Annotated in this window: 215 protein-coding genes, 4 tRNA genes and 6 pseudogenes (1 of these 225 running past the window's edge); 159 read left to right on the forward strand and 66 right to left on the reverse strand. The window is 70.6% G+C overall.

The window, feature by feature from the left end; all coding sequences use genetic code 11:
- Positions 1–1,916 (reverse strand): serine/threonine-protein kinase (locus N5I75_RS19215; protein WP_476679111.1); only part of this gene is annotated, 1,916 nt, incomplete at its 3' end.
- Positions 1,917–2,008: 92 nt separating this feature from the next.
- Positions 2,009–3,178 (reverse strand): thiolase C-terminal domain-containing protein, encoded by a 1,170-nt coding sequence (locus tag N5I75_RS19220; protein ID WP_476679113.1) that lies wholly within the window; start codon positions 3,176–3,178, stop codon positions 2,009–2,011.
- Positions 3,179–3,295: 117 nt separating this feature from the next.
- On the opposite strand from N5I75_RS19220, the gene N5I75_RS19225 reads away from it, so the two are divergent.
- Positions 3,296–4,498, forward strand: a complete 1,203-nt coding sequence (locus N5I75_RS19225) for an acyl-CoA dehydrogenase family protein (RefSeq protein ID WP_476679115.1) — start codon at positions 3,296–3,298, stop codon at positions 4,496–4,498.
- The gene (locus N5I75_RS19230; protein ID WP_476679117.1) at positions 4,498–4,986 is read left to right on the forward strand and encodes a nitroreductase family deazaflavin-dependent oxidoreductase; all 489 of its coding nucleotides are present in this window, start codon (positions 4,498–4,500) and stop codon (positions 4,984–4,986) included. The genes N5I75_RS19225 and N5I75_RS19230 overlap by 1 nt, the downstream gene beginning before the upstream one ends.
- Before the next feature lie 89 nt (positions 4,987–5,075).
- On the opposite strand, the gene N5I75_RS19235 is transcribed toward N5I75_RS19230, so the two are convergent.
- Positions 5,076–5,723: a TetR family transcriptional regulator gene (locus tag N5I75_RS19235; protein ID WP_476679118.1), complete on the reverse strand. Its 648-nt coding sequence runs from the start codon at positions 5,721–5,723 to the stop codon at positions 5,076–5,078.
- Positions 5,724–5,873: 150 nt separating this feature from the next.
- Here N5I75_RS19235 and N5I75_RS19240 point away from each other — a divergent pair, with 150 nt between their 5' ends.
- Positions 5,874–6,620: a VOC family protein gene (locus N5I75_RS19240; RefSeq protein WP_476679120.1), complete on the forward strand. Its 747-nt coding sequence runs from the start codon at positions 5,874–5,876 to the stop codon at positions 6,618–6,620.
- Positions 6,621–6,802: 182 nt separating this feature from the next.
- Positions 6,803–9,163: a protein serine/threonine kinase AfsK gene (gene afsK / locus N5I75_RS19245; protein ID WP_476679122.1), complete on the forward strand. Its 2,361-nt coding sequence runs from the start codon at positions 6,803–6,805 to the stop codon at positions 9,161–9,163.
- A gap of 9 nt (positions 9,164–9,172) precedes the next feature.
- On the opposite strand, the gene N5I75_RS19250 is transcribed toward afsK, so the two are convergent.
- The gene (locus N5I75_RS19250; RefSeq protein WP_476679124.1) at positions 9,173–9,964 is read right to left on the reverse strand and encodes a hypothetical protein; all 792 of its coding nucleotides are present in this window, start codon (positions 9,962–9,964) and stop codon (positions 9,173–9,175) included.
- Positions 9,965–10,052: 88 nt separating this feature from the next.
- Between N5I75_RS19250 and N5I75_RS19255 the strand changes: the two genes are divergently transcribed.
- Positions 10,053–10,676, forward strand: a complete 624-nt coding sequence (locus N5I75_RS19255; protein ID WP_476679549.1) for a hypothetical protein — start codon at positions 10,053–10,055, stop codon at positions 10,674–10,676.
- A gap of 7 nt (positions 10,677–10,683) precedes the next feature.
- Here N5I75_RS19255 and N5I75_RS19260 read toward each other — a convergent pair whose 3' ends face one another.
- The 3 genes from N5I75_RS19260 to N5I75_RS19270 are packed head-to-tail and all read right to left on the reverse strand — an operon-like array spanning position 10,684 to position 13,156.
- Entirely contained in the window at positions 10,684–11,457 is a 774-nt protein-coding gene (locus tag N5I75_RS19260) for an enoyl-CoA hydratase/isomerase family protein (protein ID WP_476679126.1), read from the reverse strand.
- The gene (locus N5I75_RS19265; RefSeq protein ID WP_476679128.1) at positions 11,454–11,909 is read right to left on the reverse strand and encodes a Zn-ribbon domain-containing OB-fold protein; all 456 of its coding nucleotides are present in this window, start codon (positions 11,907–11,909) and stop codon (positions 11,454–11,456) included. The genes N5I75_RS19260 and N5I75_RS19265 overlap by 4 nt, the downstream gene beginning before the upstream one ends.
- A 59-nt stretch (positions 11,910–11,968) precedes the next feature.
- The gene (locus tag N5I75_RS19270; protein WP_476679130.1) at positions 11,969–13,156 is read right to left on the reverse strand and encodes a lipid-transfer protein; all 1,188 of its coding nucleotides are present in this window, start codon (positions 13,154–13,156) and stop codon (positions 11,969–11,971) included.
- A gap of 115 nt (positions 13,157–13,271) precedes the next feature.
- Here N5I75_RS19270 and N5I75_RS19275 point away from each other — a divergent pair, with 115 nt between their 5' ends.
- Positions 13,272–14,843: a FadD3 family acyl-CoA ligase gene (locus N5I75_RS19275; protein WP_476679132.1), complete on the forward strand. Its 1,572-nt coding sequence runs from the start codon at positions 13,272–13,274 to the stop codon at positions 14,841–14,843.
- Positions 14,844–14,996: 153 nt separating this feature from the next.
- Here N5I75_RS19275 and N5I75_RS19280 read toward each other — a convergent pair.
- Both N5I75_RS19280 and N5I75_RS19285 read right to left on the reverse strand, forming a co-directional pair.
- A pseudogene (locus N5I75_RS19280) lies at positions 14,997–15,643 on the reverse strand (nucleoside/nucleotide kinase family protein).
- Positions 15,644–15,678: 35 nt separating this feature from the next.
- On the reverse strand, positions 15,679–16,458 hold the full coding sequence (locus tag N5I75_RS19285) for a DUF4232 domain-containing protein (protein ID WP_476679134.1): 780 nt from the start codon (positions 16,456–16,458) through the stop codon (positions 15,679–15,681).
- A gap of 187 nt (positions 16,459–16,645) precedes the next feature.
- Here N5I75_RS19285 and N5I75_RS19290 point away from each other — a divergent pair, with 187 nt between their 5' ends.
- Entirely contained in the window at positions 16,646–18,160 is a 1,515-nt protein-coding gene (locus N5I75_RS19290) for a helix-turn-helix domain-containing protein (protein WP_476679136.1), read from the forward strand.
- 119 nt (positions 18,161–18,279) lie between these two features.
- On the forward strand, positions 18,280–19,482 hold the full coding sequence (locus N5I75_RS19295) for an aminotransferase-like domain-containing protein (protein WP_476679138.1): 1,203 nt from the start codon (positions 18,280–18,282) through the stop codon (positions 19,480–19,482).
- 4 nt (positions 19,483–19,486) lie between these two features.
- Here N5I75_RS19295 and argS read toward each other — a convergent pair whose 3' ends face one another.
- A complete protein-coding gene (gene argS / locus N5I75_RS19300) occupies positions 19,487–21,256 on the reverse strand; it encodes an arginine--tRNA ligase (protein WP_476679140.1) in 1,770 nt (589 codons plus the stop codon).
- 141 nt (positions 21,257–21,397) lie between these two features.
- A complete protein-coding gene (locus N5I75_RS19305) occupies positions 21,398–23,707 on the reverse strand; it encodes a PA14 domain-containing protein (RefSeq protein ID WP_476679142.1) in 2,310 nt (769 codons plus the stop codon).
- 121 nt (positions 23,708–23,828) lie between these two features.
- Between N5I75_RS19305 and lysS the strand changes: the two genes are divergently transcribed.
- Entirely contained in the window at positions 23,829–25,577 is a 1,749-nt protein-coding gene (gene lysS / locus N5I75_RS19310) for a lysine--tRNA ligase (protein WP_476679144.1), read from the forward strand.
- A 69-nt stretch (positions 25,578–25,646) separates the two neighbouring features.
- Here the strand turns inward: lysS and N5I75_RS19315 are convergent, their stop codons facing one another.
- The 3 genes from N5I75_RS19315 to N5I75_RS19325 all read right to left on the reverse strand — a co-directional run bounded on the left by N5I75_RS19315 (position 25,647) and on the right by N5I75_RS19325 (position 28,956).
- Positions 25,647–26,939: a DUF2637 domain-containing protein gene (locus N5I75_RS19315; RefSeq protein WP_476679146.1), complete on the reverse strand. Its 1,293-nt coding sequence runs from the start codon at positions 26,937–26,939 to the stop codon at positions 25,647–25,649.
- A gap of 131 nt (positions 26,940–27,070) precedes the next feature.
- Complete coding sequence (locus N5I75_RS19320) at positions 27,071–27,955, reverse strand: DUF3558 domain-containing protein (RefSeq protein ID WP_476679148.1); 885 nt, start codon at positions 27,953–27,955, stop codon at positions 27,071–27,073.
- Positions 27,956–28,113: 158 nt separating this feature from the next.
- Entirely contained in the window at positions 28,114–28,956 is an 843-nt protein-coding gene (locus tag N5I75_RS19325; protein WP_476679150.1) for a DUF3558 domain-containing protein, read from the reverse strand.
- 213 nt (positions 28,957–29,169) lie between these two features.
- Between N5I75_RS19325 and N5I75_RS19330 the strand changes: the two genes are divergently transcribed.
- Positions 29,170–30,363 carry an RtcB family protein gene (locus tag N5I75_RS19330; RefSeq protein ID WP_476679152.1) on the forward strand — a complete coding sequence of 398 codons (1,194 nt, stop codon included), beginning with the start codon at positions 29,170–29,172 and terminating at the stop codon, positions 30,361–30,363.
- A 43-nt stretch (positions 30,364–30,406) separates the two neighbouring features.
- Here N5I75_RS19330 and N5I75_RS19335 read toward each other — a convergent pair whose 3' ends face one another.
- Positions 30,407–31,288 (reverse strand): hypothetical protein, encoded by an 882-nt coding sequence (locus N5I75_RS19335; protein WP_476679154.1) that lies wholly within the window; start codon positions 31,286–31,288, stop codon positions 30,407–30,409.
- A 212-nt stretch (positions 31,289–31,500) separates the two neighbouring features.
- Here N5I75_RS19335 and N5I75_RS19340 point away from each other — a divergent pair, with 212 nt between their 5' ends.
- Complete coding sequence (locus N5I75_RS19340) at positions 31,501–31,836, forward strand: YnfA family protein (protein WP_476679156.1); 336 nt, start codon at positions 31,501–31,503, stop codon at positions 31,834–31,836.
- Between the two features lie 73 nt (positions 31,837–31,909).
- Positions 31,910–32,677, forward strand: coding sequence for an SDR family NAD(P)-dependent oxidoreductase (locus N5I75_RS19345; RefSeq protein ID WP_476679158.1), 768 nt, complete (start codon positions 31,910–31,912; stop codon positions 32,675–32,677).
- A gap of 14 nt (positions 32,678–32,691) precedes the next feature.
- Here the strand turns inward: N5I75_RS19345 and N5I75_RS19350 are convergent, their stop codons facing one another.
- Positions 32,692–33,537, reverse strand: coding sequence for a DUF6597 domain-containing transcriptional factor (locus tag N5I75_RS19350; protein WP_476679160.1), 846 nt, complete (start codon positions 33,535–33,537; stop codon positions 32,692–32,694).
- A gap of 85 nt (positions 33,538–33,622) precedes the next feature.
- On the opposite strand from N5I75_RS19350, the gene N5I75_RS19355 reads away from it, so the two are divergent.
- From N5I75_RS19355 to N5I75_RS19365, 3 genes are all read left to right on the forward strand, one after another.
- Positions 33,623–34,222 carry a TIGR03086 family metal-binding protein gene (locus tag N5I75_RS19355; protein ID WP_476679162.1) on the forward strand — a complete coding sequence of 200 codons (600 nt, stop codon included), beginning with the start codon at positions 33,623–33,625 and terminating at the stop codon, positions 34,220–34,222.
- 93 nt (positions 34,223–34,315) lie between these two features.
- A complete protein-coding gene (locus N5I75_RS19360) occupies positions 34,316–35,398 on the forward strand; it encodes an LLM class flavin-dependent oxidoreductase (RefSeq protein ID WP_476679163.1) in 1,083 nt (360 codons plus the stop codon).
- A 13-nt stretch (positions 35,399–35,411) separates the two neighbouring features.
- Entirely contained in the window at positions 35,412–36,068 is a 657-nt protein-coding gene (locus tag N5I75_RS19365; RefSeq protein WP_476679165.1) for a CE1759 family FMN reductase, read from the forward strand.
- Positions 36,069–36,101: 33 nt separating this feature from the next.
- Here N5I75_RS19365 and N5I75_RS19370 read toward each other — a convergent pair whose 3' ends face one another.
- The 3 genes from N5I75_RS19370 to N5I75_RS19380 all read right to left on the reverse strand — a co-directional run bounded on the left by N5I75_RS19370 (position 36,102) and on the right by N5I75_RS19380 (position 39,871).
- Positions 36,102–37,661 carry a hypothetical protein gene (locus N5I75_RS19370; protein ID WP_476679167.1) on the reverse strand — a complete coding sequence of 520 codons (1,560 nt, stop codon included), beginning with the start codon at positions 37,659–37,661 and terminating at the stop codon, positions 36,102–36,104.
- Positions 37,609–38,916 carry a glycosyltransferase family 4 protein gene (locus N5I75_RS19375; protein ID WP_476679169.1) on the reverse strand — a complete coding sequence of 436 codons (1,308 nt, stop codon included), beginning with the start codon at positions 38,914–38,916 and terminating at the stop codon, positions 37,609–37,611. The genes N5I75_RS19370 and N5I75_RS19375 overlap by 53 nt, the downstream gene beginning before the upstream one ends.
- A gap of 364 nt (positions 38,917–39,280) precedes the next feature.
- Complete coding sequence (locus N5I75_RS19380; protein ID WP_394433200.1) at positions 39,281–39,871, reverse strand: hypothetical protein; 591 nt, start codon at positions 39,869–39,871, stop codon at positions 39,281–39,283.
- 249 nt (positions 39,872–40,120) lie between these two features.
- On the opposite strand from N5I75_RS19380, the gene hemL reads away from it, so the two are divergent.
- The 8 genes from hemL to N5I75_RS19420 all read left to right on the forward strand — a co-directional run bounded on the left by hemL (position 40,121) and on the right by N5I75_RS19420 (position 48,486).
- Positions 40,121–41,446: a glutamate-1-semialdehyde 2,1-aminomutase gene (gene hemL / locus N5I75_RS19385; RefSeq protein WP_476679171.1), complete on the forward strand. Its 1,326-nt coding sequence runs from the start codon at positions 40,121–40,123 to the stop codon at positions 41,444–41,446.
- Entirely contained in the window at positions 41,443–42,162 is a 720-nt protein-coding gene (locus N5I75_RS19390) for a histidine phosphatase family protein (protein ID WP_476679173.1), read from the forward strand. Before hemL ends, N5I75_RS19390 begins: the two co-directional genes overlap by 4 nt.
- A gap of 165 nt (positions 42,163–42,327) precedes the next feature.
- Complete coding sequence (locus N5I75_RS19395) at positions 42,328–43,614, forward strand: polysaccharide deacetylase family protein (protein ID WP_476679175.1); 1,287 nt, start codon at positions 42,328–42,330, stop codon at positions 43,612–43,614.
- Between the two features lie 78 nt (positions 43,615–43,692).
- Positions 43,693–44,313 carry a TlpA family protein disulfide reductase gene (locus tag N5I75_RS19400; protein ID WP_476679177.1) on the forward strand — a complete coding sequence of 207 codons (621 nt, stop codon included), beginning with the start codon at positions 43,693–43,695 and terminating at the stop codon, positions 44,311–44,313.
- Positions 44,314–44,319: 6 nt separating this feature from the next.
- Positions 44,320–45,084 (forward strand): cytochrome c biogenesis CcdA family protein, encoded by a 765-nt coding sequence (locus tag N5I75_RS19405; RefSeq protein WP_476679179.1) that lies wholly within the window; start codon positions 44,320–44,322, stop codon positions 45,082–45,084.
- A gap of 3 nt (positions 45,085–45,087) precedes the next feature.
- The gene (gene resB / locus N5I75_RS19410) at positions 45,088–46,836 is read left to right on the forward strand and encodes a cytochrome c biogenesis protein ResB (protein ID WP_476679181.1); all 1,749 of its coding nucleotides are present in this window, start codon (positions 45,088–45,090) and stop codon (positions 46,834–46,836) included.
- Entirely contained in the window at positions 46,833–47,924 is a 1,092-nt protein-coding gene (gene ccsB / locus N5I75_RS19415) for a c-type cytochrome biogenesis protein CcsB (RefSeq protein WP_476679183.1), read from the forward strand. Before resB ends, ccsB begins: the two co-directional genes overlap by 4 nt.
- 25 nt (positions 47,925–47,949) lie before the next feature.
- Positions 47,950–48,486 (forward strand): SRPBCC domain-containing protein, encoded by a 537-nt coding sequence (locus N5I75_RS19420; protein ID WP_476679184.1) that lies wholly within the window; start codon positions 47,950–47,952, stop codon positions 48,484–48,486.
- A 72-nt stretch (positions 48,487–48,558) separates the two neighbouring features.
- Here N5I75_RS19420 and N5I75_RS19425 read toward each other — a convergent pair whose 3' ends face one another.
- A complete protein-coding gene (locus N5I75_RS19425) occupies positions 48,559–48,948 on the reverse strand; it encodes a PLD nuclease N-terminal domain-containing protein (RefSeq protein WP_476679185.1) in 390 nt (129 codons plus the stop codon).
- A 126-nt stretch (positions 48,949–49,074) separates the two neighbouring features.
- Here N5I75_RS19425 and N5I75_RS19430 point away from each other — a divergent pair, with 126 nt between their 5' ends.
- The 3 genes from N5I75_RS19430 (at position 49,075) to mqnP (ending at position 51,967) form a co-directional block, all read left to right on the forward strand.
- On the forward strand, positions 49,075–49,476 hold the full coding sequence (locus tag N5I75_RS19430; RefSeq protein WP_476679186.1) for a hypothetical protein: 402 nt from the start codon (positions 49,075–49,077) through the stop codon (positions 49,474–49,476).
- Positions 49,477–49,610: 134 nt separating this feature from the next.
- On the forward strand, positions 49,611–51,062 hold the full coding sequence (locus N5I75_RS19435; RefSeq protein WP_476679187.1) for a menaquinone biosynthesis decarboxylase: 1,452 nt from the start codon (positions 49,611–49,613) through the stop codon (positions 51,060–51,062).
- A complete protein-coding gene (mqnP, locus tag N5I75_RS19440; protein WP_476679188.1) occupies positions 51,062–51,967 on the forward strand; it encodes a menaquinone biosynthesis prenyltransferase MqnP in 906 nt (301 codons plus the stop codon). Before N5I75_RS19435 ends, mqnP begins: the two co-directional genes overlap by 1 nt.
- A 9-nt stretch (positions 51,968–51,976) precedes the next feature.
- On the opposite strand, the gene N5I75_RS19445 is transcribed toward mqnP, so the two are convergent.
- Together N5I75_RS19445 and N5I75_RS19450 are read right to left on the reverse strand one after the other, a co-directional pair.
- Positions 51,977–52,726, reverse strand: a complete 750-nt coding sequence (locus N5I75_RS19445) for a hypothetical protein (protein WP_476679189.1) — start codon at positions 52,724–52,726, stop codon at positions 51,977–51,979.
- Between the two features lie 59 nt (positions 52,727–52,785).
- On the reverse strand, positions 52,786–53,412 hold the full coding sequence (locus tag N5I75_RS19450) for a rhomboid family intramembrane serine protease (RefSeq protein WP_476679190.1): 627 nt from the start codon (positions 53,410–53,412) through the stop codon (positions 52,786–52,788).
- Between the two features lie 80 nt (positions 53,413–53,492).
- Between N5I75_RS19450 and N5I75_RS19455 the strand changes: the two genes are divergently transcribed.
- From N5I75_RS19455 to mqnE, 3 genes are all read left to right on the forward strand, one after another.
- Positions 53,493–54,173: a UbiX family flavin prenyltransferase gene (locus tag N5I75_RS19455; protein ID WP_476679191.1), complete on the forward strand. Its 681-nt coding sequence runs from the start codon at positions 53,493–53,495 to the stop codon at positions 54,171–54,173.
- A 119-nt stretch (positions 54,174–54,292) separates the two neighbouring features.
- Positions 54,293–54,748 carry an Lrp/AsnC family transcriptional regulator gene (locus tag N5I75_RS19460; protein WP_361073621.1) on the forward strand — a complete coding sequence of 152 codons (456 nt, stop codon included), beginning with the start codon at positions 54,293–54,295 and terminating at the stop codon, positions 54,746–54,748.
- Positions 54,749–54,855: 107 nt separating this feature from the next.
- Positions 54,856–56,019, forward strand: a complete 1,164-nt coding sequence (mqnE, locus tag N5I75_RS19465; protein ID WP_476679192.1) for an aminofutalosine synthase MqnE — start codon at positions 54,856–54,858, stop codon at positions 56,017–56,019.
- A gap of 16 nt (positions 56,020–56,035) precedes the next feature.
- Here the strand turns inward: mqnE and N5I75_RS19470 are convergent, their stop codons facing one another.
- Positions 56,036–56,560: an N-acetyltransferase family protein gene (locus tag N5I75_RS19470; RefSeq protein WP_476679193.1), complete on the reverse strand. Its 525-nt coding sequence runs from the start codon at positions 56,558–56,560 to the stop codon at positions 56,036–56,038.
- Positions 56,561–56,657: 97 nt separating this feature from the next.
- Between N5I75_RS19470 and N5I75_RS19475 the strand changes: the two genes are divergently transcribed.
- From N5I75_RS19475 to N5I75_RS19485, 3 genes are all read left to right on the forward strand, one after another.
- Positions 56,658–56,951 carry a DUF4229 domain-containing protein gene (locus N5I75_RS19475; RefSeq protein ID WP_476679194.1) on the forward strand — a complete coding sequence of 98 codons (294 nt, stop codon included), beginning with the start codon at positions 56,658–56,660 and terminating at the stop codon, positions 56,949–56,951.
- A gap of 367 nt (positions 56,952–57,318) precedes the next feature.
- Positions 57,319–58,638: a dicarboxylate/amino acid:cation symporter gene (locus N5I75_RS19480; protein WP_476679195.1), complete on the forward strand. Its 1,320-nt coding sequence runs from the start codon at positions 57,319–57,321 to the stop codon at positions 58,636–58,638.
- A 157-nt stretch (positions 58,639–58,795) separates the two neighbouring features.
- Positions 58,796–59,413 carry a TetR/AcrR family transcriptional regulator gene (locus N5I75_RS19485; protein WP_476679550.1) on the forward strand — a complete coding sequence of 206 codons (618 nt, stop codon included), beginning with the start codon at positions 58,796–58,798 and terminating at the stop codon, positions 59,411–59,413.
- Here the strand turns inward: N5I75_RS19485 and N5I75_RS19490 are convergent.
- On the reverse strand, positions 59,399–60,259 hold the full coding sequence (locus tag N5I75_RS19490; protein ID WP_476679196.1) for a MaoC family dehydratase: 861 nt from the start codon (positions 60,257–60,259) through the stop codon (positions 59,399–59,401). The two genes, N5I75_RS19485 and N5I75_RS19490, sit on opposite strands and share 15 nt — an antisense overlap.
- Before the next feature lie 227 nt (positions 60,260–60,486).
- Between N5I75_RS19490 and N5I75_RS19495 the strand changes: the two are divergent.
- Positions 60,487–60,624: pseudogene (locus N5I75_RS19495) on the forward strand (CoA transferase); the annotation flags it as partial.
- Positions 60,625–60,727: 103 nt separating this feature from the next.
- On the opposite strand, the gene N5I75_RS19500 reads toward N5I75_RS19495, so the two are convergent.
- Positions 60,728–62,074: a 3-oxoacyl-ACP reductase gene (locus tag N5I75_RS19500; RefSeq protein ID WP_476679197.1), complete on the reverse strand. Its 1,347-nt coding sequence runs from the start codon at positions 62,072–62,074 to the stop codon at positions 60,728–60,730.
- A gap of 69 nt (positions 62,075–62,143) precedes the next feature.
- Here N5I75_RS19500 and N5I75_RS19505 point away from each other — a divergent pair, with 69 nt between their 5' ends.
- Positions 62,144–63,439: an acetyl-CoA C-acetyltransferase gene (locus N5I75_RS19505; RefSeq protein WP_476679198.1), complete on the forward strand. Its 1,296-nt coding sequence runs from the start codon at positions 62,144–62,146 to the stop codon at positions 63,437–63,439.
- A gap of 7 nt (positions 63,440–63,446) precedes the next feature.
- On the opposite strand, the gene N5I75_RS19510 is transcribed toward N5I75_RS19505, so the two are convergent.
- On the reverse strand, positions 63,447–64,289 hold the full coding sequence (locus N5I75_RS19510; RefSeq protein ID WP_476679199.1) for a helix-turn-helix domain-containing protein: 843 nt from the start codon (positions 64,287–64,289) through the stop codon (positions 63,447–63,449).
- 222 nt (positions 64,290–64,511) lie between these two features.
- Between N5I75_RS19510 and N5I75_RS19515 the strand changes: the two are divergent.
- Positions 64,512–65,921, forward strand: a pseudogene (locus N5I75_RS19515) (MFS transporter).
- Positions 65,922–66,415: 494 nt separating this feature from the next.
- Here the strand turns inward: N5I75_RS19515 and N5I75_RS19520 are convergent.
- The gene (locus N5I75_RS19520; protein WP_476679200.1) at positions 66,416–67,246 is read right to left on the reverse strand and encodes a helix-turn-helix domain-containing protein; all 831 of its coding nucleotides are present in this window, start codon (positions 67,244–67,246) and stop codon (positions 66,416–66,418) included.
- Between the two features lie 49 nt (positions 67,247–67,295).
- On the opposite strand from N5I75_RS19520, the gene N5I75_RS19525 reads away from it, so the two are divergent.
- Complete coding sequence (locus N5I75_RS19525) at positions 67,296–67,745, forward strand: DUF2000 family protein (RefSeq protein ID WP_476679201.1); 450 nt, start codon at positions 67,296–67,298, stop codon at positions 67,743–67,745.
- A gap of 176 nt (positions 67,746–67,921) precedes the next feature.
- On the opposite strand, the gene N5I75_RS19530 is transcribed toward N5I75_RS19525, so the two are convergent.
- Positions 67,922–68,125, reverse strand: a complete 204-nt coding sequence (locus tag N5I75_RS19530) for a cold-shock protein (RefSeq protein ID WP_003948780.1) — start codon at positions 68,123–68,125, stop codon at positions 67,922–67,924.
- A gap of 328 nt (positions 68,126–68,453) precedes the next feature.
- Here N5I75_RS19530 and N5I75_RS19535 point away from each other — a divergent pair, with 328 nt between their 5' ends.
- From N5I75_RS19535 to N5I75_RS19555, 5 genes are all read left to right on the forward strand, one after another.
- Positions 68,454–69,326 (forward strand): menaquinone biosynthetic enzyme MqnA/MqnD family protein, encoded by an 873-nt coding sequence (locus N5I75_RS19535; protein ID WP_476679202.1) that lies wholly within the window; start codon positions 68,454–68,456, stop codon positions 69,324–69,326.
- 236 nt (positions 69,327–69,562) lie between these two features.
- Positions 69,563–71,356, forward strand: a complete 1,794-nt coding sequence (locus N5I75_RS19540; RefSeq protein ID WP_476679203.1) for a serine/threonine-protein kinase — start codon at positions 69,563–69,565, stop codon at positions 71,354–71,356.
- A 4-nt stretch (positions 71,357–71,360) separates the two neighbouring features.
- Positions 71,361–72,077, forward strand: a complete 717-nt coding sequence (locus N5I75_RS19545) for a prepilin peptidase (protein WP_476679204.1) — start codon at positions 71,361–71,363, stop codon at positions 72,075–72,077.
- 79 nt (positions 72,078–72,156) lie between these two features.
- Positions 72,157–73,356: a cyclic dehypoxanthinyl futalosine synthase gene (mqnC, locus tag N5I75_RS19550; protein ID WP_476679205.1), complete on the forward strand. Its 1,200-nt coding sequence runs from the start codon at positions 72,157–72,159 to the stop codon at positions 73,354–73,356.
- 14 nt (positions 73,357–73,370) lie between these two features.
- The gene (locus N5I75_RS19555; protein WP_476679206.1) at positions 73,371–73,961 is read left to right on the forward strand and encodes an imidazolonepropionase-like domain-containing protein; all 591 of its coding nucleotides are present in this window, start codon (positions 73,371–73,373) and stop codon (positions 73,959–73,961) included.
- Between the two features lie 284 nt (positions 73,962–74,245).
- On the opposite strand, the gene N5I75_RS19560 is transcribed toward N5I75_RS19555, so the two are convergent.
- On the reverse strand, positions 74,246–74,485 hold the full coding sequence (locus tag N5I75_RS19560; RefSeq protein WP_476679207.1) for a hypothetical protein: 240 nt from the start codon (positions 74,483–74,485) through the stop codon (positions 74,246–74,248).
- Positions 74,486–74,636: 151 nt separating this feature from the next.
- On the opposite strand from N5I75_RS19560, the gene N5I75_RS19565 reads away from it, so the two are divergent.
- On the forward strand, positions 74,637–75,326 hold the full coding sequence (locus N5I75_RS19565; protein ID WP_476679208.1) for a demethylmenaquinone methyltransferase: 690 nt from the start codon (positions 74,637–74,639) through the stop codon (positions 75,324–75,326).
- A 187-nt stretch (positions 75,327–75,513) separates the two neighbouring features.
- Positions 75,514–77,988: a zinc ribbon domain-containing protein gene (locus N5I75_RS19570; protein ID WP_476679209.1), complete on the forward strand. Its 2,475-nt coding sequence runs from the start codon at positions 75,514–75,516 to the stop codon at positions 77,986–77,988.
- Here the strand turns inward: N5I75_RS19570 and N5I75_RS19575 are convergent.
- Positions 77,972–78,283 carry a PASTA domain-containing protein gene (locus N5I75_RS19575; protein ID WP_476679551.1) on the reverse strand — a complete coding sequence of 104 codons (312 nt, stop codon included), beginning with the start codon at positions 78,281–78,283 and terminating at the stop codon, positions 77,972–77,974. The two genes, N5I75_RS19570 and N5I75_RS19575, sit on opposite strands and share 17 nt — an antisense overlap.
- A gap of 195 nt (positions 78,284–78,478) precedes the next feature.
- Complete coding sequence (locus tag N5I75_RS19580) at positions 78,479–78,982, reverse strand: GNAT family N-acetyltransferase (protein WP_476679210.1); 504 nt, start codon at positions 78,980–78,982, stop codon at positions 78,479–78,481.
- A 95-nt stretch (positions 78,983–79,077) separates the two neighbouring features.
- On the opposite strand from N5I75_RS19580, the gene N5I75_RS19585 reads away from it, so the two are divergent.
- A complete protein-coding gene (locus tag N5I75_RS19585; protein WP_476679211.1) occupies positions 79,078–80,382 on the forward strand; it encodes a geranylgeranyl reductase family protein in 1,305 nt (434 codons plus the stop codon).
- Between the two features lie 43 nt (positions 80,383–80,425).
- Positions 80,426–80,752 (forward strand): putative quinol monooxygenase, encoded by a 327-nt coding sequence (locus N5I75_RS19590; protein WP_476679212.1) that lies wholly within the window; start codon positions 80,426–80,428, stop codon positions 80,750–80,752.
- Between the two features lie 77 nt (positions 80,753–80,829).
- Here N5I75_RS19590 and N5I75_RS19595 read toward each other — a convergent pair whose 3' ends face one another.
- Positions 80,830–81,675 carry a C40 family peptidase gene (locus tag N5I75_RS19595; RefSeq protein ID WP_476679213.1) on the reverse strand — a complete coding sequence of 282 codons (846 nt, stop codon included), beginning with the start codon at positions 81,673–81,675 and terminating at the stop codon, positions 80,830–80,832.
- 694 nt (positions 81,676–82,369) lie between these two features.
- On the opposite strand from N5I75_RS19595, the gene N5I75_RS19600 reads away from it, so the two are divergent.
- From N5I75_RS19600 to recQ, 15 genes are all read left to right on the forward strand, one after another.
- Positions 82,370–82,729: an NADH-quinone oxidoreductase subunit A gene (locus N5I75_RS19600; RefSeq protein WP_007383963.1), complete on the forward strand. Its 360-nt coding sequence runs from the start codon at positions 82,370–82,372 to the stop codon at positions 82,727–82,729.
- 34 nt (positions 82,730–82,763) lie between these two features.
- Entirely contained in the window at positions 82,764–83,318 is a 555-nt protein-coding gene (locus N5I75_RS19605) for a NuoB/complex I 20 kDa subunit family protein (protein WP_006133126.1), read from the forward strand.
- Complete coding sequence (locus N5I75_RS19610) at positions 83,315–84,055, forward strand: NADH-quinone oxidoreductase subunit C (RefSeq protein WP_476679214.1); 741 nt, start codon at positions 83,315–83,317, stop codon at positions 84,053–84,055. The genes N5I75_RS19605 and N5I75_RS19610 overlap by 4 nt, the downstream gene beginning before the upstream one ends.
- Positions 84,052–85,374 (forward strand): NADH-quinone oxidoreductase subunit D, encoded by a 1,323-nt coding sequence (locus tag N5I75_RS19615; protein WP_476679215.1) that lies wholly within the window; start codon positions 84,052–84,054, stop codon positions 85,372–85,374. The genes N5I75_RS19610 and N5I75_RS19615 overlap by 4 nt, the downstream gene beginning before the upstream one ends.
- A 38-nt stretch (positions 85,375–85,412) precedes the next feature.
- Complete coding sequence (gene nuoE, locus N5I75_RS19620; protein WP_476679552.1) at positions 85,413–86,234, forward strand: NADH-quinone oxidoreductase subunit NuoE; 822 nt, start codon at positions 85,413–85,415, stop codon at positions 86,232–86,234.
- The gene (gene nuoF / locus N5I75_RS19625) at positions 86,234–87,601 is read left to right on the forward strand and encodes an NADH-quinone oxidoreductase subunit NuoF (RefSeq protein WP_476679216.1); all 1,368 of its coding nucleotides are present in this window, start codon (positions 86,234–86,236) and stop codon (positions 87,599–87,601) included. The genes nuoE and nuoF overlap by 1 nt, the downstream gene beginning before the upstream one ends.
- The gene (locus N5I75_RS19630) at positions 87,598–90,099 is read left to right on the forward strand and encodes an NADH-quinone oxidoreductase subunit G (protein ID WP_476679217.1); all 2,502 of its coding nucleotides are present in this window, start codon (positions 87,598–87,600) and stop codon (positions 90,097–90,099) included. Before nuoF ends, N5I75_RS19630 begins: the two co-directional genes overlap by 4 nt.
- Positions 90,100–90,104: 5 nt before the next feature.
- Positions 90,105–91,514 (forward strand): NADH-quinone oxidoreductase subunit NuoH, encoded by a 1,410-nt coding sequence (gene nuoH, locus N5I75_RS19635; RefSeq protein WP_476679553.1) that lies wholly within the window; start codon positions 90,105–90,107, stop codon positions 91,512–91,514.
- A complete protein-coding gene (nuoI, locus tag N5I75_RS19640; RefSeq protein ID WP_476679218.1) occupies positions 91,507–92,166 on the forward strand; it encodes an NADH-quinone oxidoreductase subunit NuoI in 660 nt (219 codons plus the stop codon). Before nuoH ends, nuoI begins: the two co-directional genes overlap by 8 nt.
- On the forward strand, positions 92,166–92,975 hold the full coding sequence (locus tag N5I75_RS19645; RefSeq protein ID WP_476679219.1) for an NADH-quinone oxidoreductase subunit J: 810 nt from the start codon (positions 92,166–92,168) through the stop codon (positions 92,973–92,975). The genes nuoI and N5I75_RS19645 overlap by 1 nt, the downstream gene beginning before the upstream one ends.
- The gene (gene nuoK, locus N5I75_RS19650; protein WP_003974374.1) at positions 92,972–93,271 is read left to right on the forward strand and encodes an NADH-quinone oxidoreductase subunit NuoK; all 300 of its coding nucleotides are present in this window, start codon (positions 92,972–92,974) and stop codon (positions 93,269–93,271) included. The genes N5I75_RS19645 and nuoK (N5I75_RS19650) overlap by 4 nt, the downstream gene beginning before the upstream one ends.
- Positions 93,272–93,286: 15 nt before the next feature.
- Positions 93,287–95,239 carry an NADH-quinone oxidoreductase subunit L gene (gene nuoL / locus N5I75_RS19655; protein ID WP_476679220.1) on the forward strand — a complete coding sequence of 651 codons (1,953 nt, stop codon included), beginning with the start codon at positions 93,287–93,289 and terminating at the stop codon, positions 95,237–95,239.
- 5 nt (positions 95,240–95,244) lie between these two features.
- Positions 95,245–96,819 carry an NADH-quinone oxidoreductase subunit M gene (locus N5I75_RS19660; RefSeq protein WP_476679221.1) on the forward strand — a complete coding sequence of 525 codons (1,575 nt, stop codon included), beginning with the start codon at positions 95,245–95,247 and terminating at the stop codon, positions 96,817–96,819.
- Entirely contained in the window at positions 96,816–98,465 is a 1,650-nt protein-coding gene (gene nuoN, locus N5I75_RS19665; protein ID WP_476679222.1) for an NADH-quinone oxidoreductase subunit NuoN, read from the forward strand. Before N5I75_RS19660 ends, nuoN begins: the two co-directional genes overlap by 4 nt.
- Before the next feature lie 139 nt (positions 98,466–98,604).
- Positions 98,605–100,542, forward strand: coding sequence for a DNA helicase RecQ (gene recQ / locus N5I75_RS19670; protein WP_476679223.1), 1,938 nt, complete (start codon positions 98,605–98,607; stop codon positions 100,540–100,542).
- A 100-nt stretch (positions 100,543–100,642) separates the two neighbouring features.
- On the opposite strand, the gene fahA is transcribed toward recQ, so the two are convergent.
- A complete protein-coding gene (fahA, locus tag N5I75_RS19675) occupies positions 100,643–101,905 on the reverse strand; it encodes a fumarylacetoacetase (RefSeq protein ID WP_476679224.1) in 1,263 nt (420 codons plus the stop codon).
- A 140-nt stretch (positions 101,906–102,045) separates the two neighbouring features.
- On the opposite strand from fahA, the gene N5I75_RS19680 reads away from it, so the two are divergent.
- The 6 genes from N5I75_RS19680 (at position 102,046) to N5I75_RS19705 (ending at position 111,405) form a co-directional block, all read left to right on the forward strand.
- Complete coding sequence (locus N5I75_RS19680; protein WP_476679225.1) at positions 102,046–103,329, forward strand: carboxylate--amine ligase; 1,284 nt, start codon at positions 102,046–102,048, stop codon at positions 103,327–103,329.
- Positions 103,326–104,528, forward strand: coding sequence for an FAD-dependent oxidoreductase (locus N5I75_RS19685; protein WP_476679226.1), 1,203 nt, complete (start codon positions 103,326–103,328; stop codon positions 104,526–104,528). The genes N5I75_RS19680 and N5I75_RS19685 overlap by 4 nt, the downstream gene beginning before the upstream one ends.
- A 140-nt stretch (positions 104,529–104,668) precedes the next feature.
- Positions 104,669–109,345 carry a DUF6531 domain-containing protein gene (locus N5I75_RS19690; RefSeq protein ID WP_476679227.1) on the forward strand — a complete coding sequence of 1,559 codons (4,677 nt, stop codon included), beginning with the start codon at positions 104,669–104,671 and terminating at the stop codon, positions 109,343–109,345.
- Positions 109,335–109,778, forward strand: coding sequence for a hypothetical protein (locus tag N5I75_RS19695; protein ID WP_476679228.1), 444 nt, complete (start codon positions 109,335–109,337; stop codon positions 109,776–109,778). The genes N5I75_RS19690 and N5I75_RS19695 overlap by 11 nt, the downstream gene beginning before the upstream one ends.
- Before the next feature lie 39 nt (positions 109,779–109,817).
- The gene (locus tag N5I75_RS19700) at positions 109,818–110,636 is read left to right on the forward strand and encodes a hypothetical protein (RefSeq protein WP_476679229.1); all 819 of its coding nucleotides are present in this window, start codon (positions 109,818–109,820) and stop codon (positions 110,634–110,636) included.
- Positions 110,602–111,405 (forward strand): HAD family hydrolase, encoded by an 804-nt coding sequence (locus N5I75_RS19705; RefSeq protein ID WP_476679230.1) that lies wholly within the window; start codon positions 110,602–110,604, stop codon positions 111,403–111,405. The genes N5I75_RS19700 and N5I75_RS19705 overlap by 35 nt, the downstream gene beginning before the upstream one ends.
- Positions 111,406–111,423: 18 nt before the next feature.
- Here N5I75_RS19705 and N5I75_RS19710 read toward each other — a convergent pair whose 3' ends face one another.
- Positions 111,424–113,430: a CocE/NonD family hydrolase gene (locus tag N5I75_RS19710; protein WP_476679231.1), complete on the reverse strand. Its 2,007-nt coding sequence runs from the start codon at positions 113,428–113,430 to the stop codon at positions 111,424–111,426.
- 27 nt (positions 113,431–113,457) lie between these two features.
- On the reverse strand, positions 113,458–114,972 hold the full coding sequence (locus tag N5I75_RS19715; protein WP_476679232.1) for a peptide MFS transporter: 1,515 nt from the start codon (positions 114,970–114,972) through the stop codon (positions 113,458–113,460).
- Positions 114,973–115,219: 247 nt separating this feature from the next.
- On the opposite strand from N5I75_RS19715, the gene N5I75_RS19720 reads away from it, so the two are divergent.
- The 4 genes from N5I75_RS19720 to N5I75_RS19735 all read left to right on the forward strand — a co-directional run bounded on the left by N5I75_RS19720 (position 115,220) and on the right by N5I75_RS19735 (position 119,507).
- Positions 115,220–116,230 (forward strand): polyprenyl synthetase family protein, encoded by a 1,011-nt coding sequence (locus N5I75_RS19720; RefSeq protein ID WP_476679233.1) that lies wholly within the window; start codon positions 115,220–115,222, stop codon positions 116,228–116,230.
- A gap of 188 nt (positions 116,231–116,418) precedes the next feature.
- Complete coding sequence (locus N5I75_RS19725; RefSeq protein ID WP_476679234.1) at positions 116,419–117,621, forward strand: LolA family protein; 1,203 nt, start codon at positions 116,419–116,421, stop codon at positions 117,619–117,621.
- Positions 117,622–117,691: 70 nt separating this feature from the next.
- A complete protein-coding gene (locus N5I75_RS19730; protein WP_476679235.1) occupies positions 117,692–118,630 on the forward strand; it encodes an ABC transporter ATP-binding protein in 939 nt (312 codons plus the stop codon).
- The gene (locus N5I75_RS19735) at positions 118,617–119,507 is read left to right on the forward strand and encodes an ABC transporter permease (protein ID WP_476679236.1); all 891 of its coding nucleotides are present in this window, start codon (positions 118,617–118,619) and stop codon (positions 119,505–119,507) included. The genes N5I75_RS19730 and N5I75_RS19735 overlap by 14 nt, the downstream gene beginning before the upstream one ends.
- Here the strand turns inward: N5I75_RS19735 and N5I75_RS19740 are convergent.
- From N5I75_RS19740 to N5I75_RS19760, 5 genes are all read right to left on the reverse strand, one after another.
- Complete coding sequence (locus N5I75_RS19740; RefSeq protein ID WP_476679237.1) at positions 119,497–120,096, reverse strand: flavodoxin family protein; 600 nt, start codon at positions 120,094–120,096, stop codon at positions 119,497–119,499. The genes N5I75_RS19735 and N5I75_RS19740 overlap by 11 nt on opposite strands.
- Before the next feature lie 103 nt (positions 120,097–120,199).
- Complete coding sequence (locus tag N5I75_RS19745) at positions 120,200–121,162, reverse strand: M28 family metallopeptidase (protein WP_476679238.1); 963 nt, start codon at positions 121,160–121,162, stop codon at positions 120,200–120,202.
- Positions 121,163–121,876: 714 nt separating this feature from the next.
- Positions 121,877–122,329, reverse strand: coding sequence for a VOC family protein (locus N5I75_RS19750; RefSeq protein WP_476679239.1), 453 nt, complete (start codon positions 122,327–122,329; stop codon positions 121,877–121,879).
- A 37-nt stretch (positions 122,330–122,366) separates the two neighbouring features.
- Positions 122,367–123,275 (reverse strand): EamA family transporter RarD, encoded by a 909-nt coding sequence (gene rarD, locus N5I75_RS19755; protein ID WP_476679554.1) that lies wholly within the window; start codon positions 123,273–123,275, stop codon positions 122,367–122,369.
- A 195-nt stretch (positions 123,276–123,470) separates the two neighbouring features.
- Positions 123,471–124,340 (reverse strand): SDR family oxidoreductase, encoded by an 870-nt coding sequence (locus N5I75_RS19760; RefSeq protein WP_476679240.1) that lies wholly within the window; start codon positions 124,338–124,340, stop codon positions 123,471–123,473.
- Positions 124,341–124,442: 102 nt separating this feature from the next.
- Between N5I75_RS19760 and N5I75_RS19765 the strand changes: the two genes are divergently transcribed.
- Complete coding sequence (locus tag N5I75_RS19765; RefSeq protein WP_476679241.1) at positions 124,443–124,817, forward strand: winged helix-turn-helix transcriptional regulator; 375 nt, start codon at positions 124,443–124,445, stop codon at positions 124,815–124,817.
- Between the two features lie 78 nt (positions 124,818–124,895).
- On the opposite strand, the gene N5I75_RS19770 is transcribed toward N5I75_RS19765, so the two are convergent.
- The 5 genes from N5I75_RS19770 to N5I75_RS19790 all read right to left on the reverse strand — a co-directional run bounded on the left by N5I75_RS19770 (position 124,896) and on the right by N5I75_RS19790 (position 131,721).
- A complete protein-coding gene (locus N5I75_RS19770; RefSeq protein WP_476679242.1) occupies positions 124,896–125,990 on the reverse strand; it encodes a 2-oxoacid:ferredoxin oxidoreductase subunit beta in 1,095 nt (364 codons plus the stop codon).
- Complete coding sequence (locus N5I75_RS19775; RefSeq protein ID WP_476679243.1) at positions 125,983–127,935, reverse strand: 2-oxoacid:acceptor oxidoreductase subunit alpha; 1,953 nt, start codon at positions 127,933–127,935, stop codon at positions 125,983–125,985. The genes N5I75_RS19770 and N5I75_RS19775 overlap by 8 nt, the downstream gene beginning before the upstream one ends.
- 309 nt (positions 127,936–128,244) lie before the next feature.
- Positions 128,245–128,904, reverse strand: coding sequence for a LuxR C-terminal-related transcriptional regulator (locus N5I75_RS19780; RefSeq protein WP_476679555.1), 660 nt, complete (start codon positions 128,902–128,904; stop codon positions 128,245–128,247).
- Positions 128,905–129,040: 136 nt separating this feature from the next.
- Positions 129,041–130,402, reverse strand: coding sequence for a sensor histidine kinase (locus N5I75_RS19785; RefSeq protein ID WP_476679244.1), 1,362 nt, complete (start codon positions 130,400–130,402; stop codon positions 129,041–129,043).
- A 149-nt stretch (positions 130,403–130,551) separates the two neighbouring features.
- Complete coding sequence (locus tag N5I75_RS19790) at positions 130,552–131,721, reverse strand: sensor histidine kinase (protein WP_476679245.1); 1,170 nt, start codon at positions 131,719–131,721, stop codon at positions 130,552–130,554.
- Between the two features lie 209 nt (positions 131,722–131,930).
- On the opposite strand from N5I75_RS19790, the gene N5I75_RS19795 reads away from it, so the two are divergent.
- From N5I75_RS19795 to N5I75_RS19860, 14 genes are all read left to right on the forward strand, one after another.
- Entirely contained in the window at positions 131,931–132,365 is a 435-nt protein-coding gene (locus N5I75_RS19795) for an NADH-quinone oxidoreductase subunit A (RefSeq protein ID WP_476679246.1), read from the forward strand.
- Complete coding sequence (locus tag N5I75_RS19800) at positions 132,356–133,066, forward strand: NADH-quinone oxidoreductase subunit B (RefSeq protein ID WP_476679247.1); 711 nt, start codon at positions 132,356–132,358, stop codon at positions 133,064–133,066. Before N5I75_RS19795 ends, N5I75_RS19800 begins: the two co-directional genes overlap by 10 nt.
- The gene (locus N5I75_RS19805) at positions 133,063–134,604 is read left to right on the forward strand and encodes an NADH-quinone oxidoreductase subunit C (RefSeq protein ID WP_476679248.1); all 1,542 of its coding nucleotides are present in this window, start codon (positions 133,063–133,065) and stop codon (positions 134,602–134,604) included. Before N5I75_RS19800 ends, N5I75_RS19805 begins: the two co-directional genes overlap by 4 nt.
- Positions 134,601–135,569, forward strand: a complete 969-nt coding sequence (locus tag N5I75_RS19810; RefSeq protein ID WP_476679249.1) for a complex I subunit 1/NuoH family protein — start codon at positions 134,601–134,603, stop codon at positions 135,567–135,569. The genes N5I75_RS19805 and N5I75_RS19810 overlap by 4 nt, the downstream gene beginning before the upstream one ends.
- Positions 135,569–136,192 (forward strand): NuoI/complex I 23 kDa subunit family protein, encoded by a 624-nt coding sequence (locus N5I75_RS19815; RefSeq protein ID WP_476679250.1) that lies wholly within the window; start codon positions 135,569–135,571, stop codon positions 136,190–136,192. The genes N5I75_RS19810 and N5I75_RS19815 overlap by 1 nt, the downstream gene beginning before the upstream one ends.
- Positions 136,189–136,827, forward strand: a complete 639-nt coding sequence (locus N5I75_RS19820; protein WP_476679251.1) for an NADH-quinone oxidoreductase subunit J family protein — start codon at positions 136,189–136,191, stop codon at positions 136,825–136,827. Before N5I75_RS19815 ends, N5I75_RS19820 begins: the two co-directional genes overlap by 4 nt.
- Positions 136,827–137,270 carry an NADH-quinone oxidoreductase subunit NuoK gene (nuoK, locus tag N5I75_RS19825; RefSeq protein ID WP_476679252.1) on the forward strand — a complete coding sequence of 148 codons (444 nt, stop codon included), beginning with the start codon at positions 136,827–136,829 and terminating at the stop codon, positions 137,268–137,270. The genes N5I75_RS19820 and nuoK (N5I75_RS19825) overlap by 1 nt, the downstream gene beginning before the upstream one ends.
- A complete protein-coding gene (locus N5I75_RS19830; protein ID WP_476679253.1) occupies positions 137,267–139,285 on the forward strand; it encodes an NADH-quinone oxidoreductase subunit 5 family protein in 2,019 nt (672 codons plus the stop codon). The genes nuoK (N5I75_RS19825) and N5I75_RS19830 overlap by 4 nt, the downstream gene beginning before the upstream one ends.
- A gap of 6 nt (positions 139,286–139,291) precedes the next feature.
- The gene (locus tag N5I75_RS19835; RefSeq protein WP_476679254.1) at positions 139,292–140,971 is read left to right on the forward strand and encodes a complex I subunit 4 family protein; all 1,680 of its coding nucleotides are present in this window, start codon (positions 139,292–139,294) and stop codon (positions 140,969–140,971) included.
- The gene (locus N5I75_RS19840; RefSeq protein WP_476679255.1) at positions 140,968–142,503 is read left to right on the forward strand and encodes an NADH-quinone oxidoreductase subunit N; all 1,536 of its coding nucleotides are present in this window, start codon (positions 140,968–140,970) and stop codon (positions 142,501–142,503) included. Before N5I75_RS19835 ends, N5I75_RS19840 begins: the two co-directional genes overlap by 4 nt.
- A gap of 156 nt (positions 142,504–142,659) precedes the next feature.
- A complete protein-coding gene (locus N5I75_RS19845; RefSeq protein ID WP_476679256.1) occupies positions 142,660–143,118 on the forward strand; it encodes an MscL family protein in 459 nt (152 codons plus the stop codon).
- Between the two features lie 223 nt (positions 143,119–143,341).
- Positions 143,342–144,205 carry a zinc metalloprotease HtpX gene (gene htpX / locus N5I75_RS19850; RefSeq protein ID WP_476679257.1) on the forward strand — a complete coding sequence of 288 codons (864 nt, stop codon included), beginning with the start codon at positions 143,342–143,344 and terminating at the stop codon, positions 144,203–144,205.
- Complete coding sequence (locus N5I75_RS19855) at positions 144,202–144,594, forward strand: YccF domain-containing protein (protein WP_476679258.1); 393 nt, start codon at positions 144,202–144,204, stop codon at positions 144,592–144,594. The genes htpX and N5I75_RS19855 overlap by 4 nt, the downstream gene beginning before the upstream one ends.
- Before the next feature lie 115 nt (positions 144,595–144,709).
- Positions 144,710–144,982, forward strand: coding sequence for a GlsB/YeaQ/YmgE family stress response membrane protein (locus tag N5I75_RS19860; RefSeq protein WP_476679259.1), 273 nt, complete (start codon positions 144,710–144,712; stop codon positions 144,980–144,982).
- 103 nt (positions 144,983–145,085) lie between these two features.
- On the opposite strand, the gene N5I75_RS19865 is transcribed toward N5I75_RS19860, so the two are convergent.
- Positions 145,086–145,574, reverse strand: coding sequence for a YajQ family cyclic di-GMP-binding protein (locus N5I75_RS19865; RefSeq protein WP_190231134.1), 489 nt, complete (start codon positions 145,572–145,574; stop codon positions 145,086–145,088).
- A gap of 235 nt (positions 145,575–145,809) precedes the next feature.
- Between N5I75_RS19865 and N5I75_RS19870 the strand changes: the two genes are divergently transcribed.
- Positions 145,810–145,891, forward strand: a tRNA-Tyr gene (locus N5I75_RS19870).
- Positions 145,892–145,955: 64 nt separating this feature from the next.
- Here the strand turns inward: N5I75_RS19870 and N5I75_RS19875 are convergent.
- On the reverse strand, positions 145,956–146,720 hold the full coding sequence (locus N5I75_RS19875) for a nucleotidyltransferase domain-containing protein (protein WP_476679260.1): 765 nt from the start codon (positions 146,718–146,720) through the stop codon (positions 145,956–145,958).
- 272 nt (positions 146,721–146,992) lie between these two features.
- Between N5I75_RS19875 and N5I75_RS19880 the strand changes: the two genes are divergently transcribed.
- The gene (locus tag N5I75_RS19880) at positions 146,993–147,211 is read left to right on the forward strand and encodes a hypothetical protein (protein WP_476679556.1); all 219 of its coding nucleotides are present in this window, start codon (positions 146,993–146,995) and stop codon (positions 147,209–147,211) included.
- 28 nt (positions 147,212–147,239) lie between these two features.
- Here the strand turns inward: N5I75_RS19880 and N5I75_RS19885 are convergent.
- Together N5I75_RS19885 and N5I75_RS19890 are read right to left on the reverse strand one after the other, a co-directional pair.
- Positions 147,240–147,895 (reverse strand): annotated as a pseudogene (locus N5I75_RS19885) (SDR family oxidoreductase).
- 396 nt (positions 147,896–148,291) lie between these two features.
- Positions 148,292–149,550: pseudogene (locus tag N5I75_RS19890) on the reverse strand (amidohydrolase family protein).
- Positions 149,551–149,742: 192 nt separating this feature from the next.
- On the opposite strand from N5I75_RS19890, the gene N5I75_RS19895 reads away from it, so the two are divergent.
- From N5I75_RS19895 to N5I75_RS19940, 10 genes are all read left to right on the forward strand, one after another.
- Positions 149,743–149,815: transfer RNA gene (locus tag N5I75_RS19895), tRNA-Thr, on the forward strand.
- Between the two features lie 46 nt (positions 149,816–149,861).
- Positions 149,862–149,934: transfer RNA gene (locus N5I75_RS19900), tRNA-Met, on the forward strand.
- Positions 149,935–150,024: 90 nt separating this feature from the next.
- Positions 150,025–150,189: a 50S ribosomal protein L33 gene (gene rpmG, locus N5I75_RS19905; RefSeq protein ID WP_003948671.1), complete on the forward strand. Its 165-nt coding sequence runs from the start codon at positions 150,025–150,027 to the stop codon at positions 150,187–150,189.
- Between the two features lie 76 nt (positions 150,190–150,265).
- Positions 150,266–150,718 (forward strand): FAS1-like dehydratase domain-containing protein, encoded by a 453-nt coding sequence (locus N5I75_RS19910; protein ID WP_476679261.1) that lies wholly within the window; start codon positions 150,266–150,268, stop codon positions 150,716–150,718.
- A 2-nt stretch (positions 150,719–150,720) separates the two neighbouring features.
- A complete protein-coding gene (locus tag N5I75_RS19915) occupies positions 150,721–151,149 on the forward strand; it encodes a MaoC family dehydratase (RefSeq protein WP_476679262.1) in 429 nt (142 codons plus the stop codon).
- A 141-nt stretch (positions 151,150–151,290) separates the two neighbouring features.
- Positions 151,291–151,848: a TetR/AcrR family transcriptional regulator gene (locus N5I75_RS19920; protein WP_476679263.1), complete on the forward strand. Its 558-nt coding sequence runs from the start codon at positions 151,291–151,293 to the stop codon at positions 151,846–151,848.
- Between the two features lie 113 nt (positions 151,849–151,961).
- On the forward strand, positions 151,962–153,407 hold the full coding sequence (locus N5I75_RS19925) for an MFS transporter (RefSeq protein ID WP_476679264.1): 1,446 nt from the start codon (positions 151,962–151,964) through the stop codon (positions 153,405–153,407).
- Between the two features lie 27 nt (positions 153,408–153,434).
- Positions 153,435–153,815, forward strand: coding sequence for a DUF3291 domain-containing protein (locus N5I75_RS19930; protein WP_476679265.1), 381 nt, complete (start codon positions 153,435–153,437; stop codon positions 153,813–153,815).
- A gap of 60 nt (positions 153,816–153,875) precedes the next feature.
- Positions 153,876–154,940: a UDP-N-acetylmuramate dehydrogenase gene (locus tag N5I75_RS19935; RefSeq protein ID WP_476679557.1), complete on the forward strand. Its 1,065-nt coding sequence runs from the start codon at positions 153,876–153,878 to the stop codon at positions 154,938–154,940.
- 91 nt (positions 154,941–155,031) lie between these two features.
- A complete protein-coding gene (locus N5I75_RS19940) occupies positions 155,032–156,450 on the forward strand; it encodes a hypothetical protein (protein ID WP_476679266.1) in 1,419 nt (472 codons plus the stop codon).
- Here N5I75_RS19940 and N5I75_RS19945 read toward each other — a convergent pair.
- Positions 156,447–157,085, reverse strand: a complete 639-nt coding sequence (locus N5I75_RS19945; RefSeq protein WP_476679267.1) for an NAD(P)-dependent oxidoreductase — start codon at positions 157,083–157,085, stop codon at positions 156,447–156,449. The two genes, N5I75_RS19940 and N5I75_RS19945, sit on opposite strands and share 4 nt — an antisense overlap.
- Positions 157,086–157,225: 140 nt before the next feature.
- On the opposite strand from N5I75_RS19945, the gene N5I75_RS19950 reads away from it, so the two are divergent.
- Positions 157,226–157,831 (forward strand): TetR/AcrR family transcriptional regulator, encoded by a 606-nt coding sequence (locus N5I75_RS19950; RefSeq protein WP_476679268.1) that lies wholly within the window; start codon positions 157,226–157,228, stop codon positions 157,829–157,831.
- A gap of 86 nt (positions 157,832–157,917) precedes the next feature.
- Here N5I75_RS19950 and N5I75_RS19955 read toward each other — a convergent pair whose 3' ends face one another.
- The gene (locus N5I75_RS19955; protein ID WP_476679269.1) at positions 157,918–158,961 is read right to left on the reverse strand and encodes an adenosine deaminase; all 1,044 of its coding nucleotides are present in this window, start codon (positions 158,959–158,961) and stop codon (positions 157,918–157,920) included.
- 146 nt (positions 158,962–159,107) lie between these two features.
- The gene (locus tag N5I75_RS19960) at positions 159,108–160,355 is read right to left on the reverse strand and encodes a pyridoxal phosphate-dependent aminotransferase (RefSeq protein ID WP_476679270.1); all 1,248 of its coding nucleotides are present in this window, start codon (positions 160,353–160,355) and stop codon (positions 159,108–159,110) included.
- 213 nt (positions 160,356–160,568) lie between these two features.
- Between N5I75_RS19960 and N5I75_RS19965 the strand changes: the two genes are divergently transcribed.
- The 16 genes and pseudogenes from N5I75_RS19965 (at position 160,569) to tuf (ending at position 179,987) form a co-directional block, all read left to right on the forward strand.
- A tRNA-Trp gene (locus N5I75_RS19965) sits at positions 160,569–160,641 on the forward strand.
- 106 nt (positions 160,642–160,747) lie between these two features.
- On the forward strand, positions 160,748–161,035 hold the full coding sequence (secE, locus tag N5I75_RS19970) for a preprotein translocase subunit SecE (protein ID WP_394433386.1): 288 nt from the start codon (positions 160,748–160,750) through the stop codon (positions 161,033–161,035).
- A 77-nt stretch (positions 161,036–161,112) separates the two neighbouring features.
- Positions 161,113–162,009, forward strand: coding sequence for a transcription termination/antitermination protein NusG (gene nusG, locus N5I75_RS19975; protein WP_476679271.1), 897 nt, complete (start codon positions 161,113–161,115; stop codon positions 162,007–162,009).
- Between the two features lie 198 nt (positions 162,010–162,207).
- On the forward strand, positions 162,208–162,642 hold the full coding sequence (rplK, locus tag N5I75_RS19980; protein WP_398206645.1) for a 50S ribosomal protein L11: 435 nt from the start codon (positions 162,208–162,210) through the stop codon (positions 162,640–162,642).
- A gap of 77 nt (positions 162,643–162,719) precedes the next feature.
- The gene (gene rplA / locus N5I75_RS19985; protein WP_476679272.1) at positions 162,720–163,451 is read left to right on the forward strand and encodes a 50S ribosomal protein L1; all 732 of its coding nucleotides are present in this window, start codon (positions 162,720–162,722) and stop codon (positions 163,449–163,451) included.
- Positions 163,452–163,592: 141 nt separating this feature from the next.
- Positions 163,593–164,285: an SCO4651 family lipoprotein gene (locus N5I75_RS19990; protein WP_476679273.1), complete on the forward strand. Its 693-nt coding sequence runs from the start codon at positions 163,593–163,595 to the stop codon at positions 164,283–164,285.
- An 87-nt stretch (positions 164,286–164,372) separates the two neighbouring features.
- The gene (locus N5I75_RS19995; RefSeq protein WP_476679558.1) at positions 164,373–165,314 is read left to right on the forward strand and encodes an SCO4651 family lipoprotein; all 942 of its coding nucleotides are present in this window, start codon (positions 164,373–164,375) and stop codon (positions 165,312–165,314) included.
- Between the two features lie 272 nt (positions 165,315–165,586).
- A complete protein-coding gene (rplJ, locus tag N5I75_RS20000) occupies positions 165,587–166,117 on the forward strand; it encodes a 50S ribosomal protein L10 (RefSeq protein ID WP_398206652.1) in 531 nt (176 codons plus the stop codon).
- Between the two features lie 114 nt (positions 166,118–166,231).
- Positions 166,232–166,618, forward strand: a complete 387-nt coding sequence (rplL, locus tag N5I75_RS20005; protein ID WP_476679274.1) for a 50S ribosomal protein L7/L12 — start codon at positions 166,232–166,234, stop codon at positions 166,616–166,618.
- Between the two features lie 582 nt (positions 166,619–167,200).
- Positions 167,201–170,683 (forward strand): annotated as a pseudogene (gene rpoB, locus N5I75_RS20010) (DNA-directed RNA polymerase subunit beta).
- A gap of 97 nt (positions 170,684–170,780) precedes the next feature.
- Positions 170,781–174,680 carry a DNA-directed RNA polymerase subunit beta' gene (locus N5I75_RS20015; protein ID WP_476679275.1) on the forward strand — a complete coding sequence of 1,300 codons (3,900 nt, stop codon included), beginning with the start codon at positions 170,781–170,783 and terminating at the stop codon, positions 174,678–174,680.
- Positions 174,681–174,858: 178 nt separating this feature from the next.
- Positions 174,859–175,341, forward strand: a complete 483-nt coding sequence (locus tag N5I75_RS20020; RefSeq protein WP_476679559.1) for a DUF1707 and DUF4190 domain-containing protein — start codon at positions 174,859–174,861, stop codon at positions 175,339–175,341.
- A 297-nt stretch (positions 175,342–175,638) separates the two neighbouring features.
- Complete coding sequence (gene rpsL, locus N5I75_RS20025) at positions 175,639–176,010, forward strand: 30S ribosomal protein S12 (protein ID WP_003948652.1); 372 nt, start codon at positions 175,639–175,641, stop codon at positions 176,008–176,010.
- 2 nt (positions 176,011–176,012) lie between these two features.
- A complete protein-coding gene (gene rpsG / locus N5I75_RS20030) occupies positions 176,013–176,483 on the forward strand; it encodes a 30S ribosomal protein S7 (RefSeq protein WP_119286186.1) in 471 nt (156 codons plus the stop codon).
- Between the two features lie 39 nt (positions 176,484–176,522).
- On the forward strand, positions 176,523–178,649 hold the full coding sequence (gene fusA, locus N5I75_RS20035) for an elongation factor G (protein ID WP_476679276.1): 2,127 nt from the start codon (positions 176,523–176,525) through the stop codon (positions 178,647–178,649).
- 144 nt (positions 178,650–178,793) lie between these two features.
- Entirely contained in the window at positions 178,794–179,987 is a 1,194-nt protein-coding gene (gene tuf / locus N5I75_RS20040) for an elongation factor Tu (RefSeq protein ID WP_361080989.1), read from the forward strand.
- Positions 179,988–180,497: 510 nt separating this feature from the next.
- Here tuf and N5I75_RS20045 read toward each other — a convergent pair.
- From N5I75_RS20045 to N5I75_RS20075, 7 genes are all read right to left on the reverse strand, one after another.
- On the reverse strand, positions 180,498–182,318 hold the full coding sequence (locus tag N5I75_RS20045) for a PIG-L family deacetylase (RefSeq protein WP_476679277.1): 1,821 nt from the start codon (positions 182,316–182,318) through the stop codon (positions 180,498–180,500).
- A 409-nt stretch (positions 182,319–182,727) separates the two neighbouring features.
- The gene (locus N5I75_RS20050) at positions 182,728–183,201 is read right to left on the reverse strand and encodes a hypothetical protein (protein ID WP_476679278.1); all 474 of its coding nucleotides are present in this window, start codon (positions 183,199–183,201) and stop codon (positions 182,728–182,730) included.
- 35 nt (positions 183,202–183,236) lie between these two features.
- Positions 183,237–183,938, reverse strand: coding sequence for a hypothetical protein (locus tag N5I75_RS20055; RefSeq protein ID WP_476679279.1), 702 nt, complete (start codon positions 183,936–183,938; stop codon positions 183,237–183,239).
- A 70-nt stretch (positions 183,939–184,008) separates the two neighbouring features.
- Entirely contained in the window at positions 184,009–184,524 is a 516-nt protein-coding gene (locus tag N5I75_RS20060) for a hypothetical protein (RefSeq protein ID WP_476679280.1), read from the reverse strand.
- Positions 184,521–185,954 carry a hypothetical protein gene (locus tag N5I75_RS20065; RefSeq protein WP_476679281.1) on the reverse strand — a complete coding sequence of 478 codons (1,434 nt, stop codon included), beginning with the start codon at positions 185,952–185,954 and terminating at the stop codon, positions 184,521–184,523. Before N5I75_RS20065 ends, N5I75_RS20060 begins: the two co-directional genes overlap by 4 nt.
- Positions 185,955–185,981: 27 nt before the next feature.
- Positions 185,982–186,800: a hypothetical protein gene (locus N5I75_RS20070; RefSeq protein WP_476679282.1), complete on the reverse strand. Its 819-nt coding sequence runs from the start codon at positions 186,798–186,800 to the stop codon at positions 185,982–185,984.
- A complete protein-coding gene (locus N5I75_RS20075; protein WP_476679283.1) occupies positions 186,797–187,123 on the reverse strand; it encodes a hypothetical protein in 327 nt (108 codons plus the stop codon). Before N5I75_RS20075 ends, N5I75_RS20070 begins: the two co-directional genes overlap by 4 nt.
- Positions 187,124–187,684: 561 nt before the next feature.
- On the opposite strand from N5I75_RS20075, the gene rpsJ reads away from it, so the two are divergent.
- The 31 genes from rpsJ to truA all read left to right on the forward strand — a co-directional run bounded on the left by rpsJ (position 187,685) and on the right by truA (position 205,015).
- On the forward strand, positions 187,685–187,993 hold the full coding sequence (gene rpsJ, locus N5I75_RS20080) for a 30S ribosomal protein S10 (protein WP_003948644.1): 309 nt from the start codon (positions 187,685–187,687) through the stop codon (positions 187,991–187,993).
- Between the two features lie 17 nt (positions 187,994–188,010).
- A complete protein-coding gene (gene rplC, locus N5I75_RS20085) occupies positions 188,011–188,655 on the forward strand; it encodes a 50S ribosomal protein L3 (RefSeq protein WP_394433423.1) in 645 nt (214 codons plus the stop codon).
- Positions 188,656–188,660: 5 nt separating this feature from the next.
- On the forward strand, positions 188,661–189,314 hold the full coding sequence (gene rplD / locus N5I75_RS20090; RefSeq protein WP_338697305.1) for a 50S ribosomal protein L4: 654 nt from the start codon (positions 188,661–188,663) through the stop codon (positions 189,312–189,314).
- The gene (gene rplW / locus N5I75_RS20095; protein ID WP_164304029.1) at positions 189,314–189,730 is read left to right on the forward strand and encodes a 50S ribosomal protein L23; all 417 of its coding nucleotides are present in this window, start codon (positions 189,314–189,316) and stop codon (positions 189,728–189,730) included. The genes rplD and rplW overlap by 1 nt, the downstream gene beginning before the upstream one ends.
- Positions 189,731–189,769: 39 nt before the next feature.
- Entirely contained in the window at positions 189,770–190,606 is an 837-nt protein-coding gene (rplB, locus tag N5I75_RS20100; protein WP_361080969.1) for a 50S ribosomal protein L2, read from the forward strand.
- Positions 190,607–190,618: 12 nt separating this feature from the next.
- Positions 190,619–190,900, forward strand: a complete 282-nt coding sequence (rpsS, locus tag N5I75_RS20105; RefSeq protein WP_018528354.1) for a 30S ribosomal protein S19 — start codon at positions 190,619–190,621, stop codon at positions 190,898–190,900.
- Between the two features lie 42 nt (positions 190,901–190,942).
- Positions 190,943–191,290: a 50S ribosomal protein L22 gene (gene rplV, locus N5I75_RS20110; protein WP_004571827.1), complete on the forward strand. Its 348-nt coding sequence runs from the start codon at positions 190,943–190,945 to the stop codon at positions 191,288–191,290.
- Complete coding sequence (rpsC, locus tag N5I75_RS20115) at positions 191,290–192,126, forward strand: 30S ribosomal protein S3 (RefSeq protein ID WP_394433427.1); 837 nt, start codon at positions 191,290–191,292, stop codon at positions 192,124–192,126. The genes rplV and rpsC overlap by 1 nt, the downstream gene beginning before the upstream one ends.
- Before the next feature lie 5 nt (positions 192,127–192,131).
- Positions 192,132–192,551, forward strand: a complete 420-nt coding sequence (rplP, locus tag N5I75_RS20120) for a 50S ribosomal protein L16 (RefSeq protein ID WP_059424836.1) — start codon at positions 192,132–192,134, stop codon at positions 192,549–192,551.
- Positions 192,551–192,775: a 50S ribosomal protein L29 gene (gene rpmC / locus N5I75_RS20125; RefSeq protein ID WP_052580777.1), complete on the forward strand. Its 225-nt coding sequence runs from the start codon at positions 192,551–192,553 to the stop codon at positions 192,773–192,775. The genes rplP and rpmC overlap by 1 nt, the downstream gene beginning before the upstream one ends.
- A complete protein-coding gene (rpsQ, locus tag N5I75_RS20130) occupies positions 192,775–193,059 on the forward strand; it encodes a 30S ribosomal protein S17 (protein ID WP_156722919.1) in 285 nt (94 codons plus the stop codon). Before rpmC ends, rpsQ begins: the two co-directional genes overlap by 1 nt.
- A gap of 97 nt (positions 193,060–193,156) precedes the next feature.
- Complete coding sequence (rplN, locus tag N5I75_RS20135; RefSeq protein WP_003974257.1) at positions 193,157–193,525, forward strand: 50S ribosomal protein L14; 369 nt, start codon at positions 193,157–193,159, stop codon at positions 193,523–193,525.
- A gap of 2 nt (positions 193,526–193,527) precedes the next feature.
- On the forward strand, positions 193,528–193,851 hold the full coding sequence (gene rplX / locus N5I75_RS20140; RefSeq protein ID WP_356374883.1) for a 50S ribosomal protein L24: 324 nt from the start codon (positions 193,528–193,530) through the stop codon (positions 193,849–193,851).
- The gene (gene rplE / locus N5I75_RS20145) at positions 193,851–194,408 is read left to right on the forward strand and encodes a 50S ribosomal protein L5 (RefSeq protein ID WP_361080959.1); all 558 of its coding nucleotides are present in this window, start codon (positions 193,851–193,853) and stop codon (positions 194,406–194,408) included. Before rplX ends, rplE begins: the two co-directional genes overlap by 1 nt.
- 5 nt (positions 194,409–194,413) lie before the next feature.
- The gene (locus N5I75_RS20150) at positions 194,414–194,599 is read left to right on the forward strand and encodes a type Z 30S ribosomal protein S14 (protein WP_004571834.1); all 186 of its coding nucleotides are present in this window, start codon (positions 194,414–194,416) and stop codon (positions 194,597–194,599) included.
- 240 nt (positions 194,600–194,839) lie between these two features.
- Positions 194,840–195,238, forward strand: coding sequence for a 30S ribosomal protein S8 (gene rpsH / locus N5I75_RS20155; protein ID WP_028812365.1), 399 nt, complete (start codon positions 194,840–194,842; stop codon positions 195,236–195,238).
- Positions 195,239–195,262: 24 nt separating this feature from the next.
- Entirely contained in the window at positions 195,263–195,802 is a 540-nt protein-coding gene (gene rplF / locus N5I75_RS20160) for a 50S ribosomal protein L6 (RefSeq protein WP_476679284.1), read from the forward strand.
- Positions 195,803–195,805: 3 nt separating this feature from the next.
- A complete protein-coding gene (rplR, locus tag N5I75_RS20165) occupies positions 195,806–196,189 on the forward strand; it encodes a 50S ribosomal protein L18 (protein ID WP_394433434.1) in 384 nt (127 codons plus the stop codon).
- A 70-nt stretch (positions 196,190–196,259) separates the two neighbouring features.
- On the forward strand, positions 196,260–196,865 hold the full coding sequence (rpsE, locus tag N5I75_RS20170; RefSeq protein ID WP_207824967.1) for a 30S ribosomal protein S5: 606 nt from the start codon (positions 196,260–196,262) through the stop codon (positions 196,863–196,865).
- Positions 196,865–197,044: a 50S ribosomal protein L30 gene (rpmD, locus tag N5I75_RS20175; RefSeq protein WP_052580766.1), complete on the forward strand. Its 180-nt coding sequence runs from the start codon at positions 196,865–196,867 to the stop codon at positions 197,042–197,044. The genes rpsE and rpmD overlap by 1 nt, the downstream gene beginning before the upstream one ends.
- 2 nt (positions 197,045–197,046) lie before the next feature.
- Positions 197,047–197,502, forward strand: coding sequence for a 50S ribosomal protein L15 (gene rplO, locus N5I75_RS20180; protein ID WP_476679285.1), 456 nt, complete (start codon positions 197,047–197,049; stop codon positions 197,500–197,502).
- A 236-nt stretch (positions 197,503–197,738) separates the two neighbouring features.
- Complete coding sequence (gene secY, locus N5I75_RS20185; protein WP_476679286.1) at positions 197,739–199,052, forward strand: preprotein translocase subunit SecY; 1,314 nt, start codon at positions 197,739–197,741, stop codon at positions 199,050–199,052.
- The gene (locus N5I75_RS20190) at positions 199,052–199,699 is read left to right on the forward strand and encodes an adenylate kinase (RefSeq protein WP_476679287.1); all 648 of its coding nucleotides are present in this window, start codon (positions 199,052–199,054) and stop codon (positions 199,697–199,699) included. The genes secY and N5I75_RS20190 overlap by 1 nt, the downstream gene beginning before the upstream one ends.
- 118 nt (positions 199,700–199,817) lie before the next feature.
- Positions 199,818–200,654: a type I methionyl aminopeptidase gene (gene map, locus N5I75_RS20195; protein ID WP_476679288.1), complete on the forward strand. Its 837-nt coding sequence runs from the start codon at positions 199,818–199,820 to the stop codon at positions 200,652–200,654.
- Positions 200,655–200,813: 159 nt separating this feature from the next.
- Positions 200,814–201,035: a translation initiation factor IF-1 gene (infA, locus tag N5I75_RS20200; protein ID WP_003948620.1), complete on the forward strand. Its 222-nt coding sequence runs from the start codon at positions 200,814–200,816 to the stop codon at positions 201,033–201,035.
- A 59-nt stretch (positions 201,036–201,094) separates the two neighbouring features.
- Positions 201,095–201,208 carry a 50S ribosomal protein L36 gene (gene rpmJ, locus N5I75_RS20205; RefSeq protein WP_003974245.1) on the forward strand — a complete coding sequence of 38 codons (114 nt, stop codon included), beginning with the start codon at positions 201,095–201,097 and terminating at the stop codon, positions 201,206–201,208.
- 220 nt (positions 201,209–201,428) lie between these two features.
- On the forward strand, positions 201,429–201,809 hold the full coding sequence (gene rpsM, locus N5I75_RS20210; protein WP_476679289.1) for a 30S ribosomal protein S13: 381 nt from the start codon (positions 201,429–201,431) through the stop codon (positions 201,807–201,809).
- 64 nt (positions 201,810–201,873) lie between these two features.
- Positions 201,874–202,278: a 30S ribosomal protein S11 gene (gene rpsK / locus N5I75_RS20215; RefSeq protein WP_003948617.1), complete on the forward strand. Its 405-nt coding sequence runs from the start codon at positions 201,874–201,876 to the stop codon at positions 202,276–202,278.
- A 116-nt stretch (positions 202,279–202,394) separates the two neighbouring features.
- Positions 202,395–203,417 (forward strand): DNA-directed RNA polymerase subunit alpha, encoded by a 1,023-nt coding sequence (locus N5I75_RS20220; protein ID WP_399056908.1) that lies wholly within the window; start codon positions 202,395–202,397, stop codon positions 203,415–203,417.
- 118 nt (positions 203,418–203,535) lie between these two features.
- Positions 203,536–204,030 carry a 50S ribosomal protein L17 gene (gene rplQ, locus N5I75_RS20225; protein ID WP_476679290.1) on the forward strand — a complete coding sequence of 165 codons (495 nt, stop codon included), beginning with the start codon at positions 203,536–203,538 and terminating at the stop codon, positions 204,028–204,030.
- A 142-nt stretch (positions 204,031–204,172) separates the two neighbouring features.
- Positions 204,173–205,015 carry a tRNA pseudouridine(38-40) synthase TruA gene (gene truA / locus N5I75_RS20230; protein ID WP_476679291.1) on the forward strand — a complete coding sequence of 281 codons (843 nt, stop codon included), beginning with the start codon at positions 204,173–204,175 and terminating at the stop codon, positions 205,013–205,015.
- 74 nt (positions 205,016–205,089) lie between these two features.
- Here truA and N5I75_RS20235 read toward each other — a convergent pair whose 3' ends face one another.
- Entirely contained in the window at positions 205,090–205,941 is an 852-nt protein-coding gene (locus N5I75_RS20235) for a hypothetical protein (protein ID WP_476679292.1), read from the reverse strand.
- A gap of 270 nt (positions 205,942–206,211) precedes the next feature.
- Between N5I75_RS20235 and rplM the strand changes: the two genes are divergently transcribed.
- The 3 genes from rplM (at position 206,212) to glmM (ending at position 208,677) form a co-directional block, all read left to right on the forward strand.
- A complete protein-coding gene (gene rplM, locus N5I75_RS20240) occupies positions 206,212–206,655 on the forward strand; it encodes a 50S ribosomal protein L13 (RefSeq protein ID WP_324767608.1) in 444 nt (147 codons plus the stop codon).
- A gap of 42 nt (positions 206,656–206,697) precedes the next feature.
- Positions 206,698–207,219 (forward strand): 30S ribosomal protein S9, encoded by a 522-nt coding sequence (gene rpsI / locus N5I75_RS20245; RefSeq protein ID WP_399056889.1) that lies wholly within the window; start codon positions 206,698–206,700, stop codon positions 207,217–207,219.
- A 99-nt stretch (positions 207,220–207,318) separates the two neighbouring features.
- Positions 207,319–208,677 (forward strand): phosphoglucosamine mutase, encoded by a 1,359-nt coding sequence (gene glmM, locus N5I75_RS20250; RefSeq protein ID WP_476679293.1) that lies wholly within the window; start codon positions 207,319–207,321, stop codon positions 208,675–208,677.
- 72 nt (positions 208,678–208,749) lie between these two features.
- On the opposite strand, the gene coaA is transcribed toward glmM, so the two are convergent.
- Positions 208,750–209,760 carry a type I pantothenate kinase gene (gene coaA, locus N5I75_RS20255; protein WP_476679294.1) on the reverse strand — a complete coding sequence of 337 codons (1,011 nt, stop codon included), beginning with the start codon at positions 209,758–209,760 and terminating at the stop codon, positions 208,750–208,752.
- Between the two features lie 231 nt (positions 209,761–209,991).
- On the opposite strand from coaA, the gene N5I75_RS20260 reads away from it, so the two are divergent.
- From N5I75_RS20260 to N5I75_RS20270, 3 genes are read left to right on the forward strand one after another with little or no spacing between them, the layout of a single operon-like run.
- Positions 209,992–210,249 carry a hypothetical protein gene (locus tag N5I75_RS20260; protein WP_476679295.1) on the forward strand — a complete coding sequence of 86 codons (258 nt, stop codon included), beginning with the start codon at positions 209,992–209,994 and terminating at the stop codon, positions 210,247–210,249.
- Between the two features lie 16 nt (positions 210,250–210,265).
- Positions 210,266–212,119, forward strand: a complete 1,854-nt coding sequence (gene glmS, locus N5I75_RS20265) for a glutamine--fructose-6-phosphate transaminase (isomerizing) (RefSeq protein ID WP_476679296.1) — start codon at positions 210,266–210,268, stop codon at positions 212,117–212,119.
- A gap of 18 nt (positions 212,120–212,137) precedes the next feature.
- Positions 212,138–212,515, forward strand: coding sequence for a holo-ACP synthase (locus N5I75_RS20270; RefSeq protein ID WP_476679297.1), 378 nt, complete (start codon positions 212,138–212,140; stop codon positions 212,513–212,515).
- 213 nt (positions 212,516–212,728) lie between these two features.
- Here N5I75_RS20270 and N5I75_RS20275 read toward each other — a convergent pair whose 3' ends face one another.
- From N5I75_RS20275 to N5I75_RS20285, 3 genes are read right to left on the reverse strand one after another with little or no spacing between them, the layout of a single operon-like run.
- Complete coding sequence (locus tag N5I75_RS20275; protein ID WP_476679298.1) at positions 212,729–214,213, reverse strand: NAD(P)H-hydrate dehydratase; 1,485 nt, start codon at positions 214,211–214,213, stop codon at positions 212,729–212,731.
- 1 nt (position 214,214) lies between these two features.
- Positions 214,215–215,084, reverse strand: a complete 870-nt coding sequence (locus N5I75_RS20280; RefSeq protein WP_476679299.1) for an alpha/beta fold hydrolase — start codon at positions 215,082–215,084, stop codon at positions 214,215–214,217.
- Complete coding sequence (locus N5I75_RS20285; RefSeq protein ID WP_476679300.1) at positions 215,081–215,665, reverse strand: TetR/AcrR family transcriptional regulator; 585 nt, start codon at positions 215,663–215,665, stop codon at positions 215,081–215,083. The genes N5I75_RS20280 and N5I75_RS20285 overlap by 4 nt, the downstream gene beginning before the upstream one ends.
- A gap of 148 nt (positions 215,666–215,813) precedes the next feature.
- On the opposite strand from N5I75_RS20285, the gene alr reads away from it, so the two are divergent.
- From alr to tsaE, 3 genes are read left to right on the forward strand one after another with little or no spacing between them, the layout of a single operon-like run.
- Complete coding sequence (gene alr, locus N5I75_RS20290; protein ID WP_476679301.1) at positions 215,814–217,061, forward strand: alanine racemase; 1,248 nt, start codon at positions 215,814–215,816, stop codon at positions 217,059–217,061.
- A 34-nt stretch (positions 217,062–217,095) separates the two neighbouring features.
- The gene (locus N5I75_RS20295) at positions 217,096–218,340 is read left to right on the forward strand and encodes an alpha/beta fold hydrolase (RefSeq protein WP_476679302.1); all 1,245 of its coding nucleotides are present in this window, start codon (positions 217,096–217,098) and stop codon (positions 218,338–218,340) included.
- Positions 218,303–218,839, forward strand: coding sequence for a tRNA (adenosine(37)-N6)-threonylcarbamoyltransferase complex ATPase subunit type 1 TsaE (tsaE, locus tag N5I75_RS20300; protein WP_476679303.1), 537 nt, complete (start codon positions 218,303–218,305; stop codon positions 218,837–218,839). The genes N5I75_RS20295 and tsaE overlap by 38 nt, the downstream gene beginning before the upstream one ends.
- 857 nt (positions 218,840–219,696) lie before the next feature.
- Here tsaE and N5I75_RS20305 read toward each other — a convergent pair.
- Positions 219,697–220,230, reverse strand: a complete 534-nt coding sequence (locus N5I75_RS20305; RefSeq protein ID WP_476679304.1) for a hypothetical protein — start codon at positions 220,228–220,230, stop codon at positions 219,697–219,699.
- Positions 220,231–220,387: 157 nt separating this feature from the next.
- Between N5I75_RS20305 and tsaB the strand changes: the two genes are divergently transcribed.
- The 5 genes from tsaB (at position 220,388) to N5I75_RS20330 (ending at position 224,113) form a co-directional block, all read left to right on the forward strand.
- Positions 220,388–221,053 carry a tRNA (adenosine(37)-N6)-threonylcarbamoyltransferase complex dimerization subunit type 1 TsaB gene (gene tsaB / locus N5I75_RS20310; protein WP_476679305.1) on the forward strand — a complete coding sequence of 222 codons (666 nt, stop codon included), beginning with the start codon at positions 220,388–220,390 and terminating at the stop codon, positions 221,051–221,053.
- The gene (rimI, locus tag N5I75_RS20315) at positions 221,050–221,613 is read left to right on the forward strand and encodes a ribosomal protein S18-alanine N-acetyltransferase (protein ID WP_476679306.1); all 564 of its coding nucleotides are present in this window, start codon (positions 221,050–221,052) and stop codon (positions 221,611–221,613) included. Before tsaB ends, rimI begins: the two co-directional genes overlap by 4 nt.
- The gene (gene tsaD / locus N5I75_RS20320; RefSeq protein WP_476679307.1) at positions 221,606–222,733 is read left to right on the forward strand and encodes a tRNA (adenosine(37)-N6)-threonylcarbamoyltransferase complex transferase subunit TsaD; all 1,128 of its coding nucleotides are present in this window, start codon (positions 221,606–221,608) and stop codon (positions 222,731–222,733) included. The genes rimI and tsaD overlap by 8 nt, the downstream gene beginning before the upstream one ends.
- On the forward strand, positions 222,730–222,978 hold the full coding sequence (locus N5I75_RS20325) for a hypothetical protein (protein ID WP_476679308.1): 249 nt from the start codon (positions 222,730–222,732) through the stop codon (positions 222,976–222,978). Before tsaD ends, N5I75_RS20325 begins: the two co-directional genes overlap by 4 nt.
- Before the next feature lie 85 nt (positions 222,979–223,063).
- Entirely contained in the window at positions 223,064–224,113 is a 1,050-nt protein-coding gene (locus N5I75_RS20330; protein ID WP_476679309.1) for an LCP family protein, read from the forward strand.
- A 7-nt stretch (positions 224,114–224,120) separates the two neighbouring features.
- Here the strand turns inward: N5I75_RS20330 and N5I75_RS20335 are convergent, their stop codons facing one another.
- Positions 224,121–224,696: the 3' portion of a class I SAM-dependent methyltransferase gene (locus N5I75_RS20335; protein WP_476679310.1), read on the reverse strand. Its footprint extends 9 nt past the window's final position; 576 of the gene's 585 nt are visible here — the last part of the coding sequence; its start codon lies beyond the right edge, outside the window; it ends in the stop codon at positions 224,121–224,123.

The raw sequence follows: 224,696 nt of genomic DNA on the forward strand, positions 1-224,696 counted from the left end.
TGCAGGCACTCGCCCTTGCGGAAGGGGGCGTTCGAGGTGGTGCGGAAGCGGTAGACGCGGTTGTCGTCGGGCGGGTGGGTGGCGCGCGGGCTCCGGCAGTCGTGCCCGGGGTCCGGGGCCAGGACGATGCGGCCCTGGTAGCCGGATGCGCGCAGGGCGGTGATGTCCGCCTGCTGGTCCGGGCCGTCGGCCAGGTAGACGGTGTCGGGGGCGGCGCGGTCGAGGAGGGCGCGGAGGTCGGTCTTGGACTGGGCGTGGAGCGGGGTCCTGTACGGCGTGTGGGCGTGGCCGAAACGGGTCGCCAGCGGCGCGAGGCTCTTGGTGTCGGGGGCCAGCAGTCTGTGCGTGCGCAGGCCGCGTTCCAGGTAGGAGGCGAACTGGTCGACCAGGGCGGTCGGCCGTTCCGCCGGAGTTGGGCAGGTGGGCAGGGTCGGGGTGCCGGGTGGGAGGGTGGGCGCGGGCGCACTGGTCCCGATGAGCGCGATGACGTCGGCGTACTTGTGCGCGGTCTCCGCCGGGGACTGGTGGCCGTCCCCCGCCGGCACGGCCACCGCCTCCAGGGGGAGGGGCCCGGCGTAGTCGTCGAGGGCCTGTTGCACGGCGCGGGTGTCGGGGTGGTCGGCTGTGCCGGTGACTACGGCGATGCGGAACGTCGTGCCCGCTGCGGCGGCTGGGGGCATCGCCTCCAGGTGCCTCGGAGGCGGGCCCTGCCCCTCGCCCCGCATGGCTACGGGGACCGCTGTCCCGGCGCCGACACAGATCAGCGAGATGGCGCCGAGCAGCAGACGGCGAGGACGCGTCCGGCGCCGGGGGGAGTGCCCTGGTGCCGGGTTCGGCGGGGCCGGGGTCGGTGGCGTCGGGGGTGCTTCCGGTGCGGGACTCGGCACCGCCGGGGTTGATTGCCGTGCCGGGTTCGGGGTGGCCTGGGGTGACTTCCGTGCCGGGTTCGGCGGGGCCGGGGTCGGTTGTCGTGCCGACGGTACCCCCGGGGACGCTTCCGGTGTGGGGCTCGGCACCGCCGGAATTGATCCCCGTGCCGTGTTCAGTGCCGTCCGCGCCGGGTTCAGGGCCCGTGCCTCCGCCAGCCGCGCCCCCACCTCCGCCGCGTCCCCCGGGCGGTCGTCCGGGCTCTTCGACAGCAGGTCGGCGAGCAAGTCCGCGACCGCGGCGGGGACTTCGGGGCGTATGCGGCTCACCCGCATCGGGGTGTCGTGCAGGTGGTTGTACATGACCCCGGCCGCCGGGCCCAGGAACGGGGGGCGGCCCACCAGGCACTCGTGCAGGACGCAGCCGAGTGCGTAGAGGTCGGTGCGGGCGTCGGGCGGGGCCTGGTGGAAGCGTTCCGGGGCCATGTAGGGCACGCTCCCGAGCGGCAGCGACCCCGTGCGGGTGAGGCGGGTCGCCGCCTCCGCGCCCTCCAGGAACGCGGCGATCCCGAAGTCGAGGATCTTGAGGGTGCCGGCCGGTGTGACCATGAGGTTCGCGGGCTTGATGTCCCGGTGGACGATGCCCGCCCCGTGCGCGGCGGCGAGACCGAGCGCGGCCTGGTGGCTCAGGGCCAGGGCCCGGTCGACCGGGAGGCGGACCTCGCGGCGCAGGATCACCTGCAGCGACTTCCCGGCGATCAGCTCCATCACCAGGTAGGGGACGGGCGCGCCGGTCGCGCTGTCCGTGCCGTGGTCGTGGACCGTCACCACGTGTGCGCTGGACAGGGCCGCCACCGCCCGCGCCTCCCGGCGGAAGCGGCGCACCAGTTCCCGGCGCTCGCCCGCCTCGATGTCGTCCGGCGGCGCGAACAGCTTCACGGCGACCTCGCGGCCCAGGTCCTCGTCGCGGGCGCGCCACACCTCGCCCATGCCGCCGGAGCCGATGGTCTCCAGGAGCCGGTAGCGGCCGTTGATCGCTCGTCCCCCCACAGCAACCGAAGGTAAGGGCGGAAGCGGAGAGTCGGCATATCGGGCAGGGGGCCCAATCCGTAACGGTTGTGCCTCGGGCCCGGCGCCCGCCGTCAGTCCCGGCCCAGGACCACCGTGCCCGCCGAGCAGAACCAGCCGCCCGTGCCGGAGGCCACCGCGAGCGCGGGCGCGCTGCCGTCCGCCCGCAGCACCTGATGGCCGCCCGCCTCCCCGCGCAACTGGCGTACCGCCTCCACCAGGAGGAACAGGCCGCGCATACCGGGGTGCTGGGCGGAGAGGCCGCCGCCGTCCGTGTTCGTCGGCAGCTCACCGTCGTACCGCAGGCGGCCCTTCTCCACGAAGGCGCCGCCCTCGCCCTTGGCGCAGAAGCCGAGGTCTTCGAGGGTCACCAGCGTCATGTACGTGAACGCGTCGTAGAGCTCCGCCACGTCGATCTCGGACGGGGCGACCCCGGCCCGTTCGAAGGCCAGACGGCCGCTGACGGCCGCCGGGGAGACCGTGAAGTCCTCCCACTGCGACATCGTGGTGTGCGAGACGTACTCGCCCGTGCCCAGGATCCAGGCCGGTGGCTTCGCGCAGTCCGGTACGAGGTCCTCCGCCACCATCAGCACCGCCGCGCCGCCGTCGGAGCGCAGGCAGCAGTGCAGCTTGGTGAACGGGTCCGCGATCATCGGGCCCGACAGGACGTCCTCGACGGTGATGGGGGCGCGGAACATCGCGTCGGGGTTCCGGGCCGCGTTCTGCCGCGCCTGGACCGCCACTTGGGCCAGCTGGTCCAGCGTCGTGCCGTACGCGTGCATGTGGCGCCGGGCCGCCATCGCGTACTTGGCGACGAGCGTGTGGCCGTAGGGGACCTCGAACTGGAGCGGGCCGCGCGCCCCGAACGACAGGTTCGCCGTGCGCCGCCCAGCCTTGACGTCGGCGCGGGCCGTCGAACCGTAGACGAGCAGCACGGCGCGGGCGTGCCCGGCGGCGATCGCGTCCGCCGCGTGCGCCGCCATGACCTCCCAGGTGGCGCCGCCCACCGACGTCGAGTCGACCCAGCGGGGGCGCAGACCCAGGTACTCGGCCACCTCCACCGGGGCGAGCGTGCCGAGGCCCGCGCTCGCGAAGCCGTCGACGGCGTCCGGGGTGAGACCCGCGTCGGCCAGCGCGCGGCGCGCGGCCTGGGCATGCAGGGTGTACGGGGTGGCTTCGTCCACTCGGCCGCAGTCGGAGAGGGCGATGCCCGTGATGGCGGCCTTGCGATGGGCACCAGTCATGCGAGCTGACGGTACATCAGATTCCGTGGTTTCGGGTGCCCCTCGGAGCGTGGTGTCCGGCTCTGGGAATCCTGCTTCGTCCCGCTTAATATGACGGGCCGTCAGGAAGGGGCCCGCATGGACGCCAGATTCACCGACGAGCAGCAGGAGATCCGCCGCACCCTGCGCGAACTCACCACCAAACGCTGCACCCCGGACGACGTCAAAGCCGCTGTCCGCACCCCCGGCGGGCACGACCTCGCCCTGTGGAACACCCTCGGGGGCGAACTCGGGCTGCCCGGAATCGCGCTGCCGGAGCGGCGGGGCGGGGCCGGGGCCTCGATCACCGAGCTGGCGCTGGCCGAGGAGGAGCTGGGGCGGGCCCTCGCACCGACCCCGCTGCTCGCCACCAGCGGGCTCGTCGCCCCGCTGATCACCGCCCTCGGCACCGAGGAGCAGCGGGCCGCGCTGCTCCCGCGCATCGCCGACGGCGGCCTGACCGCCGCGCTCGCCGTGCCCGGCACCGGGCTCGCCACCGCCCTCGGGCTCGTCGCCGACAACGCGGGCGACTGGGCCGGCGGCGGACGCGCGGGCGGCATCCAGGCCACCCGGCACGGCACCGGCTGGCGGCTGTACGGGCAGGCCGAGCAGGTGCTCGACGGGCACAGCGCCGGGCTGCTCCTCGTCGCCGCGCACACCGGCGGCTTCGCCCGGTCCCGGACGCTGCTGTTCCTCGTACCGGGCGACGCGTCCGGTGTCGTACGCACGCGGCAGACCTCCCTCGACGAGACCCGGCCGCGGGCGAGAATCGAACTGCGCGATGTCGACGCCGCGTTGTGCGGCCAGGAGGAGGGGGAGGCGGGCGAGGTCGTCGAGGCGCTCGCCGCTGTCGGGGACGGGGTCGCCACCCTGCTCGCCGCCGAGGCCGTCGGCGCCGCCGACCGGGCCCTTGAGCGGACCGTCGAGTACGTCAAGGAGCGCGAGCAGTTCGGGCGGCCCATCGGGTCGTTCCAGGCGGTCAAGCACCGGCTCGCCGACGTGTACGTCCAGGTGCAGGCGGCGCGGTCGGCCGCGTACTACGCCGCCTGGGCCGCGGGCGTCGAGGGCGGTGAGCGGGTCGGCGGGCTCGCGCTCGCGCAGGGTCTCGAAGCGCTGCGCACCGCCGCCGCCGAGGCCGTACAACTGCACGGCGGCATCGGGTTCACCTGGGAGCACGACGCGCATCTCTACCTCAAGCGGGCCGCCGGGGACGAGCTGCTCTTCGGGCCCGTGCATCTGCTGCGGGCGCGGGCCGCGCACGCGGCCGAGCTGTTCGTGGGCGCCGCGGGGGTGAGCGTCTGATGGCCGCCGCACCGGCCGGCGTCCGGTTCGTCCAGAAGGTGTCCTCGACCCGTGCCTTCGGCCGCGTCGCCCCGCACGTCGTCCCCGCGCTCGATCGCGCCGTGCACCGCCTCACCCGGGGGAAGGTGCTGCTCAGCGCGCAGATGCTGCCGGGCGTCGTGCTCAGCGTCCGCGGCGCGAGGAGCGGGATCGTACGGCGTACCCCGCTCGCCTGCATGCCCGAGGACGGCGGGACCTGGCTGCTGATCGGGTCGAACTTCGGGCGGCCCGGGCATCCGGCCTGGACCGCGAACCTGCTGGCGCATCCCGACGCCGAGATCAGCCTGCGGGGCGAGGACATCGCCGTGACGGCCCGGCTGCTCGACTCCCGGGAGCGGGAGGAGGCGTGGGCCGCCGCGCTGGAGTTCTGGCCGCCGTACGCGGCCTACCAGGCGCGGGTGGAACGGGAGATCCGGCTGTTCCGGCTGGTGAGGAGGGTCGGCCCCTAACGGCAACGGCGGCGGTTCACGCGTCACACGCGAACCGCCGCCGTACGACAGGACCGGAAAAAGGGAAAGTAAAAGGGGCTGGTGCGGTGCTATCTCGTCGGCTTCTTGCCCGTCACACCCAGGTACACCAACAGCGCGAGGTTCGGCCGGAGTTCGGTCTGCTTCACGCCCCAGGACTGGAAGCCCTTCTGGTGCGAGGCGACCGCCGCGAGCATCGCGACCAGCGAACCGGCCACCGCCGCCGGGCTCACGTCCTTGTCGACCTTGCCCTTGCCCTGCAGCTCCTTCACCGCGTCCGCAAGGGAGTTGTTGACCGAGTTGAGGATCTTCATACGGAGCTTGTAGAAGCGCTTGTCGCCCTCGGCCGCGCCGAGGTCGACGACGCGCAGGATCGCGTCGTTGCGGCGCCAGAACTCCAGGAAGCCGTCGACCAGCTCCTGGGCCGTCGCCCAGCCCGCCTTGCCGACCCACGAGCGGTCGGCGACCAGGTCGGTCAACCCGGCGCCCTCGGCCGCCATTTGCTCGGCGATCTCCAGGACGGCGCCCTCGACGTCCGGGAAGTACTGGTAGAACGTCGCCGGGGACGTGCCTGCCTTCCGGGCCACATCGATGACTTTGACGTCCCGGTAGGGCGAGGAGCTGAGCATCTCGCCGAGGCAGTCGAGCAGCTTCTGACGTGTTGCCTGACCACGCCGTCCGGCCACACGGCCGTCGACGGTACGTACTTGTCCTGTCATGCCGTCAGCTTACCGAGGGGTGATCGGAGCGCGATCTGGCCGACTGCAAATGGGGTTGGGACCCCCGAGGGGGCGCCCGCGGGGGCGGGAAATGGCCAGAGGTTCGGAACTCAAGTACAGCCCCCCGGCCCCCCTCGCTAGCGTGCTGCCATGCTGCCGGACCACCCCGAGGGCGCCCCGTGCTGGGCCGACGCCCGGCTGCCCGACGTCGAGGCGGGGAAGCGGTTCTACGGGGACCTCTTCGGGTGGACCTTCGACGAGGGCGCGGGCGCCGAGCGCGGCTACTACACCGCCGCCTACAGCCATGACCTGGCCGTCGCCGCCCTCGCCCCGGGCGGGCGCGGCTGGACCGTGCACTTCGCGGTGCGGGACGCCTACGCCGCCGCCGAGCGGACCGTCGCGGCCGGCGGCTACCTCCTGTCGGGCCCGCTGTCGGCCGGCACCGTCGCCACCGTCGCCCTCGCCGGGGGCCCCGACGGCGCGGTCTTCGGTCTGTGGCAGGCGGGCAGCCACCAGGGCTTCGAGCGGGCCGGGGCGCCGGGCGCCGTCTGCCGGGCCGAACTGTGGACCCCCGAGGCGGCCCTCAGCGACGCCTTCTACGCGGCGGTCCTCGGCTATCCGGCCGAGCCGCTCGGCGGCGCCGACCTGCGCTTATGGCGGGCCGCGACCCCGGCGGAGAGCGGACGCGCCGCCCCCGGGGCGGGGCGGCGCCGGGTCCCTGAGTGGCCCGCGCGGTTCCTGGTGTACTTCGGCTCCGCCGACCTCGCGGGGAGCTGCGCCGAGGCGGTCCGGCTCGGCGGGCACGTCCGGGTGGCGCCGCATCCGACCCCGTACGGGCACGTCGCCGTCCTCGCCGACGACCAGGGGACGGACTTCGTGCTGCTCGGGCCCGTCTGAGGCGCTTCCGCACGGCCGGGACACCCCGATTTGCCCCCAGGTTCGCCACCGGGGCTCCGGACAGGAAGAATCAGGGTGCGCGCCGCCGTAGGGCTGCGGTGGTGAGACGCTGACGGGGGCCGTATGTGCGATGTACCTGGAAACCCGGGGGTTCCGGCATCGCTCGGGGAGGTGGCAGGCAAGTGATGGATCAGCTGACGCAGCACGATCCGAGAAGGATCGGTCCGTTCGAGGTGCTCGGACGGCTCGGCGCGGGCGGCATGGGTCTGGTCTATCTGGCACGCTCGGCGTCCGGCCGGCGCGTGGCCATCAAGACGGTGCGCACGGAACTGGCCGAGGACCAGCTGTTCCGGGTGCGCTTCACCCGCGAGGTCGAGGCGGCCCGCGCGGTGTCCGGTTTCTACACGGCCGCCGTCGTCGACGCCGACCCGCGCGCGGCCGTGCCGTGGCTCGCCACCGCCTATGTGCCCGCGCCCTCGCTCGAGGAGATAGTGAATGAGTGCGGGCCGCTGCCCGCGCAGGCCGTGCGCTGGCTGGCGGCGGGCGTCGCCGAGGCGCTCCAGTCCATCCACGGCGCGGGCCTGGTCCACCGCGACCTCAAGCCGTCCAACGTCCTCGTCGTCGAGGACGGGCCGCGCGTCATCGACTTCGGTATCGCCTCCGGCGTCTCCAACACCCGCCTGACCATGACGAACGTGGCCGTGGGCACGCCCGCGTACATGTCGCCCGAGCAGGCGAAGGACTCCCGCAGCGTCACCGGCGCCAGCGACGTCTTCTCGCTGGGCTCGACGCTCGTCTTCGCCGCCACCGGGCACGCGCCCTTCCACGGCGCGAACCCCGTCGAGACGGTCTTCATGCTCCTGCGCGAGGGCCCCGACCTGGAGGGGCTGCCCGCCGAGCTGCGGCCGCTCATCGAGTCGTGCATGCAGATGGACCCCACGCTGCGGCCCTCGCCGGCCGACCTCCAGGCCCAGCTCGCCCCGCACCTCTTCGGGCCCGGCAGCGACGACAGCGGCACGGCGTCCGCCTGGCTGCCCGAGCGGTCCGTCGCCCTGATCGAGGCGCGGCGCGGCGTCCGCACCATCGCCAAGCCGCAGCCCGGCCGCACCCCGGGCCACGGCGCCCGGGTCCCCGCCATGCCCGCGCAGCCGCCGGGCCCCGTGTCGAGCGACGGGCTCGCGCAGCCCGCGCCGGTCCTCGCGGGCACGGGCGTCGCCGACGGCCCGGTCCGCCTCGCCGGGGCCCAGGTGCCGATCGGGCCCGGACCCCGCGTCGCCGACGCCCGCGCCGCCGCCGTCAAGGCGCCCCCGGCCGAGTCCGGACTCGTCGCGTCCTGGACCCGCGCCAAACCCGCCGCGCCCGCCGTCAACGGGACGCAGGACCCGGTCGTCCCGCCGCCCGCCCAGGCGGAGGGCTCGGCCTGGCGCCCCTGGCGTTTCCGCATGTCGAACGATGTGTGGGGCACCCCGAAGGTCGCCGGTGACCTCGTCTACGTCACCTCCTTCGAGGTCCACGCGCTCGACGTCGCCACCGGCCGCCGCCGCTTCAAGACCCGCGACGTCGCCTGGTCCATGGCCGTCGCCGACGGCCGCATCCACGCCTCCGACGGCCCCACCCTGTGGGCGCTCGACGCCCGCGAGGGCGGCGACCTGTGGCGCCTGCAGACCGACGCCTGGGTCTACGCGCTCCAGGCCGACCGCGGCACCGTCGTCACCGGCACCCGCGGCGGCGGCGTCCAGGCCCGCGAAGCCGTCACCGGCGACAAACTGTGGGAGATCACCGGCTGCCAGACCGACTTCGAGACCCCGGAGGCCGGGCCCGTCGTCCACGACGGCACCGTCTACGTGTGGCAGAACGCCCGGCTGCGCGCCCTCGAAGCGCGTACGGGCGAGGAGCGCTGGTCCTACCCGGTCGGCGACGCGGCCTCCTGCGGCGGCGTCCCCCTCCGGCTCACCCCCGCGCCCGACGGCTACGTCTACGTCTCCGCCGGCACCCGCGTCCTCGCCATCGAGGCCGGCTCCGGGCACGTCCGCTGGCACTTCGAGGCGCCCGCGGTGTTCCTGTCGCCGCCCGCCTTCGCCCCCGGCCCGGCCGTGACCGGCGGCGGCATCTACCTCGCCGACCACCTCGGCACCGTCTACGCCCTGGACGCCACCGACGGCCGCGACCGCTGGCGCATCGCGACGGAGTCGCGGCCCGCCGCCGTCGACCCCGTGCTCGTCGCCCACGGCCACGTCCACGTCGGCAGCGGGCAGGGCCTCTACACCCTCGACGCCGTCGCCGGGACGCCGAAGTGGCGGTTCCAGGCGGGCGGCGAGATCGTCGGCTCCCCGGTCGTCGCCGACGGCCGCGTCCACTTCGGCTCCACGGACCACCTGCTGTACACGCTGAAGGCCGACGACGGGCGGCTGCGGTGGAAGCTGGCCACCGGTGGCGAGATCACCGGGACGCCGGTCGTGCGGGACGGCGTCGTGTACGCGTGCAGCAAGGACCGGTGCGTGTACGCGCTGGACGCGGAGAAGGGCACCGGCACGAGTCGCTAGGCGCCGGCCTCAGCCGTTTCGTGTGGGTGTGCTGCCGCCCTGGGGTGGCTGGACGCGGGGCTGGGGCCGGGTCGTGGTGAGGTCCTCGTCGATGGCGGCCGGGCCGGGGTCCACCGGCGGCAGGTTCTGCGTCCGGTCGAGGTCCGGGTCGGGGGCCTGGCCCCGTGTACGGGGCTGGTCGTACCCGGCGGTGCCCCAGGTGACGGGGGGCTGGGCGGTGGTCGGCGGGTTCTGCCAGGTGGACGGCTGGTCGTAGCCGTCCCCGGGCTCGTACCCGCCGTGCTCCCCGTACCCCCTTTGCTCCCCGTACCCCCTTTGCTCCCCGTGCTCCCCGTGCTCCCCGTGCTCCCCGGCCGGAGCATGGCTGTGGCGGCCCTGATGGGGATGGCGGCCGCTCATCACCAGCGCGCCGAGCAGCAGGAGCACGCCACCGCCGAGCGAGGCGGCGACCCCGTCCCCGAGCCCGTTGCCGTTGGCGGTGAGGACGAGCTGGTCCTCCGCCTGGGCCACCCGGACCATCCACAGCACCGTGCAGCCGATCACGACGACGCCCGCGAAGGCGACCAGGAGCCGCGAGCGCACCACCAGACCGACCAGCGCGAGCAGCGCCAGGATCACGAACGGCAGGAAGAGGGAGCCGAACAGTTCGGCGCGGGCGCTCGTGACGCCGCCGCCCGAGAACAGCTCCTGGAGCCGGTAGCCGCGCCCCTGCCTGCCGTTGTTCCAGACGCGGAAGGGGCTCCACACGGCCGCCGCCGCTCCGGCGAGGGCGAGGACCGATCCGACGACGTTGCGCAGCATCAGCAGCCTCCTCGGTCTCGTTACGACGCTACGCCCGGTCCGTGCGGGGTGCCATGCGGCAGTCCTGTGACGGTAGGGTCCCCGCGTGATGAAACGGGGAATGAAGCTGACGGCTGTCGCGACGCTGGTGGTACTGGCCCTGACGGGGTTCTCCACCGGCCGGGGGCACGGAGGTTCGCACCACGGGGGGAGTGGCGGGGGCGGCGGGTGCAGCAGCTCGTCGCAGGACCATGACAGCTCGTCGAGTTCGTCGGGCTCGTCGGGCTCGTCCGGTTCCGGGGGTTCTTCCGGCTACGACGACGATGACGACGACTATCCGTACGGGGACGACTCCTCGTACGGGGACGGCTCCTCGGCGTCGACGTCGTCCTCGGGCGGCAGCGGGTACACGCGGCGGCCCGGGTACCGGTCGACGCCGTCGTCGTCCAGCGGGCACGGGTCCCGGCAGAACGCCGAGGCACGGCTCGTCCGCTGCGCGAGCGTGCAGCAGCCGTACGCCACGGTCGAGGTCACCAACCCGAACAGCCGCACCGACACGTTCACGGTGACCGTGACCTTCCGCGACGTGAAGGGCATCGCGTTGGACGCGAGTTCGGCGGACGTCAAGGTCGGCGGCAACGACAAGGCGACGGTGAAGGTGCCGGTCGATTCCGGTGTGGTGCGGGTCAGCGAGGTGGACCGCTGCACGGTCGACCCCGAGGCGCGGCCGTAGAGCCGGCTCACCGGAGCCGGAACTCCCGGGCCGACCGCCCGCGGAACAGTTCCTCCTGTTCCGCGGTCGGCAGGTTGCCGAGCGCGATCAGGTGCGGGGCCTGGGCGAAGGCGTGGGCGCGGGCGGTCTCCGTGGCCGCCCACACCGCCCGCACCGTCCCCTGCACCGCCGCCGTCGGACACCCGGCGATCGTCTCCGCGCACCGCAGCGCCGCCTCCAGGGCGGCGCCCGGCGCGGTGACCTCCGAGACCAGGCCCGTCTCGTAGGCCCGCCGCGCCGACATCCGTTCCGCCGCGCCCATCAGGGCCAGACGGGCCACCTCGCCGGGCGGCATCCGCTGGGCCAGGTGCATCGACTCGTACGCGCTGACCATGCCGTACGTGGTGTGCGGGTCGAAGAAGGTGGCCGTCTCGTCGGCGATGACGAACTCCGCCTCGCCGAGCAGGTAGAACGCCCCGCCGCACGCCATCCCCGCCACCGCCGCGATCACCGGTTTCCACAGGTCGTTCGCCTTCGGGCCGATGGAGAGCAGCGGGTCGTCCGTGGAGTAGGGGGAGCGGGGCTGCGGTACGGCGGTGTCGCGGTCGATGCCCGTGCAGAACGCGCGGCCCCCGGCGCCGGTCAGGACGACGGCCCGTACGTCGTCGTCGAAGCGGAAACCCTGCCAGGTGGTGCGCAGTGCGGAGGCCAGGACTGTGTCGATCGCGTTCAGGCGGTCCGGTCTGTCCAGGGTGACCACTGCTACGCCGGTCGCCGCGTTCTTCTCCGTGCGCAGGGTCATGGGCGTTCCAGGACCCAGCGGGGGAGCGTGATGCCGTCGGTCTCCGTGAAGACCACCTGGACGCGGGCGCCGATCCGGATGCGGTCCGGGTCCACCGAGTCGAGGCGGGCGTCGGGGGCGGCGACCAGGTTGCCGACCAGTCGTATGCGGGGGGCTTCCGCCAGTTCTACGAGGATGGTGTTGTACGGGGCTTGGGCCGCGTAGGCCGGGAGCAGTGGGGGGTGCGGGATGACGTAGGACCAGATTCTTCCCCGGCCGGTCATGCGGCGCCATGCGGTGTCGAAGCTGTGGCAGGTGGGGCAGCAGGGGCGTGGTGGAAAGCGGAGTTCTTGGCAGGCGGGGTTGGCGCAGGCCTGGACTCTCAGTTCGCCCTGCCTTGCGTAGGCCCAGAAGGGGGCGCCGTCGTCGTCGACGGTGGGGGTCAGCAGGGGTGGTCGCGTCGCGTCTGCCATGTGCCGTCCTTGGTCGGGTGCCGGTCTCGTTGTGGCTGGTCGCGCAGTTCCCCGCGCCCCTAGGCGCTTCTCAGGAGCACCGCCGATGTGGGGACTCCCTCGCCCGCTGTCACCAGGCATGTGCGTGCGTTCGGGATCTGGGACGTGCTGGTGCCGCGTAGTTGCTTCACGCCCTCGGTGATCAGGTTGAAGCCGTGGACGTAGGCCTCCGAGAGGCCGCCGCCGGCCGTGTTGATGGGGAGGCGGCCGCCTGTCTCCAGGGCGCCGCCCTCCGTGAACGCGCCGCCCTCGCCGCGTGCGCAGAAGCCGTAGCCCTCAAGGGAGAGCGGGATGAGCGGAGTGAACGCGTCGTAGATCTGGGCGACGTCGACGTCCTCGGGGGTGAGGTCGGAGTGCTTCCAGAGGTGGCGGGCGGCGGTCCAGGCGGGGCCGGTCAGCGGGTCGTCGTTCCAGTAATTGACCATGCCGTGGTGCTGGGCGGGCAGCCCCTGCGCGGCGGAGTGGATGTAGACGGGCTTCCGGCGGCAGTCGCGGGCCCGTTCGGCGGAGACCACGACGCAGGCCAGCGCCCCGTCCGTCTCCAGGCAGTTGTCGTAGAGACAGAGCGGCTCGCTGATCCAGCGGGCGTTCATGTACATGTCGCGGGTGAGGGGGCGCTCGTACATCATCGCGGCCGGGTTCTGGTTGGCGCGGTTGCGGCAGGCGAGGGCGACGTTGAAGAGGTGGTCGCGGGTGGCGCCGTACTCGTGCATGTAGCGGCGGGCCAGCATGGCTATCTCGTCGGCGGGGCGGAGCAGGCCGAAGGGGCGGGTCCACTGGGCGGGCGTGGGGAGTTGGACCGCCGTGTTCCTCCAGGGGCGGGGGCCGCTGCCGCGCTTGCGGGAGCGCCACGCGACGCCGACGCCCGCCTGGCCCGTGACGATCGCGGCGGCGAGATGGGCGAGGGTCGCGCAGGAACCGCCGCCGCCGTAGCCGACCTTGCTGAAGTGGGTGACGTCGCCCGCGCCGATCGCCTTCGCGATCTCGACCTCGTCCGTCTCCTCCATCGTGTACGAGGCGAAGCCGTCGACCTCGGACGGCTCGATGCCCGCGTCGTCGAGAGCGGCGAGGATCGCGCGGCACGCCAGCGTCTTCTCCGACTCGGGAAGGCTCTTGGCGAAGCCGGTCTGCCCGATGCCGACGACGGCCGTCGCGTCCTTGAGCCCGGACGCGAGAGTGCTCGGAGCGCCGGATGTCGTGTGCGCCATGGGTACCCGCCCCTGCCTGTACCAAGACCCGGTCTGCTGACAGCGCGTCAGGCTACAGCTAATCTGACGGGTAGTCAGCTACGGCGTGCGTGGGCGGTGCGGAAGGCGGCGGGCGATGGAGACCGGTGGCGGACGGCGGACGATCCCGCAGCTCGTACGGGACGCGGCGGCGCGGTACGGCGGGCGCGAGGCGGTCGTCGACGGGCGCGCCCGGATCACGTACGCGGAGCTCGGTCAGCGCGTCGAGCGGTCCGCCGCCGCCTGTCTCGCCGCCGGGATCGAGCCCGGCGACCGCGTCGCGATCTGGGCGCCGAACACCCTCGACTGGATCGTCTCCGCACTCGGCGCGGTCACCTCCGGCGCCGTCCTCGTGCCCCTCAACACCCGGTTCAAGGGCGCCGAGGCCGCCGACATCCTCGCCAGGTCGCAGGCCAGAATCCTCTTCGTCACCGGTACGTTCCTCGGCACGTCGTACGTGGCCTCGCTGCGCCGCGCCCACCAGGCGGGCGCCGAACTCCCGGCCCTGGAACAGGTGGTGGTGCTCGGCGACACCGCTCCCGACGTGCCCGGGTACCGGAGCTGGAAGGAGTTCCTCGCGGCCGGGGACAAGGTGACGGGCGCGGAGGTGCGCCGGCGGGCCGACGCCGTCGCCCCGTCCGCCGCGTCCGACATCGTCTTCACCTCGGGCACCACCGGGCGGCCCAAGGGCGCGGTCATCACGCACGCGCAGACCCTGCGCGGCTACGAGATCTGGGCCGACCTCGCGGGCCTGCGCGCGGGCGACCGCTATCTGATCGTGAACCCCTTCTTCCACACCTTCGGCTACAAGGCCGGGATCATCGCCTGCCTGATACGCGGCGCGACGATGATCCCGCAGCCCGTCTTCGACGTGGACACGGTCCTCGCCAACATCGCCGCCGAACGCGTCTCCGTCCTGCCCGGACCGCCCACCCTCCACCAGTCCCTGCTCGACCACCCGGGCCGCGACGCCCACGACCTGTCGGCGCTGCGGCTCGTCGTGACCGGGGCGGCGGTCGTGCCGTTGCGCCTGGTCGAGCGGTTGCGCGGCGAGCTGCACATCGACACCGTGCTCACCGCGTACGGGCTCTCCGAGGCCGGCGGCATCGTCACCATGTGCCGCCGCGGCGACCCCGCGGAGCGGATCGCGGCGACCTCGGGGCGGGCCATCCCCGGCACCGAGGTCCGGGTCGCGTCGGCCGGGCCCGGGGAGCCGGGGGAGGTACTGGTCCGGGGCTTCAACGTCATGCGCGAGTACTACGAGGACCCGGCGGCGACGGCCGAGGCGATCACGGCGGACGGGTGGCTGCGCACGGGCGATGTCGGCGTCCTCGACGCCGACGGCTACCTCCGGATCACCGACCGCATCAAGGACATGTTCATCGTCGGCGGCTTCAACGCCTACCCCGCCGAGATAGAGCAGCTCCTCGGACTGCACCCCGGCGTCGCCGACGTGGCCGTCGTCGGCGTTCCGGACGGCCGTCTCGGCGAGGTCGGCAAGGCGTACGTCGTCCGCCGCCCCGACGCCGTCCTCACCGGCGACGACCTGATCGCCTGGGCCCGGCGCGAGATGGCCAACTTCAAGGTGCCGAGGGAGATCGCCTTCGTGAACGAACTGCCGCGCAACGCGAGCGGGAAGGTGGTGAAGGGGCGGTTGCGGAGGGACTGATCGCGGGGCGCCGGCCGTGCTGGTCGCGGGGGACTGATCGCGGGGTGCTGACCGTGCCGGTCGCGGGAGGGCTCGTCACCGGGCGTTCAGCGTGCTGGTCGCGGGAGGGCTCGTCACGGGGTGCCGACCGTGCCGGTCGCGCGGAAGGGCTCGTCACCGGGGGTCCACCGCTCCCCGGTCGACGTCCACGACCACGTCCGCCCGCGCCCGGCCGGAGGCCACGCGGTGGGCGTTCGCCTCGTCCGAGCGGAGGACCCAGTCGCGGGCCGCCCGCGGGGACTTGCCGAAGGTGATGTGGCGGGCGATCAGGCGGTCGACCCGTACGGTCTCGTCCACCGCCACCCACCACACCTCGTCCAGCGCCGGACGCACCGCCGTGGACCAGGGGGCCTCCTCCAGGAGGAGGTAGTTGCCCTCCGTCACGATCAGCGGGGTCTCCGGAGCCACCGGGAGCGCGCCCGCCAGGGGTTGTTCCAGGGTGCGTTCGAAGGACGGGGCGTAGACCGTCTCCCCGGGGCGCGGTGCGCGCAGCCGGGCGAGGAGCGCCGCGTAGCCGTACGCGTCGAACGTGTCCGGGGCACCCTTGCGGTCGGCGCGGCCGAGCCGGTCCAGCTCCGCGTCGGCGAGGTGGAAGCCGTCCATGGGACGAGCGCGGCCAGCCCGTCCAGGGCGTCCACGACCGCCGCCGCCAGCGTCGACTTGCCCGCGCCGGGCGGGCCCGCGATGCCGAGGACACGGCGGGGGCCCGCCGCCCGCGCCAGGGCGCGTGCGCGGGCCGCCAGTTCGTCTACGTAGTCCATGAGGAGCAGTTTTCCAGCCCTGCGGAGGCGAGGCGTCACCACATCAGCGCGGCGTCCATCTCCGTCTGCCAGTACGTGACCTTCAGGGTGTCGTCGACCCAGACGCCCTTCGCGGGCAGCGCGGGCCGCGCGGCCTCGCCGTCGTGGTCGGACGCGCCCTTGGGGCCCGCGAAGTAGACGGAGAGGGACTTCGCCCAGTAGCCGTGCGCGCCGCTGTCGTCGGTCGCGGAGAGGGTGACGCCCGCGTAGCCGGACCGGCCCGGCTCCAGGGAGACGACGGCCTGCGGCTGCGAGTCCTCGATGACCGGCGGCACCGACTGCGCCTCGCCGAACCGGACCGCCGGGTAGTAGTAGAGGTCGCAGGCGGTGGAGCCGGTGTTGGTGACCGTGAGGAGCATGTGGTTCACGGGGCGGTTGACCGGCGCGGCGGTGGTGCGGGTGTTGGAGCCGTCGCAGACCGCCCGCTCGGTGGAGGCCTGCTCGGACGCGGCCGGCTTCGGCGCGTCGGCGGTGGTGTCGGCGGTGGGCTTCGCGACCGGCTGCTTCGTGGCCGGCCGCTTCGTGGCGGCCGAAGTGTCCGGCGTGGAAGCGGTGGGCTTCGAACCGGCCGGGGCCGGCTTCGCGTCCGTGGTGGGGGAGGCGGCGCGGGTCGGCGTCGAGGACGTGCTCGAACCGGCCGGCGCGCCCTCGTCCTCGACGCCCGCACCGTCGTTGCAGGCGGTCAGTGCGAACGCCGCGAGTGCGACGGTCGCGGCGGCGGTGGCGAGACGGGCACGGCGGACACGGCGGGTACGGGAGGTACGGATGCTGGACATTCTGGTGGTCCCCTTCGGTGCTGCGGTGGCTGTGGTGCTTGGATGACCAGAGCTTGTGCGGTGATCCGTCCCAGCCGCCACGATCCGCGGGCAGTACGGGACACTGGAACGCTGGAACAGGCTCTGACCTGGGGAAATGCGCACTGCCTGGAACGCCCGGGCGGGACGCGGGGGAACGGAGGAACGGGTGTCAGGGGATCTGCCGGGGGACAGCGCGGAGGCGTTCGCGACGCTGCTGCGGGGGCTGAAGGACCGTTCGGGGCTCAGCTACGGGACGCTGGCCAAGCGCCTGCACATGAGCACGTCGACGCTGCACCGCTACTGCAACGGCACGGCGGTACCGACGGACTACGCCCCGGTGGAGCGCCTCGCCCGCCTCTGCAAGGCGACCCCGCAGGAACTGGTCGAACTCCACCGGGCGTGGATCCTGGCGGACGCGGGCCGGGGGCGGAAGACGACGCCGAGCCCGGCCCCGGAGGCGACGCCAAGCCCGGCCCCGGAGGCGACGGCGAGCCCGGCCCCGGGGGTGACGCCGAGCATGGCTCCGGAGGCGACGGCGAGCGCGGCTCCGGAGAGGACGCCGGGCACGGCCCAGCAGGCGACGGCGAGCGCGGCACCGGAGAGGACGCCGGGCACGGCCCAGGAGGCGACGCCGGGCGCGGCTCCGGAGGCGGCCAGTACCGCTGTTGACCCGGAGCCGCCCGCCGCGTCCCCGGAGGCGCCCGCCTCCGTCGACCTCCCCGGCGCCGCCCAGGCCCGCCCCCACCCCCGGCCCCGCCGCAAGCGCACCGTGCTCATCGCCGGGATCGCCGTCGCCGCCGTGCTCGGGGCCGTCGCGCTGACGGTGAATCTGAAGGCGGGGGACGACGGGAGCGGCGCCGCGCCGCAGGCGGCCGGGGCCACGGCCTCCGGGGAACGGGGGGCCGCCGACCGAGCCCCGTCCACGTCGCCCTCCGCGTCCTCGTCCCCCTCCACGTCGGCGTCCGGGTCCGCCGATCCCTCGGCATCCGCCTCCGCCCGCACGGGCACCTCGCCCGCCGCCCCCTCCCGCACCACCGGCGGGGCCAAGGGCGGAGCCGATGGCCGGGCCACGGGCGCGCCGCTCACCGTCGCCACCCGCCCCTACGTCTACGAGAGCCCGTGCAGCCAGCACTTCCTCGTCGACAGCGAACCCGCGCAGGTCGGCCCGCCCGCCACCGAGCCGGAGGCCACCCGCTGGGCGGCGGCGTACGGCGCGGTCGCGTCCGGGGAGCAGCGCGTGGCGCTGACCGTGCAGGGCACCGGGCACGACACCGTCGTCCTGGAGGCGCTGCACGTCCGCGTCGTCAGCAGCAACGCCCCGCTCGCCTGGAACGACTACTCGATGGGCGTCGGCTGCGGCGGCGGCGTCGGGACCAAGTCGTTCGACGTGAACCTGGACGCGGGCAGCCCGACCGCCGACGGCAGGAACGGGCAGCGGGACTTCCCCTACAAGGTCAGCGAGTCCGACCCCGAGGTCTTCTACGTCACGGCGCACACCACGACCCGCGACGTCCGCTGGGACCTCAGCCTGGAGTGGTCCAGCGGCGACCGCCGAGGCACCGTCCACATCGACAACGCGGGCACCCCGTTCCGCACCAGCGCCGACGCCGGCCGCGCCGGCTACGACTACCCGCTCGGCACCAACGAGTGGATCAAGAGGGAGGAGCAGAGCGCCGGTTGAGGGCGGGCACCCGTGGCGGGCGAACGGCTCACGTCCGTATCCCGAAACGGCAGGTGCACAGGACACCTACTTCTTTAGGGTTCCGGACAACCGCCGCCCGCCCGGAAGGACTCGTGCCCATGACCGCCACCACGTCCGTGGACCCCGCCCCGCTCGCCGCCCGCGTCGCCACCGTCGGCGGCTCCCCGATCCGGGACATCCTCGCGGTCACCGCCCGGCCCGAAGTCATCAACTTCGCGGGCGGCCTCCCGGCCCCCGAACTCTTCGACACCGACGGCATCGCGGCCGCGTTCGCCCACGTCCTCCAAGCCGATCCGCGGCGCGCGCTCCAGTACTCCACCACCGAGGGCGAACCCGCCCTGCGCGAGGCGCTCGCCGCCCGCACCACCGCCCGCGCGCTGCCCACCACCGCCGACGACCTGCTGATCACCACCGGCTCCCAGCAGGCGCTGTCCCTCCTCACGACCGCGCTGATCGAACCCGGCGACACCGTCCTCGTCGAGAACCCCTGTTACCTGGCCGCCCTGCAGGCCTTCGGCCTCGCGGGCGCCCGCATCGTCCCCGTCCCCTGCGACACCGACGGCATCGACCCCGACGCCCTCGACGCGCTCGCCGCCGAGCACTCGCCCAAGCTCCTCTACACGGTGCCCACGTTCCAGAACCCGACCGGCCGCACCCTGCCCGCAGGACGCCGCGCCGCCGTCGCCCGGATCGCCGCGCGGCGCGGACTGTGGATCATCGAGGACGACCCGTACGGCGAACTCCGCTTCGAGGGCGAGCGCGTGCCCTGGATCGCCAGTCACGAGGACGCCCGCGACCGCACCGTGCTGCTCGGCTCGTTCTCCAAGGTCATGGCGCCGGGCCTGCGCCTCGGCTGGCTGCGCGCGCCCGCCGCGCTGCGCCGCGCCTGCGCCGTCGCCAAACAGGCCGCCGACCTGCACACCCCGACCGTCACCCAGCTCGCCGCCGCCCGCTACCTCGCAGACTCCGACCTCGACGCGCATGTCGCCAAGGTCGCCGCCGCGTACGGCAGCCGCCGCGACGCGATGCTCGCGGGGATCGCCGACGCGCTTCCGGAGGGGTCGACGTGGACCCGGCCCGAGGGCGGCATGTTCCTGTGGGCCCGGCTGCCCGGCACCGGCGGACACGACACGACCGCCCTGCTCGGCAAGGCGGTCGCGTACGAGGTGGCGTACGTCCCGGGCGATCCGTTCCACATCGCCGACGCCGACTCCACGACCCTCCGGCTCTGCTTCGTGACGCAGGAACCGGAGGAGATCGCGGAAGGGCTGCGGCGGCTCGGCCGCGCCCTCAAGGGCTGAGCGCTCAGAGGCGCTCGGGGGTCCGGATGCCGAGCAGGGCCATGCCCTGGTGGAGCGTCCGGGCCGTCAGGTCGCACAGGAACAGCCGGTTCTCCACGACCTCCTGCTCCGGACGCGGCTTGATCACCGGGCACTGGTCGTAGAACGTCGTGAACAGCGACGCCAGCTGGTACAGGTACGCGGCCAGCTTGTGCGGCGCGTACTCCGCCGACGCCTCGAAGACGAGGTCGCCGAACGCGTCCAGGTGCAGGCCGAGGGCGCGCTCGGCCGGGGCGAGCGCCAGCTCCGGGTGGGCGGCCGGGGTGTCGCCCTCGGACTTGCGCAGGATCGACTTGATCCGGGCGTACGCGTACTGCAGGTACACGCTCGTGTCGCCGTTCAGCGACACCATCTGGTCCAGGTCGAACTTGTAGTCCCGGTTCGCCGACGTCGACAGGTCCGCGTACTTCACGGCGCCGATCCCGACGTACCGCCCGTTCTCGACGATCTCCTCCTCGGAGAGGCCGATCTTCTCCGCCTTCTCCCGCACCACGGCCGTCGCCCGCTCGGCCGCCTCGTCGAGGAGGTCCTCCAGGCGCACGGTCTCGCCCGCGCGGGTCTTGAACGGCTTGCCGTCGGCGCCGAGCACCGTGCCGTAGCCCATGTTGTGCGCGGTGACGTCGTCGCTCAGCCAGCCCATCCGGCGGGCCGCCTCGAAGACCATCTTGAAGTGCAGCGACTGGCGGACGTCCACGACGTACAGCAGCGTCGTCGCGTTCAGGTCCTGGACGCGGTTGCGGATCGCGGAAAGGTCGGAGGCCGCGTAGCCGAAGCCGCCGTCCGCCTTCTGCACGATCAGCGGCACCGGCTCGCCGTCCTTGCCGCGGATCTCGTCGAAGAACACGACGAGCGCGCCCTCGGAGCGCACCGCGACACCCGACTCCTCCAGGAGCCGCGCCGTCTCCGGCATCAGGTCGTTGTACGCCGACTCGCCGACGATCTCGTCGTCCCGGATCTCCATGTCGAGCTTCTCGAAGACCGAGTAGAAGTAGACCTTCGACTCGTCCACGAACCGCTGCCACAGGTCGAGCGTCTCCTTGTCGCCGGACTGCAGCGCCACGACCCGCTTGCGGGCCCGCTCCTTGAACTGCTCGTCCGAGTCGAAGACGGCGCGCGACGCCTTGTAGATCCGGTTCAGGTTCGACATGGCCTGCTCGCCGTCGACCTCGTCGGCCGGGGCCAGCTCGCCCGGGTGCTCGGTCAGGTACTGGATGAGCATGCCGAACTGGGTGCCCCAGTCGCCGATGTGGTGGCGGCCGACCGTCTTCTCACCGGTGAAGTCGAGCATGGCGCGCAGCGCGTCACCGATGACCGCCGAGCGCAGGTGGCCGACGTGCATCTCCTTCGCCACGTTCGGCTGCGCGTAGTCGATGACCGTCGTGCCCGGGTGCTCCTTCAGGGGCACGCCGAGCCGGTCGCCGTCGGCGGCGCGGGCGGCGAGGGTCTCGGTGATCGCACGGTCGGTGACCGTCACGTTCAGGAAGCCGGGGCCCGAGACCTCGACATCGGCGAGGAGATCACCATTGACGATCTTCTCCACGACCTGCGTGGCCAGCTCCCGCGGGTTCGCCTTCGCCTTCTTGGCGAGCGCCAGGATCCCGTTGGCCTGGTAGTCGGCCCGGTCGCTACGTCGCAGCAGCGGGTCCGCGCCCGCACCGGCCTCGGGGAGGGCGGCGCTGAGGGCGTCGGCGAGACGCTGGTGGACGGAGGACGTGAGGGACGTGACCGAGGCCATGGAGTAGATGCCGTTCCGCTCGTAGGTGTCAGGAGACAGGGTCCAGGGGCCAGGTGTACTGAGTTCTGAACCGGGTCCAGTCTCCCACGGGGGCGGACGGGCGGTCGCATGGATTCCCGCCCGCCCCCGCTCTCCACCACGTCAGGACACGGGCGCCAGCGCCACCGCCGCGAGGGCCGGGGCCGACTCGGTGCCGTCCGCGAACACCGCGCTCACGCGGTAGTAGGCGGCGGTGCCGGACGGGGCGTCCTCGTCACGGAAGAGCCGGAACTCCTCCGCGTACGGGTTCGGCATCGGGCCCTCGGCGATCCGCTCGTAGACGCCCGCCGCCCGGTCCCAGCGATAGACCCGGTAACTGGTGGCGCCGTCGAGCGTGTCCCAGTTCAGGACCGTGTCACCGGCGTTCTCCGCGGCGTCCAGGCCGGTCACCGGGGAGCCCGGCGCGGTCGCCTCGGCGGGGCGGGTGTCCTGCTCGGCCGCGTAGACGGTGACCGACTCGCTGTAGTTGTTCGAGCCGTCCACGGCGTACAGCTCCCAGCAGCGCTCCTCGCCGTCCGGCAGCCCCTTGGTGTCCTGGTAGGACGTGACGATGCGCGGGAGGGGCTGCCAGTTCCCGTCCCCGCAGGTGCGCACGCCGTCGACCGTCACCGGGCGGCCGGCACGCAGCCGGTAGGAGCCCAGGTCGGCGACGGCGACCGGGTCCCAGCGCAGGGTCGCGCCCCACGGCTCGGGCGTCGCGGTGAACCCGGCGGGGACCGGCGGCGCGGCCGTGTCCTCGTACCGCACCGCCTTGGCGTAGCTGGACATCACGCCGTTCCCGGCGACGGCGACAACCGTGACATAGCTGTCCGACGAACCGCCGAAATCGGTGAGCGCGCAGGTGTACTCGACGTACAGGGAGGTCCGGAACACCTCCTGCGGGGCACAGGCGCGCGCATGGGTGCGCACCGTGGACGCGCTGGAGCCCGACCAGACCTTGAAGCCGCCGCTGTGGTCGTTGTCCGCCGCGACTCTGATGGTCAGCACGGGGCGGCCCTGCGCGTCCGGCCGCAGGCCCACGGGCATCGCGGGCGCCACCTGGCGGGCCGCCGTGACGGTCGCCGGCTTCGACTTGTTCCCCGCCGCGTCGAACGCGTACACCGTGTACGTGCGCCGCACGCCCGGCTTCGCCGTGGTGTCCCGGTACTCGGCGGCCGAGGCGGTGCCCAGCAGGGTCGGAGCCGCGCTGCCGTCCGCGCCGTACACCTCCCAGCGCACCGCGCCGTCGGACGACGGGCCCCACGTCAGCACGTTCTTGTCGGTGTCCGGCGTGGCCGTGAGGCCCGCCACGGCCCCCGGCGCCGTCACGTCCGGCGTGCTCACCTTGACGGCCTTGGTGCGCGCCGAGGTGTTGCCCGCGGCGTCGCTCGCCGACGCCGCGTAGTAGTACGTCTTCCCCTCGCCGGGCTCCTCGTCGTACAGGTACTGCTCACCCGGCGTCCTGCGCAGGTCCATCGTCGCGACCTTGGTGAACGGGCCCGCCGCGGCCGTGGCCCGCCACAGCGTGAAGACGGGGCCCTCGGCAGGCTGCACCTGACCCAGCCACACGTTGACGCGCGGCCCGTAGAGGCCCTTCGAGACCGTGACGTCGGAGGCGGGCACGTAGGGGACGGGCGGGGCCGTCTTGTCCGACGGCGTGACGTACGGGCCGCAGGCGGCCTTGCCGTAGTTCGTCCACTTGTCGACGGCCTGGACGCAGAACCGGTACTTCAGGCCGTCCTTCGGCAGCGTGTACGTGGCGCTGGTGCCGGTGGTCCTCCACCTCGACACACCCGACCCGGGAGTCTCCACCAAGACCTCGTAGCGGGCGATGTCCAGCTCGCGGTTCTTCGTCCAGCGGGCGGACGCCTTGCCGGTCGACGTGGAGTACGACGTCGTGATGCCGGTCGGGGCCAGCGGCGCCTTGCTGTCGGACGAGGCGGGCCACGTGAACTTCACCCGGGAGAGCCCGGTCCAGTTCGTGTGGTCGACACGGACCGTGTGCTTGCCCGAGCCGATGCAGAACGTGCCCGGGACGCTGTTGCCACTGTCACCCGTGTTCGTCCACTTGTTCACCTTGCGGACGTTGTCCACGTACAGGCGCAGACCGTCCGTACCGGAGAGCCGGTAGGTGAAGCAGCCGCCCGAACCGAAGTCACGGGTGAGCGAGTAGCGCACCGAGAAGTTGTTCGTGGCCATCCCGGAGAGCGGCGCGCCGGTCCACTTCTGGTCGATGGTGGTGTCGCAGTCCGTCTTCTTCGGCGTCCCGGAGAAGGTGGTGTTGCTGTAGAACGTCCTCTTGAACGTGGTGTCGCCGCAGGTGACGGCGGCTTCGGCGGAAGGCGCCGCGAGGACGAGGCAAGCCGACGGCAGGGCTATCGAGAGCCCGGCGGCCCCCAGACGCAGCCCCGCGCGGAATCTGTCTGTGATCACGAAGTGAGGACACCCGAGGGGACCCCGGGGTTGTACGGCTGCGCTATCCGTTTTCCGGGACGAACCACGGCGGGTGACAATGGGCGGGTACTCCGTACGAGACGAACGAGGAGAGAAGGACGTGCCGACCGTGGCTGACAGCAGCGCTCCCGGCGCCCAGCAGGACTGGGTGTCGCGCTACGCGGACGAAGTGATCGCCGAGTCCGAGCGTCGTGCCCCGGGCAAACCGGTCGTCGTCGCCTCCGGCCTCTCCCCGTCCGGCCCGATCCACCTGGGCAACCTGCGCGAGGTCATGACCCCGCACCTGGTCGCCGACGAGATCCGCCGCCGCGGCCACGAGGTCCGCCACCTGATCTCCTGGGACGACTACGACCGCTACCGCAAGGTCCCGAACGGCGTGCCCGGCACCGACGCGTCCTGGGCCGAGCACATCGGCAAGCCCCTGACCTCGGTCCCGGCACCCGCCGGATCCGCGTACCCGAACTGGGCCGAGCACTTCAAGGCCGCCATGGTCGAGGCGCTCGGCGCCCTCGGCGTGGAGTTCGACGGGATCAGCCAGACCGCGCAGTACACGTCCGGCGTCTACCGCGAGCAGATCCTGCACGCCATGAAGCACCGCGGCGACATCGACGCGATCCTCGCCCAGTACCGCACCAAGAAGGCCCCGGCCAAGCAACAGCAGAAGCCCAAGGACGAGGCCGAGGTCGAGGCCGCCGAGGGCTCCGGCGCCGCGTCCGAGGACGACGGCAGCGGCGGCGCGGGCGGCTACTACCCGTACAAGCCGTTCTGCGGCCAGTGCGGCAAGGACCTCACCACGGTCACCTCGTACGACGACGAGAGCACCGAACTGGCCTACACCTGCACCCTCGACGGCTACACCGAGATCGTCCGCCTCAGCGAGTTCAACCGCGGCAAGCTCGTGTGGAAGGTCGACTGGCCGATGCGCTGGGCGTACGAGGGCGTGATCTTCGAGCCGTCCGGCGTCGACCACTCGTCCCCGGGCTCCTCGTTCCAGGTCGGCGGCCAGATCGTGTCGATCTTCGGCGGCGAGCAGCCCATCGGCCCGATGTACGCGTTCGTCGGCATCAGCGGCATGGCCAAGATGTCGTCCAGCAAGGGCGGCGTCCCGACCCCCGGCGACGCGCTGGAGATCATGGAGCCGCAGATCCTGCGCTGGCTCTACGCCCGCCGCCGCCCCAACCAGTCCTTCAAGATCGCCTTCGACCAGGAGATCCAGCGCCTCTACGACGAGTGGGACAAGCTCGCCGGAAAGGTCGCCGACGGCTCCGTGCTCCCCGCCGACGCCGCCGCCTACAGCCGCGCCGTCGGCACCGCCGCCGGAGAACTGCCGCGCACCGAGCGCCCGCTGCCCTACCGCACACTGGCCTCCGTCGCCGACGTCACCGCCGGCGACGAGCGGCAGACACTGCGCATCCTCGCCGAACTCGACCCGGAGAACCCGGTCACGGACCTCGCCACGGTCCGCCCCCGGCTCGACAAGGCCGAGACCTGGATCTCCAAGTACGTGCCCGCCGAGTCCCGCACCATCGTCCGCTCCGAGCCCGACACCGAGGCGCTCGCCGCGCTCGACGAGGAGAGCCGCAAGTCCCTCGCCCTCCTCCTGGACGGCCTGGACTCCCACTGGTCCCTCGACGGCCTCACCCACCTCGTCTACGGCGTCCCCAAGGTGCAGGCAGGCTTCCCCGCCGACGCCACCGCCAAGGAACTCCCGGCCGAGATCAAGGTCGCCCAGCGCACCTTCTTCGCCCTGCTCTACCACCTGCTCGTGGGCCGCGACACCGGCCCGCGCCTGCCCACGCTGCTGCTCGCGGTCGGCGCGGACCGGGTGCGGACGCTCCTCGGGGCGTAACCCGGCGAACGAAAAGGGGCGGCACCGGATCCCTCCGGTGCCGCCCCTTCCCGTTCCTGACCGCCGCGCTCAGGCGATGTGGTCCTCCATGAGCTCGGCGCTGTAACGGGCCTCGAACTGCTCCGCGTACCGGTTCACGTCACGCGGCGAAAGCCGGATGCCGAACGAGTCCTCGACGTCCGCGGCGAACGTCCCCGGCGACGGAACCCCCTCACCCTGTATGCCCTGCCGGTAGACCCGGTACAGGTCCTCCTCGGTGGGCGCGGCGGCCGCGGCGTCCTGCGCGCCGTCACCGAGCGGACGCGTTCCCCCGGCACCGTTCGGCACGGGGAACTGCTGCTCGGGTGCGGGTACGGGAGCGGATGCGGGCGCGGGTACGGATGCGGGCTCAGGCGCGGGCTCGGCCGCGCGGGGCCTCGGCACCGGGATCTGCTGGGGCTGCTCCTCGTACCAGTCCTGATGCTCCTGCTCCGGGACGAACGTGGGCGGCTCGAAGTTCGGGTCGTAATCCCCCTGGTACGCCACCTCGCGCGGCGTGGCGAACCACTGGCTCGGCGCGTCGGCTGCGGCCACCTCGTCGACCACCGCCGCACCCGCCGACGGCTCCAGCTCCGGCACGGACTCCCGGCCGCCCTGCGCCGCGACCGGCGGCGCGGGCGGCAGAAGCTGCGGCTCGATCCCGGCGGCGGCCAGCCCGGCCGGGGCGGTCTCGGCGAGCGGCACCCCGTAGCGGGCGAGGCGCAACGGCATCAACGACTCCACCGGGGCCTTGCGGCGCCAGGCCCGGCCGAAACGGGAACGCAGGCGGGCCTGGTAGACGAGACGCTCCTGCTCCAGCTTGATCGTCGCGTCGTAGGAGCGCAGCTCCCACAGCTTCATCCGGCGCCACAGCAGGAACGTGGGGAGCGGGGAGAGCAGCCAGCGCGTGATGCGCACGCCCTCCATGTGCTTGTCGGCGGTGATGTCCGCGATCCGCCCGATCGCGTGCCGGGCCGCCTCGACCGCGACGACGAACAGGATCGGGATCACGGCGTGCATGCCGGTGCCGAGCGGGTCCGGCCAGGCGGCGGCGCCGTTGAACGCGATGGTCGCGGCGGTCAGCAGCCAGGCCGTCTGCCGCAGGAGCGGGAACGGGATCCGGATCCAGGTCAGCAGCAGATCGAGCGCGAGCAGCACACAGATACCCGCGTCGATACCGATCGGGAAGACGTAGGAGAAGTTCCCGAACCCCTTCTCCAGGGCCAGTTCGCGGACGGCCGCGTAGGAACCGGCGAAACCGATCCCCGCGATGACGACCGCACCGGCCACCACCAGACCGATGAGTATCCGGTGCGTCCGTGTCAGCTTCAGTGGCGCGGCCACTCCAGTTCCCCTCCCAGTTCGGCATGTTGCGCCCAACAGACTGGCACACGTGTGCGGACGGCCGTGGGCCGGTACGCCCGGAGCCCGGCGCCCAAAAGGGGCCGGGCTCCGCAAACCGCTTGTTGCGCAGGCTAGTTGTCCTTCTTGTCGCCCGCCTTGTCGTCGGCCTCGCCGCCGGCCTTCTTCGAAGCGGAGGCCGAGGCGGACGCCTTCGGCTTCGCCGACGAGGAGGCAGACGAGGACGACGAGGACGACGCCGACGCGGAAGGCGACTCCTTCGAGTCCACCACCGACGCCACGACCTCCTTGGCCGCCTTCTCCGCGTCCTTCACCAGACCGTCCGCGGCCGGCGTCTTCTCACCCGCGAGACCCGAACCGTTGTAGTGCACGGTGACGACCACGTTGTCCACACGCGAGACGACCGTCTGCTGCCGGGACGTGACGCTCTTCTTCTTCTTTTCCTCGTACGTGCTGTCGAAGCGCACCAGCGTCGCCTCGTCACCCGTGCCCGCGACCGGCTCGGTCTTCACGTTCTTCGCGCCCTCGGTCGCCTGCGCGTCCTTGACCTGCTTCGCGTAGTACTCCGTCGCCAGCTTGTCGCCGCTGCCCCGGTTCAGATCCGACTCGAAACGGACCATCGAGACATTCAGCCAGCGGAACTGGGAGCCCTTGACGCCGTTGTTGTCCAGGCTCGACCAGGAGCAGTTGTCCCGCGTCGACTCGTCGTCCGACGCGCCCGCCTTGCTGTCACCCTTCGGGACCAGCTCGCCGAGCGTCTTCTTCGACAGCGACGAGCACGCCTTCGGCAGCGCCTTGTACGTCGCCGGAGCCACCTTCTTCGCCGCGTCCGCGGCCGTCGAGGCGGAGGACCTGGCCGAGGACGCCTCGGACGCCTTGCCCGCCTTGTCACCGGAGCCGGAACCGGAGTCGGAGGAGCAGCCTGCCGCGAGGAGAACCACCGGCACGGCGGCTGCGCAGGTGAGTATGCGGGTGAGTCGCTTGGTCGGACGGTGCATGGTTCCTCTACATAGGACGCTGGCTGGAGCACGGTCCCGGAAAAGCGGCGGCTTCCTTCACAGAGCCACCACGAACCCGGGTCCGATGGGCCACCGTACGCCGTGGCCACCCCGCACGCCTCGACTTCACCAGAGCCGCGACGGCCACCCGGACCGCCCTACTCGTCGAACTTCCCGACCAGCTTCTGCGCCAGTTCCTGCGCTCTGTCCTGCGATTCCTTGCTGTCCGGGGCCTCTCCGGAGGTCGCCGACTGGGCCATGTACTGGACGGTCACCAAGGCGTTCGACGTGCGGAACACCACAGTCACCGTCCGGCTCCGGGACGCCAGCGGGCCCGACAGCTCGTCGTCGATGAAGGCTTCGTCGCCGAGCCCCTCCAGCATCCGCGGCTGCAGTTCGGCGGCGGACACGGAGGACGAGGGGGAGGCGGTGCCGGCGCCGGTGTCCCCGCCGGTGTCCGCGCCGGGGGAGGACTTCCCGTCGCCGTCAGCGTCATCGCTTGCCGTGCCGCTCGACGGCGTGACGGAACCGGTCGGCGCCGTCGTCGGCACGCCCGCCTTCGCCACCTTCGCCGCGAACACGTCCTGCGCGCGCGTGTCGTCGCTGACCGCCGCGTCGTAGGAGACGACCCGCTCGAAGTCGAGCGTGAGCCGGTGTGTGCCGCCCGTCGCCGACTGGTCCTTCCAGCCGCACCCGGCCCGGCGGGCCGTGTCGTACGTGGCCGTCGCCGTCCCCTCGTACGCCTTCTCCCGCGTCCGCTCGTCCGTCAGCTCCTTGATGCCGGGGAGCATCGCGTCGAGCATCCCCTGGTCGGGCTGGGCGCACGGCTCGGGCAGCGTGCGGTACTTGCCGGGCTTGGCCGACGACGCGGTGGCGCTCAGGCCGCCCGGCTTGGAGTCGCCCGCGCTGTCGTCGGAGCCGGAGCCTCCGGAGCACCCGGCGAGCAGTGCCGTCAGGAGTACGGCGACGCCCGGCACGTACGCGTACGACTTCCGCTGCACCGTAAGGGCTCCTCTCGGCGGGTTGCGCCTGGTTAATCGGTTGCCGCGGTGAGGCGGCCGATGATGACAATGTCTATCGCACGCACTGCCGTGGACGCCGGTCCGGCGACCGTTTCGTCGACCTTGGCTCCGGTATCTGCGTTTCCGAACTTCAAAGAACTTCAGCCGCTTTCGGTGGAGTTCAGCAGGCTTCATCACCTTTCGGGGGATTTCATGTCGTACGTAGAGGTACCGGGTGCGAAGGTCCCCATCCGGATGTGGGCGGACCCGGCGTCCGTCGAGGACGCGGCGATGCAGCAGCTCCGCAATGTCGCGACCCTGCCCTGGATCAAGGGCCTGGCCGTCATGCCCGACGTCCACTACGGCAAGGGCGCCACGGTCGGCTCGGTGATCGCGATGCAGGGGGCCGTGTGCCCGGCGGCGGTCGGGGTCGACATCGGCTGCGGCATGAGCGCGGTGAAGACCTCCCTCACCGCCAACGACCTCCCCGGCGACCTCTCCCGCCTCCGCTCCAAGATCGAGCAGGCGATCCCGGTAGGCCGAGGCATGCACGACGACCCGGTCGACCCGACCCGCCTGCACGGCTTCGGTACGGCGGGGTGGGACGACTTCTGGGGGCGGTTCGGGGGTGTTGCGGAGGCGGTGAAGTTCCGGGAGGGGCGGGCGCGCAAGCAGATAGGAACACTTGGCCGAGGAAACCATTTTGCTGAGCTTTGTGTTGATATGTCCGATTCGGTTTGGCTCATGCTGCACTCCGGTTCCCGCAACATCGGCAAGGAGCTGGCCGACCATCACATCGGCGTCGCGCAGAAGCTGCCGCACAACCAGAACCTCGTCGACCGCGACCTGGCCGTCTTCATCTCGGAGACCCCGCAGATGGCGGCGTACCGCAACGACCTGTTCTGGGCGCAGGAGTACGCGAAGTACAACCGGTCGATCATGATGGCGCTCTTCAAGGACGTGGTCCGGCGGGAGTTCAAGAAGGCGAAGGTGACCTTCGAGCCGGAGATCAGCGCGCACCACAACTACGTGAGCGAGGAGCGCTACGACGGGATGGACCTGCTGGTCACCCGTAAGGGAGCGATCCGCGCGGGCTCGGGCGAGTACGGGATCATCCCCGGCTCCATGGGCACGGGTTCGTACATCGTGAAGGGCCTCGGCAACGCGGCGTCCTTCAACTCCGCCTCGCACGGCGCGGGCCGCAAGATGAGCCGGAACGCGGCGAAGCGGCGCTTCTCGACGCGGGACCTGGAGGAGCAGACGCGGGGCGTGGAGTGCCGCAAGGACTCCGGCGTCGTGGACGAGATCCCGGGCGCGTACAAGCCGATCGAGCAGGTCATCGACCAGCAGCGGGACCTGGTGGAGGTCGTGGCGAAGCTGAAGCAGGTCGTCTGCGTGAAGGGCTGAGTCCGTGAGAGGCCCGAGTCGTCGCCGACTCGGGCCCCGAGCGTCACTCCGGCATCGGGATCTTGCCGCTGCGCAGACGCCACAGGCGTAGATGGCAGCTCTTCTCCGTACGGCCCAGCTCCTCGGCGGCGGAGGCCGCGTTGTTGTGCCGGAGGAGTACCCGGTCCTCCCATTCCTTCCAGCGACGTGCCGTGTGTGCGGCCCGCATGTCAGCAGGGCGGGTCCAGGTGGCCAGAGAGTCGGCGGCCGTTTGTTTGCGATCCAGAGCCAGGCAGCCGGGGTAGTAGAGGTGGGCGCCGAGCTTCTGGCCCGCCTCCATCGCGAACAGGATGTTGTAGATGCCGTCGCGGGTGTTGCGCTTCGGAATGCGCTGAACCTCGGTGATCTTCTTCGCGTAGAAGCAGAGGTAGGCCGCGATGGCGGTGCTCTGCGTGGTGAGCGAGACGAAAGGGAAGCCGCGACTCGTGTAGCCGACGGAGCCGTCCGCGTCGATGACCCCTCGCAGGTAGTCGCGTCGTGAGAACGGGACGCGCGGGGGCGTGATCTGCTTCGACTTGCGGCCGTAGGGCAGCCCCAGTCCGTTGAGCGTCGTGCGTGCCTCCAGGGCGCAAAGCGTCCAGGTCGCCGAGTGGTGCGAAGCGGCGAAGTTGGTCGCGCGAACTCGCTCCGTGATGCTGGTGGGGTAGGGCGTCAACTGCTGGAAGCGACGCAGGATTTCGATGTCCCTGATGTTGATTTCGGCGGTGATTCGGCCCTTCTGCCCGGCTCCCGCCGCCATGTGTCCGTCCATCTGCAAGAACCCGAACATGTACGCGTACTCGGGCACCTCCAGGTCCATGAACCCCGGCGCCGACGCGCCGGATGGTTCAAGGTCGAGCGCCTCGTCGAATGTGAACTGGTGAGCGCTAGGCTCGCGTGCAGCCATGGGGAAGCTCTTCTCTTCCTCGGTGGTCAGGCCCCCGGCCGGGACGGCTATCCCGTGCCGGGGGTCGCACTGTGTGCGGTCCTGTTGGCGTGAACGTAGCCAGCCCGTTCCCCTGCCGCGCACGCAATCGATCGGCGTCACCCGTTCGAGGGGGAGCGCCGAAGCGCGGTGCGCGCCCCCGGGCCGCTGCGGCGCATGACACCCTGGCCCTCATGATCGTCGCCCGTTCCGTCGTCCTGTTCGTGCTTGCCGCGCTCTTCGAGATCGGGGGTGCGTGGCTGGTGTGGCAGGGGGTGCGGGAGCAGCGGGGGTGGGTGTGGGTCGGGGGTGGGGTGATCGCGCTCGGGGTGTACGGGTTCGTGGCGACGTTGCAGCCGGACGCCGAGTTCGGGCGGATCCTGGCCGCGTACGGCGGGGTTTTCGTGGCGGGCTCGATCGCGTGGGGCATGGTCGCGGACGGGTACCGGCCGACCCGCTGGGACGTGGTCGGCGCGCTGATCTGCCTGGCCGGCATGGCGGTGATCATGTACGCGCCGAGGAACGACTGACCCGGCGATCTTCGCGACGTACGCTGGGCGGAAGTCCCGATATCCCGCAGTCCCGCCGTCCGAGGAGTAGCTCATGGCCCCCGCCGCGTCTTCCCGTATCGCCGTCGTCACCGGCGCGAGCAGCGGTATCGGCGCCGCCACCGCGCGGCAGCTGGCCGCCGCCGGGTACCGGGTGGTGCTGACGGCCCGCCGCAAGGACCGGATCGAGGCGCTGGCCGAGGAGATCAACGGCGCCGGGCACCAGGCCACCGCGTATGCCCTGGACATCACCGACCGGGCGGCGGTCGACGAGTTCGCCACGGCGTTCAAGACGGTCGGCGTCCTGGTGAACAACGCGGGTGGTGCGCTCGGCGCGGACCCGGTGGCCACCGGTGACCCGGAGCAGTGGCGGCAGATGTACGAGACGAACGTCATCGGCACCCTGAACATCACGCAGGCGCTCCTCCCGGCGCTCACCGACTCCGGTGACGGCACGGTCGTCGTCCTCTCCTCGACCGCCGGGTTCAGCACGTACGAGGGTGGCGCGGGTTATGTGGCGGCCAAGCACGCCGAGCATGTCCTCGCGGAGACGCTGCGCCTGGAGATCGTCGGCACGCCGGTCCGGGTGATCGAGGTGGCGCCCGGCATGGTGAAGACGGAGGAGTTCGCGCTGACCCGGTTCGGCGGCGACCAGGAGAAGGCGGCGAAGGTGTACGCGGGTGTCGCCGAGCCGCTCACCGCGGACGACGTCGCGGACACGATCACTTGGGCGGTGACCCGGCCGAGCCACGTCAACATCGACCTGCTCGTGGTCCGGCCGCGCGCCCAGGCGTCGAACTCGAAGGTCCACCGCGAGCAGTAGGACGGCCCCAGCGGCTACGAGGTCGGGTACGCCGTCGGTGGGACGCCGACCGTCGCCGTGAAGTCGCGGACCAGGTGTGCCTGGTCCGCGTAGCCGAGGTCGGCGGCGAGTGCGGCCCAGTCGACTCCGCGGGCCCCGCCGGTCCCGTCGGGGTCCGCGTGTGCGGCGGCCGTCTCCAGCGCCTCGTGGATGCGGTAGCGCAGGATGCACCACTTGGGGCTGACGCCGACGTGGCCGGAGAACAGCCGTTGCAGCGATCGCACCGACATCCCTTCCTCCCGTGCGAGATCCGCGACGCGGCGCACTCCGCGCCCGGCCCTGATCCGTGCGACGAGCCCGCGCGCCAGTTCGGCCGCCGGGTCGGGCTCGGCGGGGAGCAGGGGGAGGAGGTAGTGGTCGAGGGCGGCGACGCGGGCCCGGTCGTCCTCCGGGTCGGGGTCGGGCGCGACGACCGCCGCCGCGTCCGTCGCCGGGAACACCTCCTCGTACGGCAGCACTCGGCCGGTCCACTCGGCGACCGGTACCTCGGGGACGAACGGCCGGAACGCCCCCGGCCAGAACTTCGCCCCGCACACCCGCCCCCGCCCGCCGATCTTGCGGGTGTAGAGGCCGGGCGCGGAGACGCCGGTCAGCTCTCCGTAGGGCGGTCCGTCCTCCTCGTCCCACTGGAACGTCAGGTTCACGGAGGGGTGCGGCACGATGTGCGAGGCGTAGGGCGCGGGCAGGTCCCAGTCGATGAGCCAGTAGTTCTCGACGTACGGGCGCAGGGGTTCGGCGGGTTCGTGCCGCCGGAAGCGGACGCGCGTGAGCAGCGCGGCCGGATCGACGATCCCTCGGGTGTCCCGGGTGTCCCGCTCCATGTCCGGATCGTACGGCGGGGCACTGACAGCGGCCCGTCGCGTTTGTTCAAGAGGCGTGGGGCGGTGCGCTCGTAGCGTCGGACGTATGGACACACACGAGCAGCAGATGCAGACGGCCCGGCCGGTCGGGGATCTCCTCCGCCTCGCCGCCGACCGCGCGGCCCCGGTCGTCGCCGGTATCCCCGACTCCGCGCTCGCCGCCCCCACGCCCTGTGCGGACTACGACGTGAAAGCCCTGGTCAACCACCTTTTCCAGGTGGTCGTCGAGTTCCGGAAGCTTGCGGCGAAGCAGGACTCCGACTTCGCGGCGACGCCGGACCGGGTGGGGGAGGGCGGCGACTGGCGGGAGCGGTTCGCGGGCGCGGCGGAGGAGTTGGTCGGCGCGTGGTCGGTGCCCGGTGCCGAGGACGGGACGAGCGGTGCGATGGACATGCCCGCGCGTCTCGTCGGTGCGATGGCGCTGCTGGATCTCACCGTGCACGGGTGGGATCTGGCGCGGGCCACGGGGCAGTCCTACGAGGCTCCGCCGGTGGTGGTCGGCGTGCTGGCGGACGCGGTGGCGGAGCTGGCGCCGACGGCCAGGGCGATGGGTGTCTTCGGGGAGCCCGTACCGGCCGGGACGGACGCGTCCGTGTTCGACCGGCTCCTGGCGGCGACGGGTCGCCATCCGCTCCAGCGGCGCTGACCGGACCGTATGGCGGTCGGGAATAGGTGCGGCGGCACATCCGTTCCGGGGTATAGTTGAACAGTCAACAAAAACCCGGGAAGGGTGAGCATCATGCAGTTCGGAATCTTCACCGTCGGCGACGTCACGGTCGACCCGACCACCGGACGCGCGCCGAGCGAGCACGAGCGCATCAAGGCGATGCTCGCCATCGCGCAGAAGGCCGAGGAGGTCGGCCTGGACGTCTTCGCGACCGGGGAGCACCACAACCCGCCGTTCGTGCCGTCGTCCCCGACGACGATGCTCGGCTACATCGCCGCGCGCACCGAGAACCTGATCCTCTCCACCTCCACCACGCTGATCACCACGAACGACCCGGTGAAGATCGCCGAGGACTTCGCGATGCTCCAGCACGTCGCGGAGGGCCGCGTCGACGTGATGATGGGCCGTGGCAACACCGGCCCGGTCTACCCCTGGTTCGGCAAGGACATCCGGGACGGCATCGACCTCGCCGTCGAGAACTACGCGCTCCTGCGCCGCCTCTGGGACGAGGACGTCGTGACGTGGAAGGGCAAGTTCCGTACGCCGCTGCAGTCCTTCACCTCGACCCCGCGCCCGCTGGACGGCGTCGCGCCGTTCGTCTGGCACGGTTCGATCCGCTCGCCCGAGATCGCCGAGCAGGCCGCCTACTACGGTGACGGCTTCTTCCACAACAACATCTTCTGGCCCGCCAGCCACACCAAGCAGATGGTGAACCTGTACCGCACGCGCTACGCCCACTACGGGCACGGCACCCCGGAGCAGGCCATCGTCGGCCTCGGCGGCCAGGTGTTCATGCGGAAGAACTCGCAGGACGCGGTGCGCGAGTTCCGCCCCTACTTCGACAACGCGCCGGTCTACGGCCACGGCCCGTCCCTTGAGGAGTTCACCTCGCAGACGCCACTGACCGTCGGCTCGCCGCAGGAGGTCATCGAGCGGACCCTGTCCTTCCGGGACGTCGTCGGCGACTACCAGCGCCAGCTGTTCCTGATGGACCACGCGGGCCTGCCGCTGAAGACCGTCCTCGAACAGCTCGACCTGCTCGGTGAGGAGGTCGTGCCGGTGCTGCGCAAGGAGTTCGCCAACCTGCGCCCGGCGAACGTCCCGGACGCGCCGACCCACGCGGCCCGCGTCGCCGCCCAGGCCGAAAGCAAGTAGGGAGTCCACGGCCATGAAGCTCGTAGTCGTCTCGGCGGGGCTCAGCTCCCCCTCCTCCACCCGGCTGCTCGCCGACCGGCTCGCGGTCGCGACCGTGCGGCAGGCCGGCACCGTCGAGGTCGAGGTCATCGAGTTGCGGGACCTCGCGACGGAGATCGCTCAGCACTTCGTCACCGGCTTCCCGCCCGCCCGCCTGGCCGCCGCGCTCGACGCGGTGGCCGCGGCGGACGGCCTGATCGCGGTGACCCCGGTGTTCGCGGCGTCGTACAGCGGTCTGTTCAAGTCGTTCTTCGACGTGATCGACAAGGACGCGCTGACCGGCAAGCCGGTCCTCGTCGGTGCGACGGGCGGCACGGCCCGGCACTCGCTCGTCACCGAGCACGCGCTGCGGCCGCTCTTCACCTACCTGCGCGCCCTCACCCTGCCGACCGCCGTGTTCGCGGCGTCGGAGGACTGGGGCGAGGAGGGCCTGGAGCGGCGCATCGCCCGCGCGGGCGCCGAACTGGCCCGCTTCATGGGCCCGTCCGCCGCCGACGCGGCGCCGGACGTCGACACGGCCGCCGCGATCGCGCCCCGCTCGCTGACGGGGGCGATCACGTCGGTGGACCCGGCGGACGGGTTCGAGGTGACCCCGTTCGCGGAGCGCCTCGCGGCCCTGCGGGCCGAGTGAGAGGCGCTGTTCAGGGCCGGTCCGGCGCATGGTTCAGGGCCGGTCCGGCGTGGGCGCCTTCCACGCCGTCCAGCCCCGGGTGTGCGGAAGCTCGTACGGGGTCCAGTCCCTGGCGTACTTCGGGGGCCGGTGGCCGCGCTCGGTGAGGACGGCCGTCGGCACCTCGGCGGCGCGGCGCAGCAGTTCAGCGCGGGTCGTCGACTTGTTGTTGCCGCGCGTCTGCGCCGACGCGCATCCGGCCGCGTAGCCGACGGGCAGCGCGCGCGGGCCCGTCACCAGGCACGGCGGTGTCAGGCCGAGGGCGCGCAGGCCGTCGGCGGCGGCGATGTAGCGGGCGTCCGTGCGGGCCGTCGAGGCGACCTCGCGGTGCAGCACGGCGAGTTGGCTGCCCAGCTGGAGCACGACCAGGGCGACGGCCACGACCGCGAGCGCCCGATGACGCCGCATCCGGCGCAGCAGTACCGCCACCGGCAGCGAGAGCAGCGCGTACGTGGGCAGCAGGAAGCGCGGCGCCGAGTAGCCGATGAGCAGGAGGTACGGGACCGAGAGCGCGGCGGCGCAGGCGACCGGGACCAGGGTCGGCGCGGGGCGGCGTCCGCGCAGCGCGACGGTCACGGCCGCCGCCGTGAGCAGGGGCAGGGCGAGCCACCACAGGGCGAGTTCGGGGTGGGCGGGGCTGCCCGTGGCGCAGGGGCGGCAGAGCAGCGGGCCGTTGACCGCGCGCCAGGCGGTGCCGAAGTTGGGGTGCAGGCCCATGTCGCCCTCGGTGGCGCTGGACACGCGCAGCCGCTCGGCGACGCCGCCCCAGCGCATGTACGCCTCGACGACCCATTGCGCGAGACCGGCGACGAGGCCCGCCGCGAGGTAGGGCAGGGTGCGCCGGCGTTCGCGCGTCAGCAGCGCCACGACGCCGAGCGGCAGCACGAGCCAGGCCGCGTCCGGTGCCCGGAACAGTGCGACGGCGGCGACGCATCCCGCGAGCCACCATCCCGCGCTCCTGCCCGGGTCCCCGCCGCCGTACCGCAGGAACCAGCCGACGGCGCCGACCGAGCCGAACGCCACCCACAGGTTGGGCATGGCCATCGCGCCGGAGAGGACGGCGATCCACAGCCCGGCGAAGAGCAGCGCCGCGAACGCCGTCGTGCGCGCCCCGACCAGCGGCCGCCACACGCGGAACGCGGCGTACAGCGCGGCCGACGAGAGGACCGCGAGGGCGGTGCGGAGGGCGACGGTGGAGTCGGTCACCGCGATCAGCGGCGCGGTCAGCAAGCTGGTGCCGCGTGAGCGCGGGGCGCTGAAGAAGACGGTCGGGTTGCGGGGGTCGTGCTGGGACACGTACACCGACTCGTCCCAGCCGAGCCCGTGCCCGAGCCGGGTCACGACGAGCGCGAGCTGTGCCAGGAGGTACAGGACGGCGACGACCGCCAGCCAGTCGCCGTCCCGCAGGGACCGGAGCGCGGAACCGAACCGGCCGCCCGGTGCGGAGGCGGGCGTTCCCGGTGGCGCGGACGGGGCGTTCAGGGTGCTCTGCGTGTGCACCTCAGGAACGTCCGGGCTGCGCGGTGCCATGGGCGCGGCTGCGTCGGCCGTCATGCGAAGTCCCCCCTCGGCCGCCCGGCCGCGCTGCACGCAGCGAGCGGACCTTCCTGCGCGCCCAGTTGGTGGCCCGGGCACGGAACCGTCGCCCTGCTCGACGGAATCGGGAGGCCCTGAGTTCCGCGAAAAGGGTGTGATATCGCGCCACAATGGGCTCAGGGTCGAACCGGTGTGCGGAGGCGAGCGCCGCCGCGCCCATCCTTTCCCTGGTCGCCGCGTCCTCGATCAGCTCGGTCATCGCCTCGGCGAGCGCGTGCACGCTGCCGACCGGGACGAGCCGTCCGTCGACGCCGTCGGTGATGATCTCGGCGGGGCCGAGCGGCGCGTCGGTGCTGATGACGGGGACCGCGCAGCGCATCGCCTCGACGAGGGTCATGCCGAACGACTCGGCGTCGGAGGCGCTCACCACGAGCGCCGCGCGGGCGAACTCCGGTTCGATCGGCGAGACGGTGCCCATGAGCCGGGCCCGCCCCGTCAGGCCGAACCGGTCGATGAGCGCCCGCAGATGCGGTTCCTGCGCGCCGCCGCCGTAGATCCGCAGCTCCCACCCCGGGGCGTGCGGGGCGACCTCGGCGAACGCCTCCAGGAGCAGGTCGTAGCGCTTGCCGGGGGCGAGCCGGCCCGCCGCTGCGATGATCCGCGAGGAGCCGTCGGAGGGCGGGGCCGACGTGGGCGGCACGATGTTCGGCACGGAGAGCACCCGCACCCCCGGCAGCGGCACCCGCGCCCGGTAGACCGCCGCGTCCGCCTCGGTCATCGTCACGAGCGCGTCGAGCCGCCGGTAGTGCCGGGCGAGTTCGGTGCGCAGCTTCTTGGAGTGCGCGTCGTGGCGCAGGTGCTCCTGCCCGATCCGCAGGGCCCGCCGAGGGCCCCACTTGGCGAGGTAGACGTTGATGCCGGGCCGGGTGCCGATGACGACGTCCGCGTCGCACCGCTCCTCCAGGTACGCGCGGACCCGCTGGTCGTGCAGGAGCGAGTACTGCTTGTACCGCTTCTCGGCGGCCGGGAAGTCCCGCGACGGCTCCGCGTATGCGGCCTGCCGGGTGTCCGCGCCGTCGGCCCGCGTGTCCACCAGCGGTACGAGGGTGATCCGCGGGTCGACGGTGAACCTCGGGCTCTCCCGGTGCCGCGACATCGAGACGATCTCCACCTCGTGGCCGCCGTGCTCGGCGAGCGCGGCGGCGAGGTTGAGCGTGGTGCGCACGGTGCCGCCGACCGCGTAGGCGTTGTGCAGCAGGAACACGATCTTCATAGGTAGTGCCTTCCCCGGCGGGCGCCCGGTACGGACCCGCACAACCCTTGATGTACCGGCCCAGTCTGCTCGCGCCGGGTAAGCCGCCCGTCTGGACCGGGGCAGGCCCGGGTAAAAAGCCCATTGGCGGTCGCCCGATCAGGGGACGGGGTGTGGGCGGGGCGGGTTCACGGGCGGGTGTACGGGGGTTCCGGGCGCGGGGTTCCGGGCGCGGTCCCGCCGGATCGGGGCAGGACCGCCGCAACTGTGGACCCTCAGGTCCCCGCTGGGACGGTCGTGGCCCGGCCGGTCAGGACCGGGGTTGTCAGGACCGGGGTTGTCAGGATCGGGGTTGTCAGGACCGGGGTTGTCAGGACCGGGGTTGTCAGGGCCAGACCAGGCAGTAGGCCTGGTGCCCGGCGTCGTGCAGCCGGTGGCTGAAGTCCTGCCACTCGTGGAGCAACTGGTACACGTTGAACGCGTCCCGGGGGCCGCCGCGGTCCGGGACCGTCGACCAGATGAACGCCGCCGCGCCGACGGCCTCCTCGCCCACCCCGCGCAGGGGGTCGACGACCGTCATCGGCAGCTTCACCACCGCGTAGTCCGGGTGCAGGACGACGAGTTCGAGCGGCGGCACCTTGTGCAGGGGTATGCCCTCGATACCGGTGAGGACCATCGCGGCCATCGTCTCCGGCTTGATCTTCGTGAACATGCCGCCCATGCCCAGCTCGTCACCGCCGAGCTCCTCGGGGCGCATGGAGATCGGAACGCGGGCCGCCGTCGCGCCGTCCGGCGCGCCGAAGTACTTGTACGTCACCCCCACCCGGCCACCATTCCCGCTGTCCCCGCCGCCTGTCGCTCTCTGGACCCGTGCCACCGTCTCGTCGTGGCCCTCGCGCCGGTGCCTCCCCCGCCGGGCACGCCGGGGGCCCAGGTCGTCGGTCCCCTCGCCCAGTCCGCCGCCACCGCGATGCATATCTCCACCCGACTGCTGTTCTCAGGGCGCTGGCCCTTTTCTAGGCCGCGCGACCGCCGACGCGCAACCCGATCATCGTGTCAGTGACCTCCCCCACGGTCACCCGCCGAAACGTCCGAGTGGGACAACTGCGCGAGTGGCCGGCCCCGGACGCCGTACAGAAGCGGTACAGCGCCCTGACAGCCCGAGTCTAGGGCGCCCGGGAGCCGCGCGCGGGGGGCCGGGGAAGCGGGCCGTACGCTGAGAGGCATGGCAGAGGCGAACAACACCCCCTATCCCTATGAGGCACCCGTTTCGCAGGGGCTCTTCGACCGTGCGGCCGTGGTCACGCCCGGTGGCGTGAACTCGCCCGTGCGCGCGTTCCGAGCCGTGGGCGGTACGCCCCGTTTCATGGTGTCCGGTACCGGTCCGTATCTGACGGACGCCGACGGCCGCGAGTACGTCGACCTCGTGTGCTCGTGGGGGCCGATGATCCTCGGCCACTCCCACCCCGAGGTCATCGCGGCCGTGCAGAAGGCCGTCGCCCGGGGCACCTCCTTCGGGACGCCGGGTGAGGGCGAGGTCGAGCTCGCCGAGGCGATCGTCGAGCGGATCGCGCCGGTCGAGCAGGTACGGCTCGTCTCCTCGGGCACCGAGGCGACCATGTCCGCCATCCGCCTCGCCCGCGGCTTCACCGGCCGCGCGAAGGTGATCAAGTTCGCCGGGTGCTACCACGGGCACGTGGACGCGCTGCTCGCCGCCGCCGGGTCCGGCGTCGCCACCTTCGCCCTGCCGGACACGCCCGGGGTCACGGGCGCCCAGGCCGTCGACACGATCGTGCTGCCGTACAACGACCTCGAGGCCGTCCGCGAGGCGTTCGCCGCGCACCCCGGCGAGATCGCCTGCGTGATCACCGAGGCCTCGCCGGGCAACATGGGCGTCGTCCCGCCGCTCGACGGCTTCAACGCCGGGCTGAAGGCGGTCTGCCAGGAGAACGGCGCGCTCTACATCTCCGACGAGGTCATGACCGGCTTCCGTACGTCGAAGGCCGGCTGGTTCGGCGTCGACGGCGTCGTGCCGGACCTGATGACCTTCGGCAAGGTCATGGGCGGCGGTTTCCCCGCCGCCGCGTTCGGCGGGCGCGCCGACGTGATGGCCCACCTCGCCCCGGCCGGCCCTGTCTACCAGGCGGGCACGCTCTCCGGTAACCCGGTCGCCACCGCCGCGGGCGTCGCCCAGCTGCGCCTCCTCGACGACGCCGCGTACGCCAAGGTCGACGCGGTCAGTGAGCAGCTGCGAGCCCTCGTCACCGAGGCGTTCACCAAGGAGGGCGTCGCGCACCGCGTGCAGAACGCCTCCAACATGTTCTCGGTCTTCTTCACGGAGAACGAAGTGCGGGACTACGAGGGCGCCAAGGCCCAGGAGTCCTTCCGCTTCACCGCCTTCTTCCACTCGATGCTGGAGCAAGGCGTCTACCTCCCGCCCTCGGCGTTCGAGTCCTGGTTCGTCTCGACCGCCCACGACGAGCGGGCGGTCGAGCGGATCGCCGCCGCGCTCCCTGCCGCCGCCCGCGCGGCCGCGGAGGCCACGGCATGAGCGAGAACACCGAGAAGAAGACGACCAAGAGCGACGACGACATCACTGTCGTCCACCTCATGCGCCACGGCGAGGTGGAGAACCCCGAGGGGATCCTCTACGGGCGGCTGCCCGACTACCACCTCTCCGAGCTGGGCCGGCAGATGGCCGACCGGGTCGCCGAGCACCTGTCCTCCCGTGACATCACGCATGTGGTCGCCTCCCCGCTGGAGCGGGCGCAGGAGACGGCGACGCCGATCGCCAAGGTGCACGGCCTGGACCTGGGCAGCGACGAGCGTCTCATCGAGGCGGGCAACGTCTTCCAGGGCAAGACCTTCGGCGTCGGCGACGGCGCCCTGCGCAACCCGGACAACTGGAAGCACCTCGTCAACCCCTTCAAGCCGTCGTGGGGCGAGCCCTATGTCGAGCAGGTCGTGCGGATGATGGGAGCGCTCGACGCCGCCAAGGACGCGGCCCGCGGCCACGAGGCGGTCTGCGTCAGCCACCAGCTGCCGATCTGGACGGTGCGCAGCTTCGTCGAGAAGCGGCGCCTGTGGCACGACCCGCGCAAGCGGCAGTGCACGCTGGCCTCGCTGACCACGTTCACGTACCAGGGTGACAAGATCGTCTCGGTTGGTTACACCGAGCCCGCGCGCGATCTCGTCCCCGCCCATCTGCTGGCGGGCGGCAAGAAGGGCGCCAGGCAGCCCCAGGGCGGCAAGGCGTTCGGCGCCTAGGGCCTGACCTGCGGGGCACGGGCCGCCGTTGATCGACGGCGGCCTTTGCCATTCCCGCACAAAACCCCGCAAATACCTACGACTTGTCGGAACCCGCGTCTTCGTCGAGCCCTCTAACTGTGTGCCCGCCATGAATGGGTGCACAGTGCGACGAATGAGGACGTTATGCGCGATGTCAGCCGTAGGGGACTTCTCGGTCTGGGGGCCGGGGCAGCGACCGCGGTGGCGCTCGCCGGGTGCGGATCCGGCGGCTCGGGCGGAGCCCCGACCGTCTCGCCCGGCGGCCACTCCGGGACCACCCAGGGGCCGAAGCGCCCGGCCGCGAAGCCGATCGGGGACGGCTCGACCGCGTACACCGGGAAGCAGCCGCACCAGCCCGCCGCGCCCGCGCGGCTCGAACCGGGACAGAAGCCGCCGCAGTTCGTGGTCTTCTCCTGGGACGGCGCGGGCGAGGTCGGCAACGGCCTCTTCCCGCGCTTCCTCAAGCTCGCCAAGGACCACGGCGCGCACATGACCTTCTTCCTCTCGGGCCTGTACCTGCTGCCCGAGTCGAAGAAGCGGCTCTACCACGGGCCGAACAACCCGGTCGGCGCCTCCGACATCGGCTACCTCACCGACGAGCACATCAAGGCGACGCTCACCCACGTCCGCCAGGCCTGGCTCGACGGGCACGAGATAGGCACCCACTTCAACGGCCACTTCTGCGGCGGCTCCGGCACCGTGGCCAACTGGACACCGCAGCAGTGGCGCGACGAGATCGACCAGGCCACGTCCTTCGTCAAGCAGTGGCGGACCAACACGGGCTGGCACGACGAGCCCCCGCTCCCTTTCGACTACGACAAGGAGCTGGTCGGCGGGCGCACCCCCTGCCTGCTCGGCCAGGACAACCTGCTGCCCACCGCCCGCGAGCTCGGCTGGCGCTACGACGCCTCCTCGCCCGGCGGCCGCCAGCGCTGGCCCGACAAGAAGAACGGCGTCTGGGACCTGCCGCTGCAGGCCGTCCCGTTCCCCGGGCACAGCTTCGAGGTCCTGTCGATGGACTACAACATGCTGGCCAACCAGTCCCTCAACTCCACCAAGGCGCCCGCACACAACTACCCGGGCTGGCGCAAGCAGGCCACCGACGCCTACATATCCGGCTTCAAGCGGGCCTACGAGACGAACCGCGCGCCGTTCTTCATAGGCAACCACTTCGAGGAGTGGAACGGCGGCATCTACATGGACGCCGTCGAGGAAGCGCTCAAGCACATCGCCGCGACTGCCGACAAGCACAGCGACGTACGGCTCGTCTCCTTCCGGCAGTATGTCGACTGGATGGACGCGCAGGACCCCGAGGTGCTCGCGAAGCTCCGCACGCTCGACGTCGGGCAGCAGCCCGCCGAAGGCTGGCGGACGTTCCTCACGGAGCCGGCCGGGAAGCAGTCCGCGGGCTCGCCTGCGAATCCGTCCTGAAACACCGCCTGAAATGGGGTTTTCCGTCCATGAGGGGGGTGCGGAAGATCCCCTAAACAGACATGCGAAACTTTTCACATGAGTGCCGCCCGCCGCACCCCGCGCACCCCCGCGACCTCGCGCCGCGCCGCCAAGCTGACCGTAGCCGCCGCCGTCGCGGCCCTCGCGCTGACCGCGTGCGGCTCCGGCGGCACCTACGGTGGCGGCGACAACACCAACTTCGTGACCAGCTCCGGCGGCATCGCCACCGTCAAGAAGGGGGAGCGGCACGACGCCCCCAACCTGACCGGCGAGGACCTGGAGGGCAAGGCCCTCAAGCTCTCCGACTACAAGGGCAAGGTCGTCGTCCTCAACGTGTGGGGCTCCTGGTGCCCGCCCTGCCGCGCCGAAGCACCCAACTTCGTGAAGGTCGCCAAGGCCAGCGAGAAGCAGGGCGTCCAGTTCCTCGGCATCAACACGCGGGACACCAGCACCAGCCCGGCCAAGGAGTTCGAGAAGAGCTTCGACGTCACGTACCCGAGCTACTACGACCCGACGGGCAAGCTGCTCCTCAGCTTCGAGAAGGGCACGCTCAACCCGCAGGCCATCCCGTCCACGATCATCGTCGACAAGGACGGCAAGATCGCCGCGCGCTCGCTGAAGCCGCTCAGCGAGGAGAACCTGCGCAAGATGCTCGACCCGGTCGTCGCGGAGAAGTGAGCGACGGTGTCCCCCACGCTCTCCACCCTCGCCGCCGGTGACACGGTCACGGACGGTGCGCTCCTCCTCGCCATCCCGATCGCCCTCATCGGCGGGCTCGTCTCCTTCTTCTCGCCCTGCGTCCTGCCGCTCGTCCCCGGTTACCTCTCCTACGTGACCGGTATCACCGGCACCGACCTCATGGAGCAGCGGCGGGGGCGGATGGCGGCCGGCGCCGGACTCTTCGTGCTCGGCTTCACCGCCGTGTTCGTCTCGGGCGGGGCGCTGTTCGGCTACTTCGGCTCCACGCTCCTGGACTACCAGTCCGCGCTGACCAAGGTCCTCGGCGTCCTCATGATCCTCATGGGTGTCTTCTTCCTCGGCCTCATGCCGTGGATGACGCAGCGCGAGTTCCGCTTCCACAAGCGGCCCGTGACCGGGCTCGCCGGGGCGCCGCTGCTCGGCGCCCTGTTCGGCATCGGCTGGACCCCCTGCATCGGCCCGACGCTCGCCTCGGTCAACACCCTCGCCATCAACGAGGGAAGCGCGGGGCGCGGCGCCATACTGATGGTCGCGTACTGCCTCGGACTCGGTCTGCCGTTCGTCCTCGCCGCGATCGCCTTCCGCAAGGCCCTCGGCGCCTTCGGCTGGGTCAAGAAGCACTACACATGGGTGATGCGCATCGGCGGCATCATGATGATCCTGACCGGAATCCTCCTGCTCACAGGGGCTTGGGACAGCCTCGTCGGGCAGATGCGGACCTGGTCCACCGGCTTCCAGGTGGGAATCTGACTTATGAGCAAGACGCGTACCCCTGAGAGCACGCAGAGCCCGGACGGCCCCGGTACGGAGAGCACGGCGAGCACGGAGAGCACGGAGAGCACCGAGCAGGAGGCCGGCTCCCAGCTGTCCACGGCGCCGCTCGAGGACCGGGCGCCGAACCTCCCGAAGCTCGGCGTCGTCGGCTGGGTCCGCTGGTTCTGGCGGCAGCTCACCTCGATGCGGGTCGCGCTGATCCTGCTGTTCCTGCTCTCGCTCGGCGCCATCCCCGGCTCGCTGATCCCGCAGTCCGGCACCGACCCGCTCAAGGTCAGCGACTTCCAGAAGGCCCACACCACGCTCGGGCCGCTCTACGAGAAGCTCGGCCTCTTCCACGTCTACAGCTCGGTGTGGTTCTCCGCGATCTACATCCTGCTGTTCATCTCGCTCATCGGCTGCATCGTGCCCCGCACCTGGCAGTTCGTCGGGCAGCTGCGCGGCCGCCCGCCGGGCGCCCCGAAGCGCCTGGACCGGCTGCCCGCCTATGCGACCTGGCGCACCGAGAGCGACCCCGAGCAGGTGCGTACCGCCGCGCTCGCGATGATGAAGAAGAGCCGCTACCGCTCGCACCTCGCCGGGAACGCCGTCGCCGCCGAGAAGGGCTACCTGCGCGAGGTCGGCAACCTGGCCTTCCACATGGCGCTGATCGTCATGCTGGTCGCCTTCGCCTGGGGCCAGCTCTTCAAGTTCGAGGGCGGCAAGCTCGTCGTCGAGGGCGACGGCTTCTCCAACGTGCTGCCGCAATACGACGACTTCAAGTCCGGCAACCTCTTCGACAGCGACCGCGACCTCTCGCCGTTCAACTTCACCCTCGACAAGTTCACCGCGACCTACGCGCGCACCGGCCCCGAGAAGGGCACCCCGCGCACCTTCCGGGCGAACGTCAGCTACAGCCAGGGTGCCGACGGCACGGTGAAGAAGACCGCCATCCAGTCCAACCACCCGCTGGACATCGACGGCACCAAGATCTTCCTCAACGGCCACGGCTACGCCGTGAACGTCACCGTCCGCGACGGCAAGGGCAAGGTCGTCTCCCAGCAGGCCGTGCCGATGCTGCCGATCGACTCCAACATCTCCTCGCAGGGCGCGATCAAGGTGATGGACGGCTACCGCAATGCCAAGGGCGAGAAGGAGCAGCTCGGCTTCAGCGCCTGGTTCGTGCCGACCTTCGCGGGCGCGGGCAAGGGCACGATGTTCTCCCAGTTCCCCGCCCTGGACTTCCCCGTGCTGGCGCTCAACGCGCTCCACGGTGACCTCGGGGTGGATGCGGGACTGCCGCAGAACGTGTACCAACTCGACACCTCTCACATGAAGGAGTTCAAGGACTCCAAGGGCAAGGCCCTGAAGACCCGTCTGCTGCCGGGGGAGACGATGAAGCTGCCGAACGGGGCGGGCTCCATCACCTTCGACAAGGACATCAAGGAGTGGGTCACCTTCCAGATCTCGCACCAGCCCGCGCAGGGCTGGGCGCTCGGCGGCGCCATCGTCGCCATCTTCGGTCTGGCCGGTTCCCTGTTCATCCAGCGCCGCCGGGTCTGGGTGCGCGCCGTCGAGGGCCCCGACGGGGTCACCGTCGTCGAGATGGCCGGCCTCGGCCGCAGCGAGTCCGCGAAGCTCCCCGAGGAGCTGGGCGACCTGGTCGGCCGGCTGCACACCCAGGCGCCGAGCGCCCCCGAGACCCCCGCATCATCCACTGCTGTTTCCGCCGAAGGGGCTGAGAAGTGACTCTCGCCGCCGCAACCAACGAATCACTGGCGCACACGAGTAACGTCCTCATCTACTCGTCCATGGCCGTGTATCTGCTGGCGTTCTTCGCCAACATGGCCGAGTGGATCTTCGGCAGCCGCAGCAAGGTCGGCCGTACCGCCGCCGCCCTGACCGGCAAGGCGCAGGCCGCCGAGACCGCCGCCGCGGTGCAGGTCCAGGTCAAGCAGAAGAACGGCGCCACCGCGGTCCTGGAGCGGCCCAAGGTCGTGACCCGGGCCGCCGCGGGCTCGCGCGACGTGCCCGACGGGCCCGGTGCCTCCGGCGGTGATGAGCAGGGCGACCTCTACGGGCGTATCGCCATCTCGCTCACCGCGCTCGCGTTCCTCATCGAGTTCGCCGGGGTTCTCACCCGCGCCCTGTCGGTGCAGCGCGCGCCGTGGGGCAACATGTACGAGTTCAACATCACCTTCTCCACCGTCGCCGTCGGGGTGTACCTGGCGCTGCTCGCGCTGAAGAAGAACGTCCGCTGGCTGGGCCTTCCGCTGGTCACCACGGTCCTCCTCGACCTCGGTCTCGCTGTCACCGTCTTGTACACCGCCAGCGACCAGTTGGTTCCCGCCCTGCACTCGTACTGGCTGTACATCCACGTCTCCACGGCGATCTTCTGCGGCGCGGTGTTCTACGTGGGCGCGGTCGGCACGATCCTGTACCTGTTCAAGGACTCCTACGAGAACAAGCTGGCGGGCGGCGGTCAGCCGGGCAGGTTCGCGACCTCGGTGATGGAACGGCTGCCCGCCTCGCAGTCGCTGGACAAGTTCTCCTACCGGGTCAACGCGGCGGTCTTCCCGCTGTGGACGTTCACGATCATCGCGGGCGCGATCTGGGCCGGTGACGCGTGGGGCCGGTACTGGGGCTGGGACCCCAAGGAGACCTGGTCCTTCATCACGTGGGTGGCGTACGCCGCCTACCTGCACGCCCGCGCGACCGCCGGGTGGAAGGGCCGCAAGGCCGCCTACCTGGCGCTGGTCGCGTTCGGCTGCTGGCTGTTCAACTACTACGGCGTGAACATCTTCGTCACCGGCAAGCACTCGTACGCGGGCGTCTGAGGCGTCGCCCCGGCAAGCTGGACCCATGACCGAGCCGCGCGAGAACGCCGAGCACGCCGAGCACGCCGAGGATTCCGTACCTGCCGGTGTCAGCCGCACCGAGGGCACCGCCCACACCCTGTTCTTCACCCTGCGCCTGCCGCACCCGGTCGAACAGGTGTGGCGGGCGGTCGCCACCCCGGAAGGCCTCGAAGGGTGGCTGGCGGCGGCCGACGTCCTCGAGCCCCGGCTCGGCGGCGCCGTCACGCTTCGCTGGCTCAACGGGGGCGGCGCGCATCCGGGCCGGATCACCGCCTGGGACGTCGAGCGCGTCGCCGAGTACACCCTCGGTGGCGTGCACGGCCGCATCCGCGGCCACCTGGAACCGGCCACGACCCTGCGCTTCACCAACGAGTTCGAGGGTGACGACGCCCTGCGCCTGGACTGCCTGGCCGGCTGGCACGACCACTTCCTGCACCTGCTCGACGCGCTCGACGGCCGTCCCATGACGCACGACGCCTGGCAGGCATGGACCCCGGAGCGCTGGCGGAGGCTGCGCGAGCGGTACGCGGCGGCCCGCTAGAAGCCGTCTCCCAGCCACCGGCCGCTCACCGCCCGATGGCCTCGTTCCGCCACCGGGCTCGGCCGGGGCGCCTCAGCTCTCGCCCTGCTCCTTCTCGCGCCGCTTCAGCTCCTCCTCGCGGCGGCGCAGGTCCGCCTCCCAGTCCTTCAGGAGCGCCTCGTCCTTCTTGTTCTCCTCCTTGAGGGAGTCCAGGAAGTCGGGGTTGTCGTCGGGCGCGACGAACCGGGTGCGGTGGTTGCGGTGCCACTCCGAGGGGGTCGAGCCACCGGCCGGGGCGTGGCGCCGCTTACCGGCGGCGAGCCAGGCGATCGGCCCGACGAGGACCTCGCCGAAGAGCAGGATGATGATCACCCACACCACCTTCGGCAGCCCGCGCACCTCCTCCTCGGGGGTGTTCAGGCAGTCGATGAACGCGTAGATCCACAGTGCCAGGACCAATAGGAACGGCAGATACCTGAGCATGAGACGCGGTCCCCCCGGGAGATGTGGCGCAGGTGCTGGGTGCGCGAGAGCGGGGCCAGGGTAGCGTCTGGCCGACGTCGCACGAGAACTGCCTGCGGGGAACCGCGCGGCGGGACAGGGGGAGCCATGACGGGGGCACAGCATCCGGCGGTGGTCGAGGACCGCTTCCGCATCCGCGCCGAGCGGCAGCGGGCGTGGGGCGTGGGCCTGCTCGTCGCGGCCGGGGTCTGCTGGGGATACGCCGCCTTCCAGATGTTCGTGCCGTACGAGACCAAGGTCTGGAGCGTCGACTGCTCCGGGCCCGCCGTCGCCGACCGGGCCGGCGTGTACGACGCGGGCGGCACCCGCGACGAGATCGTCCGGCGCAAGGTCACCCTGTGCGCGGAGGAGCGGGACTGGCCCGCCCCGCTGACCGCGCTGCTGGTCAGCGCCCCGCTCGCGGCCGTCGGCGCCTGCCTGTGCACCGCCGGTTCCGTCGCCCTCTCCCTGCGGGCCCACGCCGCCGAGCTGGCCCGCGCGGAGCGCTGAGCCGCTCAGGACCAGCCGGAGCCCGGCCGGAGCCCGGCCGGAGCCCGGCAGAAGAACGGCAAAGGACCGGCAGAGGACCGGCGGGAGCCCGGCCCCCGGCAAGATCCGCCACCAGGGATGACAAACTGGATGGCATGGCTTATGACGATCTTCGCTCCCTGCTCCGGGCGCTGGAGCGCGAGGGTGACCTCAAGCGCATCAAGGCTGAGGTCGATCCGCACCTGGAGGTCGGTGAGATCGTCGACCGCGTGCAGAAGTCCGGCGGCCCCGCCCTGCTGTTCGAGAACGTGAAGGGCTCGGCGATGCCCCTCGCGATGAACGTGTACGGCACCGACCGGCGGCTGTTGAAGGCGCTCGGCCTGAAGTCGTACAGCGAGATCAGCGACAAGATCGGCGGCCTGCTCAAGCCCGAGCTGCCGCACGGGTTCGTCGGCGTCCGGGAGGCGTTCGGCAAGCTCGGCGCGATGACCCACGTACCGCCGCGCAAGGTCAAGGACGCGCCCGTGCAGGAGGTCGTCCTGCACGGCGACCACGTCGACCTGGAGAAGCTGCCCGCGCTGTTCACCTGGCCCGAGGACGGCGGCTCCTTCTTCAACCTGGGCCTGACCCACACCAAGGACCCCGAGTCCGGCGTGCGCAACCTGGGCCTGTACCGCCTCCAGCGCCACGACAAGCGCACCATCGGCATGCACTGGCAGATCCACAAGGACAGCCGGAACCACTACCAGATGGCCGCCCGCAAGGGCGAGAAGCTGCCCGTCGCCATCGCCTTCGGCTGCCCGCCCGCCGTCACGTACGCGTCGACGGCGCCGCTGCCTGGCGACATGGACGAGTACATGCTGGCCGGGTTCCTGCAGGGCAAGCGCGTGGAGATGGTGGACTGCAAGACGGTCCCGCTCCAGGTCCCGGCCAACGCCGAGGTCGTCCTCGAAGGCTGGCTGGAGCCGGGCGAGATGCTGCCCGAGGGGCCGTTCGGCGACCACACGGGGTTCTACACCCCGCAGGAACCGTTCCCCGCACTGACGATCGACTGCGTCACGATGCGCAGGCGCCCGCTGCTCCAGTCCATCGTCGTCGGCCGCCCGCCGACCGAGGACGGGCCGCTCGGCCGCGCCACGGAGCGGTTCTTCCTCCCGCTCCTCAAGGTGATCGTCCCGGACATCGTCGACTACCACCTGCCGGAGTCGGGCGGCTTCCACAACTGCGCGATCGTCTCGATCGACAAGAAATACCCCAAGCACGCCCAGAAGGTCATGCACGCCATCTGGGGCGCGCACATGATGTCGCTGACCAAGCTGATCATCGTCGTCGACTCCGATTGCGACGTCCACGATCTTCATGAAGTCTCGTGGCGCGCGCTCGGCAACACCGACTACGCGCGCGACCTGACCGTCGTCGAAGGCCCGGTCGACCACCTCGACCACGCCTCCTACCAGCAGTTCTGGGGCGGCAAGGCAGGCATCGACGCCACGCGGAAGCTGCCCGAGGAGGGGTACACGCGGGACGGGGGCTGGCCCGAGATGGTCGTCTCGGACCCCCGAACGGCGGCCCTCGTGGACCGCCGCTGGAAGGAGTACGGACTCTAGTGAGCGCCGCTGAAGGAATCCTGCCGCAGCAGCCGGGGCGCACCAAGGCATTCCTGCGCCTGGTGATGATCGAGCACTCGGTCTTCGCGCTGCCCTTCGCCTACATCGCGGCGCTGACCGCGATGTTCGAGTGGGACAAGAACATCCACTGGGGCCGGCTGATCCTGGTCACCATCTGCATGGTGGGCCTGCGGACGTTCGCGATGGCGGCGAACCGGATCATCGACCGGGAGATCGACGCCCGCAACCCGCGCACCAAGCACCGCGAGCTGGTCACGGGCGCGGTGTCGGTGAAGTCGGCGTGGACCGGCGCCCTGATCGCGCTGGTGATCTTCCTTGCCTCGGCCGCGCTCCTGAACCCGCTCTGCCTGGCGCTCGCGCCGCTCGCCGTGATCCCGATGGTGGTCTATCCGTACGGCAAGCGGTTCACGAACTTCCCGCAGGCCATCCTCGGTCTCGCGCAGGCGATCGGGCCGATCGGGGCGTGGCTGGCGATCACCGGTTCGTGGTCGTGGGACGCGGTGATCCTCGGTCTCGCGGTCGGCATCTGGATCGGCGGCTTCGACCTGATCTACGCGTGCCAGGACGTGGAGACCGACCGTGAGGTCGGCGTCATGTCGGTCCCGGCCCGCTTCGGCATCCCGGCGGCGATCTGGGGCGCCCGCGTCTGCCACATCGTCGTCACGGCCCTGTTCGTCTGGTACGCGCTCGCCACCGGCGCCGGGGTCTTCTTCTGGGTCGGCCTCGTGATCGTCGCGGGCGCGTTCCTGTACGAGCACACGATCGTGAAGCCGCACGACCTGTCCCGTCTGAACCGGGCGTTCTTCCAGGTCAACGGCTTCATCGGCATCGCCCTCTTCGTGTGCGCGCTCCTCGATTTGCTGGTGCGCGGCCTCACGGTGTGAGGCCTCCTCTCATGCGGTGGGGCCGAGGTCGGCGCGGACCAGGCGGAGGAACGCCTTGAGCCCGCCGATGATCTCCTGGTTGTCGGTGAGGCGGTTCACGACCGCCTCGAACTCGCGGCCGAGCGCGTCGATGCGCTGATCCGTGCGGTCGGCGCGCTCGTGGGCGGAGTAACCGACGGCGTCCACGGAGGCGCGCAGTTCGCCGAGGGCCCGGTACGTTTCCTCGGCCTTCTCCTCCAGGACGGTGACGCCCGTCTGCAGCCCGGACACGGCGGCGCGCACCGTGGCCACGTCGTCGCGCGGGAAGCGCACCTCGCCGTGGAGTGTGGTGAGCCGGCGCCGCAGTGCGGAGAACCAGGCGCCGGCCGGCCGGAACAGGGTGCTGGCCAGGTAGCCGCCCGCGAGCCAGTAGCCGGCCTCGCGCCCGGTGGCCCAGGCGGCGCACACCGTGGCGGCGCCGGTGACGACATGCGCGCCGACGGCCAGGCGCAGCATCACCTTGGCGATCCGCCCGGCCTCCGCGTCCCGGTCGGCCGGAACGGCGAGCCCCTTCTCCCGGCTGACGCCCGCCTCGTGCACGACGGAACGGGCGCGGAAGTACAGGTTCCAGGGCACGGTGAGCAGCAGCACGAGCCACATCAGGGAGACTGCGCCGCCGAGGACGAGCAGCAGGGTCTCGGCGGGGATGCTGAGGACGTGGACCAGGACGAGGGCGACGACGGCGGCCGCCCCGCTGAGCACGATGTAGAGGGCCTTCATGGCCCAACTGTCCGGCGCCCGGGCGGCCGGCGCATGGGCCCGCGTACTCAGCCGGATACTCAGCCGGGCAACGCCGTGCGCTTCGGCTCGGGGCGCCGCCGGACCACGAACGCCGCCGCCACCCCCGCCATCAGCCCGATCAGATGCCCCTGCCAGCTCACGCCCTCGTTCGCCGGGGAGAGGCCCGCCAGGATCGTCGTGCCCCAGTACGCGGCTATGAGGACGCCGACGACGATGCCGAGGGGTCTGCGCTCGACGAAGCCGCTGAGGACGACGAAGCCGAACAGGCCGAAGATGAGCCCGGAGGCGCCCGCCGTGTTCGAGTGGGCGGGGGCGACCAGCCACACCCCGAGCCCGTCCGCGACGACGATCAGGGCGCAGGCGATCAGGAAGCGGCGCAGTCCGGAGAGCGCGGCGACGAAGCCCAGGACGAGCAGCGGTATCGAGTTCGCCGCGACGTGGTCGAAGCCGAAGTGGATGAAGGACGCCGGGACGACGTCGGCCAGTTCGGCGGGGTCGCGTGGCTGGATGCCGAAGCGGTCGAGGCTGTGCCCCGACGCCGTGTCGACGATCTCGAGCAGCCACAGCAGGGCGACCCACCCGACCATGAGCTTGCCCGCGGCCAGCGCACGGCCCGTGCCCGTGCCGCGTACACCGCCGCCCGTACGGCTCGTGCTGTCCGTCATCTCGGCCCCACCCCCCGGGGAATGAACGACCACGGCCCCTGCTCAAGTTCCCCTGTGGGGGCGCCGGATAGGCTCGTGGTGTGGAGCACGTTAACGCACCGAGCCGCAGGCCCTGGGTGGTCGGGGTGTCCGGCGCATCCGGGACCCCGTACGCCGCCGCCGTGCTGCGTGCGCTCATTGCCGCGGGCGAGGCCGTGGACCTGGTCGTCTCGCGCGCGTCGCGGCTCACCCTGCTCGACGAGACAGGCATCGCGTTCCGCGACGCGCACTGGCGCGAGGACCTCGCGCAGTGGCTGGCGCGGGGCGCGGACGGCAAGCCGGACACGTTCGGGGACCTCGACACCGGCGCCGTGGAGTACTGGCCGGCCGGTGATCTGGCGGCGGGCCCGTCCTCAGGCTCGTACCAGGTCAAGGGCATGATCATTGTTCCGGCGTCGACGGCGTGCGTGGCCGGGGTGGCGCTCGGTCTGTCGAAGGACCTGTTGCAGCGCGCGGCGAGCGTGACGCTCAAGGAGCGGCGCAGGCTGGTCGTCGCGGTCCGGGAGACGCCGCTGAACGGGCAGACTCTCAAGCACCTCGTGACGCTCGACGAGGCGGGCGCGATCGTGCTGCCCGCGTCCCCGGCGTTCTACGCGGGCGCGACGCACATCCAGGATCTGGTGGACTTCGTCGCGGGCCGGGCGCTCGACGCGGCAGGGGTGCCGCACACGCTGTACCGCCGCTGGGAGGGTGAGCTGGGGGGAGGCTCGCGTCAGCCGTAGCGTCGCGCGCCCCCACCTCTCGGACCTCCGGCTTCAGTTGTTCCAGGCGTTATCCCTGTACGCCTTGGTTTCCGTACGTAAGCTCGCGTCAACGCTGAACAATGAAAGGCTTTGGACCTATGGACGCCGTGGACAGGCAGCTCATCCAGGCCCTGCGCGAGAACGGCCGCGCCTCGTATGCGGAGTTGGGCCGACTCGTCGGCCTGTCCGGGCCGAGCGTCACGGACCGCATCAACCGCCTGGAGGCGGCCGGCGTCATCACCGGCTACCGGGCCACCGTCGACTCCGCCTCGCTGGGCCTCGGCGTGACCGCGCTCATCGGCATCTCGCTCTCCGACGCCGCCGACCACGAGGACGTGGCGCACCGTCTGAAGGACCTGCACGAGATCGAGGACTGCTGGTTCATCGCGGGCGACGACTCGTACATGCTCAAGGTGCGCGTCGGCGACGTGGACGGTCTGGAGAAGACGATCCGCCGCCTCAGCGGCACCAAGGGCGTCTCCCGCACCCGCACCACCATCGTGCTCTCCACGAAGTGGGAGAACCGGGTGGGGGAGCTGCCCGAAGAGGTCTGAGAGGTGTGGGCGCGGCGCTGTCGGAGGCTGGGCGTACGGTGGAGCGGACTCGCGGGCCAAAGGCGGTCACAAGGGTCGAAGGGTCGCTGGTGAGGAGAGGTACGGGCATGGACGCAGGGCTCAAGCGCGAGCTGGAGCAGAAGGTCAGGGACGGTGAGCGGCTGTCCCGCGAGGACGGCATCGCGCTGTACGGGTCGGACGACCTGGCCTGGCTCGGCGGTCTCGCCCACGAGGTGCGCACGCGCAAGAACGGCGACGTGGTGCACTTCAACGTCAACCGGCACCTCAACATGACCAATGTGTGCACCGCCTCGTGCGCCTACTGCTCGTTCCAGCGCAAGCCGGGCGAGAAGGACGCGTACACGATGCGCATCGAGGAGGCGGTGAAGCTCGCCAAGGCGATGGAGTCGGAGAACCTCACCGAGCTGCACATCGTCAACGGCCTGCACCCCAACCTGCCGTGGCGCTACTACCCGCGCTCGCTGAAGGCGCTCAAGGAGGCGCTGCCGAACGTCGGCCTGAAGGCGTTCACAGCCACCGAGATCCACCACTTCGAGAAGATCTCGGGCCTCACCGCGTCCGAGATCCTCGACGAGCTGATCGAGGCGGGCCTGGAGTCGCTGACCGGCGGCGGCGCGGAGATCTTCGACTGGGAGATCCGGCAGCACATCGTCGACCACGACACCCACTGGGAGGACTGGTCGCGCATCCACCGCCTGGCGCACGAGAAGGGCCTCAAGACGCCCTCGACGATGCTCTACGGGCACATCGAGGAGCCGCGCCACCGCGTCGACCACGTGCTTCGCCTGCGGGAACTGCAGGACGAGACCGGCGGCTTCCAGGTCTTCATCCCGCTGCGCTACCAGCACGACTTCGTCGACATGAAGGACGGCAAGGTCAGGAACCGCCTCCAGGCGCGCACCACGATGGCGACGGGCGCGGAGGCGCTGAAGACGTTCGCCGTCTCCCGCCTCCTTTTCGACAATGTGCCGCACGTGAAGTGCTTCTGGGTCATGCACGGCCTGCACACCACGCAGCTCGCGCTCCAGCACGGCGCGGACGACATGGACGGCTCGGTCGTCGAGTACAAGATCACGCACGACGCGGACAACTACGGCACGCCGTCCAAGCTGACCCGCGAGGACCTCCTCGACCTGATCCGCGACGCCGGGTTCAAGCCGGTCGAGCGCAACACGCGCTACGAGATCATCCGTGAGTACGAGGGCCCGGACCCGGCCCGCCGCGACGAGCCGCAGCCGATGCGGGTCTGAGGACGCCGTCGGGGGCTCAGTTCAGCGGCAGCATCATGTGGACGTCGTCCCGGTCGTCCCCCGGGGCGACCCGGATGGCGCCCGGGATCCGGCCGACCTCCTTGTAGCCGCACCCCGCGTAGAAGCGGTCCGCGCCCGTGCCGCCCCGGCAGGTCAGGCGCAGCGCCTCGACCCCGTCGAAGGCGCGGGCCGCCTCCTCCGCCGCCGCCATGAGGGCGCGGCCCTGCCCCTGGCCCTGCAGTCGCGGGTGGACCATCACCACGTAGAGCCACAGGTGGTGCTTCATCAGGCGGTGCGGGTTGTACGCGAGGAACGCCGTGGCCACCACGGTGCCGTGCTCGTCGCGGCCGACGAGGAGCCGGGTGCGGCCCTCCGCGATCTCGGTCAGGCGCCTGTCCAGCTCGGGCCGGACGTCGTCGGGCGTGACGGGCGGGACGAAGCCGACGGCTCCGCCGGCGTTCGACACGTCGGTCCACAGGGCGAGGACCTGCTCGCACAGAGCGCGGTCCACGACGGGGTCCAGCGTGAAGGTAAGTGTCATGGGCGGACAGTACCTATTACAAGCGGGCCGCTCAACAAGAGACCGCGGGCGCGTGCTTCACTGGAGGGACCATTTCGCAACGGAAGAGTGGATTGAGATGCTCCGCTACACGCTGATGCGCCTCGGGATCTTCGCGGGCTGCTTCCTCGTCGTCTGGGGTCTCGTCGCCACCGGCATCGTTCCGCGCGGCCTGGGCGGCTCCAACTACCTGTGGGTCGCGCTGCTCGCCCTGGTCGTCTCCGCGCCCCTCAGCTTCGTGCTGCTGCGCGGCGAGCGCGACCGGGCCTCCGAGAAGATCGTCGCCCGCGTCGACCGCGCGAAGGCGAACATGGAGGCCAACCGCTCCATGGAGGACGAGGCGGACGACGCCGCCCGCGCCCACGGCGCGTAAGGTACCTCACAGCTTCACCGCCCCCGTCACCGAGCAGGTGGCGGGGGCTCCTGCGTTTTCAAGGCATATGCGGCCTATGGCGCCACGACCTCTGCTTATTCCCCAAAGTATCCCTTTGATGTTCTCAAAGCACTGGTGTTAACGTGCTTGTCATGAAGACAGCAGCCGCGCACCGCACAGACCCGAGCGTTCCGCTCGTGGCGCGCCTGCATGTCGATCTCTGCCGCTGCGTGTCCGCGGCGTGTCGCGCCTGACGCGACCCCTCCCGCAGCGGCGCCGCTGACCTGAACCTCCCTTTCACGGTCGCCGCTCCCGGACGCATGTACGTCCCTGCCATGTCCCCGCGCGTCATCACTGGAGTGCTTCCGTGTCCGCAGACACCACCGCCGAGCCGAAGTCCGGCTTCCGCATACCGAAGATCCCGTTCTGGGCGCAGATCCTGGGCGGTCTCGTCCTCGGTGTGCTGCTCGGCTGGCTCGCCCGCAGCCAGGACATCGCCTGGCTGGTCACGACCCTCGACAAGGTCGGCCACATCTTCGTCCAGCTCCTGAAGCTGGCGGTCGCCCCGCTCGTCTTCTTCGCGATCCTGGTGTCGATCACCAACCTCCGCAAGGTCAACAACGCGGCGCGGCTCGCGACGCGCACCCTGCTCTGGTTCATGATCACGTCGCTGATCGCGGTCGCCATCGGCCTCGTCATCGGCCTGGTCACCAACCCGGGCGCGGGCACAGGACTCACCCCGAAGGACGGCGCCAAGCCGGACCACGCGGGCTCCTGGCTCGACTTCCTGACCGGCATCATCCCGACCGACGTCATCACGCCGTTCACTGAGCTGAACGTCCTGCAGATCGTCTTCATGGCCGTCGTCGCCGGTATCGCGATCCTGCAGATCGGCGAGAAGGCCAAGCCGATCCTCACCCTCTCCGAGTCGGTCCTCGAGCTGCTCCAGAAGGCCCTGTGGTGGGTCATCAAGCTGGCGCCGATCGGCACCATCGGTCTCATCGGCTACGCGATCGCCACCTACGGCTGGGACCTGATCAGCAAGTACGCGACGTTCACCGCCGACATCTACGTCGGCTGCGCCCTGGTCCTCTTCGGCGTCTACCCGCTGCTGCTCGCGACCGTCGCCAAGCTGAACCCCCTCCAGTTCTTCAAGGGCGCCTGGCCCGCCATTCAGCTGGCCTTCGTCTCCCGCTCCTCGGTCGGCACCATGCCGCTGACCCAGAAGGTCACCGAGCGCCTCGGCGTCCCGAAGGAGTACGCCTCCTTCTCCGTGCCGTTCGGCGCCACGACCAAGATGGACGGCTGCGCCGCGATCTACCCGGCGATCGCCGCGATCTTCGTCGCGCAGATCTTCGACATCGACCTCTCCGTCGGTGACTACCTGCTCATCGCCTTCGTCTCGGTGATCGGCTCCGCCGCCACGGCCGGCCTGACCGGCGCCACGGTCATGCTGACCCTGACGCTGTCCACGCTCGGCCTGCCGATGGAGGGCGTCGGCCTGCTCCTCGCGATCGACCCGATCCTGGACATGATGCGCACGGCCACGAACGTCGCCGGACAGGCGCTCGTCCCGGTCATCGTCTCGGCCCGCGAGAAGATCCTCGACCACGACGCCTACGACAACGCCTCCTCCTCCCCGGTGGACGAGCCGCAGCAGACGGCGCCGGTCTCGGTCGCCGCCTGACCGTCCCCCCGGTTCACACACCGGCCCGTGCCCCGCTCCCGGACTCCGGGGGCGGGGCACGGTCGTAGGCTGACCTGTGGAGAAGCAGGATCGGCAGGTGCGGTGGAAGGCGGCAGGGGTGGGCGGGGACGTGCGGGCCGGGGCGGGGCAGAAGCGGATGCCGCGGGCCGAGCGGGAGCGGCAGATGCTCGACGCGGCGGTACGGGTGTTCGGGCAGCGGGGCTACCGGGCGGCGTCGATGGACGACATCGCCGAGCTCGCCGGGGTCTCCAAACCGCTGGTGTACCTGTACCTGAACTCGAAGGAAGACCTGTTCACCGCCTGCATCCGGCGCGAGGCGGCGGCGCTGGTCGCGGCCGTGCGAGCGGGGGTCCGCACGGACGTCCCCGCCGACCAGCAGCTCTGGGACGGCCTCACCGCGTTCTTCGCGCACACCGCCGAGCGGCCCGACGGCTGGGCCGTGCTGCACAGCCAGGCGCGCTCGGGCGGTGACCCGTTCGTCGCGGAGGTCGGGGCGATGCGCGAGGAGATCGTCGCGTTCGTGACGTCCCTGATCGCGCGGGCGGCGCGCGAGGCGCACCAGGCCCCGGGCCCGGCCGAGCGCGAGGTCACCGGGCTCGCGCTCGCCCTGGTCGGCGCGGCGGAGGCGCTCGCGGGCTGGGCCGACACCGACCCGTCCGTCTCGGCCAAGGAGGCCGCCACGACGATGATGAACTTCGCGTGGTCGGGCCTCGGCAACCTCATGGACGGCCGCCGCTGGTCAGCCCAGCGCTGACACCTCCCCGGCCACGTGCACCCGGCCGCCCTTCGCCGCCCGCAGCTCGAAGGCGGTCTCCTTGGCGGCGTACGTCACCGTGCCCGGCAGCAGCACGGGCGCCTTGAACCGCGCCTGTACGTGGACGGGCCCGGCCGCGCCGAACTCCGCGAGGCACCGGGCGACGGTCCACATGCCGTGGGCGATGGCACGCGGGAAGCCGAAGAGGCGGGCGGTCAGCGGGTGCAGGTGGATGGGGTTGCGGTCCCCGGACGCGGCCCCGTACCGCCGCCCGAGATCACCGGAGAGCGCCCACTCGTGGAGCGCGGGCAGCGGCTCGTACAGGTCGGGCTGCTCCGGCGCCCGGTCCCCACCGGTCCGGTGCCGCGCCAGATACGTACTCGTGGACCCCCAGACGAGATCCCCGCCCGAGCGGAACTCGGTCCGCACGACGGCCTCGGTGCCGCGCCGGTGCCCCCGCAGCCCTTCCACGTACACGGTGAGCCCGTACGTCTCCTCGGCGGACAGGCTCCGCCACTGCGTGATGTCGATCGACGTGTGGACGAGCCCGAGCAGCGGCAGCGGGAACGCCCGCTCCGACATCAGCCGCATCGCCGCCGGGAACGCGAGGACGTGCGGATACGTGACCGGCAGCTCGGCCCGCCCGGTCGGAAAGGCGCAGACCCGCTCGTACGCGGCGAGATGCGCCTGCGACACCCGGAGCCCGGGAAGAACGAGCCGCGTACCGGGCACCTCGGCGTCCGCCCGGGGCCGCTTCAGGGGTGACAGGAGCGCGCCGCGGGCCATGAGGGGGAGTAGGGACGGGAGGGAGGTGAGGGTGAGGGTGGCGGTACGAGGAGCGGTCATGGCGGGTCCTCCGGAAGGGGGCAGGGCCAGGGCAGATCGCGAGGCCGACGGGGCTGCCGCGACACGCGCTGGGCGGCGGCGAATGGCGCCGATCGCTGTGCGCCGAGCGCTGATCGCCGAGCGCCGAGCGGGGACGGCGGCCGGCCGTGACGGACGGCCGGCGGTGGCGGGCGGTTGGCCAGGGCGGCGGTTGGGCGTGACGGACGGTCGGCGGCGGGCGGTTGGCCATGGCGGCGGCTGGGCGTGACGGACGGCTGGCGGCTACGGGCGGGTTCGCCGCGGCGCTGCTGCGGCGCGAGCGAACGGGCCGGGGCGCGGTCGTGGACGTCTCCCTGCTCGGCAGCGGCATGTGGGCCATAGGGGCCATGGCGGCGGCCGGCCGTGACGGGCGGTCGGCGGCAGCGGGCGGTTGGCCATGGCGGCGGCTGGGTGTGACGGGCGGCCGGCGGCAGCGGGCTCTCCGCGGGCTCACGCGCCCAGCAGGCTCTGCCCGCACACCCGGACCACCTGCCCGTTCACCGCGCCGGAGGCCGGGGAGGCGAACCAGGCGGTCGTCTCCGCGACGTCGACCGGGAGCCCGCCCTGGCCGAGGGAGTTCATGCGGCGTCCGGCCTCGCGGATGAAGAGAGGGACGGCCGCGGTCATCTTCGTCTCGATGAACCCGGGGGCCACCGCGTTCACGGTGACGCCGTGCTCGGCGAGGGCGCGGGGCGCGAGGGAGCGGACGAGGCCGATGACGCCGGCCTTGCTGGCCGCGTAATTGGTCTGGCCGGTGTTGCCCGCGATGCCCGCGATGGAGGCCGTGGCGACGACGGAGCCACCGCGCCGCAATGCGCCCGCTTTCAACAGGGAATCCGTGGTCCGCAGCACGCTGGCGAGGTTCACGTCGAGCACCGAACTCCACCGCTCGGCGGGCATGTTGGCGAGGCGCCGGTCGCGCGTGATGCCCGCGTTGTGCACGAGGACGTCGAGCCCGCCCTCACGGGTGAACTCGGCGATGCGCTCACCGGCGTCCTCGGCCGTGATGTCCAGCGGAAGGGCCCGCCCGGCAAGCCGCTCCGCGACCTTCGCGAGGTCGGCCTCGGCGGACGGCACATCGAGCAGGACGACGTGGGCCCCGTCCCGTACGAGGGTCTCGGCGACGGCCTCGCCGATGCCGCGCGCGGCGCCGGTGACGAGCGCGGTGCGCCCGGCGAGGGGATCGGCCCAGTCCTCGGGAAGGACCGGCTCCGCATCCGGCGCGCCGACCTCGATCACCTGCCCGCTCACGTACGCGGACCGCGGCGAGAGCAGGAACCGCAGCGTGGACTCGGCCGCGCCGACAGGGCCGGCGACCCGCACCAGGTTCACCGTGCGGCCGCGCCCGATCTCCTTGCCGAGGGAGCGGACGAACCCTTCGAGCCCCTGCTGCACGGCCGCCTGATGGTGATCGTCGGGGGAGGGCGGCGCCCCCAGCACGACCACGCGCCCGCTCGTGGCGAGGGAGCGGACGACGGGATGGAGCGCGGCGTGCACCTCGGCGAGCCCGTCCAGGTCCGCGACGGCGGTGGCGTCGACGACGACGCCGACGGGACGCACCGCCGCCAGGTCCCGCCCGGAGAGGGACCCGCGCACGTCGAGCCCGGTTCGCCCGAGCAGCTCCGAAAGCGCACCGCGATGCGCGGAGGACCCGGCGGTGAAGTGCAGCAACTGACCGCTGAACGTCGGCTGTTGTGCGGACCAGCGGCGCAGGGGTACGGGCTGCGGCAGACCTGTACGCCGGGTCAGGAAGCGGCCGGGGGCCGTGCCGGTGAAGTTCAGATAGCGATCGGCCATTGTCCAACTCCCTGCGCGGTCGTAAATTTACTTCGGAGTAAGGTTACTCAGTAGTCAGGAGTTGTCGAGATGGTACGCCCCGCCAAAACCCCGGCACTGCCCCGCCGAGTCGCCGTCATCGGCGGCAGCCGCATTCCGTTCGCGCGCTCCGACGGCCCGTACGCGACCGCCTCCAACCAGGAGATGCTGACCGTGGCCCTGGACGGTCTCGTGGGCCGCTACGACCTCCAGGAGCCGGGCGCCATAGGCGAGTTCGTGGCCGGGGCCGTGCTCAAGCACAGCCGTGACTTCAACCTCGCGCGCGAGACCGTGCTCGGCTCGATGCTGGACCCGCGCACCCCCGCCTACGACATCCAGCAGGCGTGCGGCACGGGCCTCCAGGCGGTGATCGCCGCCGCCAACAAGATCGCCCTCGGCCAGACGGAGAGCGCGGTCGCGGGCGGCTCGGACACGGCGAGCGACGCCCCGCTCGGCGTCAACGACAACCTGCGCAAGATCCTGCTCGAGGCCCGCCGCGCCACGTCGGCGGGCGCCCGCCTCAAGGCGCTGTCCCGGATCCGCCCCGGCCACCTCGTACCGGACATCCCGCGCAACGCGGAGCCCCGTACCGGCCTGTCGATGGGAGAGCACGCGGCGGTCACGGCCCGCGAGTGGGGCATCGCCCGCGAGGACCAGGACGCGCTCGCCGCCGCCAGCCACCAGCGCCTGGCGGCGGCGTACGACCGCGGCTTCCTCGACGACCTGGTGGTCGCCTACCGCGGCCTGGAACGCGACCAGAACCTGCGCCCGGGCTCAACGGTCGAGAAGCTGGCAACACTCAAGCCCGTCTTCGGCGTGAAGGACCCGAACCCCACCATGACGGCGGGCAATTCGACACCGCTGACGGACGGCGCGGCGGTGGTGCTCCTGGCCGGCGAGGAGTGGGCGAAGGCGCGCGGCCTGGAACCGCTCGCGTATCTGACGGCGTACGAGACGGCGGCGGTCGACTTCGTCGGCGGCGACGTCACCGGGGGAGGCGGCGACGGACTGCTCATGGCGCCCGCGTACGCGGTGCCGCGGATGCTGGAACGGGCCGGGCTCGGCATCGAGGACTTCGACCTGATCGAGGTGCACGAGGCGTTCGCGTCCCAGGTCCTGGCGACGCTGGCCGCCTGGGAGAAGCAGGGCCTGGCGCCGGTCGACCGGGAGCGCCTGAACGTGGCCGGCTCGTCCCTGGCGACCGGCCACCCCTTCGCGGCGACGGGAGCGAGGATCGTGGCGACGCTCGCCAAACTGCTGTCCGAGCGCGGCGGCCCGGCCCGCGGCCTGATCTCCATCTGCGCGGCGGGCGGCCAGGGCGTGACGGCGATCCTGGAACGCGCGTAGTCGTCTCTCAGGCGCGCGCGGCGGGATCGAGCCCGAGCAGCGCCTCCTCGTCCGGGGACCCGGCCGGTGCCTGGTAGACGACCAGGCGCTGGCCGCCCGTCCGGGCAAGCTGCATGACCTCGTACGTAAGGGTCATCCCGCCGACCTTCGGATGATCGAAGGTCTTGGTACCGCCACTGCGCTCGCACACGTCGTACCGATCCCACATCCGCGCGAAGTCCGGGGACTTCAGAAGCAGCTCCCCCACGAGGCGGGCCATCCTCGGATCGTCGGGATCGGTCCCGCCCACAGCCCGCAGGTGGGCGACCGACTTGGCGACGGTCTCCTCCCACGGCACGTACAGGGACCGCCCGGCCGGGTGCAGGAAGAGGTAGCGGGTCACATTGCGCTCCTCGGGCGGCAGATCCCACATACCGGGCAGCAGGCGGCGCCCCGCCGGATTGGCGGCCAGCATGTAGCTGTGCCGGCTGACCACGTACGCGGGCATGGGCCGCAGCGCCTCCAGCATCTGCAGCACGGACTCGCGCACCGTGTCGTCGCTCGTCGGATGCGGAACGGTGAGCCGCCCCGACGCCAACTCGGCCAGCTCGTGCAGGCGTTCGTGCGCGTCGCCCCGCAGGCGCAGGGCGCGGCTGAGGGCGTCGATCACGGCGGTGGACGGGTTGGTCTCGCGCCCCCGCTCCAGCCGGGTGTAGTAGTCGACGCTCACCCCGGCGAGAGTCGCCAGCTCCTCGCGGCGCAGGCCCGGGGTGCGGCGCAGCCCCGTCCCGGCGGGCAGCCCCGCGTCGGCCGGGGTGACCTGCGCCCTGCGGGCCCGCAGGTATCTGCCCAATTCCGTGGTGTCAGCCATACGTTCATTGTCCACAGGGCGCCAGGGGCCCGGGGGGCCGTGTCAGGGCCAGGAACGCGGCGCCCCGGCGGGGAGCGGCCTGCCACTTCGCGCGGGGCGCCACGAGAGTGGAGGGCGTTGCGGGTGGCGGGGCCACCGGGCCCAGGGAGTGCACGTCACAGGTCCGCGGCCGGACGACCCCGCCCACCCGCACACCACCCCTACCCCACTCCGGAGGTTGACGTGACGCTCACCTACTCAGGCACCCGTGCCGCAGCGGTCCCCACGCGCAAGGCGACACCAGGCGGCGGAACGGCACTCGTGGCGGCGCTGCTCGGCTTCACGATCATCACCGTCGACGTGTCGGCTGTGAACATCGCGCTGCCCGGCATCCGGGCGTCGCTGCACGGCGGCATCACCGGACTGCAATGGGTGGTGGACGCGTACACGCTGATGTTCGCGGGCCTGATGCTGTCCGCCGGGGCCCTCTCCGACCGGGCCGGGGCGCGCCGCGCCTACGCCTGGGGCACGGCCCTCTTCACCCTCGCCTCCCTGGCCTGCGCACTGGCCCCGTCCATCGGGGCGCTCGTGACGGCCCGGGTCGTACAGGGCGGAGCCGCGGCGATCCTCATGCCGGCGTCCCTGGCGCTGATCAGACAGGCGTACGAGGACGCGCGGCGCAGGGCGCGGGCGATCGCGCTGTGGACGGTGGGCGGTTCGGTGGCGATGGCGGCGGGCCCGGTGCTCGGCGGTGCGCTGACGGAGACGATGAGCTGGCGAGCGGTGTTCGTCCTGAACCTTCCGGTCGGCGCGCTGATCATCGGTCTGCTCACCAAGGTGGCGCCGTCACCGCGCAGGCCGGCACCGCTGGACGTGCCGGGCCAGCTGACGGCGGTGCTGGCCCTCGCCGGACTGACCTTCGCGGTGATCGAGGGCGGGCACGCGGGCTGGACGTCGACGCCGGCCCTGCTCTCGGCCGGGGTGGCCGTCCTCTCGGCCGTCGCGTTCTACGTGACCGAGAAGCGGCACCGGGCGCCCATGGTGCCGCTGCCCATGCTCCGCTCGCGCACCGTCTCCGTCGCCCTCGCGGTCGGGTTCGCGATCAACGTGGCGTTCTACGGGCTCGTCTTCATGCTCGGGCTCTAACTTCAGCAGGCGCGAGGCATGTCGGCGCTGACGGCGGGGCTGGTGTTCGTGCCACTGGCGGTGATCATCACGGGGACGAACCTGATATCGCCGCGCATGGCGGAACGCTTCGGCCGGAGGCCGGTCATCGTGACGGGTCAACTAATCCTGGCGGCAGCCATGTTCGTACTCCTCCCCTTGTCGGCGCACACGCCGATGTGGGTGCTGCTGCTGATGCTCGTCCCTACGGGGTTGGGCGGGGCGTTCGCCATTCCGGCGGTGACGGCGATGCTGATGGACTCCGTCCCTGGGGCGCGGGTCGGGACGGCGTCCGGGCTCTTGAACGCGTTTCGGCAGACGGGCGGGGCGCTGGCCGTGGCCTTGTTCGGAACGCTCGTCGTGACGAGTGACGGGGCGGCGGCCCCCTTCTCCCTACCAGGCATGCAAGCAAGCCTCCTCACAGCAGGCACCCTCCTCTCGGCAACAGCAGCACTGGCCGCATGGCACCTGCCCCGCCGCGCCTCATGACCGGACGGGGGCGTACGCCCGGCGAAGCGAAGCCCTGATACGGGCCTGCCTCCTACGCTGCCCCGAGACGCCGAACCCTGCCGAGGGCCTGTTTGGGCGGTGCCCCGGCGCTGGGGTGCCGCCTTGCCCACCCTGCCGCCCCAGGCGGCAGATTGCCCAAGGCGGGGCGGGGTGGGGAGGTGCGGGGAGCGGCAGGTTGCCCGAGGCGGGGTGCATGGCACTCGGGGTGGCAGGTTGCCCTAGGCGGGGTGCATGGCACTCGGGGTGGCAGGTTGTCCGAGGCGGGGTGCATGGCGCCCGGGGTGCCGCCTCAGGACGGGGCACCGGTCCGCACTCGCGATTCGGCCGGAGGGGACGCGTCGGGGTGCCCCCGCAGGACTCCGCTGGAATGGAGTGCAGGACGACTCGCCTATGGCGGACCGTGGGGGATGAGGCCTATCCGGCCGAGGAGGCGCCCCGGCGCGGCCCCGCCCCACCGCTCGACGGAACGCGCACTACAGCGCCCTCGGACCGCGGGCGTAACGGCCCGGTGGCGTGCCCACCACTCGTTTGAAGTGGCGGGACAAGTGCGACTGGTCGTAGAAGCCGCATTGCGCCGCCACCTCAGCCGCCGAAACACCGTCCAGCAGCAGCCGCCGCGCCCGATCCACCCGCCGCGCCATCAAGTACTGGTGCGGAGCAATCCCATACGCCGCCCCGAACGACCGAACCAAATGCGCCGGATGCGCATGCACGAGCGCAGCCGCCTCCCCCAGCTCAACCCCCTCCACCACCCGCGCATCAAGCAACTCCCGCAACGCCCCGGCCACCCGCCGATCCACCCCGCGCCGACGCCCCTCCGAACGCAGCAGCGGCCGCAACCGCTCCCGCAACCGCTCCCCGACAAACTCCAGCCGAGACGCCGCCTCCAGCTCATCCCCCCGCCGCGCCAGCGACGCATGCAGCTGACTGATCCGGTGCCGCAACAGCGGATCCGCCAGATCCGGCGTATCGACCGCGAGCCCGATGAACGACGAGTCGAGCGGCCCGCACCCCGCGTCGAGGTAGAGCACCCGCTTCCGGAAGCCGAGCGGAGTCGCCGCGGACCCGTTGTGGGGCACCTGCGGGGGCAGCAGGGACACGGTCCCGAGCGGCGTACCGTGCTGGTGCCGCTCCAGGTCGTAGCGGACAGCACCCTCGTCGACGATGAGGAGCGTCCACGTGTCGTGGACGTGCATCGGATAGGCGTGCCGGGTGAAGTGGGCGTGGAAGACCTCGGTGACGCCCGCGACCTCGGGACGCCAAGCGGTGATCTCCTCAGAACGGGACCCGGAAGCGGCGGCCATGCAAAAAACGTACAAGACGGAACCCGACGCCGACCGACAGTCTCAAAGCATGAGCACACAGACCGCATCCGAGACCCAGACCGACACCATCCGCTTCGACACGAAGATCGCCGTCCTCCTCCGCGACGACCTGGAGACCTGGCAGCGGCTCAACGTGACGGCGTTCCTGGTGAGCGGCCTCGGCACGCAGCTCCCGGAGGTGATCGGGGAACCGTACGCGGACGCGGACGACACGGCGTACCTGCCGATGTTCCGGCAGCCGGTACTGGTCTTCGAGGCCGGCAAGGAGGTCCTGAAGGCGGCGCACGAGCGGGCGCTGCGGCGCGCGCTGCCGCGCTCGGTGTTCACGTCGGACCTGTTCGCGACGGGCAACGACAGGGACAACAGGGCGGCGGTCCGGGCGGTGACGGCGGCGGACCTGGACCTGGTGGGCATCGCCGTGTACGGCCCGCGCAACGCGGTGGACAAGACGCTGAAGGGCGCACGCATGCACAGCTGAACGAACGAACAGACCAACGGACGAACGGACGAACGGACGGACGAACGAGGAAGAGAAAAGGCAGGAGCCCCGTCTCACCCCACCGGCAAGCCGGGACGGGGAAGCGGGGCTCCTTGGGTACTGCGCTAGGTTCCGGATCGGGTCACGGCGCCTGCCGTGCGGCGATCACGAAGGAATTAGGCGGGGGTGACGTTCTCCGCCTGCGGGCCCTTCGGACCCTGCGTGACGTCAAAGGTCACGGCCTGGTTCTCCTCGAGGGAGCGGAAGCCGTTCGCGTTGATCGCCGAGTAGTGGACGAAGACGTCCGGGCCGCCGCCTTCCTGGGCGATGAAGCCGAAGCCCTTTTCAGCGTTGAACCACTTCACGGTTCCGGTAGCCATAAGCCCTCCTATGGGCCAAAGGGTCGCCCTGCTCCAGAACCTGCAAATGCGCTTGCGAACAACTGCAAAAGTCTGAATACGACGAGAGCCTGCGGTTACATGCTCCGCAGGCTCTGTACTGCAAGGGAAACCAAACTGCAACTTGCGGCGAGCCTAGCACGTAGGCAGCCGAAAGCAATAGAGGGCAAGATCACTTCACCCGGAGGTTTGACAGCGTCGGTGAGGCTGCTTGACGGCGGCGCGGATCGCCGCTTCGCGTCCGGCCGGGGACCGGCGTCCCGTACGGCCCGGAGCCTGCACCGTACCCCATGGGGCTAGCCTCGCCGATGTGGACAATTCTCCCGAGACTCCTCAGGCCGCGCGGCGCACCCGTCCCCGCGTGGGCCACATCCAGTTCCTGAACTGCATGCCCCTCTACTGGGGCCTCGCGCGGACGGGATCGCTCCTCGACTTCGAGCTGACGAAGGACACCCCGGAGAAGCTCAGCGAGCGCCTGGTCCAGGGCGACCTGGACATCGGCCCGATCACCCTCGTCGAGTTCCTGAAGGCGGCGGACCAGCTGGTCGCCTTCCCCGATCTGGCGGTGGGCTGCGACGGCCCGGTGATGTCCTGCGTGATCGTGTCGCAGGTGCCGCTGGAACAGCTCGACGGGCGGCGTGTGGCGCTGGGTTCGACGTCCCGTACGTCCGTCCGGCTGGCGCAGTTGCTGCTCGCGGAGCGGGTCGGCGTGGAGCCGGAGTACTACACGTGCCCGCCGGACCTGGGCCTGATGATGCAGGACGCGGAGGCGGCGGTACTGATCGGGGACGCGGCGCTGCGCGCGAACCTGCACGACGCGCCACGCCTCGGGCTCCAGGTGCACGACCTGGGCGCGATGTGGAAGGAGTGGACGGGACTGCCGTTCGTGTTCGCGGTGTGGGCGGCGCGCAAGGAGTACGCGGCGCGGGAGCCGGTGATCACGCACCAGGTGCACGAGGCGTTCCTGCGGTCGCGGGACGTGTCGCTCGAGGAGGTCACGAAGGTCGCGGAGCAGGCGGCGCGCTGGGAGGTGTTCGACGAGCAGGTCCTGGAGGAGTACTTCACGACGCTCGACTTCCGCTTCGGCCCCGCACAACTGGAAGGGGTCACGGAGTTCGCGCGCAGGGTCGGCCCGTCGACCGGATTCGCTTCCGACGTGAAGGTGGACTTGCTCTCACGCTGAAGCGCACGGAATTCCGCCAGGCCCGGGCCTGGCGGAATTCCGTGAACGCCGAACCAGAATTCCCCGGCACCGGTATGCCACCGGGACGGCACCGCTATGGCGTCAGTATGAAATCAACGTGAACACACGACATTCACGCGACGCGGCTACGCTGCTGCACCAGAAGCGCCGCAAGAGCACGGAACGGGCACGGAACGGGCACGAGGCGGCATGAGGCGGCACGGGGGAGGTACCGGATGCATCCGCTGGCGGCCGACGATCCGACGACGGTCGGTCCGTACCGGCTCCTCGGCAGGCTGGGCCACGGCGGAATGGGCCGCGTGTACCTGGGCCGCAGCACCGGCGGCCGGACCGTCGCGGTGAAGGTGGTGCACCCGCACTTCGCGCTGGACGAGGAGTTCCGGGCGCGGTTCCGGCGCGAGGTGGACGCGGCGCGCCGGGTCGGCGGCGCGTGGACCGCCCCGGTCCTGGACGCGGACCCGGACGCGCAGGTGCCGTGGGTGGCGACGGGGTACGTCGCGGGGCCCTCGCTCACGCAGGCGGTCGCCGACGGCAGGCCGCTGCCCGAGCACTCCGTACGGGTCCTGGGCGCGGGCCTCGCCGAGGCGCTGACGGCGGTGCACGGCCTGGGCCTCGTACACCGGGACGTGAAGCCGTCGAACGTGCTGCTGACGGTGGACGGGCCGCGGCTGATCGACTTCGGCATCGCGCGGGCCGTCGGGGGCACCTCGCGGACGGGGCTCGGGGGCGGCGCGACGTCGCTGACCGGCACCGGCGTCTCCATCGGCTCGCCCGGCTACATGGCGCCCGAGCAGATCCTCGGCGAGGGCGTGACCGGCGCGGCGGACGTGTTCTCGCTCGGCGCGGTCCTGGTGTACGCGGCGCAGGGCGAGCCCCCGTTCCCCGGTGACTCGTCGGCGGCGTTGCTCTACAAGGTCGTCCACGAGGAACCAGAACTGGGCGCACTGACGGGTGAGGCGCGGGACGTGGCGGCGGCGTGCCTGGCGAAGAACCCGGCGGAGCGGCCCGCGCCGGAGGAGATCGCGCGGCGCCTCGCGCCCGAGGGGGCGGCGCGGCTCGTCGCGGCGGGCTGGCTGCCCGGGGCCCTGGTCGAGCAGGTGTCGCGCAGCGCGGTGCAGCTCCTGGACCTGGAGGGGGCGCCGGCGCCGGTGCCGCAGTCGGGCCCGGTCGGCTTCAGCAGCCCGTCGGTGACCGGGGGCCCGGCCCCCGCCCCGGCGGGGGTCTTCGGTCCGCCGGACCCGGGGTACGCGTCGGTGCCACCGCCGCGCCCGCAGTCACCGCCACAGACCCCAGGGCCATCGACACAGACGCAGGACGCCACGCCGGGCCGCTTCTCCGTCTCCGTGTCGGCGACGTCCTCGCCCACGTCGGCCGACGGTAGGGGCCGCAGGGTGAGCTGCTCGGTGGCGCTCGCGGTGGCCGGGGCGCTCGCGGCGGTCACGGTCGGCGGGATCCTCGTGGTGAACATGCTGCCGGACGAGGGGAACAAGGAGGCCGGCTCGGCCCCTTCGACAGCCACATCGGCCCCGCCGATGGACTCGGCCCCGCCCACAGGAACGCGACCGCCCACGGGATCGACGCGAACGCCCTCGGGATCGGCGCAGCCGTCCACATCCGGACCCGTACCGGAGTTCTACCTGGGCGCGTGGAACGGCCCGGCGGTGCAGGCGGGCATGCCCTTCGGCACGTTCCGGGTCGATCTGGAACAGGCCGCGGTCGGCAAGGAGGTCGGCAAGGTGACCTCGACCGATCCGCTGGGCATCCAGTGCGTCGACGTACTGACGCTGAAGTCGGTCGACGGCAAGGAGCTGGTCGCGGCAGGCGAGGCCGCACCGGACAACCCGGGGACGTGCGCGCAGGGCACCCACACCGTGCACCTGACACGCGACGGCGGCGGCGACGGCGACGGCGACGCACTGAACGACACACTGAAGTACACGTCGCAGTACCCCCAGGCGGGCAACCCGACGGCGGACCTCCAGCGCGTCCAGCGCGTCCCGAAAGGCTGACGAGATGGCTGACGGGGTGGAGGAAACCGCGCTGATCACGCTCGCCGCCCTCTGGGGCGCCGCCGCGGGGACGCTGCTGCCGCGCCCCGCCTACCGCCTCTCCGTGGAGCCGGACGAGCCCTGGAGGTCCGAGGACCCGTCCGGCCGGCCGATCCGGGGCTGGATCGGGACGGCGCGGTACGGCCCCGGCACCGTGGCTCTCGCCGTCTGCACGGCGCTGGTCTGCGCCCTGCTCGCCGCCGCCACCGGCACCCGCCCCGAACTGGCCGCCTGGCTGCTGCTCGCGCCGCTCTGCGTGCTGCTCGCCACGGTCGACTTCGCGGTGCACCGGCTGCCGGACGTCCTGACGCTGCCGCTCGCCGCGCTCGCCCTGGCCGCGCTCGGCGCCGCCGCCTTGCTGCCCGAACCCGGCGGCTCCTGGCGCGGCGCGCTGTTCGGCGCCGTGGGGATGGGCGGCGGCTACCTGATCCTGCACCTCCTCTACCCGCCCGGCCTGGGGTTCGGGGACGTGAAGCTGGCGGTCGGGCTCGGGGCGGCGCTCGGCTGGTACGGGTGGGGCGTGCTGTTCATCGGCGTGTTCGTGGGCGTGTGCCTCAACGGCCTGTTCGCGGGCGCGCTCGTCGTCTTCCGGGGCGCGGGCCGCAAGACGCTGCTGCCGCTGGGCCCGTTCATGATCGCGGGGGCCTGCGCGGGGGTTCTGCTGGGCGCTCTGGCGGCCTGACGTACGCTGAGACGGTCCGCCCTGATTCAGTTAATACCTGTGCAAACCGTGTTCAGACCCTCCGAAAGGGGCACGTCCGGTGACCGAGAAGGCCGCTCTTCAGTCCGTCCTCGACCGTGCCGCCGCCGGTGGGCGGATCACCCCCGAAGAGGCCGTCGACCTCTACCGCGACGCGCCGCTGCACGCGCTCGGCGCCGCCGCCGACGCGATCCGGCGCCGCAAGTACGCGGGCATCGAGCACATCGCCACGTACATCATCGAGCGGAACATCAACTACACGAACGTCTGCGTGACGGCGTGCAAGTTCTGTGCCTTCTACGCGGCCCCGAAGGACACCAAGAAGGGCTGGACCCGGGAGCTCGACGACATCCTGCGCCGCTGCGCGGAGACCGTCGAACTCGGCGGCACCCAGATCATGTTCCAGGGCGGCCACCACCCGGACTACGGCGTCGAGTACTACGAGAAGCACTTCTCCGCGATCAAGAAGGACTTCCCGCAGCTCGTCATCCACAGCCTGGGCGCGTCCGAGGTCGAGCACATGGCGCGGATCTCCAAGGTGTCGGTGGAGGAGGCGATCCAGCGCATCCACGCCGCGGGGCTCGACTCGTTCGCGGGCGCCGGCGCCGAGCTGCTCCCCGAGCGCCCGCGCAAGGCCATCGCGCCGCTGAAGGAGTCCGGCGAGCGCTGGCTGGAGATCATGGAGACCGCCCACAACCTGGGCGTCGAATCCACCTCCACGATGCTGATGGGCACCGGCGAGACGAACGCCGAGCGCATCGAGCACCTCCGCATGATCCGCGACGTGCAGGACCGGACGGGCGGCTTCCGCGCGTTCATCCCGTACACGTACCAGCCCGAGAACAACCACCTCAAGGGCCGTACGCAGGCCACGCTCTTCGAGTACCTGCGCATGATCGCGATCGCCCGGATCTTCCTCGACAACGTCCAGCACATCCAGGGTTCCTGGCTGACGACCGGCAAGGAGGTCGGGCAGCTCTCCCTGCACTACGGCGCCGACGACCTCGGGTCGATCATGCTGGAGGAGAACGTCGTCTCCTCGGCCGGTGCCAAGCACCGTTCCAACCGCATGGAGATCATCGAGCTGATCCGCAAGGCGGGCCGCGTCCCCGCGCAGCGGGCCACCACGTACGAGCACCTCGTCGTGCACGACGACCCGGCGAACGACCCCGTCGACGAGCGCGTCATGTCGCACATCTCCTCCACGGCGATCGACGGCGGCACGGCGCACCCCGAGCTGAAGCTCGTAGCGACCAACTAGGCCCGGTCTCTTCTGTGCTGACTCTGCACGTCACCGCCGACGCCGCCGTCCTCGTCGACGGTGAGCACATCAAGGCGCTCGGACCGTATGAGGAGCTGGCCGCCGCCCACCCGGACGTACGGGTGCGGCGCTGGCCCGGCATCCTCACGCCCGGACTCCTCAATCCGTACGGTCCCGAGATCCTGGAGCACACCTACCACCCCGATCCGCGTGAGGCCGACACGTACGGGACGGTGCCGATCGGCGGGGAGCGGGCGCGGGAGATATTCCGGGCGGATCCCTCGCGGGTCGGGGCGAGTGCGCGGCGGGGGGTTCAGCGGTTGTTCGCGCACGGGACGGTTGCCCTGGCCGGGGCGTTGCGGGTGGCGCCCGTGCTGGAGGTCGTCCAGCGCTCGGGGCTCGTCTTCGGGGCGCGGCCGGAGGGGCTGCCCGGGCCTGTGTCGCTCTCGCCTCGGCCGATGGTTCTGCTGCCAGGGCTTGAGGTGGGCGGGGCGGCGCGGTTCGCGGTGTTCGATGTCGCGGATCGGGCGGAGCTTGTGCGGCGGGGGGCGTCCACGTGTGTGGCGACGGTGATCGGTGGGCGGCTGGTGTACCGGGGGCGGTGAGCCGCCGTGGGAGTGCGTGTGCGCTGCCGTCTGCGGGTCTCGTCGTGGCTGGTCGCGCAGTTCCCCGCGCCCCTGGAATGCGCACTGCGTGCGGCATCCCGCCGTTCGTTTCCGGGTGCGGCTGTCGTCATGGCTGGTCGCGCAGTTCCCCGCGCCCCCGGAATGTGCACTGCATGCGGCATTCCTCCCGCATTTCGTCTGCGGGTCTCGCCGTGGTCGCTCGCGCCGTTCCCCGCGCCCCTGGAGCGTGCGGCTTCGCCGCTGCTCCTTGAGCGCCTCCTCCTTCAGCGGGTGGTGACGGTCACGCAGTTCGCGGAGCCTTCGACGGTCGCTGTGTCGCGGACCTCGACGGTGTAGGACTGCACGGACGAGATCGTCGGCTCGTTCGTGAGGGCCGGCGGAGCCGGGGTGCGGGGTGGGCAGGCGTCCGGGAGGGTGATCGGGGTGACCGTCGGCGGGGGGCTGTCCGCCGGGCGGGGGCGGTTCGTCGGTTCGATGCCGGGCTCCAGGGCCTGTGTCGCCACCCAGCCTCCCGCGACCAGGGCCACCCACGCCCCGGCCGCCCACCGTCGTGCCGCCCCCAACTCGCCCACCCCTCCGCCTGGTCAAGTGCCCCCGCATCCTAGACAGGTCCCGGTCACCCGGCGACGGGACGGACCCTGCCACAATGGGGCCGTGACCCGTGCATCCCTGGACAAGCAGCCCCACGAAGTCGCCTCCATGTTCGATGACGTGGCGGAGAACTACGACCTCACCAACGACGTGCTGTCCCTGGGGCAGGACCGGGTGTGGCGCAAGGCGGTCGCCAAGGCGGTCGACGCGCGTCCGGCGCAGAAGATCCTCGACCTGGCGGCAGGGACGGCGACGTCCTCGCAGCCGTTCGTGAAGGCGGGCGCGTACGTCGTGCCCTGCGACTTCTCCCTCGGGATGCTGCGCGTCGGCAAGAAGCGCCACCCCTGGATGCCGTTCACGGCGGGCGACGGCACGAAGCTGCCGTTCAAGGACGACACGTTCGACGCGGTGACGATCTCCTTCGGGCTGCGCAACATCCAGGACACCGACCAGGCGCTGCGCGAGCTGTACCGGGTCACGAAGCCGGGCGGCCGCGTCGTCATCTGCGAGTTCAGCCACCCGACGTGGGCCCCGTTCCGCACGGTCTACACCGAGTACCTGATGCGGGCGCTGCCGCCGGTCGCGCGCGCCGTCTCCTCGAACCCGGACGCGTACGTCTACCTCGCCGAGTCGATCCGCGCCTGGCCCACCCAGCCGGAGCTGGCCGCCCGCCTCCAGGGCGCGGGGTGGAAGAAGGTCGCCTGGCGGGACCTGACCGGCGGCATCGTCGCCCTGCACCGCGGCACCAAGTGAGCCGCAGTAAGTGGCGCAGTAAGCGGCGCAGCAAGTGATGCAGCACGTGACGCAGTAAGTACTGCGCCGCTTAATGCAGTTGACGGGAACCGGACGGCCGGAAAGATGTGTCCGTTGAGTACGTGGTGACCGCCGGGTGACGGTGTGTCACTCGCGCCGTCCCCGGATCATCGTCACGGAGCGCCCGATGCCGTCGTTCTGCCCGCACTGTGGAGCCGAGGCTCCCGAAGAGGCCCGTTTCTGCATGAGATGCGGGCGGGAGCGGACCGCCGCCGCACCTCCGCCCCCGCCGCCGCCGCCGCAGGCCCCACCCGCCGCTCAGGGCGCACCGCCCCCGCCCGCCCACGCCCCGGGCCCCGCTCAGCCCTCGGCCGTCGGGCAGTTCTTCGGGCGCGCCCTGCGCGGTGACTGGGCCGGGGCCGCGCAGGCCGCGCTGTGGCCGGTCGGGCTCCTTGTCGTCGCCGCGTTCGCGCTGGCCGTCCCCTCGTACGGGCAGGACTCCGACGAGGTCGTGATCGGGTTCGCGGACCGGATGCGCGTCGCCCTGGCCGTGCTGCTCCAGGGGCTCGGCGGCAGTCTGGAGGTCTCCGGCGGCGGCTCCGGCGGCTCGGTCTACGGCAGCGGCTACGACTCCGGCTCCTCCGGCAACGCCTCGCTCTCCGTCATCCCGCTCCTGGTGACCGTGGTGTGGATCGCGGCCCTCGTCATCGGCGTACGGATGCTGCGGACGCGCCTGTACGCGCGGACCGTGCCGGGCGCACCGGGCGGCGCGAGCGCGGGACTGGAGGCGGCCGTGCGGGTCGCGCTGCTCGTGACCGGGGCGACGCTCGTCCTGGCGCTCGTCGGGCAGCCGGACATCGAGGAAGTGTCGCTGCACACGGGGCCGTTCCTGACCACGCTGTGGACGCTGCTGCTCTCGCTCGCGGTCGCCGGGGGAGTGCTGCACGGCGACGACCTGACGTACCGGATCGCCGCCGCGCGGCCGGGCGTGCGCATGTCGGTCCGGGCGTTCGGGACGGCCGTCCGCGCCATGGGGTGGGTGCTGCTGATCGCGGCGGTGCTCGGCTGGGCCGGACTCGCGATCTTCGGTGACGACGGCGCGTCGAGCCCGTCCGGCCTCGCCGAGTCCTCCGATTTCGACGGCTCCGACGCGGCGGCGCTCGGCGTGTTCCTGATGCTCCTGCCCAACCTCGCGCTCGCCGTGCTCGGCCTGTGCTTCGGCGCTCCGCTGGAGTTCGAGGCCCGGGGGTCGTCGTCGCTGGGTGGCGGCGGCTACGAGAAGGAGTCGTTCGGGCTGTCCCGGCTCGGCGACGAACTCGGCTCCGGGGCCGTGGCCTACGCCCTCGCCATCGCGCTGATCTGCGCCCTGGTGGTCGGCGTTCTGACCGCCCGGCGCTCCCTCGACCGCCGCGAGCAGTTCCTCTCGGCGGGCTTCTTCTTCGGCCTGTTCCTGCTCCTCGCCGGGGTCGGCGGCATCGGGGCGGAGTTCGCGGGCGACCTCGACTTCTTCGGCAGCGGCTCGGGCCGCATTGACGTGGGCGTGAGCGTCGCGGACGCACTGCTGTTCGGCCTGCTGTGGATCGGCGCGGCCACCTTCCTGGCTCCGTACCTGATGCAGATGGCAGGCGTCGCGACCGGCATCGTCCCGGCACCGCTCCCGGCCATGCCGGGCCAGGCCCCGCTGCCCGCGATGCCGGGGGAGGCCCCGCTCCCCACCATGCCGGGCGAGGCCCCGCTCCCCGCGAGGCCGGAGGAGGCACCGACCGCCGACGCCCTGCCCCAGCCCCCGTCGCTCGACAAGCCGGCCCCCGCCCCGGCCGAACCCCCGGCCCTGTACACGCCGACCGTCGTCCCGCTGAGCCACACCCCGGGCCCGTACCAACTCGCCCCGCACACCGCCCCGGCCCCCGGCGGAGAGCCCGCCTCGCGGCGGGTCGGCGTCTGGGTCGGGACCCTCGTCGGTGCCCTCGTCATCGGGGGCGGGGCCGCGGCCGGTGTGCTGCTGCTCATGGACGGCGGCGGGGACGACAAGCAGGACGGCAAGGGCGGCGAGCCGGTCGCGTCCCAGAGTCGGAGCCGGACGCAGCCCGAGCCCGCCTCACCGACACCGACGCCGACCCCGACGCCGACCGGGACGGAGGCCGGCCCGGACCCGACCCCGTCCGTGCTCGCCTCGGACGCCGCCCCCACCGGCATGCCCGAGGTCCCGGCCGGTTACCACCAGGTCTTCGACGAGAAGGGCTTCTCCTTCGTCGTCCCGGACGCCTGGGACCGCGTGGGCGTGCAGAACGGCAGCCAGGTCACGTACGCGGGCAGCACCGGCATGGAGAAGTACGTCGTCGGCGTCATCCCGTTCGCGGACTACACCTCGCACGAGAACCTCCTCGCGATGGAGAAGCACCTCAAGGAGGACAAGAAGAAGACCAACTACCGGCGCATCCTCCTGGACACGAACACCTTCCAGGGCGAGGCGGGAGCCATCTGGGAGTACACGTACGAGAACGAGGCCGGGCAGACGATCCACGGCATCGACCAGTCGTACATCGCCCCGGACGGCACCGAATACACGATCTTCCTGACCGGCAAGGAGGACCTCTGGACCGACCTCGCCGGCACCTATCAGGTCGGCCTCGACTCCTGGCGGCTCACGGACATCGACTGAACGGCCCGGCGCACTCCACCGGTTCGGCCGGTTCGGCCGGTTCGTCGAGGGCACGACGCATCCCACCGCCCCGCGGGCCCGGCTCGCGGGGCACGCGCACGCCCGCGCCACCGTCCGCCTCGCCCTCACCCAGGTCGAACCAGACGGTGACGGCCGCGTCGCGCGGGACCTCGACGCCGGGCAGCGGGTACTGGCGTACGACGTAGTCGACGGTGGTGGCCGCGAGGGCGGGGCGGTCGGGGGACGTGAGCCGGACGCCGTGCGCCGCGGCCAGGCCGCGCGCGTCGACCGCCATCAGGCCGACGAACTTCGGGACCCGGACTTCCGGCGGGTACTCCGGGTTCTCCGGAAACTCGGGGAGGCCGGGGTTCTCGGGTGGTATGTGCACGAGCGTCACCCCCAGGAGGTACCGGAAGGGTAGCCCCGCGGGGCGCCGCGCGATACGCCCCGGCGCCTCCGCACGTGCCCCGCGACGTGCTCCACACGTGCCTCACAACTCCAGGCGGAAGCAGTGCCCCTGGCGTCCGGACGGCGTCACGAACGTCTCCGTGCGCTCCATGCCGAGCCGCCGGGTCACCGCGATCGACCGTTCGTTCAGCGCGTCGACCATCGCGACGACGCTGGTGACACCCGACGCCCGTACGCGGTCCAGGGTCGCGCGCGCGGCGGCGGTCGCGTAGCCCTGGCCCCAGTAGGCGCGGCCGAGCCGCCAGCCGATCTCGATCTCGCCGGTCGGGCCCCACGGGCGGTCCCAGGGCTGGGCGCCGGTGAAGCCGATGACCTCGCGGGAGCCGTCCGTCATCGTCCACAGGCAGTAGCCGCGCTCGGCGTCGTGGCGGCGCTGGCGGGCGGTCAGCTCCTCGTACACGGACAGCTCGGCCGTCCGGCCGCCGTGGAACTCCATGACGTCGGGGTGGTCGAACACCCGGTGCCAGGCGAAGGCGTCCTCGTGGGTGGGGACGCGCAGATCCACGGCGGGCAGGACTCGACTCATGGGCTGACCCTTCGCTGGGTGATCGATGCCGCTGAATAGACTGCCCATGTCCGTGCCGGACGGCACACTGTTTTCGAGCCTGGGGAGAACCCGCCGTGACCGAGCAGCCCGAGCGACTCGTCGACAACGCCGAGCACAGCGCAGATGTGATCGTCGTCGGGGCCGGTCCCGCCGGTTCGACGACCGCCTACTACCTCGCCAAGGCCGGCCTGGACGTCCTGCTCCTGGAGAAGACCGCGTTCCCGCGCGAGAAGGTGTGCGGCGACGGTCTGACGCCCCGCGCCACCAAGCAGCTCGTCTCCATGGGCATCGACATCTCCGAGGAAGCCGGGTGGCTGCGCAACAAGGGCCTGCGCATCATCGGCGGCGGCGTCCGCCTCCAGCTCGACTGGCCGGAGCTCGCCAGCTACCCGGACTACGGACTCGTCCGCAAGCGCGACGACTTCGACGAGCAGCTCGCCCGTCAGGCGCAGAAGGCGGGCGCACGGCTCTACGAGCGCTGCAACGTCGGGGCGCCGATCATCGACGACCGCACAGGGCGTATCACGGGCGTGCACGCCAAGCTCGGCGAGGAGAAGACCGAGACCACCTTCCACGCCCCGCTCGTCGTCGCCGCCGACGGCAACTCCACGCGCCTCTCCCTCGCCATGGGCCTGCACCGGCGCGAGGACCGCCCGATGGGCGTCGCGGTGCGCACGTACTTCACGTCGCCCCGCCACGACGACGACTACCTGGAGTCCTGGCTGGAGCTGTGGGACCGGCGCGGCCCGGGCGAGGACCGGCTCCTGCCTGGCTACGGCTGGGTCTTCGGCATGGGCGACGGCACGTCGAACGTGGGGCTCGGCATCCTCAACTCCTCCAAGGCGTTCAAGGAGCTGGACTGGCGCGAGGTCCTCAAGGCGTGGTGCGCCTCGATGCCGGAGGACTGGGGCTTCACCCCGGACAACATGACGACGACGATCCGCGGCGCCGCCCTGCCGATGGCCTTCAACCGCCAGCCGCACTACACCAAGGGCCTGCTCCTGGTCGGTGACGCGGGCGGCCTGGTCAACCCGTTCAACGGCGAGGGCATCGCGTACGCCATGGAGTCGGGGCAGATCGCCGCCGACGTCATCGTGCAGGCCCACGCGCGCGCGACCCCTTCCCAGCGTGAACTGGCGCTGCAGAGCTACCCGCGCATCCTCAAGGAGACCTACGGTGGTTACTACACGCTGGGCCGCGCCTTCGTGAAGGTCATCGGCAACCCGAAGATCATGAAGATCGCGACGCAGCGCGGGCTCTCCCACCCGATCCTGATGAAGTTCACGCTGAAGATGCTCGCGAACCTCACCGACCCGACCGGCGGCGACGCCATGGACCGCATCATCAACGGCCTGAGCAAGGTCGCGCCGAAGGCGTGAGCCCTACGGCGCAGGGCGCGGGGCGGGGTCATACGGTGGAGCCATGATTTTCATCGCCGTGAAGTTCACCGCCCGCCCCGAGCACGCCGACTCCTGGCTGGAGAAGACCGCCGCGTTCACCGAGGCGACCCGCGCCGAGGAGGGCAATCTCTTCTTCGACTGGTCGCGCAGTGTGGACGACCCGAACCAGTTCGTCCTCCTGGAGGGCTTCCGGGACGGTGACGCGGGCGCCGTGCACGTCGCCTCCGACCACTTCAAGGCCGGGCTCGCCGCCATGGCCCCGCTCATCGCCGCCACCCCCGAGATCATCAACGCCGACATCCCGAACGAGGGCTGGGGCGCGATGGGGGAGCTGTCCCCGCAGGGCTGAGCCCGGCAGGCACCGCGTACACACGAAGGCCGCCGCACCCCGAACCGGGTGCGGCGGCCTTCGTACGTGCGGGTGGATCAGAGCGCGCGGACCGCGCCGCTCGCCGGGTAGCCGGACAGGTCCTGGATCACGACGCCCTTGGAGGGGTTCGCGGCGTCCAGGTACTGGCCGTTGCCGATGTAGACGCCGACGTGGTACGCCGAGCCCGCGCCGCCCCAGTAGAGGATGTCGCCGACCGCGAGGTTGGAGAGCGAGACGGGGGTGCCGAAGGTCGACTGCTCCTGCGAGGTGCGCGGGAGGTCGACGCCGGCCTGCTTGAACGCGGCCTGCACGAGACCCGAGCAGTCCCACGAGTTGGGGCCCGTGCCGCCCATCACGTACGCGTCGCCGACCTGCGCCTGGAGGAAGCTGATGACGGCGCCGACGGAGCCGCTGGCCGGGGCGGCCGCGGTCGTCGAGGTCGTGGAGGCGCTGGAGGAACCGGAGCCGGTGGAGGCGAGCGTGGTGCGCTCGGCGGACCGGGAGGCGGCCTGCTCGGCGGCCTCGCGCTCGGCCTTCTCCTTGGCGGCGGCCTCGGCCTCGGCCTTCTTCTTGGCCTCCGCCTTCTTCTCGGCGGCGGCCTGGTCCTTCTTGGCCTGCTTCGCGGCGTTCGCGAAGGCCTCGTCGCGCTCGGCCTGGAGCTGGTAGTTGGCCGCGGCCTGCTGGGTGGCGTCCGCGGACTGGGCGACCTGGGAGGACAGGTCGGTGGTGAGCGTGGGCAGCTCGAGGGTCTGCGTGACCGGCTCGGCAGCGTTCGCCGCACCGGACGCACCAGCCACGGCGAGGGTGCTGAGCACGCCACCGGTGACTCCGGCGCGCAGGGCCATCTTCGAGGCGCTGCGACGGGGCTTCCGGTGGCTGGGTATGTGAGCGGTGTGGGACATGAGTACAACCGCTATCAGGGCTTCACGGTTCCCTTCAAGAAACGTGTGGTGCGCCACAGTTGTGAAGCTGCGGCGTGAAACCGGCCCGCTGCGGGCCTTATTGACGCCGTAACGGGCAATACGGACAGCCTTGATCGAGGCTGTGATCACGGTCTTTCCGCAATTCGTCCGAATTGCCCGACGCCTACCACCTGTTGACACCGTTGGCCAAGCCCGGTTTTCGGCGCCGACCGCGTCGCGTGACACAGGTCACAAAGGACCCCTAGGGGTCGGCCTCGCGTCCGCTTCCGTCTACTTCCGTCCACACCTTCCACCCTGATGTGTGAACGGCGTCCACTATCAGCCACCCGTGTCCAGCGCCAATTTGCGCGCCCGGTTCGCTTCTTGATAGTGCAACACCTCTCTCACCAGCCATGACGAGCCAAGATGTCACCACTGGTGATCACTCAGGCGCTTCGAGTGTGAAGATCACCGCTCATCCGACTTCATGATCGTTCGTCAGGTGGTGGAGATCACAAAGTAGTTGGCGTACCCCGTGTCGCAGATCACAGAGTGGCAGGCATAGGATGCGGGGCAAGTTGGGCTTGTGACCTGCTTCACATGTAAGCGATCTTCAACCGCTTACGTGGTGGGGCGGTGCCGCGAGCTCGTGCAACCGCCAGCAGTCAGTGCCGACTGAGAGGAGCGAGGAGCGGTGAACGCGTATGCGCCCATCCTCGTACTGGGAGCCCTCGGGGCAGGCTTTGCGATCTTCTCCGTGGTCATGGCCACGCTTATCGGTCCAAAGCGGTACAACCGGGCCAAGCTTGAAGCCTATGAGTGCGGGATCGAGCCGACCCCGACGCCGGCCGGTGGCGGGCGCTTCCCCATCAAGTACTACCTGACGGCGATGCTCTTCATCGTCTTCGACATCGAGATCGTCTTCCTCTACCCCTGGGCCGTCACCTTCGACGCCCTGGGGGTTTTCGGGCTCGTGGAGATGCTGCTCTTCGTGCTCACCGTCTTCGTCGCGTACGCGTACGTGTGGCGGCGCGGCGGCCTGGAATGGGACTGAGCCCCGCACAGGGGAGACCGGGAGCCACAGACCAATGGGACTCGAAGAAAAGCTGCCGAGCGGATTCCTGCTGACCACCGTCGAGCAGGCCGCGGGCTGGGTGCGCAAGTCGTCCGTCTTTCCCGCCACGTTCGGCCTCGCGTGCTGCGCCATCGAGATGATGACGACCGGCGCGGGCCGCTACGACCTGGCGCGGTTCGGCATGGAGGTCTTCCGCGGCTCGCCGCGCCAGGCGGACCTGATGATCGTCGCGGGCCGGGTGAGCCAGAAGATGGCGCCCGTCCTGCGCCAGGTCTACGACCAGATGCCCAACCCCAAGTGGGTCATCTCCATGGGCGTCTGCGCCTCGTCCGGCGGCATGTTCAACAACTACGCGATCGTGCAGGGCGTCGACCACGTCGTGCCGGTCGACATCTATCTGCCCGGCTGCCCGCCCCGGCCCGAGATGCTGATGGACGCGATCCTCAAGCTCCATCAGAAGATCCAGTCCTCCAAGCTCGGCGTGAACGCCGAGGAGGCGGCCCGCGAGGCGGAGGAAGCGGCGCTCAAGGCGCTCCCGACGATCGAGATGAAGGGGCTGCTGCGGTGAGTGACGCGCAGAACGACGGGGCCAACCCCGAGAAGGACCTCAGCGCCGCGAACCTCCCGGGGCAGCGCGGCGACCAGGGCGAGGAGATCCGCGTCCAGCGCGGCATGTTCGGCGCCAACAACGGCGGCGACACCTCCGGTTATGGGGGACTTGTCCGCTCTGTCCGGCTCCCCGGTGAGTCCGCCCGGCCGTACGGCGGCTGGTTCGACGAGGTGGCGGACGAGCTGGAGGGCGCCCTGGAGGAGCAGGGCCTCGTCCCCGAGAACGCCATCGACAAGACCGTCGTCGACCGCGGCGAACTCACCTTCCACATCGAGCGCGAGCACCTGCTGCGCGTCGCCCAGACCCTGCGCGACGACCCGGCGCTCCGCTTCGAGCTGTGCACGGGCGTCAGCGGCGTCCACTACACCGGCGACAAGGGCCGCGAGCTGCACGCCGTCTACCACCTGCGCTCGCTCACCCACGGCCGGCTGATCCGCCTCGAAGTCTCCATGCCGGACACCGACCCGCACGTCCCGTCCCTGGTCAGCGTGTACCCGACCAACGACTGGCACGAGCGCGAGACGTACGACTTCTTCGGCATCGTCTTCGACGGCCACCCCGCGCTGACCCGGATCATGATGCCGGACGACTGGCAGGGCTTCCCGCAGCGCAAGGACTATCCCCTCGGCGGCATCCCCGTCGAGTACAAGGGCGCCCAGATCCCGGCTCCGGACCAGCGGAGGTCGTACTCGTGACCACTCCCCAGGCAACTCCTCGCGCGACAACCGAAGGCACCGTCTACACGGTCACCGGCGGCGACTGGGACGAGGTCGTCGAGTCCGCGGTCAAGTCCGACGACGAGCGCATCATCGTCAACATGGGCCCCCAGCACCCGTCCACGCACGGCGTGCTGCGGCTCATCCTGGAGATCGACGGTGAGACGGTGACCGAGGCCCGCTGCGGCATCGGCTACCTGCACACGGGCATCGAGAAGAACCTCGAGTACCGCACGTGGACGCAGGGCACCACGTTCGTGACCCGCATGGACTACCTGACGCCGTTCTTCAACGAGACGGCGTACTGCCTCGGCGTCGAGAAGCTCCTCGGCATCGAGGACGAGATCCCCGACCGGGCCAGCATCATCCGCGTCCTGCTCATGGAGCTGAACCGGATGTCGTCCCACCTGGTCTGCATCGCCACGGGCGGCATGGAGCTCGGCGCCACCACGATCATGATCTACGGCTTTCGTGATCGTGAACTCATTCTCGACCTCTACGAGCTGATCACCGGCCTGCGCATGAACCACGCGTACGTCCGGCCCGGCGGACTCGCCCAGGACCTGCCGCCCGGCGCGGTCGACCAGCTCCGCGAGTTCGTGAAGACGATGAAGAAGAACCTCCCGGAGTACGACAAGCTCGCCACCGGGAACCCCATCTTCAAGGCCCGTATGCAGGACGTCGGCCACCTCGACCTCGCGGGCTGCATGGCGCTCGGCGCCACAGGACCGATCCTGCGCTCCGCGGGCCTCCCGCACGACCTGCGCAAGACGGACCCGTACTGCGGCTACGAGACCTACGACTTCGACATCCCGACCGCCGACACCTGCGACTCCTACGGGCGCTTCCTGATCCGCCTGGAGGAGATGCGCCAGTCACTGCGCATCGTCGAGCAGTGCCTCGACCGGCTCGCCCCGGGCCCGGTCATGGTCGGCGACAAGAAGATCGCCTGGCCCGCCCAGCTGGCCCTCGGCCCGGACGGGCTCGGCAACTCGCTCGACCACATCAAGAACATCATGGGCACCTCCATGGAGGCCCTCATCCACCACTTCAAGCTGGTGACCGAGGGGTTCCGGGTCCCGCCGGGACAGGCGTACACCGCCGTGGAGTCGCCCAAGGGCGAGCTGGGCGTGCACGTCGTCTCCGATGGCGGCACCCGCCCCTACCGGGTCCACTTCCGCGACCCGTCCTTCACCAACCTTCAGGCGATGGCCGCGATGTGCGAGGGCGGCCAGGTCGCCGACGTCATCGTCGCCGTCGCCTCCATCGACCCCGTGATGGGAGGCGTCGACCGGTGACCACCACCAACCCCTCGGAGCAGGGCGTGAGCCTGGGCATGCCACAGCTGCCCGCGCCCGGCTACCCGGACGACGTCCGAGCCCGCCTTGAGGCGGACGCGAAGGAGATCGTCTCCCGCTACCCCGGCTCCCGCTCGGCGCTGCTCCCGCTGCTGCACCTCGTCCAGTCGGAGGAGGGCCATGTCACGCGCACGGGCATGCAGTTCTGCGCCGACGTCCTCGGCCTGACCACCGCCGAGGTCACGGCCGTCGCCACCTTCTACACGATGTACCGGCGCGCCCCCGGCGGCGACTACCAGGTCGGCGTCTGCACCAACACCCTGTGCGCGGTCATGGGCGGCGACGCGATCTTCGAGTCGCTCCAGGAGCACCTGTCCGTCGGCAACGGCGGCACCACGGACGACGGCAAGATCACCCTTGAGCACATCGAGTGCAACGCGGCCTGCGACTTCGCGCCCGTGGTGATGGTGAACTGGGAGTTCTTCGACAACCAGACGCCGGACTCCGCCAAGCGGCTCGTCGACGACCTGCGCGCGGGAGCGCCGGTCTCACCGACGCGCGGCGCCCCGCTGTGCACCTTCAAGGAGACGGCGCGCATCCTGGCCGGCTTCCCCGACCAGCGCGAGGGCGCCGTCGAGGCGAGCGGCAGCGCGGGCCCCGCGTCCCTGGTCGGACTGCGCCTCGCCAAGGGCGAGACGGAGCCCGCGCGCGTGGTCCACCCGCGCGCCGAACACACCGAGGGCGACACGCCCCACGACCCGTCGCCCTCCGAGCACCTCAGCTCGCACGACGCGCCGCAGGACACATCGGCCTCCGACCCGGCCCACCCGGCGGGCCCCGCCGCCGAGGAGGGGGAGTGATGACCTTGGCGACCGAAGTCGAGAACAACGACACCAGCCCGGAGAAGGTGCTCGCACCGGTCCTCTCCGCGTTCTGGGACGAGGACAAGTCCTGGTCCCTGGACGTCTACCGACGCCACGACGGCTACGAGGGACTGCGCAAGGCCCTCGCGATGGAGCCGGACGACCTCATCGCCTACGTGAAGGACGCGGGCCTGCGCGGCCGAGGCGGCGCGGGCTTCCCGACGGGCATGAAGTGGCAGTTCATCCCGCAAGGCGATGGCAAGCCGCACTATCTAGTTGTCAACGCCGACGAATCGGAGCCCGGGACCTGCAAGGACATCCCGCTCCTCTTCGCGAACCCGCACAGCCTCATCGAGGGCATCGTGATCGCCTGTTACGCGATCCGTTCCGAGCACGCGTTCATCTACCTGCGCGGCGAGGTCGTCCCCGTACTGCGGCGGCTGCACGAGGCGGTCCGCGAGGCGTACGACGCCGGGTACCTCGGGCAGAACATCCTCGGGTCCGGCCTCAACCTGGAACTCACCGTGCACGCGGGCGCGGGCGCGTACATCTGCGGTGAGGAGACCGCACTCCTGGACTCGCTCGAGGGCCGCCGCGGCCAGCCGCGACTGCGTCCCCCCTTCCCGGCCGTCGCGGGCCTGTACGCGTGCCCCACTGTCGTGAACAACGTCGAGTCCATCGCGTCGGTTCCCGCGATCCTCCATCGCGGCAAGGACTGGTTCCGTTCGATGGGCAGCGAGAAGTCCCCGGGCTTCACGCTCTACTCGCTCAGCGGCCACGTCGCCTCGCCCGGCCAGTACGAGGCCCCGCTCGGCATCACGCTGCGCCAGCTCCTCGACATGAGCGGCGGCATCCGTCCGGGCCACCGTCTGAAGTTCTGGACGCCGGGCGGCAGTTCCACCCCGATGTTCACCGACGAGCACCTCGACGTGCCCCTCGACTACGAGGGCGTCGGCGCCGCCGGATCGATGCTCGGCACCAAGGCGCTCCAGTGCTTCGACGAGACCACGTGTGTGGTGCGCGCGGTCACGAGGTGGACGGAGTTCTACGCCCACGAGTCCTGCGGCAAGTGCACGCCCTGCCGCGAAGGCACCTACTGGCTCGTGCAGTTGCTCCGCGACATCGAGGCCGGCAAGGGCTCGCTGAGCGACCTCGACAAGCTCAACGACATCGCCGACAACATCAACGGCAAGTCGTTCTGCGCCCTCGGCGACGGCGCCGCCTCGCCGATCTTCTCGTCGCTCAAGTACTTCCGCGACGAGTACGAGCAGCACATCACGGGCAAGGGCTGCCCCTTCGACCCGGCCCGCTCGACCCTTTGGGCGGATGGGACCGACAAGCACCGCACGGAGGTGAACGCGTGACTGTCACGACCAGCGCTCCCTCCGGGGGCGGCGAGGCGGCCGTTCCGCCGGAGGACCTCGTCTCGCTGACGATCGACGGCATCGAGATCAGCGTGCCCAAGGGCACCCTGGTGATCCGCGCCGCCGAACTCCTCGGCATCGAGATCCCCAGATTCTGCGACCATCCGCTCCTCGACCCGGCCGGCGCCTGCCGCCAGTGCATCGTGGAGGTGGAGGGCCAGCGCAAGCCGATGGCGTCCTGCACCATCACCTGCACCGACGGCATGGTGGTCAAGAGCCAGCTCTCCTCGCCCGTCGCCGAGAAGGCGCAGGTCGGCGTGATGGAGCTGCTGCTCATCAACCACCCGCTCGACTGCCCGGTCTGCGACAAGGGCGGCGAGTGCCCCCTGCAGAACCAGGCGATGTCGCACGGCCAGTCGGAGTCCCGCTTCGAGGGCAGGAAGCGGACCTACGAGAAGCCGGTGCCGATCTCCACGCAGGTGCTGCTCGACCGTGAGCGGTGCGTGCTGTGCGCGCGCTGCACCCGGTTCTCGAACCAGATCGCGGGCGACCCGATGATCGAGCTGATCGAGCGCGGCGCGCTCCAGCAGGTCGGCACGGGCGAGGGCGACCCGTTCGAGTCGTACTTCTCCGGGAACACCATCCAGATCTGCCCGGTGGGCGCGCTGACCTCGGCGGCGTACCGATTCCGCTCCCGGCCCTTCGACCTCGTGTCGTCCCCGTCTGTGTGCGAGCACTGCTCCAGTGGCTGTGCGACCCGCACCGACCACCGGCGCGGCAAGGTCATGCGCCGCCTTGCGGCCAACGACCCCGAGGTCAATGAGGAGTGGATCTGCGACAAGGGCCGGTTCGGCTTCCGGTACGCGCAGCGTCCCGACCGGCTGACGACGCCTCTGGTGCGGGACGCGGAGACGGGTGAGCTGCGGGCGGCGTCGTGGCCGGAGGCCCTTGAGGTCGCCGCGCGCGGGCTCGGTGAGGCACATGGCCGCACCGGTGTCCTGACCGGCGGCCGTCTCACGGTCGAGGACTCCTACGCGTACAGCAAGTTCACCCGCGTCGCCCTCGGCACGAACGACATCGACTTCCGCGCGCGCGTGCACAGCAGCGAGGAAGCGGACTTCCTCGCGGCGCGCGTCGCGGGTCGCGGTCGTGACCTGGACGGCAGCGGCGTCACGTACGCGAAGCTGGAGGCGGCGCCCGCGGTGCTGCTCGTCGGCTTCGAGTCGGAGGAGGAGGCGCCCGGCGTCTTCCTCAAGCTCCGCAAGGCGTGGCGCAAGCACGGGCAGAAGGTGTTCTCCCTCGCCACGCACGTGACGCGGGGCCTGGAGAAGGCGGGCGGCACGCTGCTGCCCGCCGCGCCCGGCACCGAGACCGACTGGCTGGACGCGCTCGCCTCCGGCGTCGGTCTGGAGGGCGCGGCCGGTGCCGCCGCCTCCGAGGCCCTGCGCGCCGAGGGCGCCGTGGTCGTCGTCGGCGAGCGGCTCGCGGCCGTCCCCGGTGGTCTGACCGCCGCCGTACGGGCCGCCTCGGCGACCGGCGCCGAGCTGGTGTGGATCCCGCGCCGGGCCGGTGAGCGCGGCGCCGTCGAGGCGGGCGCGCTGCCGTCGCTCCTCCCGGGCGGCCGTCCGGCGACCGACCCGCGCGCGCGGGACGAGGTCGCCGGGGTGTGGGGTGTGGCCGCGCTGCCGCACCGCTTCGGCCGGGACACCGGCCAGATCGTCGAGGCCGCCGCCACCGGGGAGCTACGGGCCCTGGTCGTCGCCGGGGTCGAGATCGCCGACCTGCCGAACCCGGCACGCGCGCGTGAAGCCCTTCACGAGGTCGGGTTCCTGGTCTCTCTGGAGCAGCGGCCGAGCGAGGTCACCGAGCACGCGGACGTCGTCCTGCCGGTGGCCGCGGTCGCCGAGAAGGCGGGCACCTTCCTCAACTGGGAGGGCCGGGCGCGGATGTTCGAGGCCGCGCTCAAGCCCGACCAGATGACGCGCCGCGTCGCCCCCACGGACGGGCGCGTCCTGCAGATGCTGGCCGATGCCATGGACGTCCACCTCGGGCTGCCCGACCTGCGGGCCGCGCGCCGTGAGCTGGACCGGCTCGGCAACTGGGACGGGCCGCACGCGGGCGAGCCCCTGGAGACCGGCGCCCCGGTGCCGCGCCCGGCGGCCGGTGAGGCGGTCCTCGCCGGGCACCGGCTCCTGCTCGACCAGGGGCGCCTCCAGGACGGCGACGAGGCGCTCGCCGGGACCCGGCACGCCGCCCACGCGCGCGTGTCCGCCGCCACCGCCGCCGAACTGGGCGTCAAGGACGGCGACGCGCTCACCGTCACCGGGCCCGCGGGCGCGGTCGCGCTGCCGCTCCAGGTCACGCTCATGCCGGACCGCGTGGTGTGGCTGCCGCTCAACTCCGCGGGCGGCGGCGTCGCTTCGGACACCGGTGCCGTCCCCGGCGACCTGGTGAAGATCGGCCCGGCGCTCGCCGCGGCCCCGGAGGTGCAGTCATGAGCGTCATGGCCCTGAGCCCCATGGCACTGAGTCCCACGGCGTCGAGCCCGCTGGCCGCCGAGGACCTGTCCATGTTCGGCACCGACCCGTGGTGGCTGGTCGTCGTCAAGGCGGTGTTCTGCTTCGCCTTCCTGATGGTGACCGTGCTGTTCTCCATCGTGTGGGAGCGCAAGGTCGTCGCCTGGATGCAGCTGCGCATCGGCCCGAACCGGCACGGCCCCTGGGGCATGCTCCAGTCGCTCGCCGACGGCATCAAGCTGATGCTCAAGGAAGACGTCATCGTCAAGCGCGCGGACAAGGTGGTCTACGTCCTCGCGCCGGTCGTCGCCGCGATCCCCGCGTTCATGGCGATCGCCGTGATCCCGTTCGGCCCGTCGGGCAACGAGGTCTCGATCTTCGGCCACCGTACGGCGATGCAGCTCACCGACCTGCCGATCGCGATGCTCTACATCCTCGCCGTCGCCTCCGTCGGCATCTACGGCATCGTCCTCGCCGGCTGGTCCTCCGGATCGACGTACCCGCTCCTCGGCGGCCTGCGCTCCTGCGCGCAGATGATCTCCTACGAGATCGCGATGGGCGCCGCGTTCGCCTCGGTGTTCCTGTACTCGGGATCGATGTCGACCTCGGAGATCGTCGCCCAGCAGCACGACCGCTGGTACATCGTGCTGCTCCCGGTCTCGTTCCTGATCTACATCGTGACGATGGTCGGCGAGACCAACCGCGCCCCGTTCGACATGCCGGAGTCCGAGGGCGACCTCGTCGGCGGCTTCAACACCGAGTACTCGTCGATCAAGTTCGCGATGTTCATGCTCGCCGAGTACGTGAACATGGTGACGGTCTCCGCGGTGTCCGTGACGCTCTTCCTGGGCGGCTGGCGCGCACCGTGGCCTGTCTCCACGTTCTGGGAGGGCGCGAACCACGGCTGGTGGCCGCTCCTCTGGTTCGTCGTCAAGGTGCAGCTCCTGCTGTTCTTCTTCATCTGGCTGCGCGGCACGCTGCCCCGCGTCCGCTACGACCAGCTGATGAAGCTCGGCTGGAAGGTCCTCATCCCGGTCTCGGTGGTGTGGCTGATGCTCGTCGCCACGGTGCGGACGCTGCACAACGAGAACTACGACTTCGCCGACATCGCCCTCTACATCGGCGGCGCCATCCTCGTGATCCTGCTGCTCTCGTTCGCCGTGGACATCTTCCGCGACCGGGGCGAGAAGCAGCGCGCCGAGGCCGAGGAGCCCGCCGCGTTCGACCCGATGGCGGGCGGGTTCCCGGTGCCGCCGCTGCCCGGACAGACCCTGCCACCCGTGCCGCGACGGCGCCCGCGCCGGGAGCGCGAGCTGATTGTCAGTGGCGGGCCCGATACTGCGAGTGACGAATCACTCGGCGGATCTCGTGACGGAAAGGAGGCGTCCGATGGCTGACGAGAACCAGAACGAGAACGCGAACGAGAAGGACACCACGCCCGGGTTCATGAACCCGGTGGCCGGCTTCGGCGTGACCTTCAAGGCCATGTTCAAGAAGCGGCTGACCGAGCAGTACCCGGAGCAGAAGAAGACCACCGCTCCCCGCTTCCACGGCAGGCACCAGCTCAACCGCCATCCGGACGGCCTGGAGAAGTGCGTCGGCTGCGAGCTGTGCGCCTGGGCCTGCCCGGCGGACGCCATCTACGTGGAGGGCGCGGACAACACCGAGGAGGAGCGCTACTCCCCGGGCGAGCGGTACGGCCGCGTCTACCAGATCAACTACGCCCGCTGCATCCTGTGCGGCCTGTGCATCGAGGCGTGCCCCACGCGCGCGCTGACGATGACGAACGAGTTCGAGCTGGCCGACAGCAGCCGCGCCAACCTCATCTACACCAAGGAGCAGCTGCTCGCCGGTCTGGAGGAGGGCATGGTCGACTCGCCCCACTCGATCTTCCCCGGCACGGACGAGCAGGACTACTACCGGGGCCTGGTCACCGAGGCCGCGCCCGGCACCGAGCGCCAGGTCGCCGTCAGCAAGGGCGAGACGCCCCAGGAGGCGGCCAGTACGTTCGGTGAGGGCGAGCCCGCGTCGGAGCAGGTGATCCGGTGATGACGCAGCTCGCCGCTTATTCGACCTCCACCGGCGAGGCCTTCCAGTTCTGGGTCCTCGGCACGGTCGCCGTCATCGGCGCCCTGTGCACGATCCTGATGAAGAAGGCCGTGCACAGCGCCCTGTGCCTCGCCGGGACCATGATCATCCTCGCGGTCTTCTATCTGGCCAACGGGGCGTACTTCCTGGGCATCGTGCAGATCGTCGTCTACACCGGCGCGATCATGATGCTGTTCCTCTTCGTCGTCATGCTCGTCGGCGTCACCGCGGCCGACTCCCTCACGGAGACCATCAAGGGGCAGCGCTGGCTGGCCGCCCTGTGCGGGCTCGGCTTCGGCGTCCTGCTGATCGCGGGTATCGCCAACGCGTCGCTGTCGCACTTCAACGGCGTCGGCAAGGCGAACGCGGGCGGCAATGTGGAGGGCCTCGCCATGGTCATCTTCACCAAGTACGTCTTCGCCTTCGAGATCACCGGCGCCCTGCTGATCACCGCCACGGTCGGCGCGATGGTGCTCACGCACCGCGAGCGCACCGAGCGGGCCAAGACCCAGCGCGAGCTGGCCGAGCAGCGGATCCGCGGGGGCAAGCACCTGCCCCCGCTGCCCGCCCCCGGCGTCTACGCCCGGCACAACGCGGTGGACATCGCTGGGCTCCTGCCCGACGGCACCCCGTCCGAGCTGACCGTCATGGGGACGCTGCGCGACCGCGGCCAGATCCGCGACGTCTCGGGCGAGGCGCTCAGCGATCTCAAGGCCCTGGAGCAGCGCTCGGCCGACCGCCTCGAGCGTTCAGAGGAGGCGTCGAAGTGAACCCCGTCAACTACCTGTACCTCGCCGCCCTGTTGTTCACGATCGGCGCCACCGGCGTGCTCATCAGGCGGAACGCGATCGTCGTGTTCATGTGCATCGAGCTGATGCTGAACGCGTGCAACCTCGCGTTCGTCGCGTTCTCCCGGATGCACGGCAATCTCGACGGCCAGATCATCGCGTTCTTCACGATGGTCGTCGCCGCCGCGGAGGTCGTGGTCGGCCTCGCGATCATCGTGTCGCTGTTCCGTTCCCGCCACTCGGCCTCGGTCGACGACGCCAGCCTGATGAAGCTGTAAGGGGCCGCGAACCACATGAACGCAGAGAACCTGATCGCGCTGCTCGTCGCGGCGCCCCTGCTCGGAGCGGCCGTCCTGCTGTGCGGCGGCCGGGCCCTGGACCGGGTGGGCCACCTGCTCGGCACGGTGCTCGCGGCCGTCTCCTTCGTGATCGCCGCCATCCTCTTCACCGACATGCTCGGCAAGGGCGCGGAGGAACGCACCTTCCACCAGCACCTGTTCAGCTGGATCCCCGTCGAGGGGTTCCAGGCGGACGTCGCCTTCCAGCTCGACCAGCTGTCCATGACGTTCGTCCTGCTGATCTCCGGCGTCGGCACGCTGATCCACCTGTACTCGATCGGCTACATGGAGCACGACGAGCGGCGCCGCCGCTTCTTCGGCTACCTGAACCTGTTCGTCGCGGCGATGCTGCTTCTCGTCATCGCCGACAACTACCTGCTCCTGTACGTCGGCTGGGAGGGCGTGGGCCTCGCCTCGTACCTCCTGATCGGCTTCTGGCAGCACAAGCCGAGCGCGGCCACCGCCGCGAAGAAGGCGTTCCTGGTCAACCGCGTCGGCGACATGGGTCTGTCGATCGCGATCATGCTGATGTTCACGACGTTCGGGACGTTCGCCTTCGGCCCTGTGCTCGACAGCGTCGGTGACACCTCCGAGGGCAAGCTGACCGCGATCGGCCTGATGCTGCTGCTCGCCGCGTGCGGCAAGTCGGCGCAGGTCCCGCTCCAGTCCTGGCTCGGGGACGCGATGGAGGGCCCGACCCCGGTCTCGGCCCTCATCCACGCCGCGACCATGGTCACCGCGGGCGTCTACCTGATCGTCCGCTCCGGGGCGCTGTTCAACGCCGCGCCGGACGCGCAACTGGTCGTCACCATCGTCGGCGCGGTCACGCTCCTGTTCGGTGCGATCGTCGGTTGCGCGAAGGACGACATCAAGAAGGCCCTCGCTGGCTCGACGATGTCGCAGATCGGCTACATGATCCTCGCCGCGGGCCTCGGCCCGATCGGCTACGTCTTCGCGATCATGCACCTGGTGACGCACGGCTTCTTCAAGGCCGGGCTCTTCCTCGGCGCCGGTTCGGTCATGCACGGCATGAACGACGAGGTCGACATGCGGAAGTACGGCGGCCTCAGGAAGTACATGCCGGTCACCTTCGTGACGTTCGGCCTCGGCTACCTCGCCATCATCGGCTTCCCGGGCCTGTCCGGCTTCTTCTCCAAGGACAAGATCATCGAGGCGGCCTTCGCCAAGGGCGGGACCGAGGGCTGGATCCTCGGCTCCGTCGCCCTGCTGGGCGCCGCCATCACCGCGTTCTACATGACCCGCGTGATGATCATGACGTTCTTCGGTGAGGAGCGCTGGAAGAACCGGGCCACCGCCTCGCCGGAGCAGCCCAGCGCGGAGCCCGCCGCCGAGACGCGCGGCGCCCACGACGAGCCGCATCCGCACGAGTCGCCGTCGTCCATGACGATCCCGATGATCCTGCTGGCCGTCGGTTCGGTCTTCGCGGGCGGCTTCTTCTCCATCGGCGACCGCTTCCTGCACTGGCTGGAGCCGGTCACCGGGCACTCCCACGGGCACGCGCCGATCAGCGCGGGCGTCGTCACGGGCGCCACCATGGTGTGCCTCGTCATCGGCGTCGGCGTCGCCTGGCTCCAGTACGGGCGCCGGGAGGTTCCGGCGGTCGCCCCGCGCGGCTCGCTGCTCACCCGGGCGGCCCGCCGCGACCTGCTCCAGGACGACTTCAACCACGTCGTCCTCGTCCGCGGCGGCGAGCACCTCACGCGCTCGCTCGTCTACGTCGACCACACCCTGGTCGACGGGGTGGTCAACGGGACGGCGGCGTCGGTGGGCGGCCTCTCAGGACGGCTGCGCAAGCTCCAGAACGGCTACGTGCGCTCGTACGCCGTCTCGATGTTCGGCGGTGCGGCGGTCATCACCGCCGTGACCCTGCTGATGAGAGCGGTCTGATACCGATGTCCTTTCCTCTGCTGACAGCGACGGCGGTGCTCCCGGCCGTGGGCGCGATCGCCACGGCCGCCGTGCCGGCGAAACAGCGCACCGCGGCCAAGTGGCTCGCCCTGCTCGTCTCGGTTGGGACGCTCGTCCTCGCGGCGATCGTCGCGGTCCGGTTCGACCCGGACGGCGGCCGCTACCAACTCACCGAATCGCACGCGTGGATCGCCGACTTCGGCGTCCGCTACGAAGTGGGCGTGGACGGCATCGGGGTGGCGCTCATCGCGCTGACCGCGCTGCTCATGCCGTTCATCATCCTCGCCGGGTGGCACGACGCGGACCCGCAGGAAACGGGAAACAGCCGGTGGCGGCCGACGCAGGGCTTCTTCGCCCTGATCCTCCTGGTCGAGGCGATGGTGATCATCTCCTTCGCGGCCACGGACGTCTTCGTCTTCTACATCTTCTTCGAAGCCATGCTCATCCCGATGTACTTCCTCATCGGCGGCTTCGGGGACCGGGCCCACGCGGGCACGGACGAGAACGCGGCGGCGCAGCGCTCCTATGCGGCCGTCAAGTTCCTCCTCTACAACCTCGTCGGCGGCCTCATCATGCTGGCGGCCGTCATCGGCCTCTACGTGGTCGCGGGGAACTTCTCGCTCCAGGAGATCGCCGAGGCGCGGGCCAACGGTTCGCTCTCCATGGCGACCAGCACCGAACGCTGGCTGTTCCTCGGCTTCTTCTTCGCCTTCGCGGTGAAGGCCCCGCTGTGGCCGCTGCACACCTGGCTGCCGAACGCGATGGGCGAGGCCACGGCGCCGGTCGCGGTGCTGATCACGGCGGTGGTCGACAAGGTCGGCACGTTCGCGATGCTCCGCTTCTGCCTCCAGCTCTTCCCGGAAGCGAGCAAGTGGGCGACGCCGGTGATCCTGGTGCTCGCCCTGATCAGCATCGTCTACGGAGCGCTGCTCGCGGTGGGCCAGCGGGACATCAAGCGCCTGGTGGCGTACGCGTCGATCTCGCACTTCGGCTTCATCATCATGGGCATCTTCGCGATGACCAGCCAGGGCCAGTCCGGCGCGACGCTCTACATGGTCAACCATGGCATCTCGACCGCGGCGCTGATGCTGGTCGCCGGGTTCCTGATCTCGCGGCGCGGCTCGCGGCTCATCGCGGACTACGGCGGCGTGCAGAAGGTCGCCCCGGTCCTCGCCGGCACGTTCCTGATCGGCGGCCTGGCGACGCTGTCGCTGCCGGGGCTCGCCCCGTTCGTCAGCGAATTCCTCGTCCTGGTCGGCACGTTCGCGCGCTACCCGGTCATCGGCATCATCGCCACCATCGGCATCGTCCTGGCCGCGCTCTACACGCTGGTGCTCTACCAGCGCACCATGACGGGCCCGGTGAAGCCGTCGACCGAGGGCATCGCGGACCTGCGCGTGCGTGAGCTGGCGGTGGTGGTCCCGCTGATCGCCGTACTGATCTTCCTCGGTGTGTATCCGAAGCCGCTCACCGAGCTGGTGAACCCGGCGGTCAAGCACACCATGTCCGACGTCCAGAAGAAGGACCCGAAGCCGGAAGTGGAGGCGGCCCACAAGTGAGCGCATCTGCCGTCCACAGCCTGTGGACAACTGCCGCCGACCCGATCTCCAAGATCGACGCACCGAAGATCGAGTACGGGCAATTGTCCCCGACCCTGATCGTCATCGGTGCCGCCGTCCTGGGGGTCCTGGTCGAGGCGTTCGTGCCCCGCAAGTCCCGTTACTACGTGCAGGTGTTCCTGTCGGTCGTCGCGCTCGCCGCCGCCTTCGCGGCCGTCGTGGCGCTCGCGGCCGGCGGGTACGGCACGACGAAGGCGCACATCGCGGCCATGGGCGCGATCGCCGTCGACGGCCCGGCCCTCTTCCTCCAGGGCACGATCCTGCTCGCGGGGATCGTCGCGGTCTTCACCTTCGCCGAGCGGCGGCTCGACCCGGAGGCGCACGGCAACCGCGTCGACTCCTTCGCCGCGCAGGCCGCCTCCGTACCGGGCAGCGACAGCGAGAAGGCCGCGGTCAAGGCGGGCTTCACGACCACCGAGGTCTTCCCGCTCGTGCTCTTCGCGATCGGCGGCATGCTCGTCTTCCCGGCGGCCAACGACCTCCTGACGCTCTTCATCGCCCTGGAGGTCTTCTCCCTCCCGCTGTACCTGCTGTGCGCCGTGGCCCGCCGCAAGCGGCTCATGTCGCAGGAGGCCGCCGTCAAGTACTTCCTGCTCGGCGCCTTCGCCTCGGCCTTCACCCTGTTCGGCATCGCGCTCCTGTACGGCTACGCGGGCTCCGTCTCGTACGCCACCATCGCGAGCGTCGCCGACGGCTCGGTGACCGACATCGACCCGGCGCTCGCCGACACCATGGGCAACGACGCGCTGCTGCTCATCGGCATGGCGCTCGTCGTGATGGGCCTGCTCTTCAAGGTCGGCGCCGTGCCCTTCCACATGTGGACGCCGGACGTCTACCAGGGCGCGCCGACCCCGGTCACCGGCTTCATGGCGGCGGCCACGAAGGTCGCCGCGTTCGGCGCGCTGCTCCGCCTGCTCTACGTGGTCCTGCCCGGCCTGCGCTGGGACTGGCGGCCGGTCATGTGGGCGATCGCCATCGTCACGATGCTGGCCGGCGCGATCGTCGCGATCACGCAGACCGACATCAAGCGGCTCCTGGCGTACTCGTCGATCGCGCACGCCGGGTTCATCCTCGCGGGTGTCATCGCGACCACCCCGGACGGCGTCTCGTCGGTCCTCTTCTACCTGGGCGCGTACTCCTTCGTCACGATCGGCGCCTTCGCCGTGGTGACGCTCGTGCGCGACGCGGGCGGCGAGGCGACGCACCTGTCGAAGTGGGCGGGGCTCGGCCGCCGCTCCCCGCTGGTCGCGGCCGTCTTCGCGGTCTTCCTGCTCGCCTTCGCCGGTATCCCGCTGACCTCCGGGTTCGCGGGCAAGTTCGCCGTGTTCAAGGCGGCGGCGGAGGGCGGTGCGGGCGCGCTCGTCGTGGTCGGTGTGGTGTCCTCCGCGATCGCCGCGTTCTTCTACATCCGGGTGATCGTCCTCATGTTCTTCAGCGAGCCGAAGGCGGACGGCCCGACCGTGGCCGTGCCGTCGCCGCTGACCATGACGACGATCGCGGTGGGGGTGGCCGTCACGGTGGTGCTGGGCCTCGCGCCGCAGTACTTCCTCGACCTGGCCGGTCAGGCGGGGGTCTTCGTCAGGTAGCCGTTTCCGAGGCGCCCGGCACCCTTCACGAGGGGCGCCGGGCGCTTCGCTGTCCCGAGCCTGTGGATAACTTCGTGGGCTGTCGGTGCGGACCCCTATGGTTGCTGAGGTGGTCGAGACGATGGACGGGACTGAGGGTATGAGCGAGATGACCGACAGTGAGGCGCTTGCCACGCTGCACCGCGTCTTCGGGTACGACGCGTTCCGCGGCGAGCAGGAAGCGGTCATCGAGCACGTGGTCAGCGGCGGGGACGCTGTCGTCCTCATGCCGACCGGCGGCGGCAAGTCGCTCTGCTACCAGATCCCGGCCCTGGTCAGAGCGGGGACAGGCGTCGTCGTCTCACCACTGATCGCGCTGATGCAGGACCAGGTGGACGCGCTGCGGGCGCTCGGCGTGCGCGCCGGGTTCATGAACTCGACGCAGGACTTCGACGAGCGGCGCACGGTCGAGGCCGAGTTCCTCGCAGGCGAGCTGGACCTGCTCTACCTGGCGCCCGAGCGGCTGCGGCTCGACGCCACGCTCAACCTCCTCTCCCGCGGCAAGATCTCCGTCTTCGCGATCGACGAGGCGCACTGCGTCGCCCAGTGGGGCCACGACTTCCGGCCGGACTACCTGGCCCTGGAGGTGCTCGGCCAGCGCTGGCCCGACGTGCCGCGCATCGCGCTCACCGCCACGGCCACGCACGCCACGCACCAGGAGATCACCCAGCGCCTGGGCATGCCCGACGCCAAGCACTTCGTCGCCAGCTTCGACCGGCCCAACATCCAGTACCGGATCGTCGGCAAGGCCGACCCGAAGAAGCAACTCCTGACTTTCCTCAAGCAGGAGCACGAGGGCGACGCGGGCATCGTGTACTGCCTGTCGCGCAAGTCCGTCGAGGCGACGGCCGAGTTCCTCAGCAGGAACGGGATCGAGGCCGTGCCGTACCACGCGGGTCTCGACGCGGGCACGCGCCAGGCGCACCAGTCCCGGTTCCTGCGCGAGGAGGGCCTGGTCGTCTGCGCGACCATCGCGTTCGGCATGGGCATCGACAAGCCGGACGTCCGGTTCGTCGCCCACCTGGACCTGCCGAAGTCCGTCGAGGGCTACTACCAGGAGACGGGCCGCGCCGGGCGCGACGGGCTGCCGTCGACGGCGTGGATGGCGTACGGGCTCCAGGACGTCGTCCAGCAGCGCAAGCTGATCAACATGGGGGAGGGCGGCGAGGCGTTCCGGCGCCGCGCCTCCGCCCACCTCGACTCGATGCTGGCGCTCTGCGAGACGGCCCAGTGCCGCAGGTCCCAGCTGCTCCAGTACTTCGGCCAGGACCCGGAGTCCGGCGCCTGCGGCAACTGCGACACGTGTCTGACCCCGCCCGAGACCTGGGACGGCACGGTCGCCGCGCAGAAGATCCTCTCCACGGTGGTGCGGCTCGACCGGGAGCGGAGGCAGAAGTTCGGCGCGGGCCAGATCATCGACATCCTGCTCGGCAAGCGCACCGCCAAGGTCATCCAGTTCGACCACGACCAGCTCTCCGTCTTCGGTATCGGTGAGGAGCTGACCGAGGTCGAATGGCGGGGCGTGGTGCGGCAGTTGCTGGCGCAGGGGCTCATCGCGGTCGAGGGCGAGTACGGGACGCTGGTGCTCACCGAGGAGAGCGCGACCGTGCTCGGCGGGCAGCGCGAGGTACGCCTCCGCAAGGAACCGAAGAAGGCGGCGGCACCGCGCGCCACGGCCCGCGAGCGCAAGGCCAAAACGCCCGCCGCCGACCTGCCCGAGGAGCTGCTGCCGGTCTTCGAGGCGCTGCGGTCCTGGCGCGGGGCGCAGGCGAAGGAGAACGGCGTCCCGGCGTACGTCATCTTCCACGACGCGACGCTCAAGGAGATCGCGCAGCAACGCCCGACGTCCATCGCCCAGTTGGGCACGATCGGCGGGGTCGGCGAGAAGAAGCTGGCGACGTGGGGGGCGGGCGTGCTGGAGGTTCTGGCCGGCCTTGACGGTGGTGCGCGGGGCGCGGCCGGTCCGGAGCCGGAGGACGACTTCGGGCCCGAGCCCGACTTCGGACCCGAGCCCGAGCCCGAGGACATCGACTGGTGAGCCGGGGGCGGGGTGGCCGTCAGTGCCTCAGATCGCCGACGGTGGCGCGGGTCCCGCGGGTGCGCCGCCGTCGTGGTTGCCCGCGCAGTTCCCCGCGCCCCTAGGAGGTCACGATCCTGCCGGAGACGTCGCCCAGCCCGACCCTCGTGCCGCCTGGGCCCGGGGCCCAGGCCGACAAGGTCACCTCGTCGCCGTCCTCCAGGAAGCCCCGTTTGCCGTCGGGGAGTTCAAGAGGCTGCTGGCCGTTCCAGGTCATCTCGATGAGGGAGCCGCGTTCCTGTTCGCCGGGGCCGCTGATCGTGCCGGAGCCGTAGAGGTCGCCGGTGCGCAAGGAGGCGCCGTTGACCGTCATGTGGGCCAGCATCTGGGCGCCCGTCCAGTACATGGTCGAGAACGGGGGCTGCGAGATGGTGTGGCCGTTCAGGGAGACCGTGATGCGCAGGTCGTAGCCCGCGGGTTCCAGCGAGGGGGACGCGGTGTCGTCGAGGTAGGGGAGGAGCGGGACCGTGCGCGGCGGCGCGGGCACGCGTGCCTCGTCCAGGGCGTCGAGCGGCGTGATCCACGCGGAGATCGACGTCGCGAAGGACTTGCCGAGGTGCGGGCCGAGCGGCACGGTCTCCCAGGACTGGATGTCACGCGCCGACCAGTCGTTGAGCAGGCAGATCCCGAAGACGTGGTCGCGGTAGGCGGACAGCGGCACGGCGGTGCCCTGCGCGGACGGCACCCCGACCACGTAGCCGACCTCCGTCTCGATGTCGAGGCGGACCGAGGGGCCGAAGACGGGCGCCGGGTCGGACGGGCCCTTGCGCTGGCCGGACGGGCGTACGACGTCCGTCCCCGAGACGACGACCGTGCCCGCCCGGCCGTGATAGCCCACCGGCAGGTGCTTCCAGTTGGGCTTCAGGGGCTCCTCGTCCGGGCGGAAGAGGCGGCCGAGGTTCGAGGCGTGATGCTCGGAGGCGTAGAAGTCGACGTAGTCCGCGACCTCGAAGGGGAGGTGCAGCGTGACCGCGGAGAGCGGGCGCAGGAAGGGCAGGACGGTGGCGCGGTGCGCGGGCTCCGTCACCCAGGAGGTCAGCTCCCGGCGCACGTCGGACCAGACCGTACGGCCCGCCGCGAGGAGCGGGTTGAGGGTCGGGTGGGACAGGAGCGGGGCGTGCGGGGAGCCGAGCGCTTCGGCCGCCGCGCCCGCGTCGAGGACGTGATCGCCGATGCGGACGCCGACCCGGCGTTCGCCGGTGGGTCCGTCGGCGCGGTCGGTGCTCTCGGAGAAGACTCCGTAGGGAAGGTTGTGCGGGCCGAAGGGGTCGCCCTCGGGGAGGTCGAGCGGGGTGTGCTCGGACGTGCCAGCCGTGCCGGTCATGCCTGTTGGCCTCACTTTCCATCGCGTGCCGTGCGGGTCACGTTACGTGGGGGACGCGCGTTCGGGCAGTGCCTGGACGGGTGCGTAATGTCCGGATGAACCGTTGTTGGAGGGGTCGGTTCCGGCTTAGCGTCACCGGCATGACGGCAGAGTCCGGCGGGCGGGCGCGGGGCGGTCCCGCGATCGTGCCGCCCGCTCTCGACCGCGACGTGCCGGGTCTGATCGTCAAGTTCGGCGCCTACCCGCTGCACCACGGAGGCGTGGGCGCCCTTCGCAGCCTGGGGCGGCTCGGTGTGCCCATGTACGCGATCACCGAGGACCGGTGCACGCCCGCGGTCGCCTCCCGCTATCTGCGCGGCGCCTTCCCGTGGCGGACGACCGGGACGGAGGACCCGTACCGTCTCGTCGACGGGCTGCTGCGCATCGCGCGCCGCATCGGGCGGCCGACCGTGCTGATCCCGACGGACGAGGAGGCGGCCGTCCTCATCGCCGAGCACCAGGACCCGCTCGCCGCGGCAGGGTTCCTCTTTCCGCGCGTGGACCGGGGATTGCCGCGCCGTCTGGCCAGCAAGCAAGGGCTGCACGAGCTGTGCGCGGAGCACGGGGTGCCGTCGCCCACGACCGTGTCCCCGCGCAGCCGGGCGGAGATCGAGGAGTTCGCCGCGCGGCCGGCGAACTTCCCGGTCGTCGCGAAGAACCGCGAGGCCTTCACGCGCCGCGGCAACCCGGCCGTGCACGGGACGACGGTGATCCACACCGCGTCCCACCTGCGCGCACTCGCCCGCGCCTGGGGTGAGCGGCCCGCCGTGATCCTCCAGGAGTATCTGCCGCGCGAGGACGCCGAGGACTGGATCGTGCACGCGTACGTCGGCGAGGACGGCACCGCCCGCGCCCTCTTCACCGGCGTCAAGCTCCGTTCGTGGCCGCCGCACGCGGGCATGACGGCGCACGCCTGCGTCGTCGACAATCCGGAGCTCGCGGACGTCGTCACGCGCTTCGTCGAAGAGCTCGGCTTCACCGGGATCATCGACCTCGACCTGCGCCTCGACCGGCGCGACGGGCGGTACCGGCTGCTCGACTTCAACCCGCGGGCCGGCGCCCAGTTCCGCCTGTTCGAGAACGACGCCGGCATCGATGTCGTCCGCGCCCTGCACCTCTCGCTCACCGGACGTGCCGTCCCGGCGGGGCGACAGCGGGCGGGCCGGCGCTACATGGTGGAGAACATCGACCTGCCGGCCCGGCTCGCCTACCGGTGCGGCGGCGCGGCGGCCCCGCGCGTCCCGGTCCCCGCGCGCGGTACGGAGCTCGCCTGGTGGGCGGCGGACGATCCGCGCCCGTTCCTCACGATGCTCGCCCGCTCCGTGGGCCCCGGGGCGGCCCAGCTGCGCCGGCTGTGGCGGGCCTCCCGGGGAGGGGCGCCGTGAGCCGTCCGGTCGCCGTCATCGGAGCGGGGCCCTACGGCCTGTCCACCGCCGCCCACCTCTGCGCACGCGGCATCCCCGTCCGCGTCTTCGGCGACCCCATGGCGAGCTGGCGTGCGCACATGCCCGCGGGCATGGTCCTCAAGTCCGTCCCGGCCGCCTCGACGATCGACGCACCGCGGCGCGGCCACACCCTCGGTGACTTCTGTGCAGCGACCGGTATCGAGCCCCTGGTCAGGGACGTGGACCTGATCCCCGCCGAGGTGTTCGTCGCGTACGGGGACTGGTTCCGGCGCACGTTGGTGCCCGGTCTGGAGCGCGTCCGTGTCGTCTCCGTGGACCGGCGCGGCGACGCGGATCTCGCGGTGCGGCTCGACTCGGGCGAGCGGTTCACGGCGCGCGCGGTGGTCGTCGCCACCGGCCTGTCCCATCTCGCGCACCTGCCGCCGGAGCTGGCCGCGGCCGTCCCCGGCGGACCCGCCCCCGACGGGCCGCTCTCGCACAGCGCCCAGCACCACGACCTGTCCCGGTTCGCGGGCAAGGAGCTGCTCGTGATCGGAGCGGGCCAGTCCGCCCTAGAGACGGCGGCGCTCGCGGTCGAGGCCGGGGCGGACGTAGAGGTGGTGGCGCGCGGCCGGGGCCGGGTGCGGTTCGGCGCGCCGCCGTGGGAGCAGCCGAGGCTGCGCCCGGCGACACCGTTCGGGCGGGCCTGGTCGCTGTACGCGCTCACGTACTACCCGCACCAGTACCGGCGCCTGCCGCCGCTCGTACGGCACTTCCTGACCCGCCGCGTACTGGGCCCCCTCGGCGCCTGGTGGCTGCGCGAGCGGTTCGAGGGGAAGGTGGCGGTGCGGGAGGTCGCCGCCGTGGAGGCGGCGCACGTGTCGGGCGGCGCCCCCGTCCTCACCGTCCGCACCCACGACGGCCACCGCCGGCACCTCTGCGCGGATCATGTGATCGCGGCGACGGGCTACCGCGTGGACCTGGCGGCCCTGCCGTTCCTCAGTGACGGGCTGCGTGCCCGGATCGCCGTCAGCAGGGGGACACCGCGCCTCGGCGCCGGGTACGTCTCGTCCGTCCCGGGGCTGTACTTCACGGGCATGCTGAGCGGTTCCTCGTACGGGCCGCTGATGCGGTTCGTGTGCGGCACGGCGTTCGCGTCCCCGCGGCTGGCACGGCATCTGGCCGCCGCACACGGGTGAGGGACTCCCGGCGCTCTGCCCCCACGCCTCGATCTCTGCAACTATCGTCCGGCGGGACGCGTCCTCACCCTTGTCACGCGGTGGCAACAGCGGACGCGCCGCGCGGTGAACCATGGTTGTGGTAACGGGGGTTACAGCGTATGGGCTACACGATTCCAGGCTGGCTGGACGACGTTCTGGACTTCATCGGGATCAACTTCCCGAACGTCGACGAGGACGACTACCGCGAGATGGCCACGGCCATGCGGGAGTTCGCGGAGCAGTTCGAGGGACACGGCGGCGACGCGCACAAGGCGGTCACCCGCATCCTGTCCTCCTCCGAGGGCTGGGCCGTCGACTCGTTCGAGAAGCACTGGAACCAGGTGAAGACCTCCCACCTGGAGAAACTCCCCGAGCTGGCGCGCCTGTTCGCGGACGCGTGCGACGTGCTCGCCGACATCATCTTCGGAATGAAGACGAAGGCCGAGATCGAACTGGGCGTCATGGCCGCCTCGGTGGGCATCTCGGCGGGTCTGGCTGTCGTCACCGGCGGTCTGTCGGCGCTGATCGGCGCCGCCGAGGTCACCGCGATGCGGCAGGTCGTCAAGCGGATCATCGACGAGGCCGTGGACCGGATCGTCGACGAGGTCCTCGCCAAGATCACCGAGCCGGTCAACGCCAAGCTGGAGGCGATGGTCGAGGACATGGTGCTCGACCTCGCGGAGGGCGCCTTCCACATGCCGCCCGCCGACGGCAGCGGTGGCGGTGGCGGCGGGCACGACGGCAAGGGCGGGATGCACCTCGCCTCGGCCGGGAGCGCCACCGGCGGCATGCAGCTCGCCTCGGCGGACGGCGGCGGTGGCGGTGGCGGCAAGCGTACGAAGATCGACCACATCGAGTTCGAGGACGGCGCGGGCAAGGTCGCCAAGCACGGCAGCGAGTTGCGTCTGGCATCGTCCACGTCGCTGGGCAAGGCCCGCAGCGCGTTCGGCCGCAGCAAGGGCCGCGACCCGTTCACGCAGGCCTTCGACAGCGTGCTGCACGGCGCGCTCAAGGGCTCCGAGAAGGCGCTCGGCAAGGTCGCCAAGCACATCACGGAGACCGTGCCGGACCGGGCGAAGGCGACCTCGCGGCTGCACAAGGGCACCGATCACGACGTCCGGGACAAGGTCAACGCGATCACCGGGGGCAAGAAGGACGGGGACGGCAAGGGGGGTGGCGGGCAGCCCGGTTCAGGCTCCCCGCTCAGGATCGACGCGGACCGCAAGAGCGACCCCGACCTCGTCGACCGCGCCAAGGACGCCCGTGCCCTGAACGCGAAGGAGACATGCGGCGACCCCATCGACATGGCCAGCGGCCAGATGGTCATGGACCAGACCGACGTCGAACTGCCGGGCGCGCTGCCGCTCGTGCTGCGCCGCACCCATCTGAGCGGTTACGCCCACGGCCGGTGCTTCGGCCCCGCCTGGGCCTCCACGCTGGACGAGCGCCTGGAGCGGGACGCCGGGGCGGACGGTGTGTGGTGGCGCCGCGAGGACGGCTCCAGCCTCTACTACCCGCGCACCCCGGACATCGTCGGTGACCGTGTCGACCCCGTGGCCGGGGATCCGCTGCCGCTGACCTATCTCTCCCAGGGCACGTCGTACGTTCTGGTGGTGCAGGACCCGTACACCGGCCTGACCCGGTACTTCGAACCCTCGGAGAGCGGCGAGGGCCTGTGGTGGCTGGTGCGGACCGAGGACCGCAACCATCACCAGATCACGATCGAACGAGCCGAGGACGACACCCTCGTCGAGGTCGCCCACTCCGGCGGCTACCGGATCGGGATCACGACCGCCGAGGGCGGCCCGCGCGTCACCGGCCTGCACCTGATCACCGAGGACGGACCGGTCCGGCTGCGCGGCTACCTCTACGACGAGGCGGGCGAGCTGGCCGAGGTCCGCAACGCCGTCGACGCGCCGACGCGCTTCAGCTACGACGGCGCCCACCGTGTCACCGGGTGGCGGGACGGGCACGCCACGGCGTTCCACTACGTCTACGACGGGTCGGGCCGGGTCGTTCAGACCCAGGGCAGCGACGGAATCCTGAACTCCCGGATCACGTACGCCGGTCCGCACGGGGACGGCACCACGACCGCCACGTACACCGACTCCCTCGGTCACTCCACCACCTACCGGGCCAACGCGCACGGGCAGATCGTCGCGATCACCGACCCGCTCGGCCACACCACCACCCAGACCTGGGACGCCCGCGACCGTCTCCTCAGCCGCACCGACCCGCTCGGGCACACCCGCCGCCACACCTACGACTCCACGGGCAACCTCGTGGAGACCACGTACGAGGACGGCACCCGGACCACCGTCGTCCACAACGAGCTGCGCCTGCCCACCGAGATCCGGCTGGCCGACGGCACGACCCTGCACCACACCTACGACGCCCGCGGCAACCTCGTCCGGACGACCGACGCGGACGGCGGCGTCACCCACTACGGCCGTGACGACTCGGGCTGCGTCACCTCCGTCACCGACGCCCTCGGGCACACCAGCACGGTGCTCAACAACGCGGCGGGGCTGCCGGTCGCCGTGACCGACCCGCTGGGGGCGGTCACCGAGTACCGCAGGGACGCCTTCGGCCGGGTCCACGAACTGACCGACCCGCTCGGCGCCACGGCGACCCTCGTCTGGTCCGCCGAGGGCAAGCCGCTCCGCTTCACCGCCGCCGACGGCTCCACGGAGAGCTGGGAGTGGGACGGCGAGGGCAACTGCACCCGGCACACGGACGCCGTCGGCGGGCGGACCTCCTTCGAGTTCGGCCCCTTCGACCTGGTGACGGCCCGCACCGGACCGGACGGCGCCCGCTACGAGTTCGCGCACGACACCGAACGCCGCCTGACCAAGGTCACCGCGCCGACCGGACTCACCTGGACGTACGCCTACGACGCGGCGGGGCGCACCGTCACCGAGACGGACTTCGACGGCCGCCGCACGGACTTCGGCCACGACGCCGCGGGCCGCCTGACCACACGCACCGGAGCCACGGGCGAGCTGATCCGCTTCGAACGGGACAGCCGGGGCCGCACCGTCCGCAAGGAGTCCGGCGACGCGGTCACGACGTTCGCCTACGGCCCGTGCGGCGAACTGGTCCGGGCGACCGGCCCCGACGCGGACTGCACCTTCGCATGGGACACGGCCGGACGGCTGACCGCGGAGACCGTCAACGGGCGGACCGTCCGCCACACCTACGACGCGCTCGGCCGCCGCCTCACCCGCACCACCCCGGCCGGCACCACCTCGACACGCACCTACGACGCCGCGGGCCGTGTCACCGAACTCACCACGGCGGGCCGCACCCTGGCCTTCGCGCACGACCCGGCGGGACGGGAACTCACCCGCACGCTCGGCTCCGCGCTGCGCCTGCACGGCTCCTACGACGTGCTCGGCCGGCTCACCCGGCAGGAGCTGACCGGGCGGGCGGGCCGCACCCTGCTGCGCCGCGACATCGACTACCGGGCCGACGGGCTGCCGACCGGCATCGACGACCACGGCTCCGGCGCGCGCCGCTTCGACCTCGACCCGGCCGGCCGCGTCACCGCCGTCCACGCCGCGCACTGGCCGGAGCGGTACGCCTACGACGCGGCGGGCAACCAGACCCGGGCCGACTGGTCCGCGCGCCTGCCCGGCCACGACGCCGCGGGCGAGCGGACGTACACCGGCACCCTGATCCGTACCGCGGGCTCCGTGCACTACGAGTACGACGCCCAGGGCCGCACCGTCGTGCGCCGCAGGACCCGGGACTCGCGCAAGGCCGACGTGTGGCGCTACACCTGGGACGCGGACAGCCGCCTCACCCGTGCGGTCACCCCGGACGGCACCGCGTGGCGCTATCTGCACGACCCGTTCGGCCGCCGTATCGCCAAGCAGCGGCTGGCCGGGGACGGCGTCAGCGTCCTGGAACAGACCGACTTCGTGTGGGACGGCAGCACCCTCGTCGAACAGACCACCCGCACCTTCGGCACGGGCGACCCCGGCGCGCTGACCCTGACCTGGGAGCACGACGGACTGCGGCCGGTCAGCCAGACCGAGCGCAAGCACAGCGGCGACGCCGAGACCGACTCCCGCTTCTTCGCGATCGTGACCGACCTGGTGGGCGCCCCCACGGAACTCGTCGACGAGCAGGGCGAGATCGCCTGGCGCACCCGTGCCACGGTGTGGGGCGCGACCGTGTGGAACCGCGACGCCCGCGCCCACACGCCGCTGCGCTTCCCCGGCCAGTACGCGGACCCCGAGACCGGCCTGCACTACAACTACCACCGGCACTACGACCCCGAGACCGCCCGCTACGTCAGCCCCGACCCGCTGGGCCTGGGCCCCGCCCCTAACCCGGTGACATACGTCCACAACCCGCACCTGTGGGCCGACCCGCTGGGCCTCGCCTCGCAGTACAACCCGGTCTTCCCCACCCGGGCGGAGGCGTTCAACCACGCCAGGGACATGGCGGGCGTGCCGAACTCGGCGCAGCCGGTCCGCCAGTGGGAGATCGGCGGCGACCCGCTCCAGCAGCACCGGGGCAACTACGAGTACCGCCCCTACGATCCGAACGCGGACCCCGACCGGGATCCGCGCGCCGGCTGGGGCCGCTACTACCAGTACGACACCCCGGACGGCTCGCGGGTCATCGCCGAGCACACCTCCGACCCCAGGGCGCCCCACCCGCACTTCCACGCGGGAAAGCCCCCGGAGGGTTCGCCCAGGGACATCAACATGCAGGGCAGGACGTACAAACAGATCATGCCGAAGCACCACATCTACTACGCACGGGAGCGATGCAGTGGAAAGTAGGCTGCAACAAAAGCTCCGCGAACGCCGCGAGCAGGCGGCCCTGGAAGCCGTCGAGGCGGGCCTCGGTGACCTGCGGACCGGGGAGGCGCTGCCGCCCGGCGACGAGCCGGAGTGGGTGCGCGCGGCGATCGACCGGTCGCGGTCGATCCACACGGAGCCGGACGAACTCCTGCCGGAGGACGCCGCGCCGCGGGAACTCGACGCCTGGATCGAACGTCTCCTCGCGGCCCATGGCGTGGCGGGGAAGCTCTACGTGGCCACCCATGTGGGGGCGCGGCCCTGGCTGGAGTGCGAGGTCCCGGCGACGGGCTGGACGGCGCGTCTGCGCGGCGCGGTCGAGGAGCCCTGGATGTTCCTGTCGAAGCCGCTCGACCGGCTCGTGATCGTCTCCGAGGCCGAGTACTTCTACGAGGCGTACACCGCCGCGCGGTGATCGCCGCCGAACTCCTCGCGGAGGAAGAGGTTCGATGCCGTGTCGCCGCTCAGGGGCGGCGGCCTCGCGGTGGCGGGCGCGGACACGGTCGTGGTGTACGACGGGGACGCGCGCGTGCGCTGGGAGTACGGGTTCGGGGCGTGGGCCGGCCGCGGCAACGCGTCCGCGTCCTGCGTGGACGACGCCACGGGCCGCCTCCTGCTGGTCACTGTCCCCGGCCCCGGCACGGGCGACGGCGCCTGCGCCGGTGACCTGTGTGTCGCCCTGGACCTCACCGACGGCCGCCGCGTCGCGGAGGCGGTGCTCCCTTCGGCGACAGCGGCGTACACGTTCCAGCAGTCTTTCACCGACCCCGCGCAGATCCTGCTGAGCGCGCTCCAGGGCGACACCTTCTACGGTCTTCAGGTCACGACCGGTGGCGGGGACGGTCTGGCGGTGGCGGAGATCGGCCTGGAGAACGATCCGGTCGCCGGTCTGTGCCGGGACGGCGCGGTGCTCAAGGCGGACGTGGGTGGCGGCTGGCTCAGCCGCTGGCAGGAGGGCCATAAGGACGTGATCGCCGAGGCGGAGGACGTCCTGCCCGAGGGGCACCTCTTCGTCCCCCCCCGTGCGGCGGAGCAGGATGGGACCCTACGCGGGCACGTCCTGCTCCGATCCCCTGGCGCTGGGCGACGGGACGTGGCTCACGGCGGAGGGGGACGTGGTGCGGCGCTGGAGGCCGTCGGGGAGGCCTGTCTGAGCGTCCGGGGCCCCATACCACAACCGCCCCACACGGCCGGTACTCGACGGCCCGCACGGTCAACCGGTCCGTATTCTTCGGATCATGGCCGCTCCCGCATATGCACTCATCGCCACTGACCTGGACGGAACGCTGCTGCGCGGCGACGACACGGTCTCCGACCGCACCCGGGCCGCCCTCGCGGCGGCCGTCCGGGCCGGGGCCCGGCACATCGTGGTGACGGGGCGGCCCGCGCCCCGCGTCAAGCCGCTCCTCGACGATCTCGGCGGCGCCGGGCTCGCGGTGTGCGCGCAGGGCGCCCAGCTGTACGACGCCGCGAGCGACCGGCTGCTGTGGTCGCTCACGCTCGACCGGGAGCTGGCCGAGCAGGCGCTCGGGAAGATCGAGGCGGAGGTCGGCCAGGTCCACGCGGCGGTCGACCAGGACGGCGTCGACGGCCTCACCCTCATCGAGCCGCAGTACCTGATGCCGCACCCCACGCTCCCGGCGGTCCGGGTCGGCCGCCGCGCCGACCTGTGGGCGGAGCCGATCAGCAAGGTGCTCCTTCGCCATCCCGGCCTGACGGACGACGAGTTGGCGACAGTGGCTCGTGCCGCGGTCGGCCCCCTCGCCTCCGTCACCATGTCGGGCCCCGGCACGGTCGAACTCCAGCCGCACGGCGTGACCAAGGCGACCGGCCTGAGCCTGGCGGCCCGGAGCCTGGCCGCGGGCCCCGACGACACCCTCGCTTTCGGCGACATGCCGAACGACGTCCCGATGTTCGGCTGGGCGGCGCGCGGCGTGGCGATGGCCAACGCGCATCCGGAGCTGAAGGCGGTCGCCGACGAGGTGACGGCGTCCAACGAGGAGGACGGGGTGGCCGTGGTCCTCGAGCGGTACTACGGGTAGCCGGCCGGGGAGGGGTGCTCAGCCCGCCGTCCGCGGGATCCGCTTCTCCCACGTCCGGTGGAACACCACCTCGTCGCCTTCCCGGCACACAACCTCACTCGACGTGACGAACTCGTCTTCCGTGCAAGCGATTTCGGAGCGGGTGCGTACGGTCGTGTCCCAGGCGAGTTCCGGCCGGTGGAGCCGGATCGACCAGTCGGAGCGGGTGCGGGCGGTCAGCGGGTCGTCCTCCTGGATGGTGTACGTCTCCAAGGCGTCCTCGGTGAATTCGAGGCCGTCGGGGTAGACGCGGGTGCCGCCGTAGCGGGGGTCGACCTCCAGGCGCCATTCGCCCTTGGCCACGTCGCGGACGACGAGACGTTCGGGGCGCGGCTCGTCGAGCGAGGCGGGGTACACGACGCCGAGCGGTTCGGACTGCTCCGGGTCGCCGAAGGAGATGACGCCGCCGAGGGCACCGTCCCGTACCGGGAGTTCGAGGGCGCTGCCCGCCGGGTCGAGGGTGAAGCCGTTGGCCGAGCCCGGCTGGGGCCAGATCCAGGGCCAGTAGACGGAGGAGACGGCGAGGCGGATGCGGTGCCCGGCGGGGAAGGTGTGGCCGATGCCGTTCAGCTCGAAGGTGACGTCCTCGGTCGTGCCGGGCAGCCAGGGGACCGACGCGGCGCGGCCGTGGCGCGAGCCCAGGTTGAGCACGCCCCGGGTGACCAGGGTGGAGGAGCCGTCGGGGGCGATGTCGCAGAGCCGGGCGATCACCTGGCCGCGCGGGACCTGGCTGGTGATCCGTGCCGTGACGCGCGGGCGGCCCAGGACCCGTACGTCGTCCTCCACCTCGAACTCGAAGCAGGCCGACTTCGCGTCCTCGTCGCGCTGGTCGGGCGGCAGGTCCGCGTCGTTGCCGAAGGGGAAGAAGCGGCCCGCGTCGAGGCCGGTCTGCTGCGGGGAGCGGACCTGGACGGGGCTGCCCTGGAGGGCGTAGGTGACGGGGGAGACGTTGGGGGACGGCCAGGCGGGGTCGCCGACCCAGTGGCCCGGCAGCTTCTCGTAGACCGTGGCGGGCGGGTGGGAGTCGCTGATCCAGGAGCGGAGTTTGGGCTCGGCCATGACACCCGTACTGTCGTCGCCCTTGAGCCAGTGGTCCCACCAGCGCAGAGTCTCCTGGAGGAAGCCGATCGCCGGGCCCGGCGGCAGGCCCCGGTCCGGGTACTGGTGCGACCAGGGGCCGATGATCCCGCGCACTTGGTCGTCGGGGAGCGCTTCCACCAGCCGCAGGACTGTGTCGCGGTACGGGTCGTGCCAGCCGCCGACCGCGAGGACGCCCGCCTTGATCGCGGAGTAGTCCTCGCAGACGCTGCCGTGGCGCCAGTAGCCGTCGCGGGTCTGGTGCTTCAGCCAGGTGTGGATGAAGGGTTCGACGGCCTCCAAACGATCCGTCCACATCCGGCGCCAGTGGTCGCCGACGAACATCGGGTCGGGCGGGCGCGAGACGAACGCGAGCATGGTCGCCGCCCACGCGTGCATGTCCACGGCGAGGACGGAACCTCCCATGTAGTGCACGTCGTTGTCGTAGCGGTCGTCCGTACTGCACACGGTGACGATCGCCTTGAGCGGCTCGGGCGCGAGGGCCGCGATCTGCAGGGAGTTGAACCCGCCCCAGGAGATGCCGAACATGCCGACCTTGCCCGAGGACCACTCCTGCTCGGCCAGCCAGTGCACGACCTCGACGCCGTCGCTGAGCTCCTGCGCGTCGTACTCGTCGCCCGGCATCCCCTCGGAGTTGCCGTGCCCGCGCACGTCGACGCGGACGGAGGCGTAGCCGTGGCCCGCGTACCAGGGGTGGCGCTGCCAGTCGCGGGGCGCCGTCCAGTCGGAGAGCCGGTAGGGCAGGTATTCGAGGAGGACCGGCACAGGTTCGTCGGTGACCGGCCGCCAGACGCGCGCGAAGAGCGTCGTCCCGTCGGAGAGGGGTACGCGGATGTCCTCGCGCACCGTTCCGAACGGGAATGTCGTCTGGATCTTCGGAGTGCTCATGGCGGAACCTTCGCGGCGTTGGGGGGCTCAGTGAACGGGGTGCATGGTGCGGCGCAGCCACGGCGCCAGGGCGATGACGGCGACCCCGACGGCGACGGCGACCGCGCCGTTGACGCCGAAGTAGGCGGGGTTCGACACCTCGCCGTAGAGCTTCACGGTCTGGGCCTGGATGCCGTTGGCGAGGGCGAGCGAGAGGAACCAGAGCGACATGGTCTGGCTGGCGAAGGCGCGCGGGGCGAGCTTCGTCGTGGCGGACATGCCGGAGGTCTCCACGAGGATGTCGCCGAGCCCGAGCAGCAGATAGGAGCCGACGATCCACCAGACGGCCATCTTGTACGTGTCGCCGCTGTGCCCGGCGGTCGGCGCGACCATGAGCAGGAACGACAGCCCGCCGAGGATCACCCCGAATGCGATCTTGTTGGAGGCGTGCGGCTGGCGCCGTCCCATCCGCGCCCACACCCCGGCGACCACGGGCGCGAGGGCGACCTCGAAGGCGCCGAGCGCGGAGGCGTACCAGCCGGCCGGGAAGCCGAAGCCGAGGAGGGAGGTCTCGGCGTTGGTCGAGGCCAGCAGGATCATGGTCGAGTAGGCCTGGAAGAGGATGAAATTGAAGGCCACGGACGCGATGAAGAGCACCAGGTAGGGCCGCAGCCGCCCGCGCTCCTCGGCCGTCACGCGCGGACTGCGGAACATCACCGTGAAGTACACGACCGGCGCGATCACCGAGATGACCGTGAGGCAGTCCACGAAGCGGTCCATGGTCAGCCAGCCGACGGAGGCGAGCAGCACCGCGAGGGCGGCCACCACGACGACGCCCGCGACGATCATGCGGACCGCGCGCCGCATCCCCTCGGGCGCGAGCGCGTACTCGGCGGCGTGCTTGCGCCCGGCCAGGTGACGCCGTCCGGCCACGTACTGGATCAGGCCGAGGGTCATGCCGACGGCGGCGGCGGAGAAGCCCCAGTGCCAGCCCTTGTGGTCGCCGAGCCAGCCGGTGATCAGCGGTCCGGCGAAGGCGCCGATGTTGATCCCCATGTAGTACAGGGCGAACCCGGCGTCACGGCGCTCGTCGTCCGTCCGGTACAGCTTGCCGACCATGGAGGCCACGTTCGGCTTGAGCAGCCCGGTGCCGGCGCTGATCAGACCGAGCCCGACCCACGTCATCGCGGCGGTCGGCACCGCCATCGAGTAGTGGCCGCAGGCGATGAGGATGCCGCCCCACAGCACGGCGCGGTACGAGCCGAGGATCCGGTCGGCGAGCCAGCCGCCCGCGACGGAGACCAGGTAGACGAGCGTGCCGTACGCGGCGGACACCGACGCGGCGGTCCCGGCGGCCATGCCCATGCCGCCGTGTGCGACGGTGTCGGCGAAGAACAGCACGAGGATGGCCTGCATGCCGAGGAACGAGAACCGTTCCCAGACCTCCAGGCCGGACAGCGTGAGCAGGCCGCGCGGCTGCCCGAAGAAGGCGGTGTCGTCGCCGGGCGGCGGCTGGGCACCGGGTTCGGGGGCGGGTCCGGTGGTGTCGGTGGTGCGGGACAAAATACGTACTCCCGGTCGTATGGGCTGATCAAGAACATACCGGGGGTGTCCTGGAGCCGCCTGGTCCGGGTTGTCCGGGCAGGCGCCCCCTGTGATCGAAACGCGACCGGATACGCTGACTTGAGTGATGGCAGCGACACATCGACAAACCGTGTCATCGACCGAGTGAAGACCAAATGTTCGACCGAGTGATCGACCGAGTTCGCCATGTGAGCGTCGTGATCGTCAGCAGACAGGAGAACCTCTCGTGACCGTCGTCGGGACTTTCGGTCTTAGCGTGCGGGACCAGGCTCTCGAAGCCGATGTCCAGGCTGGATTGACGGCTGTCGAGGAGGGGCTGCTCGAGGCGACCAAGAGCGAGGTCCCCTTCATCACCGAGGCCGCCCAGCATCTGGTGCGGGCCGGCGGCAAACGCTTCAGGCCGCTGCTCGTGACGCTCGCCGCCCAGTTCGGCGACCCGTACGCGCCGGGCATCGTGCCCTCCGCCGTCGTCGTCGAGCTGACCCACCTGGCGACGCTCTACCACGACGACGTGATGGACGAGGCGGACGTGCGCCGGGGCGTGGAGAGCGCCAATCAGCGCTGGGGCAACTCGGTGGCCGTCCTGACCGGCGACTTCCTCTTCGCCCGCGCCTCGCACATCCTCGCCGACCTCGGCCCGGACGCCGTCCGCATCCAGGCGGAGGCGTTCGAACGCCTGGTCACCGGCCAGATCCTGGAGACCGCGGGCCCGGCCGACGGCCGCGACCCGGTCGACCACTACCTGGACGTGCTCAGCGGCAAGACGGGCTCGCTCATCGCCGTCGCCTGCCGCTTCGGCGCGATGATGTCCGGCGCCGACGAGACGGTCGTCGACGTCCTCACCCAGTACGGGGAGCGGCTCGGCGTCGCCTTCCAGCTCGCCGACGACGTGCTCGACATCGCCTCCGACTCCCACGAGTCCGGCAAGACCCCCGGCACCGACCTGCGCGAGGGCATCCCCACGCTGCCGGTCCTGCGCCTGCGCGAGCGCGCCCGCCTCCTCGGCCTCCCCGAGGACCAGGCCCTCGTCGACCTCCTCGACTCCGACCTCACGGACGACGCCAAGCTCGCCGAGGCGATCTCCCGGCTCCGCGCCCACCCGGCCCTGGAGCAGGCCCGCCGCGACACCGTGCGGTACGCGCAGGAGGCCCGCGCCACCCTGACCCCGCTCCCGGAGTGCGAGGCGAAGGCGGCGCTGACCGAACTCTGCGACGCGGTGGTGCACCGGGCGGGCTGACCCTGAGCCGTAGGGGGTGGGTGTCATCCCACAGGCGTACGCGGAGTTGATCCCGCGGACTGACGCTTCGTGGTGGCCGGTTTGGTCAGATGGGGTACACCACTCCTTACCAATTCGGGTGAGAATGGCGGCTCGGGGTGGACGAGTACGCAGGGCGCCGCCGCCGAAGACGGAGGTAGGGCATCAGCATGGCACCGTACGAATCCGAAGACAGCCAGGGCGCCGGGCGCCGCAAGCTGGCCCGGTACGCGGTCCCCGTGGCCGTCGTGGGGGTGGCGGCGGCGACGATCGGCCTCGTCCCGGCGCTCGCCGACTCCGGCGACCCGGACCTGCCGAAGATCACGGCCCAGGAACTCATCGAGAAGATCGCCGCGTCGGACACCGAACAGCTGTCCGGCACCCTCACGATCCACACGGACCTCGGCCTGCCGTCGCTCGGTGACGCGGCCTCGGGCCTGACCGGCGGGAACGGCGGACGGGGCGGGGACAAGGGCACCACGTCGGCCGACCCGCGGGAGAAGCTGACGGAACTCGCGACCGGCACGCACACCCTCCGCGTCGCGGCGGACGGCGAGAACCGCCAGAAGCTCTCGGTCCTGGACGACGCGTCCGAGTACAGCGTGATCCACAACGGCGCGGACGTCTGGGCCTACGACAGCGAGTCGGACCAGGCGTTCCACGCCAAGGCCGAGGACCGGGCGGGGAAGAAGCGGTCACCGGACGTCCCGGCGACCCCGAAGCAGCTCACGGACGAGATCCTGAAGGCTTCCGCCGACACGACGTCGTTCTCGGTCGACGGAACGGCGCAGGTCGCGGGCCGTGACGCGTACCGGCTGCAGATCAAGCCGAAGCAGTCGGGGTCGACGGTCGGCGCGATCACGGTCTCCGTGGACGCGAAGACGGGTACGCCGCTGAAGTTCACGCTGACCCCGGCGAGCGGCGGCGCGGCGGTGGTCGACGCGGGCTTCACCAAGGTCGACTTCGCGAAGCCGTCCGCGTCGACCTTCGATTTCAAGCCGTCCAAGGGCACGAAGGTCACGGAGGCCGACGACCTGCCGAAGCAGGACCACGGCCGGCCCGAGCGGGCCCCGAAGGCCGCGGACCTGAGCGGCCTCAAGGTGCTCGGCGAGGGCTGGACCTCGGTCGCCGAGCTGAAGCTGCCGGGCGACGCGGCCGGAGCGGCGGGCCTGGCCTCCGGCTCCGCGTCCAGCGGGATGCCGGCCGACGCGCAGAAGTTCCTGGACTCCCTCGGCGACAAGGTGACGGGGAAGTTCGGCTCGGGCACGGTCTACTCGACCCGCCTGGTGAACGTACTGATCACCGAGGACGGGAAGGTCTACGCGGGCGCGGTCACCAAGTCCGCGCTGGTGAAGGCGGCCGACGCGGGCTGACAAGGCGGCGAGGGGTGGCGGGGGACCGGCGCACACGGTCCCCCGCCACCGCACGTGACAGGGGAGGGGCATGGCGCCGGTCATCGAGACCCGGGAGCTGACCAAGCGGTACCGGGGCGGCCAACTGGCGGTCGACCGGCTGAGCCTGACCGTCCCGGAAGGCGCCGTCTTCGGCTTCCTCGGACCGAACGGCTCGGGCAAGACCACCACCATCCGCATGCTGATGGGCCTGATCGAACCGACCGCGGGCGCCGCCCGGGTCCTCGGCCACCCGATGCCGCGCGCCACCCGGGCCGTCCTGCCGCACGTCGGCGCGCTCATCGAGGGCCCGGCCCTGTACGGCTTCCTGAACGGCCGCGACAACCTGCTCCGCTACGACTCGGCCGACCCCACCGCGGACCCCCGCACCCGCACGGCGCGGGTCGCGCAGGCCCTGGACCGGGTGGGCCTGACGGCCGCCGCGACCAAGAAGGCCAAGGCCTACTCGCTCGGCATGAAACAGCGCCTGGGCCTCGCCGCGGCGCTGCTGCAGCCCCGCCGCCTCCTGGTCCTGGACGAGCCGACCAACGGCCTCGACCCCCAGGGCATGCGCGAGATCAGAACGCTCGTCCGCGAACTGGCGTCGGACGGCACCACGGTCTTCCTCTCCTCCCATCTCCTGGACGAGATCGAGCAGGTCTGCACGCACGCGGCGGTGATGGCGCAGGGCCGCCTGCTGACGCAGGGCCCGGTGGGGGACCTGGCGGCGGGAGCGCGGGGAAAACTGCGCGTGACGACCCCGGACACGACGGAAGCGACGCGCGTACTGAAAGAACAAGGACTCACGGTCCTGGAGACGACGGACACGGACGTGACGGCGGACCCCCCACCCCCCGACACGGAGCTGTCGGACCTGAACGCGGCGCTGGTAGCGGCGGGCGTCCGGGTACGAGGCTTCGGCATGGAACGGGCATCGCTGGAGGACGCGTTCGTGGCCCTGACGGGAGAGGGCTTCGATGTCGCGGGCTGAACCGCTGGCGGCGAGGGAGCCGCGACCCCGCCCACTCCGGACGCTGGGCCTGCTGCGCAACGAGCTGACGACGACTCTGCGCCGCTGGCGGACGCTGGCGCTGCTCGCGGTGCTGGCGGGCGTCCCGATCCTGATCGGCGTGGCGGTGAAGATCGAGACGAGCGACGGCTCGTCGATGGGCGGGGGCGGCCCCGAGGGCGGCGGCGGCCCGGCGTTCATCGCGCAGATCACGAACAACGGCCTGTTCCTGGTGTTCACCGCGCTGGCGGCGACGCTCCCGTTCTTCCTGCCGATGGCGGTAGGGGTGATCGCGGGTGACGCGGTGGCGGGCGAGGCCAACGCGGGAACGCTGCGCTACCTCCTGGTGGCCCCGGCGGGCCGCACCCGCCTCCTCCTGACGAAGTACGCGACGACCCTGGCGTTCTGCGTCCTTGCGACGCTGGTGGTGGCAATAACGGCCCTGCTCACAGGGGCGCTCCTCTTCCCCCTGGGCGACGTGGTGACGATCTCGGGCACCCGCATCACTTTCGCCGAGGGCCTGGGCCGAGCGCTGCTGATAGCCCTGACGGTGGCGGCGTCACTCATCGGCATAGCGGCGCTGGGCCTCTTCATCTCCACTCTCACCAACAGCGGCATCGCGGCGATGGCGACAACGGTGGGCCTGCTGATCACGATCCAGATCCTGGACCAGATCCCGCAGCTCCACGCACTGCAGCCGTACTTCTTCTCCCACCACTGGCTGTCGTTCGCGGACCTGATGCGGGACCCGGTCTACTGGGACGACCTGCTGAAGAACCTGGAACTCCAGGCGCTGTACGCGGCGGTCTTCGGCTCGGCGGCGTGGGCCCGCTTCACGGCGAAGGACATCACGGCGTAGGGGGCTGCTCCTCGTAGGGAAAGCGGGCGAGCGGCGCCTCTTGGGCGAAGAAGGTCTTGGCCCGGGCCAGGGCCCGCGTGTCCTTGCGTACGTCACCGGGCTTGCTGCCGTTGCCGAGGAGCACGCCGCCGAAGCGCATGCCCATGTACGCGGCCGAGTTGCGCAGGGTGCCGACGAGCGGCTCGGCGACCACCTCCTCCTCGTGGGCGAGCGCGGTCACGCCCCACAGGGTGCGCCCGGCGAGGGTGTCCTTGAAATCGATGCCCGGGGTGCGCAGCCAGCCCGACCAGTGATCCAGATACCGCTTGGTGGAGGCGGAGACCGAGTACCAGTACAGCGGCGACGCGATGACGATGTCGGTGGCGTCGAGCGTGGCATCGAGCAGCAGGGCGACGTCGTCGCCGTGCGGCCGTACGTGGTCGGAGTCGTGCCGCAGGTCCTCGAAGTCCGGCAGCGGGTGTGCGGCCAGGTCGATCCAGCGCTGCCCGACGTCGGAGGGCAGTTGCTCGGCGGCGGCGCGAGCGAGGATCTCGGTGTTGCCCTCGCTGCGGCTGCTGCCGAGCACGAACAGGAACTTGCGGTCGGACATGGCTTTCCCCCAGCGCGAACGGTGACGCGACGATGTACTTGCGCGTGCAGTATATGCACACGCAAGTACATCGGGGAAGGGGATGCTCCACCAGTACCGGGTACTACTGAGCCAGCTCCCACAGGGCGTAGGCGATGGCGTCACTGTTGCGGTCGAGGGCGGTGGTGTCGATGTTCGTCGACCGGTCGCAGGACGAGTGGTAGCAAGGGTCGAACGCCCGGCCCGCGGTGCCGCCCCACTTCTGCGCCTGGGCGGCGGTCTTGTAGTAGTCGGCGCCGCTGAACAGCCCGCCGACCGGGATCCCGGCGTTCTTGAACGGGGCGTGGTCGGAGCGCCCGTCGCCCTCGGTCTCGATCTCGGTCGGAACGCCGATCCCGGCGTAGTAGTCCTTGAACACCTTCTCCAGGGCGGGATCGTCGTCGTAGACGAAGTAGCCCGGGTTGGGCGACCCGATCATGTCGAAGTTCAGATACCCGTCGATCCGCGACCGGTCGGTGAGAGACAAGGAACTCACGTAGTTCCGCGACCCGACCATCCCCAGCTCCTCGGCGCCCCACCAGCCGAACCGCAGATGCTTCGTCGGCTTGAACTGGGCGCGGGAGACGGCGAGCGCGGTCTCCAGGATCGCGGCGGAACCGGAGCCGTTGTCGTTGATGCCGGGTCCCGCGGTGACGCTGTCCAGGTGGGCGCCGGCCATGACGACCTGGTTGGTGTCGCCGCCGGGCCAGTCCGCGACGAGGTTGTAGCCGGTGCGGCCGCCGGACGTGAACTGCTTCACCGAGGTGGTGAACCCGGCGGCGTCCAGCTTCGCCTTCACGTAGTCGAGGGAGGCCTTGTAGCCGGGGCGGCCGTGGGCGCGGTTGCCGCCGTTGGCGGTGGCGATGGACTGGAGGGAGGTGAGATGCGCCTTGACGGAGGCGACGGGGATGTCCGGGGCGGCGAGCGGGGCCGGGTCCGGGGCGGGGGCCGCGCCGGCCGGGGTGGCTCCCGTGCCGAGCAGGGTGGCGGCGGTGAGGAGGGCGGCGGCGGTGAGCCGCGGGCGTATGCGTCTGAGGTGCAGGGGCATGTGGGGGCTCCTGGTTCCTGTTTTGGGTGGCCCGATGGTCCTGGGGGCCTGACGCCCGGTCAAGAGCGGATTCTGGTCACCGGTGTCCGTATAGCGGGCGGGGCGGGGCTGAGGTCGGGGTATCCGGCGGGGCGGGGCCGGGCAGGTGACCGGGATTGAGCGCGGAGCCCCTCCAGGGACGTCCCGGCACTGAGCACCCCCCGCACCAGGCACGAACCTCCCTGAACGCGCCCCAGAAGCCGCCCGCGCCCTTCCCCGGGCCTGCGTCCACGCCCCCAGCGCCGCGCCGAGCCACCCGCGCCGGTCCCCGGGGCCTGCTTCCACACTCATCCGGCGCTGGACTGCCGCCTTGCCCACCCTGCCGCCCCAGGCGGCAGATTGCCCAAGGCGGGTGGGAAGGTGCGGGGAGCGGCAGGTTGTTCGAGGCGGGGTGGGGAGGTGCGGGGAGCGGCAGGTTGCCCGAGGCGGGGTGCATGGCACTCGGCGGCGCAGGTTCCAGGGAGGGGCGTCAGGCGTCCGGGGTGGGCGGTGTTTGGGGAGGGGGCACCGGTCCGCAGTCGCGATTCGGCCGGAGGGGACGCGTCGGGGTGCCCCCGCAGGACTCCGCTGGAATGCAGTGCAGGGTGACTCGCCCATGGCGGACCGTGGGGGATGAGGCCTATCCGGCCGAGGAGGCACCCCGGCGCGGCCCCGCCCCACGCACCCCCTCGGCGCTCACTGCACGCAGAACTCGTTCCCCTCCGGGTCCGTCATGAGTACCCACCGCCCCCCGCGCTCCTCCACGTCCCGCACCACCCGCGCCCCCAACCCCACCAGCCGCTCCGCCTCCGCGTCCCGCGACGCCCCCGCCCCGACATGCACATCGATGTGCAGCCGGTTCTTCCCGGACTTCACTTCCGGCACCCGCTGGAACAGAATCCGCCGCCCGAGCCCCGTCCCGCTCTCCTCGTCGACCGGATCATCGGGGTGGCGAACGGCGACGAGATCGCGGAAGGCGAGCCGCCCCCACCGTTCGACGGTCTCCTCCGGCCGAACGGCCCCGACCCCGAGGAGCCGCTCGATCAACGCGGAGTTGTCCTCGATCTCGTAACCAAGAGCGGCCCCCCAGAACTCCACCTGCGCATGCGGATCACCGGCATCGACGACAAGCTTCCAGTCAAAGGTCATGGCCCACTTATAGAGGACAACTAGGCCGCAGCCCGCCCTACTTCAGCCGAACCTCGACCTCACTCGCCGCCTCGACAGGCCCGGCCGCCACCACCCGCGCCCGAGCCACCGCAACCCGCCCAGCCCGAGCGGAGCGCAACGCGTCCCAGGTCAGCACCACCAACGCCAGCCACACCAGCCCGAACCCGGCCCACCGCTCCGCCGGCATCTCCTCATGGAAGTAGACGATCCCGAGGATGAACTGGAAGACGGGCGCGAGGTACTGCAACAGCCCGAGCGTGGACAGCGGCACCCGAATGGCCGCCGCGCCGAAGCAGACGAGCGGCACGGCGGTGACAAGCCCGGTGGAGGCGAGCAGCGCGGCATGTCCGACCCCCTCGGTGCCGAAGGTGGACCGCCCCTGCGCGCCCAGCCACAGCAGATACCCGAGCGCGGGAAGGAACTGCACGGCGGTCTCGGCGGCCAGCGATTCGAGCCCGCCGAGATTGACCTTCTTCTTCACCAGCCCGTACGTCCCGAAGGAGAACGCGAGAACGAGCGAGATCCAGGGCGGCTGCCCGTACCCGATGGCGAGAACGAGAACGGCGACCAGCCCCACCCCCACGGCGGCCCACTGAGCGACCCGCAGCCGCTCCTTCAGCAGGAGGACGCCGAGCGCGATGGAGACGAGCGGGTTGATGAAGTACCCGAGGGACGCCTCGACGACATGCCCGGAGTTCACCGACCAGATGTAGACGCCCCAGTTGACGGTGATGACGGCGGCGCCGAGCGCGACGAGCCCGAGCCGCTTGGGCTGCCGCAGCAACTCCCGGGCCCACCCCCACCGTCGTACGAAGAGCATGGCGACGCCGACGAAGGCGAGCGACCACACCATCCGGTGGGCCAGGATCTCCACGGACCCGGCGGGTTTGAGCAGCGGCCAGAAGAGGGGCACGAGCCCCCACATCCCATAGGCGGCGAAGCCGTTGACGAGCCCCGTATGAGCCTCGTTCTTCTTCGCAGCGACGACCGAACCGTCCCGCACGGACCCTCCTCATGACACTGGCCGGCAGCCTCGCGGCGGCCACAAGCAAGGTAGCGCCGCGAGCCTGCCGATGTCATGCCCGTATCGCCATACGGTCCTGACGACAGCAAAGCACCGTCACTTAAAGGCGTCGGCGATGGCATCGGCGATGGCATCGGCGACCGGAGTGGTACCCCGCCCGATGAGCCGAGCAAGATCCCCGTTCTGCCGGGCGAGCAGCCCCTGCTCGATGGCGGTGTCGACCCCGACGAGGATCTCGGCGAACGGGGCGGGCAGCCCGGCGCCCAGCAGCACTTCGAGGTTCTCCTCGGGCGTCACGGCGCGGTAGACGACGTCCTTGCCGGACTGCCTGGCGACCTCGGCGGCGTACTCGGCGAGCGACCAGGCGACGTCCCCGCTCAGCTCGTACGCGCGGCCCTCGTGGCCTTCCCCGGTGAGGACGGCGACGGCGGCGGCCGCGTAGTCGGCGCGCGAGGCGGAGGCGACGCGGCCCTCACCGGCGGAGGCGAGGACGGCGCCGTGCTCGAGGACGACGCCGAGGTTCCCGGTGTAGTTCTCGTGGTACCAGCCGTTGCGCAGGAAGGTGTAGGGGAGGCCGGAGTCGAGGACGGCCTGCTCGGTGACCTTGTGCTCGTCGGCGAGCGCGAAGTCGGCGTCGGGCCCGCCGAGCACGCCGGTGTACGCGAGGGAGGCGACGCCCGCGGCCTTGGCGGCGTCGATGACGGCCCGGTGCTGGGCGACACGCCGCCCGACCTCACTGCCGGAGATCAGCAGCACCTTGTCCCCGGCGCGGAACACCCCGCTCAGCGTCTCGGGCGCGTTGTAGTCGGCGACACGCAGCTCGACGCCCCGGGCGGCGAGAGCGGCGGCCTTCTCCTTGTCGCGCACGACGGCGACGATCTCCCCGGCGGGCACACCCGCGTCGAGCAGCCCTTCGACGACGAGACGGCCGAGGTGGCCGGTGGCTCCGGTGATGACGAGGCTCATGACGGTTATCTCCTGTATCGCCCAATTACGCGTTCGTTCTCCCCTCACCGTAAGACGGACACTGTCGTTTCGAAAGTACCCACTTTGAAGTAAGGTACTGGCATGAAGGTAAGCGCAGTGGAGGTCGACTGCCCGCAGCGTCTGGTCCTGGAGCACGTGACGAGCCGCTGGGGCGTGCTCGTCCTGCTGGCGCTGGAGGAGCGCTCGTTCCGCTTCAGCGAGCTGCGCCGGGAGATCGGCGTGGTCAGCGAGAAGATGCTGACGCAGACGTTGCAGACGCTGGAGCGCGACGGGATGGTGCACCGCGACGCCAAGCCGGTGATCCCGCCCCGCGTCGACTACTCGCTGACGGCGCTCGGCGTGGAGGCGGCGGCGCAGGTGCGCGCGCTCGCGGACTGGACGGACCGCCGCATGGCGGCGGTGACGGAGGCACGCGAGAGGTACGACGTGGCGCGGGCGGCGAAACCCGGAGCCTGACGGCAACGGGGAAGGGCCCGAACGCAAGACGAGCGTCCGGACCCTTCCCCGTATCCGTGTCAGAGGCGTCCGAGCCGCTCAGCCCACCACGGTCCAGGTGTCGCCCCCGGCGAGCAACGCGGCGAGATCGCCCTTCCCGTGCTGCTCGATGGCGGAGTCGAGCTGATCGGCCATCTGCGTGTCGTAGACGGGCCGTTCGACATCGCGCAGCACGCCGATGGGCGTGTGGTGCAGCGTGTCGGGATCGGCGAGCCGGGACAGCGCGAAGGCGGTGGTCGGCGACGCGGCGTGCGCGTCGTGGACGAGCACGTCCCCCCGGTTCTCGTCGGTCACGGCGACGACCTTCAGATCCCCGCTCAGCGGATCCCGCACCACGCCCCTGGACCCGTCGGCGCCGAAGGTGATCGGCTGCCCGTGTTCGAGCCGGATCACCGCTTCCTCGGCCTGCTGCTTGTCCTTGAGGACCTCGAAGGCGCCGTCGTTGAAGATGTTGCAGTTCTGGTAGATCTCGACGAGCGCGGTGCCGGGGTGCTCGGCGGCCCGCCGCAGCACCTCGGTGAGGTGCTTGCGGTCGGAGTCGACGGTCCGCGCGACGAACGACGCCTCCGCGCCGAGGGCGAGCGAGACAGGGTTGAAGGGCGCGTCCAGCGACCCCATCGGCGTCGACTTGGTGATCTTGCCGACTTCCGACGTCGGCGAGTACTGCCCCTTGGTCAGCCCGTAGATCCGGTTGTTGAACAGCAGGATCTTCAGGTTGACGTTGCGGCGCAGGGCGTGGATGAGGTGGTTGCCGCCGATGGAGAGCGCATCGCCGTCCCCCGTCACGACCCACACGGACAGGTCGCGGCGGGAGGAGGCGAGGCCGGTGGCGATGGCGGGGGCACGGCCGTGGATGGAGTGCATCCCGTACGTGTTCATGTAGTACGGGAAGCGGGAGGAGCAGCCGATGCCGGAGACGAAGACGATGTTCTCCTTGGCCAGGCCGAGTTCGGGCATGAACCCCTGCACGGCGGCGAGGATCGCGTAGTCACCGCAGCCGGGGCACCAGCGCACTTCCTGATCGGACTTGAAGTCCTTCATGGACTGCTTGGCCTCGGCCTTGGGAACGAGCGACAGAAGCGTCTCCGTGCTCCCGGCGCCCTCCGTGGACTCCCTGGTCTGCGTGTCAGCCATCGATGGCCTCCTTGAGAGCCGTGGCGAGCTGCTCAGCCTTGAACGGCATTCCGTTGACCTGGTTGTAGCTGTGCGCGTCCACCAGGTACTTGGCCCTGATGAGGGTGGCGAGCTGTCCGAGGTTCATCTCGGGGATCACCACCTTGTCGTAACGTCGCAGGACCTCGCCCAGATTCCGCGGGAACGGGTTGAGGTGGCGCAGATGTGCCTGCGCGATCCGTTCGCCCGCGCCCCGCAGCCGCCGCACCGCCGCGGTGATCGGCCCGTACGTCGAACCCCAGCCGAGTACGAGGGTGGTGGCGGCCCCGGACGGGTCGTCGGCCTCGATGTCGGGTACCCGGATTCCGTCGACCTTGGCCTGCCGGGTGCGGACCATGAAGTCGTGGTTGGCGGGGTCGTAGGAGATGTTCCCGGTGCCGTCCTGCTTCTCGATGCCGCCGATGCGGTGTTCGAGGCCGGGTGTGCCCGGCACGGCCCAGGGCCGCGCGAGCGTCTCGGGGTCCCGCTTGTACGGCCAGAACACCTCGGTGCCGTCGTCCTGCGTGTGGTTCGGCCCGGAGGCGAACTGGGTCCGCAGGTCGGGCAGTTCGTCCAGCTCGGGGATGCGCCACGGCTCGGAGCCGTTGGCCAGGTAGCCGTCGGAGAGCAGGAACACCGGCGTGCGGTAGGTGACCGCGATCCGGGCCGCCTCCAGGGCCGCGTCGAAACAGTCCGCGGGCGTGCGCGGCGCGACGACCGGCACCGGCGCCTCACCGTTGCGCCCGTACATGGCCTGCAACAGGTCGGCCTGCTCGGTCTTGGTCGGCAGACCGGTCGAGGGCCCGCCGCGCTGGATGTCGACCACCAGCAACGGCAGCTCCAACGACACGGCGAGGCCGATGGTCTCGGACTTCAGCGCGACACCCGGACCGGAGGTGGTGGTGACGGCGAGCGCACCACCGAAGGCGGCGCCCAGCGCCGCCCCGATCCCCGCGATCTCGTCCTCCGCCTGGAAGGTCCGTACGCCGAAGTTCTTGTGCCGGGACAGCTCGTGCAGGATGTCGGAGGCCGGCGTGATCGGGTACGAGCCCAGGTACAGCGGTAGATCCGCCTGCTGGGAGGCGGCGATCAGCCCGTACGCGAGCGCCAGGTTCCCGGAGATGTTGCGGTAGGTGCCCGTCGGGAACGCGGAGGCGGCGGGCGCGATCTCGTAGGAGACCGCGAAGTCCTCGGTGGTCTCGCCGAAGTTCCAGCCCGCGTGGAACGCCGCCAGGTTCGCCTTCATGATCTCGGGCTTCTTGGCGAACTTCTGCTTCAGGAAGCGTTCGGTGCCCTCGGTCGGCCGGTGGTACATCCAGGAGAGAAGGCCGAGCGCGAACATGTTCTTGCTGCGCTCGGCCTCTTTGCGGGACAGCTCGAACTCTTTGAGCGCCTCCACCGTCAGGGTCGTCAACGGCACCGGATGCACCGAGTAGCCGTCGAGGGACCCGTCCTCCAGGGGCGAGGCCGCGTAGCCGACCTTGGCCATCGCCCGCTTGGTGAACTCATCCGTGTTGACGATGATCTCGGCGCCGCGCGGCACGTCCGCGATGTTCGCCTTCAGCGCCGCCGGGTTCATCGCCACCAGCACGTCCGGCGCGTCGCCCGGCGTGAGGATGTCGTGATCGGCGAAGTGCAGCTGGAAGGACGACACGCCCGGCAGCGTCCCGGCGGGGGCCCTGATCTCGGCGGGGAAGTTCGGCAGCGTCGACAGGTCGTTGCCGAACGTCGCGGTCTCCGACGTGAACCGGTCGCCCGTCAGCTGCATCCCGTCACCGGAGTCACCCGCGAAACGGATGATCACCCGGTCCAGACGCCTGACGTCCTTGCCCGATCCACCTTCACCCGCGGTTGTGCGCTGTTCCCCGACCACTGCGCTGTCGGTCCCGCCTGCCTGCTCGGCTGGACTACTGACCTGGCTGGTCACTGAACTGGACCTCCCTCGAGGCGGCTGTTCGGGCAGGGCCGTCCCACTGGCCTTCCCCAGGCCCACCCTACGTCCGCAGGGGGTGCCCACCTCGGAACGTTCGCACGATGGGCCTGGAATTGAGACGGCATGTCGTCCCGTTCTGCCATGATCTGCCGGTCCCCCCGAGGCGTCCTCGATCCGTACTCGCGACGTTCTGGAGGACGCCGCGCACACGGTCCCCGGTTCTGGCCGGGTCGCCGGCCGGCGACCCGGCCGGTTCCCGTGCCCGCCGCGACGGCTGACGGCGGGTCAGCCGGCCGGTTCCGGTCAGTTCCGCAGATAGGTCAGAACGGCCAGAACCCGCCGGTGATCCCCGTCGCTCGGCGAGAGCCCCAGCTTCAGGAAGATGTTGCTCACGTGCTTCTCGACCGCGCCGTCGCTGACGACGAGCTGACGGGCGATCGCCGAGTTCGTCCGGCCCTCCGCCATCAGGCCGAGGACCTCGCGCTCACGCGGCGTCAGATGGGCGAGGACGTCCTGTTTGCGGCTGCGCCCGAGCAACTGCGCGACCACCTCCGGGTCGAGCGCCGTGCCGCCCTCCGCGACGCGGACCACCGCGTCCACGAACTCCCGAACCTCGGCCACCCGGTCCTTGAGCAGATAGCCCACCCCGCGGCTCGACCCGGCGAGCAGCTCGGTGGCGTACTGCTCCTCCACGTACTGCGACAGGACCAGGACACCGAGACCGGGGTAGCGGCCGCGCAGCTGGACCGCCGCGCGCACCCCTTCGTCCGTGTGCGTCGGCGGCATCCGGACGTCCGCGACGACCACGTCGGGGAGCTGGTCCTGCGCCCCGAGGTCGGTGATGGTCTTGACCAGTGCTTCCCCGTCACCGACACCGGCGACGACCTCGTGCCCGCGGTCGGTCAGCAACCGGGTCAGGCCCTCCCTCAGCAGCACTGAATCCTCGGCGATGACCACCCGCACCCTGTCCTCCACGTTTCTCGGCCCCCCAGCGCCCCTGTGCACCTGTCACAGGGGCCAGTTCTGACAGGCCCAGCATCCCAGGAACCCGGCCGGGGTGCTCCCACGCGACGGAAAAGCGGCTGTGGCCGAAGGGGGTTCAGGGCCGCGAGGACCGCCACGGCAGCTCCGCCGTGACCCGGGTCGGGCCGGTGGGCGGCGAGTCGACGAGGAGGATGCCGTCGACCGCGTCGAGCCGCTCGGTCAGGCCCGCGAGGCCGGAACCGGCGCTGACGTCCGCACCGCCCACCCCGTTGTCGCTGACCTGGAGCATGAGGCGGTCCGCCGTGCGCCACACGTCGACGGTGGCCCGCGTCGCCCGGCTGTGCTTGCTGATGTTCTGCAGCAGCTCGGAGACGGTGAAGTAGGCGATGCCCTCGATGGCGGGCGCGGGGCGCTCGCGCAGGTCGACCTCGACCGTCACCGGCACCGTGCAGCGCGAGGCCACCGCGGACAGGGCCGCGTCCAGGCCGCGGTCGGTGAGGACCGCCGGGTGGATGCCGCGCGCCAGATCACGCAGCTCCTGCAGGGCCGTCTTCACCTCGCCGTGCGCCTCGTCGACCATCCGCGCCGCCGTCTGCGGGTCCTCGCTCAGCTTCTCCTTCGCCAGACCCAGGTCCATGGCGAGGTTGACGAGCCGGGCCTGCGCGCCGTCGTGCAGGTCGCGCTCGATGCGGCGCAGGTCGGCCGCGGCCGTGTCGACGACGACGCCCCGGTCGGACTCCAGCTCCACCACGCGCGAGGCGAGCCGCGACGGGCCGAGCAGCCCGGAGACCATGAGCCGGTCCACCGTTGTCAGCGCCCGCACGATCCACGGCGAGGCCAGCGTGACGAGCAGCCCGACGGCCGCGGTCATCGTGATCTCGAACGGGTTGTCGAGGTACACCGAGTGCGCCTCGTCCCCGTAGAGCTGGAGGCCGCCCTGGCCGCCGTACATCGGGTAGATCCACTGCCACAGCGGATACGTGAGCAGGGTCCAGCCGGTCGTCCAGAAGGTGATCGCCACGGAGAAGGCGAAGATCGCCCACGGGAAGTGCAGCACCGTGTAGAAGAGGTGGCGCCAGGAGACGCCGCTCTTGAGGGTCGCGCCGATCCAGGCCAGGGGGCCGCCCTTGCGCGGGCGCACCGGCTCCGGCGAGCCGACCTCCAGGCCGAGCAGGGCCCGCGCCCGCACCCGCTCCAGGGCGCCGATGCCGCGCGCCCCGGCCAGCGCCCCGGCGAGCACCGGCACACCGATGAAGGTGATGAGGAGGCCCGCGCCGAGCGACATCATCGTCACCGACCAGACGAACGCCGCGATGGCGATCGGCAGGCTGAGCATCAGGTACCCGAACTCGCGCCAGGCCCGGCCCTCGATCGGGGCCCGCAGCCCGGCCGGCAGCCGGCCGAGTCCGCGGCGCCCGGGGCGCGGCTCGTCGTCGTACGAGTACTCGCTGCGGTATCCGTACTGGTGCGTGGCCATGGGCGTCGTCCGTTCCTGGTCGTCTCGTGCAGGTCCGCTGCTTCCGCTTCTCATCCAGAATCCCCGGCGGCGGGGGTGTCCGGCCATGCGGCGGGTCGGCGTCTTGGACCGGGGGTTTTCCCTACCCCCGGCCTCCGCTGCGCCCGCCGCTACCGGTCGCGCCAGGGCAGTTCGGCGGTGACGGTCGTTCCGCCGCCCTCGGGGGAGTCCACGACGAACAGCCCGTCGACCGCGCCGAGCCGCTCCGCGAGCCCGGCCATGCCGGTGCCCTTGTCGACGCTGGCGCCGCCCTGCCCGTCGTCCCGTACCTGGATGAGCAGCCGGTCCTCGGCGCGCCACACCTCGACGGAGGCCGTCCGCGCGCGGCTGTGCTTGCTGACGTTCTGCAGCAGCTCGGAGACGGTGAAGTAGGCGATGCCCTCGATCGCGGCGGCGGGCCGCGCCGGGAGATCGGCCGTCACCTTGACCGGGACGGTGCAGCGCGAGGCCACGGAGGAGAGCGCCGCGTCCAGGCCCCGGTCGGTGAGGACGGCCGGATGGATGCCGCGCGCCAGATCGCGCAGCTCCTGGAGCGCGAGCTTCACTTCCCCATGTGCCTCGTCGACCATGTCCGCCGCCGCGTCCGGGTCCTCCAGGAGCTTCTCCTTGGCGAGGCCGAGCCCCATGGCCAGGTTGACGAGGCGGGCCTGCGCGCCGTCGTGCAGATCGCGCTCGATGCGCCGCAGGTCGGCGGCGGCCGTGTCCACCACGACACCCCGGTCCGACTCCAGCTCGGCGATCCGCCGCTCCAGCTCGTCGGAGGGGGAGAGCAGGCCGCGCACCATGGCCCGGTCCGCGTTGGTCAGACCCCGCGCGATGAACGGAAGCACCGGCCACAGCGCGACGAGCCCGACGAGCGTCACCGAGAACGTCAGCACGCCCCAGGGCAGCCGCATCACCTCGTAGAGCACGGCGCGCCAGCCCACCGAGTCCTTCAGCGCGGTCCACAGCCAGCCGAAGAAACCTTCCCCTTTGCGGCGCGGCAACGGGCTCGGCTCCTCGATCCGCACACCGAGCAGCTTGCGCGCCCGCGCCCGCTCCGCCCTGCCGAGCATCCGCGCCCCGGAGAGCCCCGCCGCGATCAGAGGAAGACCGATCACCGTGACGGTCAGCCCGCCGCCCACCGCGAGGAGCATGATCGCGTACACGAAACCGAACACGGCCAGAGGAAAACTGGACAGCAGATACGAGATCTCCTGCCAGGTGTGCTTGTCGTAGGCGAAGCGCGGCGGTGGCGGCACCGGCCGGGCGTCGGCCGAGAAGTCGAGGTGGTCCGTCATAAGCGAAAGAGTGCCTTGCGCGCGGGCCGCTCCGCCATGAGGTGGACTGCCGGGGAAGGACGGGGGTTAACCCCACCCCCGGAGGGGGCCCGGCGCCACTTCCGGCCGCCGCGCTCCGTACGGGCTGCTTACCCTCCCTTTAACAGGCCCTAGACTCCCGTCCGTACATCGTCGAACACGAACACACGAACACGCGAGGGGCGAGAGAGGTGCCGACAGACGTGGCGACGGGCGTGACGGACGTGACGGACGGGGCAGCCGTGACCGTCGGCGCGGGCGACTACTTCCACGCGTACTCGGTGGTCGGACTGCTCGCCGTCGTCGGCGTGCTCTTCGTCGCGGTCGCCTTCGGCGCGGGACGGCTGCTTCGCCCGGTGGTGCCGACCCCCGAGAAACTCCTGACGTACGAGTGCGGCGTCGACCCCGTCGGCGAGGGCTGGGCCCACACCCAGGTCCGCTACTACGTCTACGCCTTCCTCTACGTGATCTTCGCCGTCGACTCGATCTTCCTCTTCCCCTGGGCGACGGTCTTCGCCGCGCCCGGCTACGGCGCGACGACGCTCGTGGAGATGTTCATCTTCCTCGGCTTCCTCGCCGTGGGCCTGCTGTACGCATACAAGAAGGGCGTCCTCGCATGGACGTGAGCCCCGTGAGCCCTGTGACCTCCGTGAGCCCTGTGACCCCAGAGCCCGAGTCCGCTCCTGTCCTCCTCCCGGAGCCGAAGCGCCTCGGTGTGCTCTCCCGCCTGGCGCCCGAGCCGATGAAGGTGGTCCTCAACTGGGGCCGCCGCTACTCCCTCTGGGTCTTCAACTTCGGCCTCGCCTGCTGCGCCATCGAGTTCATCGCCGCGTCCATGGCGCGCCACGACTTCATCCGGCTCGGCGTCATCCCGTTCGCGCCGGGCCCGCGCCAGGCCGACCTGATGGTCGTCTCCGGCACGGTCACCGACAAGATGGCCCCGGCCGTGAAGCGCCTGTACGAGCAGATGCCCGAACCGAAGTACGTCATCTCCTTCGGCGCCTGCTCCAACTGCGGCGGCCCGTACTGGGACTCGTACTCGGTGACCAAGGGCGTCGACCAGATCATCCCCGTCGACGTGTACGTGCCCGGGTGCCCGCCCCGGCCCGAGGCGCTGCTCCAGGGCATCCTCAAGCTCCAGGAGAAGATCGCGCGCGAGTCGCTCGGCGAGCGGTACGGGGCCGCTTCCGCGGACGCGGCGGCCGGGCGTCCGTCGGCGGCGGCGCTGAGCAGCGGGCTCGTGCGGCCGCCCGCCGAGTCTCCTGCCGTGTCTCCTGCCAAGTCTCCTGCCGCGTCTCCTGCCGTGTCTCCCAAGGGGGAGCTGTGAGCTGGCTGCCGGACACCGTCGAGGAGCTGTTCGGCGCCGAGGCGACGGTCGAGGAGGCGTACGACCTCCTGACGGTCGACGTCCCCGCCGCCTCCTGGACCACCGCCCTCGAAACGGCCCGTACGAGGCTGGGCTGCACCTACTTCGACTGGCTGAGCGCCGTCGACGAACCGGAGACCGGGTTCCGCGTGTGCGCGCACGTCGCGGCCGTCGCCCCCGGTTCCGTCCGCCGTCTCCTGCTGCGCACGACCGTCCCGCACTCCGCGCCGGTGCTCGCCTCGGCGATCGACGTGTACGCGGGCGCGGCCTGGCACGAGCGCGAGACGCACGAGATGTTCGGCGTCACCTTCGAGGGACATCCGCACCTTGTCCCGCTCCTCCTCCCCGACGGCTTCGAGGGCCACCCCCTCCGCAAGGACTTCGTCCTCGCGGCGCGGGTCGCGAAGGCGTGGCCGGGGGCGAAGGAGCCGGGGGAGTCCTCGGCGGGTGCGGGTGCGGGTGCGGGTGCGGGTGCCGGGCACGCCGCGCCGAAGCGGCGCCAGATGCTGCCGCCCGGGGTGCCGGACCCGAACGAGTGGGGTCCCCTGAAGGGCCAACTCCCGCCTGCGCCCGCGCGGCCTGCGCGAGGGGCGGCACGGGGCGCGGCGGCCGGTGGCCCCGGGGAGCATCCGGTGCGGCGCAGCCGTTCGGCGAGCGCGGGCTCGGCCAGCCAGGCGGCGGGTTCTCCGGGGGAGGGGAGCGCGGCTGCTGCTCCGGAGACTCCTGCGAGGCCCGCGCGGCGTTCGCGGAGTGTGTCGGAGGGGTCGGCGAGCCAGGTGGCGGGTTCTCCGGAGGGGACGAGCGCGGCTGCTCCGAAGACTGCCGCGAGGCCCGCGCGGCGTTCGCGGAGTGCGTCGGAGGGGTCGGCGAGCCAACGGCCGGCCGAACCGGAGCAGGGAACGGAGCCCCAGGCCCCGAGCAGGCCCCGCCCCTCGGACGCCCCCTGGCACAACGCCAAACCGGCGTTCGACGAAACCCCGCCGGAACCGGCGCGGGCGCCGAGCCCCGGGGCGGAGGCTGAGCCGGTCGCCGGCCCCGGGACCGAGCCGACCGAGGCCGCGCCGGCAACAGAGCCGGGGGGCAGGCCGAACGCCGGCCCCGACGACGAAGACAACTCGGCCGCGCCGGGCGCGCCCACACCGGACGCGCCCACACCGGGCGCGCCCACACCGGACTCGGCCGCGCCGGACCGGACCGCCCCGGATTCGGTCATGCCGGACCGGACCGCCCCGGATTCGACCACGCCGGACCGGACCGACCCGGGCTCGCCCAAGCCGGACACGACCGGCCCTGACCCGGCCGGGCCGGAGTCGGCCGAGCCTGATGCGACCGCTCCGGACTCGCCCGAGCCCGACACAACCGCCCCGGACCCGACCGAGCCCGACACAACCGCCCCGGACTCGCCCAAGCCCGAGACAACCGTCCCGGACTCGCCCGAGCCCAACACAACCGCTCCGGACCCGACCAAGCCCGACACAACCGCCGGAGGCACGCCGTGAATGACGTGCTCGATGTCGCCTTGCGGCTCGTCGTCGTCTTCGTCGCCTTCCTGGTGCTGCCGCTGATCGTCGGCCAGACCGAGCACAAGGTGATGGCCCACATGCAGGGCCGCCTGGGCCCCATGTACGCGGGCGGCTTCCACGGCTGGGCCCAACTGGTCGCCGACGGCGTCAAGTTCGCGCAGAAGGAGGACGTGGTCCCGGCGGACGCCGACCGCCGCGTCTTCCAGCTCGCCCCGGCCGTGGCTCTGCTGCCGTACCTCCTCGTCCTGCTGGCGATCCCGGTGGGCCCGGGCGACGGCGCGGTCGGCCAGGCCATCGACGCGGGCATCTTCTTCGTGCTCGCGGTGATGGGCGTCGGCGTGCTCGGCTCGCTGATGGCGGGCTGGGCGAGCGCCAACAAGTTCTCCCTGCTCGGCGGCTTGCGCACGGCGGCGCAGCTCCTCGCCTACGAGCTCCCCATGCTGCTCGCGGCAGCGTCCGTGGCGATGGCCGCGGGCACGGTCTCGCTGACCGGCATCCTCGACGCGTTCGAGTGGTGGTGGCTGCCCTGGCAGATCGTGGGCGCCCTGGTCTTCTTCGTGGCGGGCCTCGCCGAACTGCAACGCCCCCCGTTCGACATGCCCGTCGCCGACTCCGAGATCATCTTCGGCGCGTACACGGAGTACACCGGGCTGCGCTTCGCGCTCTTCCTCCTCGCCGAGTACGCGGGCATCGTCGTCCTGTGCGGCTTGACCACCGTCCTCTTCCTGGGCGGCTGGCACGGCCCCTGGGGCGCCGACGGCCTCGGCTGGGTCTGGACCCTGCTCAAGACGGCGGTCCTCGCCTTCGTCGTCATCTGGCTGCGCGTGTCCTACCCGCGCCTGCGCGAGGACCAGCTCCAGAAACTCGCCTGGACCACACTCATCCCCCTCGCCCTCGCGCAGATCGCGCTCACCGGAATCGTGAAGGTGGCGATCAACTAGTGCCCCCGATCCCCGGGTCCGGCCTGGCCAAGGGCCTCGCCGTCACCCTCCGCACGATGACGCGGAAGACCGTCACCGAGCAGTACCCGGACGCCCAGCCCGAACTCCCGCCCCGCACGCGCGGCGTGATCGGCCTGTTCGAGGAGAACTGCACGGTCTGCATGCTCTGCGCCCGCGAGTGCCCCGACTGGTGCATCTACATCGACTCCCACAAGGAGACGGTCCCGGCCGCCGTCGAGGGCGGCCGCGAACGCAGCCGCAACGTCCTCGACCGCTTCGCCATCGACTTCTCCCTCTGCATGTACTGCGGCATCTGCATCGAGGTCTGCCCCTTCGACGCGCTGTTCTGGTCCCCGGAGTTCGAGTACGCCGAGACCGACATCCGCGACCTCACCCACGAGCGCGACAAGCTCCGCGAGTGGATGTGGACCGTCCCGTCCCCGCCCGCCCTCGACCCCGCCTCCGAGGAGCCGAAGGAGCTGGCGGCAGCCCGCAAGACGGCCGACAAGCTGGCGGCGGCGCAAGCAGCGGAGTCGGCAAAGACAGCGGATTCGGCGCAGGCAGCGGAGGCAGCCCCGGCGGCGCCCCGGGACACTCCGGACAACGGAGGGCAGACCGCATGAGCCCCGCCGCGACCCCGTTCCGGACGACCGTCACCTTGGCCGCCGAACAGCACGGCTTCCTCTCCCCGACCGGCGTCGAGATCGCCTTCCTCCTCGTCGGCCTGGTCACCTTCGGCGCCGCGATCGTCACCGTCACCACGAAGCAACTGGTGCACGCCGCTCTGTGGCTGGTCGTCGCGCTCGGCGGGCTCGCCGTCGAGTACCTCCTGCTGACCGCGGAGTTCATCGCGTGGGTGCAGGTGCTGATCTACGTCGGTTCCGTCGTCGTCCTCCTCCTCTTCGGCCTGATGCTGACCCGCGCCCCGATCGGCCGCTCACCGGACGCGGACAGCCCCAACCGGTGGGCCGCCCTGGCCGTGGCGGTCGTCGCCGCCGCCGCCCTGGTCTGGGTCGTCGTCGACGCCTTCCGCACCACCTGGATCGACCTGGACGGCGCCGCCCAGGGCAACACGGCCGTCACCGGTTCCGTCCTGTTCCGGCACTGGGTCCTGCCCTTCGAAGCGCTCTCGGTCCTCCTCCTCGCCGCCCTGGTCGGCGCGATCGTCCTGTCCCGCAAGAAGGACGCGGCCGCATCCGGCACCCACCCGGTTCCCACCGCCGCCACCCGCTCGACCCGCCGGGAGGGCGACCGCTGATGCACCTCGCCTATCCCGCCGTCCTCGCCGCCCTCCTCTTCTGCACGGGCCTGTACGGAGTCCTGGCCCGCCGCAACGCGATCCTGGTCCTGATGTCCGTCGAGCTGATGCTCAACGCCGTCAACCTCAACCTCGTCGCCTTCGACGTCTGGCTCCGCGACGCCCTCCACTCCGGTCAGGCGCTGACCCTGTTCACCATCGCCATCGCCGCCGCCGAGATCGGTATCGGCCTGGCGATCGTCCTGGCCGTCCACCGCAACCGCGGCACCGCCGACATCGACAAGCTCCGCGACTCCGCCGAGCCCCACGACCCGGACGACGACCCGCACGAGCCGGACGACGGCCCGTACGGCCCCGCCGGTCCGCACGACCCGGCCGGCGCCGCCGCGGCCGCACCCGGCACCCCGGCCGGTCCGGACAAGAAGGCCGAGGCCACCGCGTGACCACCACCACCCTCGCCGTCCTCGTCCCCCTCCTGCCGTTCCTCGGCGCCGCCGCGGGCCTGGCCCTCGGCCGTACCGCCCCCGGCTTCGTCCGCCCGCTGGCCGTGCTGCCGACCGTCGCCGCGCTGGTCCTCGCCATCGCCGTCGCGGTCCGGCAGGGCGGCGGCACCGGCGACGGCACCCGGGCCCTCGACGCGCACACCCAACTCACCCCGACCGGCTCCGTGCCGATCGAACTGGCCCTGCACATCGACGGCTTCGCCGCCCTCGTCGCCGTCCTGGTCGCCCTCGTCGCGACCTGCGTCCAGCTCTACTCGACCGGCTACCTCCGCGACGACCCGCGCTACCCCTCGTACGCCGCTCTCGTCTCCCTCTTCACCTCCGCCATGCTCCTCGTCGTCTACTCGGGCGACCTGATGGTGCTGCTCGTCGGCTGGGAAGTCATGGGCATCTGCTCCTACTTCCTCGTCGGCCACTACTGGGAGACCCCCGAGGCGCGGGCCGCCTCCCTGAAGGCCTTCCTCGTCACGAAACTCGGCGACGTCCCCTTCCTCATCGGCCTGTTCGCCCTCGCCACCGACGCGGGCTCCTTCCGCATCACGACGATCCTGGGCAAGGCCACGAGCGCGGGCGGCCTCGACCACCCCACCCTCATCGCCCTGCTCCTCCTCGCGGGCGTGGCGGGCAAGTCGGCGCAGTTCCCGCTGCACACCTGGCTGCCCGACGCGATGGCGGGCCCCACGCCCGTCTCCGCGCTGATCCACGCCGCGACGATGGTCGCCGCCGGCGTCTACTTCGTCGCCCGCCTCCTCCCGGTCTTCGCCGCCTCCCGCGCGGCCCTGATCGTCCTCGCCGTCATGGCCGCCGTGACCATGACCGGGTCGGCCCTCGCCGCCCTCGCCCAGGACGACATCAAGCGCGTCCTCGCCTACTCGACGATCGGCCAGCTCGGCTACATGACCGGCGCCCTCGCCGTCGGCGACCGCAGCGCCGCCGTCTTCCACCTCCTCACCCACGGCGCCTTCAAGGCGCTCCTCTTCCTCGCGGCGGGCGTGATCATCCACGCCGCCGGCACCAACTCCCTGGCCGCGATGGCCCGGATGGACAAGCTCCGCGACCGCGTCCCCGACGCCTTCTGGACGATGACCGTGGCGCTGCTCGCGCTCGCCGCGATCCCGCCCTTCAGCGGCTTCTTCTCCAAGGAGGCCGTCCTCGGCGCCGCCGAGCACACCGCGACCGGCCACGAGCACGCCGTCCCGGTCGCCTCGGGGTGGATCGTCCTCGTCGCGGGCCTGATCACGGCCCTGCTCACCGCCGCCTACGCGACCCGCCTGTGGCTCCTCGCCTTCAACGGCCGGGGCACACCGGCTCCGGACCACGGCAAGCAACCGGTGACGATGAACGCCGTCCTGTGGGTCCTCGCCGTCCCCTCCCTCGCTCTCGGTCTGGCCACGGGCGTCCTGCCCGACTGGTTCGACGGCCGCTCCCTCACCCCGACCCTGACCACCTCCGTCATCGGTACCGGCTTCGCGCTCGTCGGCGGCCTGGTCACGTACGGGGCCTGGCGCCACACCACCGCGATGGACGCGCGCCGGACCCCGATCGGTGCCGTCGCCGTCGACACCGACTCCGGGGACGGCGGCCTGGTCGAGGCCGAGGCGATCGCCTCGCACACGGCCGCGTACGGATCCATCGCGGGTGCCGCCGACCCGGCCGACCCGGGGCGTCTGCTGCTCGGCAGGCTCCACCCGCACGCCGCCGCCGGATTCCACCTCGACGCCCTCTACTCGACGGTGTTCGTCCGCCCGGTCCGGTCCGCGGCCACCCTGGTCCGCTTCCTCGACCGCACGGTCGTCGACACCTACGTGCGCGCCGCCGCCGAGGCCCCGAAGGCGCTCGGCTGGGCCGTGCGCCGCGCCCAGACCGGCAACGTCCAGACCTACCTCAGCGCACTGCTCGCAGGCACCGTCGTCCTGGTGGTCGCCGTCGTCCTCGTCGCCACCGCCGGAGCGTGAGCAGCCGTGATCGATATCAGCGAATCCGTGATGCAGTTCCTTCTCGCATTGATCGTCGTCGGGCCGCTCATCGGCGCCGTCGCCGCTCTCCTGCCCGCCCCGCCCGGACTGAAGGGGAAGTCCCCGGCCCAGGCCGTGCTCCGCCACGGCGTGACCGTGACCGGCGTGATCCTCATCGCCGCGATCGTCCTGGCGCTGGGGTTCGACCACGACACCCCCGCCCAGGCACAGCAGATGCAGGCCACGACCGACATCAGCTGGATCCCCGCGCTCGACGTGCGGATCCACCTCGGTGTCGACGGCATCTCTCTCCCCCTCCTGGTGCTCACGGCGCTGCTGACCTTCCTCTGCGCGCTGTACTCCTACTTCAAGCCGCCGAGCGGTGCGTCCCCCCAGGCCTTCGTCGCGCTGATCCTGCTCCTGGAATCGGGCACGCTCGCCACCTTCGCCGTCCTGGACCTCCTCCTCTTCTTCCTCGCGTTCGAGATGGTCCTCATCCCGATGTACTTCCTCATCGCCCGCTGGGGCGGAGCCGAACGGACAGCGGCGGCCTGGAAGTTCATCCTGTTCACGCTGCTCGGCTCGGTCGTGATGCTGCTCGGTCTCCTCCTTATCGGTGTGAAGTCGGGCACGTTCGACATGCTGGCACTCGCCACTGACAATGGCCGGGGCCTGACCACATCCGTGCAGGTCATCGCCGTTCTGGCGATCGGGATCGGGCTCGCCGTGAAGACCCCGATGTGGCCGCTGCACAGCTGGCTGCCGGACGCCCACACCGCCGCCCCGACCGTCGGCTCGGTCCTTCTCGCCGGTGTCCTGCTGAAGATGGGTACGTACGGGTTCGTCCGCATCCTGCTGCCGATCGCGCCCGACGGGATGCGGACGTTCGCCCCGTACCTCGCCGCGTTCGCCGTCGTCGGGATCATCTACGGGTCCCTGGCCTGTCTGAACCTCGTCAAGCAGGGCGCGAGGGGCGACCTCAAGCGCCTCATCGCGTACTCCTCCGTCGGCCACATGGGCTTCGTCCTGCTCGGCATCGCCACGATGAGCCCGACCGGCGTGAACGGCGCGCTGTTCGCCAACATCGCCCACGGCCTCATCACCGGCCTGCTCTTCTTCCTCGTCGGCGCCCTCAAGGACCGGGCCGGCACCAGCGACCTCGACACCCTTTCCGAGCAGAGCGGCATGGCCCTCTACGGCAAGGCCCCGCGCCTCGGCAGCCTCCTCGCGTTCGCCGCCGTCGCCTCGCTCGGACTGCCCGGACTCGCCGGATTCTGGGGCGAGATGCTCGCCCTGTTCGGCGCGTTCAAGCCCGCCGACGGGCTCAGCCGCCCGGCGTTCCTCGTGTTCATGTCCATCGCCGCGCTCGGCACCCTGCTCACCGCCGCGTACATGCTCCTGGTGGTCCGCCGCGTCTGCATGGGCCCGCGCGACCACGAGGCGCCCTCACTCACCGACGCACAGGGGGAGGGCCTCTCCGGCGCACAGGGTGACGGCCTCTCCGGCGCACGGAGCAAGGACCTGTCCGGCGTGCGAGGTGACGCGTTCCCCGACGTGCAGGGCTACGAGTTCGCCGCCTGGACGCCGCTCGCCGCCCTCACCGTCGTGGCGGGTCTGTGGCCCGCCGCGCTGCTCGGCCTCACCGACCCGGCCGTGCAGAAGCTCCTCGCAGGAGGCCTCCAGTGACCGCCGACGCCGCGCCCTCCGTGGCCTCCCTCGTCCAGTCCGTCGACTGGGCCGCGATCGCCCCGCCGACGATCGCGGCGGCCGTCGCCCTCGTCGTCCTGGTCGCCGACCTGTTCCTGGACGAGCGGCGCAAGCCGGTCCTCGGCTGGCTCTCCGTCGCGGGCCTGGCCGCCGCCGGACTCGCCCTGCTGCCGCTGATCGGCGACGACCGCTCCACGTTCTGCCTCACCGGCGCGCGCGAGGCGTGCAGCTACACGGCGGACCGTTTCACGCTCGTCGTCCAGTTCCTCGTTCTCGCCGGCGCGCTGGTCACGGCGCTGCTCTCGATGAGCACCCTCAAGGACGCGAAGAACACGAACAGGCCGCTCCCCGACGGGGAGTTCTGGTTCCTCCTGCTCTCCTCCGCCGCGGGCGCCGCCCTCCTGCCCGCCTCCCGCGATCTCGCCACGCTCGTCGTCGCCCTGGAGGTCGCCTCACTGCCCGCCTTCGCCCTGGTGGGCCTCAAGCGCGACGACCGGCGCTCCTCCGACGCGGCCCTGAAGTTCTTCCTGTCGTCGGTCACCGCCACGGCCGTCACCCTCCTCGGCGTCAGCTTCGTCTACGCGGCCACGGGCACCCTGCACCTCACGGAGGTCGCCACCGAACTCACGCGCGTGGGCGGCCAGTTCCACACCCTCGCGCAGGCGGGCGTCGCCCTCACCCTCGTGGGCTTCGCCTTCAAGACGGCCGCCGTGCCGTTCCACTTCTGGGTGCCGGACACCTACGTGGGCGCGCCCCTGCCGATCGCCGCCTACCTGTCGGTCATCGGCAAGGCCGTCGGCTTCACCGGTCTCATCCTCGTCACGGTCGTCGCGTTCCCCTCGTACGCCGACGTGTGGGGCCCGGCGCTCGCCGCCCTCGCCGCCCTGACGATGACGATCGGCAATGTGGCCGCCCTGCGCCAGCAGGCCACGCGCGCGTACAGCGCCGTCCGCCTCCTCGCCTGGTCCTCGGTCGGCCAGGCCGGGTACCTCCTCGTGCCGATCGCCTCGGCCGCGTACTCAGACGACCCGCAGAAGTCGATCGGCTCCACGCTCGCCTACGCCCTCATGTACGCCGCCGTGAACCTGGGCGCGTTCGCCGTGGCCGCCCTGGTCGCCCGTACGAAGCCGCTGAACCGCGTGAGCGACTACCGGGGGCTGTACGCCGCCCGTCCGCTCGCCGCGCTCGTCCTGGGCTTCTTCCTGCTGTGCCTCGCCGGGCTCCCGCCGGGCGTCATCGGCCTCTTCGCGAAGGTCACCGTCTTCTCGGCCGCCGTCGACGCGGGGCTCGGCTGGCTCGCCGTCGTCATGGCCGTGAACGTCGTCATCGCGCTCTATTACTACCTGCAGTGGACCGCGGCCTTGTTCCGCGCTCCGGAGGGCGAGCCGGCCGCGTACCGGGCCTCCATGCCGCTCACCGCGGCCATCGCCGTGACGGCGGTCGTCGGAGTGGCCCTCTCCGGGGCTCCACAACTGATCCTTCACTTTGTGGACAGTGGACTGTTCTCGTAACGCGGCAGCCGCCTAAAGCCCTGGTTTGGTACGTTTCTGGGTCGCAGCAGTCACAGACGACGACAGATACGGACGACACCGAAGACGCAGATGGCACCACAGATTCCGCAGCCACCAGGCCTTCCCCCCACCGTCACACTTCCCAGGAGCAGCAGCGTGCTGACCGGTTTCAAGGACTTCATTCTTCGTGGCAACATCGTCTCCATGGCGGTGGGTCTCGCCGTCGGGTCGGCGTTCACGGCCCTTGTGACCGCTTTCACCGCCGCCTTCATCACACCGCTCCTGGGCTGGGCGACCGGCTCCATCGGCAACTACTCGGACGCCTACTTCACCTTCGAGGGCGTGAGGTACCCGTACGGGAAGTTCATCAACGCCGGCATCGCCTTCTTCATCACCGCCGCGGTCCTGTACTTCCTGATCGTCGTGCCGATGATGAAGATCACGGCCCGGGCCGACCGCAACAAGCCGATCGACATCAAGGCCGCCCTGCGCGACTGCCCCCGCTGCTTCAGCCAGATCCCCGGCGTCGCCAGCCGCTGCCCGAACTGCACCAGCGAGATCGAGCCCGACCACAAGGCGTTGGAGATCGCGGGCCTGCTGCCCCAGCAGCACTGACCCGGCCTCACCGACCCGGCCGGCCCACTGACCCGTACGGCCTACCGGAACCTCCGCTCCTGGAGCGCGCACAAGGGAACTAGTCCCGCTCGTCTGGCGTTGACCAGTACGGGAGGGTCCACTAGGGACAGGCAACCGCAGCCACCCGCACCGAATCGCGGGGCCCAGTGGAAGCAGTGAGCAAGCAGTGGGTTCCCCTGCCGCACCATCAGGAGGACGTACCGTGCACCGCCGGCACAACGGGTTGAAGACAGCCGTACTTCTCGGGGGCCTCTCCGCCCTCATCCTCGTCATCGGCAGCTTTTTCGGCCGTACCGGGCTCGTCATCGGCCTCGTCATCGCGATCGGGACGAACGCGTACGCGTACTGGAACAGCGACAAGCTGGCCCTGCGCGCGATGCGGGCCCGCCCGGTCAGCGAGTTCGAGGCGCCCGCGCTCTACCGCATGGTCCGCGAGCTCTCCACCCAGGCCCGCCAGCCGATGCCGCGGCTGTACATCTCCCCGACGGAGGCACCGAACGCGTTCGCGACGGGCCGCAACCCGCGCAATGCGGCGGTGTGCTGCACCGACGGCATCCTGCGCATCCTGGACGAGCGCGAGCTGCGCGGCGTCATCGGGCACGAGCTCAGCCACGTCTACAACCGCGACATCCTGATCTCCTCGGTCGCCGGAGCGCTCGCCTCCGTGATCATGTTCCTGGTCAACTTCGCCTGGCTGATCCCGGTCGGCCGCTCGAACGACGACGACGGCCCCGGCATCTTCGGCATGCTGCTGATCATGCTCCTGGGTCCGCTCGCCGCCTCCCTCATCCAGCTCGCCATCAGCCGCTCGCGGGAGTACGAGGCCGACGCCTCCGGCGCCCAGCTGACCGGCGACCCCCTGGCCCTGGCGAGCGCCCTGCGCAAGCTCGACGCGGGCACCAAGCAGCTCCCGCTGCCGCCCGAGCCGCGCATCGAGACGGCCAGCCACATGATGATCGCCAACCCGTTCCGCCCCGGCCAGGGGATGTCGAAGATGTTCTCCACCCACCCGCCCATGGCGGAGCGGATCTCCCGCCTCGAGCAGATGGCAGGTCGCCACCAGTGAAGACAATCCTGAACGTCATCTGGCTCGTCCTGAGCGGCTTCTGGCTGTTCCTCGGCTACCTGCTCGCGGGCGTGCTGCTGTGCATCACGATCATCGGTATCCCGTTCGGCGTGGCGGCGTTCCGGATCGGTGTCTACGCCCTGTGGCCCTTCGGGTACACGACGGTCGAGCGCAGGGACGCGGGCGCGCCCTCCTGCGTGGGCAATGTCCTCTGGCTGGTCCTGGCCGGCTGGTGGCTGGCGCTCGCGCACATCGTCACCGGCATCGCCCTGTGCGTCACGATCATCGGCATCCCGTTCGGCATCGCCAACTTCAAGCTGATCCCCGTGTCGCTGATGCCGCTGGGCCGCGAGATCGTCTCCACGGACCGCCCGTTCACGGCGGGCTGAACACCGCGAGCACCTCGCGCACGCAACCGTCGCGCGCCTGTTCCACGTCCTTCCGGGCAACAGTGCGACAGGGCAACCCCGCACGACGCGGCACGACAGAGGGGCAGAACACGGTATGGGCATCATCAGCTGGATCATTCTCGGACTGCTCGCCGGTGCCGTCGCCAAACTCCTGCTCCCGGGCCGCGACCCGGGCGGCCTGGTCGGCACCACGCTCATCGGTGTGGCGGGCGCCTTCATCGGCGGCTGGATATCGTCCCGCTGGCTCGACCGCCCGATCACCAAGGACTTCTACGACACCGCGACCTGGGTCTCCGCGATCGGCGGGGCTCTCGTCCTCCTGATCGTCTACCGCATCTTCTTCGGCGACTCGCGCGCACGCCGCTGAGCGCGGCGCGGCGGCCTGCCGACAGCGGACAACGGGAAGGGGCGGCACCTGGCAGGGTGCCGCCCCTTCGCATCCCACGCGCGTGGGGGACGTTCTACGCGTTCTACCGGTAGTTCACGAACTGCAGCGCGAAGTCGAAGTCCTGGCCCTTGAGCAGCGCCTGTACGGCCTGGAGGTCGTCCCGGCTCTTGGAGCTGACCCGCAGCTCCTCGCCCTGCACCTGCGCCTTGACGCCCTTGGGGCCCTCATCGCGGATGATCTTCGCCACCTTCTTGGCGTTCTCCTGCGAGATGCCCTCCTCGATGGAGGCGAAGATCTTGTACTCCTTGCCGGAGAGCTGCGGCTCACCGGCGTCCAGCGCCTTCAGCGAGATGCCGCGCTTGACCAGCTTGGACTGGAAGACGTCGAGGATGGCCTTGACCCGCTCCTCGGAGTTGGCCTCCATGAGGATCTTCTCGCCGGACCAGGAGATGGAAGCGCCCACGTTCTTGAAGTCGTAGCGCTGCGAGATCTCCTTGCCGGCCTGGTTGAGGGCGTTGTCGACCTCCTGCCGCTCGACCTTCGAGACGATGTCGAAACTGGAGTCGGCCATGTCCTGTGGCTCCTTGTATCGGGGACTGATCGGATTCCGACCGCATTCCGACCAGGATCTGATCGGCTTCGGGTCGGGCGCGCACCGAGGCACCGCGCCGCGTGCAAAGCCTAGCCACCGCCCGGCGCGTCACTGTCGATCAATCGGGTGGCGAAGCACCCCTGTGCATCGGGTATTGTTTACGTCGTTGCCAGCGAGCACCGCCACCGAGCGGAGCACAAGGCAGCGAACCCAAGGCGGTGTGCCCGAGCGGCCAAAGGGAGCAGACTGTAAATCTGCCGGCTCAGCCTTCCCAGGTTCGAATCCTGGCGCCGCCACACTTGGGGGAAGCCCCCTCCGGATTCCGGAGGGGGCTTCGTCGTGTCCGGGGTCCCGGCGCCCTCAGTACGGCTCTACGTAGCCCTCGCGCAGCGGCCCTCCGACGAGATCCAGGACCCTCTCCGCCGCTGCCGCCAGCGGACCCGGGTCGGCGTCCTCCGCGACCGTGCGGTGGCCGGAGAGCAGGGCCGCGCCCAGGACCGGGTCCGCGGCCAGCAGGCGGCGGGGGAGCCAGCGGCCGATGCCCGTCCAGGCGCCGTGGTGCGCGGTCAGCAGGTGAGCCGCCTCACGCAGCGCGGAATCGGCGGTGGCCAACTGCTCGTACCGCTCGTTCGGCGCAGTGTCGAGCAGATCGTCCATGAAGCAGGTCAGGACGTAGCGGCTGCGCTCCCGCTCGGCCGGGGTCAGCGGGGCGGGGCCCGCCGCGAGGAGTTCACGGGCGCGCTCACGGGCCGCGGAGACGTGCCCGTACGGATCGAGCAGCGGGACGCCCTCCTCGTAGACGAACAGAACCGTGCCGCGGCGCAGGCGGCGGTCCCGTTCGAAGCCGGCGGGGAGGTCGCCAAGGGTGCGCAGGAAGAGTTCGACCGGCCTTCCCTCGTGGCGCAGCACCTCGCGGCGACTGGTGTCGTCGTCGGGCAGCAGGACCGCCAGATCCAGGTCGCTGGTCGGCCGCGCGCGGCCCCGCGCCGCCGAGCCGCCCAGCACGGCCCCCAGGGCGTGCGGAAAGCGCTCGGAGAGCAGGCGCAGGGCCTGAGCCGCCAGGGCGGGGTCGGGGGCCGTCTCGGGCGGTGTGAGGCGCCATGCGGGTGACGCGTGATCGTCCATGCGGTACGGGTCTACCGGGCGCCCGTTCCCTGGTCCACCCCCGCACCGGCCCGTCGGCGCCGCGCCAGCAGCGCTTGCGTGCGACGCATGGGCCGCAGGGAGGCTGATGAACCGGCCTGGTGCATACGGGTGTTCGAGCGTCTGGGTTCAACATGAACGCGCTCAACCCTGTGCGCCGGAAAGGCCGAGCAACGCTTCCTCGTGTGCCCGCGGCGATCACGACGCAGACTTGTCTCATGTCACCCATGTCATCCACGTCGACCGCGTCACCGATGCCCTCGGCGTCCCGCCGCCGCGCCTGCCCCGAGTGCCGTCGCGACATCGCCGTCGTCGGGGGCCGCTTCGCCCGCCACGACCCGCCGGGCGCCCGCGCCGCGGGCGAACTGGTGTCCTGCCCCGGCTCTCGCCGCAGGGCCCAGCTCGGGGCGGTGCAGGACACGCTCGACGGGTACGAGGTACCGCACGTCCCCGGACAACTGCCGTTGTTCTAGGCGGCGTTCATTGAACCGCTCGCGGGACTCAGTTCCCGGCGACCGATTTGACGGCCACCGTCACCGGCGCCGAACCGGAGACGAGTTCGAGCGTCAGCCCCGCCGTGGCGGGCGTGTCCACGAGCTCGGCGATGACCGCGGCCACGTCGTCGCGCGGCACCGGACCGCGCCCGGTCGAGGCCTCCAGACGGACGAGCCCCGTGCCCGCGTCGTTCGTCAGGGCCCCGGCCGCAGGATCGTCCAGTCCAGGCCGGTACGGCGGCGTACGTCGTCGTCGGCCGCGCCCTTGGCGCGCAGGTAGACGTCGAACACCTCGTCGCCCTCGTGCGCGGAGTCCGCGCCCATGGACGACACGACGATGTACCGGCGTACCCCGGCCCGCTCCGCCGCGTCCGCGAACAGGACGGCGGCGCCCCGGTCCACGGTGTCCTTGCGAGGGGCACCGCTGTTCGGGCCCGCGCCCGCCGCGAAGACGGCCGCGTCCGCGCCCTGGAGATGCGCGGCGACCTCCTCCACGGACGCCGATTCCAGGTCGCACAGGACCGGTTCCGCACCGGCGGCGCGCAGGTCGTCGCCCTGCTCGGCCTTGCGGATGATCCCCGCGACCTCGTCCCCGCGCGCGGAGAGCACCCGCTCGAGCCGCAACGCGATCTGACCATGACCTCCAGCAATGACAATGCGCATGCCTCCGACCGTACGCCGGGCAACGACAGTTCACCGCGCAACCATGCGCACGCGGGCCCGGCGCGGTCCGTACTCCGGTCATGGCGCGTGCCCGCAGTGCCTGCGGGATGCCGGCCCGTACGCGCGGGTGTCGACCCATACGCGCGGGTGTCGGCTTGTACGCGCACGTGCCCGCAGCGCCTGGGAGTGCCCGCCCGTACGCGCGCGTGCCCGCCGCCCGGTGACGATGCCTCACTGCACAACTAGGCGAGAGGAAAACCCGCTTGGCGTCATGAGCACGTGACGTGCACGCGCCCAGGTGACCCGCACGCGCTCCCGCCCAACCGTCCCACCGAGCCCAACCCCCGCCACCACGCGCGCGTGCCACCGCCCCGCCCCTTCAACGGAAGCCGGGCCCTACCCCGCCCCGCCCCCGTACTTCGCCGCCCGCCCCTGACGCGGCAGGTCCAGCGCCACCGCCGCCGCCGAATCGCAGTACTCCCGTACCGCGCTGGTCCGGGCCACCACCCGGCCCCGGTGGACCACGATCCGGCTGTAGCCGAGGGACAGCACCCCCGCCAGGCGCTCGCCCCGCACGGCCAGCAGCTCCGCCGGGAAGCCCGCCTCCAGGCGCACCTCCGGCAGGCCGAGTGCCGCCCTGGCCGCGGAGCTGACCGCGTCGTACGCGTCCTCGGGGCGCAGGCCGTACCGCGAAGCCAGCAAGTACGCGGCCTCCAGCGGATCGCCCCGCCCCACAGGGTTCGACAGATCCCGCAGCGCGCCGCTGCCCGCGGCGACCCGTACGCCGGCAGTCCGCAGCAGCCGGACGGGGGCCACGTCGCGGCTGTCGACGCCCGCGCAGCCGCCCTGTGGCAGGCACATGGCCGTCACTCCGGCGGCGGCGAGCCGGTCAACGGCGCGGCGTGCCGCCTCGGCGGGCATGCGCGTGAGGCCACCGAGCGGACCCACGGCGACCCCGGAGCGCAGCCCGCCGCGGCTGCCGCGAGCCGTCCGAGCCGCGCCGGGTCCGCCCCGTCCGTGTGCAGGTCGACGGGGCAGCCGTGCTCGGCGGCGAGTTCGAGCACGGCCTCCACGTAGCCGGTCGGATCGGGGTCGAGGTCGGGGCAGCCGCCGACCACGGAGCGCCCATCTTCACGGCGTCGCGCAGCATGGCGAGCCCGTCCGCCCCGGCGACCCCGGTCAGCAGCCGGGCATCGCCACGGTCCGCAGATCGGCGAGGCCCACCAGGGAGCGCCGCGCCTTCAGGGCGGCCTCCATGGAGCCGAGCCCCTCCATGTCGCCGATCCGCACATGGGAGCGCAGCGCGGTGGCCCCGTGGCCCAGCTGCAGCAGAGCGGCCTCGGTGGCCCGGCGCTGGACGTCCTCGGCCTCGTAGGAGACAGGGCCCTCCGCCTCGGCGGACAGGGCCGTGTCGCCGTGCGCGTGCGGCTCGGCGGGGCGGGCAGCAGGAGGTAGCCGGAGAGGTCCACGCGCGCGGTGGGAGCGCCGGTGAGGCTGCCGGCCGTGCCGACCGCCTCGATCCGCCCGCCGCCGAGCCGTACGTCCACGGTCCTGCCGTCGGTGAGCCGGGCACCGCTCAGCAACAGACCGGAGCCGTCGGTCGCGTCGTCCCGGGCGCCGGGGGAGGGGGGCTGCTGAGGCGGGCGGTCGGGCATCGCGCTCCAGAGGGCTCGTCGGGGCTCGGCCCGCGGCAAGATCACGCAGGCTGGTCCGAGCCTAGGACGACGGCGGGGGAGCTTCGAGGAACCCGAAATAGTCGTACAGATGGGGTCCGAGGGGCGGGTGTGCCGCGGGCCCGGAATGGATTTGGGCGATCGGCGGGCAACCGTGTAATGTCTTCATCGCTCGCCCCAATAGCTCAGTCGGTAGAGCGTCTCCATGGTAAGGAGAAGGTCTGCGGTTCGATTCCGCATTGGGGCTCTGGTGTGAAGTTCCCTCACTCTCGGGTGAGGGGTCATCGCATCACAGCGGTGTAGCTCAGTCGGTAGAGCAAGCGGCTCATAATCGCTGTGTCACCGGTTCAAGTCCGGTCACCGCTACTGACAGTAGCCGATTGTGGGGTCGGTCCTTCGATCGGCTACTCTTTTATGCGTTAATCCTGTCCCATCCGTTCGTCAAGGAGCACTCACGTGGCTGCCACCGACGTCCGCCCGAAGATCACGCTGGCCTGCGTGGAGTGCAAGGAGCGGAACTACATCACCAAGAAGAACCGGCGTAACAACCCGGACCGACTGGAGATGAAGAAGCACTGCCCGCGTTGCAACGCGCACACCGCGCACCGCGAAACGCGATAAACAAGGCTCGTACACGAGGCCGTCCCCGAAAGGGGGCGGCCTCGCGTCGTTGACACACCCAGGAGGTGCCGAGTCCATGGCGCTCGACCAGTCCTTCGTGGGGCGGAGCTACCCGCCCACCGCCCCGTACGAGGTCGGCCGGGAGAAGATCCGCGAGTTCGCCGAGGCCGTGGGGGACACCAACCCCGCCTACGTCGACCCCGCGGCCGCACGGCAGCTCGGCCACACCGACGTGATCGCCCCGCCGACGTTCGTGTTCGCGATCACTTTCAACGCCGCGGGCGAGGTCGTGCACGACCCCGAACTGGGGCTCGACTACAGCCGTGTCGTGCACGGTGACCAGAAGTTCGCCTATACGCGGCCGGTCCGCGCGGGCGACAGGTTGACGGTCACATCGACGATCGAGGGCATCAAGTCTCTCGCGGGCAACGACATCATCGACGTCCGCGGCGAGGTCCACGACGAGGCGGGCGAGCACGTCGTCACCGCGTGGACCAAGCTCGTCTCGCGCGCCGCAGAGGGGGCCTGACCATGGCGACGACCATCAGTTACGCCGAGGTCGAGGTCGGCACCGAGCTGCCGGCGCAAACCTTCCCGGTGACCCGCGCCACCCTGGTGCAGTACGCGGGCGCCTCCGGTGACTTCAACCCGATCCACTGGAACGAGAAGTTCGCGGTCGAGGTCGGCCTCCCGGACGTGATCGCGCACGGCATGTTCACCATGGCCGAGGCGATCCGCGTCGTCACGGACTGGACCGGTGACCCGGCCGCCGTCGTCGAGTACGGCGTGCGCTTCACCAAGCCCGTCGTGGTCCCCAATGACGACAAGGGCGCCGAGATCGCCGTGAGTGCCAAGGTCGCGGCCAAGCTCGACGACAACCGCGTGCGGGTCGACCTGACGGCCATGAGCGCGGGGCAGAAGGTGCTCGGCATGGCGCGGGCGGTCGTGCAGCTCGTCTGACCGCCGTTTCGGTAGCTGTGTGTAAGGGGCGTCCTCCATTGAGGGCGCCCCTTACGTGTGCAGAGCGCCTTCTCTGTGTGTCCTTGCGCACAGGCCGGTAAGGGCTTGACGTAGCTAGTGATTGGCCACTAGCTTCCTCGCATGGTCCGGATGAGTGCTGAGGAGCGGCGCGAGAGCGTCATCCGCGCGGCGATGATCGAGTTCGCGCGCGGCGGCTACAAGGGGACGTCCACCGAGGCGATCGCCAAGCGCGTGGGTGTCTCGCAGCCGTACCTCTTCCGCCTCTTCCCGGGCAAGGAGGCCATCTTCCTGGCGGCCGCCCGCCGGTGCTGCGAGCGGACCACGCAGGTGTTCAAGGAGGCGTCCGAAGGGCTCGAGGGTGAGGCGGCTCTGCACGCGATGGGCGCCGCGTACCAGGCGCTCATCGCCGACGATCCCGACGTGCTGCTGATGCAGATGCAGATGTACGTCGCCGTGGCCTCCGCGGAGGCGAGCGGGGACCGGGAGTTCGGCGAGTCGCTGCGGGCCGGCTGGATGGAGATGTACGACACGGCCCGCCTGGCGCTCGGTGCGGATGTGGGCGAGACCACGCAGTTCCTCGCCTACGGAATGCTGATCAACGTCCTGGTGTCCATGGGGTTCCGGCCCGACCACCGGGTCTGGTCCGGCTTCTACGAGACGGTCCAGCCGCAGCAGTGATCGATGCCCCAGTCGCAGCAGTACTTACTGCGCGCCGAAAGGGTGCGCGTCTTCTTGCTCGTAAAAGTTAGTCATCAATAACTAACCACCGGCATGGATCCTGGGGGGACCCGATGTCAGCAACAAAGCCGCAGCAAGACACTCCGACCCGCGCGGGCGCCGTCTGGGCCCTCGTCATCACCAGCGTCGCCGGGTTCATGGCGGCCCTCGACAACCTCGTCGTCACCACCGCCCTGCCCTCCATCCGCGAGGACCTCGGCGGGGCCCTCGACGACCTGGAATGGACCGTCAGCGCCTACACGCTCACCTTCGCCGTGCTGCTGATGTTCGGCGCCGCGCTCGGCGACCGGTTCGGACGCAGGCGCCTCTTCCTGGCCGGTCTGACCGTGTTCACCGGGGCCTCCGCCGCCGCGGCCATGGCCACCGGCATCGAGTCGCTGATCGCGGCACGCGCGGTGCAGGGCGTCGGCGCAGCGATCATGATGCCGCTCACGCTGACCCTGCTCACCGCGGCGGTCCCGGCCGCCAAGCGCGGCATGGCGTACGGCATCTGGGGCGCCGTCAACGGGCTCGCCGTCGCCTCCGGGCCGCTCATCGGCGGCAGCCTCACCGAGCACGTCTCCTGGCACTGGATCTTCTGGCTCAACGTGCCGCTCGGCCTGGCCCTCCTGCCGCTCGCCCGGCTGCGCCTGAAGGAGTCCCACGGTTCCGGCGCCCCGCTCGACATCGTGGGCACCGTCCTCGCCAGCGGCGGGCTCTTCGGCATCGTGTACGCTCTGGTGCGCGCGCCCATGGACGGGTGGACCAGCCCCGTCGTCCTGCTCGGTCTCTTCGCGGGCGCCGCGCTGCTCGCCGCCTTCGTCGTCCACGGCATCCGCGCCAAGAACCCCATGCTCCCCATGCGGCTCTTCCGCTCCCGCGCCTTCGCCGGGGTCAACGCCGCGAGCCTGCTGATGTTCCTCGGCATGTTCGGGTCGATCTTCCTGCTCAGCCAGTTCATGCAGGGCGTCCTCGGCTACTCGCCGACCGAGGCGGGGCTGCGGATGCTGCCCTGGACCGGGATGCCGATGCTGATCGCGCCCGTCGCCGGATACCTGTCCGACCGGATCGGCGGCCGCCCGGTCGTCGCCACCGGCCTGTTCCTGCAGGCCGTCGGGCTCGCGTACTACGCCCTGACGGTCTCGGTCGACGTCTCCTACACCGCCCAGCTGCCCGCGCTCATCATCAGCGGCGTCGGGATGTCCCTGTACTTCGCCCCCGCATCCAACCTCGTCATGTCCAGCGTCCGGACGCACGAGCAAGGCATCGCCTCCGGGTCCAACAACGCCCTGCGCGAGGTCGGCGGCGCACTCGGCATCGCGATCATGTCGTCCATCTTCTCGGCGAACGGCGGCTACGACTCCGCCCAGCACTTCGTGAGCGGCATCGAGCCCGCCCTGTGGGTCGGGTCCGCGGCCGTGGCCCTGGCCGGTGCCGCCACCCTGTTCATCCCGCGGCGCCGCCCCACGGCCGGCACGGCCCGGGAGGCGCGGCCCGCCCCCGTCCTGGAACACGCCTGACAGCGACCGCCGGAAGGGAACACCGCGATGCCGACCCTGCCCTGGACCGCCCCGAACACCCCGCCCACGCGCGCGGAGGCCGTCGTCTTCGCCTCCCGCTTCGAGACCCGCACCCTGTGGGGCGCGCTGAAGTTCCTGCTCCGTACGCCCACGATCTGGCGCCAGGTGAGCCGGGCCCCCGGCGGCTACGGAGCCACACTGAAGGCGGCGCCCCTCAAGCGGACCTTCTGGACCCTGTCCGCCTGGGAGTCCGCCGACGCGCTCAAGGCCTTCGCGGCCTCCGCGCCGCACGGACCGGCCGCCGCCGGACTGCGCGGCCAGATGCGGTCCTTCACCCCGCGCACCTGGCGGACCACCACCGACGAACTGCCCCTCCACTGGAAGGACGCCCTGCGGCGCTTCGAGTGAGCCGGTGACCTCCCGGTACGAGAACGGCCCCGCCCAGGACGGCGGGGCCGTTCTCGTACCCTGGAGCGCGTGCAGGAACTCCACGACGCGCCCCTCGCCCCCCTGACCACCTTCCGGCTCGGCGGCCCCGCCACCCGGCTGCTCACCGCGACGACCGACGCCGAGGTCGTCGACGCGGTGCGCGAGGCCGACGCCGCGGGCACCCCGCTGCTGATCATCGGCGGTGGCAGCAACCTCGTCATCGGCGACAAGGGCTTCGCGGGCACCGCCCTGCGCATCGCCACCAAGGGCTTCGCGCTCGACGGCACGAAGCTGGAGCTTGCGGCGGGTGAGGCGTGGACCGACGCCGTCGAGCGCACCGTCGAGGCGGGGCTCGCGGGTATCGAGTGCCTCGCCGGCATCCCCGGCTCCGCGGGCGCGACGCCGATCCAGAACGTGGGGGCGTACGGCCAGGAGGTCTCCGCCACCATCACCGAGGTGGTCGCCTACGACCGCACGGCGGGCGAGACCGTCACCCTCCCGAACACGGAGTGCGCCTTCTCCTACCGCCACAGCCGCTTCAAGGCCGAACCCGACCGCTACGTGGTGCTCCGGGTCCGCTTCGATCTTGAGGACGCGGGCGGGCTCAGTGCGCCGCTCAAGTACCCCGAGACCGCCCGCGCCCTCGGCGTCGAGGCGGGCGACCGGGTGCCCGCCGCCACCGCGCGCGAGACCGTCCTGAAGCTGCGCGCCGGGAAGGGCATGGTGCTCGACCCGGAGGACCACGACACCTGGTCGGCCGGATCGTTCTTCACCAACCCGCTCCTCACGGAGGAGGAGTTCGCCGCCTTCCACGCGCGCGTGGCCGAGCGGCTGGGTCCTGACGCGAAGGCGCCCGCGTTCCCCGCGGGGGAGGGGCTCACCAAGACGTCGGCCGCCTGGCTCATCGACAAGGCGGGCTTCACCAAGGGCTACGGCACGGGCCCGGCCCGCATCTCCACCAAGCACACCCTCGCCCTCACCAACCGCGGCGAGGCCACCACCGAGGACCTCCTCGCCCTGGCCCGGGAGGTCGTCGCGGGCGTCCGCGAGGCGTTCGGGGTGACGCTGGTCAACGAGCCGGTGACCATCGGCGTACGTCTCTGAGCTGCGAATTCTCATTGACCTGAGCGGTTCTCGCCCCTGATAGTGGCGGCGTCGAGACGATCGGCACGCACATCAGGGGTGGGGACCACACATGCAGGAGAACGACGGGCAGTCCGTGCTGCCCGCCTACGAGCGCGCCCAGACGCTGCTGCGCGCGGGGGAGCTGGCCCAGGCGCGCACCGAGGCGCAGCGGGCCCTCGACGACGGCGGGCCGCACGCGGGGCTCTACGCGGTCCTCGGCCGGGCCCACGCGGCCGAGGACGACGACGACCACGACGCCGAGGCGGAGCGCGCCTACCGGGCTGGTCTCGACGCCTTCCCCGACGATCTCGACCTGCTCGCCGGGTACGCCGAGTTCGGGCTCGCCGGGGACGTCATGGAGCAGCCGGGGCGCCGGGCACGCGGGCAGCGGGCCGCGGACCGGCTGACGGAGCTGGCCCCCGGCTCCCCGCAGGCGCTGCGGGTCGCGGAGGTGTCCCGGCGCGGCGGCGCCGGGCTCCGGCCGCCGTCCCTCGCGTACGTCCAGCGCCACGACGCGAGAGCGGCGCTGAACAGCGGCGTCGCCCTCGACGTCCTGGCACGGCAGGCCCAGGAGGCCGCCCACGCCTGGCCGTACGACCGCCGCCTCGCCGTCCGCGCGGAGACGCTGGCCGCGCTGGCCGCGCCGTACGGGAACCGAGGCATCGTCGCGACCATGCTGAGCGCCCCGTACCGGACCGCGCTCGTGCTGTGCGGGGTGCTGTCCGCCTGGCTGCTCGCCGTGCCCGCGCTGGGCCTGTCCTGGCAGTACTGCCTGCTCGGCCTGGTCGTGACCGTGCCGCTCAGGATGGAGCGCTCCCTGCTGAGGCGGGCCCGCCGCGCGGCCAAGCGACGACTGCCCGCCGGGTACGCGGCGCCCGCGCCCGGCGCCCCGGACGTGCCGCTCCCCACGGGCCGCGAACGAGCCTCCATGGCGCTGGCGATCCTGATCACGGCAGGGGCGGCGTTCGGGTCCGTGGGGTGGCAGTACGCGCGCGCGACGGAGTATCCGCGCTATGTGGCGGTGGTGCCGCAGTCGTTCCACGGGGTGCCGCTGTCCAGGGACATGGACGCCTCCATGGACGCCTTCTTCGCCGGCGGGCCGTTGCCGTCCGGCGCGCGGCCGTTCTCCGGGCTCTACAAGGACGGGGAGACCGGCGTCGTGACCCTCATCGCGGGAGCCACCGGCGACCTGCACGCCGAGGATCCTGACGCCTTGTTCGCGAGCATGCGGGAGGGCGATAGTTCCCTGGGCGGCGGTGCGGAGGACAGCTGGAGCGCCGACCCCGGGACGCTCGGCGGCCGGATGGAGTGCGCTGCCTACCGTCCGGGCGCGGCCGGGCTCATCGTGTGCCTCTGGGTCGACAAGGGCAGCCTCGGCATGGTGATGACCGGCCCCGCCGCCACCCGCGACCACGCGGTGCCGGCCCGGATCGCCAGAGAGCTGCGCCAGGCCACCCTCACCCCGCACGCGGAGAGCGGCACCGTCTAGTACGCCACCCCCACCCCCTGCTTGACCGTCGCCGGGTCGTCCACCATCGCCAGCATCGCGTGCGCCACGTCCGCGCGGCCGATGAAGCGGCCCGCGCGCGGGGAGCCGCCCACGACCTTGCGGTACGTGCCCGTCAGCGGCCTGTCCTGGAGGCGCGGGGGCCGCACCGAGGTCCAGTCCGTCGCGCTGCGCGCCAACTCGGCCTCCATGGCGGTCAGGTCGGTGTAGACGTCCTTGAGGACCGCGCCGATCACCTTCAGCATCGCGCGGTCGGCCAGGGGCGAGTCGGCGGGGTGCGGGCCGACCGGGGCGGCGCTGACCACGACGAGCCGGCGCACACCCTCCGCCTCCATGGCCCTCAGCACCGAACGGGTCAGCTCTGTCGCGACGCCTGTCCGCGCGTCCGCGCGCTTGCGGGCGCCGAGGCCGGACAGGACGGCGTCGCGGCCCGCGACCGCCGGACGCAGCGAGCCGGGGTCGCCCAGGTCGCCCCGGAACACCTCCAGGCGCTCACCCGTGACGGTGAACCGCGCGGGGTCCCGCACGACCGCCGTGACCTCGTGACCGGCGCCGAGGGCCTGCCGGACGATCTCCTGCCCGATGCCTCCCGTGGCACCGAAAACCGTGAGCCTCATGACGTACCTCCAGGTGAGTACCGCAGGACGGAACATGACATGACGGGAAGAACCCAAGTGGTGGGTGAGTGTTCACTCACCCTCTTCACCTTTAGAGTGAGTGAGCACTCACCCTCACGTCAAGCTTGGTTGGAGCCGCCATGGACCAGAAGCCGGCCCGGGTCCGCATCGTCGACGCGGCCCACGACCTCATGCTCGAGATCGGCCTCGCCCGCACCACGACCAAGCAGATCGCCAAGGCGGCGGGGTGCTCCGAAGCCGCGCTCTACAAGTACTTCGCGAACAAGGAGGAGCTGTTCGTGACGGTGCTCAACGAGCGCCTGCCGAAGCTCGGCTCCCTCCTCGGCCGCCTGCTCAGCGAGGGCGGCCAGTACCCCGCCCGCACGATCGAGGAGAACCTCACCGACATCGCCAGGGAAGCGGCCCTCTTCTACGAGCAGACGTTCCCGATGGCCGCCTCCCTGTACGCGGAACCCCAGCTCAAGCACCGCCATGAAGAGGTCATGCGCGAGCTGGGCACAGGTCCGCACCGCCCGATCCAGGGCCTCGACGCCTACCTCAGAGCCGAGCAGAAAGCGGGCCGCATCAGCGCTGGTGCCGACACCTACGCCGCCGCGTCCCTCCTCCTGGGCGCCTGCGCCCAGCGCGCATTCGCGTACGACATGTCCCCGGACCGCAAGCCCCCGCAGCCGCTGGACGAGTTCGCGGCCCACATTGCGCGCACCCTGCTCACAGGAATCGCATGACGGCCGCCCGTTCCAGGGCCGCCGTCGGCGAACTGCCCGAGCGGCCGGCCCCGGGCATCACCCCGTCCCCGCGGGGGCTGTGACGCTCAGGCCGCCAGCCACTCCTCCACCCCGCTGAGCAGCGTCTTCTTGACGTCCTCCGGCGCCGCCGAGCCGCGTACCGACTGGCGTGCCAGCTCGGCCAGTTCGACATCGGTGAAGTCGTGGTGGCGGCGGGCGATGTCGTACTGGGCGGCCAGGCGCGAGCCGAAGAGGAGCGGGTCGTCGGCGCCGAGCGCCATCGGCACCCCGGCTTCGAAGAGGGTGCGCAGGGGCACGTCCTCGGGCTTCTCGTAGACGCCGAGGGCGACGTTCGAGGCCGGGCACACCTCGCAGGTCACCTGGCGGTCCGCGAGCCGCTTGAGCAGCCGCGGGTCCTCGGCGGCCCGCACCCCGTGCCCGATGCGGGTGGCGTCCAGGTCGTCTAGGCAGTCCCGGACGGACGCGGGACCGGTCAGTTCACCGCCGTGCGGCGCGGAGAGCAGGCCACCCTCGCGCGCGATGTGGAAGGCCCGGTCGAAATCGCGCGCCATGCCGCGCCGTTCGTCATTCGAGAGACCGAAGCCGACGATGCCCCGGTCCGCGTACCGCACCGCCAGGCGCGCCAGCGTGCGGGCGTCCAGCGGGTGCTTCATGCGGTTCGCCGCGACCAGGACGCGCATCCCGAGCCCGGTCTCGCGCGAGGCGCTGTCCACCGCGTCGAGAATGACCTCCATGGCCGCGATGAGCCCGCCGAGCCGTGGCGCGTACGACGTTGGGTCGACCTGGATCTCCAGCCACCCGGAGCCGTCCGCGATGTCCTCCTCCGCGGCCTCCCGCACCAGGCGCTGAATGTCCTCGGGTGCTCGCAGGCAGGAGCGCGCGGCGTCGTAGAGCCGCTGGAAGCGGAACCAGCCGCGCTCGTCCGTGGCCCGCAGTTTCGGCGGCTCCCCGCTGGTCAGCGCCTCGGGCAGCCGTACGCCGTACTTGTCGGCCAGCTCCAGCAGGGTCGTCGGCCGCATCGACCCGGTGAAATGCAGATGCAGATGGGCCTTCGGCAACCGACGCACATCACGTCCGTCACGTCGCCCGTCACCTCGTACACGCTCCATCCCAAGATCCTGCCGTACGCGGCTGTCCTACCGGTAGCGCCTTTCTCTTTCGGGGCTGTCCTCGAACGAACAAACGGGAACGAAAAGCGGGCCGCTCCCCAAGGGAACGGCCCGCCCACGCGCGCGTGCAAAGAACGCGAAAAAATTCAGTCCCGCGCCTCGGCCAGCAGCTTCTGCACGCGGGAGACGCCCTCGACGAGGTCCTCGTCGCCCAGCGCGTACGACAGCCGCAGGTAACCCGGCGTGCCGAACGCCTCGCCCGGCACCACCGCGACCTCGGCCTCCTCCAGGATGAGCGCCGCCAGCTCCACGGAGTCCTGCGGGCGCTTGCCGCGGATCTCCTTGCCGAGCAGCCCCTTCACGGACGGGTACGCGTAGAAGGCGCCCTCGGGCTCCGGGCAGACCACGCCGTCGATCTCGTTGAGCATCCGCACGATCGTCTTGCGGCGCCGGTCGAAGGCCTCGCGCATCTGCTCCACGGCGGTCAGGTCGCCGGAGACGGCGGCGAGCGCGGCCGCCTGCGCCACGTTCGACACGTTGGACGTGGCGTGCGACTGCAGGTTCGTGGCCGCCTTCACGACGTCCTTCGGGCCGACGATCCAGCCCACGCGCCAGCCGGTCATCGCATACGTCTTCGCCACGCCGTTGACCACGATGCACTTGTCGCGCAGCTCGGGCAGGATCGCCGGCAGCGACGTGAACTTCGCGTCCCCGTAGACGAGGTGCTCGTAGATCTCGTCCGTCATGACCCACAGGCCGTGCTCGACGGCCCAGCGGCCGATGGCCTCCGCCTCGGCCTCGCTGTACACGGCGCCCGTCGGGTTCGACGGGGAGACGAAGAGCACGACCTTGGTGCGCTCGGTGCGCGCGGCCTCCAGCTGCTCGACGGAGACGCGGTACCCGGTCGTCTCGTCGGCCACGACCTCCACCGGCACACCGCCCGCGAGCCGGATCGACTCCGGGTACGTGGTCCAGTACGGCGCGGGCACGATGACCTCGTCGCCCGGGTCGAGGATCGCGGCGAACGCCTCGTAGATGGCCTGCTTACCGCCGTTGGTCACCAGGATCTGGGACGCGTCGACCTCGTAGCCGGAGTCGCGCAGCGTCTTCGCGGCGATCGCGGCCTTCAGCTCGGGCAGGCCGCCGGCCGGCGTGTAGCGGTGGAACTTCGGGTTCTTGCACGCCTCGATGGCGGCCTCGACCACGTAGTCCGGCGTCGGGAAGTCGGGCTCACCGGCGCCGAAGCCGATCACCGGACGCCCGGCGGCCTTGAGGGCCTTGGCCTTGGCGTCGACGGCGAGGGTCGCGGACTCGGAGATGGAGCCGACCCGGGCGGAGACCCGGCGCTCGGTAGGGGACGAACCGGCGGACGAGGAAGGAGTTGCAGCGCTCATGGGCCCATCGTTCCAGACCCGAAACCCGGCGGGCACACGGGTTTCGAAGACCGTCGCGGCCACTTCTCGTCCGCTCTTGATCCACTGACCCTCCCCATCTGTTCGACGGAGCGCCTCGGAACACGTACACTCACTGCTCGTTGGCCTTCACCGGCCGCACCTTCCAAGCGCACTCCGTGCTTCTGGGCGGATGCGGTACGTTGGGGGAAACAAAGGGTCGTAGCTCAATTGGTAGAGCACTGGTCTCCAAAACCAGCGGTTGGGGGTTCAAGTCCCTCCGGCCCTGCTCACACTCCTTCGCCAGGATGTGTGCGGATGTACGTACTGCATTGCACCGCCGTGCGGCTCAACCGGGCGCGGCACGGCCACGACCCGGAATCAGGTGAGGACGAGTGACGGACGCCGTGGGCTCCATCGACATGCCTGATGCCCAGGATGAGGCGCCGGAGTCCAAGAAGAAGGCCCGCAAGGGCGGCAAGCGCGGCAAGAAGGGCCCCTTCGGCCGCCTCGCTCTCTTCTACCGCCAGATCGTCGCGGAGCTCCGCAAGGTCGTCTGGCCGACTCGCAACCAGCTCACCACGTACACCACCGTGGTGATTGTGTTCGTCGTCATCATGATCGGCCTGGTGACCGTGATTGACTATGGGTTCAGCCATCTCGTCAAGTACGTCTTCGGCTGAGCCGACAGCGGAGGGCGCCGGGACCGGCGCCCCTTTCGCATGTTCCACCCCTATGTATCCAGGAAGAAGCAGCCACCGTGTCTGACCCGAACCTGAACGAGGCGACCGAGCCCGTCGAGTCCGCTGAGGACGAGCGCGACATCGTCGAGGCGGCGGACGCCGCGGAGCCGGACCAGGCCGAGGCTGCCGACATCGCCGCCGGTGAGCCCGCCGAGGAAGCGGCCGTCACCGAGGACGAGCCCGCCGAGGCCGTCGAGGGTGACGTCGACGCCGACACCGAGGACGACGCCGTCGAGGCCGAGGCCGAGGCCGATGCCGAGGACGACGTGGAGGAGGCGGCCGAGCCCGCCGAGCCGGTCGACCCCGTCGCCGCCCTCCGTGACGAGCTGCGCGGCCTGCCCGGCGAGTGGTACGTGATCCACACCTACGCGGGCTACGAGAAGCGCGTGAAGGCCAACCTCGAGCAGCGCGCCGTCTCGCTGAACGTCGAGGAGTTCATCTACCAGGCCGAGGTCCCCGAAGAGGAGATCGTCCAGATCAAGAACGGCGAGCGCAAGAACGTCCGGCAGAACAAGCTGCCCGGTTACGTTCTCGTCCGCATGGATCTGACGAACGAGTCCTGGGGTGTCGTCCGCAACACCCCCGGCGTCACCGGCTTCGTGGGCAACGCCTACGACCCCTACCCGCTGACCCTGGACGAGATCGTCAAGATGCTCGCCCCGGAGGCCGAGGAGAAGGCCGCCCGCGAGGCCGCCGAGGCCGAGGGCAAGCCGGCTCCGGCCCGCAAGGTCGAGGTCCAGGTGCTCGACTTCGAGGTCGGCGACTCGGTCACCGTCACCGACGGCCCGTTCGCCACGCTCCAGGCGACGATCAACGAGATCAACGCCGACTCGAAGAAGGTCAAGGGTCTCGTCGAGATCTTCGGCCGTGAGACCCCGGTCGAGCTCAGCTTCGACCAGATCCAGAAGAACTAGCAGCAACCGGTTCTTACTGGAACACATCGCTTCCGAACAGGTCAGACGGGCTCGTAAAAGCCTGTCTGACCTGCTCGGTTTTTGGCCGCGCATCAATACCCGTTATCGTTGTGCGGTATGCCTCCATCCGGATGATCCGGACGATCATTCGCAAGGGTGGCGGCTGAACACTCTCACTAAGACCCGGAGAGAGAGCACATGCCTCCCAAGAAGAAGAAGGTCACGGGGCTCATCAAGCTCCAGATCCAGGCCGGCGCCGCCAACCCGGCTCCGCCGGTCGGCCCCGCGCTGGGCCAGCACGGCGTGAACATCATGGAGTTCTGCAAGGCCTACAACGCCGCGACCGAGTCGCAGCGTGGCTGGGTGATCCCGGTGGAGATCACGGTCTACGAGGACCGCTCCTTCACCTTCATCACCAAGACGCCGCCGGCCGCGAAGATGATCCTCAAGGCCGCTGGTGTCGAGAAGGGCTCCGGCGAGCCCCACAAGACCAAGGTCGCGAAGATCACCGACGCGCAGGTCCGCGAGATCGCCACCACCAAGATGGCCGACCTCAACGCCAACGACCTGGACGCCGCCGCGAAGATCATCGCCGGCACCGCCCGTTCCATGGGCATCACGGTCGAGGGCTGACCTCACCCCCGTAGGTACCACCGTGGAAGGGCCTGCTCGGCCCGGACCACGACTCCTCTAGAACTCAGGAGCAGTAAGTGAGCAAGCGCAGCAAGACTCTCCGCGCTGCGGACGCCAAGGTCGACCGGGACAAGCTCTACGCCCCGCTCGAGGCCGTCCGTCTCGCCAAGGAGACCTCCACGACCAAGTTCGACGGCACCGTCGAGGTCGCCTTCCGCCTGGGTGTCGACCCGCGCAAGGCCGACCAGATGGTCCGTGGCACCGTGAACCTGCCGCACGGCACCGGCAAGACCGCCCGGGTCCTGGTCTTCGCGACCGGTGACCGTGCTGCGGCCGCGGAGGCCGCCGGCGCCGACATCGTCGGCTCCGACGAGCTCATCGACGAGATCTCCAAGGGCAACCGCCTGAACGAGTTCGACGCCGTCGTCGCCACCCCGGACCTCATGGGCAAGGTCGGCCGCCTCGGCCGCGTGCTCGGTCCCCGTGGCCTCATGCCGAACCCGAAGACCGGCACCGTGACCCCGGACGTGGCCAAGGCCGTGAACGAGATCAAGGGTGGCAAGATCGAGTTCCGCGTCGACAAGCACTCGAACCTGCACTTCATCATCGGCAAGGTGTCGTTCGACGACAGCAAGCTGGTGGAGAACTACGGCGCCGCGCTGGAGGAGATCCTCCGTCTGAAGCCGTCCGCCGCCAAGGGTCGCTACATCAAGAAGGCCGCGATCAGCACCACGATCGGCCCCGGCGTTCCGGTCGACCCGAACCGCACCCGCAACCTCCTCACCGAGGAGGACCCGGCGGCGGTCTGAGCTGCAACGCTCAACTGAAGTCGGCAACGGGCCCCGCACCTGGTTCAGGTGCGGGGCCCGTTCCTCTTTTCCGCCCCACGCGCGCGGAGCACTGCGCTAGCGTCGCGGTGACCGCACGGGCCGGGGGAGCGGAGACAGCGGGTGGTACACGCGTACGTACGGCGATGGCTCGGCCTGACCGCAGCCTGCGGGCTGCTCGTGGGCTGTGGCGGCCAGGGGCCCGACCAGGACGCCGTGGACGCGCTGCGCACGGCCCAGGAGAAGGTCGCCGCGGCGGGCTCGGCCCGCGTAGAGGCGACGATGGACACCGGCGACCGGCTCGCCTCGCACAGCGCGGGCACGCTCAGCTGGTCCGACGGCGTACGCGGGACGCTCACCGTCCGGGTCACCGGTGGTGACATGGCCGCCTCCACGCGCGCGTTGGGCGGAGATCCGTCGCAGACGCGCTTCCTGCCGGACGCCTACTACACGCGGATGACCGACCGGTTCGCCGCCTCCCAGGGCGGCAGGCACTGGATCCGCCACGCCTACGACGCCGCCGGGAGCGACCTCAGCCCGGCCGACGCGCTCAAGGCGCTCGTCGCCGCGAAGGACGTCCGCAGGGTCGGCGAGGAGACCGTACGGGGCACCCGTACCGGCCACTACCGGGGCACGTCCGCGGGGCAGCACATCGACGTCTGGGTCGACTCCCGCCACCTCCTGGTGCGGCGCACCCAGCGCTCCGGCGACTTCACCAGCACCGTCCACTACCGCGACTACGGCGCCTCCGCGGCCGCCGAGCGCCCGCCCCTGCGGGACACCGTCGACTTTCAGGACGTGTCGGGCAATGGGTGATCATCGGGACGCCGAAACCGTCGCGATGTCCGAGGCGTCAGTTACTGTGCGATGAGTGTGTTGAGTACACATGTTCCTAGGGGTGGGATCGAGATGACTGCTGTACGACGTACGGTCGGCGCCGCCGCCGTCACCGCGCTGCTTTGTACCGGTGCTGTGGCCTGCGGAAACGACGCGGGCAAGAGCGGCGATAAGGCCACCGAGGTGTCCCAGTCGCACGCCGAGGTGACGCAGGCGCTGACGGCGGCCTACAAGAAGACCGCCGACGCCAAGTCCGCCAAGGTCGAGATGACCATGAAGACGCCGGCCGCGCTCGGCGCCGACGGCGGCACCATGAAGATGAGCGGCACCATGGGCTGGGACCCGACCGTCATGGATATGACGATGTCCGGCTCGGCGTTCACCGCGGGCGACGCGGACATGCCGAAGAGCATCCGCATGGTCTGGCAGGACAACGTCATGTACATGGACATGGGGGCCAAGGCCGCCGCGGACATGGACGGCAAGCGCTGGATGAAGATGGACCTCGGCGCCGTGGCGGAGTCGTCCGGGGACGAGGCGCTCAGCCGCCAGATGACCGGCAGCCTGGAGAGCGCCAACCAGGACCCGGCCCAGCAGATCGCGGTCCTCCTCGACTCGCCGAACCTCAAGCACCTCGGCTCCGCGCAGATCGACGGCGTGCAGACGCAGCACTACAAGGGCAAGCTCAGCGTCGACGAGATGGTGGCCAAGAACGACTCGCTGAAGGTCCTCGACAAGGCGGACCGCGACGAGCTGCTCAAGAACATCAAGAAGGCCGGCATCAAGGACTACGACACCGAGCTGTGGGTCAACGAGGACGACCTGCCGGTGCGGCTCGACGTCACCATGGACAGCCCGCAGGGCGCCGTCGAGATCTCCGAGAAGTTCTCGGACTACGGCTCGGCCGTCAAGGTCCAGGCGCCGCCCGCGAACCAGACCTACGACCTCATGGAGATGCTGAAGGAGCTCGGTGCCGCCGCGAGCGACAGCGCGGACACCGGCGTCTGAGTGCGCGCGGCAGCGGATTTGCCTGCCGCGCGCCCCTTGACGTAATCTTCCACAGAAGCCAAAGACCGCTGGTCGTTGCCGTGCGCTCGCAAGAGCATTCGGTGGCCGAAGGATCCGTTGTAATTGCGGACGACCCGCGCAGGTGACTGTGGAAGTACTCCTGGATTCTGTGGGATCCGGTTGAGTTCACGCCCTGGCGCCTGCGCCGGGGCGTTTCGTTTTCCCAGCCTCCTTTTGAGCGGTCCTCATCACCCGGAAGGAGGCCGACGCTTATGCCGACGCCCGACAAGGCTGCCGCGGTAGCCGAGCTCACGGACAAGTTCCGCAGCTCGAACGCCGCCGTGCTGACCGAGTACCGGGGTCTCACCGTGGCCCAGCTCAAGCAGCTGCGCCGCTCCCTCGGTGAGAACTCCGAGTACGCCGTGGTGAAGAACACGCTGACCAAGATCGCGGCCAACGAGGCCGGGATCGACACGCTGGACGACCTCTTCACGGGTCCGACGGCGGTTGCCTTCGTCACCGGTGACCCGGTGGAGTCGGCCAAGGGTCTTCGTGACTTCGCCAAGGACAACCCCAACCTCGTCATCAAGGGCGGTGTCCTTGACGGCAAGGCGCTCTCCGCCGACGAGATCAAGAAGCTCGCGGACCTCGAGTCCCGCGAGGTTCTGCTCAGCAAGCTGGCCGGTGCCTTCAAGGGCAAGCAGACGCAGACTGCTCAGCTCTTCCAGGCGCTGCCCTCGAAGTTCGTCCGCACCGCGGAGGCGCTTCGTGCCAAGCAGGCCGAGCAGGGCGGTGCCGAGTAATTCGGCTCGCGTCATGACCCTCGCCGCTTAGGCGAGAGGTCGTAGCGGGCCGACCGTACGCCCGCCTTACATGTACATCCGGCACCAGCCGAATTAGTGGAAGGATCGCCCATCATGGCGAAGCTCAGCCAGGAAGACCTGCTCGCCCAGTTCGAGGAGATGACCCTCATCGAGCTCTCCGAGTTCGTGAAGGCCTTCGAGGAGAAGTTCGACGTCACCGCCGCCGCGGCCGTCGCCGTTGCCGCCGGTCCGGCCCAGGGTGGCGGCGACGCCGCTGCCGCCGAGGAGCAGGACGAGTTCGACGTCATCCTCACCGGCGCCGGCGAGAAGAAGATCCAGGTCATCAAGGTCGTGCGTGAGCTGACCTCCCTGGGTCTGAAGGAGGCCAAGGACCTCGTCGACGGCACCCCGAAGCCGGTCCTCGAGAAGGTCGCGAAGGAGGCCGCCGAGAAGGCTGCCGAGTCCCTCAAGGCCGCCGGCGCCTCCGTCGAGGTCAAGTGACTTCGCGAGTCTGCTGACTCTCTTGCGGAACTGCCCCTGAGCGGGCTGTAACGCTGACGTACCGAAGGGCGATCACCCAACTGGGTGGTCGCCTTTCGGCGTTGCTGGCTCGCCCGACGACGGTGCCTTGCACAGCCGTTCGCGCGGAGTATGGTGATCTTCGTCGTGCCTGGGGCCACGCTCTTCGGCCAGGAGGGGGCCTTGACGAACCGCACGCAGCGCGCAATTCTCAGGACGCGTCGTCACATCCGATCCGGTTCCGAGGCATGGATCGGCGACGAAGAGGGCAGTAAGGATGTGCGCTCAGCGCACAAGGCATGCCGCAGACAGTGAACGGTTGAGAACAACGAGGGTGTCAAAAAACCCGCACTGGACATCAGTGGGCCTTCTGGCTACACTGTCCCTTTGCGCTGCCTGTTAGCTGCTCCCTGCCCGTCACCAGGGGCATGCCCTCGCTTGAGCACTGTGGATTGAACCAGCCCTGACCTGGCCTTTTGGCCGAGGTGGGGGAGGATCGGCCGCACAGCCCGGCTTGGGACCGGTACGCGCGTAGTGAGTCCGAGCCCTCGGAAGGACCCCCTCTTGGCCGCCTCGCGCAACGCCTCGACCGCGAATACGAACAACGGCGCCAGCACCGCCCCGCTGCGCATCTCCTTTGCAAAGATCAAGGAGCCCCTCGAGGTTCCGAACCTTCTTGCGCTGCAGACCGAAAGCTTTGACTGGCTGCTCGGCAACGACGCGTGGAAGGCTCGTGTCGAGGCGGCTCTCGAAAGCGGACAGAACGTCCCCACGAAGTCCGGTCTGGAGGAGATCTTCGAGGAGATCTCCCCGATCGAGGACTTCTCCGGGTCGATGTCTCTGACCTTCCGCGACCACCGCTTCGAGCCTCCGAAGAACTCGATCGACGAGTGCAAGGAGCGCGACTTCACGTTCGCCGCCCCGCTCTTCGTCACCGCCGAGTTCACCAACAACGAGACCGGCGAGATCAAGTCCCAGACGGTCTTCATGGGCGACTTCCCGCTCATGACGAACAAGGGCACCTTCGTCATCAACGGCACCGAGCGTGTCGTCGTGTCGCAGCTGGTCCGTTCGCCGGGTGTCTACTTCGACTCCTCCATCGACAAGACGTCCGACAAGGACATCTTCTCCGCCAAGGTCATCCCCTCGCGTGGTGCCTGGCTCGAGATGGAGATCGACAAGCGCGACATGGTCGGTGTGCGCATCGACCGCAAGCGCAAGCAGTCCGTCACCGTCCTGCTCAAGGCGCTCGGTTGGACGACCGAGCAGATCCTCGAGGAGTTCGGCGAGTACGAGTCCATGCGCGCCACCCTGGAGAAGGACCACACCCAGGGCCAGGACGACGCGCTGCTCGACATCTACCGCAAGCTCCGCCCGGGCGAGCCGCCCACGCGCGAGGCCGCTCAGACGCTGCTCGAGAACCTCTACTTCAACCCGAAGCGCTACGACCTCGCGAAGGTCGGCCGCTACAAGGTGAACAAGAAGCTCGGCGCCGACGAGCCGCTCGACGCCGGTGTGCTCACCACCGACGACATCATCGCCACGATCAAGTACCTGGTGAAGCTGCACGCCGGTGAGACGGAGACGATCGGCGAGTCCGGTCGTTCGATCATCGTCGAGACCGACGACATCGACCACTTCGGCAACCGTCGTATCCGTAACGTCGGCGAGCTCATCCAGAACCAGGTCCGTACGGGTCTCGCCCGTATGGAGCGCGTCGTGCGCGAGCGCATGACCACCCAGGACGTCGAGGCGATCACGCCGCAGACCCTGATCAACATTCGCCCGGTCGTGGCGTCGATCAAGGAGTTCTTCGGTACGTCGCAGCTGTCCCAGTTCATGGACCAGAACAACCCGCTCTCGGGCCTGACGCACAAGCGTCGTCTCAACGCCCTGGGCCCGGGTGGTCTCTCCCGTGAGCGGGCCGGCTTCGAGGTCCGGGACGTGCACCCGTCGCACTACGGCCGCATGTGCCCGATCGAGACGCCCGAAGGCCCGAACATCGGTCTGATCGGCTCCCTCGCCTCGTACGGCCGGATCAACGCGTTCGGCTTCATCGAGACCCCGTACCGCAAGGTGACCGACGGTGTCGTCGGCGACGACGTCGACTACCTGACCGCGGACGAGGAGGACCGGTTCGTCATCGCGCAGGCCAACGCGCCGCTGACGGACGAGCTCCGCTTCGAGGAGTCCCGCGTCCTGGTCCGCCGCCGTGGCGGCGAGGTCGACTACGTCCCCGGTGACGACGTCGACTACATGGACGTGTCGCCGCGCCAGATGGTGTCGGTCGCGACCGCCATGATCCCGTTCCTCGAGCACGACGACGCCAACCGTGCCCTCATGGGCGCGAACATGATGCGTCAGGCCGTGCCGCTGATTAAGTCCGAGGCGCCGCTCGTCGGCACCGGCATGGAGTACCGCTGCGCCACCGACGCCGGCGACGTGCTCAAGGCCGAGAAGGACGGTGTGGTCCAGGAGGTCTCCGCGGACTACATCACCATCACCAACGACGACGGCACGTACACCACGTACCGCCTGCACAAGTTCTCCCGCTCGAACCAGGGCACCTCGGTCAACCAGAAGGTTGTCGTGGACGAGGGCGCCCGCGTGATCGAGGGCCAGGTCCTGGCCGACGGTCCCGCCACCGAGAACGGCGAGATGGCGCTCGGCAAGAACCTGCTGGTCGCGTTCATGCCGTGGGAGGGTCACAACTACGAGGACGCGATCATCCTGTCGCAGCGCCTCGTGCAGGACGACGTCCTCTCCTCGATCCACATCGAGGAGCACGAGGTCGACGCCCGTGACACCAAGCTCGGCCCGGAGGAGATCACCCGGGACATCCCGAACGTCTCCGAGGAGGTCCTCGCCGACCTCGACGAGCGCGGCATCATCCGGATCGGTGCCGAGGTCGTCGCCGGCGACATCCTCGTCGGCAAGGTCACGCCCAAGGGTGAGACCGAGCTGACGCCGGAGGAGCGCCTGCTCCGCGCGATCTTCGGTGAGAAGGCGCGCGAGGTGCGCGACACCTCGCTGAAGGTGCCGCACGGTGAGATCGGCAAGGTCATCGGCGTCCGCGTCTTCGACCGTGAAGAGGGCGACGAGCTGCCGCCGGGCGTGAACCAGCTGGTTCGTGTCTACGTGGCGCAGAAGCGCAAGATCACGGACGGTGACAAGCCGCCGGCCGCCACGGCAACAAGGGTGTCATCTCCAAGATCCTGCCCATCGAGGACATGCCGTTCCTCGAGGACGGGACGCCGGTCGACATCATCCTGAACCCGCTGGGTGTGCCGTCCCGAATGAACCCGGGACAGGTCCTGGAGATCCACCCGGCTGGCTCGCCAGCCGCGGCTGGGACGTCTCCGGCCTCGGCGACGAGTGGGCGCAGCGCCTCCAGGCATCGGGCGCCGACCAGGTCGACCCCGGCACCAACGTCGCCACCCCCGTCTCGACGGTGCGCGTGAGGACGAGCTGGCCGGTCTGCTCCAGCACACCATCCCGAACCGGGACGGCGAGCGCATGGTGCAGCCGACCGGTAAGGCGAGGCTGTTCGACGGCCGCTCCGGCGAGCCGTTCCCGGACCCGATCTCCATCGGGTACATGTACATCCTCAAGCTCCACCACCTGGTCGACGACAAGCTCCACGCCCGTTCGACCGGTCCGTACTCGATGATCACCCAGCAGCCGCTGGGTGGTAAGGCCCAGTTCGGTGGCCAGCGCTTCGGTGAGATGGAGGTGTGGGCGCTGGAGGCATACGGCGCCGCGTACGCCCTCCAGGAGCTGCTGACCATCAAGTCCGACGACGTCACCGGCCGCGTGAAGGTCTACGAGGCCATCGTCAAGGGCGAGAACATCCCCGAGCCCGGCATTCCTGAGTCCTTCAAGGTCCTCATCAAGGAAATGCAGTCCCTGTGCCTCAACGTGGAGGTGCTGTCCTCGGACGGCATGTCCATCGAGATGCGCGACACCGACGAGGACGTCTTCCGCGCTGCGGAAGAGCTCGGCATCGACCTGTCCCGGCGCGAGCCGAGCAGCGTCGAAGAGGTCTGACGGGAGTCCGGCGGGGGGCTCTCCACGAGCCCCCCGCCGCCCCCGCGACCCCCGTTTCAGACCACAGACTTACAACCCTGAGAGGGATTGACGCATAGTGCTCGACGTCAACTTCTTCGATGAGCTCCGGATCGGTCTGGCCACCGCTGACGACATCCGTCAGTGGAGCCACGGCGAGGTCAAGAAGCCCGAGACCATCAACTACCGCACCCTCAAGCCGGAAAAGGACGGGCTCTTCTGCGAGAAGATCTTCGGCCCCACCCGGGACTGGGAGTGCTACTGCGGCAAGTACAAGCGTGTCCGCTTCAAGGGCATCATCTGCGAGCGCTGTGGCGTCGAGGTCACCCGCGCCAAGGTGCGCCGTGAGCGGATGGGCCACATCGAGCTCGCCGCGCCCGTCACGCACATCTGGTACTTCAAGGGCGTTCCGTCGCGTCTGGGCTACCTGCTCGACCTCGCCCCGAAGGACCTCGAGAAGGTCATCTACTTCGCCGCGTACATGATCACGTACGTGGACGAGGAGCGCCGTACCCGCGACCTGCCCTCCCTCGAGGCGCACGTCCAGGTCGAGCGTCAGCAGGTCGAGAACCGCCGCGACTCCGACCTGGAGGCCCGCGCCAAGAAGCTCGAGACCGACCTGGCCGAGCTGGAGGCCGAGGGCGCCAAGGCGGACGTGCGCCGCAAGGTGCGCGAGGGTGCCGAGCGCGAGATGAAGCAGCTGCGCGACCGTGCGCAGCGCGAGATCGACCGTCTGGACGAGGTCTGGTCCCGCTTCAAGAACCTCAAGGTCCAGGACCTCGAGGGCGACGAGCTGCTCTACCGCGAGCTGCGTGACCGTTTCGGCACGTACTTCGACGGCTCGATGGGTGCCGCGGCGCTGCAGAAGCGCCTGGAGTCCTTCGACCTCGACGAGGAGGCCGAGCGCCTCCGCGAGATCATCCGCACCGGCAAGGGCCAGAAGAAGACCCGTGCGCTCAAGCGCCTCAAGGTCGTCTCCGCGTTCCTGCAGACCAGCAACAGCCCCAAGGGCATGGTGCTCGACTGCGTGCCGGTCATCCCGCCGGACCTGCGTCCGATGGTGCAGCTGGACGGTGGCCGCTTCGCGACCTCCGACCTGAACGACCTGTACCGCCGCGTCATCAACCGCAACAACCGCCTGAAGCGGCTTCTCGACCTCGGCGCGCCCGAGATCATCGTGAACAACGAGAAGCGCATGCTCCAAGAGGCCGTCGACGCGCTCTTCGACAACGGCCGTCGTGGTCGCCCGGTCACGGGCCCCGGCAACCGTCCGCTGAAGTCGCTGTCCGACATGCTCAAGGGCAAGCAGGGTCGTTTCCGTCAGAACCTGCTCGGCAAGCGTGTGGACTACTCCGCGCGTTCCGTCATCGTCGTCGGTCCGCAGCTGAAGCTGCACCAGTGTGGTCTTCCCAAGGCCATGGCGCTGGAGCTCTTCAAGCCGTTCGTGATGAAGCGCCTGGTCGACCTGAACCACGCGCAGAACATCAAGAGCGCCAAGCGGATGGTCGAGCGCGGCCGCACGGTCGTGTACGACGTCCTGGAAGAGGTCATCGCCGAGCACCCGGTTCTGCTGAACCGTGCGCCGACGCTGCACCGCCTCGGCATCCAGGCCTTCGAGCCGCAGCTGGTCGAGGGCAAGGCCATCCAGATCCACCCGCTCGTCTGCACCGCGTTCAACGCGGACTTCGACGGTGACCAGATGGCCGTGCACCTGCCGCTCTCCGCGGAGGCGCAGGCCGAGGCGCGCATCCTGATGCTCTCCTCGAACAACATCCTCAAGCCCGCCGACGGCCGTCCGGTGACGATGCCGACCCAGGACATGGTCCTCGGTCTGTTCTTCCTCACCACCGACGGCGAGCTGCGTGACACCAAGGGCGAGGGCCGTTCGTTCGGCTCCACGGCCGAGGCGATCATGGCGTTCGACGCCGGTGAGCTGGCCCTTCAGTCGCAGGTCGACATCCGCTTCCCGGTCGGCACCATGCCGCCGCGCGGCTGGACCCCGCCGGCCGTCGAGGAGGGCGAGCCGGAGTACCAGCCGGGCGACAGCTTCCGGCTGCGTACGTCCCTGGGCCGCGCGCTCTTCAACGAGCTGCTGCCCGAGGACTACCCGTTCGTCGACTACTCGGTGGGCAAGAAGCAGCTCTCCGAGATCGTCAACGACCTGGCCGAGCGCTACCCCAAGGTCATCGTGGCGGCGACGCTCGACAACCTGAAGGCGGCGGGCTTCCACTGGGCGACCCGTTCCGGCGTCACCGTGGCCATCTCCGACGTCGTCGTTCCCGAGGCGAAGAAGGAGATCGTCGCCGGGTACGAGGCGCAGGACGAGAAGGTCCAGAAGCAGTACGAGCGTGGTCTCATCACGAAGGAAGAGCGCACTCAGGAGCTCATCGCGATCTGGACCAAGGCGACCAACGAGGTCGCCGAGGCGATGAACGCGAACTTCCCGAAGACCAACCCCATCTTCATGATGGTTGACTCGGGTGCCCGAGGAAACATGATGCAGATGCGTCAGATCGCCGGTATGCGTGGTCTGGTGTCGAACGCCAAGAACGAGACGATCCCGCGCCCCATTAAGGCCTCCTTCCGTGAAGGCCTGTCGGTGCTCGAGTACTTCATCTCGACGCACGGTGCTCGTAAGGGTCTGGCGGACACGGCTCTGCGTACGGCCGACTCGGGTTACCTCACCCGTCGTCTGGTCGACGTCTCCCAGGACGTCATCATTCGCGAGGAGGACTGCGGCACCGACCGTGGCCTCAAGCTCGCGATCGCCGAGCGCGGCGCCGACGGCGTCCTGCGCAAGACGGACGACGTCGAGACCAGCGTCTACGCCCGCATGCTCGCCGAGGACATCGTCGTCGACGGCAAGGTCATCGCGCCGGCCAACGTCGACCTGGGTGACGTGCTCATCGACCAGCTGGTCGCGCACGGTGTCGAGGTCGTCAAGACCCGCTCGGTGCTCACCTGCGAGTCCGCGGTCGGCACCTGTGCCTACTGCTACGGCCGCTCGCTGGCCACCGGCAAGCTGGTCGACATCGGAGAGGCGGTCGGCATCATCGCCGCCCAGTCCATCGGTGAGCCCGGTACCCAGCTGACGATGCGTACCTTCCACACCGGTGGTGTGGCCGGTGACGACATCACCCAGGGTCTGCCCCGTGTCGTCGAGCTCTTCGAGGCCCGTACGCCGAAGGGTGTCGCCCCGATCTCCGAGTCCGCGGGCCGTGTCCGCATCGAGGAGACCGAGAAGACCAAGAAGATCGTCGTCACCCCGGACGACGGCAGCGACGAGATCCCGTTCCCGATCTCCAAGCGTGCCCGTCTGCTCGTGGGCGAGGGCGACCACGTCGAGGTGGGCCAGAAGCTCACCGTGGGTGCCACCAACCCGCACGACGTGCTGCGCATTCTGGGCCAGCGTGCCGTCCAGGTCCACCTGGTCGGCGAGGTCCAGAAGGTCTACAACTCGCAGGGTGTGTCGATCCACGACAAGCACATCGAGATCATCATCCGGCAGATGCTGCGCCGCGTGACGATCATCGAGTCCGGCGACGCGGAGCTGTTGCCGGGCGAGCTCGTCGAGCGCTCGAAGTTCGAGACCGAGAACCGTCGGGTCGTGACGGAAGGCGGCCACCCGGCCTCCGGCCGTCCGCAGCTGATGGGTATCACCAAGGCCTCGCTGGCGACGGAGTCCTGGCTGTCGGCCGCCTCCTTCCAGGAGACGACCCGAGTGCTGACGGACGCGGCGATCAACGCCAAGTCCGACAGCCTCATCGGCCTCAAGGAGAACGTCATCATCGGTAAGCTCATCCCGGCCGGTACGGGTCTGTCCCGCTACCGCAACATCCGGGTGGAGCCCACCGAGGAGGCCAAGGCCGCGATGTACTCGGCCGTCGGCTACGACGACATCGACTACTCCCCGTTCGGCACCGGCTCCGGCCAGGCCGTTCCGCTGGAGGACTACGACTACGGTCCGTACAACCAGTAAGCGGGAAGCTGCTTGAACCGCAGGGCGGTCATCTCCGGATTTTCCGGGAGGTGGCCGCCCTGCGGCGTTCTGACGCATGATGGGGGGCACGCAAGTGTCCGGGTCCCGGGGGAGTGGTCTCGTGTCGAATTCTTCGTGGCAGCCGGCGCCCTGGCCGCCGCAGGGTCAGCAGTCGTCGATGCTCGCCGCGCACGCGGACCGGGAGCGGGCCGTGGATGTGCTGCGGGCCGGATTCGCCGAGGGGCGGCTGCCGCAGGGGGAGTACGAGAAGCGGGTCGAGCGGGCGTATCAGGCGCGGACCGTGGGCGAGCTGCACGTCCTCGTCGCGGATCTGCCGCAGGGGCCCGTGCCGCAGCAGCAGCCGATGCAGGCCATGGCGCCCGTACCGCGGACGTTCCTGCCGATGCCGCCGCAGCCCGTACCGACCAACGGCAAGGCCATCGGGGCGCTGGTGTGCGGTGTGTCGACGTTCTTCTCGGCGGGGCTCACCGGGATTCCCGCCGTCATCCTGGGCCACATGGCGCGCGGGGAGATCAAGCGGACCGGGGAGCAGGGCGACGGGATGGCCGTGGCCGGGATCGTGCTCGGGTGGCTGACGATCGTGGGATACGTGTTGTTCCTCACCCTGATCATCGCGGCGGTGGGCTCCCAGGGCGCCTGAGCTGCCCCGGCGTGTCCTGGCTGTGGGGTATTTGTTTTGACCACAGCCTATGAGGTAGGTACGCTCAGACCTTGTGCCTGGGGTGTGCCTGGGCTCGTGTGCGTGTCTTCAACCGCACGGCGAGTCCGGATCGATACCGCTTCTGCTTTCAGATCAACGGTTTTGGTCAGGGTCACCGCAATCTGCCGCTCTCTCGCCTTGTCGCGGGGGTCTGCAGTATTCGACACACCCGACCGCGTGGGTCGGAGGGCGTTCCAGGTTAGCTTTACTATTCGGCACACAGAAACCGGAGAAGTAGTGCCTACGATCCAGCAGCTGGTCCGTAAGGGCCGGCAGGACAAGGTCGAGAAGAACAAGACGCCCGCGCTCGAGGGTTCGCCCCAGCGCCGTGGCGTCTGCACGCGTGTGTTCACGACCACCCCGAAGAAGCCGAACTCGGCCCTCCGTAAGGTCGCGCGTGTGCGTCTGACCTCGGGCATCGAGGTCACGGCCTACATCCCGGGTGAGGGACACAACCTGCAGGAGCACTCCATCGTGCTCGTGCGTGGCGGCCGTGTGAAGGACCTGCCTGGTGTTCGTTACAAGATCATCCGCGGCTCCCTCGACACCCAGGGTGTCAAGAACCGCAAGCAGGCCCGCAGCCGCTACGGCGCCAAGAAGGAGAAGTAAGAATGCCTCGTAAGGGCCCCGCCCCGAAGCGCCCGGTCATCATCGACCCGGTCTACGGTTCTCCTCTGGTGACCTCCCTCATCAACAAGGTGCTGCTGAATGGCAAGCGCTCCACCGCCGAGCGCATCGTGTACGGCGCCATGGAGGGCCTGCGTGAGAAGTCGGGCAACGACCCGGTCATCACGCTGAAGCGCGCGCTGGAGAACATCAAGCCGACCCTCGAGGTCAAGTCCCGCCGTGTCGGTGGCGCCACCTACCAGGTGCCGATCGAGGTCAAGCCCGGTCGCGCCAACACCCTCGCGCTCCGCTGGCTCGTCGGTTACTCCCGCGCCCGTCGCGAGAAGACGATGACCGAGCGTCTGACGAACGAGCTGCTCGACGCCTCGAACGGCCTCGGTGCGGCCGTCAAGAAGCGCGAGGACACGCACAAGATGGCCGAGTCCAACAAGGCCTTCGCGCACTACCGCTGGTAGTCGCTACCCACATCGAGACCGAGAGAAGACTGAAGCCTTATGGCTACCACTTCACTTGACCTGGCCAAGGTCCGCAACATCGGGATCATGGCCCACATCGACGCGGGCAAGACGACGACGACCGAGCGGATCCTGTTCTACACCGGTGTGTCGTACAAGATCGGTGAGGTCCACGACGGCGCCGCCACGATGGACTGGATGGAGCAGGAGCAGGAGCGTGGCATCACGATCACCTCTGCTGCCACCACCTGCCACTGGCCGCTCGAGAACAACGACTACACGATCAACATCATCGACACCCCGGGTCACGTCGACTTCACCGTCGAGGTGGAGCGCTCCCTGCGTGTCCTCGATGGTGCCGTGACGGTGTTCGACGGTGTCGCCGGCGTTGAGCCGCAGTCCGAGACGGTGTGGCGTCAGGCCGACCGTTACGGCGTGCCGCGCATCTGCTTCGTCAACAAGCTGGACCGTACGGGTGCCGAGTTCCACCGCTGCGTCGACATGATCGTCGACCGCCTCGGTGCGACCCCGCTCGTCATGCAGCTGCCCATCGGTGCCGAGGCCGACTTCCAGGGTGTCGTCGACCTCGTCACGATGAAGGCGTTCGTCTGGTCGGCCGAGGCCGCCAAGGGCGAGGCCTACGACATCGTCGACATCCCCGCCACGCACACCGAGGCTGCCGAGGAGTACCGCGGCAAGCTGCTCGAGGCCGTCGCGGAGAACGACGAGGAGATGATGGAGCTGTTCCTGGAGGGCACCGAGCCCACCGTGGAGCAGCTGCACGCCGCCGTGCGTCGCATCACCATCGCCTCCGGCAAGGGCGGCGACACCACCGTCACCCCCGTGTTCTGCGGCACCGCGTTCAAGAACAAGGGCGTTCAGCCCCTGCTCGACGCCGTCGTGCGCTACCTGCCGACTCCGCTCGACGTCGAGGCCATCGAGGGCCACGCCGTCAACGACCCGGAGCAGGTCGTCAAGCGCAAGCCGTCGGACGACGAGCCGCTGGCCGCTCTGGCCTTCAAGATCATGAGCGACCCGCACCTCGGCAAGCTCACCTTCGTCCGGGTCTACTCGGGCCGCCTGGAGTCCGGCACCGCGGTGCTGAACTCCGTCAAGGGCAAGAAGGAGCGCATCGGCAAGATCTACCGTATGCACGCGAACAAGCGTGAGGAGATCGAGTCGGTGGGCGCCGGTGACATCGTCGCCGTCATGGGTCTGAAGCAGACCACCACGGGCGAGACGCTCTGTGACGACAAGAACCAGGTGATCCTGGAGTCCATGGACTTCCCGGCGCCGGTCATCCAGGTCGCCATCGAGCCGAAGTCCAAGGGTGACCAGGAGAAGCTGGGTGTCGCCATCCAGCGTCTCTCGGAGGAGGACCCCTCCTTCCAGGTTCACTCGGATGAGGAGACCGGCCAGACCATCATCGGTGGTATGGGCGAGCTTCACCTCGAGGTGCTCGTCGACCGCATGAAGCGCGAGTTCCGCGTCGAGGCGAACGTCGGCAAGCCCCAGGTCGCGTACCGCGAGACGATCCGTCGGGCCGTCGAGCGCGTGGACTTCACCCACAAGAAGCAGACCGGTGGTACCGGTCAGTTCGCCAAGGTGCAGATCGCGATCGAGCCCATCGAGGGCGGCGAGGCGTCGTACGAGTTCGTCAACAAGGTCACCGGTGGCCGCATCCCCCGGGAGTACATCCCGTCGGTGGACGCGGGTGCGCAGGAAGCCATGCAGTTCGGCATCCTCGCCGGCTACGAGATGACGGGCGTCCGCGTCACGCTTCTCGACGGTGCCTACCACGAGGTCGACTCCTCCGAGCTGGCCTTCAAGATCGCCGGTTCGCAGGCCTTCAAGGAGGCCGCGCGTCAGGCGAAGCCCGTGCTTCTTGAGCCGATGATGGCCGTCGAGGTCACCACGCCCGAGGACTACATGGGTGACGTCATCGGCGACATCAACTCCCGCCGTGGCCAGATCCAGGCCATGGAGGAGCGCAGCGGCGCTCGCGTCGTGAAGGGCCTCGTGCCCCTCTCGGAGATGTTCGGCTACGTCGGAGACCTCCGCAGCAAGACGTCGGGTCGCGCAAGCTACTCAATGCAGTTCGACTCCTACGCCGAGGTTCCGCGGAACGTCGCCGAGGAGATCATCGCGAAGGCCAAGGGCGAGTAACTCACCCGAGTTCACGCTTTAGGCTTGACACCATCCGCCGGGGCTCGACCCCATAAGGCAAGATCCCCGGCGGCTGGCTTCCCAGCAAAGATCACCTGGCGCCGATGAAGCAAGGCGTACAGAACCACTCCACAGGAGGACCCAGTGGCGAAGGCGAAGTTCGAGCGGACTAAGCCGCACGTCAACATCGGCACCATCGGTCACATTGACCACGGTAAGACGACCCTCACGGCCGCCATTACCAAGGTGCTGCACGACGCGTACCCGGACCTGAACGAGGCCTCGGCCTTCGACCAGATCGACAAGGCTCCTGAGGAGCGCCAGCGCGGTATCACCATCTCGATCGCGCACGTCGAGTACCAGACGGAGACGCGTCACTACGCGCACGTCGACTGCCCCGGTCACGCGGACTACATCAAGAACATGATCACGGGTGCCGCGCAGATGGACGGCGCCATCCTCGTGGTCGCCGCCACCGACGGCCCGATGCCGCAGACCAAGGAGCACGTGCTCCTGGCCCGCCAGGTCGGCGTTCCGTACATCGTCGTCGCCCTGAACAAGGCCGACATGGTGGACGACGAGGAGATCCTGGAGCTCGTCGAGCTCGAGGTCCGTGAGCTCCTCTCCGAGTACGAGTTCCCGGGCGACGACGTTCCGGTCGTCAAGGTCTCCGCTCTGAAGGCCCTCGAGGGCGACAAGGAGTGGGGCAACTCGGTCCTCGAGCTCATGAAGGCCGTGGACGAGTCCATCCCGGAGCCCGAGCGCGACGTCGACAAGCCGTTCCTGATGCCGATCGAGGACGTCTTCACGATCACCGGTCGTGGCACCGTCGTCACCGGTCGCATCGAGCGTGGTGTCCTCAAGGTCAACGAGACCGTCGACATCATCGGCATCAAGACCGAGAAGACCACCACCACGGTCACCGGCATCGAGATGTTCCGCAAGCTCCTCGACGAGGGCCAGGCCGGTGAGAACGTCGGTCTGCTCCTCCGTGGCATCAAGCGCGAGGACGTCGAGCGCGGCCAGGTCATCATCAAGCCCGGTTCGGTCACGCCGCACACCGAGTTCGAGGCCCAGGCCTACATCCTGTCGAAGGACGAGGGTGGCCGTCACACCCCCTTCTTCAACAACTACCGCCCGCAGTTCTACTTCCGTACCACGGACGTGACCGGCGTCGTGACCCTCCCCGAGGGCACCGAGATGGTCATGCCGGGTGACAACACTGAGATGACCGTTGAGCTCATCCAGCCCGTCGCCATGGAAGAGGGCCTGAAGTTCGCCATCCGTGAGGGTGGCCGGACCGTCGGCGCCGGCCAGGTCACCAAGATCAACAAGTAAGTCCGCTTACTTGCTGGGTCTTGACACCTGGTAGCTCCTGCGAGCTTTGAGAGGGCCCGTACGACCTTTGGTCGTGCGGGCCCTTTCTCATGCGTCGGGTCTCATGCGTCGGGGCGCAGTCGATGCGCCGGGTCGACCGGGGCGCGGGGGCGCGATTCGATGGTTCGGGGGGCGGGGCCGTGCCGGTGTACCTCCTCGGCCGGATCGGTGCCGCCGCCCTCTGAACGCCATAGGCGGGTCGTCCTGTGCTGGGTTCCTGCGGTGTCCTGCGGGGGCACACCGACACGTCCCCTCCCGTCGTGATGCGGGTGCGGCCCGGTGGGGGCGTCCGGAGGTCAGGTGATGTCGATCTCCGCCACGCCAAGGCGACTGCGTCGAGGTTGCCCAAGCTGCCAGGCACGGTGCACGTCCGTATCTCCAAGAACGTGCAGGGTCCTCGGTTCGCCGTTGGCGGCTCCGCCGGGGCCGAGTTCGTGGCGTACGCCTCCGGGAGCTCCTTGAGTACGCCGGTCAGGCCTGCGTCTGTGTCGGGCGCCAAAGCCAAGGCCGGGCATCCGGGGAGTAGCCCGCGATCGTCGGGCCCCGGCGGCCGACGCTGAGGGACGGGCCGTTCAGGGTCACCGGGGCCGTGGCCGGGTGGGTGATGCGGCCCTCGTGGTGGAGCTGGATGCGGCCCGCCAGGTCGGTGCCGACGAGGTAGGGGCCGGCGGCGAGGACGGGACCGTAGCCGGGGAAGTTCACGGCGGGGCCGCCGGGGGAGAGCAGCTGGTCGGAGGCGGGCGGGCGGTAGTAGAGGCGGTCGCCACCGGCGACGTTCGCCACGGCTATCGCGTCGGCGGGGGTCGGGAGACCGGTGAGCGGGTCCGGTCCCTCCGGGGTCCAGTGGTGGACGGTGTAGTGGCCGGGGGCGTAGACGTGCACCTGGCGGTCCGGGCCGATGGCCGCCGTCAGACCGTCCTGGACGGGGCCGCCGCCGAGGTCGCGCCATGCTGACCAGGCGCCGGAGGTGTCACGTATGCGCGTGCTGATGCCCTGGTCCGCGTTGCGTACGAAGAGGTGGACGCGGCCGTCGGGGGCGGTGACCGTCACCGGGACGCCGATGCGGCGGCCACGGTCGGGGTCGGGCTCAGGGTTGCCGAGGCTGGTCCAGGAGCCGTACTTGTGCGGGCCGCGCTGTTCGAGGACGACGATCTCGCGGAGGTTCGTGCTGTTTCGGCCCTCGACGGCGGCGAGGCGGAGGCCGAAGACCAGGTGGCGGCCGTCCGATAGCGCGGCGCTGCTGAGCACCGGGGCGAGCGGGCCGCCGCCGAGGTCGGCCGGGGCGCCGAACGCGCCGTTCTTCTCGTCGTAGCGCACCGCGCGCAGGCCGAGGACGCCGTATGCGGTGACAGCGCCGTCAGGGTTCTGGTGCAGGGCCAGGCGCGGGCCCGGGTAGCGGTAGTGGGTGGCGCGGACCCAGCCCTTGCGGTTGGTGAGGGGGCGGTCGCCGCCGACGTTGTAGTCGCCGCAGCCCGAGGGGTTGCCGCAGTCCCAGTCGGGCGCGGCGCCGTACGGGACGAGGTGCGCGGCTTTCTGGGTGAGGACCTGCGGGGGGAGGTTCTTGGGCCAGTGGTTGTTGTAGTAGCCGCGGAAGGCGGTGGTCGCGAAGGCGGGTGGGCCGCCCTTCGCCGTCTGCGCCCAGCGGATCAGCGCCGCCCAGGTGAAGGACGCCACGGCGGTGTGGTCGGCGTGGTCGGAGAAGCCGATCTGCTCGCTGTCGCGGATCGCGGTGATCCGGTCGCTGAGCTGGATGTCGGGGTCCGGGTCGAGGGTGTGGACCAGGGTGGGGCGGTAGCGCTCGAACAGGGCTACGAGGGTGTCGACCAGGGAGTCGTAGTCGTACGTCTGGACCGTGCGCAGCGGGGAGCCCGTGGGGACGAGGGTGCGCAGGAGCAGGCCGCGCTCGCGCCACAGCGCGGGGACGCCCATGTGCCCGAACGGGGTGTGCATCGACAGGTCGAGGTGGATCAGCTCGACCCGGCGGCCCTGGTGGTCGAGGGTGCTGACCTCGGCCTGGAACCCGTTGCGCAGGCGGATGACGCCGTTGTCCCAGCGGGTGAACATGGGCAGGCCGAGCTGGGTCGCGTAGGACTGGCGCAGGCCCTGGTGGCGGGCGGAGGAGTAGGCGGCCTTGTCGGGGCGCGGATTGCGGTCCTGCGGCGACTTGTTCTGGCCGTGGGCCTCGCCGGCGGTGACGTAGACGCAGACGAGCGGGGTGCCTGCGGCGAGCGAGTGCTGCGTGTCCGGGTTCATGAAGTACAGGTCGTCGTCCGGGTGGGCGAGGATCTGCATCTGGAGCGCACGGTCCGCCTGGGCGGCGGGGCGGCCGGTCGCGGGGGACGGGGCGGATGTGTGCGGCGGGGCGGAGGGGGTGACGCGGGAGCAGGCGGTGAGGGCTCCGGCTCCGGCGAGGGCGGTGGCGGCGGTGAGGATGCCGCGCCGGGAGATTCCGGTACCTGTGCGCCGGGATATAGCTCCGCTAACGGGCTTTTCGGACCCAAATATCGCAGGTCGCTTCCGCACGGTGACGCTCACTCCGTCCGCTGGTGAGGCAGCGGTCGGTAGGTGCGCTCGCCTCTGTTCAGGTGCTTCGGTGCTCAGGCATTTCTGTGTTTCACCTGAGTAGAGGGGGGAATGGGGATTCGGGTTCCATGCGCGTACATGTTCTGTTCATCTGCTGCGTCACAGGCGTACCCGCAGCTCACGGTCCTGATCGCCCGGATCGGTGATGCGGCCGCTGCAACGTCAGCCACTTCGGTGCGTCCCGTACGTCCGCCTCGTAGCCGTACTCCTGCGCGATCCGGACGGCGCGTGCCACACCCAGTTGCCGGTAGTAACTGTCGTCGATCTCGATGCGGCCGTCCCGGTGGCGCCATGTCGTCCCGCTGCTCTGACGGCCTTCGAGGACCGGTGACCGGTTGTCGAACAGGGCCCGCAGCTGGTCCTCCAGCCAGGGGAGGTCGGCGGAGCGTTCCCGGCGCATCCGCTTGCGGTTCAGCCACATGCGGCGGCGCGCGCGGAACCGGCGGCCTGTGCCGGGCATGCCCGGCGCGTCGAGGTCCCAGAGGAAGGTGAAGGGGAGGGACACGAAGTACAGGAACACCAGGACCAGCCAGGGCGCCAGCCACAGTGCCCAGAGCAGCGGGAACCACAGCCATTGCAGCGTGTACCGCACACGCACCGCTGTGAGCGACCTCGGCGGCCCGCTGCTCAAGTGCGGCTCCGGCGGCTCCAGTCGTGCAGGACAGCGAACGGGTAGGCGATACGGATGTTGATGTGCTGGGGCTCGACGCGGTAGACCTTGGTGATGCCCCGGTAGTCAAGGACCGTACGGAGGCCACGCCCTCGCCATCTGACGCGGGTCGGCGGCCTCCAGTTGGAGTCGGTCGTGTCGCCCTCGATCAGGGCGTACACGACCGAGAACACCGCGGCGATCAGCCACACCGGGTACGTCACCACGTACCCCAGCCACGCGTACCAGGTCCCGGCCCGGCCGGTGGATCCGGCGGCGGACCACCGGGTGCGCCGGGGCCAGGGCAGGGAGCGACCGCCCCGGTACGTGACGCGAGCCAGCGGGGCGCCGTCCGCGCCGTGCACGTCGAAAGCGCCGGAGTCCGCGGGGTGGACGGAACACAGCAGCTCACCGCTGCTGCCCTGGACCCAGAACGGCACCGGCGCCGACAGGGACAAAGGCGCGTTGGTTCGCGGCACGCAGACCCGGGCCAACGGCGGCGCCTGGGGGCCCGCGCCCGACAGCCGCAGCGTGGCCGCCATCTCCAGACCCGGCGGAAGTTCCGTCGCCTCGCCCAGGGGGATCGGGTTGATGGAGCTGACCGCGAACGCGTACCGGGGTGGTGCGGCCGTGGCCCAACCGGGCGGAACAGGAGCCGACGGTCGCGGCTGGCGATTCATGCTGCCTTCCGTTCATCGCCGCGGCCCGGTCGCTCATGCGGTGGGCACCGCGCCGGGTCAGGGAGCGCCGTCACCTGTGCGGGCACCGCAGATCCAACCAGCCGGGGAGTTTGCCTTCCGCCCCGTCGGCCAGCTCCCAGCCGAACTCGAGGTGCGCGATCTCCCAGGCGCGCCGGGCGCCTAGCAGCCGGTAGTAACTGTCGTCGATGCCAAGTCGGTGAATACCGCCCGAGCACGGTAGGGGGGCGGGAACACCGGGACGCGGGGGCAGACAGTTGAGCCGGTGATCCGCAAGGAGTACGCGCAGCTCTCGCTCCTGTTCTCGCGGATCGGTGATCCGGTCCAGGTGCAGCCGCTCCCGGTCGATCCACAGCCGTCGGCGCCAGCGCGGCTTGCGCATGCGGCCGTGACCCGACTGCTGGACCTCCACTTCGAGCAGGGTAAGGACGAGTAGCGGAATGCGGGCGAGTAGCCAGAGCACCGGGCCCCATACCCACTGCAGGCAGTAGCGGCTCCAGACCCGCAGCATCGACTTGGGAGGCCGGGGCGCCCAGCCGTTGCCCGTGCCTGGCGTCGTCGTGGTCATCCGAGTGCTCCAAGCCCGTGCTGGATCGCGTCTCTGTACTTCTCGTACTTCCCGTGCACCTCGTCGGAGAAGGCGGTCTCGGCCGACTCGACCATCTTGTAACCGCGGTACGCGGTTTCGGTGCCACGGGAGACCCAGGATGTGGGATCAATGAAGGTCTTGCCGTTCTCACCGAGTTTCACCGCGTCCGCCAAGCCGGGGATTTTGTTGAGCGGAGTGTTGTCGATGATCTTCGGGAAGACGTGTTCGTCCAGGTAGCGAGTGGGGCTGGTCAGAGGCCGCTCGTACCGTACTGCGTCGTTGAAGACCCGCTCGGTGGCCATGGCGAGACGGTCCCTAACGTCGCCTGTGGCGCGGTAGACGGCCTTGCCATCACCGAACATGCCCAGGAACTTCTTCGATTCCAGAACGATCTCGGCATCCTTCGCCTTTCCGGCGATCTCGGCGATCCGCTCTGTGGCTTTGAAGGCGTCCGCTGAGATTTCCACGCCTTTGAAGGCTTGAAAGGCGACTTTGCCGCCTTTCAAGAGGTCCCCGAAGGGAACGAATCCGGCGACGTCGAGACCGATGTCCAGCCAGGAGCCCTTTTTGGCCCCAGCCGCCCATCCGACCGCGTGGAAGCCGAGGGCACCTGCGTTCAGGACGCGACCCAGTGCCTCAAAGACCACCGCGCCGATGACCGTCTCGGAGAAGACGATGGCCAGTACGTCGCAGGCGGCGGCAGCGAGGCCCAGCCAGTCGCCGATCTTGTAGATCGTGTCCGCGTGCTTCTGGATCCACTTCCAGAGGTCGCCGGCCATCTTCGTGAGCTGGTCGCCGATGCCCTTGAGCGTGTCCACGAATTTGTCGAGCAGGCTCTGGTCGGGCGCTAGGTCGGCGGCCTTGCGGATGATGGTGGCCGCGGCGCGGGCCGCCTCGTCGTGGTGCTCCAGGAGGGACCGGGCCTTCTTGATGATGGCGTCGAGGTCGCCCTGCGCCTCGTTCACCCGCTGCACCGCGTGGTCCAGGCGGCGCTGCGCGTCCTGCAGGGCCGCATCGGTGTCGAACGTCTTGCCCGCCAGCTTGAGGTCGGAGCTGCCCTGGGCACTCGTGAGGGTGCGCCGGGCCGCCTCGGCCTCGCGCTCGTAGCGGGCGGCGAGGGTCTGGAACTCCGTCAGCCGGGTGTGCCAGGTGTTCAGCGCGTGCGAGGCGTCCGCCACTGAGCTGTGGCCGTCCGCGAGGTATTTGGGCAGGCTGCCGAGCTTCTTGGTGAAGGCCCCGGCGGCAAGACCCTCCCAGGCGGCGTTGGCCTTCCCCAGCTTGGTCAGCGTCCCGTGTGCCTCGCCGAGCCGCTTGCCCGCCGCCTCCAGGGAGGTGACCAGCTTCTGTACGGAAGCGGGCACCCCCGGAGCGGGGTCGAAGCCGAGTGCGTCGTAGGTCTGCGTGGTCATGGAGTCTCCTCGACTGGCTCGGCGCGGTCAGTACGCGGCAAGGGGGGAGACGGCGGGCTCCGTCGCGGCGTCGTCGGACGCCGCCGGTGCCTGCTCTCCGAAGGTGATCGTGTCGGCGATGTCCGCGAGGACCGCCTGGTAGTGGAAGAGGTCCTGCGCGTCCGGCGTGCTCAGGCACAGGAGCAGCAGCCGGTCCTCGTCGGGGAAGGGAAGCCAGACTTCGATGCGTACGAAGAAGCGCTCCTGCTCCGCAGGGGCAGCGGGATCAGCGGGACCGGCAGTGTCCGCGGCCCCGGCGGCCTTGGCAGTACCCGCAGCCCCACCAAGATCGCTCGGGTCCCCGGGCGGCGCCGACGGCAATTCCCACACCGCGCGCGTACCCGCGATATGTACGACCGCAGGGCCCGCGGGCAGCATGATCGGCTGAACCTCGCCGCTCTCGGCGGACTTGTCCAGGGTCTCGGCGATCCCCGCCGCGCTGAGGTGCGGATCCGGGTTCTCCAGCTCCCGCACGCTGACGGTGAGCGTCGCGCGGCTGAAGCGCTCGGGCGGTTCCACCCCGTCCGCGGTGCCGCCGATGGGGAAGATGCCCAGGGCTTGGTAGACCGCGCCGCCAGCCGTGAGGTCCTGGGCCGTGACCCCGTACAGGACCGTCATCAGCCTGCGCAGCGGCTCCAGCTCCTCGCCCGTACCCCAGTAGTCACCAGCGAACTGCCGCAGCTGCTCGTCGAAGGCCGCCGCGTCGGCGTCGATGCCGAGCGGGATCTCGTGGAATTCGGGCTGTACCTGGAAGCGGAAGGCTGGAGCGGAGACGGGCTCGGCCTCGGGCTCGGGTGCCGCCGTCACCGGGCGGCGCCGTTCTCCGTGACGCCCTTGACCTCGACGGCCCCGACCTTGGCCCGCACCAGGTCCTCGACGTGCTGGAACTCCTTGCCGGCCTTGGCCACCTTCTCGGTGACCCCGCCGGTCGCCTCCGCGATCAGCTTGATCCCGTAGCCCCACTTGTCCTGGAAGTGGTCGCAGGCCTCTTCCAGGCCGTCGTGGCCGGCGCCCTTGGGGCCGATGTCCTTCAGATCGCGCATGGCGGCACGCATGCCGTCCGCGCACGTGCTCAGATCGGTGATGAGCCGCGACATTGCCGCGAACTCGACTTTGCTGTGACCGGCCATGGCCAGGGCCCCCTCGTGCTCAGTAGTGCCCGAACACTCTGGCACGCCTGAGGTGTGGGAATCGCAGCAGGTCACCGCCCGATTGACGGATAACACCAGACCCGCACCGAGCCAACACGCTCCGGTCGCCGGTTTGACCTCAGTCACACACCGGGTAATCTCTACGGCTCGATTGGCCCCCGGCGTGTCCCATGTGGCAGACTGTCGGGGTTGCTCGGTTGAGTGCCGATGCTGCGCGCCTCCCGCCGGGAGGACCGGAAGCGAGTCCCACAGTACTCGTCGCCTTATCTGCCGAAGGTCTGAGAAGACCCGCAGGCAGCACTGGGGCGGACGTACGGGAATCTTTCGGGAAGTGCAGTGCGGTGGCTCGGCCAGGCACCCGGTGGGTTTCTTCCCCCGGACCCGCGGCCTTGGGTGGCCGCAGACCCCTTAGCAGGGAAATCCGTAGGGATATCGCTGTCAGCGGGACTGCGACACGCCCGACCGCGTGGGTCGGAGGGGAGTGTGAAACCGGCCCCCGGGTTCCAGAGCGCTTACGAGAGACAGGACTACTAAGTAGCCATGGCGGGACAGAAGATCCGCATCCGGCTCAAGGCCTACGACCACGAGGTCATCGACTCCTCGGCGAAGAAGATCGTCGAGACGGTGACGCGTACTGGTGCGTCGGTCGCGGGCCCGGTGCCGCTGCCTACCGAGAAGAACGTGTACTGCGTCATCAAGTCGCCGCACAAGTACAAGGACTCGCGCGAGCACTTCGAGATGCGCACGCACAAGCGCCTGATCGACATCCTCGACCCGACGCCCAAGACCGTTGACTCCCTGATGCGACTCGACCTCCCGGCCGGTGTCGACATCGAGATCAAGCTCTGAGGGCCGGTGATCTGAAGATGACCAAGCAGATCAAGGGCATCCTGGGCGAGAAGCTCGGCATGACGCAGGTGTGGGACGAGAACAACCGTGTTGTTCCGGTCACCGTCGTCAAGGCCGGCCCCAACGTCGTGACCCAGGTCCGCACGAACGACGTCGACGGCTACGAGTCCGTCCAGATCGCGTTCGGCGAGATCGACCCGCGCAAGGTGAACAAGCCCCTCAAGGGCCACTTCGCCAAGGCCGACGTCACCCCCCGCCGTCACCTCGTCGAGATCCGTACCGCTGACGCCAGCGAGTACACCCTCGGCCAGGAGATCACCGCTGAGACCTTCGAGTCCGGCGTCAAGGTGGACGTGACCGGCAAGAGCAAGGGCAAGGGCTTCGCCGGTGTCATGAAGCGTCACAACTTCAAGGGCCTCGGCGCCGGTCACGGCACCCAGCGCAAGCACCGCTCGCCGGGCTCGATCGGTGGCTGCGCCACCCCGGGTCGTGTGTTCAAGGGCCTCCGCATGGCGGGCCGTATGGGCAACGAGCGGGTCACCACCCAGAACCTGACCGTTCACGCCGTTGACGCGGAGAAGGGCCTGCTCCTCATCAAGGGCGCGGTTCCTGGTCCGAACGGCGGCCTCGTCCTGGTCCGCACCGCGGCCAAGGGGGCCTGAGGACTATGAGCACCATTGACATTCTGTCGCCCTCCGGCGACAAGACCGGGACCGTAGAGCTCCCGGCCGAGATCTTCGACGTGGAGAAGATCAGCGTTCCGCTGCTTCACCAGGTCGTCGTCGCGCAGCTGGCCGCGGCCCGTCAGGGCACGCACAAGGTCAAGCGTCGTGGCGAGGTCCGCGGTGGCGGTAAGAAGCCTTACCGCCAGAAGGGCACCGGCCGCGCGCGCCAGGGTTCGACCCGTGCGCCGCAGTTCGCCGGCGGTGGCGTCGTCCACGGCCCCACGCCGCGTGACTACTCGCAGCGGACCCCGAAGAAGATGAAGGCCGCGGCCCTGCGCCACGCCCTCACCGACCGGGCCCGCAACGCCCGCATCCACGTCGTCACCGGCGTGGTCGACGGCGGAGTCTCCACCAAGGCCGCGAAGTCGCTGCTCGGCAAGATCTCGGAGCGCAAGAACCTGCTCCTCGTGATCGACCGTGCCGACGAGGCCTCGCTGCTCTCCGCTCGCAACCTGCCCCAGGTCCACATCCTGGAGCCGGGCCAGCTGAACACGTACGACGTTCTCGTCTCGGACGACGTGGTCTTCACCCAGGCCGCTTTCGAGTCCTTCGTGTCTGGCCCCAAGGCCGCTGACACCGAAGGGAGCGAAGCCTGATGGCTACGCGTCACCCGAGCATCGCCTCGAAGGCCGCCAAGGCCGCCAAGGCCGCGCGCGTCGCCAAGGCGAAGCGCCACGCCACCGAGGGCAAGAACACCGTTGAGACGCCGCTGAGCAAGAGCTTCACGGACCCCCGTGACGTCCTCGTCAAGCCGGTCGTCTCCGAGAAGAGCTACGCGCTCCTCGACGAGGGCAAGTACACCTTCATCGTGGACCCGCGTGCCAACAAGACCCAGATCAAGCAGGCCGTCGAGGCGGTCTTCTCGGTCAAGGTCTCCGGGGTCAACACGATCAACCGGCAGGGCAAGCGCAAGCGGACCCGCACCGGCTTCGGCCAGCGTGCGAACACCAAGCGCGCGATCGTGACCCTCGTTGAGGGCGACCGTATCGACATCTTCGGCCAGGCCTCCTAACGGAGCGCCCTGGTCCGAATATCGGACGAGGACTGAGAAATGGGAATCCGCAAGTACAAGCCGACTACGCCGGGCCGTCGCGGCTCCAGCGTTGCCGACTTCGTCGAGGTCACGCGGTCCACGCCGGAGAAGTCGCTGGTCCGCCCGCTGCACAGCAAGGGCGGCCGTAACAACGCCGGTCGAGTGACCGTTCGCCACCAGGGTGGCGGACACAAGCGCGCCTACCGCGTGATCGACTTCCGTCGTCACGACAAGGACGGCGTGCCGGCGAAGGTCGCGCACATCGAGTACGACCCCAACCGCACCGCGCGCATCGCGCTCCTGCACTACGCAGACGGCGAGAAGCGCTACATCATCGCTCCGCGCGGCCTGTCGCAGGGTGACCGGGTGGAGAACGGCCCCGGGGCCGACATCAAGCCCGGCAACAACCTCGCGCTCCGCAACATCCCGGTCGGTACCACGATCCACGCGATCGAGCTCCGTCCGGGCGGCGGCGCCAAGTTCGCCCGCTCCGCCGGTGCCTCCGTGCAGCTGCTCGCGAAGGAGGGCTCGATGGCCCACCTTCGTATGCCGTCCGGTGAGATCCGTCTGGTCGACGTGCGCTGCCGCGCCACGATCGGCGAGGTCGGCAACGCCGAGCAGTCGAACATCAACTGGGGCAAGGCCGGCCGTAAGCGCTGGCTGGGCGTTCGCCCGACCGTTCGCGGTGTGGCGATGAACCCGGTTGACCACCCGCACGGTGGTGGTGAGGGCAAGACCTCCGGTGGTCGCCACCCGGTCTCCCCGTGGGGTCAGAAGGAGGGTCGTACTCGTTCGCCGAAGAAGGCTTCGAACAAGTACATCGTCCGCCGCCGCAAGACGAACAAGAAGCGCTAGGAGCGGGTTTAGATGCCGCGCAGTCTCAAGAAGGGACCCTTCGTCGACGGCCACCTCGTAAAGAAGGTGGACGCTCAGAACGAAGCCGGTTCCAAGAACGTCATCAAGACCTGGTCCCGTCGCTCGATGATCATCCCCAGCATGCTGGGCCACACGATCGCGGTGCACAACGGCAAGACCCACATCCCGGTGTTCGTCACCGAGTCGATGGTCGGCCACAAGCTCGGCGAGTTCTCGCCGACGCGCACCTTCCGGGGTCACGTCAAGGACGACCGGAAGTCGAAGCGCCGCTAAGGCGGGGTGGAATCGACTATGACAAACACCGAAGGGACAACCATGGAAGCCAGGGCCCAGGCGCGGTACATCCGCGTCACGCCCATGAAGGCCCGCCGCGTGGTGGACCTCATCCGTGGCATGGATGCCACGGAGGCTCAGGCGGTCCTGCGTTTCGCCCCGCAGGCCGCGAGCGTGCCGGTCGGCAAGGTGCTGGACAGCGCCATTGCCAACGCCGCGCACAACTACGACCACACCGACGCCTCTTCGCTGGTCATCAGCGAGGCGTACGTGGATGAGGGCCCGACCCTGAAGCGGTTCCGTCCGCGTGCCCAGGGCCGTGCCTACCGGATCCGTAAGCGGACCAGCCACATCACCGTGGTCGTCAGCAGCAAGGAAGGAACCCGGTAATGGGCCAGAAGGTAAACCCGCACGGGTTCCGGCTCGGTGTCACGACCGACTTCAAGTCGCGTTGGTACGCCGACAAGCTGTACAAGGACTACGTCAAGGAAGACGTCGCCATCCGTCGGATGATGACGTCCGGCATGGAGCGCGCCGGCATCTCGAAGGTGGAGATCGAGCGCACCCGTGACCGCGTGCGTGTGGACATCCACACCGCTCGTCCCGGCATCGTCATCGGCCGCCGTGGCGCCGAGGCCGACCGCATCCGCGGTGACCTCGAGAAGCTCACGGGCAAGCAGGTCCAGCTGAACATCCTCGAGGTCAAGAACCCCGAGGTCGACGCTCAGCTCGTGGCCCAGGCCGTCGCGGAGCAGCTGTCCTCCCGCGTCTCCTTCCGTCGTGCCATGCGCAAGAGCATGCAGTCGGCGATGAAGGCGGGCGCCAAGGGCATCAAGATCCAGTGTGGCGGTCGTCTCGGCGGCGCCGAGATGTCCCGTTCGGAGTTCTACCGCGAGGGCCGTGTGCCCCTGCACACGCTCCGCGCCAACGTGGACTACGGCTTCTTCGAGGCCAAGACGACCTTCGGCCGCATCGGCGTGAAGGTCTGGATCTACAAGGGCGACGTCAAGAACATCGCCGAGGTTCGCGCCGAGAACGCCGCGGCCCGCGCCGGCAACCGTCCGGCCCGTGGCGGCAACGACCGCCCGGCCCGCGGTGGCGGCCGTGGTGGCGAGCGTGGCGGTCGCGGTCGTAAGCCGCAGCAGTCGGCTCCGGCCGCCGAAGCCCCCAAGGCTGAGGCGCCCGCCGCTGCTCCGGCTGCTGAGAGCACCGGAACGGAGGCCTGACCGAAATGCTGATCCCCCGTAGGGTCAAGCACCGCAAGCAGCACCACCCGAAGCGCAGCGGTATGTCCAAGGGTGGCACGCAGGTTGCGTTCGGTGAGTACGGCATTCAGGCCCTCACCCCGGCGTACGTGACGAACCGGCAGATCGAAGCCGCTCGTATCGCGATGACGCGTCACATCAAGCGTGGCGGCAAGGTCTGGATCAACATCTACCCGGACCGCCCCCTCACCAAGAAGCCCGCCGAGACCCGCATGGGTTCCGGTAAGGGTTCTCCGGAGTGGTGGGTCGCCAACGTCAAGCCCGGACGCGTCATGTTCGAGCTGTCGTACCCCAACGAGAAGATCGCGCGTGAGGCGCTGACTCGCGCGGCCCACAAGCTGCCGATGAAGTGCAAGATCGTCAAGCGCGAGGCAGGTGAAGCGTGATGTCGACCGGTACCAAGGCGTCCGAGCTGCGCGAGCTGGGCAACGAGGAGCTTGTCGGCAAGCTCCGCGAGGCCAAGGAAGAGCTGTTCAACCTCCGCTTCCAGGCGGCGACGGGCCAGCTCGAGAACCACGGCCGGCTCAAGGCCGTCCGCAAGGACATCGCCCGGATCTACACCCTCATGCGTGAGCGTGAGCTCGGCATCGAGACGGTGGAGAACGCCTGATGAGCGAGAAGAACGTGACTGAAGAGACTGCCGCCCGCGGCTTCCGCAAGACCCGTGAGGGTCTGGTCGTCAGCGACAAGATGGACAAGACCGTCGTCGTCGCCGTCGAGGACCGCGTCAAGCACGCCCTGTACGGCAAGGTCATCCGCCGTACGAACAAGCTCAAGGCGCACGACGAGCAGAACGCTGCCGGCGTCGGCGACCGCGTCCTCCTGATGGAGACGCGTCCGCTGTCCGCCACCAAGCGCTGGCGCATCGTCGAGATCCTCGAGAAGGCCAAGTAATTCTCCGAGGGGTATCCCTCGGGGTTCGTTCCGCCAGGCTCGGCAGGGGTTCGCATAGAACCCCTGCCGGGAACCGGCAGACAAACAGGAGATAGACGTGATCCAGCAGGAGTCGCGACTGCGCGTCGCCGACAACACGGGTGCGAAGGAAATTCTCACCATCCGTGTTCTCGGTGGCTCGGGTCGCCGCTACGCGGGCATCGGTGACGTCATCGTCGCCACCGTGAAGGACGCGATCCCCGGTGGCAACGTGAAGAAGGGTGACGTCGTCAAGGCGGTCATCGTTCGCACCGTCAAGGAGCGCCGCCGTCCGGACGGCTCGTACATCCGCTTCGACGAGAACGCCGCTGTCATTCTGAAGAACGACGGCGACCCTCGCGGCACCCGTATCTTCGGCCCCGTCGGCCGTGAGCTGCGCGAGAAGAAGTTCATGAAGATCATCTCGCTCGCGCCGGAGGTGCTGTAAGCATGAAGATCAAGAAGGGCGACCTGGTCCAGGTCATCACCGGTAAGGACAAGGGCAAGCAGGGCAAGGTCATTGCCGCTTACCCGCGCCAGGAGCGCGTCCTCGTCGAGGGTGTCAACCGGGTCAAGAAGCACACCAAGGCCGGCCCCACGGCCACCGGCTCGCAGGCCGGCGGCATCGTGACCACCGAGGCCCCGATCCACGTCTCCAACGTCCAGCTGGTCGTGGAGAAGGACGGCAACAAGGTCGTCACGCGCGTCGGTTACCGCTTCGACGACGAGGGCAACAAGATCCGCGTTGCCAAGCGGACGGGTGAGGACATCTGATGACTACCACCACGAACCCGCGTCTGAAGCAGAAGTACCGCGACGAGATCAAGGGCAAGCTGCAGGACGAGTTCTCCTACGAGAACGTCATGCAGATCCCCGGTCTCGTCAAGATCGTGGTCAACATGGGTGTGGGTGACGCCGCGCGTGACTCCAAGCTCATGGACGGTGCCGTCCGCGACCTGACCACCATCACCGGTCAGAAGCCGGCCATCACCAAGGCCCGCAAGTCCATCGCGCAGTTCAAGCTGCGCGAGGGCCAGCCGATCGGTGCCCACGTCACGCTCCGTGGCGACCGCATGTGGGAGTTCCTGGACCGCACCCTGTCGCTCGCGCTCCCGCGCATCCGCGACTTCCGTGGTCTGTCCCCCAAGCAGTTCGACGGCCGTGGCAACTACACCTTCGGTCTCACGGAGCAGGTCATGTTCCACGAGATCGACCAGGACAAGATCGACCGCGTCCGGGGTATGGACATCACCGTGGTCACCACGGCGACCAACGACGACGAGGGCCGTGCCCTCCTTCGTCACCTCGGCTTCCCGTTCAAGGAGGCGTGAGCGAGATGGCGAAGAAGGCACTTATTGCCAAGGCTGCTCGTAAGCCGAAGTTCGCTGTGCGTGCTTACACCCGCTGCCAGCGGTGTGGCCGTCCGCACTCCGTGTACCGCAAGTTCGGCCTGTGCCGCGTCTGCCTTCGTGAGATGGCTCACCGTGGCGAGCTGCCGGGCGTGACCAAGAGCTCCTGGTAGTCCCCGCTTTTCGGGACTGCTTGGATCTCTCGGTAAGTAAAGGGTCGGCAGAGGCTCCTGCTCTCATGGCTTAGGCTAGGAGGGTTGGGTGCGCTCTGCCGCCCTGACCGCCCGCGGGCCAGGCCCGCAAATGGATGCTTACTACGCCGTAGGTCCCCGCGCCGCACCCGTCCCGCCCCTGTGTGGGGAGAGGGATGGCGCATACAGGAAACCCCGGCGAGAGAGGCCGAAGGCCAATTCATGACCATGACTGATCCGATCGCAGACATGCTTACGCGTCTGCGGAACGCGAACTCGGCGTACCACGACACCGTGGCTATGCCGCACAGCAAGATCAAGTCGCACATCGCAGAGATCCTCCAGCAGGAGGGTTTCATCACCGGCTGGAAGGTCGAGGACGCCGAGGTCGGCAAGTCCCTCGTCCTGGAGCTGAAGTTCGGCCCGAACCGTGAGCGTTCGATCGCCGGCATCAAGCGCATCTCCAAGCCGGGTCTGCGCGTTTACGCGAAGTCCACCAACCTGCCGAAGGTCCTCGGTGGCCTGGGCGTGGCGATCATCTCCACGTCGCACGGTCTCCTGACCGGCCAGCAGGCAGGCAAGAAGGGCGTGGGTGGGGAAGTCCTCGCCTACGTCTGGTAGCGGAAGGGAACGGAGGAAACAGCTATGTCGCGTATTGGCAAGCTCCCCATCACGGTTCCCGCCGGCGTGGACGTCACCATCGATGGCCGCACGGTCACGGTGAAGGGTTCCAAGGGCACCCTGAGCCACACCATCGTCGCGCCGATCGACATCGCCAAGGGTGAGGACGGCGTCCTGAACGTCACCCGCCCCAACGACGAGCGTCAGAACAAGGCCCTGCACGGCCTGTCCCGCACGCTGGTGGCGAACATGATCACCGGCGTGACCACGGGTTACGTGAAGAAGCTCGAGATCAGCGGTGTCGGTTACCGCGTCCTGGCGAAGGGCTCCAACCTGGAGTTCTCGCTCGGCTACAGCCACCCGATCCTGATCGAGGCGCCCGAGGGCATCTCGTTCAAGGTCGAGTCGCCGACCAAGTTCTCGGTCGAGGGCATCGACAAGCAGAAGGTCGGCGAGGTTGCGGCCAACATCCGCAAGCTGCGCAAGCCCGACCCGTACAAGGCCAAGGGCGTCAAGTACGAAGGCGAAGTCATCCGCCGCAAGGTCGGAAAGGCGGGTAAGTAAGCCATGGCATACGGTCAGAAGATCGCTAAGGGCGACGCTTACAAGCGTGCGGCTATCAAGCGCCGCCACATCCGTATCCGCAAGAACATCTCGGGTACGGCCGAGCGTCCGCGTCTGGTCGTGACGCGCTCCAACCGCAACATCGTCGCCCAGGTGATCGACGACGTGAAGGGTCACACCCTCGCGTCGGCGTCCACCCTGGACTCGTCGATCCGCGGTGGCGAGGGCGACAAGTCCGCGCAGGCCAAGTCGGTCGGCGCCCTGGTCGCCGAGCGCGCCAAGGCCGCCGGTGTCGAGGCCGTCGTGTTCGACCGTGGTGGTAACCAGTACGCCGGGCGCATCGCCGCCCTGGCGGACGCCGCCCGCGAAGCCGGACTCAAGTTCTGAGTCTTGCCCGTTCGCGCAGCGAATCCTTGATGCGCTGCGTAGCTAGCGGAAACAGAGAGAGGTAATTCCAATGGCTGGACCCCAGCGCCGCGGTGGCGGTGCCGGTGGCGGCGAGCGGCGGGACCGGAAGGGTCGCGACGGTGGCAACGCCGCCGCCGAGAAGACCGCGTACGTTGAGCGCGTTGTCGCGATCAACCGCGTCGCCAAGGTTGTGAAGGGTGGTCGTCGCTTCAGCTTCACTGCGCTCGTCGTAGTGGGCGACGGTGACGGCACCGTGGGTGTCGGTTACGGCAAGGCCAAGGAGGTGCCGGCCGCCATCGCCAAGGGTGTTGAGGAGGCCAAGAAGCACTTCTTCAAGGTCCCCCGTATCCAGGGCACCATCCCGCACCCGATCCAGGGTGAGAAGGCTGCCGGCGTCGTGCTGCTCAAGCCCGCGTCCCCGGGTACCGGTGTTATCGCCGGTGGTCCGGTGCGCGCCGTGCTCGAGTGCGCCGGCGTTCACGACATCCTGTCGAAGTCGCTCGGCTCCGACAACGCGATCAACATCGTGCACGCGACCGTGGAGGCCCTGAAGGGTCTGCAGCGCCCCGAGGAGATCGCGGCCCGCCGTGGTCTGCCCCTCGAGGACGTCGCTCCCGCGGCTCTGCTTCGTGCGCGTGCCGGGGCTGGTGCGTAATGGCGCAGCTCAAGATCACGCAGGTCAAGTCGTACATCGGCAGCAAGCAGAACCACCGTGACACCCTGCGCTCCCTCGGTCTCAAGGGGATCAACACGCAGGTCGTCAAGGAGGACCGCCCCGAGTTCCGCGGCATGGTGCACACCGTCCGCCACCTCGTGACGGTTGAGGAGGTCTGATCATGGCGGAGAACAACCCGCTCAAGATCCACAACCTCCGTCCGGCCCCCGGCGCCAAGACCGCCAAGACCCGTGTCGGTCGTGGTGAGGCGTCGAAGGGTAAGACGGCCGGTCGTGGTACCAAGGGCACGAAGGCCCGCTACCAGGTTCCGGAGCGCTTCGAGGGTGGGCAGATGCCCCTCCACATGCGCCTCCCGAAGCTGAAGGGCTTCAAGAACCCCGCCCACAAGCAGTTCCAGGTGGTGAACCTGGAGAAGCTGGCCGCGCTCTACCCCGAGGGTGGCGAGGTCACGGTGGCCGGTCTGGTCGCCAAGGGCGCGGTGCGCAACAACGAGCTCGTCAAGGTCCTCGGCCAGGGCGAGATCTCCGTGGCGCTGCAGGTGACGGTCGACGCCGTCTCCGGCTCCGCCAAGGAGAAGATCACCGCCGCGGGCGGTACGGTCACCGAGCTCGTCTGATCCCAGACGCCGTCTCGATGACATGAGCGATCCCGACCGGGGATACCCCACAAAAGGGGTATCCCCGGTTGGTCGTTCCTAGGGGACCATGTCCGCCGGTAAGGTGGCGTCCGCTGTCAATGTGCGGGCTTGTCTGCTGTCCCCGGCACCAATCCCGGATCTTGACCGTTACCCATTCGTCGAATCCTCAAGACCGTCACCTCTGACGCACGCGCGCGGGGGTCGCAGGAGGCACCGTGCTCACCGCGTTCGCCCGGGCGTTCAAGACGCCCGACCTGCGCAAGAAGCTGCTCTTCACGCTGGGCATCGTCGTGATCTACCGGCTCGGGGCGCACATCCCGATCCCCGGTGTGGATTACTCGAACGTCCAGACGTGCATGGACGTGGCCAACTCCAGCACCGGCCTGTTCGGTCTGGTCAACATGTTCAGCGGTGGCGCGCTGCTGCAGATCACGGTCTTCGCGCTCGGCATCATGCCGTACATCACCGCGAGCATCATTCTGCAGCTGCTCACCGTGGTGATCCCGCGCCTCGAAGCCCTCAAGAAGGAGGGTCAGGCCGGTACCGCGAAGATCACGCAGTACACCCGGTACCTGACCGTGGCGCTCGCCATCCTTCAGGGCACGGGCCTCGTCGCCACCGCCCGTACCGGCGCCCTCTTCCAGGGCTGCCCCGTCGCGAGCGAGATCGTCCCGGACCAGTCGATCTTCATCACCATCACGATGGTCATCACGATGACCGCCGGTACCTGCGTCATGATGTGGCTCGGTGAGCTGATCACCGACCGTGGCATCGGCAACGGCATGTCGATCCTGATGTTCATCTCGATCGCCGCCACCTTCCCGTCCGCGCTGTGGGCCATCAAGAAGCAGGGCTCGCTGGCCGACGGCTGGATCGAGTTCGGCACCGTCATCCTGGTCGGCCTCGTCATGGTCGCCCTGGTCGTCTTCGTCGAGCAGGCCCAGCGCCGTATCCCGGTGCAGTACGCGAAGCGCATGATCGGCCGTCGTTCCTACGGCGGTACGTCTACGTACATCCCGCTCAAGGTGAACCAGGCGGGTGTGATCCCGGTCATCTTCGCCTCGTCGCTGCTCTACATCCCGGCACTCGTCGCCCAGTTCGCGGGTGGCGACTCGCAGTGGAAGGTGTGGATCGACGACCACCTGACCAAGGGAAACCACCCGTACTACATCATCACGTACTTCCTTTTGATCGTGTTCTTCGCCTTCTTCTACGTGGCGATCTCGTTCAACCCCGAGGAAGTCGCGGACAACATGAAGAAGTATGGTGGCTTCATCCCGGGCATCCGGGCTGGCCGACCGACCGCTGAGTATCTTTCGTACGTACTCAACCGGATCACCTGGCCGGGTTCGCTGTACTTGGGGCTGATCGCACTCGTACCGACGATGGCGTTGGTTGGTTTCGGGGCAAACCAGAACTTCCCGTTCGGCGGCACCAGCATCCTGATCATCGTGGGTGTTGGTCTGGAGACGGTGAAGCAGATCGAGAGCCAGCTTCAGCAGCGCAATTACGAAGGGTTCCTCCGCTGATGCGAATCGTCCTCGTCGGGCCGCCTGGTGCCGGCAAGGGAACGCAGGCCGCGTTCCTTGCCCAGAACCTGTCGATCCCGCACATCTCCACGGGCGACCTCTTCCGTGCCAACATCAGCCAGGGCACGGAGCTGGGCAAGCAGGCCAAGTCGTTCATGGACGCGGGCCAGCTGGTACCGGACGAGGTCACCATCGGGATGGCCAAGGACCGCATGGAGCAGCCGGACGCCGTCAACGGCTTCCTGCTCGACGGCTTCCCTCGCAACGTCTCGCAGGCCGAGGCGCTGGACGTCGCCCTCAAGGCGGACGACGTGAAGCTGGACGCGGTCCTGGACCTGGAGGTCCCCGAGGACGAGGTGGTCAAGCGCATCGCCGGCCGCCGCATCTGCCGCAACGACTCGGCGCACGTGTTCCACGTCGCGTACAAGCAGCCGAAGGCCGAGGGCGTCTGTGACGTCTGCGGCGGCGAGCTGTACCAGCGCGACGACGACAAGGAAGAGACCGTGCGCAAGCGGCTCGAGGTCTACCACACGCAGACCGAGCCGATCATCGGTTACTACCGGGAGCAGGGGCTCGTGAAGACGATCTCCGCGCTCGGCAAGGTGGAAGAGGTCACGGCACGGGCCATGGAGGCCCTGGGCCGCTAGACCGGTTCCCCTTCTGTACGTGGCTGAGGCCGCGGTTCCCTGCTCCGGGGGCCGCGGCCTTAGTGTTGGTGGTGTACGTACACGTCGTACCGCTGGATGACGGAGAGCGCAGGCCCCCATGGTGCAGATCAAGACCCCCGACCAGATTCGCAAGATGCGGGAGGCGGGGCTTGTCGTCGCGGCGATCCACGCCGCGACCCGTGAGGCGGCCGTGCCGGGCGCGACCACGAGGGACCTGGACGAGGTCGCCCGCAAGGTGATCGCCGAGCACGGGGCGAAGTCGAACTTCCTCGGCTACGGCGGCTTCCCCGCGACCATCTGCACCTCGAAGAACGAGGTCGTCGTCCACGGCATCCCGAGCGACGAGGTCGTCCTGGAGGACGGCGACATCATCTCCATCGACTGCGGCGCGATCGTCGACGGCTGGCACGGGGACGCGGCGTACACCGCGTTCGTCGGCTCCGGTCACTCCCAGGAGCTGCTCGAGCTCTCCCGGGTGACCGAGGAGTCGATGTGGGCCGGGATCGCCGCGATGAAGCAGGGCAACCGCCTCGTCGACATCTCCCGCGCCATCGAGACCTACATCCGCCGCCAGCCGAAGCCCGGCGGCGGCAAGTACGGCATCGTCGAGGACTACGGCGGTCACGGCATCGGCACCGAGATGCACATGGACCCGCATCTGCTGAACTACGTCGAGCGGCGCCGCGGCAAGGGTCCCAAGCTCGTCCCCGGCTTCTGCCTCGCGATCGAGCCCATGGTCTCGCTCGGCACCCCCCGCACGGAGACCCTGTCGGACGACTGGACGGTCATCACGACGGACGGCACCTGGTCCTCCCACTGGGAGCACTCGGTGGCCCTGACGGAGGAAGGCCCGCTCGTCCTGACGGCGCCCGATGGCGGCAAGGCGAAGCTCGCCGAGATGGGAATTGTCGCCGCGCCGGATCCGTTGGCGTAAGCGCTGCGTCGGTGGCTTAGGGATCTTCCCCGTAGGGCAGAATTCTCGGATTCGTCTTTCCGGGGGCGCTGACGTAGACTGACTCGTCGGCTCTCGTGTATCTGCATGTCCGCATGCGTGGCGAGAGTCGATCAAGGTAGTCGATTCGAAGGGCGAAGCGTGGCCAAGAAGCAAGGTGCCATCGAGATCGAAGGCACTGTCGTCGAGTCTCTTCCGAACGCCATGTTCAAGGTGGAGCTCCAGAACGGCCACCAGGTCCTGGCTCACATCAGCGGCAAGATGCGTATGCACTACATCCGTATCCTCCCTGACGACCGGGTCGTGGTGGAGCTGTCTCCGTACGACCTGACGCGTGGCCGGATCGTCTACCGGTACAAGTAGATCTTGCCTGTTCCCGCTTCTCGGCGGGGCGCCGGCAACTGACCCGGAGAACCTCACCCATGAAGGTCAAGCCGAGCGTCAAGAAGATCTGCGACAAGTGCAGGGTGATCCGCCGTCACGGTCGGGTCATGGTGATCTGCGACAACCCGCGCCACAAGCAGCGCCAGGGCTGACGCACGACTTACTGCAGTTCGTTCGCAGAGTTTCGCGCGACGCACGCAACACATTGAGTACATATGCAGGGCCCGCCGGCAGTGCACACCTTTCTGCGCACCGCGGCGACACCTTCGGTCGGAGGCCGGGGACCCAGTCGTACCGAACCGCTCATCGCAGCGGGGACGGCGGCGGGGAGTGGCTCTGCTGCAGACCTCCGAAAATCAACAGGAGCCATGAATGGCACGCGTTGAAGGCGTTGACCTCCCGCGCGACAAGCGCATCGAGGTCGCCCTCACCTACGTGTTCGGCATCGGCCGTACGCGCGCCCAGCAGACGCTGGACACCGTGGGCGTCGACCGCAACATCCGCGTCCGCGACCTGAGCGAGGAAGACCTCGTCAAGATCCGCGAGTACGTGGACCAGAACTTCCAGACCGAGGGTGACCTCCGTCGCGAGATCCAGGCCGACATCCGCCGCAAGGTCGAGATCGGCTGCTACCAGGGTCTGCGCCACCGTCGTGGTCTGCCGGTCCGCGGTCAGCGCACCAGCACGAACGCGCGTACCCGCAAGGGCCCGCGTCGCGCCATCGCCGGTAAGAAGAAGCCGGGCAAGAAGTAGTCCTCAGCGGACGCTTTTCAGCGGTCTTCGCTGTAGGACCGACCACCTCCCGTAGGAGAACGACATGCCCCCCAAGGGACGTCAGGGCGCTGCCAAGAAGGTGCGCCGCAAGGAAAAGAAGAACGTCGCTCACGGCCACGCGCACATCAAGAGCACGTTCAACAACACGATCGTGTCCATCACGGACCCGACCGGCAACGTGATCTCGTGGGCCTCCGCCGGCCACGTCGGCTTCAAGGGCTCCCGCAAGTCCACGCCGTTCGCCGCGCAGATGGCCGCCGAGTCGGCTGCCCGTCGCGCCCAGGAGCACGGCATGCGCAAGGTCGACGTCTTCGTCAAGGGCCCGGGTTCCGGTCGTGAGACCGCCATCCGTTCGCTCCAGGCGACCGGCCTCGAGGTCGGCTCGATCCAGGACGTCACGCCGACCCCGCACAACGGCTGCCGTCCCCCCAAGCGTCGTCGCGTCTGACGCTCGGACGTATTGAGGTTTCGGGCGGTACGGCTCCTCGGGGCGGTGCCGCCCGTACCCTTGTTCTATCTCAGGGCATCAAATAGTGGGTGCCCCTGAACTGAAGGACTCCACACATGCTGATCGCTCAGCGCCCCTCGTTGACCGAAGAGGTCGTCGACGAATTCCGCTCCCGGTTCGTGATCGAGCCGCTGGAGCCGGGCTTCGGCTACACCCTCGGCAACTCGCTCCGCCGGACCCTGCTGTCCTCGATCCCGGGTGCGGCCGTCACGTCGATCCGGATCGACGGTGTCCTGCACGAGTTCACCACCGTGCCGGGCGTCAAGGAAGACGTCACCGACCTCATCCTGAACATCAAGCAGCTGGTCGTGAGCAGTGAGCACGACGAGCCGGTCGTGATGTACCTGCGCAAGCAGGGCCCGGGTCTGGTCACCGCCGCCGACATCGCGCCCCCGGCCGGTGTCGAGGTGCACAACCCCGACCTCGTCCTCGCCACGCTCAACGGCAAGGGCAAGCTGGAGATGGAGCTGACCGTCGAGCGCGGTCGCGGCTACGTCTCCGCCGTGCAGAACAAGCAGGTCGGTCAGGAGATCGGGCGCATCCCGGTCGACTCGATCTACTCGCCGGTTCTCAAGGTGACGTACAAGGTCGAGGCCACGCGTGTCGAGCAGCGCACCGACTTCGACAAGCTGATCGTCGACGTCGAGACCAAGCAGGCCATGCGTCCCCGTGACGCCATGGCGTCGGCCGGCAAGACCCTGGTCGAGCTGTTCGGTCTGGCCCGCGAGCTGAACGTCGACGCCGAGGGCATCGACATGGGGCCGTCGCCGACGGACGCCGCGCTCGCCGCCGATCTGGCGCTGCCGATCGAGGAGCTGGAGCTCACGGTCCGGTCGTACAACTGCCTCAAGCGTGAGGGCATCCACTCCGTGGGTGAGCTGGTCGCCCGCTCCGAGGCGGACCTGCTCGACATCCGCAACTTCGGTGCGAAGTCGATCGACGAGGTCAAGGCGAAGCTGCACGGTATGGGCCTCGCCCTGAAGGACTCGCCTCCCGGGTTCGACCCGACCGCCGCGGCTGACGCCTTTGGGGCTGACGATGACGCGGATGCCGGGTTCGTGGAGACCGAGCAGTACTGATTGATTTTTGGCTGCGGGACCGTTGTGGCTGGTCGCGCAGTTCCCCGCGCCCCTACCGGGGCGCGGCCACTGACCCCGGTACCTGATACGGCCGGGGCAGACAACAAGGAGAAACACCATGCCGAAGCCCACCAAGGGTGCCCGTCTGGGCGGCAGCGCCGCGCACGAGAAGCTGCTTCTCGCGAACCTGGCCAAGCAGCTCTTCGAGCACGGCAAGATCACGACGACCGAGGCCAAGGCCCGTCGTCTGCGCCCGTACGCGGAGCGTCTGGTCACCAAGGCGAAGAAGGGCGACCTTCACAACCGCCGCCAGGTGCTGTCCGTCATCACCGACAAGAGCATCGTGCACACGCTCTTCACGGAGATCGGCCCGCGCTACGAGAACCGTCCGGGTGGTTACACCCGTATCACCAAGATCGGTAACCGCCGTGGCGACAACGCGCCCATGGCTGTCATCGAGCTGGTCGAGGCCCTGACGGTCGCGCAGCAGGCCACCGGTGAGGCCGAGGCCGCCACCAAGCGGTCCGCCAAGGACGCCGAGGCTGCCGCGCCGGCCGAGGTCGTCGAGGACGCCAAGCCGGCTGAGGCCGCCGAGGAGTCCAAGGACGCCTAGTCGTCCCTCGGGTGCCTGTGCCTCGCGGCTGCGGCTTTCGTCGTTGCTGGTCGCGCAGTTCCCCGCGCTCCTTCGGGGCGCTTGAGCGGGTCCGCCCTTCCTAGGGCGGGCCCGCTTTTTTGGTCGGTGAGAGGATCTATGGGTGAGTGACGAAGTGGGCGACGGGTTCGTGCGGGTGCGGCTCGATCTGTCGTACGACGGGACGGACTTCTCCGGGTGGGCCAAGCAGCCCGGCGGCCGGCGGACCGTCCAGGGGGAGATCGAGGACGCGCTGCGGACGGTGACCCGGTCCCTGGAGACGTACGAGCTGACCGTGGCCGGGCGGACCGATGCCGGGGTGCACGCGCGGGGGCAGGTGGCGCACGTCGACCTGCCGGACGCGGTGTGGGCCGAGCACGGGGACAAGCTGGTCAAGCGGCTGGCCGGGCGGTTGCCCCGGGACGTGCGGGTCTGGCGGGTCGGCGCGGCGCCGGACGGGTTCAACGCGCGGTTCGCGGCGCTGTGGCGGCGCTACGTCTACCGGGTCACCGACCGGCCGGGCGGCGTCGACCCGCTGCTGCGCAATCACGTGCTCTGGCACGACTGGGAGCTGGACACCGCCGCGATGGACGTCGCGGCGAAGTCCCTGATCGGCGAGCACGACTTCGCCGCGTACGCGAAGAAGCGCGAGGGCGCGACGACGATCCGGGAGATCCTCGACTTCGGGGTCGCGCGGCGCGGCGACGGCGTCATCGAGATCGAGGTGCGGGCGGACGCGTTCTGCTACAACCAGGTCCGGTCCATGGTCGGCGCGCTGCTGTTCGTGGGGGACGGGCACCGGGGCGCGGAGTGGCCGCGGAAGGTGCTCGACGCGGGGGTGCGGGACAGCGCGGTCCATGTGGTGCGGCCGCACGGGCTGACGCTGGAGGAGGTGGCCTATCCGGCGGACGGGCTGCTGGCGGAGCGGCAGGCGCAGGCGCGGCGGGTCCGCGGCGCGGTGCACTGAGACGAGGGGGCCCGGCGCTTCCCGGCGCCGGGCCCCTCGTGTCGTTCCTGGGTGTATGTCGTTCCTGGCCGGGGTCAGCCCGCCGTGGCCGCCGCCGATGCCTGCGTCGTGCCGCGGCGTTTGATCTGCTGGAACGTGTACGCCTGGAGGTCGTCGCCGAGGGCGTACAGGGACGTGTCCTGCTTCGTGGCGTTCTTGCCGTTCGTGTGGCCGCCGTTGGTGAAGTACGCGTAGCGGCCGGCGGAGTTCACCGTGACGCGGCAGACCGACGTACGGCAGAACGTCGGGACGCCGGAGCCGGGCAGCGAGAGGATCGCGCCGTTGTTCAGGTCGTACTGCTCCTTGGCGCGGGTCGCCGCCGCCTTGGTGTCGAAGACGGCGACACCGATGGTGACCGCGTCGCCACCGCTGGTGTAGGTGGCGCGGATCACCTGCGTGCAGCCGTTCTTTTTCAGGACGCCGGCCAGGCCCTTGGTGCCGACGGAGGCGCAGTCCGTCGTACGGGCCGTGGCGCCCTTCTTGTACTCGCGGCCGTTGAAGGGGAGCGTCGCGCCGGGGAACAGCGTGTCCGCGGTCAGCGGCGCCTTGTCCTTGGCCGCGCTGTCGATGAAGTCGTCCGGGTTCAGCGGCGGCGGCGGGGTGGTCTCCGCGAAGGTCGGCCCCGCCGTCCTGCCCTCGCTCGGGATGTCCGCGCTGCTGGAGAGGGAGCCGCCCGGCTTGTTCGCGGCCGTGCTGTCGCCGCCCGCGGAGACGATGGCCCAGGCGACCGCCGAGCCCACCGCGAGCGTGGCGACGACCGCGCCGCCGATCAGTGTCCAGCGCTTCTTGCGCGCGCGTGCCTCTGACGCCTCCGCCAGCGCGGCCCAGTCCGGAGCGCCCCCGCTGTCACCGGAACCCCACGCGGGTCCCCCCTGCCCGAAACTCATGGGGCGCATCTTAGACGCCGCCCGTTACCCTGGCGGGACTAGGTGGCAGGACACCGTTTTGACCCGTCCGGGTCGCCACGGGTATTCTGCCTAGTCGTTATGTGTATTGGCTCGCTCATCCTCAGATGAGGAGTCCGTGCACGGGTTCCCTGGAGCAGTTACCAGTGGGCGGCATACGGGCGCTGAACCCGGCACTGTCGTCCCCAGCTGCACGATCGCTTCAGTGATGCCATGTTTCAGCACCCATCCACTGAAGAAGAAGGCTGCGAAGTGCGTACGTACAGCCCTAAGCCCGGCGATGTGACTCGCCAGTGGCACGTCATTGACGCGCAGGACATCGTCCTGGGCCGTCTGGCCACCACTGCCGCGAACCTCCTCCGCGGCAAGCACAAGCCGACCTATGCCCCGCACATGGACATGGGCGACTTCGTCATCATCATCAACGCCGACAAGGTTCACCTGTCCGGCAACAAGAAGACCCAGAAGATGGCGTACCGCCACTCCGGCTACCCGGGCGGTCTGCGCTCCGTGCGCTACGACGACCTCCTGGCGAACAACCCGGAGAAGGCCGTCGAGAAGGCCATCAAGGGCATGATCCCCAAGAACACCCTGGGCCGTCAGATGCTCTCGAAGCTGAAGGTCTACTCGGGCGACCAGCACCCCCACGCTGCCCAGCAGCCGGTGCCGTTCGAGATCACCCAGGTCGCGCAGTAGTTCCGGCCACCCCCTAAGACAGAAAAGAATCTGAGGAGAATCGTGGCCGAGACCACTGCCGAGACGCCGGTCGAAGAGACCGAGATCGTCGACGTCGAGAGCTACACCACCGAGTCGGACGCGCCCGTCGAGGGCGAGTACACCTCGGAGTCCAACCCGGCCCGCTTCGGTGACCCGCAGCCCGCCGCCGGCCTGGGCCGCCGCAAGAACGCCATCGCCCGTGTCCGGATCGTCCCGGGCACCGGCAAGTGGAAGGTCAACGGGCGCACGCTCGAGGACTACTTCCCGAACAAGGTCCACCAGCAGGAAGTCAACGAGCCCTTCAAGGTGCTCGAGCTCGACGGCCGCTACGACGTCATCGCCCGCATCGCGGGTGGCGGTGTCTCCGGTCAGGCCGGTGCCCTGCGCCTCGGCGTGGCCCGCGCGCTGAACGAGGCGGACGTGGACAACAACCGCCCGGCGCTGAAGAAGGCCGGCTACCTCAAGCGCGACGACCGTGCCGTCGAGCGCAAGAAGGCCGGTCTCAAGAAGGCCCGCAAGGCCCCGCAGTACAGCAAGCGCTAAATCGCTGCCTGCTTGTTTTTCCTGTTCGCCCCGGCGGCACCTCGCGTGCCCGCCGGGGCGTTCGGCTTATGGATAAGTGGAAGTTTCGGAGGACAACAAGTGGGACGACTCTTCGGCACCGACGGCGTGCGCGGCGTGGCCAACGCGGATCTGACGGCCGAGCTGGCGCTCGGTCTCTCCGTCGCAGCGGCGCACGTACTCGGTGAGGCGGGCTCCTTCGAGGGGCACCGCCCGGTGGCCGTCGTCGGCCGCGACCCGCGGGCCTCGGGCGAGTTCCTGGAGGCCGCGGTCGTCGCGGGCCTGGCCAGCGCGGGCGTCGACGTCCTGCGCGTCGGTGTGCTGCCCACCCCCGCGGTGGCGTACCTCACCGGCGCCCTGGAGGCCGACCTCGGTGTGATGCTCTCCGCGAGCCACAACGCGATGCCGGACAACGGCATCAAGTTCCTCGCGCGCGGCGGCCACAAGCTCGACGACGCCCTGGAGGACCGCATCGAGGAGGTCTACGAGCAGCACCGCACCGGCGCGCCCTGGGACCGCCCGACCGGCGCCGGTGTCGGCCGCGTGAAGTCGTACGAGGAAGGGTTCGACCGCTATGTCGAGCACCTGCTCGGCGTGCTGCCGAACCGGCTCGACGGCCTGAAGATCGTCCTCGACGAGGCGCACGGCGCCGCGGCCCACGTCTCGCCCGAGGCGTTCACGCGCGCGGGCGCCGAGGTCGTCACCATCGGCGCCGAGCCCGACGGTCTCAACATCAACGACGGCTGCGGCTCGACCCACCTCGACCTGCTCAAGGCCGCCGTCGTCGAGCACAAGGCCGACTTCGGCATCGCGCACGACGGCGACGCCGACCGCTGCCTCGCCGTGGACCACACCGGCTCCGAGGTCGACGGCGACCAGATCATGGCCGTCCTCGCCCTCTCCATGCGCGAGCACGGCGCCCTGCGCCAGGACACCGTTGTCGCCACCGTCATGTCGAACCTCGGCTTCAAGCTGGCCATGGAGCGCGAGGGCATCACCTTCGTGCAGACCGCCGTCGGCGACCGGTACGTCCTGGAGTCGATGAAGCAGCACTCCTACGCGCTCGGCGGCGAGCAGTCCGGGCACGTCATCGTGCTCGACCACGCCACGACCGGCGACGGCACGCTCACCGGCCTGCTGCTCGCGGCGCGCGTCGCCCAGACGGGGCGCAGCCTCCAGGACCTGGCCTCCGTCATGGAGCGCCTGCCGCAGGTGCTCATCAACGTGCCGGACGTCGACAAGTCCCGGGTCACCACCTCCGACGAGCTGACCACGGCCGTCGCCGACGCCGAGCGCGAGCTGGGCGCCACGGGCCGGGTGCTCCTGCGTTCCTCCGGCACCGAGCCGCTGGTCCGCGTCATGGTCGAGGCCGCCGACATCGAGCAGGCGCGGGCCGTGGCGCAGCGCCTGGCCGACGTCGTGAAGTCGGCGCTGGGCTGACGGCCCCCGCGCGACACATACGTGTGGCCCCGCCCCGGGAAGGTCTCCGGGGCGGGGCCACACGTATGTTTCTCAGAGTTTGCGCAGCCGCAGCCGCTGCACCTTGTGGTCCGGGCCCTTGCGGATGACGAGGCCGGCGCGGCCGCGCGTCGGGGCCACGTTCTCCAGGAGGTTGACCTGGTTGACCGTCCGCCAGGTCGTGCGCGCGTAGTCGAGCGCCTCCTCCTCGGAGACCTGCGTGTACTTGCGGAAGTACGAGGACGGGTCCTGGAAGGCGGTCGCGCGCAGCTTGCGGAACCGGTTGAGGTACCAGCGCTCGATGTCCTCGGCGCGCGCGTCCACGTACACGCTGAAGTCGAAGTAGTCGGCGAGCGCGACGCGGGTGCGGCCGTCCTTGCCGGGCAGGGCGGGCTGGAGCACGTTGATGCCCTCGACGATGAGGATGTCGGGGCGGCGGACCACAAGCTTCTGATCAGGCACGATGTCGTAGATCAGGTGTGAGTAGACGGGGGCGGTGACCTCGTCCTTGCCCGCCTTGATGTCGGCGACGAACCGGGTCAGGGCCCGACGGTCGTAGGACTCGGGGAAGCCCTTGCGCGCCATCAGGCCGCGGGCCTCCAGCTCCCTTGTGGGCAGCAGGAAGCCGTCGGTGGTGACGCGCTCCACGCGCGGGTGCTCGGGCCAGCGCGAGAGCAGCGCTTGGAGGAGCCGGGCGACCGTCGACTTGCCGACGGCGACCGAGCCCGCGACACCTATGACGAAGGGTGTGCCCGACTGGGACGCCTTCTGGCCGGTGTCGCCGAGGAAGGTGTTCACGGCGGAGCGCAAGCCGTCGGTGGCGCCGACGTAGAGGTTGAGGAGGCGGGAGAGCGGCAGGTAGATGTCGCGGACCTCGTCGAGATCGATCACGTCGCCGAGGCCGCGGACCCGCTCCACCTCGTCGGCGGTCAGCGGTAGTGGCGTCTTGTCACGCAGGGCGCTCCACTCGGTGCGGGTGAGGTCGACGTAGGGAGTCGCCTCCGGCCTGGGCCGGTGGGCGCTCCGGGAGGTCGCGTGCAGGGGCTCGGAGACCGGAGAGATCACAGTCCATTGTTACGGCTGTGTGGCGGCCATGGGGGGTGGGGTGTGTCACCCGGGGGCCGTCCGGTGACGCCGGGTGACGCCCGGTGTCCGCCCAGTGTCGGTCCCGGTCCTTCACGGCCGGGGTCGGATCGTCACATCTGTCCCACAGGTATGGACCTCGGGTGGAGGTGGCCGATACCTTTCCGTGACCCATGGGGCAGAGCCGCCTCCGTGGGTCCGGAGGTGAAGCAGATGTCCGTACCGCGCGTACCCCACTTCGTGCGACGGCTGGCCGGCGCCGAGCGTCCGCCGCCTCCCGCCGATGAGGACTGGGCCGGCCACGTCCGCAGTGAACTGGCGGGCGACCTGCCCGACGAGGACATCGGCGAGGACCTCGACGACTGCCTCGACCTGTACGAGATGGGCTCCAAGCCGCGCTGTGAGGAGGCCGAGTACCTGGGGCTCGTCCGGGACGCGCGGGACCGGCTCCTGTGGGGCCGCGAGAGCTGACCCTAGGCTTTCGCCCATGTGCGGAATCGTGGGATACGTAGGTTCACAGTCGGCCCTCGACGTCGTTCTGGCGGGGCTGCGGCGGCTCGAGTACCGGGGGTACGACTCGGCCGGCGCGGCGGTGCTCGCCGACGGGTCGATCGCCGCCGCGAAGAAGGCCGGCAAGCTCGCCAACCTGGAGAAGGAGCTGGTCGACCGGCCGCTGCCGAGCGGCGCCGCCGGGATCGGGCACACCCGCTGGGCCACGCACGGCGGCCCCACCGACGCCAACGCGCACCCGCACCTCGACAACGCGGGCCGGGTCGCCGTCGTCCACAACGGCATCATCGAGAACTTCGCCGAGCTGCGCGCCGAGCTGGCCGAGCGCGGGCATGAGCTGGCCTCCGAGACGGACACGGAGGTGGTGGCGCACCTGCTCGCCGAGGAGTTCTCGGCCTGCGGCGACCTCGCCGAGTCGATGCGGCTCGTCTGCCGCCGTCTCGACGGGGCGTTCACGCTGGTCGCGGCGCACGCGGACGTCCCGGACACGATCGTCGGGGCGCGCCGGAACTCGCCGCTCGTGGTCGGCGTCGGCGAGGGCGAGGCGTTCCTCGCCTCGGACGTCGCCGCGTTCATCGCGCACACGCGCTCCGCGATCGAGCTGGGCCAGGACCAGGTCGTCCTGGTGCGCCGGGACGCGGTGACGGTCACCGACTTCGAGGGACGGCCCGCCGACGACGCCGTACGCCACTACCACGTCGACTGGGACGCCTCCGCCGCCGAGAAGGGCGGCTATGACTACTTCATGCTCAAGGAGATCGCCGAGCAGCCGAAGGCCGTCGCGGACACGCTGCTCGGGCGGATCGGCGCGGGCGGGCAGCTCACCCTCGACGAGCTGCGCATCCCCGCGCAGGTCCTGAAGATGGTCGACAAGGTCGTCATCGTGGCGTGCGGTACGGCGTTCCACGCCGGGCTCATCGCCAAGTACGCCATCGAGCACTGGACCCGTATCCCCTGTGAGGTCGAGCTGGCCAGCGAGTTCCGCTACCGGGACCCGATCCTCGACGCCCGCTCCCTCGTCGTCGCGATCTCCCAGTCCGGCGAGACCATGGACACGCTGATGGCGCTGCGGCACGCGCGCGAACAAGGCGCGACCGTTCTCGCCATCTGCAACACCAACGGCTCGACGATCCCGCGCGAGTCCGACGCCGTGCTCTACACGCACGCGGGGCCCGAGGTCGCCGTCGCCTCGACGAAGGCGTTCCTGACGCAGCTCGTCGCGTGCTACCTGGTCGCGCTGTACCTCGGGCAGGTGCGGGGCACCAAGTGGGCCGACGAGATCCTGCCGGTCGTACGGGATCTCTCGCGCATCGGTGAGGAGGTCGAACGGGTCCTGGAGACGATGGAGCCGGTGCGCGAACTGGCGCGGTCCCTCGCCGGGCAGGACACCGTGCTCTTCCTCGGGAGGCACGTCGGGTACCCGGTGGCGCTGGAAGGTGCGCTGAAGCTGAAGGAGCTGGCGTACATGCACGCGGAGGGGTTCGCCGCGGGGGAGTTGAAGCACGGGCCGATCGCGCTCATCGAGGACGGGGTGCCCGTGGTGGTCGTGGTGCCGTCGCCGCGCGGGCGGTCCGTCCTCCACGACAAGATGGTCTCCAACATCCAGGAGATCCGGGCGCGCGGAGCCCTGACCATCGTGATCGCCGAGGAGGGCGACGAGGCGGTCGTCCCCTACGCCGATCATCTCGTCCGGGTCCCGGCCACGCCGACGCTGCTTCAGCCGCTGGTCGCGACGGTGCCGCTGCAGGTGTTCGCCTGCGAGCTGGCGACCGCGCGCGGCAACGAGGTGGACCAGCCGCGCAACCTCGCGAAGTCGGTCACCGTGGAGTAGCGGCCTTAAAGTGCCCGCATGAGCATCATCGGGGTCGGGATCGACGTGGCCGAGATCGAGCGGTTCGCGGCGTCCCTCGAACGCACGCCTGGGCTTGCCGGGCGGTTGTTCCTGCGGGACGAGCTGCTGCTGCCGGGGGGCGGGGGCGAGCGCCGCGGGGTCGCTTCGCTGGCTGCCCGGTTTGCTGCGAAGGAGGCGCTGGCGAAGGCGTTGGGGGCGCCGGCGGGGCTGCGGTGGACTGATGCGGAGGTGTATGTGGAGGCGTCCGGGCAGCCTCGGCTCCGGGTGAGCGGGACGGTGGCTGCGCGGGCTGCGGAGTTGGGGGTGGTGGGGTTTCATGTGTCGTTGAGCCACGATGCGGGGGTCGCTTCCGCTGTGGTGGTGGCGGAGGGGTAGCGCCGCGGGGGCTGCCGCCGTTGCCGGGTGCGGCGTGCGTCGTGGTTGCTCGCGCCGTTCCCCGCGCCCCTGGGGCATGCGGCTTCGCCGCAGCCCCATTAAGGGCGCGTCAACGTGGGCCTATCCCGAGATGGCGCACGTAGTGCGCATCTCAGGGGCGCGGGGAACTGCGCGACCAGCCACGATGCACGTGCGGTCGAGGGCGTTCGGGGATCAGGTGGTGCTGACGTCCCGCCACGCCAGGCGTACCGCTGTGGCTACGTCCTGGGCCGATACCGGGGCGTTCTGGGCCGCCTCCCGGGCCGCCAGGCCGTGGAGGTGGGCGCCGAGGGAGGCCGCGTCCAAGGGGTGGAGGCCGGTTGCCAGGAGGGAGCCGGTCAGGCCCGACAGGACGTCGCCGCTGCCGGCGGTGGCGAGCCACGGGGTGCCGGTCGGGTTGACCCGGATCGCAGCACCGGCCCCGGCACCGGCACCAGCCCCGGCCCCGGATGGCGGTGGCGATGCGATCAAGGTCGTTGAGCCCTTCAAGAGGACCGTCGCCCTGTAGCGCGTCGCCAGCTCCCGGACGGAGGACAGCCGTTCGGACTCCACCCGCTCCCGCGCACAGCCGAGCAGCGCCGCCGCCTCCCCGGCATGCGGGGTGAGGACGGTGGGCGCGCTACGCCCCCGTACCGTCTCCACATCCGCCAGCCGCAGGCCGTCCGCGTCGATGAGGACCGGGACGTCCGACGCCAGGACGTCCGCCATGCCCGCACGGTCGTCGCCGAGGCCGGGGCCGATCACCCACGCCTGGACGCGCCCCGCCTGCGAGGGCGGCCCCGCCGAGACCAGGGCCTCGGGGAAGCGGGCGATCACCGCGTCCGCGGCCGGGCCGACGTAGCGGACCGCGCCCGCGCCGCCGTGCAGCGCCCCGGCGGTGGCCAGGACCGCCGCGCCCGGATAGCGCTCGGAGCCCGCGACGATGCCGACGACCCCGCGCTGGTATTTGTCGCTCTCGCCGGTGGGGCGGGGGAGGAGCCCCGCCGCGTCGTCGTACTGGAGCGCCTCAAGCGCCGGGGAGGACGCGCCCAGATCCAGGCCGATGTCCACCAGGCGGAGCGCTCCCGCGTACGCGTGCGCCGGGTCCACAAGGAGCCCCGGCTTGTACGCGCCGAACGTGACCGTCGCGTCCGCCCGTACTGCCTCGCCCCGCACCTCGCCCGTGTCCGCGTCCACCCCGCTGGGCAGGTCCACGGCGACGACGAGGCATCGGGAATCGGCGGCCAGGGAGGCGAGTTGCGCGGCGCGGGGGCGCAGGCCGCCCTTGCCGCCGATGCCCACGATGCCGTCGAGGACGAGGTCGGCGCGGACCACGCTCCGCTCGGCGGCCCCCGCATCGGACTCCGCGTCGTACACCGTGCCGCCCGCCGACCGCAGCGCCGCGAGCCCGCCCGCGTGCGCCCGCTCGGGTGAGAGGAGCAGCGCCGTGACGCCCGCGCCGCGCCGGGCGAGACGGGCGCCCGCGTACAGGGCGTCGCCGCCGTTGTCCCCGGAGCCGACAAGGAGGGTGACCCGTTTCCCGTACACCTTGCCGAGCAGGTCGGCGCAGGCCGCGGCGAGGCCCGCCGCCGCCCGCTGCATCAGTGCTCCGTCGGGCAGGCGCGCCATCAGCGCGCGTTCGGCGGCCCGGACGGTCTCCACGTCGTAAGCAGTGCGCATGTCATCGAGTGTCCCCCAGGAAGTGGGACCGAAGCAGGTCGGCCGTCCCGGCGGGGTGCGTGGACCAGCCGTTGTGCGCGCCGGGGAAGGCGGAGAGGGGGAGGCCCAGGTGCTCGGCCATCAGCGCCGCCGGGCGGTACGGCAGGTGGCCCCGGGTCCCGGCGCCCGCCGCCAGCGTCAGACGGTCGGCGACCGTTTCCAGCGCGGCCAGGTCAGGCACGTACGCCGCGAAGCTGCGGTGTTCGTGGCGGAGCGCGAGCGGCGCGTTCGCCCGGAGCCGCTCCAGCATGGCGAGGGTGCGCTCGCCCGGCGGAGTCTCGGGCGGGGGCGGGGGCAGCATCACCGGGCCGACGCCCCGCAGGAAGCGGGCGCCCGCCGCCTCGATCCCCTCGGCGACGAACGTCTCGTACACGTCCTGGAAGAACGCCAGTTGTTCGGCCGCGTCCGGCAGCACGCTCCACGACGGCGGTTCGTGCGCCAGCGCCCGGCGCAGCCGGTCCGGGTGGCGGGCCAGGAGGTCGAGGGTGACGATCGCGCCGCTGGACGAACCGGCGACGTACGCGGGTGTGCCGGGCGCGACCGCGTCGAGGAGGCGCAGGGCGTCGTCCGCGTGGACGCCGACCCGCTGCTCGCCGTGCGGGCCGTCGAGGGGGGAGCGGGAGTAGCCGCGCGGATCGTGCGTGATGACCGTGAACGTGCCGGCGAGGGCGTCGGCGAGGGGGTCGAACACCGCCGCGTCGCCGCCCGCGCCCGGCAGGAGCAGCAGCGGCGGGCCCTCGCCCCGGGTCTCGTAGTGCAGCGACGCGCCCGGGACGCGGAGCCGGGCCGGGATGGCCGTCGCGCCGGGGACGCGGAGCCGGGCCGGAGTCATGGGGCCGCCACCTCCGACGGCCAGTTGCTCAGCGCCACATGGAGCGCCTCCACCGCGCTCGACCAGCTCGCCCCCGCCTCCCGGTGGTGCCGGAAGCCGCCCGCCAGTTCGAGGCTGACGAAGCCGTGGAAGGTGCTGCGCAGCAGGCGGCCCGCGTCGGTCAGGTCGGGTTCCGTCAGGTCGTAGCCCTGGAGCAGCGCGTAGGTGCAGGTGAGGTTGCGGCGCAGGCCGGGGTGGGCGTCGATGACGTCCGGGTCGAGTTCCTGCTGCTGGGTCGCCGTGTACCGGCCGGGGTGAGTGAGGGCGAAGTCGCGGTAGGCGTCGGCGAAGGCGGTGAGCGCGTCGCGGCGCGCCCGGCCCGCGAGCGCGTCCGCGATCCGGTCGGCGAGGTCGAGTCCGGCCAGGATCGCGACCTGGACCCGCAGGTCGGAGAGGCTTCTGACGTGCGCGTACAGGCTCGCGTCCTTGACGCCGAAGCCGCGCGCGAGCGCCGCGACGGTGATGTGCTCGAAACCCACGGAGTCCGCGAGGTCGGCGGCGGCCGCCACCACCCGCTCCCTGGTCAGACCTGCTCTTGCCATCACAGTCGTGCCACCCCTCGGCCCCTCGCTCGTCCAGTGAGCTTGCCTAATGCCCCTAGGTTTTCGGTTATGGCCCCTAGGTTTACCGGGGGCCGCCGGACCGGTCAACGGAATTCGCCGCAATCCGCTCTGAGAGACTGGGCGCACGATGAACGACAACGTGACTGCCCCGCTCCGCGCCCGTGCCGAGATCGATCTCGGCGCTCTCAAGGCCAATGTGCGGTCCCTGCGCGCCCATGCGCCGGGGGCCGCGTTCATGGCCGTCGTGAAGGCGGACGCGTACGGGCACGGCATGATCCCGGTGGCCCGCGCCGCCAAGGAGGCGGGCGCCGAGTGGATCGGGGCCGCCACCGCCGAGGAGGCCCTGGAGCTGCGCGCCGCCGGGCTGACCGGGCGCATCCTGTGCTGGCTGTGGGTGCCGGGCGGGCCCTGGCGCGCGGGCATCGAGGCCGATCTGGACATGTCGGTGAGCGGCCTGTGGGCCCTGCGGGAAGTCGCCGACGCCGCGCGGGCCGCCAGCCGCACCGCCCGTATCCAGCTCAAGGCCGACACGGGCCTCGGGCGCAACGGCTGCCTGCCCGCCGACTGGCCCGAACTCGTGCGCGAGGCGCTGTCCGCGCAGGCGGCGGGGCTCGTCACCGTCACCGGCCTGTGGTCGCACTTCGCCTGCGCCGACGAACCCGGACACCCCTCCACCGCGGCCCAGCTGACCTGCTTCCGCGAGATGGTCGCCTACGCGGAGGAGCAGGGCGTCACCCCCGAGGTGCGGCACATCGCGAACTCGCCGGGCACGCTCACCCTCCCCGAGACCCACTTCGACCTCGTCCGCCCCGGCATCGCCATGTACGGGATCTCGCCCAGCCCGGAGCTCGGCACGCCCGCCGACTTCGGGCTGCGCCCCGTCATGACGCTGAAGGCGAACCTGGCGCTCGTGAAGCAGGCGCCGGGTGGACTCGGCATCAGTTACGGGCATCACTACGTCACCCCGGGCGCGACGACCCTCGGCCTGGTGCCGCTCGGGTACGCGGACGGCGTTCCGCGCCACGCCTCCGGCACCGGGCCCGTCCAGATCGGCGGCAAGCGGCGCACGGTCGCGGGGCGGATCGCGATGGACCAGTTCGTCGTCGACCTCGGCGGCGACGAGCCCGCCGTCGGCGAGGAGGCGGTCCTGTTCGGTCCCGGCGACGCGGGCGAGCCGACCGCCGAGGACTGGGCCGCCGCGGCGGGCACCATCGCGTACGAGATCGTGACGCGGATCGGTTCGCGGGTACCTCGCGTCTATGGGGACACGGACGTCCATGGGGACACGGGCTCGGACATGGGCACGGACACGGGCTCGGGCTCGGACATGGGCACGGGCACGGGCACGAATACGGGGAAGAAGAGCACGGTCTGAGATCCGGACCGGCAGCCCCCAGGAGGAGCGGCACGTGAGCGAGAGCAGCGCACAGGCCACGGAGGCCGTCGCCGAGGTCGCCGCCGCGGCTCAGGGGAGCTGGCGGCGGGCCGGTCTCGCCGGGGCCGCGATAGGCGTGGTCGCCGCGGGCGCCGCCGCCGGTGTCGCCGTGGAGCGCCTGACCGTGGGCCGGGGGATGCGCCGCAAGGCCCGCCTCGCCCTCGACGCGGCCGGGCCCTACGGGGCGGTGCGCGGCGTCCCCGGGCGGGCCCGCGCCGCCGACGGCACCGAGCTGTACTACGAGGTCGACGAGGTCGAGCCGGCCGTCGGGGACAGCCCGCGCAGGCGCCGGATCTTCGGCCGCAGGGCGTCCGGCGCCGCCCCCGTCACCGTCGTCTTCAGCCACGGTTACTGCCTCAACCAGGACTCCTGGCACTTCCAGCGCGCGGCCCTGCGCGGCGCCGTCCGCTGCGTGTACTGGGACCAGCGCAGCCACGGCCGCTCCGGGCGCGGCACGGAACAGGCGGAGCAGGGCGCCCCCGTCTCCATCGACCGGCTCGGCGACGACCTCAGGGCCGTCATCGACGCCGCCGCGCCCGAGGGCCCGATCGTCCTCGTCGGCCACTCCATGGGCGGCATGACCGTGATGGCCCTGGCCGACCGCCACCCCGGGCTGATCCGCGAGCGCGTGGTGGGCGTCGCCCTCGTCGGTACGTCGTCGGGCAGGCTCGGCGAGGTCAACTACGGGCTGCCCGTCGCCGGGATGAACGCCGTACGGAAGGTCCTGCCCGGCGTGCTGAAGGCGCTCGGGCAGCGGGCCGAGCTGGTCGAGCGCGGGCGGCGGGCGACGGCCGACCTGTTCGCCGGGATCATCAAGCGGTACTCGTTCGCGACCAGGGACGTCGATCCGGCGATCGCCCGGTTCGCCGAGCGGATGATCGAGGGCACGCCCATCGACGTCGTCGCCGAGTTCTATCCGGCGTTCCAGGAGCACGACAAGACGGCCGCGCTCGCGCACTTCGCCGGTCTGCCCGTCCTCGTCCTCGCCGGGCAGGACGATCTCGTGACGCCGAGCGAGCACAGCGAGGCGATCGCGGCGCTGCTCCCCGAGGCCGAACTCGCGCTGATTCCCGACGCCGGGCACCTGGTCATGCTGGAACACCCCGACGTCGTCACGGACCGGCTCGCGCAGCTCCTCTCGCGGGCGGGTGTGCCGGTCGCAGCCGCTACCGTGGGGAGCCATGGAGACACCGGCAGCACCGCACAGCCCGGCGGCTGACCCCGCCACCCCCGTCACGACCGTCACCGTCACGGTCAACTCCCCCGACGCGATGCGGGAGTTGGGCCTCGCCCTCGCCAAACGGCTGCGCCCCGGCGACCTCGTGATGCTCACCGGCGAGCTCGGCGCGGGCAAGACGACCCTGACGCGCGGGCTCGGCGCGGGGCTCGGCGTGCGCGGCGCCGTCACCTCGCCGACCTTCGTGATCGCCCGCGTCCACCCCTCCCTGTCCGATGGCCCGGCCCTCGTGCACGTCGACGCGTACCGGCTCGGTGGCGGCCTCGACGAGATGGAGGACCTCGACCTCGACGTGGACCTGCCCGAGTCCGTCGTCGTCGTGGAGTGGGGCGACGGGAAGGTCGAGGAGCTGTCCGACGACCGTCTGCACGTCCTCATCGACCGGGCGACCGGTGACACGACGGACGAGGTTCGCGTGGTCACGTTCCGCGGCATCGGTGGGCGCTGGGCGGAGGCCGGTCTGGCCGATCTGGCCGGCTGAGGGCGCCGCGAGGGTCGTATCCCGACAACGCGTCGGCAAGATGTTGCGCGGCGCGTGTTCGGCGTGTTCACATGGAGGCCGGACTTAGTTAGGTCTACCTAACCACGCCTGTTCGGGAGGCGCCATGTCGGCTACGGAACGTGTCGTGCGGCGTAGGGGGGTCTCGTCCTCCTCGGAGCGGGGCGCTGCGAGCGGCGGGGGCGGGATGCAGGGCGTTTCGATGAGCGCCCTGCTGGCCTCGTGTGCGGCTGCCCGTGCCGTCTCGACACCGCCGGTCCAGGCGCCCGCGCCGTCGGCTGCGCCGGAGCGGGCGTCGTAGGGGGCGCGAGCGGCGCCGCCGGGTGCGGGTGCGTCGTGGCTGGTCGCGCAGTTCCCCGCGCCCCTGAGGCTTGCGGCTTCGCCGCGCCCTATGGCGGTGCGTTGTCCGGTTGCGCGTGCGTTGTGGCTGGTCGCGCAGTTCCCCGCGCCCCTGGGGCGTGCGGCTTCGCCGCGGCCCCATCGGGGTTCGTTGTCGGGTTACGCGTGCGTCGTGGTTGCTCGCGACGTTCCCCGCGCCCCTGGGGCTCGCGGCCTTCGCCGCAGCCCCATCGGGCGTGTGTTTCGCGCGCCTCGGTTGGGGTGGGCGTCGCGAGGCTCGCGCTACGCGCGGCCCTCTGAGATGGCGCACGCAGTGCGCATCTCAGGGGCGCGGGGAACTGCGCGACCAGCCACGACGCACCCGCACCCGGCGGCGATGCCTACGCACCCGTGGCGGCACCCCGTCAGGGGACCCGCGGCGGCACCCCGTCAGGTGACCCGGCGGCGACGCCTACGCACCCGCGGCGGCACCCCGCCAGGGGACCCGCGGCGGCACCCCGTCAGGGGACCACGACCACCTTGCGGCCGTACGTCGCGAACTCCCACATCGCCGTGGTGTCCGCCCGTGAACCCCGGATGCCGCCCGTCTCCTTCGTCGGGTCGGGCGTCGGCGTGGAGCCGTCGACCGCCGCGCTGAACCCGACACCCTTCCCGTTCACGGTCGTGAACAGCACGACATGCTCGATCGGCACCCCGTCGGTCCCGGTGACGGAACCGGTGCGCTGGATCACCTTGTACGTGCCCGCCGCCGGATCCAGCGTGCCGGGCACCACCTCGTAGGTGCGCTGCGCCTTGCCGTCCGCGCCGACCAGCCAGACCCTGTCCGTCTTCAGGGCGTAGACGACCCGCTGCCCCGTGCCGGACTGGGCGGGCAGCGCGTTCGCCGGGGCCTTCTTGTCCTTCGGGGAGTGGGACGCCGTGGCCGAGGGAGAGGCTCCGGGCTTGGCGGCGCCGAGGTCGGACGGCGCGTTCGCCGAGGCCTGGTACGCGAGGAAGCCGACCGCCGCGAGCGCGCCCGCGGTCAGCGCGGTCACGAATCCGGTGCTGCTCCGTGCCACCAGGTGCCTGCCTCTCCAGTACGTAAGTACGACGCCAGTGACGGCTGTACGTGACGGTAGCAGCCGGGACCGACAGGCCCGGGGAGTCGCGGACGCGGACATGTCCACCCCGCCGGAGTCGTAGGCTGTTCGCGTGCTGTTGCTCGCTGTGGATACCGCCACCCCCGCCGTCACCGTCGCCCTGCACGACGGGACCGACACCGTCGCCGCGTCGAGTCAGGTGGACGCCCGCAGACACGGGGAGCTGCTGCTGCCCGCCGTCGACCGGGTGCTCGCCGAGGCCGGCGTCGCGCTCGACGCCGTCACCGGGATCGTCGTGGGCATCGGCCCGGGACCGTACACCGGTCTGCGCGTCGGCCTGATGACCGCCGACACCTTCGGGCTCGCGCTCGACGTCCCCGTGCACGGCGTGTGCACGCTCGACGGCCTCGCCTACGCGGCCGGGGGCGCCGAAGGGATCGAGGGCCCCTTCGTGGTCGCCACCGACGCGCGCCGCAAGGAGGTCTACTGGGCGCGCTACGCCGACCGCCGCACCCGCCTCACCGAGCCCGCCGTCGACCGGCCCGCCGACATCGCCGAGGCCGTCGCCGGTCTGCCCGCGGTCGGCGCGGGCGCGCTGCTCTACCCCGAGACGTTCACCGACCCGCGCGGCCCCGAGCACGTCTCCGCCGCCGCGCTCGCCGCCCTCGCCGCCGAGAAGCTGGCCGCGGGCGAGGAGCTGCCCGCGCCGCGCCCCCTCTACCTGCGCCGCCCCGACGCGCAGGTCCCCAAGAACTACAAGGTGGTCACCCCGAAGTGACCGTGACCGAGACGGCCGAGCTGCGCGAGATGCGCTGGTGGGACATCGATCCCGTGCTCGCCCTGGAGAAGGACCTCTTCCCCGACGACGCCTGGTCGCGCGGCATGTTCTGGTCGGAGCTGGCCCACGCGCGCGGGGTGGGCTCGACGCGGCGCTACGTCGTCGCGTACGAGGGCGACCGCCTCGTCGGCTACGGCGGCCTCGCCGCCTCCGGCGCCGCCGGCGAGAACGGCTCCGCCGAGGGCGCCGACGTGCAGACGATCGCCGTCGCCCGCGACCACTGGGGCACCGGCCTCGGCGCCCGCCTCCTCACCGAGCTGCTGCGCCACGCCACCGCCTTCGAGGCCGCCGAGGTCATGCTGGAGGTCCGCGTCGACAACACGCGGGCGCAGAAGCTCTACGAGCGCTTCGGCTTCGAGCCGATCGGCTTCCGCCGCGGCTACTACCAGCCGGGCAACGTGGACGCCCTCGTGATGCGCCTCATCACCACCCAAGAGCCCGTACCCGGGGCGGCCCCCGCGCTCCCCGTCACAGGAACCGAAGAGAAGAACCATGGCTGACGAACCGCTCGTCCTCGGCATCGAGACCTCCTGCGACGAGACCGGCGTCGGCATCGTCCGCGGCACCACCCTGCTCGCCGACGCCGTCGCCTCCAGCGTCGACGAACACGCCCGCTTCGGCGGTGTCGTGCCCGAGGTCGCCTCCCGGGCCCACCTGGAGGCGATGGTCCCGACGATCCAGCGCGCCCTCAAGGACGCCGGGATCACCGCCAAGGACCTCGACGGCATCTCCGTCACCGCCGGGCCCGGCCTCGCGGGGGCCCTGCTCGTCGGCGTCAGCGCCGCGAAGGCGTACGCGTACGCGCTCGGCAAGCCCCTCTACGGCGTCAACCACCTGGCCTCGCACATCTGCGTGGACCAGCTGGAGCACGGCCCGCTGCCCGAGCCGACGATGGCGCTCCTCGTCTCCGGCGGCCACTCCTCGCTGCTGCTCTCCAGCGACATCACCTCCGACGTCCGGCCGCTCGGCGCGACCATCGACGACGCGGCGGGCGAGGCCTTCGACAAGATCGCCCGCGTCCTGAACCTCGGCTTCCCCGGCGGCCCCGTCATCGACCGCTACGCGAAGGAGGGCGACCCGGACGCGATCGCCTTCCCGCGCGGTCTGACGGGCCCGCGCGACCCCGCGTACGACTTCTCCTTCTCGGGCCTGAAGACGGCCGTGGCCCGCTGGATCGAGGCCAAGCGGGCGGCGGGCGAGGACGTGCCGGTGCGGGACGTGTCGGCGTCGTTCCAGGAGGCCGTCGTCGACGTGCTGACCCGCAAGGCGGTGCGCGCCTGCAAGGACGAGGGCGTCGACCACCTGATGATCGGCGGCGGTGTCGCCGCCAACTCGCGGCTGCGGGCGCTGGCCCAGGAGCGGTGCGAGCGGGCCGGGATCCGGCTGCGCGTGCCGCGTCCCAAGCTGTGCACGGACAACGGCGCGATGGTCGCGGCGCTCGGCGCGGAGATGGTGGCGAGGAATCGGCAGCCGTCGGCGTGGGACCTGTCGGCGGACTCGTCGCTGCCGGTGACGGAGACGCACGTACCGGGCCACGAGCACGACCACGACCACGACCACGGCCACCATCACGGGCACGACCACGTGCACGAGGTCAGCAAGGAGAACCTGTACTCGTGACGGTCGCGCTGATGTGGGAGGCGCGGGCCGTCGAGGGCCGCGGCGACGATCTCCTCGCCTGGGTGCGGGCGCAGACTCTCGACCCCGCCCCGGTGCGGCGCGAGACGCTGCGCGCTCCGCAGGACCGGGTCCTCGTCATCACGTGGTGGGACGCGGGATACGACGCCGAGGTGCCCGAACTGCCGGAGCCGGACGGGGACTTGGTGGTGCGGGCGGTCCACAGGTGGCGCTTCGAGGCGGTCTGAGCCGCACTGTTAAATCTGCCTGAGTTTTCCGAAACTGCGCGGCAAGTGGTTTACGCCTGTACTAATGCGGACTTATGTTCCGTGCGTGGAAGAGAAGAAACGGTTCCGCGGGCGTGTGGTGAAGACGCGTGCGCTGAAGGTGGTGGCCATCGCCTTCGGCTGCGTCCTCGTGCTCGTCGGCGCCGGGGCCGCCTTGGCGTACTGGCACTTCGAACACAACATACGCAGCGTCGACATCGACCGCGCCCTCGGCGACGACCGCCCGGCCAGGCCGGCGCCCACCGCCGCGCCCTCGGCCTCCCAGGACGAGGACCCCGGCGCCATCGACAAGGGCGTCCTGAACTTCCTCGTCCTCGGCTCGGACTCGCGTACCGGTGCGGAGAACAAGGCGCTCGGCGGCGGCGAGGACGGCGGCGCCCGCTCCGACACCGCGATGGTCGTGCACCTGGACGCGGGCCGCACCGAGGCGACCGTCGTCAGCATCCCCCGCGACACCCTCGTCGAACGCCCCTCCTGCCCGACGGATTCCGGCGGCACGACGGCGGTCGCGTACAACGTCATGTTCAACAGCGCCTACGCGCTCGGCGGCCCGGTCTGCGCGGTGAAGACCGTCGAGCACCTCACCGGCGTCCGCATGGACCACTACCTGGAGATCGACTTCGCGGGGTTCGCGAAACTCGTCGACGCGCTCGGCGGCGTGGACATCACGACGACCGAGGACATCGACGACGACCTCAGCCACCTCCACCTCGACGCGGGCGAGCACCACTTGGACGGCGAACAGGCCCTCGCCTTCGCCCGCACCCGCCACGGCGTCGGCGACGGCAGCGACCTCGGCCGCATCAAACTCCAGCAGCAGCTCGTGAAGTCGCTGGTGAGCGAGGTCTCGGCGGACGGCCTCCTGACCGACCCGGCCCGCCTCTACCGCATCGCCGACGCGGCCACCGGCAGCCTCGTCGCCGACACCGGGCTCGACTCCCTCTCCGAACTCTCCGACCTCGCGCGCAGCCTGCGCGACCTGCCGGGCGACGCCGTGAAGACCGTCGTCATGCCGGTGGTACCGGCCCCGACGGACGCGAACCGGGTGGTGGCGGAGGAGCCGGAGGCGGGGAAGTTGTGGGAGTCGCTGCGGTGACCCGTCGTCACTTCGTGTACGTCAACAGGTAGCGCCAATACAGCAGTTGCCGCACCTCGCTGCCGTGCAGCAGCCGGGCCGACTCCGCGCGGACCTGCGGCAGCGTCATCTCCGGCTGCCGGACGGGGGCCTTGCGCGGCGGTGTGCGGATGCCCCGGGCGCGCTCGGCGACGTGGACCGCCGCGCGGGAGACGGCGTTCGCCGGGGACGCGACGAGGTCGACGTAGGTGTGGCCCGCGTAGCAGCCGAGGACGAGGAGACGGCCGCCCGGGGCCAGGGCGTCGCGGAAGCGCGTCAGCGTCGTGAACGGCATGTGATGCAGGCTGGCCAGGCAGGTGATCACGTCGTAGTGGGCGGACGGGAGCGGCTCGGTCGAGGCGTCGGCGAGCCGGTAGCGCGGACCGCCGCCGGACGCCTCGGCCGCGGCGAGCGTGTCCGGGTCCGGGTCGAGCGCGTCGACCTTGCACCCCCGGCCGACGAGCCGGCGGGCGAACCGGCCCGTGCCGCAGCCGACGTCGAGCGCGGTACGGGCGCCGGGCGGCACAGTGCGCAGCAGGAGCCGGTGGTAGTGGTCGTTGTGATC

Source organism: Streptomyces sp. R818 (genome assembly GCF_056172735.1).

What these genes read in the sequence shown, in the direction of transcription:
- N5I75_RS19220 (WP_476679113.1), bottom strand. Translation starts at nt 3,178, where the DNA reads ATGACTGGTGCCCATCGCAAGGCCGCCATCACGGGCATCGCCCTCTCC.
- N5I75_RS19225 (WP_476679115.1), top strand. Translation starts at nt 3,296, where the DNA reads ATGGACGCCAGATTCACCGACGAGCAGCAGGAGATCCGCCGCACCCTG.
- N5I75_RS19230 (WP_476679117.1), top strand. Translation starts at nt 4,498, where the DNA reads ATGGCCGCCGCACCGGCCGGCGTCCGGTTCGTCCAGAAGGTGTCCTCG.
- N5I75_RS19235 (WP_476679118.1), bottom strand. Translation starts at nt 5,723, where the DNA reads ATGACAGGACAAGTACGTACCGTCGACGGCCGTGTGGCCGGACGGCGT.
- N5I75_RS19240 (WP_476679120.1), top strand. Translation starts at nt 5,874, where the DNA reads ATGCTGCCGGACCACCCCGAGGGCGCCCCGTGCTGGGCCGACGCCCGG.
- N5I75_RS19250 (WP_476679124.1), bottom strand. Translation starts at nt 9,964, where the DNA reads ATGCTGCGCAACGTCGTCGGATCGGTCCTCGCCCTCGCCGGAGCGGCG.
- N5I75_RS19255 (WP_476679549.1), top strand. Translation starts at nt 10,053, where the DNA reads ATGAAACGGGGAATGAAGCTGACGGCTGTCGCGACGCTGGTGGTACTG.
- N5I75_RS19260 (WP_476679126.1), bottom strand. Translation starts at nt 11,457, where the DNA reads ATGACCCTGCGCACGGAGAAGAACGCGGCGACCGGCGTAGCAGTGGTC.
- N5I75_RS19265 (WP_476679128.1), bottom strand. Translation starts at nt 11,909, where the DNA reads ATGGCAGACGCGACGCGACCACCCCTGCTGACCCCCACCGTCGACGAC.
- N5I75_RS19270 (WP_476679130.1), bottom strand. Translation starts at nt 13,156, where the DNA reads ATGGCGCACACGACATCCGGCGCTCCGAGCACTCTCGCGTCCGGGCTC.
- N5I75_RS19275 (WP_476679132.1), top strand. Translation starts at nt 13,272, where the DNA reads ATGGAGACCGGTGGCGGACGGCGGACGATCCCGCAGCTCGTACGGGAC.
- N5I75_RS19285 (WP_476679134.1), bottom strand. Translation starts at nt 16,458, where the DNA reads ATGTCCAGCATCCGTACCTCCCGTACCCGCCGTGTCCGCCGTGCCCGT.
- N5I75_RS19295 (WP_476679138.1), top strand. Translation starts at nt 18,280, where the DNA reads ATGACCGCCACCACGTCCGTGGACCCCGCCCCGCTCGCCGCCCGCGTC.
- argS (WP_476679140.1), bottom strand. Translation starts at nt 21,256, where the DNA reads ATGGCCTCGGTCACGTCCCTCACGTCCTCCGTCCACCAGCGTCTCGCC.
- N5I75_RS19320 (WP_476679148.1), bottom strand. Translation starts at nt 27,955, where the DNA reads ATGCACCGTCCGACCAAGCGACTCACCCGCATACTCACCTGCGCAGCC.
- N5I75_RS19330 (WP_476679152.1), top strand. Translation starts at nt 29,170, where the DNA reads ATGTCGTACGTAGAGGTACCGGGTGCGAAGGTCCCCATCCGGATGTGG.
- N5I75_RS19335 (WP_476679154.1), bottom strand. Translation starts at nt 31,288, where the DNA reads ATGGCTGCACGCGAGCCTAGCGCTCACCAGTTCACATTCGACGAGGCG.
- N5I75_RS19340 (WP_476679156.1), top strand. Translation starts at nt 31,501, where the DNA reads ATGATCGTCGCCCGTTCCGTCGTCCTGTTCGTGCTTGCCGCGCTCTTC.
- N5I75_RS19345 (WP_476679158.1), top strand. Translation starts at nt 31,910, where the DNA reads ATGGCCCCCGCCGCGTCTTCCCGTATCGCCGTCGTCACCGGCGCGAGC.
- N5I75_RS19350 (WP_476679160.1), bottom strand. Translation starts at nt 33,537, where the DNA reads ATGGAGCGGGACACCCGGGACACCCGAGGGATCGTCGATCCGGCCGCG.
- N5I75_RS19355 (WP_476679162.1), top strand. Translation starts at nt 33,623, where the DNA reads ATGGACACACACGAGCAGCAGATGCAGACGGCCCGGCCGGTCGGGGAT.
- N5I75_RS19360 (WP_476679163.1), top strand. Translation starts at nt 34,316, where the DNA reads ATGCAGTTCGGAATCTTCACCGTCGGCGACGTCACGGTCGACCCGACC.
- N5I75_RS19365 (WP_476679165.1), top strand. Translation starts at nt 35,412, where the DNA reads ATGAAGCTCGTAGTCGTCTCGGCGGGGCTCAGCTCCCCCTCCTCCACC.
- N5I75_RS19370 (WP_476679167.1), bottom strand. Translation starts at nt 37,661, where the DNA reads ATGACGGCCGACGCAGCCGCGCCCATGGCACCGCGCAGCCCGGACGTT.
- N5I75_RS19375 (WP_476679169.1), bottom strand. Translation starts at nt 38,916, where the DNA reads ATGAAGATCGTGTTCCTGCTGCACAACGCCTACGCGGTCGGCGGCACC.
- N5I75_RS19380 (WP_394433200.1), bottom strand. Translation starts at nt 39,871, where the DNA reads ATGCATCGCGGTGGCGGCGGACTGGGCGAGGGGACCGACGACCTGGGC.
- hemL (WP_476679171.1), top strand. Translation starts at nt 40,121, where the DNA reads ATGGCAGAGGCGAACAACACCCCCTATCCCTATGAGGCACCCGTTTCG.
- N5I75_RS19390 (WP_476679173.1), top strand. Translation starts at nt 41,443, where the DNA reads ATGAGCGAGAACACCGAGAAGAAGACGACCAAGAGCGACGACGACATC.
- N5I75_RS19395 (WP_476679175.1), top strand. Translation starts at nt 42,328, where the DNA reads ATGCGCGATGTCAGCCGTAGGGGACTTCTCGGTCTGGGGGCCGGGGCA.
- N5I75_RS19400 (WP_476679177.1), top strand. Translation starts at nt 43,693, where the DNA reads ATGAGTGCCGCCCGCCGCACCCCGCGCACCCCCGCGACCTCGCGCCGC.
- resB (WP_476679181.1), top strand. Translation starts at nt 45,088, where the DNA reads ATGAGCAAGACGCGTACCCCTGAGAGCACGCAGAGCCCGGACGGCCCC.
- N5I75_RS19420 (WP_476679184.1), top strand. Translation starts at nt 47,950, where the DNA reads ATGACCGAGCCGCGCGAGAACGCCGAGCACGCCGAGCACGCCGAGGAT.
- N5I75_RS19425 (WP_476679185.1), bottom strand. Translation starts at nt 48,948, where the DNA reads ATGCTCAGGTATCTGCCGTTCCTATTGGTCCTGGCACTGTGGATCTAC.
- N5I75_RS19430 (WP_476679186.1), top strand. Translation starts at nt 49,075, where the DNA reads ATGACGGGGGCACAGCATCCGGCGGTGGTCGAGGACCGCTTCCGCATC.
- N5I75_RS19435 (WP_476679187.1), top strand. Translation starts at nt 49,611, where the DNA reads ATGGCTTATGACGATCTTCGCTCCCTGCTCCGGGCGCTGGAGCGCGAG.
- N5I75_RS19445 (WP_476679189.1), bottom strand. Translation starts at nt 52,726, where the DNA reads ATGAAGGCCCTCTACATCGTGCTCAGCGGGGCGGCCGCCGTCGTCGCC.
- N5I75_RS19450 (WP_476679190.1), bottom strand. Translation starts at nt 53,412, where the DNA reads ATGACGGACAGCACGAGCCGTACGGGCGGCGGTGTACGCGGCACGGGC.
- N5I75_RS19460 (WP_361073621.1), top strand. Translation starts at nt 54,293, where the DNA reads ATGGACGCCGTGGACAGGCAGCTCATCCAGGCCCTGCGCGAGAACGGC.
- mqnE (WP_476679192.1), top strand. Translation starts at nt 54,856, where the DNA reads ATGGACGCAGGGCTCAAGCGCGAGCTGGAGCAGAAGGTCAGGGACGGT.
- N5I75_RS19470 (WP_476679193.1), bottom strand. Translation starts at nt 56,560, where the DNA reads ATGACACTTACCTTCACGCTGGACCCCGTCGTGGACCGCGCTCTGTGC.
- N5I75_RS19475 (WP_476679194.1), top strand. Translation starts at nt 56,658, where the DNA reads ATGCTCCGCTACACGCTGATGCGCCTCGGGATCTTCGCGGGCTGCTTC.
- N5I75_RS19485 (WP_476679550.1), top strand. Translation starts at nt 58,796, where the DNA reads ATGCCGCGGGCCGAGCGGGAGCGGCAGATGCTCGACGCGGCGGTACGG.
- N5I75_RS19490 (WP_476679196.1), bottom strand. Translation starts at nt 60,259, where the DNA reads ATGACCGCTCCTCGTACCGCCACCCTCACCCTCACCTCCCTCCCGTCC.
- N5I75_RS19500 (WP_476679197.1), bottom strand. Translation starts at nt 62,074, where the DNA reads ATGGCCGATCGCTATCTGAACTTCACCGGCACGGCCCCCGGCCGCTTC.
- N5I75_RS19505 (WP_476679198.1), top strand. Translation starts at nt 62,144, where the DNA reads ATGGTACGCCCCGCCAAAACCCCGGCACTGCCCCGCCGAGTCGCCGTC.
- N5I75_RS19510 (WP_476679199.1), bottom strand. Translation starts at nt 64,289, where the DNA reads ATGGCTGACACCACGGAATTGGGCAGATACCTGCGGGCCCGCAGGGCG.
- N5I75_RS19520 (WP_476679200.1), bottom strand. Translation starts at nt 67,246, where the DNA reads ATGGCCGCCGCTTCCGGGTCCCGTTCTGAGGAGATCACCGCTTGGCGT.
- N5I75_RS19525 (WP_476679201.1), top strand. Translation starts at nt 67,296, where the DNA reads ATGAGCACACAGACCGCATCCGAGACCCAGACCGACACCATCCGCTTC.
- N5I75_RS19530 (WP_003948780.1), bottom strand. Translation starts at nt 68,125, where the DNA reads ATGGCTACCGGAACCGTGAAGTGGTTCAACGCTGAAAAGGGCTTCGGC.
- N5I75_RS19540 (WP_476679203.1), top strand. Translation starts at nt 69,563, where the DNA reads ATGCATCCGCTGGCGGCCGACGATCCGACGACGGTCGGTCCGTACCGG.
- N5I75_RS19545 (WP_476679204.1), top strand. Translation starts at nt 71,361, where the DNA reads ATGGCTGACGGGGTGGAGGAAACCGCGCTGATCACGCTCGCCGCCCTC.
- N5I75_RS19570 (WP_476679209.1), top strand. Translation starts at nt 75,514, where the DNA reads ATGCCGTCGTTCTGCCCGCACTGTGGAGCCGAGGCTCCCGAAGAGGCC.
- N5I75_RS19575 (WP_476679551.1), bottom strand. Translation starts at nt 78,283, where the DNA reads ATGGCGGTCGACGCGCGCGGCCTGGCCGCGGCGCACGGCGTCCGGCTC.
- N5I75_RS19580 (WP_476679210.1), bottom strand. Translation starts at nt 78,982, where the DNA reads ATGAGTCGAGTCCTGCCCGCCGTGGATCTGCGCGTCCCCACCCACGAG.
- N5I75_RS19590 (WP_476679212.1), top strand. Translation starts at nt 80,426, where the DNA reads ATGATTTTCATCGCCGTGAAGTTCACCGCCCGCCCCGAGCACGCCGAC.
- N5I75_RS19595 (WP_476679213.1), bottom strand. Translation starts at nt 81,675, where the DNA reads ATGTCCCACACCGCTCACATACCCAGCCACCGGAAGCCCCGTCGCAGC.
- N5I75_RS19605 (WP_006133126.1), top strand. Translation starts at nt 82,764, where the DNA reads ATGGGACTCGAAGAAAAGCTGCCGAGCGGATTCCTGCTGACCACCGTC.
- nuoE (WP_476679552.1), top strand. Translation starts at nt 85,413, where the DNA reads ATGCCACAGCTGCCCGCGCCCGGCTACCCGGACGACGTCCGAGCCCGC.
- nuoF (WP_476679216.1), top strand. Translation starts at nt 86,234, where the DNA reads ATGACCTTGGCGACCGAAGTCGAGAACAACGACACCAGCCCGGAGAAG.
- nuoH (WP_476679553.1), top strand. Translation starts at nt 90,105, where the DNA reads ATGGCCCTGAGCCCCATGGCACTGAGTCCCACGGCGTCGAGCCCGCTG.
- nuoI (WP_476679218.1), top strand. Translation starts at nt 91,507, where the DNA reads ATGGCTGACGAGAACCAGAACGAGAACGCGAACGAGAAGGACACCACG.
- N5I75_RS19645 (WP_476679219.1), top strand. Translation starts at nt 92,166, where the DNA reads ATGACGCAGCTCGCCGCTTATTCGACCTCCACCGGCGAGGCCTTCCAG.
- nuoL (WP_476679220.1), top strand. Translation starts at nt 93,287, where the DNA reads ATGAACGCAGAGAACCTGATCGCGCTGCTCGTCGCGGCGCCCCTGCTC.
- N5I75_RS19660 (WP_476679221.1), top strand. Translation starts at nt 95,245, where the DNA reads ATGTCCTTTCCTCTGCTGACAGCGACGGCGGTGCTCCCGGCCGTGGGC.
- recQ (WP_476679223.1), top strand. Translation starts at nt 98,605, where the DNA reads ATGAGCGAGATGACCGACAGTGAGGCGCTTGCCACGCTGCACCGCGTC.
- fahA (WP_476679224.1), bottom strand. Translation starts at nt 101,905, where the DNA reads ATGACCGGCACGGCTGGCACGTCCGAGCACACCCCGCTCGACCTCCCC.
- N5I75_RS19680 (WP_476679225.1), top strand. Translation starts at nt 102,046, where the DNA reads ATGACGGCAGAGTCCGGCGGGCGGGCGCGGGGCGGTCCCGCGATCGTG.
- N5I75_RS19690 (WP_476679227.1), top strand. Translation starts at nt 104,669, where the DNA reads ATGGGCTACACGATTCCAGGCTGGCTGGACGACGTTCTGGACTTCATC.
- N5I75_RS19705 (WP_476679230.1), top strand. Translation starts at nt 110,602, where the DNA reads ATGGCCGCTCCCGCATATGCACTCATCGCCACTGACCTGGACGGAACG.
- N5I75_RS19710 (WP_476679231.1), bottom strand. Translation starts at nt 113,430, where the DNA reads ATGAGCACTCCGAAGATCCAGACGACATTCCCGTTCGGAACGGTGCGC.
- N5I75_RS19725 (WP_476679234.1), top strand. Translation starts at nt 116,419, where the DNA reads ATGGCACCGTACGAATCCGAAGACAGCCAGGGCGCCGGGCGCCGCAAG.
- N5I75_RS19730 (WP_476679235.1), top strand. Translation starts at nt 117,692, where the DNA reads ATGGCGCCGGTCATCGAGACCCGGGAGCTGACCAAGCGGTACCGGGGC.
- N5I75_RS19735 (WP_476679236.1), top strand. Translation starts at nt 118,617, where the DNA reads ATGTCGCGGGCTGAACCGCTGGCGGCGAGGGAGCCGCGACCCCGCCCA.
- N5I75_RS19740 (WP_476679237.1), bottom strand. Translation starts at nt 120,096, where the DNA reads ATGTCCGACCGCAAGTTCCTGTTCGTGCTCGGCAGCAGCCGCAGCGAG.
- N5I75_RS19745 (WP_476679238.1), bottom strand. Translation starts at nt 121,162, where the DNA reads ATGCCCCTGCACCTCAGACGCATACGCCCGCGGCTCACCGCCGCCGCC.
- N5I75_RS19750 (WP_476679239.1), bottom strand. Translation starts at nt 122,329, where the DNA reads ATGACCTTTGACTGGAAGCTTGTCGTCGATGCCGGTGATCCGCATGCG.
- rarD (WP_476679554.1), bottom strand. Translation starts at nt 123,275, where the DNA reads ATGTGGGGGCTCGTGCCCCTCTTCTGGCCGCTGCTCAAACCCGCCGGG.
- N5I75_RS19760 (WP_476679240.1), bottom strand. Translation starts at nt 124,340, where the DNA reads ATGAGCCTCGTCATCACCGGAGCCACCGGCCACCTCGGCCGTCTCGTC.
- N5I75_RS19765 (WP_476679241.1), top strand. Translation starts at nt 124,443, where the DNA reads ATGAAGGTAAGCGCAGTGGAGGTCGACTGCCCGCAGCGTCTGGTCCTG.
- N5I75_RS19770 (WP_476679242.1), bottom strand. Translation starts at nt 125,990, where the DNA reads ATGGCTGACACGCAGACCAGGGAGTCCACGGAGGGCGCCGGGAGCACG.
- N5I75_RS19785 (WP_476679244.1), bottom strand. Translation starts at nt 130,402, where the DNA reads ATGGCCACGCACCAGTACGGATACCGCAGCGAGTACTCGTACGACGAC.
- N5I75_RS19790 (WP_476679245.1), bottom strand. Translation starts at nt 131,721, where the DNA reads ATGACGGACCACCTCGACTTCTCGGCCGACGCCCGGCCGGTGCCGCCA.
- N5I75_RS19800 (WP_476679247.1), top strand. Translation starts at nt 132,356, where the DNA reads ATGGACGTGAGCCCCGTGAGCCCTGTGACCTCCGTGAGCCCTGTGACC.
- N5I75_RS19820 (WP_476679251.1), top strand. Translation starts at nt 136,189, where the DNA reads ATGAGCCCCGCCGCGACCCCGTTCCGGACGACCGTCACCTTGGCCGCC.
- nuoK (WP_476679252.1), top strand. Translation starts at nt 136,827, where the DNA reads ATGCACCTCGCCTATCCCGCCGTCCTCGCCGCCCTCCTCTTCTGCACG.
- N5I75_RS19860 (WP_476679259.1), top strand. Translation starts at nt 144,710, where the DNA reads ATGGGCATCATCAGCTGGATCATTCTCGGACTGCTCGCCGGTGCCGTC.
- N5I75_RS19865 (WP_190231134.1), bottom strand. Translation starts at nt 145,574, where the DNA reads ATGGCCGACTCCAGTTTCGACATCGTCTCGAAGGTCGAGCGGCAGGAG.
- N5I75_RS19875 (WP_476679260.1), bottom strand. Translation starts at nt 146,720, where the DNA reads ATGGACGATCACGCGTCACCCGCATGGCGCCTCACACCGCCCGAGACG.
- N5I75_RS19880 (WP_476679556.1), top strand. Translation starts at nt 146,993, where the DNA reads ATGCCCTCGGCGTCCCGCCGCCGCGCCTGCCCCGAGTGCCGTCGCGAC.
- N5I75_RS19910 (WP_476679261.1), top strand. Translation starts at nt 150,266, where the DNA reads ATGGCGCTCGACCAGTCCTTCGTGGGGCGGAGCTACCCGCCCACCGCC.
- N5I75_RS19915 (WP_476679262.1), top strand. Translation starts at nt 150,721, where the DNA reads ATGGCGACGACCATCAGTTACGCCGAGGTCGAGGTCGGCACCGAGCTG.
- N5I75_RS19920 (WP_476679263.1), top strand. Translation starts at nt 151,291, where the DNA reads ATGGTCCGGATGAGTGCTGAGGAGCGGCGCGAGAGCGTCATCCGCGCG.
- N5I75_RS19925 (WP_476679264.1), top strand. Translation starts at nt 151,962, where the DNA reads ATGTCAGCAACAAAGCCGCAGCAAGACACTCCGACCCGCGCGGGCGCC.
- N5I75_RS19930 (WP_476679265.1), top strand. Translation starts at nt 153,435, where the DNA reads ATGCCGACCCTGCCCTGGACCGCCCCGAACACCCCGCCCACGCGCGCG.
- N5I75_RS19940 (WP_476679266.1), top strand. Translation starts at nt 155,032, where the DNA reads ATGCAGGAGAACGACGGGCAGTCCGTGCTGCCCGCCTACGAGCGCGCC.
- N5I75_RS19945 (WP_476679267.1), bottom strand. Translation starts at nt 157,085, where the DNA reads ATGAGGCTCACGGTTTTCGGTGCCACGGGAGGCATCGGGCAGGAGATC.
- N5I75_RS19950 (WP_476679268.1), top strand. Translation starts at nt 157,226, where the DNA reads ATGGACCAGAAGCCGGCCCGGGTCCGCATCGTCGACGCGGCCCACGAC.
- N5I75_RS19955 (WP_476679269.1), bottom strand. Translation starts at nt 158,961, where the DNA reads ATGGAGCGTGTACGAGGTGACGGGCGACGTGACGGACGTGATGTGCGT.
- N5I75_RS19960 (WP_476679270.1), bottom strand. Translation starts at nt 160,355, where the DNA reads ATGAGCGCTGCAACTCCTTCCTCGTCCGCCGGTTCGTCCCCTACCGAG.
- rplK (WP_398206645.1), top strand. Translation starts at nt 162,208, where the DNA reads ATGCCTCCCAAGAAGAAGAAGGTCACGGGGCTCATCAAGCTCCAGATC.
- rplJ (WP_398206652.1), top strand. Translation starts at nt 165,587, where the DNA reads ATGCCGACGCCCGACAAGGCTGCCGCGGTAGCCGAGCTCACGGACAAG.
- rplL (WP_476679274.1), top strand. Translation starts at nt 166,232, where the DNA reads ATGGCGAAGCTCAGCCAGGAAGACCTGCTCGCCCAGTTCGAGGAGATG.
- N5I75_RS20020 (WP_476679559.1), top strand. Translation starts at nt 174,859, where the DNA reads ATGCTCGCCGCGCACGCGGACCGGGAGCGGGCCGTGGATGTGCTGCGG.
- rpsG (WP_119286186.1), top strand. Translation starts at nt 176,013, where the DNA reads ATGCCTCGTAAGGGCCCCGCCCCGAAGCGCCCGGTCATCATCGACCCG.
- fusA (WP_476679276.1), top strand. Translation starts at nt 176,523, where the DNA reads ATGGCTACCACTTCACTTGACCTGGCCAAGGTCCGCAACATCGGGATC.
- N5I75_RS20045 (WP_476679277.1), bottom strand. Translation starts at nt 182,318, where the DNA reads ATGCAGATCCTCGCCCACCCGGACGACGACCTGTACTTCATGAACCCG.
- N5I75_RS20055 (WP_476679279.1), bottom strand. Translation starts at nt 183,938, where the DNA reads ATGAATCGCCAGCCGCGACCGTCGGCTCCTGTTCCGCCCGGTTGGGCC.
- N5I75_RS20060 (WP_476679280.1), bottom strand. Translation starts at nt 184,524, where the DNA reads ATGACCACGACGACGCCAGGCACGGGCAACGGCTGGGCGCCCCGGCCT.
- N5I75_RS20065 (WP_476679281.1), bottom strand. Translation starts at nt 185,954, where the DNA reads ATGACCACGCAGACCTACGACGCACTCGGCTTCGACCCCGCTCCGGGG.
- N5I75_RS20075 (WP_476679283.1), bottom strand. Translation starts at nt 187,123, where the DNA reads ATGGCCGGTCACAGCAAAGTCGAGTTCGCGGCAATGTCGCGGCTCATC.
- rpsJ (WP_003948644.1), top strand. Translation starts at nt 187,685, where the DNA reads ATGGCGGGACAGAAGATCCGCATCCGGCTCAAGGCCTACGACCACGAG.
- rplC (WP_394433423.1), top strand. Translation starts at nt 188,011, where the DNA reads ATGACCAAGCAGATCAAGGGCATCCTGGGCGAGAAGCTCGGCATGACG.
- rplD (WP_338697305.1), top strand. Translation starts at nt 188,661, where the DNA reads ATGAGCACCATTGACATTCTGTCGCCCTCCGGCGACAAGACCGGGACC.
- rplW (WP_164304029.1), top strand. Translation starts at nt 189,314, where the DNA reads ATGGCTACGCGTCACCCGAGCATCGCCTCGAAGGCCGCCAAGGCCGCC.
- rplB (WP_361080969.1), top strand. Translation starts at nt 189,770, where the DNA reads ATGGGAATCCGCAAGTACAAGCCGACTACGCCGGGCCGTCGCGGCTCC.
- rpsS (WP_018528354.1), top strand. Translation starts at nt 190,619, where the DNA reads ATGCCGCGCAGTCTCAAGAAGGGACCCTTCGTCGACGGCCACCTCGTA.
- rplV (WP_004571827.1), top strand. Translation starts at nt 190,943, where the DNA reads ATGGAAGCCAGGGCCCAGGCGCGGTACATCCGCGTCACGCCCATGAAG.
- rpsC (WP_394433427.1), top strand. Translation starts at nt 191,290, where the DNA reads ATGGGCCAGAAGGTAAACCCGCACGGGTTCCGGCTCGGTGTCACGACC.
- rplP (WP_059424836.1), top strand. Translation starts at nt 192,132, where the DNA reads ATGCTGATCCCCCGTAGGGTCAAGCACCGCAAGCAGCACCACCCGAAG.
- rpmC (WP_052580777.1), top strand. Translation starts at nt 192,551, where the DNA reads ATGTCGACCGGTACCAAGGCGTCCGAGCTGCGCGAGCTGGGCAACGAG.
- rpsQ (WP_156722919.1), top strand. Translation starts at nt 192,775, where the DNA reads ATGAGCGAGAAGAACGTGACTGAAGAGACTGCCGCCCGCGGCTTCCGC.
- rplX (WP_356374883.1), top strand. Translation starts at nt 193,528, where the DNA reads ATGAAGATCAAGAAGGGCGACCTGGTCCAGGTCATCACCGGTAAGGAC.
- rplE (WP_361080959.1), top strand. Translation starts at nt 193,851, where the DNA reads ATGACTACCACCACGAACCCGCGTCTGAAGCAGAAGTACCGCGACGAG.
- N5I75_RS20150 (WP_004571834.1), top strand. Translation starts at nt 194,414, where the DNA reads ATGGCGAAGAAGGCACTTATTGCCAAGGCTGCTCGTAAGCCGAAGTTC.
- rpsH (WP_028812365.1), top strand. Translation starts at nt 194,840, where the DNA reads ATGACCATGACTGATCCGATCGCAGACATGCTTACGCGTCTGCGGAAC.
- rplF (WP_476679284.1), top strand. Translation starts at nt 195,263, where the DNA reads ATGTCGCGTATTGGCAAGCTCCCCATCACGGTTCCCGCCGGCGTGGAC.
- rplR (WP_394433434.1), top strand. Translation starts at nt 195,806, where the DNA reads ATGGCATACGGTCAGAAGATCGCTAAGGGCGACGCTTACAAGCGTGCG.
- rpsE (WP_207824967.1), top strand. Translation starts at nt 196,260, where the DNA reads ATGGCTGGACCCCAGCGCCGCGGTGGCGGTGCCGGTGGCGGCGAGCGG.
- rpmD (WP_052580766.1), top strand. Translation starts at nt 196,865, where the DNA reads ATGGCGCAGCTCAAGATCACGCAGGTCAAGTCGTACATCGGCAGCAAG.
- rplO (WP_476679285.1), top strand. Translation starts at nt 197,047, where the DNA reads ATGGCGGAGAACAACCCGCTCAAGATCCACAACCTCCGTCCGGCCCCC.
- N5I75_RS20190 (WP_476679287.1), top strand. Translation starts at nt 199,052, where the DNA reads ATGCGAATCGTCCTCGTCGGGCCGCCTGGTGCCGGCAAGGGAACGCAG.
- map (WP_476679288.1), top strand. Translation starts at nt 199,818, where the DNA reads ATGGTGCAGATCAAGACCCCCGACCAGATTCGCAAGATGCGGGAGGCG.
- rpmJ (WP_003974245.1), top strand. Translation starts at nt 201,095, where the DNA reads ATGAAGGTCAAGCCGAGCGTCAAGAAGATCTGCGACAAGTGCAGGGTG.
- rpsM (WP_476679289.1), top strand. Translation starts at nt 201,429, where the DNA reads ATGGCACGCGTTGAAGGCGTTGACCTCCCGCGCGACAAGCGCATCGAG.
- rpsK (WP_003948617.1), top strand. Translation starts at nt 201,874, where the DNA reads ATGCCCCCCAAGGGACGTCAGGGCGCTGCCAAGAAGGTGCGCCGCAAG.
- N5I75_RS20220 (WP_399056908.1), top strand. Translation starts at nt 202,395, where the DNA reads ATGCTGATCGCTCAGCGCCCCTCGTTGACCGAAGAGGTCGTCGACGAA.
- rplQ (WP_476679290.1), top strand. Translation starts at nt 203,536, where the DNA reads ATGCCGAAGCCCACCAAGGGTGCCCGTCTGGGCGGCAGCGCCGCGCAC.
- N5I75_RS20235 (WP_476679292.1), bottom strand. Translation starts at nt 205,941, where the DNA reads ATGAGTTTCGGGCAGGGGGGACCCGCGTGGGGTTCCGGTGACAGCGGG.
- N5I75_RS20260 (WP_476679295.1), top strand. Translation starts at nt 209,992, where the DNA reads ATGTCCGTACCGCGCGTACCCCACTTCGTGCGACGGCTGGCCGGCGCC.
- glmS (WP_476679296.1), top strand. Translation starts at nt 210,266, where the DNA reads ATGTGCGGAATCGTGGGATACGTAGGTTCACAGTCGGCCCTCGACGTC.
- N5I75_RS20270 (WP_476679297.1), top strand. Translation starts at nt 212,138, where the DNA reads ATGAGCATCATCGGGGTCGGGATCGACGTGGCCGAGATCGAGCGGTTC.
- N5I75_RS20275 (WP_476679298.1), bottom strand. Translation starts at nt 214,213, where the DNA reads ATGCGCACTGCTTACGACGTGGAGACCGTCCGGGCCGCCGAACGCGCG.
- N5I75_RS20280 (WP_476679299.1), bottom strand. Translation starts at nt 215,084, where the DNA reads ATGACTCCGGCCCGGCTCCGCGTCCCCGGCGCGACGGCCATCCCGGCC.
- N5I75_RS20285 (WP_476679300.1), bottom strand. Translation starts at nt 215,665, where the DNA reads ATGGCAAGAGCAGGTCTGACCAGGGAGCGGGTGGTGGCGGCCGCCGCC.
- alr (WP_476679301.1), top strand. Translation starts at nt 215,814, where the DNA reads ATGAACGACAACGTGACTGCCCCGCTCCGCGCCCGTGCCGAGATCGAT.
- tsaE (WP_476679303.1), top strand. Translation starts at nt 218,303, where the DNA reads ATGGAGACACCGGCAGCACCGCACAGCCCGGCGGCTGACCCCGCCACC.
- tsaD (WP_476679307.1), top strand. Translation starts at nt 221,606, where the DNA reads ATGGCTGACGAACCGCTCGTCCTCGGCATCGAGACCTCCTGCGACGAG.